At 57.4% G+C, this 230,686-nt stretch carries 204 protein-coding genes, 9 tRNA genes, 1 other RNA gene and 1 pseudogene (2 of these 215 only partly in view); 133 read left to right on the top strand and 82 right to left on the bottom strand.

Going from position 1 to position 230,686, the window contains the following annotated elements:
• On the top strand, positions 1-1,179 hold the 3' portion of the coding sequence (serA, locus tag HB664_RS21945) for a phosphoglycerate dehydrogenase (protein WP_023333318.1). 54 nt of this gene lie to the left of the window's left edge; 1,179 of the gene's 1,233 nt are visible here — the last part of the coding sequence; its start codon lies beyond the left edge, outside the window; the stop codon is at positions 1,177-1,179.
• Between the two features lie 107 nt (positions 1,180-1,286).
• On the opposite strand, the gene HB664_RS21940 is transcribed toward serA, so the two are convergent.
• From HB664_RS21940 to zapA, 3 genes are all read right to left on the bottom strand, one after another.
• Positions 1,287-1,883, bottom strand: a complete 597-nt coding sequence (locus HB664_RS21940) for a 5-formyltetrahydrofolate cyclo-ligase (RefSeq protein ID WP_032660084.1) — start codon at positions 1,881-1,883, stop codon at positions 1,287-1,289.
• Positions 1,884-1,907: 24 nt separating this feature from the next.
• Positions 1,908-2,091: non-coding RNA, 6S RNA (gene ssrS / locus HB664_RS21935), on the bottom strand.
• Positions 2,092-2,132: 41 nt separating this feature from the next.
• Positions 2,133-2,462, bottom strand: a complete 330-nt coding sequence (gene zapA / locus HB664_RS21930; RefSeq protein ID WP_006811891.1) for a cell division protein ZapA — start codon at positions 2,460-2,462, stop codon at positions 2,133-2,135.
• A 168-nt stretch (positions 2,463-2,630) separates the two neighbouring features.
• Between zapA and HB664_RS21925 the strand changes: the two genes are divergently transcribed.
• The 8 genes from HB664_RS21925 to HB664_RS21890 all read left to right on the top strand — a co-directional run bounded on the left by HB664_RS21925 (position 2,631) and on the right by HB664_RS21890 (position 12,661).
• Entirely contained in the window at positions 2,631-3,209 is a 579-nt protein-coding gene (locus HB664_RS21925; protein WP_029739212.1) for a YecA family protein, read from the top strand.
• 31 nt (positions 3,210-3,240) lie between these two features.
• Positions 3,241-4,554: a Xaa-Pro aminopeptidase gene (gene pepP / locus HB664_RS21920; protein WP_029739211.1), complete on the top strand. Its 1,314-nt coding sequence runs from the start codon at positions 3,241-3,243 to the stop codon at positions 4,552-4,554.
• Positions 4,551-5,729: a 2-octaprenyl-6-methoxyphenyl hydroxylase gene (ubiH, locus tag HB664_RS21915; protein WP_219940214.1), complete on the top strand. Its 1,179-nt coding sequence runs from the start codon at positions 4,551-4,553 to the stop codon at positions 5,727-5,729. Before pepP ends, ubiH begins: the two co-directional genes overlap by 4 nt.
• Positions 5,730-5,741: 12 nt before the next feature.
• Complete coding sequence (ubiI, locus tag HB664_RS21910; protein ID WP_219940213.1) at positions 5,742-6,944, top strand: FAD-dependent 2-octaprenylphenol hydroxylase; 1,203 nt, start codon at positions 5,742-5,744, stop codon at positions 6,942-6,944.
• A 397-nt stretch (positions 6,945-7,341) separates the two neighbouring features.
• Positions 7,342-8,436 (top strand): glycine cleavage system aminomethyltransferase GcvT, encoded by a 1,095-nt coding sequence (gene gcvT / locus HB664_RS21905; protein ID WP_094935381.1) that lies wholly within the window; start codon positions 7,342-7,344, stop codon positions 8,434-8,436.
• Between the two features lie 23 nt (positions 8,437-8,459).
• On the top strand, positions 8,460-8,849 hold the full coding sequence (gene gcvH / locus HB664_RS21900; RefSeq protein ID WP_008499718.1) for a glycine cleavage system protein GcvH: 390 nt from the start codon (positions 8,460-8,462) through the stop codon (positions 8,847-8,849).
• A 124-nt stretch (positions 8,850-8,973) separates the two neighbouring features.
• Positions 8,974-11,847, top strand: a complete 2,874-nt coding sequence (gene gcvP, locus HB664_RS21895) for an aminomethyl-transferring glycine dehydrogenase (protein WP_219940212.1) — start codon at positions 8,974-8,976, stop codon at positions 11,845-11,847.
• A 70-nt stretch (positions 11,848-11,917) separates the two neighbouring features.
• A complete protein-coding gene (locus HB664_RS21890; protein ID WP_032660097.1) occupies positions 11,918-12,661 on the top strand; it encodes an SDR family oxidoreductase in 744 nt (247 codons plus the stop codon).
• 59 nt (positions 12,662-12,720) lie between these two features.
• On the opposite strand, the gene bglA is transcribed toward HB664_RS21890, so the two are convergent.
• Positions 12,721-14,154 carry a 6-phospho-beta-glucosidase BglA gene (gene bglA / locus HB664_RS21885; protein ID WP_033146593.1) on the bottom strand — a complete coding sequence of 478 codons (1,434 nt, stop codon included), beginning with the start codon at positions 14,152-14,154 and terminating at the stop codon, positions 12,721-12,723.
• A 116-nt stretch (positions 14,155-14,270) separates the two neighbouring features.
• Positions 14,271-15,002: a MurR/RpiR family transcriptional regulator gene (locus tag HB664_RS21880; RefSeq protein ID WP_219940858.1), complete on the bottom strand. Its 732-nt coding sequence runs from the start codon at positions 15,000-15,002 to the stop codon at positions 14,271-14,273.
• A gap of 51 nt (positions 15,003-15,053) precedes the next feature.
• On the opposite strand from HB664_RS21880, the gene yqfB reads away from it, so the two are divergent.
• Both yqfB and HB664_RS21870 read left to right on the top strand, forming a co-directional pair.
• Positions 15,054-15,365: a N(4)-acetylcytidine aminohydrolase gene (gene yqfB, locus HB664_RS21875; RefSeq protein WP_033146592.1), complete on the top strand. Its 312-nt coding sequence runs from the start codon at positions 15,054-15,056 to the stop codon at positions 15,363-15,365.
• 165 nt (positions 15,366-15,530) lie between these two features.
• Positions 15,531-16,190: a hemolysin III family protein gene (locus HB664_RS21870; RefSeq protein WP_033146591.1), complete on the top strand. Its 660-nt coding sequence runs from the start codon at positions 15,531-15,533 to the stop codon at positions 16,188-16,190.
• Positions 16,191-16,253: 63 nt separating this feature from the next.
• Here HB664_RS21870 and ygfZ read toward each other — a convergent pair whose 3' ends face one another.
• Entirely contained in the window at positions 16,254-17,234 is a 981-nt protein-coding gene (gene ygfZ / locus HB664_RS21865) for a tRNA-modifying protein YgfZ (RefSeq protein WP_033146590.1), read from the bottom strand.
• A gap of 294 nt (positions 17,235-17,528) precedes the next feature.
• Here ygfZ and sdhE point away from each other — a divergent pair, with 294 nt between their 5' ends.
• Positions 17,529-17,795 carry an FAD assembly factor SdhE gene (gene sdhE, locus HB664_RS21860; protein WP_010435322.1) on the top strand — a complete coding sequence of 89 codons (267 nt, stop codon included), beginning with the start codon at positions 17,529-17,531 and terminating at the stop codon, positions 17,793-17,795.
• Entirely contained in the window at positions 17,776-18,186 is a 411-nt protein-coding gene (locus HB664_RS21855) for a protein YgfX (protein WP_021242050.1), read from the top strand. Before sdhE ends, HB664_RS21855 begins: the two co-directional genes overlap by 20 nt.
• Before the next feature lie 6 nt (positions 18,187-18,192).
• Here the strand turns inward: HB664_RS21855 and fldB are convergent, their stop codons facing one another.
• Positions 18,193-18,714 (bottom strand): flavodoxin FldB, encoded by a 522-nt coding sequence (gene fldB / locus HB664_RS21850; RefSeq protein WP_023309099.1) that lies wholly within the window; start codon positions 18,712-18,714, stop codon positions 18,193-18,195.
• 101 nt (positions 18,715-18,815) lie between these two features.
• Here fldB and xerD point away from each other — a divergent pair, with 101 nt between their 5' ends.
• The 5 genes from xerD to lysS all read left to right on the top strand — a co-directional run bounded on the left by xerD (position 18,816) and on the right by lysS (position 24,909).
• Positions 18,816-19,712, top strand: a complete 897-nt coding sequence (gene xerD / locus HB664_RS21845; RefSeq protein WP_023309098.1) for a site-specific tyrosine recombinase XerD — start codon at positions 18,816-18,818, stop codon at positions 19,710-19,712.
• Between the two features lie 28 nt (positions 19,713-19,740).
• Positions 19,741-20,454 (top strand): bifunctional protein-disulfide isomerase/oxidoreductase DsbC, encoded by a 714-nt coding sequence (gene dsbC, locus HB664_RS21840; protein WP_023309097.1) that lies wholly within the window; start codon positions 19,741-19,743, stop codon positions 20,452-20,454.
• A gap of 5 nt (positions 20,455-20,459) precedes the next feature.
• A complete protein-coding gene (gene recJ / locus HB664_RS21835) occupies positions 20,460-22,193 on the top strand; it encodes a single-stranded-DNA-specific exonuclease RecJ (protein ID WP_219940211.1) in 1,734 nt (577 codons plus the stop codon).
• A 90-nt stretch (positions 22,194-22,283) separates the two neighbouring features.
• A protein-coding gene (gene prfB, locus HB664_RS21830; RefSeq protein WP_096151315.1) for a peptide chain release factor 2 occupies positions 22,284-23,382 on the top strand; the annotation gives its coding sequence in 2 pieces (ribosomal slippage) (positions 22,284-22,358 and positions 22,360-23,382; 1,098 coding nt in all).
• A 9-nt stretch (positions 23,383-23,391) separates the two neighbouring features.
• Positions 23,392-24,909 carry a lysine--tRNA ligase gene (lysS, locus tag HB664_RS21825; RefSeq protein ID WP_013098608.1) on the top strand — a complete coding sequence of 506 codons (1,518 nt, stop codon included), beginning with the start codon at positions 23,392-23,394 and terminating at the stop codon, positions 24,907-24,909.
• Positions 24,910-24,947: 38 nt separating this feature from the next.
• Here the strand turns inward: lysS and idi are convergent, their stop codons facing one another.
• Entirely contained in the window at positions 24,948-25,490 is a 543-nt protein-coding gene (gene idi / locus HB664_RS21820) for an isopentenyl-diphosphate Delta-isomerase (RefSeq protein ID WP_033146588.1), read from the bottom strand.
• Positions 25,491-25,653: 163 nt separating this feature from the next.
• Between idi and actS the strand changes: the two genes are divergently transcribed.
• From actS to HB664_RS21785, 6 genes and pseudogenes are all read left to right on the top strand, one after another.
• The gene (gene actS, locus HB664_RS21815) at positions 25,654-26,397 is read left to right on the top strand and encodes an amidase activator ActS (RefSeq protein WP_213788208.1); all 744 of its coding nucleotides are present in this window, start codon (positions 25,654-25,656) and stop codon (positions 26,395-26,397) included.
• Between the two features lie 80 nt (positions 26,398-26,477).
• Positions 26,478-26,551: transfer RNA gene (locus HB664_RS21810), tRNA-Gly, on the top strand.
• A 422-nt stretch (positions 26,552-26,973) separates the two neighbouring features.
• A complete protein-coding gene (locus HB664_RS21805) occupies positions 26,974-28,638 on the top strand; it encodes a ShlB/FhaC/HecB family hemolysin secretion/activation protein (RefSeq protein WP_219940210.1) in 1,665 nt (554 codons plus the stop codon).
• A 14-nt stretch (positions 28,639-28,652) separates the two neighbouring features.
• Positions 28,653-38,841, top strand: a pseudogene (locus tag HB664_RS23050) (hemagglutinin repeat-containing protein); the annotation flags it as partial.
• 66 nt (positions 38,842-38,907) lie between these two features.
• Complete coding sequence (locus tag HB664_RS23045) at positions 38,908-41,379, top strand: hemagglutinin repeat-containing protein (RefSeq protein ID WP_375156391.1); 2,472 nt, start codon at positions 38,908-38,910, stop codon at positions 41,377-41,379.
• 2 nt (positions 41,380-41,381) lie between these two features.
• Positions 41,382-41,630, top strand: coding sequence for a hypothetical protein (locus HB664_RS21785; RefSeq protein WP_058841043.1), 249 nt, complete (start codon positions 41,382-41,384; stop codon positions 41,628-41,630).
• 428 nt (positions 41,631-42,058) lie between these two features.
• On the opposite strand, the gene HB664_RS21780 is transcribed toward HB664_RS21785, so the two are convergent.
• The 5 genes from HB664_RS21780 to HB664_RS21760 all read right to left on the bottom strand — a co-directional run bounded on the left by HB664_RS21780 (position 42,059) and on the right by HB664_RS21760 (position 48,548).
• The gene (locus HB664_RS21780; protein WP_039263304.1) at positions 42,059-43,129 is read right to left on the bottom strand and encodes an ABC transporter ATP-binding protein; all 1,071 of its coding nucleotides are present in this window, start codon (positions 43,127-43,129) and stop codon (positions 42,059-42,061) included.
• The gene (locus tag HB664_RS21775) at positions 43,122-44,891 is read right to left on the bottom strand and encodes an iron ABC transporter permease (protein WP_219940206.1); all 1,770 of its coding nucleotides are present in this window, start codon (positions 44,889-44,891) and stop codon (positions 43,122-43,124) included. Before HB664_RS21775 ends, HB664_RS21780 begins: the two co-directional genes overlap by 8 nt.
• Positions 44,892-44,971: 80 nt before the next feature.
• The gene (locus tag HB664_RS21770; RefSeq protein WP_023309072.1) at positions 44,972-46,060 is read right to left on the bottom strand and encodes an ABC transporter substrate-binding protein; all 1,089 of its coding nucleotides are present in this window, start codon (positions 46,058-46,060) and stop codon (positions 44,972-44,974) included.
• 168 nt (positions 46,061-46,228) lie between these two features.
• Positions 46,229-46,924 (bottom strand): response regulator, encoded by a 696-nt coding sequence (locus tag HB664_RS21765; RefSeq protein WP_219940205.1) that lies wholly within the window; start codon positions 46,922-46,924, stop codon positions 46,229-46,231.
• The gene (locus HB664_RS21760) at positions 46,908-48,548 is read right to left on the bottom strand and encodes a sensor histidine kinase (RefSeq protein WP_048975230.1); all 1,641 of its coding nucleotides are present in this window, start codon (positions 48,546-48,548) and stop codon (positions 46,908-46,910) included. Before HB664_RS21760 ends, HB664_RS21765 begins: the two co-directional genes overlap by 17 nt.
• Before the next feature lie 176 nt (positions 48,549-48,724).
• On the opposite strand from HB664_RS21760, the gene yjdI reads away from it, so the two are divergent.
• On the top strand, positions 48,725-48,955 hold the full coding sequence (gene yjdI, locus HB664_RS21755) for a 4Fe-4S mono-cluster protein YjdI (RefSeq protein ID WP_219940204.1): 231 nt from the start codon (positions 48,725-48,727) through the stop codon (positions 48,953-48,955).
• A gap of 10 nt (positions 48,956-48,965) precedes the next feature.
• A complete protein-coding gene (locus tag HB664_RS21750; protein ID WP_008499687.1) occupies positions 48,966-49,238 on the top strand; it encodes a GNAT family N-acetyltransferase in 273 nt (90 codons plus the stop codon).
• A 27-nt stretch (positions 49,239-49,265) separates the two neighbouring features.
• On the opposite strand, the gene HB664_RS21745 is transcribed toward HB664_RS21750, so the two are convergent.
• Entirely contained in the window at positions 49,266-49,877 is a 612-nt protein-coding gene (locus HB664_RS21745; protein WP_167819073.1) for a LysE family translocator, read from the bottom strand.
• A gap of 115 nt (positions 49,878-49,992) precedes the next feature.
• Between HB664_RS21745 and HB664_RS21740 the strand changes: the two genes are divergently transcribed.
• Positions 49,993-50,445, top strand: coding sequence for an Lrp/AsnC family transcriptional regulator (locus HB664_RS21740; RefSeq protein ID WP_029742214.1), 453 nt, complete (start codon positions 49,993-49,995; stop codon positions 50,443-50,445).
• A gap of 37 nt (positions 50,446-50,482) precedes the next feature.
• Here the strand turns inward: HB664_RS21740 and HB664_RS21735 are convergent, their stop codons facing one another.
• Both HB664_RS21735 and HB664_RS21730 read right to left on the bottom strand, forming a co-directional pair.
• Complete coding sequence (locus HB664_RS21735; RefSeq protein WP_048979854.1) at positions 50,483-51,712, bottom strand: amino acid permease; 1,230 nt, start codon at positions 51,710-51,712, stop codon at positions 50,483-50,485.
• 119 nt (positions 51,713-51,831) lie between these two features.
• Positions 51,832-52,293, bottom strand: a complete 462-nt coding sequence (locus HB664_RS21730; protein ID WP_039263312.1) for a multidrug/biocide efflux PACE transporter — start codon at positions 52,291-52,293, stop codon at positions 51,832-51,834.
• A gap of 105 nt (positions 52,294-52,398) precedes the next feature.
• Here HB664_RS21730 and HB664_RS21725 point away from each other — a divergent pair, with 105 nt between their 5' ends.
• From HB664_RS21725 to HB664_RS21695, 7 genes are all read left to right on the top strand, one after another.
• On the top strand, positions 52,399-53,265 hold the full coding sequence (locus tag HB664_RS21725) for a LysR family transcriptional regulator (RefSeq protein ID WP_219940203.1): 867 nt from the start codon (positions 52,399-52,401) through the stop codon (positions 53,263-53,265).
• A gap of 93 nt (positions 53,266-53,358) precedes the next feature.
• Positions 53,359-54,537, top strand: a complete 1,179-nt coding sequence (locus HB664_RS21720; protein ID WP_219940202.1) for an acetyl-CoA C-acetyltransferase — start codon at positions 53,359-53,361, stop codon at positions 54,535-54,537.
• Positions 54,538-54,772: 235 nt separating this feature from the next.
• Positions 54,773-55,609 (top strand): 5-dehydro-4-deoxy-D-glucuronate isomerase, encoded by an 837-nt coding sequence (gene kduI / locus HB664_RS21715; RefSeq protein ID WP_039263316.1) that lies wholly within the window; start codon positions 54,773-54,775, stop codon positions 55,607-55,609.
• Between the two features lie 63 nt (positions 55,610-55,672).
• Positions 55,673-56,434, top strand: coding sequence for a 2-dehydro-3-deoxy-D-gluconate 5-dehydrogenase KduD (gene kduD, locus HB664_RS21710; protein WP_219940201.1), 762 nt, complete (start codon positions 55,673-55,675; stop codon positions 56,432-56,434).
• Positions 56,435-56,747: 313 nt separating this feature from the next.
• The gene (locus HB664_RS21705) at positions 56,748-58,163 is read left to right on the top strand and encodes a sugar porter family MFS transporter (protein ID WP_032660200.1); all 1,416 of its coding nucleotides are present in this window, start codon (positions 56,748-56,750) and stop codon (positions 58,161-58,163) included.
• A 218-nt stretch (positions 58,164-58,381) separates the two neighbouring features.
• Positions 58,382-59,506: an LPS O-antigen length regulator Wzz(fepE) gene (gene wzz(fepE), locus HB664_RS21700; protein ID WP_219940200.1), complete on the top strand. Its 1,125-nt coding sequence runs from the start codon at positions 58,382-58,384 to the stop codon at positions 59,504-59,506.
• 88 nt (positions 59,507-59,594) lie between these two features.
• Complete coding sequence (locus HB664_RS21695; RefSeq protein ID WP_219940857.1) at positions 59,595-60,287, top strand: aspartate/glutamate racemase; 693 nt, start codon at positions 59,595-59,597, stop codon at positions 60,285-60,287.
• Here the strand turns inward: HB664_RS21695 and HB664_RS21690 are convergent.
• Complete coding sequence (locus HB664_RS21690) at positions 60,282-61,208, bottom strand: LysR family transcriptional regulator (RefSeq protein WP_219940199.1); 927 nt, start codon at positions 61,206-61,208, stop codon at positions 60,282-60,284. The two genes, HB664_RS21695 and HB664_RS21690, sit on opposite strands and share 6 nt — an antisense overlap.
• Before the next feature lie 121 nt (positions 61,209-61,329).
• Between HB664_RS21690 and lysA the strand changes: the two genes are divergently transcribed.
• On the top strand, positions 61,330-62,592 hold the full coding sequence (gene lysA / locus HB664_RS21685; protein ID WP_047060034.1) for a diaminopimelate decarboxylase: 1,263 nt from the start codon (positions 61,330-61,332) through the stop codon (positions 62,590-62,592).
• Here lysA and HB664_RS21680 read toward each other — a convergent pair.
• Positions 62,562-63,599 carry a LacI family DNA-binding transcriptional regulator gene (locus HB664_RS21680; protein ID WP_033146449.1) on the bottom strand — a complete coding sequence of 346 codons (1,038 nt, stop codon included), beginning with the start codon at positions 63,597-63,599 and terminating at the stop codon, positions 62,562-62,564. The two genes, lysA and HB664_RS21680, sit on opposite strands and share 31 nt — an antisense overlap.
• Positions 63,600-63,828: 229 nt before the next feature.
• Between HB664_RS21680 and HB664_RS21675 the strand changes: the two genes are divergently transcribed.
• Entirely contained in the window at positions 63,829-64,305 is a 477-nt protein-coding gene (locus HB664_RS21675; protein ID WP_219940856.1) for a GNAT family N-acetyltransferase, read from the top strand.
• On the opposite strand, the gene galR is transcribed toward HB664_RS21675, so the two are convergent.
• Entirely contained in the window at positions 64,266-65,282 is a 1,017-nt protein-coding gene (gene galR / locus HB664_RS21670; protein WP_023309052.1) for an HTH-type transcriptional regulator GalR, read from the bottom strand. The genes HB664_RS21675 and galR overlap by 40 nt on opposite strands.
• Before the next feature lie 623 nt (positions 65,283-65,905).
• Between galR and aas the strand changes: the two genes are divergently transcribed.
• Positions 65,906-68,065 carry a bifunctional acyl-ACP--phospholipid O-acyltransferase/long-chain-fatty-acid--ACP ligase gene (gene aas, locus HB664_RS21665; protein ID WP_219940198.1) on the top strand — a complete coding sequence of 720 codons (2,160 nt, stop codon included), beginning with the start codon at positions 65,906-65,908 and terminating at the stop codon, positions 68,063-68,065.
• On the top strand, positions 68,058-69,251 hold the full coding sequence (lplT, locus tag HB664_RS21660) for a lysophospholipid transporter LplT (RefSeq protein ID WP_219940197.1): 1,194 nt from the start codon (positions 68,058-68,060) through the stop codon (positions 69,249-69,251). The genes aas and lplT overlap by 8 nt, the downstream gene beginning before the upstream one ends.
• A gap of 93 nt (positions 69,252-69,344) precedes the next feature.
• Here the strand turns inward: lplT and HB664_RS21655 are convergent, their stop codons facing one another.
• The 3 genes from HB664_RS21655 to mutH form a co-directional block, all read right to left on the bottom strand.
• Positions 69,345-70,385 carry an NADP(H)-dependent aldo-keto reductase gene (locus HB664_RS21655; protein ID WP_023309049.1) on the bottom strand — a complete coding sequence of 347 codons (1,041 nt, stop codon included), beginning with the start codon at positions 70,383-70,385 and terminating at the stop codon, positions 69,345-69,347.
• 131 nt (positions 70,386-70,516) lie between these two features.
• Positions 70,517-70,735, bottom strand: coding sequence for a YgdI/YgdR family lipoprotein (locus HB664_RS21650; RefSeq protein ID WP_008499668.1), 219 nt, complete (start codon positions 70,733-70,735; stop codon positions 70,517-70,519).
• A gap of 128 nt (positions 70,736-70,863) precedes the next feature.
• A complete protein-coding gene (mutH, locus tag HB664_RS21645) occupies positions 70,864-71,556 on the bottom strand; it encodes a DNA mismatch repair endonuclease MutH (protein ID WP_033146444.1) in 693 nt (230 codons plus the stop codon).
• 683 nt (positions 71,557-72,239) lie between these two features.
• Between mutH and rppH the strand changes: the two genes are divergently transcribed.
• From rppH to recD, 12 genes are all read left to right on the top strand, one after another.
• A complete protein-coding gene (gene rppH / locus HB664_RS21640; protein WP_013098553.1) occupies positions 72,240-72,770 on the top strand; it encodes an RNA pyrophosphohydrolase in 531 nt (176 codons plus the stop codon).
• Positions 72,771-72,782: 12 nt separating this feature from the next.
• Positions 72,783-75,029: a phosphoenolpyruvate--protein phosphotransferase gene (gene ptsP / locus HB664_RS21635; protein ID WP_219940196.1), complete on the top strand. Its 2,247-nt coding sequence runs from the start codon at positions 72,783-72,785 to the stop codon at positions 75,027-75,029.
• Between the two features lie 193 nt (positions 75,030-75,222).
• A complete protein-coding gene (gene lgt, locus HB664_RS21630; protein WP_023309046.1) occupies positions 75,223-76,098 on the top strand; it encodes a prolipoprotein diacylglyceryl transferase in 876 nt (291 codons plus the stop codon).
• A 6-nt stretch (positions 76,099-76,104) separates the two neighbouring features.
• Complete coding sequence (gene thyA, locus HB664_RS21625) at positions 76,105-76,899, top strand: thymidylate synthase (protein WP_214538918.1); 795 nt, start codon at positions 76,105-76,107, stop codon at positions 76,897-76,899.
• A 184-nt stretch (positions 76,900-77,083) separates the two neighbouring features.
• Positions 77,084-77,548, top strand: coding sequence for a prepilin peptidase-dependent protein (locus HB664_RS21620; protein WP_033146582.1), 465 nt, complete (start codon positions 77,084-77,086; stop codon positions 77,546-77,548).
• Positions 77,539-78,099 (top strand): prepilin peptidase-dependent protein, encoded by a 561-nt coding sequence (locus tag HB664_RS21615; protein ID WP_219940195.1) that lies wholly within the window; start codon positions 77,539-77,541, stop codon positions 78,097-78,099. The genes HB664_RS21620 and HB664_RS21615 overlap by 10 nt, the downstream gene beginning before the upstream one ends.
• Positions 78,096-78,497: a DUF2509 family protein gene (locus tag HB664_RS21610; protein ID WP_087823252.1), complete on the top strand. Its 402-nt coding sequence runs from the start codon at positions 78,096-78,098 to the stop codon at positions 78,495-78,497. The genes HB664_RS21615 and HB664_RS21610 overlap by 4 nt, the downstream gene beginning before the upstream one ends.
• On the top strand, positions 78,482-78,805 hold the full coding sequence (locus HB664_RS21605; protein ID WP_047173533.1) for a prepilin-type N-terminal cleavage/methylation domain-containing protein: 324 nt from the start codon (positions 78,482-78,484) through the stop codon (positions 78,803-78,805). Before HB664_RS21610 ends, HB664_RS21605 begins: the two co-directional genes overlap by 16 nt.
• A gap of 12 nt (positions 78,806-78,817) precedes the next feature.
• Positions 78,818-82,192 carry an exodeoxyribonuclease V subunit gamma gene (recC, locus tag HB664_RS21600; RefSeq protein ID WP_219940194.1) on the top strand — a complete coding sequence of 1,125 codons (3,375 nt, stop codon included), beginning with the start codon at positions 78,818-78,820 and terminating at the stop codon, positions 82,190-82,192.
• 140 nt (positions 82,193-82,332) lie between these two features.
• Positions 82,333-85,200, top strand: coding sequence for a pitrilysin (gene ptrA, locus HB664_RS21595; RefSeq protein WP_219940193.1), 2,868 nt, complete (start codon positions 82,333-82,335; stop codon positions 85,198-85,200).
• Entirely contained in the window at positions 85,197-88,739 is a 3,543-nt protein-coding gene (gene recB / locus HB664_RS21590; RefSeq protein WP_219940192.1) for an exodeoxyribonuclease V subunit beta, read from the top strand. The genes ptrA and recB overlap by 4 nt, the downstream gene beginning before the upstream one ends.
• On the top strand, positions 88,736-90,556 hold the full coding sequence (gene recD, locus HB664_RS21585) for an exodeoxyribonuclease V subunit alpha (protein ID WP_219940191.1): 1,821 nt from the start codon (positions 88,736-88,738) through the stop codon (positions 90,554-90,556). The genes recB and recD overlap by 4 nt, the downstream gene beginning before the upstream one ends.
• Positions 90,557-90,610: 54 nt before the next feature.
• Here the strand turns inward: recD and argA are convergent, their stop codons facing one another.
• Entirely contained in the window at positions 90,611-91,942 is a 1,332-nt protein-coding gene (gene argA / locus HB664_RS21580; RefSeq protein WP_219940190.1) for an amino-acid N-acetyltransferase, read from the bottom strand.
• Between the two features lie 227 nt (positions 91,943-92,169).
• Between argA and amiC the strand changes: the two genes are divergently transcribed.
• Positions 92,170-93,423, top strand: coding sequence for an N-acetylmuramoyl-L-alanine amidase AmiC (amiC, locus tag HB664_RS21575; RefSeq protein WP_029740496.1), 1,254 nt, complete (start codon positions 92,170-92,172; stop codon positions 93,421-93,423).
• Positions 93,424-93,511: 88 nt separating this feature from the next.
• Here the strand turns inward: amiC and HB664_RS21570 are convergent.
• The 3 genes from HB664_RS21570 to HB664_RS21560 all read right to left on the bottom strand — a co-directional run bounded on the left by HB664_RS21570 (position 93,512) and on the right by HB664_RS21560 (position 93,830).
• Positions 93,512-93,588: transfer RNA gene (locus tag HB664_RS21570), tRNA-Met, on the bottom strand.
• A 44-nt stretch (positions 93,589-93,632) separates the two neighbouring features.
• A tRNA-Met gene (locus tag HB664_RS21565) sits at positions 93,633-93,709 on the bottom strand.
• A 44-nt stretch (positions 93,710-93,753) separates the two neighbouring features.
• Positions 93,754-93,830, bottom strand: a tRNA-Met gene (locus HB664_RS21560).
• Between the two features lie 208 nt (positions 93,831-94,038).
• On the opposite strand from HB664_RS21560, the gene mltA reads away from it, so the two are divergent.
• Together mltA and tcdA are read left to right on the top strand one after the other, a co-directional pair.
• Entirely contained in the window at positions 94,039-95,136 is a 1,098-nt protein-coding gene (gene mltA, locus HB664_RS21555; RefSeq protein ID WP_219940189.1) for a murein transglycosylase A, read from the top strand.
• 75 nt (positions 95,137-95,211) lie between these two features.
• Positions 95,212-96,018, top strand: a complete 807-nt coding sequence (gene tcdA, locus HB664_RS21550; protein WP_032678882.1) for a tRNA cyclic N6-threonylcarbamoyladenosine(37) synthase TcdA — start codon at positions 95,212-95,214, stop codon at positions 96,016-96,018.
• Here the strand turns inward: tcdA and csdE are convergent.
• On the bottom strand, positions 96,009-96,455 hold the full coding sequence (csdE, locus tag HB664_RS21545) for a cysteine desulfurase sulfur acceptor subunit CsdE (protein ID WP_219940188.1): 447 nt from the start codon (positions 96,453-96,455) through the stop codon (positions 96,009-96,011). The two genes, tcdA and csdE, sit on opposite strands and share 10 nt — an antisense overlap.
• Positions 96,455-97,660, bottom strand: a complete 1,206-nt coding sequence (gene csdA / locus HB664_RS21540) for a cysteine desulfurase CsdA (protein ID WP_219940187.1) — start codon at positions 97,658-97,660, stop codon at positions 96,455-96,457. The genes csdE and csdA overlap by 1 nt, the downstream gene beginning before the upstream one ends.
• A 192-nt stretch (positions 97,661-97,852) precedes the next feature.
• Between csdA and HB664_RS21535 the strand changes: the two genes are divergently transcribed.
• The 4 genes from HB664_RS21535 (at position 97,853) to rlmM (ending at position 100,875) form a co-directional block, all read left to right on the top strand.
• Complete coding sequence (locus tag HB664_RS21535) at positions 97,853-98,080, top strand: YgdI/YgdR family lipoprotein (RefSeq protein WP_008499648.1); 228 nt, start codon at positions 97,853-97,855, stop codon at positions 98,078-98,080.
• Positions 98,081-98,429: 349 nt separating this feature from the next.
• On the top strand, positions 98,430-99,347 hold the full coding sequence (gcvA, locus tag HB664_RS21530) for a glycine cleavage system transcriptional regulator GcvA (protein WP_023309032.1): 918 nt from the start codon (positions 98,430-98,432) through the stop codon (positions 99,345-99,347).
• A 39-nt stretch (positions 99,348-99,386) separates the two neighbouring features.
• The gene (locus HB664_RS21525) at positions 99,387-99,782 is read left to right on the top strand and encodes a DUF423 domain-containing protein (protein WP_023309031.1); all 396 of its coding nucleotides are present in this window, start codon (positions 99,387-99,389) and stop codon (positions 99,780-99,782) included.
• The gene (gene rlmM, locus HB664_RS21520) at positions 99,775-100,875 is read left to right on the top strand and encodes a 23S rRNA (cytidine(2498)-2'-O)-methyltransferase RlmM (RefSeq protein WP_023309030.1); all 1,101 of its coding nucleotides are present in this window, start codon (positions 99,775-99,777) and stop codon (positions 100,873-100,875) included. Before HB664_RS21525 ends, rlmM begins: the two co-directional genes overlap by 8 nt.
• Before the next feature lie 54 nt (positions 100,876-100,929).
• On the opposite strand, the gene xni is transcribed toward rlmM, so the two are convergent.
• From xni to queF, 5 genes are all read right to left on the bottom strand, one after another.
• The gene (gene xni, locus HB664_RS21515; protein ID WP_094934826.1) at positions 100,930-101,685 is read right to left on the bottom strand and encodes a flap endonuclease Xni; all 756 of its coding nucleotides are present in this window, start codon (positions 101,683-101,685) and stop codon (positions 100,930-100,932) included.
• Between the two features lie 112 nt (positions 101,686-101,797).
• Entirely contained in the window at positions 101,798-103,165 is a 1,368-nt protein-coding gene (locus tag HB664_RS21510) for an L-serine ammonia-lyase (protein WP_033146431.1), read from the bottom strand.
• A 65-nt stretch (positions 103,166-103,230) separates the two neighbouring features.
• Complete coding sequence (locus HB664_RS21505) at positions 103,231-104,526, bottom strand: HAAAP family serine/threonine permease (protein WP_029741560.1); 1,296 nt, start codon at positions 104,524-104,526, stop codon at positions 103,231-103,233.
• A gap of 514 nt (positions 104,527-105,040) precedes the next feature.
• Positions 105,041-106,405 carry a nucleotide 5'-monophosphate nucleosidase PpnN gene (gene ppnN / locus HB664_RS21500; protein ID WP_023309027.1) on the bottom strand — a complete coding sequence of 455 codons (1,365 nt, stop codon included), beginning with the start codon at positions 106,403-106,405 and terminating at the stop codon, positions 105,041-105,043.
• Positions 106,406-106,521: 116 nt separating this feature from the next.
• A complete protein-coding gene (gene queF, locus HB664_RS21495; RefSeq protein WP_219940186.1) occupies positions 106,522-107,364 on the bottom strand; it encodes an NADPH-dependent 7-cyano-7-deazaguanine reductase QueF in 843 nt (280 codons plus the stop codon).
• Positions 107,365-107,433: 69 nt separating this feature from the next.
• Between queF and syd the strand changes: the two genes are divergently transcribed.
• From syd to HB664_RS21455, 8 genes are all read left to right on the top strand, one after another.
• Complete coding sequence (gene syd / locus HB664_RS21490; protein WP_048976038.1) at positions 107,434-107,979, top strand: SecY-interacting protein; 546 nt, start codon at positions 107,434-107,436, stop codon at positions 107,977-107,979.
• 630 nt (positions 107,980-108,609) lie between these two features.
• The gene (locus HB664_RS21485) at positions 108,610-108,939 is read left to right on the top strand and encodes a YqcC family protein (protein WP_033146428.1); all 330 of its coding nucleotides are present in this window, start codon (positions 108,610-108,612) and stop codon (positions 108,937-108,939) included.
• On the top strand, positions 108,936-109,712 hold the full coding sequence (gene truC / locus HB664_RS21480; protein ID WP_033146427.1) for a tRNA pseudouridine(65) synthase TruC: 777 nt from the start codon (positions 108,936-108,938) through the stop codon (positions 109,710-109,712). Before HB664_RS21485 ends, truC begins: the two co-directional genes overlap by 4 nt.
• Positions 109,713-109,736: 24 nt before the next feature.
• Positions 109,737-110,186 carry a flavodoxin gene (locus tag HB664_RS21475; RefSeq protein WP_029741558.1) on the top strand — a complete coding sequence of 150 codons (450 nt, stop codon included), beginning with the start codon at positions 109,737-109,739 and terminating at the stop codon, positions 110,184-110,186.
• Between the two features lie 295 nt (positions 110,187-110,481).
• Positions 110,482-111,837, top strand: a complete 1,356-nt coding sequence (gudP, locus tag HB664_RS21470) for a galactarate/glucarate/glycerate transporter GudP (protein WP_023309021.1) — start codon at positions 110,482-110,484, stop codon at positions 111,835-111,837.
• Positions 111,837-113,177 carry a glucarate dehydratase family protein gene (locus HB664_RS21465; protein WP_219940185.1) on the top strand — a complete coding sequence of 447 codons (1,341 nt, stop codon included), beginning with the start codon at positions 111,837-111,839 and terminating at the stop codon, positions 113,175-113,177. The genes gudP and HB664_RS21465 overlap by 1 nt, the downstream gene beginning before the upstream one ends.
• Before the next feature lie 15 nt (positions 113,178-113,192).
• On the top strand, positions 113,193-114,530 hold the full coding sequence (gudD, locus tag HB664_RS21460) for a glucarate dehydratase (RefSeq protein WP_219940184.1): 1,338 nt from the start codon (positions 113,193-113,195) through the stop codon (positions 114,528-114,530).
• A gap of 77 nt (positions 114,531-114,607) precedes the next feature.
• Positions 114,608-115,747, top strand: a complete 1,140-nt coding sequence (locus tag HB664_RS21455) for a glycerate kinase (RefSeq protein ID WP_033146424.1) — start codon at positions 114,608-114,610, stop codon at positions 115,745-115,747.
• Positions 115,748-115,830: 83 nt separating this feature from the next.
• Here the strand turns inward: HB664_RS21455 and barA are convergent, their stop codons facing one another.
• Positions 115,831-118,590 (bottom strand): two-component sensor histidine kinase BarA, encoded by a 2,760-nt coding sequence (barA, locus tag HB664_RS21450; RefSeq protein WP_047059997.1) that lies wholly within the window; start codon positions 118,588-118,590, stop codon positions 115,831-115,833.
• Between the two features lie 57 nt (positions 118,591-118,647).
• Between barA and rlmD the strand changes: the two genes are divergently transcribed.
• From rlmD to eno, 5 genes are all read left to right on the top strand, one after another.
• Positions 118,648-119,946, top strand: a complete 1,299-nt coding sequence (gene rlmD, locus HB664_RS21445) for a 23S rRNA (uracil(1939)-C(5))-methyltransferase RlmD (protein ID WP_219940183.1) — start codon at positions 118,648-118,650, stop codon at positions 119,944-119,946.
• A gap of 51 nt (positions 119,947-119,997) precedes the next feature.
• Positions 119,998-122,229: a GTP diphosphokinase gene (gene relA / locus HB664_RS21440; protein WP_023309015.1), complete on the top strand. Its 2,232-nt coding sequence runs from the start codon at positions 119,998-120,000 to the stop codon at positions 122,227-122,229.
• Positions 122,230-122,298: 69 nt separating this feature from the next.
• A complete protein-coding gene (mazG, locus tag HB664_RS21435; protein WP_023333241.1) occupies positions 122,299-123,090 on the top strand; it encodes a nucleoside triphosphate pyrophosphohydrolase in 792 nt (263 codons plus the stop codon).
• A gap of 223 nt (positions 123,091-123,313) precedes the next feature.
• A complete protein-coding gene (gene pyrG / locus HB664_RS21430; protein ID WP_023309013.1) occupies positions 123,314-124,951 on the top strand; it encodes a glutamine hydrolyzing CTP synthase in 1,638 nt (545 codons plus the stop codon).
• An 82-nt stretch (positions 124,952-125,033) separates the two neighbouring features.
• Complete coding sequence (gene eno / locus HB664_RS21425; protein ID WP_023309012.1) at positions 125,034-126,332, top strand: phosphopyruvate hydratase; 1,299 nt, start codon at positions 125,034-125,036, stop codon at positions 126,330-126,332.
• 53 nt (positions 126,333-126,385) lie between these two features.
• Here the strand turns inward: eno and HB664_RS21420 are convergent, their stop codons facing one another.
• Together HB664_RS21420 and HB664_RS21415 are read right to left on the bottom strand one after the other, a co-directional pair.
• Complete coding sequence (locus HB664_RS21420; RefSeq protein WP_219940182.1) at positions 126,386-127,495, bottom strand: SDR family oxidoreductase; 1,110 nt, start codon at positions 127,493-127,495, stop codon at positions 126,386-126,388.
• 358 nt (positions 127,496-127,853) lie between these two features.
• Positions 127,854-128,678, bottom strand: coding sequence for a MurR/RpiR family transcriptional regulator (locus HB664_RS21415; RefSeq protein WP_029741550.1), 825 nt, complete (start codon positions 128,676-128,678; stop codon positions 127,854-127,856).
• A 165-nt stretch (positions 128,679-128,843) separates the two neighbouring features.
• On the opposite strand from HB664_RS21415, the gene HB664_RS21410 reads away from it, so the two are divergent.
• Genes HB664_RS21410 through queE form a run of 3 tightly spaced genes read left to right on the top strand, consistent with a single transcriptional unit; the run spans position 128,844 to position 131,836 of the window.
• Complete coding sequence (locus tag HB664_RS21410) at positions 128,844-130,403, top strand: PTS transporter subunit EIIC (protein ID WP_087823266.1); 1,560 nt, start codon at positions 128,844-128,846, stop codon at positions 130,401-130,403.
• Complete coding sequence (locus HB664_RS21405; RefSeq protein ID WP_064673513.1) at positions 130,403-131,110, top strand: N-acetylmannosamine-6-phosphate 2-epimerase; 708 nt, start codon at positions 130,403-130,405, stop codon at positions 131,108-131,110. Before HB664_RS21410 ends, HB664_RS21405 begins: the two co-directional genes overlap by 1 nt.
• A 54-nt stretch (positions 131,111-131,164) precedes the next feature.
• The gene (gene queE / locus HB664_RS21400; RefSeq protein ID WP_023333236.1) at positions 131,165-131,836 is read left to right on the top strand and encodes a 7-carboxy-7-deazaguanine synthase QueE; all 672 of its coding nucleotides are present in this window, start codon (positions 131,165-131,167) and stop codon (positions 131,834-131,836) included.
• A 28-nt stretch (positions 131,837-131,864) separates the two neighbouring features.
• Here queE and queD read toward each other — a convergent pair whose 3' ends face one another.
• Positions 131,865-132,227, bottom strand: coding sequence for a 6-carboxytetrahydropterin synthase QueD (gene queD / locus HB664_RS21395; protein ID WP_023309002.1), 363 nt, complete (start codon positions 132,225-132,227; stop codon positions 131,865-131,867).
• A 306-nt stretch (positions 132,228-132,533) separates the two neighbouring features.
• Here queD and cysJ point away from each other — a divergent pair, with 306 nt between their 5' ends.
• The 3 genes from cysJ to cysH are packed head-to-tail and all read left to right on the top strand — an operon-like array spanning position 132,534 to position 136,801.
• Positions 132,534-134,339, top strand: a complete 1,806-nt coding sequence (gene cysJ / locus HB664_RS21390) for an NADPH-dependent assimilatory sulfite reductase flavoprotein subunit (protein ID WP_219940181.1) — start codon at positions 132,534-132,536, stop codon at positions 134,337-134,339.
• Positions 134,339-136,051, top strand: coding sequence for an assimilatory sulfite reductase (NADPH) hemoprotein subunit (cysI, locus tag HB664_RS21385; RefSeq protein WP_048979255.1), 1,713 nt, complete (start codon positions 134,339-134,341; stop codon positions 136,049-136,051). The genes cysJ and cysI overlap by 1 nt, the downstream gene beginning before the upstream one ends.
• Positions 136,052-136,066: 15 nt before the next feature.
• Positions 136,067-136,801: a phosphoadenosine phosphosulfate reductase gene (gene cysH, locus HB664_RS21380; RefSeq protein ID WP_023308999.1), complete on the top strand. Its 735-nt coding sequence runs from the start codon at positions 136,067-136,069 to the stop codon at positions 136,799-136,801.
• A gap of 71 nt (positions 136,802-136,872) precedes the next feature.
• Here cysH and HB664_RS21375 read toward each other — a convergent pair whose 3' ends face one another.
• Positions 136,873-137,916: an aminopeptidase gene (locus HB664_RS21375; protein ID WP_182071559.1), complete on the bottom strand. Its 1,044-nt coding sequence runs from the start codon at positions 137,914-137,916 to the stop codon at positions 136,873-136,875.
• 237 nt (positions 137,917-138,153) lie between these two features.
• Between HB664_RS21375 and cysG the strand changes: the two genes are divergently transcribed.
• The 13 genes from cysG to rpoS all read left to right on the top strand — a co-directional run bounded on the left by cysG (position 138,154) and on the right by rpoS (position 149,242).
• Positions 138,154-139,512 (top strand): siroheme synthase CysG, encoded by a 1,359-nt coding sequence (gene cysG / locus HB664_RS21370; protein WP_039263355.1) that lies wholly within the window; start codon positions 138,154-138,156, stop codon positions 139,510-139,512.
• A gap of 9 nt (positions 139,513-139,521) precedes the next feature.
• Positions 139,522-140,430: a sulfate adenylyltransferase subunit CysD gene (cysD, locus tag HB664_RS21365; protein WP_010434549.1), complete on the top strand. Its 909-nt coding sequence runs from the start codon at positions 139,522-139,524 to the stop codon at positions 140,428-140,430.
• Positions 140,431-140,439: 9 nt separating this feature from the next.
• Positions 140,440-141,864 (top strand): sulfate adenylyltransferase subunit CysN, encoded by a 1,425-nt coding sequence (gene cysN / locus HB664_RS21360; protein ID WP_023308996.1) that lies wholly within the window; start codon positions 140,440-140,442, stop codon positions 141,862-141,864.
• Positions 141,864-142,469 (top strand): adenylyl-sulfate kinase, encoded by a 606-nt coding sequence (gene cysC, locus HB664_RS21355; protein ID WP_010434543.1) that lies wholly within the window; start codon positions 141,864-141,866, stop codon positions 142,467-142,469. The genes cysN and cysC overlap by 1 nt, the downstream gene beginning before the upstream one ends.
• A 58-nt stretch (positions 142,470-142,527) precedes the next feature.
• A complete protein-coding gene (locus HB664_RS21350) occupies positions 142,528-142,854 on the top strand; it encodes a DUF3561 family protein (RefSeq protein WP_008499610.1) in 327 nt (108 codons plus the stop codon).
• Between the two features lie 166 nt (positions 142,855-143,020).
• A complete protein-coding gene (ftsB, locus tag HB664_RS21345; protein WP_008499609.1) occupies positions 143,021-143,332 on the top strand; it encodes a cell division protein FtsB in 312 nt (103 codons plus the stop codon).
• A gap of 19 nt (positions 143,333-143,351) precedes the next feature.
• Complete coding sequence (gene ispD, locus HB664_RS21340; RefSeq protein ID WP_219940180.1) at positions 143,352-144,062, top strand: 2-C-methyl-D-erythritol 4-phosphate cytidylyltransferase; 711 nt, start codon at positions 143,352-143,354, stop codon at positions 144,060-144,062.
• Positions 144,062-144,541, top strand: coding sequence for a 2-C-methyl-D-erythritol 2,4-cyclodiphosphate synthase (gene ispF / locus HB664_RS21335; protein WP_032660285.1), 480 nt, complete (start codon positions 144,062-144,064; stop codon positions 144,539-144,541). The genes ispD and ispF overlap by 1 nt, the downstream gene beginning before the upstream one ends.
• Positions 144,538-145,587 carry a tRNA pseudouridine(13) synthase TruD gene (gene truD / locus HB664_RS21330; RefSeq protein WP_033146407.1) on the top strand — a complete coding sequence of 350 codons (1,050 nt, stop codon included), beginning with the start codon at positions 144,538-144,540 and terminating at the stop codon, positions 145,585-145,587. The genes ispF and truD overlap by 4 nt, the downstream gene beginning before the upstream one ends.
• Positions 145,568-146,329 carry a 5'/3'-nucleotidase SurE gene (gene surE, locus HB664_RS21325; RefSeq protein WP_023308990.1) on the top strand — a complete coding sequence of 254 codons (762 nt, stop codon included), beginning with the start codon at positions 145,568-145,570 and terminating at the stop codon, positions 146,327-146,329. Before truD ends, surE begins: the two co-directional genes overlap by 20 nt.
• Positions 146,323-146,949 carry a protein-L-isoaspartate(D-aspartate) O-methyltransferase gene (locus HB664_RS21320; RefSeq protein WP_023333224.1) on the top strand — a complete coding sequence of 209 codons (627 nt, stop codon included), beginning with the start codon at positions 146,323-146,325 and terminating at the stop codon, positions 146,947-146,949. Before surE ends, HB664_RS21320 begins: the two co-directional genes overlap by 7 nt.
• A 116-nt stretch (positions 146,950-147,065) precedes the next feature.
• On the top strand, positions 147,066-148,190 hold the full coding sequence (nlpD, locus tag HB664_RS21315) for a murein hydrolase activator NlpD (protein WP_033146405.1): 1,125 nt from the start codon (positions 147,066-147,068) through the stop codon (positions 148,188-148,190).
• A 59-nt stretch (positions 148,191-148,249) separates the two neighbouring features.
• Entirely contained in the window at positions 148,250-149,242 is a 993-nt protein-coding gene (rpoS, locus tag HB664_RS21310) for an RNA polymerase sigma factor RpoS (protein WP_008499600.1), read from the top strand.
• 52 nt (positions 149,243-149,294) lie between these two features.
• On the opposite strand, the gene HB664_RS21305 is transcribed toward rpoS, so the two are convergent.
• Both HB664_RS21305 and HB664_RS21300 read right to left on the bottom strand, forming a co-directional pair.
• The gene (locus HB664_RS21305; protein ID WP_219940179.1) at positions 149,295-149,672 is read right to left on the bottom strand and encodes a DUF4440 domain-containing protein; all 378 of its coding nucleotides are present in this window, start codon (positions 149,670-149,672) and stop codon (positions 149,295-149,297) included.
• A complete protein-coding gene (locus HB664_RS21300; protein WP_219940178.1) occupies positions 149,669-150,871 on the bottom strand; it encodes an MFS transporter in 1,203 nt (400 codons plus the stop codon). Before HB664_RS21300 ends, HB664_RS21305 begins: the two co-directional genes overlap by 4 nt.
• A gap of 108 nt (positions 150,872-150,979) precedes the next feature.
• Here HB664_RS21300 and HB664_RS21295 point away from each other — a divergent pair, with 108 nt between their 5' ends.
• Positions 150,980-151,867, top strand: a complete 888-nt coding sequence (locus tag HB664_RS21295) for a LysR family transcriptional regulator (RefSeq protein WP_219940855.1) — start codon at positions 150,980-150,982, stop codon at positions 151,865-151,867.
• Here HB664_RS21295 and HB664_RS21290 read toward each other — a convergent pair.
• Positions 151,864-152,271, bottom strand: a complete 408-nt coding sequence (locus HB664_RS21290; protein WP_033146401.1) for a MarR family winged helix-turn-helix transcriptional regulator — start codon at positions 152,269-152,271, stop codon at positions 151,864-151,866. The two genes, HB664_RS21295 and HB664_RS21290, sit on opposite strands and share 4 nt — an antisense overlap.
• 172 nt (positions 152,272-152,443) lie before the next feature.
• Between HB664_RS21290 and HB664_RS21285 the strand changes: the two genes are divergently transcribed.
• From HB664_RS21285 to HB664_RS21275, 3 genes are read left to right on the top strand one after another with little or no spacing between them, the layout of a single operon-like run.
• A complete protein-coding gene (locus HB664_RS21285; protein WP_024909248.1) occupies positions 152,444-153,046 on the top strand; it encodes a non-oxidative hydroxyarylic acid decarboxylases subunit B in 603 nt (200 codons plus the stop codon).
• On the top strand, positions 153,036-154,463 hold the full coding sequence (locus tag HB664_RS21280) for a non-oxidative hydroxyarylic acid decarboxylases subunit C (RefSeq protein WP_048976002.1): 1,428 nt from the start codon (positions 153,036-153,038) through the stop codon (positions 154,461-154,463). The genes HB664_RS21285 and HB664_RS21280 overlap by 11 nt, the downstream gene beginning before the upstream one ends.
• Before the next feature lie 10 nt (positions 154,464-154,473).
• Positions 154,474-154,695, top strand: coding sequence for a non-oxidative hydroxyarylic acid decarboxylases subunit D (locus HB664_RS21275; protein ID WP_033146398.1), 222 nt, complete (start codon positions 154,474-154,476; stop codon positions 154,693-154,695).
• 93 nt (positions 154,696-154,788) lie between these two features.
• On the opposite strand, the gene mutS is transcribed toward HB664_RS21275, so the two are convergent.
• The gene (mutS, locus tag HB664_RS21270; RefSeq protein ID WP_039263367.1) at positions 154,789-157,350 is read right to left on the bottom strand and encodes a DNA mismatch repair protein MutS; all 2,562 of its coding nucleotides are present in this window, start codon (positions 157,348-157,350) and stop codon (positions 154,789-154,791) included.
• Positions 157,351-157,463: 113 nt separating this feature from the next.
• Positions 157,464-157,694 carry a SymE family type I addiction module toxin gene (locus HB664_RS21265; protein ID WP_023333217.1) on the bottom strand — a complete coding sequence of 77 codons (231 nt, stop codon included), beginning with the start codon at positions 157,692-157,694 and terminating at the stop codon, positions 157,464-157,466.
• Between the two features lie 175 nt (positions 157,695-157,869).
• Here HB664_RS21265 and HB664_RS21260 point away from each other — a divergent pair, with 175 nt between their 5' ends.
• The gene (locus HB664_RS21260) at positions 157,870-158,214 is read left to right on the top strand and encodes a nitrous oxide-stimulated promoter family protein (RefSeq protein WP_048979264.1); all 345 of its coding nucleotides are present in this window, start codon (positions 157,870-157,872) and stop codon (positions 158,212-158,214) included.
• Positions 158,215-158,219: 5 nt separating this feature from the next.
• Here HB664_RS21260 and HB664_RS21255 read toward each other — a convergent pair whose 3' ends face one another.
• From HB664_RS21255 to hypA, 10 genes are all read right to left on the bottom strand, one after another.
• Positions 158,220-159,440: an MFS transporter gene (locus HB664_RS21255; RefSeq protein WP_219940177.1), complete on the bottom strand. Its 1,221-nt coding sequence runs from the start codon at positions 159,438-159,440 to the stop codon at positions 158,220-158,222.
• A 16-nt stretch (positions 159,441-159,456) separates the two neighbouring features.
• Entirely contained in the window at positions 159,457-160,218 is a 762-nt protein-coding gene (locus tag HB664_RS21250) for an ABC transporter ATP-binding protein (RefSeq protein WP_087823275.1), read from the bottom strand.
• A complete protein-coding gene (locus HB664_RS21245; protein ID WP_048979267.1) occupies positions 160,218-161,255 on the bottom strand; it encodes an iron ABC transporter permease in 1,038 nt (345 codons plus the stop codon). The genes HB664_RS21250 and HB664_RS21245 overlap by 1 nt, the downstream gene beginning before the upstream one ends.
• On the bottom strand, positions 161,255-162,253 hold the full coding sequence (locus tag HB664_RS21240) for an ABC transporter substrate-binding protein (RefSeq protein WP_219940176.1): 999 nt from the start codon (positions 162,251-162,253) through the stop codon (positions 161,255-161,257). Before HB664_RS21240 ends, HB664_RS21245 begins: the two co-directional genes overlap by 1 nt.
• Before the next feature lie 153 nt (positions 162,254-162,406).
• Positions 162,407-164,479 carry a formate hydrogenlyase transcriptional activator FlhA gene (flhA, locus tag HB664_RS21235; protein ID WP_029739538.1) on the bottom strand — a complete coding sequence of 691 codons (2,073 nt, stop codon included), beginning with the start codon at positions 164,477-164,479 and terminating at the stop codon, positions 162,407-162,409.
• Between the two features lie 61 nt (positions 164,480-164,540).
• Positions 164,541-165,551, bottom strand: a complete 1,011-nt coding sequence (hypE, locus tag HB664_RS21230) for a hydrogenase expression/formation protein HypE (RefSeq protein ID WP_033146390.1) — start codon at positions 165,549-165,551, stop codon at positions 164,541-164,543.
• The gene (gene hypD, locus HB664_RS21225) at positions 165,548-166,669 is read right to left on the bottom strand and encodes a hydrogenase formation protein HypD (protein ID WP_219940175.1); all 1,122 of its coding nucleotides are present in this window, start codon (positions 166,667-166,669) and stop codon (positions 165,548-165,550) included. Before hypD ends, hypE begins: the two co-directional genes overlap by 4 nt.
• A 2-nt stretch (positions 166,670-166,671) precedes the next feature.
• Positions 166,672-166,944, bottom strand: coding sequence for a HypC/HybG/HupF family hydrogenase formation chaperone (locus HB664_RS21220; protein ID WP_023308975.1), 273 nt, complete (start codon positions 166,942-166,944; stop codon positions 166,672-166,674).
• Entirely contained in the window at positions 166,935-167,798 is an 864-nt protein-coding gene (gene hypB / locus HB664_RS21215) for a hydrogenase nickel incorporation protein HypB (protein WP_219940174.1), read from the bottom strand. The genes HB664_RS21220 and hypB overlap by 10 nt, the downstream gene beginning before the upstream one ends.
• A gap of 3 nt (positions 167,799-167,801) precedes the next feature.
• A complete protein-coding gene (gene hypA / locus HB664_RS21210) occupies positions 167,802-168,152 on the bottom strand; it encodes a hydrogenase maturation nickel metallochaperone HypA (protein WP_029739533.1) in 351 nt (116 codons plus the stop codon).
• Positions 168,153-168,363: 211 nt separating this feature from the next.
• On the opposite strand from hypA, the gene hycA reads away from it, so the two are divergent.
• The 9 genes from hycA to hycI all read left to right on the top strand — a co-directional run bounded on the left by hycA (position 168,364) and on the right by hycI (position 176,178).
• The gene (hycA, locus tag HB664_RS21205) at positions 168,364-168,828 is read left to right on the top strand and encodes a formate hydrogenlyase regulator HycA (RefSeq protein WP_029739532.1); all 465 of its coding nucleotides are present in this window, start codon (positions 168,364-168,366) and stop codon (positions 168,826-168,828) included.
• A gap of 70 nt (positions 168,829-168,898) precedes the next feature.
• Positions 168,899-169,507: a 4Fe-4S dicluster domain-containing protein gene (locus tag HB664_RS21200; protein WP_023308971.1), complete on the top strand. Its 609-nt coding sequence runs from the start codon at positions 168,899-168,901 to the stop codon at positions 169,505-169,507.
• Entirely contained in the window at positions 169,504-171,318 is a 1,815-nt protein-coding gene (hycC, locus tag HB664_RS21195) for a formate hydrogenlyase subunit 3 (RefSeq protein ID WP_219940173.1), read from the top strand. The genes HB664_RS21200 and hycC overlap by 4 nt, the downstream gene beginning before the upstream one ends.
• A gap of 1 nt (position 171,319) precedes the next feature.
• A complete protein-coding gene (locus HB664_RS21190; protein ID WP_047059954.1) occupies positions 171,320-172,243 on the top strand; it encodes a respiratory chain complex I subunit 1 family protein in 924 nt (307 codons plus the stop codon).
• A 15-nt stretch (positions 172,244-172,258) separates the two neighbouring features.
• Positions 172,259-173,968 (top strand): formate hydrogenlyase subunit HycE, encoded by a 1,710-nt coding sequence (gene hycE / locus HB664_RS21185; RefSeq protein WP_047059952.1) that lies wholly within the window; start codon positions 172,259-172,261, stop codon positions 173,966-173,968.
• A gap of 9 nt (positions 173,969-173,977) precedes the next feature.
• Positions 173,978-174,520 carry a formate hydrogenlyase complex iron-sulfur subunit gene (locus HB664_RS21180; protein ID WP_047059951.1) on the top strand — a complete coding sequence of 181 codons (543 nt, stop codon included), beginning with the start codon at positions 173,978-173,980 and terminating at the stop codon, positions 174,518-174,520.
• Positions 174,520-175,287, top strand: coding sequence for an NADH-quinone oxidoreductase subunit B family protein (locus HB664_RS21175; protein WP_033146382.1), 768 nt, complete (start codon positions 174,520-174,522; stop codon positions 175,285-175,287). Before HB664_RS21180 ends, HB664_RS21175 begins: the two co-directional genes overlap by 1 nt.
• On the top strand, positions 175,284-175,694 hold the full coding sequence (locus tag HB664_RS21170) for a formate hydrogenlyase maturation HycH family protein (RefSeq protein WP_064673528.1): 411 nt from the start codon (positions 175,284-175,286) through the stop codon (positions 175,692-175,694). Before HB664_RS21175 ends, HB664_RS21170 begins: the two co-directional genes overlap by 4 nt.
• Positions 175,687-176,178, top strand: a complete 492-nt coding sequence (gene hycI / locus HB664_RS21165) for a hydrogenase maturation peptidase HycI (protein ID WP_219940172.1) — start codon at positions 175,687-175,689, stop codon at positions 176,176-176,178. The genes HB664_RS21170 and hycI overlap by 8 nt, the downstream gene beginning before the upstream one ends.
• A gap of 14 nt (positions 176,179-176,192) precedes the next feature.
• On the opposite strand, the gene HB664_RS21160 is transcribed toward hycI, so the two are convergent.
• Positions 176,193-177,617 (bottom strand): 6-phospho-beta-glucosidase, encoded by a 1,425-nt coding sequence (locus tag HB664_RS21160; RefSeq protein WP_219940171.1) that lies wholly within the window; start codon positions 177,615-177,617, stop codon positions 176,193-176,195.
• An 18-nt stretch (positions 177,618-177,635) separates the two neighbouring features.
• A complete protein-coding gene (gene ascF / locus HB664_RS21155) occupies positions 177,636-179,087 on the bottom strand; it encodes a PTS cellobiose/arbutin/salicin transporter subunit IIBC (protein ID WP_032660344.1) in 1,452 nt (483 codons plus the stop codon).
• Between the two features lie 214 nt (positions 179,088-179,301).
• Here ascF and HB664_RS21150 point away from each other — a divergent pair, with 214 nt between their 5' ends.
• The 4 genes from HB664_RS21150 (at position 179,302) to HB664_RS21135 (ending at position 184,241) form a co-directional block, all read left to right on the top strand.
• Entirely contained in the window at positions 179,302-180,315 is a 1,014-nt protein-coding gene (locus HB664_RS21150) for a LacI family DNA-binding transcriptional regulator (RefSeq protein ID WP_045888102.1), read from the top strand.
• 134 nt (positions 180,316-180,449) lie between these two features.
• Positions 180,450-180,995 (top strand): electron transport protein HydN, encoded by a 546-nt coding sequence (gene hydN, locus HB664_RS21145; protein ID WP_039263391.1) that lies wholly within the window; start codon positions 180,450-180,452, stop codon positions 180,993-180,995.
• 5 nt (positions 180,996-181,000) lie between these two features.
• Entirely contained in the window at positions 181,001-183,217 is a 2,217-nt protein-coding gene (hypF, locus tag HB664_RS21140; RefSeq protein ID WP_219940170.1) for a carbamoyltransferase HypF, read from the top strand.
• A gap of 1 nt (position 183,218) precedes the next feature.
• Positions 183,219-184,241, top strand: a complete 1,023-nt coding sequence (locus tag HB664_RS21135; RefSeq protein ID WP_048975979.1) for a HoxN/HupN/NixA family nickel/cobalt transporter — start codon at positions 183,219-183,221, stop codon at positions 184,239-184,241.
• Between the two features lie 450 nt (positions 184,242-184,691).
• Here the strand turns inward: HB664_RS21135 and norW are convergent, their stop codons facing one another.
• Entirely contained in the window at positions 184,692-185,825 is a 1,134-nt protein-coding gene (gene norW, locus HB664_RS21130) for an NADH:flavorubredoxin reductase NorW (RefSeq protein ID WP_219940169.1), read from the bottom strand.
• Entirely contained in the window at positions 185,822-187,267 is a 1,446-nt protein-coding gene (gene norV, locus HB664_RS21125; RefSeq protein WP_213787915.1) for an anaerobic nitric oxide reductase flavorubredoxin, read from the bottom strand. The genes norW and norV overlap by 4 nt, the downstream gene beginning before the upstream one ends.
• 186 nt (positions 187,268-187,453) lie before the next feature.
• On the opposite strand from norV, the gene norR reads away from it, so the two are divergent.
• Positions 187,454-188,968: a nitric oxide reductase transcriptional regulator NorR gene (gene norR / locus HB664_RS21120; RefSeq protein WP_219940168.1), complete on the top strand. Its 1,515-nt coding sequence runs from the start codon at positions 187,454-187,456 to the stop codon at positions 188,966-188,968.
• Here the strand turns inward: norR and gutQ are convergent.
• From gutQ to srlA, 7 genes are all read right to left on the bottom strand, one after another.
• Positions 188,965-189,930: an arabinose-5-phosphate isomerase GutQ gene (gene gutQ, locus HB664_RS21115; RefSeq protein WP_033146372.1), complete on the bottom strand. Its 966-nt coding sequence runs from the start codon at positions 189,928-189,930 to the stop codon at positions 188,965-188,967. The two genes, norR and gutQ, sit on opposite strands and share 4 nt — an antisense overlap.
• Positions 189,923-190,696 (bottom strand): DNA-binding transcriptional repressor, encoded by a 774-nt coding sequence (locus HB664_RS21110; protein WP_219940167.1) that lies wholly within the window; start codon positions 190,694-190,696, stop codon positions 189,923-189,925. Before HB664_RS21110 ends, gutQ begins: the two co-directional genes overlap by 8 nt.
• A gap of 63 nt (positions 190,697-190,759) precedes the next feature.
• Entirely contained in the window at positions 190,760-191,119 is a 360-nt protein-coding gene (gene gutM / locus HB664_RS21105) for a transcriptional regulator GutM (protein WP_094934789.1), read from the bottom strand.
• A 67-nt stretch (positions 191,120-191,186) separates the two neighbouring features.
• A complete protein-coding gene (gene srlD / locus HB664_RS21100; RefSeq protein ID WP_023294411.1) occupies positions 191,187-191,966 on the bottom strand; it encodes a sorbitol-6-phosphate dehydrogenase in 780 nt (259 codons plus the stop codon).
• Between the two features lie 14 nt (positions 191,967-191,980).
• Positions 191,981-192,343 (bottom strand): PTS glucitol/sorbitol transporter subunit IIA, encoded by a 363-nt coding sequence (gene srlB / locus HB664_RS21095; protein WP_023308951.1) that lies wholly within the window; start codon positions 192,341-192,343, stop codon positions 191,981-191,983.
• 12 nt (positions 192,344-192,355) lie between these two features.
• Positions 192,356-193,315 carry a PTS glucitol/sorbitol transporter subunit IIB gene (locus HB664_RS21090; RefSeq protein WP_023308950.1) on the bottom strand — a complete coding sequence of 320 codons (960 nt, stop codon included), beginning with the start codon at positions 193,313-193,315 and terminating at the stop codon, positions 192,356-192,358.
• Complete coding sequence (srlA, locus tag HB664_RS21085; protein ID WP_023333189.1) at positions 193,312-193,875, bottom strand: PTS glucitol/sorbitol transporter subunit IIC; 564 nt, start codon at positions 193,873-193,875, stop codon at positions 193,312-193,314. The genes HB664_RS21090 and srlA overlap by 4 nt, the downstream gene beginning before the upstream one ends.
• Before the next feature lie 252 nt (positions 193,876-194,127).
• On the opposite strand from srlA, the gene mltB reads away from it, so the two are divergent.
• The 19 genes from mltB (at position 194,128) to HB664_RS20990 (ending at position 208,798) form a co-directional block, all read left to right on the top strand.
• Positions 194,128-195,228, top strand: a complete 1,101-nt coding sequence (gene mltB / locus HB664_RS21080; protein WP_176690050.1) for a lytic murein transglycosylase B — start codon at positions 194,128-194,130, stop codon at positions 195,226-195,228.
• Positions 195,229-195,497: 269 nt separating this feature from the next.
• On the top strand, positions 195,498-196,151 hold the full coding sequence (locus tag HB664_RS21075; RefSeq protein ID WP_087823292.1) for a metal ABC transporter ATP-binding protein: 654 nt from the start codon (positions 195,498-195,500) through the stop codon (positions 196,149-196,151).
• Positions 196,148-197,008 (top strand): metal ABC transporter permease, encoded by an 861-nt coding sequence (locus HB664_RS21070; protein WP_219940166.1) that lies wholly within the window; start codon positions 196,148-196,150, stop codon positions 197,006-197,008. Before HB664_RS21075 ends, HB664_RS21070 begins: the two co-directional genes overlap by 4 nt.
• A 14-nt stretch (positions 197,009-197,022) precedes the next feature.
• Positions 197,023-197,901: a metal ABC transporter substrate-binding protein gene (locus tag HB664_RS21065; RefSeq protein ID WP_033146367.1), complete on the top strand. Its 879-nt coding sequence runs from the start codon at positions 197,023-197,025 to the stop codon at positions 197,899-197,901.
• A gap of 129 nt (positions 197,902-198,030) precedes the next feature.
• A complete protein-coding gene (pncC, locus tag HB664_RS21060; RefSeq protein WP_023308944.1) occupies positions 198,031-198,528 on the top strand; it encodes a nicotinamide-nucleotide amidase in 498 nt (165 codons plus the stop codon).
• Between the two features lie 89 nt (positions 198,529-198,617).
• Positions 198,618-199,676 (top strand): recombinase RecA, encoded by a 1,059-nt coding sequence (gene recA / locus HB664_RS21055; protein WP_023308943.1) that lies wholly within the window; start codon positions 198,618-198,620, stop codon positions 199,674-199,676.
• A 68-nt stretch (positions 199,677-199,744) separates the two neighbouring features.
• A complete protein-coding gene (gene recX, locus HB664_RS21050) occupies positions 199,745-200,245 on the top strand; it encodes a recombination regulator RecX (RefSeq protein WP_033146366.1) in 501 nt (166 codons plus the stop codon).
• A 131-nt stretch (positions 200,246-200,376) separates the two neighbouring features.
• Positions 200,377-203,004 (top strand): alanine--tRNA ligase, encoded by a 2,628-nt coding sequence (gene alaS / locus HB664_RS21045; protein ID WP_045888112.1) that lies wholly within the window; start codon positions 200,377-200,379, stop codon positions 203,002-203,004.
• Between the two features lie 241 nt (positions 203,005-203,245).
• Positions 203,246-203,431 (top strand): carbon storage regulator CsrA, encoded by a 186-nt coding sequence (csrA, locus tag HB664_RS21040; protein WP_000906486.1) that lies wholly within the window; start codon positions 203,246-203,248, stop codon positions 203,429-203,431.
• A gap of 342 nt (positions 203,432-203,773) precedes the next feature.
• Positions 203,774-203,866 (top strand) — tRNA-Ser (locus HB664_RS21035).
• 4 nt (positions 203,867-203,870) lie between these two features.
• Positions 203,871-203,947, top strand: a tRNA-Arg gene (locus HB664_RS21030).
• A gap of 64 nt (positions 203,948-204,011) precedes the next feature.
• Positions 204,012-204,088 (top strand) — tRNA-Arg (locus tag HB664_RS21025).
• A 29-nt stretch (positions 204,089-204,117) separates the two neighbouring features.
• Positions 204,118-204,194: transfer RNA gene (locus HB664_RS21020), tRNA-Arg, on the top strand.
• A 161-nt stretch (positions 204,195-204,355) separates the two neighbouring features.
• Positions 204,356-204,432 (top strand) — tRNA-Arg (locus HB664_RS21015).
• A gap of 257 nt (positions 204,433-204,689) precedes the next feature.
• Positions 204,690-205,256, top strand: coding sequence for a fructose-1-phosphate/6-phosphogluconate phosphatase (yqaB, locus tag HB664_RS21010; protein ID WP_032648006.1), 567 nt, complete (start codon positions 204,690-204,692; stop codon positions 205,254-205,256).
• On the top strand, positions 205,253-205,681 hold the full coding sequence (locus HB664_RS21005; protein WP_008499541.1) for a YqaA family protein: 429 nt from the start codon (positions 205,253-205,255) through the stop codon (positions 205,679-205,681). The genes yqaB and HB664_RS21005 overlap by 4 nt, the downstream gene beginning before the upstream one ends.
• Positions 205,682-205,764: 83 nt before the next feature.
• The gene (gene gshA / locus HB664_RS21000) at positions 205,765-207,309 is read left to right on the top strand and encodes a glutamate--cysteine ligase (RefSeq protein ID WP_023333180.1); all 1,545 of its coding nucleotides are present in this window, start codon (positions 205,765-205,767) and stop codon (positions 207,307-207,309) included.
• A 154-nt stretch (positions 207,310-207,463) separates the two neighbouring features.
• The gene (gene luxS / locus HB664_RS20995) at positions 207,464-207,979 is read left to right on the top strand and encodes an S-ribosylhomocysteine lyase (RefSeq protein WP_014884972.1); all 516 of its coding nucleotides are present in this window, start codon (positions 207,464-207,466) and stop codon (positions 207,977-207,979) included.
• A gap of 54 nt (positions 207,980-208,033) precedes the next feature.
• Positions 208,034-208,798: a helix-turn-helix domain-containing protein gene (locus HB664_RS20990; RefSeq protein ID WP_033146363.1), complete on the top strand. Its 765-nt coding sequence runs from the start codon at positions 208,034-208,036 to the stop codon at positions 208,796-208,798.
• Here the strand turns inward: HB664_RS20990 and leuA are convergent.
• The 13 genes from leuA to HB664_RS20925 form a co-directional block, all read right to left on the bottom strand.
• Positions 208,785-210,440: a 2-isopropylmalate synthase gene (gene leuA / locus HB664_RS20985; RefSeq protein WP_112778388.1), complete on the bottom strand. Its 1,656-nt coding sequence runs from the start codon at positions 210,438-210,440 to the stop codon at positions 208,785-208,787. The two genes, HB664_RS20990 and leuA, sit on opposite strands and share 14 nt — an antisense overlap.
• 96 nt (positions 210,441-210,536) lie before the next feature.
• The gene (emrB, locus tag HB664_RS20980) at positions 210,537-212,084 is read right to left on the bottom strand and encodes a multidrug efflux MFS transporter permease subunit EmrB (RefSeq protein WP_032660391.1); all 1,548 of its coding nucleotides are present in this window, start codon (positions 212,082-212,084) and stop codon (positions 210,537-210,539) included.
• 16 nt (positions 212,085-212,100) lie between these two features.
• Positions 212,101-213,273, bottom strand: coding sequence for a multidrug efflux MFS transporter periplasmic adaptor subunit EmrA (gene emrA / locus HB664_RS20975; protein WP_023308934.1), 1,173 nt, complete (start codon positions 213,271-213,273; stop codon positions 212,101-212,103).
• Positions 213,274-213,399: 126 nt separating this feature from the next.
• Complete coding sequence (mprA, locus tag HB664_RS20970) at positions 213,400-213,930, bottom strand: transcriptional repressor MprA (protein ID WP_023333174.1); 531 nt, start codon at positions 213,928-213,930, stop codon at positions 213,400-213,402.
• Positions 213,931-214,243: 313 nt separating this feature from the next.
• Complete coding sequence (locus HB664_RS20965; RefSeq protein ID WP_039263411.1) at positions 214,244-215,428, bottom strand: MFS transporter; 1,185 nt, start codon at positions 215,426-215,428, stop codon at positions 214,244-214,246.
• A 214-nt stretch (positions 215,429-215,642) separates the two neighbouring features.
• A complete protein-coding gene (gene proX, locus HB664_RS20960) occupies positions 215,643-216,638 on the bottom strand; it encodes a glycine betaine/L-proline ABC transporter substrate-binding protein ProX (protein WP_045260894.1) in 996 nt (331 codons plus the stop codon).
• A 9-nt stretch (positions 216,639-216,647) separates the two neighbouring features.
• Positions 216,648-217,712: a glycine betaine/L-proline ABC transporter permease ProW gene (gene proW / locus HB664_RS20955; protein ID WP_219940165.1), complete on the bottom strand. Its 1,065-nt coding sequence runs from the start codon at positions 217,710-217,712 to the stop codon at positions 216,648-216,650.
• Positions 217,696-218,907 (bottom strand): glycine betaine/L-proline ABC transporter ATP-binding protein ProV, encoded by a 1,212-nt coding sequence (gene proV, locus HB664_RS20950; RefSeq protein ID WP_219940164.1) that lies wholly within the window; start codon positions 218,905-218,907, stop codon positions 217,696-217,698. The genes proW and proV overlap by 17 nt, the downstream gene beginning before the upstream one ends.
• Positions 218,908-219,240: 333 nt before the next feature.
• Positions 219,241-220,200 (bottom strand): class 1b ribonucleoside-diphosphate reductase subunit beta, encoded by a 960-nt coding sequence (gene nrdF, locus HB664_RS20945; RefSeq protein ID WP_048979798.1) that lies wholly within the window; start codon positions 220,198-220,200, stop codon positions 219,241-219,243.
• A 9-nt stretch (positions 220,201-220,209) separates the two neighbouring features.
• Positions 220,210-222,354 (bottom strand): class 1b ribonucleoside-diphosphate reductase subunit alpha, encoded by a 2,145-nt coding sequence (gene nrdE / locus HB664_RS20940; protein ID WP_196355021.1) that lies wholly within the window; start codon positions 222,352-222,354, stop codon positions 220,210-220,212.
• Positions 222,327-222,737 (bottom strand): class Ib ribonucleoside-diphosphate reductase assembly flavoprotein NrdI, encoded by a 411-nt coding sequence (gene nrdI / locus HB664_RS20935; RefSeq protein WP_219940163.1) that lies wholly within the window; start codon positions 222,735-222,737, stop codon positions 222,327-222,329. The genes nrdE and nrdI overlap by 28 nt, the downstream gene beginning before the upstream one ends.
• Positions 222,734-222,973: a glutaredoxin-like protein NrdH gene (nrdH, locus tag HB664_RS20930; protein WP_045889183.1), complete on the bottom strand. Its 240-nt coding sequence runs from the start codon at positions 222,971-222,973 to the stop codon at positions 222,734-222,736. Before nrdH ends, nrdI begins: the two co-directional genes overlap by 4 nt.
• Before the next feature lie 242 nt (positions 222,974-223,215).
• Entirely contained in the window at positions 223,216-223,542 is a 327-nt protein-coding gene (locus HB664_RS20925) for a DUF883 domain-containing protein (RefSeq protein WP_219940162.1), read from the bottom strand.
• Between the two features lie 160 nt (positions 223,543-223,702).
• Between HB664_RS20925 and HB664_RS20920 the strand changes: the two genes are divergently transcribed.
• Positions 223,703-224,047: a DUF2002 family protein gene (locus HB664_RS20920; RefSeq protein WP_023308923.1), complete on the top strand. Its 345-nt coding sequence runs from the start codon at positions 223,703-223,705 to the stop codon at positions 224,045-224,047.
• A gap of 32 nt (positions 224,048-224,079) precedes the next feature.
• On the opposite strand, the gene alaE is transcribed toward HB664_RS20920, so the two are convergent.
• Positions 224,080-224,529, bottom strand: a complete 450-nt coding sequence (gene alaE / locus HB664_RS20915) for an L-alanine exporter AlaE (protein ID WP_008502567.1) — start codon at positions 224,527-224,529, stop codon at positions 224,080-224,082.
• Positions 224,530-225,025: 496 nt separating this feature from the next.
• Between alaE and stpA the strand changes: the two genes are divergently transcribed.
• A complete protein-coding gene (gene stpA, locus HB664_RS20910) occupies positions 225,026-225,430 on the top strand; it encodes a DNA-binding protein StpA (RefSeq protein ID WP_033146355.1) in 405 nt (134 codons plus the stop codon).
• Between the two features lie 38 nt (positions 225,431-225,468).
• On the opposite strand, the gene HB664_RS20905 is transcribed toward stpA, so the two are convergent.
• From HB664_RS20905 to HB664_RS20895, 3 genes are all read right to left on the bottom strand, one after another.
• The gene (locus HB664_RS20905) at positions 225,469-225,648 is read right to left on the bottom strand and encodes a hypothetical protein (protein ID WP_023308920.1); all 180 of its coding nucleotides are present in this window, start codon (positions 225,646-225,648) and stop codon (positions 225,469-225,471) included.
• A gap of 79 nt (positions 225,649-225,727) precedes the next feature.
• On the bottom strand, positions 225,728-226,249 hold the full coding sequence (locus HB664_RS20900) for a rhodanese family protein (RefSeq protein ID WP_039263418.1): 522 nt from the start codon (positions 226,247-226,249) through the stop codon (positions 225,728-225,730).
• A gap of 9 nt (positions 226,250-226,258) precedes the next feature.
• Positions 226,259-226,558, bottom strand: a complete 300-nt coding sequence (locus HB664_RS20895) for a helix-turn-helix transcriptional regulator (protein WP_029742056.1) — start codon at positions 226,556-226,558, stop codon at positions 226,259-226,261.
• A 179-nt stretch (positions 226,559-226,737) separates the two neighbouring features.
• Here HB664_RS20895 and HB664_RS20890 point away from each other — a divergent pair, with 179 nt between their 5' ends.
• Positions 226,738-226,896: a YqaE/Pmp3 family membrane protein gene (locus HB664_RS20890; RefSeq protein ID WP_023308917.1), complete on the top strand. Its 159-nt coding sequence runs from the start codon at positions 226,738-226,740 to the stop codon at positions 226,894-226,896.
• On the opposite strand, the gene HB664_RS20885 is transcribed toward HB664_RS20890, so the two are convergent.
• Positions 226,893-227,822 carry a LysR substrate-binding domain-containing protein gene (locus HB664_RS20885; RefSeq protein ID WP_033146353.1) on the bottom strand — a complete coding sequence of 310 codons (930 nt, stop codon included), beginning with the start codon at positions 227,820-227,822 and terminating at the stop codon, positions 226,893-226,895. The genes HB664_RS20890 and HB664_RS20885 overlap by 4 nt on opposite strands.
• Positions 227,823-228,142: 320 nt before the next feature.
• On the opposite strand from HB664_RS20885, the gene HB664_RS20880 reads away from it, so the two are divergent.
• The 3 genes from HB664_RS20880 to HB664_RS20870 all read left to right on the top strand — a co-directional run.
• Entirely contained in the window at positions 228,143-228,748 is a 606-nt protein-coding gene (locus HB664_RS20880; protein WP_219940161.1) for an ankyrin repeat domain-containing protein, read from the top strand.
• Between the two features lie 107 nt (positions 228,749-228,855).
• Positions 228,856-230,397 carry an acyl-CoA synthetase FdrA gene (gene fdrA, locus HB664_RS20875; protein WP_219940160.1) on the top strand — a complete coding sequence of 514 codons (1,542 nt, stop codon included), beginning with the start codon at positions 228,856-228,858 and terminating at the stop codon, positions 230,395-230,397.
• Positions 230,397-230,686, top strand: partial view of a DUF1116 domain-containing protein gene (locus tag HB664_RS20870; protein WP_219940159.1) — the 5' end (the start) only. Its footprint extends 1,126 nt past the window's final position; the window shows 290 of its 1,416 coding nt (coding positions 1-290); its start codon is at positions 230,397-230,399; the stop codon falls past the right edge of the window. The genes fdrA and HB664_RS20870 overlap by 1 nt, the downstream gene beginning before the upstream one ends.

Raw genomic sequence — 230,686 nt, 5'->3', positions numbered from 1 at the left:
GTGCATCAAAAAGCAATCGATAGCCTTCGTGCGGCAGGTTACACCAACATCGAATTTCACAAAGGCGCGCTCGATACCGAAGAGCTGAAAGCGTCCATCCGTGATGCCCACTTCATTGGCCTGCGATCCCGTACTCACCTGACTGAAGAGGTTATTGCCGCGGCGGAAAAGCTGGTGGCTATCGGCTGCTTCTGCATCGGTACCAACCAGGTTGACCTGAATGCCGCCGCCAAACGCGGTATTCCCGTCTTCAACGCCCCGTTCTCCAACACCCGTTCCGTGGCGGAGCTGGTGATTGGCGAACTGCTTCTGCTGCTGCGCGGCATTCCTGAAGCGAACGCCAAGGCGCACCGCGGCGTGTGGAACAAGCTGGCGTCCGGTTCTTTCGAAGCGCGTGGTAAAAAACTGGGGATTATCGGTTACGGCCACATCGGTACGCAGCTCGGTATTCTGGCGGAATCCCTGGGTATGCACGTGTTTTTCTACGATATCGAAAGCAAGCTGCCGCTGGGTAACGCTACCCAGGTTCAACACCTTTCTGACCTGCTGAACATGAGCGACGTGGTGAGCCTGCACGTGCCGGAAAATGCGTCCACCAAAAACATGATGGGCGCGGAAGAGCTGGCGCTGATGAAGCCGGGCTCACTGCTGATCAACGCCGCGCGCGGCACGGTTGTCGATATCCCGGCCCTGGCGGATGCGCTGAAGCGTAAGCATCTGGCGGGCGCGGCCATCGACGTCTTCCCGACGGAGCCTGCGACCAACAGCGATCCGTTTACCTCTCCGCTGTGCGAGTTCGACAACGTGATCCTGACGCCGCACATCGGCGGCTCTACCCAGGAAGCGCAGGAGAATATCGGTCTGGAAGTGGCGGGTAAGCTGAGCAAATATTCCGACAACGGTTCTACGCTCTCTGCCGTGAACTTCCCGGAAGTGTCTCTGCCGCTGCACGGTGGTCGTCGCCTGCTGCACATCCACGAAAACCGTCCGGGCGTGCTGACCGCGATCAACCAGATCTTTGCCGAGCAGGGCGTCAACATTGCCGCGCAGTATCTGCAAACGAACTCGCAGATGGGCTACGTGGTCATTGATATCGAAGCGGATGACGATGTTGCTGAGAAAGCGCTGCAGAGCATGAAGGCGATTCAAGGGACGATTCGCGCGCGTCTGCTGTACTGATGGTGCGAGATAAATGCAAAACGGTAACGATAGTTACCGTTTTTTATGTTTTCACCCTCTCCCTGTGGGAAAGGGCTGGGGTGAGGGCATCAGGCCGCACGCCTGTTTCACCACTCCCACAACTTCGATGGCGTCACTACCGCCGGCAACGGCACATCCCACTTCTCCACCGGCAACGCCTCCACGCCCTGACAATCATGCGCATAACCCACCGGCTGCAACCCGTACTGCTGCCAGTTTTGCAGCGTCCGGTCGTAAAAACCGCCGCCCATCCCTAAACGCTGGCCCTGTTCATCAAACGCCACCAGCGGCGTGATCAGCACATCCAGCTGTGACAGCGGGAGCACGTCGCGCACGTCGAGTTTCGGCTCGGTGATTTTCAGGCGATTCACCACCAGCTCGCTGTGCGGGTGATAGTGCAGAAACAGCAAATTCCCCTCGCTGAACGGGTGCAGCACCGGCAGATAGACCTTCTTCCCGGCGCGCCAGAGCTGCTCTATCAGCGGTTGGGTATCCAGTTCTCCATCAAATGACAGAAACAGCGCAACGGTGTGCGCCATCACGACAGGGGGATACGCCATCATACGGGCGGCGGCCTGCTGGGCAAAATGCGCTTGCTGATCGGCGGTTAACGCACGGCGGCGCTGACGAATTAACTGACGGATGTCCTGGCGTGAAGCAGAAACTTCAGGGAATTGGGTCATGGTAGTCGGTAGAAGAAAAGAGAGGGAATCTCCGAGATGCCGCCGCAGGCTGTAACCCTTGAACCCTTGGTTCAAGGTGAATGTGTCGTCATAGTTTTAAGGCTTCTCGGACGGACCGAGCATGCTCACCAACCATGGAGCGCCACATTCTTGTGGTATGAAATATCGGCTCAGGGGACTGGCCCGCTTGCGAACATCTCAGAGAAATTTTGTCTTCACAGTTACTCTACCATAGTCAACTGAGAAGTGTTATTCAAACTTTGGTCCCGGTCTTTCGGGATTGCGACCTTGATCAAGCAATGCCTGTTCTATGGTCTGCTGGAGCATTTTAATGCGCTGCTCCATGCTTGCCGCGTAGTCGCGGGTCTTCGCTTTTTCCTGAGTCAGTTCATAGCTGATGTTCAACGCGGCGATGAAAACCAGCTGCTCAGTATTTGTGACTCTAGTGCGTTCTTTTAGATCTTGCAACCGCTGATTCAAATCGTCCGCTGCCTGATTCAAAGCATCCCTTTGTTCAGGCGGACAATTCACTCGCAGTGAACGGCCAAAAATCTGGAGATCGACGGGTTGTGCAGACATGCCACCTTCCTGCTGATTGACTGCGCTGCCTTCGCTTACTGCCCCGGGGGCTGCGAAGGGGCGACACTATAGCTACCCTGATGTGAAGATACAAGCCCTTTTCTGGTATCACCAGGGTCCAAAGTGGTAGCATATCATGAAACTTCCCCCCTTTGATGACGAATGCTCATGTCTATACAGAACGAAATGCCTGGTTACAAGGATTTAAACCAGTTACTGAACCAGCAGGGAGTCGGTTTAACCCCTGCCGAAATGCACGGTCTGATCAGTGGCATGCTGTGCGGCGGAAACAGCGACAGCTCATGGCAGCCGCTGATCCACGACCTCACGAATGAAGGGCTGGCGTTTGGTCACGAGCTGGCGGAAGCGCTGCGTAAAATGCACGCCGCAACCAGCGATTCGCTGGAAGACGATGGCTTCCTTTTTCAGCTTTATCTGCCTGAAGGCGACGACGTCAGCGTGTTCGATCGCGCCGATGCGCTGGCCGGCTGGGTAAACCACTATCTGCTGGGGCTGGGCGTGACGCAGCCTAAACTGGATAAAGTGACCGGCGAAGCGGGTGAAGCGATTGACGACCTGCGTAACATTGCCCAGCTCGGCTACGATGAAGACGAAGACCAGGAAGAGCTGGAAATGTCTCTTGAAGAGATTATCGAGTACGTGCGCGTGGCGGCACTGCTGTGCCACGATAATTTCACGCGCTCACAGCCGACCGCGCCGGAAGTCCGCAAGCCAACCTTACATTAAGAAAAATAACGCACAGGAGGGTGTCATGGTTATCTCGAGTCAAGAGTATTCGCGCCGCCGTCAGGCGCTGCTGGCAACAATGCAGCCGGGCAGCGCCGCGCTGATTTTTGCTGCGCCCGAAGTCACGCGCAGCGCCGACAGCGAATACCCCTATCGCCAGAGCAGCGATTTCTGGTACTTCACCGGCTTTAACGAGCCGGAAGCGGTGCTGGTGCTGATTAAGAGCAATGACACCCACAACCACAGCGTGATTTTCAACCGCGTGCGCGATCTGACGGCCGAAATCTGGTTTGGTCGCCGCCTGGGCCAGGAGGCCGCACCGGCGAAGCTGGGCGTTGACCGTGCTCTGGCGTTTAGCGAAATCAACCAGCAGCTCTATCAGCTGCTTAACGGCCTCGACGTGCTCTATCACGCGCAGGGCGAATATGCCTACGCCGATGAGATTGTTTTCACCGCGCTGGATAAGCTGCGCAAAGGCTCGCGGCAGAACCTGTCCGCGCCGGCCACGCTGACGGACTGGCGTCCGGTGGTGCATGAAATGCGCCTGTTCAAGTCTGAAGAAGAGCTGAATTTGATGCGTCGTGCGGGCGAAATCAGCGCCCTGGCGCACACCCGCGCCATGGAAAAGTGCCGTCCCGGGATGTTCGAATACCAGCTGGAAGGCGAAATACATCACGAATTTAACCGCCACGGCGCGCGTTATCCCTCCTACAACACCATTGTTGGCGGCGGAGAAAACGGCTGCATTCTGCACTACACCGAAAACGAAAGCGCGCTGCGCGACGGCGATCTGGTCCTGATTGACGCCGGTTGCGAATATCAGGGCTACGCGGGAGACATCACCCGTACCTTCCCGGTGAACGGTAAATTCTCACCGGCACAGCGCGCCATTTACGACATCGTTCTCGAGTCGCTTGAGACGGCGCTCAGGCTGTATCGTCCCGGTACCTCCATGCAGGAAGTGACCGGCGAAGTGGTGCGCATCATGATTACCGGCCTGGTCAGGCTCGGGATCCTGAAAGGGGAGGTCGACACCCTGATCGCTGAAAATGCGCATCGACCGTATTTCATGCACGGCCTGAGCCACTGGCTGGGGCTGGATGTGCATGACGTTGGCGCGTACGGCACCGACCGTTCGCGCGTGCTGGAGCCGGGCATGGTGTTAACCGTGGAGCCAGGCCTGTATATCGCGCCGGATGCCGACGTGCCTGAAGAGTACCGCGGGATTGGCATTCGCATCGAAGACGACATCGTGATCACCGAAACCGGTAACGAAAACCTGACCGCGAGCGTCGTGAAAAACGCTGACGATATCGAGGCGCTGATGGCAGCGGCACGCGCATGAGCGTGATTATCGTTGGCGGCGGCATGACCGGGGCCACGCTGGCGCTGGCCATTTCGCATTTGACGAAGGGGCAGCTTCCGGTGCACCTGGTGGAAGCCGTCGCGCCGCAGGCAAAAAATCATCCCGGTTTTGATTCCCGCGCTATTGCCCTGGCGCAGGGTACCTGCCAGCAGCTGTCCCGTATTGGCATCTGGCAGGCCATCGCCGATTGCGCGACGGCAATTAACACCGTTCACGTAAGCGATCGCGGCCATGCTGGCTTTGTCACGCTGGATGCGCAGGATTACCGCATTGACGCGCTGGGTCAGGTTGTCGAGCTGCACGACGTCGGATTGCGTCTGTTTCGTCTGCTCCAGGATGCGCCGGGCGTCACGCTGCATTGTCCGGCGCGCGTGGCCAGCGTGAGCCGCAGTGAGGCGTCGGTCAGCGTGACGCTTGAAAACGGCACCGTGCTTGAAGGCCAGCTTCTGGTCGCCGCGGACGGCTCGCGCTCATCGCTCGGCGCCCAGTGCGGCGTGGAGTGGCGTCAGCAGCCTTACGGGCAGGTTGCGGTCATTGCGAATGTCGCGACCGCAGCTGAACACCACGGCAGGGCGTTTGAACGCTTTACGCAGCATGGCCCGCTGGCGATGCTGCCGATGTCGGACGGGCGCTGTTCCCTGGTCTGGTGCCAACCGCAGGATAAGGCCGAAGAGGTTAAAGCCTGGTCAGACGAACGTTTTTGTACCGAGCTGCAGAAAGCCTTTGGCTGGCGGCTGGGGCGTATTACCCATGCTGGACAGCGGGCGGTTTACCCGCTTTCGCTGACTACTGCCTCTCAGTCCATCTCCCATCGTCTGGCGCTTGTCGGTAATGCCGCTCAGACGCTGCACCCCATCGCGGGGCAGGGGTTCAACCTTGGCCTGCGGGATGTCATGAGCCTGGCGGAAACCCTTTCGCAGGCGTGGGGCGAACAAAAAGACTGTGGCGCATACCCGGTGCTCAGCCATTACCAGAAGCGCCGCCAGGTGGATAAAGAGGCGACGATTGGCGTCACCGACGGCTTAGTCCATCTCTTTGCCAATCGCTGGGCGCCGCTGGTTGCGGGTCGCAACCTCGGGCTAATGGCGATGGAATTATTCATTCCGGCACGTGACGTGCTGGCGCAGCGGACTCTTGGTTGGGTCGCGCGTTAAGGAGTTATCACCGTGCAAAATGTTGATGTCGCCATTGTTGGCGGCGGTATGGTCGGACTGGCTCTGGCCTGTGGTTTACAGGGCAGCGGCCTGCGCGTGGCGGTGCTGGAGCAAAAGCAGCCTCAGCCCGTTGCGCCAGATGCCCCGCCGGAACTCCGCGTCTCGGCGATCAATGCCGCCAGCGAGAAATTGCTGACGCACCTTGGCGTCTGGGCAGATATTGTGGCGCAGCGCGCCAGCTGCTACCACGGCATGGAAGTGTGGGATAAAGACAGCTTTGGTCATATTGCTTTTGATGATGAAAGCATGGGCTACAGCCATCTGGGTCATATCGTCGAAAACGCGGTGATCCACCACGCGCTGTGGCAGAAAGCGCAGCAGTGCAGCGACGTGACGCTGATTGCGCCTGCGCAGATCCAGCAGGTGGCGTGGGGTGAAAACGAGGCGTTTATCACCTTACAGAGCGGCGACATGCTGACCGCGCGTCTGGTGGTCGGTGCTGACGGTGCGAACTCCTGGCTGCGGAATAAAGCCGATATCCCGCTGACCTTCTGGGATTACCGCCATCATGCTCTGGTGGCGACGATCCGTACCGAGGAGCCGCACGGCGGCGTGGCGCGGCAGATTTTCCACAACGACGGCATTCTGGCGTTCCTGCCGTTTGCCGATCCGCACCTGTGCTCGATTGTCTGGTCCCTGGTGCCTGAAAAAGCCCAGCTGATGCAGGAGGCGACGCCGGATGCCTTTAACCAGGCGCTGTGCATGGCGTTTGATAACCGCCTTGGCTTGTGCACCCTTGAAAGCGAGCGGCAGGTGTTCCCGTTAACCGGCCGCTACGCGCGTCAGTTTGCGGCGCACCGTCTGGCGCTGGTCGGTGATGCGGCGCATACCATTCATCCGCTGGCAGGGCAGGGCGTCAACCTTGGCTTTATGGACGCGGCGGAGCTGGTTGAGGAACTGCGTCGCCTGCATCGCGAAGGCAAAGATATCGGCCAGCATCTTTACCTGCGTCGCTACGAGCGCAGCCGCAAGCACAGTGCGGCGATGATGCTGGCGGGCATGCAGGGCTTCCGCGAGCTGTTTGCCGGCGCAAATCCGGCGAAAAAACTGCTGCGCGATATTGGTCTTAAACTGGCCGATACGCTTCCTGGCGTCAAACCTCAACTTCTTCGCCAGGCGATGGGTCTTAACGATCTTCCCGACTGGTTACGCTAATCTCGATCCCCGTCACACTTTATTTTCCCGGCCTCTGCGCCGGGGAAATTCCCTCGTTTGAAATATTCTAATTTCACGTCATTTTTCGCATTAGAAAATCTAATCTACGAGATTTTATGTTACGGAAATTCGGCCCGTTTTTCCGCATGAAATATCACCATGTGCTAAATCCTGTTAGATCATTGTTAATTTTGTGCGGGGTTAATCGCATTTTTCCAGTGAATAACTCTGTAGGCTTTTTAGCGTTTTTTGGTCATAAGCTAATGTGATGACCCGTTTTACCTTATGGTTAACCGCCGGTTTCGGTGGTAAGTTCGGGTAAAAGAGAACGTTTGCGTCGGCGCCAGGTAACGGGGCCGACACCGGGTTTCACGGTGAATTTTTCAACGAGGACAAGATGGCTCAACAGACTCCTTTGTACGAACAACACGTGTTATGCGGCGCCCGCATGGTGGACTTCCATGGCTGGATGATGCCGCTGCACTACGGCTCGCAGATTGATGAGCACCACGCGGTGCGCACCGATGCCGGTATGTTCGACGTGTCCCACATGACGATTGTCGATCTGCGCGGTAGCCGCACCCGGGAGTTTTTGCGTTATCTGCTGGCAAACGACGTCGCCAAACTGAAAACGCCGGGTAAAGCGCTCTATACCGGCATGCTGAACGCCTCGGGCGGCGTGATTGATGACCTTATCGTCTATTACTTCACTGAAGATTTCTTCCGCCTCGTTGTCAACTCCGCCACCCGCGAAAAAGACCTCTCCTGGATCACCCAACACGCCGAACCTTATGCCATCGACATCACCGTCCGTGACGACCTGTCGCTGATCGCCGTACAGGGGCCGAACGCGCAGGCGAAAGCCGCATCTCTGTTTAACGACGAGCAGCACAAAGCAACCGAAGGCATGAAGCCGTTCTTCGGCGTGCAGGCGGGCGATCTGTTTATCGCCACCACCGGCTACACCGGTGAAGCGGGCTACGAAATTGCGATGCCGAACGAGAAGGCCGCTGATTTCTGGCGCGCGCTGGTGGAAGCGGGCGTGAAGCCTGCGGGTCTGGGCGCGCGCGATACGCTGCGTCTGGAAGCGGGGATGAACCTCTACGGTCAGGAGATGGATGAAGGCGTCTCTCCGCTGGCCGCCAACATGGGCTGGACCATCGCATGGGAACCGGCTGACCGTGATTTTATTGGCCGTGAAGCGCTGGAGATGCAGCGCGAGAAGGGCACTGAACAGCTGGTGGGTCTGGTGATGACCGAGAAGGGAGTGCTGCGCGGTGAACTGCCGGTGCGCTTTACCGATGCTGACGGCAATCCTCGCGAAGGCGTGATCACCAGCGGTACCTTCTCCCCGACGCTGGGCTACAGTATTGCACTGGCACGCGTGCCGGCGGGCATTGGCGAAACGGCGGTGGTGCAAATCCGCAACCGCGAAATGCCGGTCAACGTGACCAAACCGATTTTTGTTCGCGCCGGTAAGCCGGTCGCCTAATCATTTTTATCAGGAGAACTTCAATGAGCAATGTGCCAGCAGAACTGAAATACAGCAAAGAACACGAGTGGCTGCGCAAAGAGGCGGACGGCACTTACACCGTAGGGATCACCGAGCACGCGCAAGAGCTGCTGGGCGACATGGTGTTTGTTGACCTGCCTGACGTGGGCACGACCGTTAGCGCGGGCGATGACTGCGCCGTGGCGGAGTCCGTAAAAGCGGCATCTGACATCTATGCTCCTGTGAGCGGCGAAATCGTTGCCGTCAACGACGCGCTGAGCGATTCGCCAGAGCTGGTGAACAGCGAGCCTTATGAAGGCGGCTGGATCTTCAAGATCAAAGCCAGCGACGAATCTCAGGTTGCCGCGCTGCTGGATGCGACCGCGTACGAAGCACTGTTAGAAGACGAGTAATCGTTTATCCCCCTCTCCTTTCGGGAGAGGGCAGGGGCGAGGGTGCCCATCTTCCCCTCACCCTAACCCTCTCCCAGAGGGAGAGGGAACTTAAATTCACTGCACGTTTCAGGAACCATCGCTCATGACACAGACTTTAAGCCAGCTTGAAAACCGTGGCGCCTTCATTGAACGTCACATTGGGCCGGATGCTCAGCAACAGCAGGAGATGCTTAAGACAGTTGGCGCGGATTCATTAAACGCACTGATCGGCCAGATTGTGCCAAAAGACATCCAGCTTGCCACGCCGCCTCAGGTGGGGGAAGCCACCACGGAATTCGCCGCGCTGGCGGAGCTGAAGGCTATCGCAGGCATGAACAAGCGCTATAAGTCTTACATTGGCATGGGCTACACCAACGTGCAGTTACCGCCAGTTATCCTGCGCAACATGCTGGAAAACCCGGGCTGGTACACCGCTTACACCCCGTACCAGCCGGAAGTCTCTCAGGGCCGTCTGGAAGCGCTGCTGAACTTCCAGCAGGTGACGCTGGATCTGACCGGTATGGATATCGCCTCCGCCTCGCTGCTGGATGAAGCGACCGCCGCCGCCGAAGCGATGGCGATGGCAAAACGCGTGAGCAAGCTGAAAAATGCCAACCGCTTCTTCGTGGCGGCGGACGTGCATCCCCAGACGCTGGACGTGGTGCGTACCCGCGCGGAAACCTTCGGCTTTGACGTGATCGTCGACGACGCTGACAAAGTGCTGGATCACCAGGACGTCTTCGGCGTGCTGCTGCAGCAGGTGGGGACAACGGGCGAAGTACACGACTACGGCGCGCTGATTGCCGAGCTGAAAACCCGCAAAGTGGTTGTCAGCGTTGCCGCCGATTTTATGGCGCTGGTGCTGCTGACGGCGCCGGGTAAACAGGGCGCAGATATCGTATTCGGTTCAGCGCAACGCTTCGGCGTGCCGATGGGCTACGGCGGCCCGCACGCGGCGTTCTTCGGCGCGAAAGATGAATTCAAACGCTCTATGCCTGGCCGCATCATCGGCGTCTCAAAAGACGCTGCCGGTAACACCGCGCTACGCATGGCGATGCAAACCCGCGAGCAGCACATCCGCCGCGAGAAAGCGAACTCCAACATCTGTACCTCCCAGGTGCTGCTGGCAAACATCGCCAGCCTGTACGCCGTGTTCCACGGCCCGGCTGGTCTGAAACGCATTGCCAGCCGCATTCACCGTCTGGCCGATATTCTGGCCTGCGGTCTGCAGCAGAAAGGCCTTAAGCTGCGCCACGCTCACTACTTCGACACCCTGTGTGTGGAAGTGGCGGACAAAGCGGCCGTGCTGGCGAGCGCGAATGCAGCAGAGATCAACCTGCGCAGCGACATCCACAACGCCGTCGGCATTACGCTGGATGAAAGCACCACCCGCGACGATATCCTGAACCTGTTCAGCGTGTTGCTGGGTGACGCGCACGGTCTGGACATTGATGCGCTCGACAAAGAGGTCGCGCTCGACAGCCGCTCCATTCAGGAAAGCATGCTGCGTAACGATACGATCCTGACGCATCCGGTGTTTAACCGCTACCACAGCGAAACCGAGATGATGCGCTATATGCACTCTCTGGAGCGCAAGGATCTGGCGCTGAACCAGGCGATGATCCCGCTGGGCTCGTGCACCATGAAGCTGAACGCCGCGGCGGAGATGATCCCGATCACCTGGCCTGAATTCTCCGAGCTGCACCCGTTCTGCCCGCCAGAGCAGGCTGAAGGTTATCATATGATGATCAACCAGCTTTCCGACTGGCTGGTGAAACTGACCGGTTATGACGCGCTCTGCATGCAGCCGAACTCCGGCGCGCAGGGCGAATACGCGGGCCTGCTGGCGATCCGTCACTATCACGAAAGCCGCAACGAAGGTCACCGCGATATCTGCCTGATCCCAAGCTCCGCCCACGGTACCAACCCGGCCTCTGCCCAGATGGCGGGCATGGAAGTGGTGGTGGTGGCGTGCGATAAGAACGGCAACATCGATCTGGCCGACCTGCGCGCGAAAGCCGAGCAGGCGGGCGACAAGCTCTCCTGCATCATGGTGACCTACCCGTCTACCCACGGCGTGTACGAAGAGACCATCCGTGAAGTGTGCGAAGTGGTGCACAAGTACGGCGGTCAGGTTTACCTCGACGGCGCGAACATGAACGCTCAGGTGGGCATTACCTCTCCGGGCTTTATCGGCGCGGACGTGTCGCACCTGAACCTGCACAAAACCTTCTGCATCCCGCACGGCGGTGGCGGCCCGGGCATGGGCCCAATCGGCGTGAAAGCGCACCTGGCACCGTTTGTGCCTGGCCACAGCGTAGTGCAGATTGAAGGCATGCTGACCCGTCAGGGCGCGGTCTCTGCGGCACCGTTCGGTAGCGCCTCTATCCTGCCAATCAGCTGGATGTACATCCGCATGATGGGCGCGGAAGGGCTGAAGCAGGCGAGCCAGGTGGCGATCCTGAACGCCAACTATATTGCGACTCGTCTGAAGTCTGCCTTCCCGGTGCTCTATACCGGCCGCGACGGTCGCGTGGCGCACGAGTGCATCCTCGATATTCGTCCTCTGAAAGAAGCGACGGGCATCAGCGAGCTGGATATCGCCAAGCGCTTGATTGACTACGGCTTCCACGCGCCAACCATGTCGTTCCCGGTAGCGGGTACGCTGATGGTTGAGCCGACCGAGTCTGAAAGCAAAGCCGAGCTGGACCGCTTTATCGACGCGATGCTGGCCATCCGCATGGAGATCGATCGCGTGCAGGACGGCGAATGGACGCTGGAAGATAACCCGCTGGTTAACGCTCCGCACACCCAGCATGAGATGGTTTCCGAGTGGAACCACGGTTATTCCCGCGAGCTGGCCGTCTTCCCGGCAGGCGTGGCAAACAAGTACTGGCCGACCGTGAAGCGTCTTGATGACGTGTACGGCGACCGTAACCTGTTCTGCTCCTGCGTGCCGATGAGCGAATACCAGTAATATTATTGGTGTAGTCATAAAGGCCGGGTAAGGCGAAGCCGCCACCCGGCTTTTTTATTGGGAGAAGAAAATGGCAATAGCACTGGTCACCGGCGCCAGCCGGGGCATTGGGAAAGCCACCGCGCTGCAGCTGGCGCGCGAAGGCTACACCGTGGCGGTGAACTATCACCACAACATTAAAGCCGCGACGGACGTGATCAACCAGATCGTTGAAGCGGGCGGTAAAGCCTTTGCCGTCCGCGCGGATATCAGTGATGAAGCCCAGGTGCTGGCGATGTTTGACAGCCTCGATCGTGAAGGCGAGCCGCTTCGTGCGCTGGTCAATAATGCGGGCATTCTGTTTGAGCAATCCACTATCGAGAACCTCTCCGCTGAGCGCATTAACCGCGTCCTGGCGACCAACGTCACGGGCTACTTTCTCTGCTGCCGGGAAGCGGTAAAACGCATGTCCTTCAGGCATGGCGGCAAGGGTGGGGCGATAGTGAACGTCTCTTCCGCCGCGTCGCGCCTTGGGGCGCCGGGTGAATATGTGGATTATGCCGCGTCGAAGGGGGCGGTCGATTCGCTGACAACCGGGCTATCGCTGGAAGTGGCGGCGCAGGGCATTCGCGTCAACTGCGTGCGTCCGGGTCTAATTTATACCGATATTCATGCGTCCGGCGGAGAGCCGGGGCGAGTGGATCGCGTGAAATCGTTGCTGCCGATGCAGCGCGGCGGCCAGCCGGAAGAGGTGGCGCAGGCGATTGTCTGGCTGCTGAGCGAGAAGGCGTCGTACGTAACGGGCAGTTTTATTGAGTTGGCGGGCGGGAAGTAAACCCCTCACCCTAACCCTCTCCCAAAGGGAGAGGGGATCAAGCGTAGCGCCGCCCGGCGTTAAAGTTTCTCGCCGTTGCTGGCAATCACTTCCTTATACCAGTTAAAGCTCTTCTTGCGGGAACGCGACATGTCGCCCGTGCCGTCGTCGTGCTTGTTCACGTAGATAAAGCCGTAGCGCTTGCTGTACTGGCCGGTGGTGAACGACACGCAGTCGATGCAGCCCCATGGCGTATAGCCCATCAGATCCACGCCGTCGTGCGTCACGGCTTTGATCATCTCTTCCACGTGGGCACGCAGGTAGTCGATGCGATAGTCGTCGTTGATGCTGCCGTCTTCTTCCACCTTATCGTAGGCGCCGAACCCGTTTTCCACGATAAACAGCGGTTTCTGATAACGTTCGTACAGTTCGCACAGGGAATAGCGCAGGCCTACCGGATCGATCTGCCAGCCCCAGTCGGATGCTTTCACGTGCGGGTTTGGCACGCTGCCTTCGAAGCCGGAAATCGCATCGCCGGTCCCGCCTTCCGCTTTCACCGCGTTGGTCATGTAGTAGCTGAAACCTAAGTAGTCGCAGGTACCTTCACGCAGGATCTGCTCGTCGCCTGCCTCCATTTTGATGGAGAAGCCGCGGCGCTCCCACTCGTTCAGCACGTAGGACGGGTAGTAACCACGCAGCTGGACGTCGGTAAAGACATAGCGCTCGCGCATGGATTCCTGGGCGAACATCACGTCTTCCGGTTTGCAGGAGAACGGATAGAGCGCCACCATCGCCAGCATGCAGCCGACTTTCATCTCAGGGTTGATGCGGCGCGCGGCTTTCACAGCCAGGGCGCTGGCCACAAACTGGTGGTGCAGGACCTGGTACATGGTTTCTTCCGGATTGTCATGTTCGGTATAGACCACGCCCGAGCAGCAGTAACCGAACAGCGGCGCGCGCCAGTTACGCTGGTTATTGATTTCGTTGAAGGTCATCCAGTATTTGACTTTGTTTTTGTAGCGCTCAAAGACCACTTCCGCGAAGCGCACAAAGAAATCGACCACTTTACGGTTGGTCCAGCTACCGTACTCCTGTACCAGGTGCAGCGGCATTTCGAAGTGGGAGAGGGTGATCACCGGTTCGATGTTGTATTTCAGCAGCTCGTCGAACATGTCGTCGTAGAACTTCAGCCCCTCTTCGTTTGGCTGCGTTTCGTCACCTTTCGGGAAGATGCGCGTCCAGGCGATAGAGGTGCGGAAGCACTTGAAACCCATCTCGGCAAACAGCTTGATGTCTTCTTTATAGTGGCCGTGGAAGTCGATGGCCTCGTGGTTTGGGTAGTATTTACCCGGCACTACTTCCTGGGTGATTTCGCGCGGGACGCCGTGCGCACCGCCGGTCAATACGTCACAAATGCTTGGCCCTTTTCCGCCTTTGTTCCAGCCGCCTTCAACCTGGTGAGCGGCAACCGCGCCGCCCCATAAAAAATCTTTTGGTAAGGTTAATTTTTTCATCGCTGCTCTTCTCAATAAATGGCTTATTGGCATCGAGTCTAGCAAAGCGAAATTGAATGTCACGATATAACAATTCACAGTAAATGTGATTTGTTACACCAAAAAAACAGGGTGTTTTATTCTGTGAGTTTCTTCGCCAGTTTACGTCCGAGAGACTCCAGAATATAAATGACGGGAATTTGCGTGGTGATGTCGTAGACGCCTGCAATACGCGTCTGAGGAACATGCCAGGAGAGATTAAAGTCCGCCAGTTTTGCGAGACGCGAGTGCTCATGGCTGGTTATCGAGAGCACCTTGCAGTGATGCAGGCTGAACTGGCTGGCAAAGCGAAGGATCTCCTCGGTCTCGCCCGAGACGGAAAGCACAATCGCCAGCGCATTTTTCGCCATATCATTGGTGACCGGGAAATAAGGATCATCAATATGGTTACTGAATTTCCCGATATTAGAAAAGAAGCGTGCGCCATATTTTGCCAGCGAACCCGATGTTCCGGCACCGACAAATATAATTCGCTCTGACGATAAAATAATATCAACCGCCTTATCTAATAACGCATCGAACTCTTCATTATTCACGCTTTTAAAAAAGCTGATAATTTCGCTGGCACCGAAATTCGCCTGCTGGGGCTCGTTCTGTTCAAGATAAAGCTTAAAGCGCACCCGAAATTCAGAATACCCTTCGCAGTTAAGCTTGCGGCAAAAGCGCAGGATGGTCGTGGTTGAGACGTCTGCTGCATCCGACAGCTCGCGGATGGTCATGTACATCACTTTGTCACGATTTTTTATGACATAGTTGTAGACCATCATCTCCAGGTTATTGAGACTGGCAATGGCGGAATGGGAGAACATGCTCACAATGGCTACACTCACTCATCAGACTTTTCTTCAGGGAATAATAACATGCAGCCAAACGACATCACTTTTTTTCAGCGCTTTCAGGACGACATCCTGGCCGGACGTAAAACCATCACTATCCGGGATAAAAGTGAATCCCATTTCAAAACCGGCGATATCCTGCGGGTGGGGCGTTATGAAGATGATGGTTATTTTTGCACCATTGAAGTAACAGGAACGTCAACCGTTACGTTCGACACATTGACGCAAAAACATGCTGAACAGGAGAACATGACCTTGGATGCATTGAAAAGCGTGATCGCAGAGATCTACCCCAGGCAGAACCAGTTTTATGTAATTGATTTTAAATGTTTATAATTTAAATCGAAACGCACGTTCGCTGAAATTAAAGTGTAACTGTCTGATTGTAATTTAGAAACGTTATGTTTAACTTTATTTTAGCTAACAGGTGTTCACTGGAATCATTCTCAGTTAGCATAGTTATGCGATGAATAATCATCTTTTGTTTTCCCGGAGTTTTGTATGGTGAGCAGACCATTAATCGCACAGGGATATTCGCTGGCTGAGGAAGTAGCCAACAGCATCAGCCACGGCATTGGCCTGGTGTTTGGGATTGTCGGTTTAGTGTTATTGCTGGTGCAGGCGGTGGACGCCAATGCCAGCGCGATGGCCATTACCAGCTACAGCCTGTATGGCGGGAGTATGATCCTGCTGTTCCTGGCGTCGACGCTGTATCACGCGATCCCGCATCAGCGGGCCAAGATGTGGCTCAAGAAATTTGACCACTGTGCTATCTATCTTCTGATTGCAGGCACCTACACACCGTTTCTGCTGGTGGGGCTCAACTCACCGCTGTCGCGTGGCCTGATGATTGTTATCTGGAGCCTGGCACTGCTTGGGATCCTGTTTAAGCTGACCATCGCGCACCGGTTTAAGGTGCTGTCACTGGTCACCTATCTGACAATGGGCTGGCTGTCGCTGATTGTGGTGTATCAACTGGCGATTAAACTGTCGGTAGGGGGCGTGACGCTTCTGGCCTTAGGCGGCGTGGTGTACTCGCTCGGCGTGATTTTCTACGTCTGCAAGCGCATCCCATACAACCATGCCATCTGGCACGGTTTTGTGCTGGGCGGCAGCGTATGCCACTTTTTGGCGATCTATTTGTACGTGGGGCAGGTGTAGTTTTTTCCACCGTGCGGGCCACCGGCCCTCTCCCACAGGGAGAGGGAGGGCACCTGGATACGATTACTCTTCTAACGAATATGGCAACGGCTCGATGCTCAGCGTGTTCGCATCGTCACGTACGCGGAACACGCTGTCGGCTTCCATGTCGTTGTTCATGACGGCCTGTACCAAAAGACGTCCATCATCGAGTTGTACGGCGGCTAACACGGTGCCGGTGCGGCGCCAGTTATCACCCATCTTCAGCTCTAAGTCTTCACCCGCTTCAGGTACACGGCTGGCATGGCCCGCCAGCGTCCACAGCGCTCGTTTGTTAGCTCCGCGGAATTTTGCACGCGCCACCATCTCCTGGCCGGTATAACAGCCCTTTTTAAAGCTGATACCCCCCAGCGCCTGCAGGTTCGTTGCCTGAGGAATGAACTGCGCGCTGTTTGCGGCGTCAATCACCGGCAGACCCGCTTCGATATTCAGCGCCAGCCACTGCTGACTGTTGTTGAGCTGCGCTTCGCCGCGCAGCGCTTCTGTCACGCGTTCGGCCGTTGCCGCATCCGTGACTAACAGGAAACGCTCCGCAGGGTGTTCAAACCACAGGATGGAGGTCGCGCCTTCGCTGACCACCTGCTTTTCTGCATCCGGCAGTTCGCTGAAGAGATTTTTCAGCGCCGCACGCGCCTGAAAACCGGCCACTCCCAGCAGGACATGTTCGTCGTCCGGGGCGATAGTGACTTTGGAGAAGACCGCGTATTTCTTCAGCTCTTTGAGCTGGGCCTCTTGCAGGCTGCGGCGCTCAATAAAAGCAAAGCCGTCCTGACGGCGGAAGAGTCGCAGGTTGCTCCACATTTTGCCTTTTGGGTCGCAATGCGCGGCCAGCAGGTGCTGGTGTTCGGTCATCTGGCTGACGTCGGCGGTCACCTGGCCCTGCAGATATTTTTCGGCGTCGGCACCGGAGAGCGTTGCCAGCGCCCAGTCATCAAGAGAAATAAGCGTCAGCGGCAGACGCGCAGAGGCGGCGGGCTGGCGAGGAGAAAATGGTGTAAATGCCATAACGATATCCTGAATTGCTTAACGCTTTGATAATGCCTAATGGTAAAAGAGCCTGCAGGCAATGCAAGCGCTTTCAGCAGACCATTTGTGCCCTAAACCGGTTATGCGTAGCGCTACGCAAAATAATGTAATCCGCTGTCTTTGTAGGGATTATTCTGGAAGCCTGCTCGGCGATCGCAATATTCCAGTAATGAAACGGTCAAAAACACGTTACACTAGCTGGTGTCCCCGTAGAGAAATAAAGAACACTGAACGGGGTGCCGACTGTGCCAAACGTAATGCAGGAAACTGAACATGGATATTAACAACAAGGCCCGTATTCACTGGGCGTGCCGTCGCGGCATGCGTGAACTTGATATTTCCATCATGCCTTTCTTCGAATATGAGTATGACAGCTTAAGCGATGATGATAAGCGTCTGTTTGTTCGCCTGCTGGAGTCTGACGATCCGGATTTATTCAACTGGCTGATGAACCACGGCAAACCCGCCGACACCGAGTTGCAACGGATGGTGCAATTAATTCAAACACGGAATCGGGAACGTGGTCCTGTGGCAATCTGATCTTCGCGTCTCGTGGCGCTCGCAGTGGATGTCTTTATTGCTCCACGGCCTGGTTGCGGCCTTTGTTTTGCTGATGCCGTGGCCGCTGAGCTATACGCCGCTGTGGCTGCTGTTACTGTCGTTTGTCGTTTTTGACAGCGTACGCAGCCAGCGTCGCATTAATGCCCGTCAGGGAGAGATTAAATTACTGATGGATTCCCGCCTGCGCTGGCAGGGTAAAGAGTGGGATATTCTCGGTATGCCCTGGATGCTCAACTGCGGCATGATGTTACGGTTACGCAAGGTGGACGGCGGGCGTTGCCAGCATCTGTGGCTGGCGGCTGACAGTATGGATGCTGCCGAGTGGCGAGACCTGCGCCGGATGCTGTTGCAACAGACGACGCAGGGGTAATGCGCGTTAGCTAAACTTTTCAGCCATTTCGCCCAGAATCTGCTCGCACCAGCTTTGCAGGCGCTCATCGCTGAGATCGTACTGGTTGGTTTCATCCAGCGCGAGTCCAACAAACAGCTCGCCGTCGGCAATAATCGGTTTTTTACTGGTGAACTCGTAACCTTCGGTTGGCCAGTAGCCGATAAACGACACTCCTTTCGGCGCCAGCTTGTCATGCAGCATGCCGAGCGCGTCCAGGAACCATTCCCCGTAGCCCAGCTGATCTCCCATGCCGTACATGGCAATGATTTTGCCGTCGAGATTGACCGAATCGAGTTGATCCCAGATGGCTTCCCAGTCTTCCTGTATCTCACCAAAATCCCAGGTTGGGATGCCAAGGATCAGGACATCGTACTGTTCCATCAGCGCGACCGCGTCATCTTTCAGGTTATGCAACGTCACCAGTTCCGGGCCAATGATGTCGCGAATTTTCTCTGCCGCCATTTCGGTGTAGCAGGTGCTGGAACCATAGAACAGACCAATATTCATCGCGTAACTATCTCAATTCTTGCTTTGACTATGCGCGTAGTGTACCAGAAACCGGTCGCAATCAGGCATAATGGCCTGACTGCAGAATCAAAGGGGCTGATGTGGAAAAGGATCTCGCACTGATCGAACAGTTTCTCGACGCGCTGTGGCTGGAGAAAAATCTGGCCGAGAATACCCTCAGCGCCTACCGTCGCGATCTCACCATGCTGGTGGAGTGGCTTGCGCACCGGGGGTTATCCCTTGCGAGCGCGCAGCGTGACGACCTGCAGGCGCTGCTGGGGGAACGTATCGCGGGGGGCTACAAAGCCACCAGTTCCGCGCGTTTGCTCAGCGCCATGCGTCGGCTGTTCCAGCACCTCTACCGTGAGAAGATTCGCGAAGACGATCCCAGCGCGCTGCTGGCATCCCCTAAGCTCCCGCAGCGGCTGCCGAAAGATCTCAGCGAAGCACAAGTTGAGAGATTATTACAGTCACCGGCAGTTGACCTGCCGCTGGAGTTACGCGATAAAGCCATGCTTGAGCTATTGTATGCTACCGGCTTGCGCGTTTCGGAACTGGTTGGCCTGACGATGAGCGACATCAGCCTGCGTCAGGGCGTGGTGCGCGTCATTGGTAAAGGCAACAAGGAAAGGCTGGTTCCGCTGGGTGAAGAGGCGGTTTACTGGCTGGAAACGTACCTGGAGCACGGTCGTCCGTGGCTGCTCAATGGTACGTCTATCGACGTCCTGTTTCCGAGCCAGCGCGCCCAGCAGATGACGCGTCAAACGTTCTGGCATCGCATCAAGCATTACGCCACACTGGCGGGTATCGACAGTGAAAAGCTTTCGCCGCACGTATTGCGTCACGCCTTCGCGACGCATCTGTTAAACCACGGCGCTGATTTACGCGTGGTGCAGATGCTGCTGGGCCACAGCGATCTTTCCACGACGCAAATTTATACCCATGTCGCGACGGAACGCCTGCGGCAGCTACACCAACAGCACCACCCTCGTGCGTGAGTGCCGACGAATTGTAACAGGATCACATATGAAAAAGACTTTCGCGCTGTTCACCCTGCTGGCAGCCTCATTTACCGGTTTCGCCCATGCGGACGACGCCGCCATCAAACAGTCGCTGGCTAAGCTTGGCGTCACCGGTAGCGATATTCAGCCTGCACCGGTTGCTGGCATGAAAACGGTACTGACCAACAGCGGCGTGCTGTACGTCACCGAAGACGGCAAACACATTATTCAGGGGCCAATGTACGACGTGAGCGGCGCGCAGCCGGTGAACGTCACCAACCAGCTGCTGATGAAAAACCTGAACGCGCTCGAAAAAGAGATGATCGTCTATAAAGCGGCGCAGGAAAAACACGTTATTACCGTTTTCACCGACATCACCTGCGGCTACTGCCACAAGCTGCATGAAGAGATGAAAGACTATAACGCGCTGGGCATTACCGTGCGTTACCTGGCCTTCCCGCGCGCGGGCGTGCAGAGCCAGCCAGAGCAGGACATGAAGGCGATCTGGTGTGCGAAAGACCGCAACAAAGCGTTCGACGACGCGATGAACGGCAAAGGCGTTAAGCCGGCCTCCTGCGACATTGATATCGCTAACCACTATGCGCTCGGCGTGCAGTTTGGCGTGAGCGGTACGCCAGCGATTGTCCTGAGCAACGGCTATGTTGTTCCGGGCTATCAGGGACCAAAAGAGATGAAAGAGTTCCTCGACGCGCACCAGAAACAGTTTGGTGGTAAATAATCCGCGTGAAAGCCCCGATAAAATTGCGCCGCCGCGAGGCGGTTGAACCCGTTGATTTACCGGACGATCTCCCGGCGCTGCTTAAGCGTCTCTACGCCAGCCGCGGCGTGCATCGCGCTGAGGATCTTGAACGCAGCGTGAAAGGGATGCTGCCCTGGCAGCAGCTGAGCGGTATCGAAAAAGCTACCGAAATGCTCTACAACGCGCTTCAAGAGGGAACGCGGATTGTGGTGGTGGGCGATTTCGACGCCGACGGCGCAACCAGCACCGCGCTGAGCGTGCTCAGCCTGCGCGCGCTGGGCTGCGATAACGTCGCGTATCTGGTACCGAACCGTTTTGAAGACGGCTATGGCCTCAGCCCGGAAGTGGTCGATCAGGCCCACGCCCGTGGCGCACAGATGATCATGACCGTCGATAACGGGATCTCCTCCCATGCGGGCGTCGATCATGCTCACGCGCTGGGGATCCCGGTGCTGGTCACCGATCACCACCTGCCGGGTGAAACGCTGCCGGCTGCGGAAGCGATTATTAACCCCAACCTGCGCGACTGCGATTTCCCGTCGAAATCCCTCGCAGGCGTGGGCGTAGCGTTTTATCTGATGCTGGCGTTACGGACCCTGCTGCGCGATAAGGGCTGGTTCGACTCTCGCGGTATTGCCGTACCGAACCTGGCCGAATATCTCGATCTGGTGGCGCTGGGCACCGTCGCGGATGTGGTGCCCCTCGATACCAATAACCGCATTTTGACCTGGCAGGGCCTAAGTCGCATTCGGGCGGGCAAGTGCCGTCCGGGGATCAAGGCGTTGCTGGAGATCGCCAACCGCGATCCGCTCAAGCTGGCGGCCAGCGACCTGGGCTTTGCTCTCGGGCCGCGTCTTAACGCAGCCGGAAGGCTGGACGATATGTCCGTCGGCGTGGCGCTGCTGCTGTGCGACAACATCGGTGAAGCGCGCGTGCTGGCCAACGAGCTGGACGCGCTGAACCAGACACGCAAAGAGATTGAGCAGGGGATGCAGGCCGAAGCGCTGACCCTGTGCGAAAAGCTTGAACGCAGCGGCGATACGCTGCCGGGCGGCCTGGCGATGTACCATCCCGAGTGGCATCAGGGCGTGGTGGGCATTCTGGCGTCGCGTATTAAAGAACGTTTCCACCGGCCGGTGATCGCGTTCGCCCCCGCGGGTGACGGCACGCTGAAAGGCTCGGGCCGCTCAATCCAGGGGCTGCACATGCGCGATGCGCTGGAGCGTCTCGATACGCTGTATCCGGGTTTGATGATCAAGTTCGGCGGCCATGCGATGGCGGCTGGCCTGTCGCTGGAAGAGGCGAAATTCGACGAGTTTCAGCGTCTGTTTGGCGAACTGGTCACCGAGTGGATCGATCCGGCTCTGTTGCAGGGTGAAGTGGTGTCCGATGGCGAGCTTTCACCTCTTGAGATGACGATGGACGTGGCGCAAATGCTCCGCGATGCTGGCCCATGGGGGCAGATGTTCCCGGAACCTCTGTTTGACGGTCGTTTCCGTCTGCTGCAGCAGCGCATCGTCGGCGAACGTCATCTGAAAGTGATGGTCGAGCCCATGGGCGGTGGACCGCTGCTGGACGGCATTGCCTTCAACGTTGACACGGCGGTATGGCCGGACAACGGCGTGCGCGAGGTCGAGCTGGCGTACAAACTGGACATCAACGAGTTTCGCGGTAACCGCACCCTGCAGATTATCATCGACAATATCTGGCCAATTTAGCGGCAGTAATCTCTATAAAAAAGGGCGTGGATTCGGTACAATCCCGCTCTTATCACCGCATTTTGACAAGTCCATAAAAGAAAACAGACCATGTTTGAAATTAATCCGGTAAAAAACCGTATTCAGGACCTCACGGAGCGCTCTGACGTTCTTAGGGGGTATCTTTGACTACGATGCCAAGAAAGAGCGTCTTGAAGAAGTAAACGCCGAGCTGGAACAGCCGGACGTCTGGAACGAACCTGAACGCGCACAGGCGCTGGGTAAAGAGCGTTCCTCTCTCGAAGCTATCGTAGATACGCTGGATCAAATGGCCCAGGGGCTGGAAGATGTTTCCGGTTTGCTGGAGCTGGCCGTCGAAGCCGACGACGAAGAAACCTTTAACGAAGCCGTGGCAGAACTCGACGTGCTGGAAGAGAAGCTGGCGCAGCTTGAGTTCCGCCGTATGTTCTCCGGCGAATACGACAGCGCTGACTGCTATCTCGATATTCAGGCGGGTTCTGGCGGCACCGAAGCGCAGGACTGGGCCAGCATGCTGACGCGTATGTACCTGCGTTGGGCGGAAGCGCGCGGCTTCAAAACCGAAATTATCGAAGAGTCTGAAGGTGAAGTTGCGGGTCTGAAATCCGTCACCATCAAGATCATTGGCGATTACGCCTACGGCTGGCTGCGTACCGAAACCGGCGTTCACCGCCTGGTGCGTAAGAGCCCGTTCGACTCCGGTGGCCGTCGTCATACCTCCTTCAGCTCCGCGTTTGTTTATCCGGAAGTTGACGAAGATATTGATATCGAAATTAACCCGGCGGACCTGCGTATCGACGTTTATCGCGCATCCGGCGCGGGTGGTCAGCACGTTAACCGTACGGAATCAGCGGTTCGTATTACCCACATTCCTACCGGGTTGGTAACACAGTGCCAGAACGACCGTTCCCAGCATAAGAACAAAGACCAGGCCATGAAGCAGATGAAAGCGAAGCTTTATGAGCTGGAGATGCAGAAGAAAAATGCTGAGAAACAGGCGATGGAAGACAACAAGTCCGACATCGGTTGGGGCAGCCAGATCCGTTCTTACGTCCTTGATGACTCCCGCATCAAAGACCTGCGTACCGGGGTTGAAACCCGCAACACGCAGGCGGTGCTGGACGGCAGCCTGGACCAATTTATCGAAGCAAGTTTGAAAGCAGGGTTATGAGGAACCAACATGTCTGAACAACAAGCACAGGGCGCTGACGCGGTAGTCGATCTTAACAACGAACTGAAAACCCGCCGCGAGAAGCTGGCAGCGCTGCGCGAGCAGGGCGTGCCGTTCCCGAACGATTTTCGTCGTGACCATACCTCAGACCAACTGCACGCTGACTTCGACGCTAAAGAGAACGAAGAGCTGGAAGCGCTGAACATCGAAGTGGCCGTTGCAGGCCGCATGATGACCCGTCGTATCATGGGTAAAGCCTCCTTCGTGACCTTGCAGGACGTTGGTGGCCGTATTCAGCTGTACGTTTCCCGTGACGACCTGCCGGAAGGCATCTACAACGAGCAGTTCAAGAAGTGGGACCTGGGCGATATCCTGGGCGCGAAAGGTAAACTGTTCAAAACCAAAACCGGTGAACTGTCTATCCACTGCACCGAGCTGCGTCTGCTGACCAAAGCCCTGCGCCCGCTGCCGGACAAATTCCACGGCCTGCAGGATCAGGAAGCGCGCTATCGTCAGCGCTACCTGGATCTCATCTCTAACGATGAATCCCGTAAGACCTTCAAAATTCGCTCTCAGATCATGGCCGGTATCCGCCAGTTCATGGTCAACCGCGACTTTATGGAAGTGGAAACCCCAATGATGCAGGTGATCCCTGGCGGCGCGTCTGCGCGTCCGTTCATCACCCATCACAACGCCCTGGACCTGGACATGTACCTGCGTATCGCGCCGGAACTGTACCTGAAGCGTCTGGTGGTCGGTGGTTTCGACCGTGTGTTCGAAATCAACCGTAACTTCCGTAACGAAGGTATCTCCGTTCGTCATAACCCAGAGTTCACCATGATGGAACTCTATATGGCGTATGCGGATTACAAAGATCTGATCGAGCTGACCGAATCCCTGTTCCGCACCCTGGCGCAGGACATTCTGGGCACCACGCAGGTTCCTTACGGTGAAGAAGTCTTCGACTTCGGCAAGCCGTTCGAAAAACTGACCATGCGCGAAGCGATCAAGAAATACCGTCCGGAAACCAACATGGCGGATCTGGATAACTTTGATTCTGCGAAAGCGATCGCAGAAAGCATCGGTATCAAGGTTGAGAAGAGCTGGGGTCTGGGCCGTATCGTGACCGAGATCTTCGAAGAAGTGGCCGAAGCGCACCTGATTCAGCCGACCTTCATCACCGAATACCCGGCTGAAGTCTCTCCGCTGGCGCGTCGTAATGACGAGAACCCGGAAATCACCGATCGCTTCGAATTCTTCATCGGCGGCCGTGAAATCGGCAACGGCTTTAGCGAGCTGAACGATGCGGAAGACCAGGCTCAGCGCTTCCAGGATCAGGTTGACGCGAAAGCGGCAGGCGACGACGAAGCGATGTTCTTCGACGAAGACTACGTGACCGCACTGGAGCACGGTCTGCCACCAACGGCGGGCCTGGGGATTGGTATCGACCGTATGGTCATGCTGTTCACCAACAGCCACACCATCCGCGACGTGATCCTGTTCCCGGCGATGCGCCCGGTGAAATAAGGCGTTAAGATGTAAAAAAAGCCCCGAAAGGGGCTTTTTTATTGCGCCGCGAAGGCTTTAAGTTTTTCGCGGGCGGTCGTCGCTTCCATAACCATCCACGGGCTAAAGGCCCAGGGCGTCGCGTCCAGCGCGCGGAATAACGCGTCCAGCTCCACCCACTGATAGTCCATCACTTCATCTTCGTTTATCGTCACGTCATTGGTGATGCGGGCCGCGAATACAGGGCAAATTTCGTTTTCCACAATCCCCGATGGGTCGGTTTCCCGATAGCGAAATTCAGGGGCGACGGCGGTGATATCGGTCAGCTCAGCGCCCACTTCAAAGCGGCAGCGGCGGATTATCGCCTGTATCGTCTCTTCGCCGGACTGCGGGTGGCCGCAGACGGAGTTGGTCCAGACGCCGGGCCAGGCTTTTTTGGTTAAGGCGCGCCGGGTGATCAGACATTCGCCGTTTGCGTTAAAAAGCCAGGAAGAGAAAGCCAGATGCAGCGGGGTATGTAAGGTGTGCGCGGCATATTTTTCCTGAGTGCCAATCACCATTCCCTGGTCGTTTACCAAAATAACGTGTTCTTGAATACTCATTGATGCTCCAGTGCCAAAATGCCGAGTGGTTCAGCACCATCAGCCGGATCATTATACGGCATTCTTATACGAACGGTTTGGCGCGTAGAGCGGAAAAGGGCATGACCCATATTCGTTTTGGCTGTTATCATAGTGCGCCATTCACGCTGACCGAGGATCTCTTTTGTTTGCAGGAAGCCTGACGAGAAACCCCATCACCGCCATTTTTTGCCTGACGCTGACGCTATTGCTGGCGGGCTGTTCAGGAAGCAAATCTTCGGATATGGGCAGCTATTCCGGTTCGGTCTATACCGTTAAGCGCGGGGATACGCTGTACCGGATTTCGCGCGCAACGGGAACCAGCGTGAAGGATCTGGCGCGGCTGAATAACCTCTCGCCGCCCTACACCATCGAGGTGGGGCAGCAGCTGAAGGTGAACGGCGGATCGTCCTCGGGTAAAAAATCCTCTTCGAAAGGCAAAACCGCCAAAGTGACGCCGTCCTATCAGGTGCCGCAATCGTCATGGCCGCCGGTTGGACAGCGTTGCTGGATTTGGCCTGCCAGCGGTAAAGTGGTCGCCCCTTACTCACTTTCTGAAGGTGGCAACAAGGGTATTGATATCGCCGCTGCACGTGGTACGCCGGTTTATGCCTCCGGGGCCGGGAAGGTGGTTTACGTGGGTAACCAGCTGCGCGGCTACGGTAACCTGATCATGATTAAGCATGGCGAAGACTACATCACGGCCTATGCGCACAACGACACGATGCTGGTCAACAACGGGCAGAACGTCAAAGCCGGGCAGAAAATTGCCACCATGGGCAGCACCGGTACGGACGCGGTGAAGCTGCATTTCCAGATTCGCTATAAGGCGACGGCCATCGATCCGCAGCGTTATCTGCCTGTGCCCGGCAGCAAACCGAAGTGCTAAGTGATTATTTTATCGCCGGTTAGTTGTTAAGAGGCTTGTATGAAGGTGCGTAAGGTCTATAATGCCATACGCACCTCAAAGCGGGCGTAGTTCAATGGTAGAACGAGAGCTTCCCAAGCTCTATACGAGGGTTCGATTCCCTTCGCCCGCTCCAGCTTTTCCTGATGTTATCTTCCTTTGCCTGTTTTTATCCTGTCCACGCTTTCCCATACAGATATCGTCATGCTGTTGATTGATAACTTCAAAGACGTTATCGCGCGAGCCCCATATTCAGTACTGAATTATCAGACTCCATCAGAGTTTGCAGCACGATGAGTACGACGGGTAATTTAATCAGCACTACTCGCTGACGTTTACATCTCATTATTGGGAAGGTTAGTTAATATTTTGTGAAAGAAGGAACCATGATCGAATAATAAAGCTTTCAGAAACTACACTCTTCTTTATCACGGATTTTTATTTTTTTAGACTTAACGCAAATATTACTACCAATTATAGTAGCCCTCTTTTTGAGACTATTCTCTATTGCGTCGTAGCTGGCATAATTAAGAAAACCAAAAAATATTATCCTTTTATATGCGCTATTACAGCAAAGCCGTCTTTTTTTGCTCGTTATTTTTTTGCTCTCTGAGCCATGCAGCCCCCCTTACTCCTGCTGACCGGGACACCGTGCGTCAGCAGCAGGAGGAACTGTTATTAAAGAACCAGCAACAGCGTGAAGAGCTGGAGCGGAGTATTCCTCGCCCCGCGCCTGCCAGAACTCTGCCTGCAGCCGGCGCCGGGCCCTGCTTCACCATTGATACCATTACCCTTTCCGGCACGACCCTCATTTCCCCGAAAACGCAGCAGGCCCTTGTCGCGCCGTGGCAGGGCCGGTGTCTGGATATGGCGAAAATAACGGAGCTTCTCGCCCGTATTTCTGACTGGTATATCAGCCGGGGATATATCACCAGCCGCGCCTTTCTCACCGAGCAGGATCTCTCCGGCGGCCAGCTGAATATTGTGGTGCTGGAAGGACGGCTGGAAGCGATCCGTCTGGAAGGCGAAACGCCGCGCATGCTGAAAATGGCGTTTCCGGGACGGACAGGCGGCATCCTTAATTTACGCGATATCGAACAGGGGATGGAGCAAATTAACCGTTTGCGCGCCGAGCCGGTGCAGATTGAAATTCTGCCGGGAACGCAGGCCGGATATTCCATCGTTAATCTCACGGGCAAGCCGGAATTTCCGTTAAGTGCATCCGTGAGCCTGGATAATAGCGGGCAGAAGAGCACCGGTGAAAACCAGCTGAGCGGCGTGCTCACCGCCAATAATATGCTGGGGCTGGCGGATAGATGGTTTGTCAGCGGCGGGCGCAGCAGCGATTTTGCCAGCGCGTACGATGCGCAGAATTTCCAGGCGGGCGTCAGCGTGCCGTCTGGCTACGGCCTGCTGGACTACAGCTACGCCTGGAGTAACTACCGGACCACCATCAGTAACCAGGGGTTCAACTGGCTCTCCACGGGCGATACGAAAACCCACCGCCTTAACGCGTCCTGGGTGGTTTTCCGCAACGGGGATGTTAAAACCGGCATTGCGGCGGGCGTGGTTCAGCGCTCCAGCCGCAACTGGCTGAACGACGCGCCGCTTAAGAGCAGCACGCGCAACCTCTCGAGCCTGGTCCTGGGGATTACCCACACGCAAAAAATGCTGGGCGGCGTGGCGACCTTTAACCCGACCTGGAGCCACGGCATGCCGTGGTTCAATGCCGAAACCGACGAAAATAAATCCGGGGATATGCCGCGGGCGGAATTCCGCAAATGGAGCCTGAACGCCAGCTTCCAGCGTCCTGTCGCCCGTAACGCGTGGTGGCTGACCAGCGCCTACGGCCAGTGGTCGCCCGACCGGCTGTACGGCGCCGAGCGCCTGACGCTCGGCGGCGAAAGCTCCGTGCGCGGTTTTAAAGAGCAGTACCTGTCCGGGGACAACGGCGGCTACTGGCGTAACGAGCTGGGGTATTCCCTCTTCACCCTCCCGGTAATTGGCGCGGTAAGCGCAACGGTCGCCGTTGACGGCGGCTGGCTGGAAAAAGACCGCCAGGACCGCTTTGCCTCCGGCACGCTGTGGGGCGGTTCGGTGGGGCTGAGCAGCGCTGGGCGCGGGTACAGCAGCCAGATTTCGGTCGGTACGCCGCTGCGCTACCCCGACTGGCTCGGCCCGGATCATGTGAGCGTTAACTGGCGCATTGCCTTCATGCTTTAAGAGACTCTACGACTATGGATACCCGTCACCCACCCGTTCGTTTCTCGCAGCGTCTGATCAGCTGGATTGTCTGCGGCCTGATGGTCTGGCAGCCGGTGGCACCCGCCGTCGCGGCGGCGCTTACGCCGGCCGGGCAGACCACGGTCGACCGGGCGGGGAACGGGGTGCCGGTCGTCAACATCGCCACCCCGAACGGGGCGGGTATCTCGCATAACCAGTTCGGTGAGTATAACGTCGGCAGCGAGGGGCTTATCCTCAACAACGGCACGGACCGCTTAACCCGGACGCAGCTCGGCGGGCTTATCCAGAACAACCCCAATCTGCAGGCCGGGCGGGAAGCGACAGGCATCATCAACGAAGTCACGGGCGCCAGCCGCTCGCAGCTGCAGGGCTACACGGAAGTCGCCGGTAAGGCGGCAAACGTCATGGTGGCCAACCCCTACGGCATTACCTGTAACGGGTGCGGATTTATCAACACCCCGAACGTCACCCTGACCACCGGCAAGCCGCAGTTTGACGCCAGCGGTAACCTGCTGGCGCTGGAGGTGACAAAAGGCGCCATCACGGTTGAAGGCCAGGGGCTGGACGCCAGTAAAAGCGACGCGCTGTCGCTGATTGCGCGCGCAACGGAGGTGAACGCCGCGATCCACGCGAACGACCTGACGGTGACCGCAGGGGCGAACCGCGTGGGCGCCGACGGCAGCGTCAGGCCGGTTGCCGGCGAGGGCGCCGCGCCCGTGGTGGCGGTGGATACCGGCGCGCTCGGCGGGATGTATGCGAACCGTATCCGCCTGGTCTCCAGCGAGGCGGGCGTCGGGGTTAACCTCGGCAACCTCACCGCGCGGCAGGGCGACATTCAGCTGGATGCGGGCGGCAGACTGACGGTCAGGAACAGCCTCGCCAGCGGCTCGATTAGCGCGAAGGGCGCGGGGGTGGCCCTCAGCGGCAGCCATCAGGCAGGGGGCGCACTGAACGTGGCCAGCTCGCAGGATATGGAGCTCAGTAACAGCACGCTCGCCAGCCAGGGCGACATGCGCCTTTCCGCGGCGGGGAAAGTGCAGATGACGGGCGGCGGGACAAACAGCGCGGGCGCGCTGGCGGTCAGCAGCGGGCAGGCGATGACGCTCAGCAATACCTCCCTTATCTCCCGCGGCGCGGCGACGCTCAGCAGCGGCGGCACGCTGTCATCCACGGGCAGTGCGGTCTCGGCAGGGGAGAGCCTGGCGCTGAGCGGCGGGCAGCTGGTGCTGGACGGCCAGAGCCGGGCCGATGCCGCGGCCGATATCCGCCTGACGGGCAGCACCGTCAGTAACCAGGGGCAGGTGAATGCGGGGCGCGACATTGCGCTCTCCGGCGACAGGGTGTCCAGCAGCGGCCTGCTGGCGGCGAAAGGCCGTCTGGACGTGAACGCCGGAGAGCTGACGAACGGCGGCACGGCGCAGGGCAGCGACGTCACCCTGAAGGGGCAGACGGTGACCAACAGCGGCACCCTGCAGAGCGCCGGCAGCCTGACGTTAAGCGCCGGAACCCTGGCGCAGCGGGGCACGCTGAGCGCGAAGGGCAATGCGGACGTCACGGCGCAGCAGGCCCTGCGTAACGACGGCAGCCTGCTGGCTGACGGCGCGATGAACGTGACCGCAGGCGTGCTTGAGCAGAACGGCACCCTGTCCGGCGCGACGGCGCTGACGGCGCAGGCCGGCACCCTGACCAGCGGTCAGGCGTCCCGCACGACCAGCCAGGGCAATATACAGATTACCGCGACCCGCAGCGCCAGCCTGAACGGGCAGACGGACGCGGCGGGGGCGGTCACCGTCAGCGCCGGCGACCTGACCACCGGCCGGGACGCGCACCTGCAGAGCGGGCAGGGGCTCACCCTGCAGGCGCAGAGCGCCGCGCTGAACGGCACCCAGGCGGCGAAAGGCGCCCTGTCGGTGACGGCGGGCACGATTGCGCACGCCGGGAAATCCACCGGTGACGCGCTGAGCTTTAACGCGTCCGGCGACCTGACCAGCGGCGGGGAGCTCACCGCCGGCGCCATTACTCTCAGCGGACAGAACATCCTCCAGTCCGGCGCCGCAAAAGCGGACCGTATGACCCTGACGGCCCCGGGCGCATCACCAGCAGCGGCTCGCTGGTTGCCGGTATCCTCTCCCTGGACGCTGCCTCGGTGGAGAACGGCGGGCTGCTGCAGGGGACCACCCTGCTCGGCCTGAAGACCGGGTCACTCACGAACCTCGCGGGCGGGTCGGTCTACAGCGCGCAGGATTTAACGCTGAACGTTCCGGTGCTGGCCAACGGCGGGCTTATCACCACCGACGGCACGCTGCGCATTAAAGGCGACACGCTGACCAACCAGGGTGAAATCAACGGCGTCAGCCTGAGCAGCGACTACCTCAGCCTGACCAGCAGCGGACGCCTGCTGGCGGACGACCGGCTCACCCTGAACGGCACTACTCTGGTTAACGCGGGCAGTATTGCCGCCGGCGACCTGCACATCACGGCGGACAGCCTGGAGAACCAGGGCACCGTCGAGGGGACGCGGCCCTGACGCTCGGCGTGGCAGACCTCACTAACCGCGGCGCGCTGCGCAGCGGCGGAACGCTGACGCTCAGCGGCGACACCCTTGCCAGCAGCGGCGAGCTCAGCGCCACCGCGCTGCTGCTGAACCTGACCCGTCAGGTCAGCAACGAGGCGGGCGGCCGGGTGATTGCCCGGGACGGCCTGACGCTGACCGCCGCCAGCCTGACCAACAGCGGGCTGATGGCCGGTACCGACGCGCAGTTCAACAGCGCGTCGGTGACCAACGGCGGCACGCTGCAGGGAACCCGCTCGCTGACGGCGACGGGGGCACAGCTCAGCAACCTGCAGGCGGGCATGCTGCTCTCCGGTGGCGCGCTCGGCCTGCACCACACCACCCTTAACAACGCCGGGCTCATGCAGGGCAACACCCTGAACCTGGCCACCGGCGAGTGGATGAACACCGGTAACGCGCTGGGGGAAGCGGGCGTGACGGCGGCGGTGACCGGCGCGCTGACCAACAGCGGTAAGGTGCTCAGCCAGCAGGCGCTGGACGTTCAGGCCGGCAATACCGATAACCGGGGCCAGCTGCTGGCGAAAGTGCTGACCCTGCGGGGCGACCTGCAGAACAGCGGCCTGCTTCAGGGCAGCAGCACGCTGGCCTGGTCCGGCAACACCTTCGCGAACCAGACTCAGGGGCAGGTGACGGGCGGTGAGACCCTCACCCTGAGCGGACACACGCTCAGCAACGCGGGCAGCCTGCAGGGGCGCAGCGCCACGCTGGACGCCGCAGGCCTGAATAACCAGGGCAGCGTTCAGGCGCTGGACGCCCTGACGCTTGCCGCAACCGGCAGGCTGGACAACACGGGCGCCCTGCTCAGCCAGAACCTCTTCACGCTGACGGCGGCGCAGCTGTTTAACGACGGCCGGCTGGCGGGGAAAGCGCTGACGGTGAACGCCGCGCAGCTGACCAACACCGGCATGCTGCAGGGCAACGACACGCTGGCGCTGACCACCCGCGCGCTGAGCAACGGCGCCACCGGGCAGCTGGTGAGCGGAAGCGGCCTGAATCTGTCCCTGGATACGCTCGATAACGCCGGTCTGCTGCTGGTGAACGGCGGGCTCACCCTCCGGGGCAGCGACCTGACCAACCAGGGCGATATTCAGGCGCAGGACCTGGATTTGGGGCTGGGCAACGCCCTGAGCAATGCCGGGAACATCGTGGCCACCGGCGATGCCGCGCTTCACGCGACGACGCTGACCAGCAGCGGCACGGTGGCGGGCAGAACGCTGACCGCAGGCGCGACGGAGCTGCGCAACAGCGGCCTGATGCAGGGCAGCAGCGCGGTTAACGCCGCCGCTGACCGCTTTATCAACGCGCTGAACGGCAAATGGCTCTCCGGCGGCGGCTTCACGCTGACGGGCGGACAGCTGACGAACGCCGGTACGCTGCAGGGCGCGACGCTGGACATGACCGGCACCACCCTCACCAACAGCGGCACGGTGAACGGGCTGGCGGGGCTCAGCGGCACGTTCGGCGGGGCGTTAACCAATACCGGGCTGCTGCAGAGCGGCGGCGCAACCACCTTCACCGCGGACACCCTGGCGAACCCGGGGCGCATCACCGGCGGCACGCTCTCCCTGACCGCCCGCGAGATGAACAACGACGGCCTGATGCAGGGAACGAACGGCCTGGCGCTCACCGGCACCGCGCTGACCACGGGCGCGGCCTCGCGCACCCTCTCCGGCGGCATGCTGACGCTGGACGCAGGCCAGCTGGTTACGCAGGGCACGCTGCAGGGGAACGGCGCGGACATCCGCGCCACCGGCGACTGGACGCACGGCGGGTCCCTGCTCAGCCAGGGGGCGCTGACGGCCGCGACCGGCGGCACGCTGACCTCGTCCGGCTCGCTGATGAGCCAGGGGCGGGCGGATATCACCGCACAGACGCTGGATAACCGCGGGCAGCTCCTCAGCGAAGGGGACGTGACGCTCGGCGGCAGCACCCTTAAAAACAGCGGCACCGTGCAGGGGAACACCCTCGCGCTGCGCCAGGACAGCATTAACAACCAGGGCACCCTGACCGGCCTGCAGAGCCTGACCGTTCAGGGGCAGCAGCGGCTGATGGCGCGCATGGCGATGGCCGCGCCGCAGCAGGCGCTGATTAACGGCGCAGGCGGCAGGCTGCTCACTCAGGGCGCGCTGACCATTGCCTCCGGGGCGGTGACCAACGCCGGCAGCTGGCAGGCGCAGAACATTCTGCTTAACGCGCAGTCGCTCAGCAACAGCGGCACGGTGCAGAGTGCCGACGGGCTGCAGATGACGCTGGCCGACACGCTCACCGGAACCACGGGCAGTAAGATTACCGCGCTGGGTGCGGCAACGCTGCAGGCCGCGACGCTGGTGAACCAGGGGCAGTGGGCGGCGAAAAACCTGACGCTGACCGGCGGCACGCTCAGCAACAGCGGCGCCATCAGCGGGGTGAATGGCCTGACCCTCAGCCAGACCGGCGCGGTCAGCCAGCAGTCGACCGGGACCCTGCTCTCCGGCGGGGCGCTGAACGTCACGGCGGCCTCCGTCACCAGCGACGGCAAAATGCAGGGGAGCACGCTCGGCATCACCACCGGGGCGCTCACCAACGGCGGACGTCTGCAGGGCGATAACGGCGCGACGCTGGCCCTCAGCGGCACGCTGACCAACAGCAGCGGGGGCGAAATCGTCAGCCGCGATGGCCTGACGCTGACCACGCCCGCGCTGTTTAACTACGGCCTGATTCAGGGCGGCGGCGAGACGCGCGTGACCGCCTCCTCGCAGGCGCGTAACGACGGCAGGCTGCTCTCCGGCGCGCGCCTGACGCTCGGCACGCCGCAGTTCACCGGCACCGGCTGGCTGCAGGCCACCGACCTGATACTCAATGCGGCAAACGCCACTAACGGCGGCACGTGGGTGGCCGACCGGGCCACGCTGACCGGCACCACCTTTACCAGCCAGGGCACCACCCAGGCGGGACAGCTGACGGTTAACTACGGCCAGCTGAACAACAGCGGCACGCTGCTCGGCAACGCGCAGCTGAATATTGGCGCGGACCAGGTGACCCAGAGCGCGGGCGGCAGGCTGCTGAGCGGCGGCAACCTGTGGCTGCAGAGCCGGGGGCTGGACCTGACCGGCCAGCTGGTCTCCCTGGGGGACTTAACGCTGCAGCTGACGAACGCGTTTACCAGCCGGACCGCCGTGGCGGCAGGCCGGACCCTGACCATCAGCAGCGGCGGCGACATCGATAACCGCAGCGTGCTGCAGGGGCAGGCGGTTAACCTCAGCGCGGGCGGGCAGCTCAGCAACAACGGACAAATCACCACCGGCGGCGGCACCAGCACGCTCTCCGGCAGCAGCGTGGCGCTGAACGCCGCGGGCACGGTGCAGGGCGGGGGCGACATCACCGTCGCCAGCCGGAGCAACATTACCGTCGACGGCTTCACCGGCACGCGCGGCTCGCTGACCCTGAGCGCACCGGGTTCCATCGTCAACACCGCGCTGCTGTACGCGGCGAATAACCTGGCGCTTTATGCCGACAGCATCACCAACCGGCGTGGCGACATCATGGCGGGGAACAACCTGTGGATGCAGCGGGATGCGGCGGGGAATGCGAACAGCCAGGTGGTGAACACGTCGGGGAATATTGAGACGCAGGGTGGTGATATTGGGATCAGAACGGCACAATTTTTGAATGTGAGAGATGGTTTAAAGACAAATATCTCCACGGTAGATAAATCTCAAACTATAACGGGATTAGGTGATTCGCTAATAACCGTTCCGATAGATAAATTACCTGACGGTAGTTATGGTATTGCTTATTACCCTGAGGAGCAGCGTTGTTCGGCAGCAGGCAACAATGGCTCAGGCTGTTATTATACTAAGCCAGCATCTGCGGGATATGTTCCATTTGCCTCCACCGTGGAACAAAAGTTCGCTATAAAACAAACCACGAGTCAAGTGGATGCCAATGGTGGGCAGGCCCGTATAAGTTCAGCGAAAAACTTAACTATCAATGCCGGAAACTTAACGAATAACGCCAGTCTTCTTCTGGCAAATAATAATATTTATCTTTCAGGGAATAGTTTATCAAACCAATCTTGGGAGAACTCCGTTTCAACAGATTATTTAATCTACACTTATAAAGGTGTAATTCCTGACGATCTTCAAAAGGTTGAAGATTATAAATATACCTTGAAACCTAAAAATAAGGAAATTGCTGGCTTTAAGCTTACAGGGAGAACAACAGAAAGCGTTGTATACACGGCATACCGCGCCGTCATCCAGGCGGGCGGCAACGTCACCGCAAACTTCACCAGCAACATCAGCAACACTAATGCCACCGCTAACGCGGGCGGCGTCAGTAACGTTATCTCCACCCCGTCGCTGAACACCCTCAGCAACCAGACCATCGGCAGCGGCGTGCAAAAACAGGGGCTGAACGCTGCCGGCAGCGTGGCGGTGACCTCGCCGCAGTGGAACGATCGGCTTCAGGGGGCGCTGCAGCAGCTTAACGGCGGCGGCGCGCTGGAAAACGGCGGCGCGTCCGGCACGCCTCTCAGCAACGTTGCCACCACGCAGAAAGGCGATGCGAACCTCGGCCAGCTGGGCACGCTGGCGAACGCCGGGGTCACCACCGCCGATCTCCGAACCGCTCAGGGCGGCGCCGTCGGGCACTATCAGGGCCAGCGCGTCGATACCAGCGCTTACCCGCTGCCGTCGGGCAACAACGGCTATTTTGTCTTCTCCGACAACCCGAAAAGCCCGTACCTGATCGGCATCAACCCGAAACTGAACGGTCTCGGACAGCTTGATCCCGCCCTGTTTGCCGATCTGAACGCAATGCTCGGGATCAAACCGTCGTCCACGGCGCCGCAGGAGACGCGGCTGGCGTTTACCGACGAGAAGCAGTTCCTCGGCTCGTCCTATATGCTCGGCCGCCTCAACCTGAACCCGGACTACGATTACCGCTTCCTCGGCGATGCGGCGTTCGATACCCGCTATGTCTCCAACGTGGTACTCAACCAGACCGGTAACCGCTACCTGAACGGCATCGGCTCCGATCTGGATCAGATGCGCTATCTGATGGACAACGCCGCGGCGGCGCAGCAGTCGCTGGGCCTGCAGTTTGGCGTCTCGCTGACCGCCGATCAGATTGCCGCGCTCGACCACAGCCTGCTGTGGTGGGAGAAAGCCACCGTCAACGGCGAAACGGTGATGGTGCCGAAGCTTTACCTGTCGCCGAAGGACGTCACCGTCAACAACGGCAGCGTGATCGCGGGCAACAACGTCACCCTGAAGGGCGGCAGCATTACCAACGGCGGCAGCACGCTGCTGGCGAAAAACAGCCTGACGCTCGACAGCCAGAACAGCATCAGCAACCTCAGCAACGGCCTGATGAAAGCGGGCGGCGACCTGAACCTGAGCGCCATCGGCGATATCAATAACATCAGCTCCACTATCAGCGGCAAAACGGTCGCGCTGGAGAGCCTGGACGGCAGCATCAACAACCTGACGCAGGTTGAGCAGATTGATATCAACGCCGGCGGGAAGTACGGCAACATCGGCCTGAAGGACACCCTGCTGGGCAACACGGCGTCGATTACCGCGCAGGATGGCCTGTCGCTTGAGGCGGGAAAAAACATCACCGTCACCGGGGCGAACCTGGCCTCCGGCGGCGATATGCTGCTGAACGCGTGGGGCGATATTGCCGTCAACGCGAATCAGATCAACGACGCATTCAGCTCCAGCCGGGAGAAAACCAGCCGTTCCTCCGTCACGTATCAGGGAAGTAACGTCAGTGCGGGCGGCAACCTGCTGGTGAATGCCGGGCATAACCTTGACGTGACCGCCAGCGACCTGAAGGCGGGCGGCAGCGCGGGGCTGAGCGCGGGCAACGATCTGAACCTGAACGCGGCACAGACAAGCGAAAGCAGCCGGAAAGGGAAAAGCGAGTCCCACAGCACCGGGCTCGACCGCACCACGATTTCCGCAGGCGATAACCTGGTCCTGAAGGCCGGGCAGGATATCAACGCCCGGGCCGCCGCGCTGGCAGCGGAGAAAAGCGTCGGGCTGCAGGCGGGTCGCGACGTGAATCTGGCTGCTGCAGAGACCACGCAGGGCGACAGCTATAAATCAGGCCGTAAAAAAGTGATTAACGAGTCGGTTCGCCAGTCGGGAACCGACATCACTGCGGGCGGGAATGTGACTGTTATCGCCGGACGGGATGTAACGGCACAGGCTGCAGATGTCTATGCCGCAGGCAATACAGCCGTGGCCGCCGGGCGGGATATCACCCTTTCCACTGCGACGGAAAGTGACTATGCGTACCGGGAGGAGAAAAAGACGTCCGGTGGGTTCCTCAGCAAGAAAACCACTCACACCATCCACGAAGAGACGCATACGCGTGAGAAAGGTACGCAGCTTTCCGGCGACAACGTTGCTCTCCGGGCTGGTAACAACCTGACGGTGCAGGGCTCATCAGTTGCCGCTGAGCGCGATGTGGCCCTGAAGGCTGGAAATGATCTGACCGTGGAGGCAGCAACCAACACCGACACGCACTACGACATGAAGAAGACGAAGAAATCCGGCGTTTTCTCCAGCGGGTCGGGATTGGGTATCACCATCGGGTCGCAGTCTTCAAAAAGCACCCGACAGGGGGCAAATACAACGCAGAGCGATGCCCGCAGCACGGTGGGCACTGCTGGCGGTAATGTCATCATCAGCGCCGGAAATGACGTCCAGTTGAGCGCGGCAGATGTGGTTGCCGGAAGAGCGAAGGATGATTCCTCCCGCAAAACCGGCCATATCGATATCACTGGCGACAGCATTGCCATCCTTCCTGGACGGGATACGACCACTGAGTCCATGAAGCAGGAGTCCAAATCGTCTGGCGTCACCGTCAGTGTGAAAGCGCCATTTGAAGACACTGTGCGTAACGTGCGCGATATCGTTCGTGGTAAGGGCAACAGTGGCAACAGCACCGTCGATAAAGTGAAGGGGCTGGGGGCGGAAGGCGGTGCGCTCGCGCTTGACGGACCAGGCCAGATGATGGCTATTTCCGCAGGAAGCACCCGGTCTTCCTCTGAGTCGCACTACGAGGGCGAGTTTAACAGCGGCAGCCATCTTGCCGCAGCAGGCAATATCCAGATGACTGCCACCGGTAAACAGGGAGGCAGCAACAGCGGCAATATCCTGATTGCCGGGAGCCAGGCTAAGGCCGGTGAAACGGTGATCCTCGATGCGAAACGCGACGTAGATATCACCACCTCCACAGACAGCGAAAAATACAGCAACAGCACTAAAAATAGCGGCTGGAATCTCTCGAGCGCCCTGAGCGCCGGAAGTGCTGTTCGCGCCATCTCGGGTGGGGGTTCCCACGGCAATCAACTCCTGCCGGGTGGGATGAGCAAGGCGGAGAGCAACAGTAGCGGCACCCGGACCACACAAAACGCGTCGGTCATTCAGGGCTCAGATATTTACGTTAACAGTCGTGACGGCAGCGTGAATATCAGCGGCAGCCTGATGACCGCCACGGACGATCTTCTGCTGTCAGCCACAAATGGAGATATCTCCGTTTCTGCCGGACGCGATACATCGCGCAGTGAGAGCAGCGGCAGCAGCAAATTGCTGGGGACTCTGGGAGGCGATGGTTACAGCGCCACGGCAGGCTACCGCCATGAAAAAAACAGCAGTCGGGAAGATAGCAGCCTCGAAAACGGATTGCGCAGCCAGCTAAGCAGCAAAAACGGTAGCGTTGTCGCGCAGGCCGGTAACGATCTCTCCCTGTCAGGTACGGATATCCGTGCTGGTAAATCGGTCTCACTCAGTGGCGAAAATGTCCTCATGGGGGTGAGCCGGGATACCCGTGACGGTGAAAACCACAGCAGCAGCGCCCAGTATGGTGTGACGGCATCTGCTGGGGGCTGGGCTGTTGAGGCTGCTAAAGCCGCTGAGACGGCTGCCCGCAGCGCAGAAAACGGCGATGATCCACGGCTGACCGCCATCAGAACAGGCCAGTCGGCGGCAACCGCGGCGCAGGGCGCTATGTCGGACTCGTCGCTCATCAAGGCTAAAGTGTCTTTAACGGCGGGGACGTCATCTCAGGACAGTCGTTACCACAGTACCGACACGCAGGGCACCACCATTAATGCCGGCGAGAATGTCTCTGTTCGTGCCGGAAATGACATTGCCGGTATGGGGGTACAGATCGCGGGTAAACACGTGGCGCTGGATGCGGGGCGGGATATTCTGCTGTCTGCCTCCCAGAACACAACCCACTCTGAGAGTAAAAACAGCGGCAGCCAGTTCAGCGTCGGTGTCGGTGTGAGCCTGATTGGTGCGCAAAACGGCATCTCGGTGGAACTGGGAGCGTCACAGCATAAGGGCAAGGAAAACAGCCAGTCGCAGCGCAATACGAACAGCGTTGTCCATGCTGATGAACAGCTTACGGTGAACAGCGGACGCGACACCACCCTGAAAGGTGCGGAGCTGGAAGGTAACCGTGTGGTGGTCAACACCGGGCGCGATCTCACCATCAGCAGCGTGCAGGATACGGCCAGTTATGACAGCAGGCAGTCTTCGTCAGGCGCGTCCCTCAGCCTGTGCATACCGCCGCTGTGTTATGGTGCCTCTTCCGGTAGCGTCAGTGCATCGGGTGAGAATATCACCCAGAATGGTAAGAGCGTTGCTGAACAGAGCGGGATATTCGCAGGCAAGGGCGGCTTTGCTGTCACCACCGGAAATCATACCCAGCTTGACGGCGCGGTGATTGCATCCACGGCGTCTGCTGATAAAAATAGCCTCGACACCGGTACGCTGGGTTTCAGTAATCTCCACAACGAGAGCCAGACCAGCGGCAACGGCTACATGGTGGCGCTTTCCGGCAGCGCGGGCGGCAGCGGCAACGGTGAAAACCGCAACCTGGCACCGGCCATCGGTACGGGCCAGGCAGAAGAGAGCCACACCGGCACGACCTCATCAGCGGTGAGTGGCGGTAGCATTGTCATTCGCAACCCGGCGGGACAGAAACAGGATATTGCTGACCTGAGCCGTGATACGGCTGACGCCCACCACGGCGTGGACGTGAACGGTGATGTGCAGAAGGTCAGGGATAACCTGGCGGTCCAGAGCGAAGGCGCGGCCCTGGCTACCTCTGCGCTGGATGCTTACGGCAAGTATGCGGAGCAGAAAGCGCGTGAATCCAATGCGGCGCTGGGCGCGAAGCTGGCGTCAGAAGGAAAACTGCAGGGCGATACGCCGCAGGAGCAGGAAGCGTTCCTGAAGACGCAGCCCGGATATCAGAATACCGAATACGGTCCGGGGAGTGCCTTCTGGACGAAGGGCAGCGCAGCGGCGGGATTACTGGCAGGTGCGCTTGGCGGTAACCTGAAGGCAGGCGCGGCAGCGGGGGCGGCCCCTCTGCTGGCGACCCTGGTCAAGGAGCAGAAAGACCCGACAGCCCGTGCCGCGCTGCACGGTATTGTGGCGGCGGCGCTGACGCAGCTGAGTGGCGGGAGCAGTACGGATGGCCTGAAGGCTGGTGCCATTGGAGCCATTACGGCCTCGGCGATGACCGACCACCTGGTCAGCGCGCTGTATGGAGATAAAAAATCCAGTGACCTGACTGCAGAGGAGAAACGGCTGGTCAGTAGCCTCGTGAGTATCGCGGGTGGGCTGGCAGGCGCTGCGGTGACGGATGGCAGTGTCTCCATGGCGGCGACGGCGTCTGAAACGGCGAAGGTGGAGGTTGAGAATAACTCGCTGAGTAAGGACAAACCAAATATCTTCGATATTAATCCAATGCTGAAAATTGGAATTGAGGATGCAGACGGAGAGTTGCTGAAAGGTGGCGGTGGAATAGCAAAAGATGGGGGGCGTGCAGTTAGTTCCCTGGAAGGAGCGAAGCTAAAAGAATACTATCGACAGGCTGAGAAATATGGGCAAGCTGGGGTTAAGGAACTGGAGAATGGAAATTATCGCTTTTATGGTGATATGACGCCTTCCAGAACAACTGGAGAAATGGCTGGAGCTCGACTGGTAAGAGAGTGGGATCCAAAAACAGGTCAAACCCGAACTTGGTATGAAACACTTGATCATGCTGGCAATATTCGTAGTGTGGCTCCGAAACCCGTTACTAATGATAAGAACCACCATATTTTTGATGCTGATGGGAATTATCAAGGAAGGAGATAAATATGAACGAACTTCCAACGCGTTACGAAATTTCTAGCGTAATTAATAAGTTGAAAGTGGGTGTGGTAGACAGAACCTACGTTGCTCAATGGGCTTTTTCAATTATTGATGCGGATGATATTAGAATCACCGATCAAGTTGCCTGGAAAGTGATTCAAAGCTTAGGTGCTGTCGATCTTCCTTCCTCAGATCGAGATTACTTGTATGGTATTGATGATTTTAATGATTGGTTGCGATTATTGGAATCATGATATTAGAGCTCCCGGCCGCCAATCCGGGATCTTACTTTTATCGGTCAGGAAAAAGAGACAAGGTGGGTGAAGGTCCATTACCTGCAACGACTAACGCTATCATCGATACCCTTTCTGAAACCGGAGATTTTTCAATAGGCTCCGCAGACTATGCTGCTGATGGTGCAGTAGCTCTGAGAGCCTGGCGATAGGTGACAGTTACTGCAATAAAGCTCTAAACGCCCTGGAAGGTAAGCATCAGGGTGTTGCAAATACCATAAAAAACCTGATGAAAACTGAAGCCTGGTCAGCTATTGGGGGAGATGGCAAATCAGGCTCTGGATGGGAATTAGCTCGCAGTGGAAGGTATGGATGCGCTGGCAGCATTGGCTCTACGCAGGATTGTCAAAGCAAAAAAGGCTGCATCCCGCAGCCTTTTCTCCTCACATTCACCCTTTCGGGAACACCCAAACATGCTTCTCAGGCAACGAAAGATGGCAGTGCTGCGGATCCCGAACCTCATGCCCATACGCGCGGATCACAAAATCATCTCCCACCGTGCGGAACAGGTACTCCCAGCGGTCGCCGAGATACATGCTGGTGAGCAGCGGCAGCTCAAGCTGATTTTCCCCTGGCCCCTCGACCACCGCCACGCGCTCGACGCGGATCACTGCCGTCGCTTCTTCACCGCTCTGCACCCCTTCACCGGCCTGGCCCCACAGCACCCAACCTTTTCCTTCAATACGCGCTTTGCCGTCGCGCACTTCGGTGACTTTGCCGTGCAGGCGGTTGTTGCTGCCCATAAACTCGGCGGTAAACAGCGTTTTCGGCGAGCCGTACATCTCCTGCGGCGTGCCCTGTTGCTCAATTTTGCCGTTGTTAAGCAGCAGGATGCGGTCGGAAATCGACATCGCTTCGTTCTGGTCGTGCGTCACCATCAGTGCCGATAGCCCGAGCTTGATAATCAGCTCGCGCAGGAACACGCGGGCCTCTTCGCGCAGCTTGGCGTCGAGGTTGGAAAGCGGCTCGTCCAGCAAAATCACCGGCGGGTTGTAGACCAGCGCCCGGCCAATCGCCACGCGCTGCTGCTGCCCACCGGAGAGCTGGTGCGGGTGGCGTTTGCCAAGATGGCCCAGACCAAGCTGGTCCAGCACGTCCTGCACGCGCTGCTGGATCTCTTTGGCCGGGACTTTACGCAGCTTGAGCGGATAGGCCACGTTCTCAAACACGGTCTTGTGCGGCCACAGGGCATAGGACTGGAACACCAGCCCAAGGTTACGCTCTTCCGCTGGGATCTCACTGCGCGGCGTGCCGTCGTAAACTTTATTATTGCCAATGACAATGGACCCCTGCGTCGGTTTTTCCAGACCCGCAACGGCGCGCAGGAGGGTGGTTTTACCGCTGCCGGAGGGGCCTAACAGGGAGACCACTTCGCCGCGCTTCAGGTTCATGGAGACACCTTTTAAAACAGGATTGTCGCCGTAGGTTAAGTGCAGATCGTCAACCGCTAATTCAATCATGTATTTTCACTCCGAAACGAAGGGCAATGCCCAGACCTACCACGACCAGCAGGATGTTAATGAAAGAGAGCGCCGCCACGATATCGATGGCACCCGCGGCCCAGAGGGAAACCAGCATCGAGCCGATGGTCTCCGTGCCGGGTGAAAGCAGGTACACACCCGTTGAATATTCACGCTCAAAGATCAGGAACATCAGCAGCCACGAACCGATAAGGCCGTAGCGGGAGAGCGGGATGGTGACGTGGCGGGTGATCTGCCCGCGCGTCGCCCCGGTGCTGCGCGCGGCTTCCTCAAGCTCTGGCCCTACCTGCAGCAGCGTGGAAGAGATCAGCCTCAGCCCGTAAGCCATCCACACCACGGTATAGGCCAGCCAGACGCTGAAAATGGTGCTGCGCAGCGAACGCAGCCAGACGATGACGTTTTCACGCATCCAGTCGGTCCAGGCGAACCCGGAAAGCCAGCCGGATTTCAGCGAGTTATCCAGCCACATCGGCAGGAACAGGAACACCCACAGGAACGCCAGACCCGCCAGCAGGCCAGGCACGGCGCGCGGCACCAGCACGCTGTAGTCCAGAAAACGCGTGGTGTTGTCCGGCTTGCGGTGCATGGCAATGCCGACAAACAGGTAGCACACCACGGCCAGCGCGCCGCCAATCACGCCAATCGCCATGGAGTTGACGATGGCGCGCAGCAGGTTGGGCTGCGCCCAGATGGTGCGGAAGGTGTTCAGAGAAAGCTCGTCCCACAGCGAAACGCCCACGCCCCAGTTGGAGATAAACGCGCGCAATACCACGCCGAGCAGCGGAACGCCGATGGTGACGGTGAGCCAGAAGGCAATCACTCCGCCAGCCACCCAGCGCCATTTACCCAGCGGCAGCGCGCGGGCGTGCGAAGCCTTGCCCTTCATGGTGACGAAGCGGTTGGCGGTGCGCATCAGGCGACGCTGGAGCATCACCAGCGGGATGGTGATGCAGATCAGCACCACGGCAACCGCCGCCATCAGGTTATAGGATGGGGTGCCCATCTTGTTCGTCAGCTTATAGAGATAGGTCGCCAGCACCATGTTGCCTTCCGGGTCGCCGAGGACCAGCATCAGGCCGAACACTTCCAGCCCGAGGAAGAACAGCAGCACGGTGGCGTACAGAATGGACGGGCGCACCATCGGCAGGCTGACGGAGGTCATGACCTGCCAGGGCGACGCGCCCGCGGTGCGTGCGGCTTCTTCCACATCGGAGCCCACGCTGCGCAGCGCTGACGAGATATACAGATAGGCGTGCGGGACGTGCGTCAGGCCGGCGATGACCACAATGCTCGACATGTCGTAGATATTCCACGGCACAAAACCAATCAGCGCCTGAGCCCACTGGGAGAGAAAGCCCACCGGACCGGCGGCCACCACGTAGCCAAAGCCCAGCACCATCGGTGAAACGAAGATCGGGACCAGGATCAGCGGCTCAATCAGCCGGCGGCCGGGCAGGTCGGTACGCACCATCAGAAACGCCAGCACGCCGCCCAGCGGAATGGAGATAAAGACCAGCCCGAAAGCAAGAATAAAGCCGCTTTTCAGGGCCTTATAAAAATCAGGGTCGGTGAAAATAAATTCAAATGATTCAAAGCTCCACTCTTTTGACGGCGAAAAGAACGGGGCGGACAGGAAGCTCTGTATCACGATAAACGACAGCGGCGTATAGATAACCAGGGCGGTTATCAGTACGACGATGCCTCGCGGCAGGCTTTGCCACTTTCTGCGTAATGTATTCATGGGGTATCCCTGGTGTTGCGGCCCAGAAAAACGAACTCAGTCGATAAGGGAGCGCGGCGGCCTGCGCCGCGCTCAGACGCTTATTTACCGGCGGCGGTACGCCACTCTTTGATGTACTCCAGGCGTTTTTTCGGCTGCAGGTATTCCAGCAGCGTTTCATCAACCGGAATTGGCTTCAGCGCGTTGCCGAGGATTTTGGTCAGGCCGTCGATATCGTTTTTCCCTTCGATATCGTTACGAATGGAGGGAATATCCGCCTGATTGGCCAGAATGTTTTGCCCTTGTTCAGACAGCACATAGTCCAGCCACAGCTTCGCGGCGTTGCTGTTTTGCGATTGCTGGCTGATGAACGACACGCGCGACAGCACCAGGGTGTAATCTTTTGGATAGGAAATGCCGAGCGAAGGATCGTTCTTCGCGCGCGCTTCCGCGTAGGAACCGAGGATGTTGAAGCCGATCAGGTTTTCACCGGAGGAGACGCGCTCCATCATGGTGCCGGTAGACGACTGCACTGATAAGCCACCTTTGGCGACGTCGGCCAAGGTTTTGAAGTAATTAGGATCGGCGTTGTGATCCTGAACCGAGAGCATAAAGCCCAGACCCGATTTTTCGATGTCGTAGGTGGTGACTTTGCCCTTGAATTTGTCCGTCTGGCTGGCAATCAGTTTCGCCAGCGCGGCGTGAGAATCCGGCACGTCGCCAGCCGGGATCAGGCGCTTGTTGTAGATAAAGACCACCGGCTCATAGGTAGTGCCATAAGCCTTATCCTTCCAGACCGCCCATTTCGGCAGCTGGCTTTGCTCCGGCGATTTATACTCCATGGCGTAGTCGGTGGCGAGCTTCAGGCCGGTGTCCATAGAGGAGCTCCAGACCACGTCGCCGCTCACGCCACCGGAGGCCTGTTCGCTGATGAAGCGGTTGTACAGCTCGGTGCTGTTCATGTCGTTGTATTCGACTTTAATGCCCGGGTAGGTTTTTTCGAAGCCCTGGATCAGCGGTCCGGCGGCCTTGATGTCGGTGGTGGAGTAAATAACAACCTTGCCCTCTTTCGTTGCGGCATCAACAACTTTTTGATATTCAGCAGGATAGCCCTGCGGCAGGGCAGAGAGTGCAGAAGCAGAGAACAGTACAGTAGCGGTAAGCAGAGAAATTCGGAACGTGTTCGACATTATAGTTAACCTTTTAGTTACATTTGAGGAACTAATTGTCAACATAGCGTATCGGGCTCCACCCACAAGAGGGTGAAGCGGGCAATGATTCCGAAGTGTGATTGTCGCCGTCGTTTCAGCAATTAACACCATAAAATCCGCGAACGTTAGCCTGTGAACGGTTCTGGATTACGGTTTATCGGGCGCTTTGCGGTATAACCTTCGCGGATGACCAATATTGCCATACAGCATTTCGACGCTGATTAACCCGCTCTCCACGCAGTATTCAAGGTAGCGGCGCCCCGTGGTTTTGCTGATCCCCACGTTTTCCACCACCTCTTCAACCGACATCGCATCGTCGGGATGCTCGGCGAACAGGCGTTTAATCCGTTCCAGCGTTTGGGGTTCAATGCCCTTCGTCGACGGCGTAATGGAGGCTTCCGCGGCGGGAAGATTAAACAGGCGATCCAGCGCATGCTGGTCGACCACCTTCACCTGCTGCACGGTGTGGATGAAACGCATAAACCGCTCCAGCGAGGCGTGCAGGCGCTGGAAAAAGACGGGCTTAATCAGGTAGTCAAACGCGCCGCTGCGCATGGCGTGGCTGCAGGTCTGCATATCGCTTGCGGCGGTGATGAAAATCACCGAGCATTCGTAGCTTTTCAGTAGCGGATTATCAATTAACTCCACGCCTTTACCGTCCGGGAGATAGTTGTCCAGCAGGATAAGTCGCGGCTGGTGCTGACGAATCAGGCTGCATGCCTGCTCAATCGACGCGGCGATGCCCACCACGCGCAGATGGAAATTCTGCTCGATATACTCGCGATGCAGCTCCGCCAGGTGCGGCTCATCTTCAACTATCACAACGTCAAGTGGTCGGGTCATGCTGTTGCCCATTCGGAATAAACACAGAAAAAATAGTGCCCTGTGGCGTGTTGTCGGCAATCTCAATGCTGCCGCCGGCCTTGTCGATATATCCTGCCACCAGGAACAGGCCAATACCGTGCTCGGTACCCACAATGTCGTTTTCGCTGTCCGGCTTGCTGCTGAATCCCTGGCGGAAAATGTGCGGCTTCAACGCATCGTCCACCCCGCAGCCCCGGTCAGCCACCTCGATCAGCAGCTCCTGGTTACGGTCAGAAATGTAGAGTTCTACCGGCGCGTGGACCGGCGCGTTGAGTGTCGCCTCCACGGCGTTGTCCAGCAGATTACCAATAATGGACATCAGCTCCGTTTCACTCAGCGCGGCAGGCATGCGGGTGAGCTGGCAGGCGGGGTCAAACAGCAGCTCGATGCCTTTTTCGCGCGCGCTGACGTATTTTCCGAGCAGCAGCCCGCACAGCGCCGGGGAGACAAAATGGGCTGAGACAAAGTCCAGCACGCGCTGCGCGCCTTCTGACTGCACCTGGATGTAACGGATGGCCTCGTCATAGTGTTTCATCTGCAGTAGCCCGACCAGAGTGGCGGTCCAGTTCAGCTGTTCGTGGCGCATAATGCGCAGGTTATCCGCATAGCGTTTGATCTGACTGAGCTGGCTGCTGAGCGTGTTGATGTCATTTTTGTCGCGAAAGCTGTATACCCAACCGCTTTCAACGCCCGGTTCGACCTCAATGGCTACCCGGTTGACGATCACCTCGCGCTGGTTCAGCACCGCAATCTGGTCGTGGCTGCCAGCGCTCACCGAGGCGTAGCGCTGGGATAAAAACCCCGGCGCCGTCTGCAGAATGTCTTCCAGCGGTTTACCGATAAGTTCTTTCTCACTTTGCCGAATATCCAGCATTTCGCGTGCCGCGCGGTTAATTAAAATCAGCTGCTTCTCGCCATTAACGGCAAATACCCCTTCGTACATGGCTTCTAATAGCGCGCGCTGCTGCAAAACCAGCTGAGCGATATCTTTCGGCTCCAGCCGGAACATCTGTTTTTTTAAATTGCGGGTAAACAGCCAGGAGAAAATAAAAAGCAGCAGCAGAAGCGCTGCGCCGTATAGTCCGGACTGCCAGAGAATGCGGGCGTTAATATTGGCAATATACGAGGTCAGATAGCCGACCGAGACAATACCAATCACCTGATGCTGCGCGTTGAAGATGGGCGCTTTGCTGCGTAGCGACACGCCAATCCCGCCCTGACGCACGGAAATAATGGTTTTGCCCTTTAACACCTCCGCATTATCGCCGCCGATCATCGGTAAATTAATACGCTCCGGGGATTCCGAATGATAAAGGTGCTGCTCCTCGGTATCGCCAATCACAATGTAGCTGGCATCGCTTTCGGCGCGCAGCGGCTGAATTAACCGGGCTATTCCCGGAATATCTCTGGCCGCTACCATTGCCGCCAGACCCGGCATCAGCGCGATCTGGCTGGCCTGAACCCGGGCGCGCTGGCCGAGATCGTGATGGAGCTGTCGGTCAATAAAATGAAACAGGATTGTTCCCAGCAGAACTAACAGCAGGCAGGAGAAGCACACCAGCGCTAAAAACAGCTTTACCTGAAAAGAGAGTCTGCGTTTCATTCAACCTGCGGAAGTTATGTAAAAGTGACATTTGCCGAGCCTGACATGGGCCAATAGCGGACGCAATCTGGCGAGAAAAGAGTTGTGACCTGGCTTTTCGTTTTCGGCGTTATAGCCATCAGGATCCCGTAAGGCTATGCTTCATTCAGCACGATAATAATTACAGAGGCAATGTCATGGACAAAGAACTACTGGATGCGGGTTACCGGGCCTATACCGGCGAGAAAATTGACGTTTACTTCAATACCGGGATCTGCAAACACTCAGGTAACTGCGTGCGTGGGAGCGCAAAGCTGTTTAATCTGAAACGTAAGCCGTGGATCATTCCCGATGAAGTGGACGTTGAAACGGTTGTACGCGTGATTGATACCTGCCCGAGCGGTGCGCTGAGGTATCGCCAAAAATAAGCGAGGAACCATGGATATTTTGGAAGGCCATAACAAGTTTTACGTCAATGATGCGAACGGCAACCAGGTTGCGGAGATTGTCTTTGTACCGACCGGCGAGCACCTGAGCATTATCGAGCACACCGATGTGGATGAGAGCCTGAAAGGGCAGGGCGTCGGTAAACAGCTGGTGGCGAAAGTGGTGGAGAAGATGCGCGGTGAGAACCGTAAAATTATCCCGCTGTGCCCGTTCGCGAAGCATGAGTTTGATAAAACGCGGGAATATGACGATATTCGGGCGTAAATAACACCGGCGATGGCCGGTGTTTTTTTATCTTACCTGCTCAAACAGCAATACCATCGCGATCAGCACCATTATCCCTCCTGACGCCATGCTCACCCTACGCGCCGCCTGTGGCCGGGTCGCCAGTACCGCTTTCGAACCATACCCCACCAGCAGATAGACCAGCGTACAGGTAATAAGGTGCATCACGCCAAGCGCGGACATCTGCATCGCTATCGACCAGCTTCCGGTCGGGTCGGTAAACTGCGGAAGCAGCGCCAGGAAAAGTAAAAACACTTTCGGGTTAAGGCCGCTAATGCAGAGTCCTTTCACCGCCCACTGTCTCCAGTTTCCCGCATGGTGGGTGGCCTTTTCCGGTGCGGCCGGGTGACGCAACAGTCCGATGCCAAGCCAGAGGAGATACACGGCCCCCGCAACGGTCAGCCCGGTTAACGCCAGCGGATGCTGAGCAATCACTACGCCCACGCCAGCCACCACAATCAGCGTAGCTAACAGATGCCCGGACATTAACCCCATCACCGCCGGTACCACGCGTCGCCCGTTAATCCCGGCGCTAATGGCGTAGGCCCAGTCGGCGCCCGGCGTCATGATGAGCAGAAAAGAAACCACCCAAAAGCCGGCCACAATACTCATTTCCATCGTCGTGAAAACTCCCGCAGTGCGTCAAACGTTGAGAAAAAGAATATCGCTAACCCTGCGAAATAGGCTTTCAATGTTATGCTCATAACACCGTGAAAATGAGAAAATCTTCCACATGGATAGCATCGATCGAAAAATTCTTGCTGAGCTACAGTCTGATGGCCGTTTATCCCTGACCGAGCTGGCGGAAAGAGTGAATCTGAGCCTCTCGCCGTGCCATCGTCGCGTGCGGGCGCTGGAGCAAAGCGGGGCGATAACGGGATACCGTGCCAGCCTCGACCCCGCCAAAATGGGGTTCAACTTCCTGGCGATAGTGTTTGCGACGCTGAAGGAGGGTGACAGAAAGGCGGTTAGCGCGTTTGAAGCGGCGGTGGAGGAAATTCCGCAGATCGTGCTGGCACAGCGTCTGTTTGGCGATCCCGATTATCTGATGCACGTCGTGACCCGCGACCTGTCCGCTTTCCAGAAACTCTACGACGAGAAGCTCTCCGCCATGCCCGGCGTGCAGCACCTTCGCTCTACGCTTGTGATGAAAACGGTCGTGCAGGACAGACCTTTTCCGCTGTAAATGGCCTGCCCGGCAGCGCGCCGGGCAGGAAAGGGGATTAGCCGACAAACATCACCGACACGCACAGCACGCCGACGATCAGCGTCAGCAGGTTGCCAATGGAGCGGTACTGTTTCAGTGACGGGATCAGATACGTCGACAGCGTCGGCATGATAAACAGGATCATGGCGATAAGCGGGCCGCTGATGGCGTAAATCATCGAAATGGCGTTCGGGTTAATGCAGCAGACGGCAAAGGTGATTAACGACACCCCCATAATGGAAATCGCGCGGTTAAAGGCGCGGCTCTTTTTCACGCCCACCTGATTGAGCGACGACTTCACGATCTCCGTCGCCCCTTCAATCACCCCAAAATAGGTGCCGAGGAACGATTTCGACATCGCAATAATCGCCACGATAATCCCGGAAATGCCCAGCCACGCCGGAGAAGAAGGCATCATCGACAGCGCGGACAGGATCGTTACCCCTTGCTCTTTGGCGGCCACAATGTATGACGGCGGAATTGAGAGCAGGCAGCTGAAGACAAAAAACAGCACGCTCAGGCAGATGATCAGGTACGCCACCTTCATGATTTTCTTACATTTATCCATGGCGCCGTCGGCAAACTTCTCGCGACGGTCAACGGCAAACGTTGAGATAATCGGGGTATGGCTGAAAGCAAACACCATCACCGGAATCGAAATCCATACCTGATGCAGCGTATGACGATCGAACGCCATCTGGCTGGTCAGCAGCGAAGGTTGCCAGCTTCCGGTCAGATAGAGCGAGACAAACAGAAAATAGGCAATCAGCGGAAACACCAGGAAGCCCATCACTTTTATCGTGATATGGCGCCCCATCAGGAAGATCAGATTCAGAACCAGCACCACTCCCAGGCTGACCAGAACGCGAACGGCGGTATCCACCGTCAGGTGTTTCGCCAGCTGCTCCGTGAGCGAGTTGGTGATGGCCACCGCATAAATCTGCACCACCACAAAGAAGGCGATGAAATAGAGCGTGGTGATCAGGTTGCCAATCTTCCTGCCGTAATAGTGCGAGACGGCGCCGGTGATCCCTTCATTGCCTTTTGTTTTTGACGACAGGATAAATTGCGCCAGCGCCCGGTGCGGCCAGTAGGTTAAGGGATAGGCCACGAGGGCGGTAATAAACAGGACGATAGCGCCTGCGGAGCCCAGCTGAATGGGCAAGAACAGCGTTCCTGCGCCCACGGCCGTGCCATAGAGAGCGAAACTCCAGAGAGTCTCATCTTTTGACCAAATTTTCGACATTAGAGCAACGTATCAACTATCAAACCATCGGAATGGCGTGCAATTTACCATAGTTATGCCTGAAGAGCGCAGTTGCTTCGACGGAGTTTGGCCGGAACGGGCGTCCGGCCAAAGGCGGTTTAGCCTGCCAGGGCGCGCCGTTGCTGGCGACGCTTAAGAAATTTCTCGCGCAGGCTATCGTATGCCCAGTTATAGAACATGGTGTACGGTAGGAAGAACAGGAAGAAACCTATTTCCAGCGTGAATGCCTGAAGTAGGGTAACGCCCAGCACGGCGGCGACAATCGACACACCAATCACAATAAACCCGCATTCGAACCCCAGCGCATGGAGCGCACGTACTTTTGCGGTACGTTTGACGCGCTGAACGGGCCAGAAACGGTCGAAGCCGAAGTTATAAAGAATGTTCCAGAGCATGGCGGTAGTGGCCAGGATAATGGTCAACCCCCCCATCTCCACCACGGAACGCTGCATGAGCCACGCCGCCGTAGGGGCGAGGATCGCCGTAGCAATCCCTTCGAAACAGACAGCATGAAAGATCCGCTCCGGCAGTTTACGTTGGAGTGCATCCTGATGTTGCATAGTCATAGACCTCATTAATTCGCCGGTATGGGCGTTGATGCAGCCTATTTTCATCGCTAAAGCTGATATATTAAAGATAGTATCCATCGCTAAAGTAGATAGGTTATGCGCTATTCACCCGAAGCCCTTAAGGCGTTTGTCGAGACCGTTGCGGCGGGCTCTTTTTCCGCTGCCGCGCGAAGGCTGCGTAAAAGCCAGTCGACGATCAGCACGTCAATTGGCAATCTTGAAGCCGATCTGGGTTTTGAGCTGTTTGACCGCTCGGCGCGCCAGCCGGTGTTAACGGTCCAGGGAGAACAGGTGCTGGGCTATGTGCAGGCGATCCTGGCCGCCAGCACGCGGCTGGATGAGCTGGCGGTATCGCTAACGGCGCAAACGGAGGCGCGTCTGACGTTTGTCCTTTCCGATACCCTCAACCCGGACGTGCTGGAAGAGATGATGAAGCAGTTTGACGCGCATTTTCCCCATACGGAATTCGAATGTCTGATTGGCGAGGAAGAGGACGTGATCGATCTGCTGCAAAAGGAGCGAGCGCAGATTGGCCTGACGGAAGCGCGCGACAGTTACCCTACGGATATTGGCGTCACCCGCCTGCCGATGCAGACCCGCATGGCGATCTACGTCGCGACCACGCATCCGCTGGCCGGACAACATGACGTTCAGCATGACGAGCTGCACGGCTGGCGAGAGCTGCGGCTCAGCACCTATCTTGAGCGCGAGGCTGAGATCGCGCGCGGGCCCGTCTGGTCAGCACCGAATTACCTGTTACTCTTGAGTATGGCGGTACAGGGATTTGGCTGGTGCGTGCTGCCGTGCGCGCTGGTGGATGAATTTGCCGCCGCGAAATCCCTGGTACAGCTCAATGTTCCCGGTTGGCCGCGGGCGATCGGCATCGATCTGCTGTGGAATAAACGATCCCCTCCCGGCGTTGCCGGGAGCTGGCTGCGGCAGTATCTGCAGGATGCGCGCTGATCCTTGTGATTAAACTCACTATTTTTAAACAATTAAGATAATTGCCAGTAACAATCCTCTACTATCGTCATGTCATTTAACATAGAGGTCGTGATGAAAGATGTCGTAATAGTGGGTGCGTTGCGTACAGCTATCGGCTGTTTTCAGGGAGCGCTCGCGCGTCACTCGGCGGTTGACCTGGGCAGCGTGGTGGTAAAAGCGCTGGTGGAACGCAGCGGGATCGCAGCACATGAAGTTGATGAGGTGATCCTGGGACAGGTCCTCACGGCCGGTGCCGGGCAAAACCCTGCGCGTCAGGCGGCGCTGAAGGGCGGGCTGCCCAATACCGTTTCGGCCATTACCATTAACGACGTCTGTGGCTCAGGATTAAAAGCGCTGCATCTCGCGACGCAAGCCATTCAGTGTGGTGAAGCGGACGTGATCATCGCGGGCGGGCAGGAGAATATGAGCCGCGCGCCGCACGTGTTGACCGACAGCCGGACCGGCGCACAGCTGGGCAACAGTCAGCTGCTCGACAGCCTGGTGCATGACGGGCTGTGGGATGCGTTCAATGACTATCATATGGGCGTGACGGCGGAAAACCTGGCGCGCGAGTACGGCATCAGCCGTGAGGTGCAGGATGCCTATGCGCTAAGCTCGCAGCAAAAAGCGCGTGCGGCAATTGATTCCGGTCGTTTTCGCGACGAGATTGTTCCGGTCCGCACGCAGCGTCAGAGCGGCGAGCCTGTCATCGTGGATACCGATGAACAGCCGCGCACCGACGCCAGCGCTGAAGGCCTGGCGAGGCTGAACCCCGCGTTTGAAATGCAGGGCTCGGTGACGGCGGGAAATGCCTCTTCCATTAACGACGGCGCTGCCGCCGTTATGATGATGAGCGAAAGCAAAGCCCTTGAACTCGATCTTCCGGTCCTGGCCCGCATCAAGGCGTTCGCCAGCGTAGGGGTTGATCCTGCGTTAATGGGGATCGCACCGGTCTACGCGACCCGCCGCTGCCTGGAGCGCGCGGGGTGGCAGCTTTCGGATGTGGATCTGATCGAAGTGAACGAAGCCTATGCCGCGCAGGCGATCTCCGTCGGGAAAATGCTGGAATGGGATCCTCTGCGGGTCAACGTTAACGGTGGCGCGATCGCGCTGGGCCATCCTATCGGTGCGTCCGGCTGCCGAATCCTGGTTTCGCTGGTTCACGAAATGAAAAAGCGCAATGCCCGCAAAGGGATTGCCACACTCTGTATAGGCGGCGGGCAAGGAGTGGCGCTGGCCATCGAACGCTAACCTCTTCTCATTAAAAATGACCTCCTCCGGGAGGTTTTTTTTCGCGTCCTTTTTCTCCCGGCGGTTGAATTGTGATCCGAACATCATTTTCGCTATAAACAAAAATAAAAATGAAACGTTGTTTTAAATATAATTGAAAAGCCCGCTTTATGCCGATAGTATGTGCTCATTATGAAAAACGGAACGCTGTTTCGTTTATTCCCGCCTTCGGGCATGATCACATCTGGAGGTTACCGTGGACGTCAGAGAAAGCATCCACAGTGCGCACGCCAAAACGCTGGATACTCAGGGGCTGCGCAATGCATTTTTAGTCGAGCAGGTATTCGAGGCCGACAGGTACACCATGGTTTACAGCCATATCGACCGCATCATTGTGGGCGGGATTCTGCCCGTCACGAAAAGCGTCTCCGTGGGCGGTGAGGTCGGTAAACAGCTGGGCGTGAGCTACTTCCTCGAGCGTCGCGAGCTGGGGGTGATTAACATCGGCGGGCCGGGCACCATCACCGTAGACGGAAAATGCTATGAGATTGGCCATCGCGAGGCGCTGTACGTGGGTAAAGGGGCGAAAGACGTGGTCTTTGCCAGCATCGACGGCAGCAGGCCCGCGAAGTTTTACTACAACTGCGCGCCGGCTCACTCCACCTACCCAACCAAAAAAGTGACCACCGCAGACGTCGCACCCGTGACGCTGGGCGACAACCTCACCAGCAACCGCCGCACCATCAATAAATACTTCGTGCCGGACGTGCTGGAGACCTGCCAGCTCAGCATGGGATTGACCGAGCTGGCACCGGGCAACCTGTGGAACACCATGCCGTGCCATACCCACGAGCGCCGCATGGAAGTCTACTTCTACTTCAATATGGATGAGGACGCCTGCGTATTCCACATGATGGGACAGCCGCAGGAAACGCGCCATATCGTGATGCACAACGAGCAGGCGGTGATTTCACCGAGCTGGTCCATTCACTCCGGCGTAGGGACGAAAGCCTACACCTTTATCTGGGGAATGGTGGGTGAAAACCAGGTCTTTGATGATATGGACCACGTTGCGGTCAGCGATCTGCGCTAGTCGCGGGCGGTGAAGCATAAACCTGCCTGTGAGTGACAGGCTCTGAAAGAGTAAGGAATAAACATGATTCTGGATGCATTCTCTCTGCAGGGGAAAGTGGCTGTGGTTTCCGGGTGTGACACCGGGCTGGGTCAGGGAATGGCGTTAGGCCTGGCGGAAGCGGGCTGCGATATCGTCGGAATTAATATCGTTGAACCGACTGAAACCATCGAACGCGTGACGGCCCTGGGCCGCCGTTTCCTGAGCCTGACCGCTGACCTGCGTAAAATCGATGCCATTCCTGAACTGCTGGACCGCGCGGTGGCTGAATTCGGTCATATCGACATTCTGGTGAACAACGCCGGGCTGATCCGCCGCGAAGACGCGATCGGCTTCAGCGAGCGCGACTGGGATGACGTGATGGATTTGAACATCAAGAGCGTATTTTTCATGTCCCAGGCGGCGGCGAAGCATTTTATTGCCCAGGGGAAAGGCGGCAAGATCATTAACATTGCCTCTATGCTCTCGTTCCAGGGCGGCATCCGCGTGCCGTCGTACACCGCGTCCAAAAGCGCCGTAATGGGCGTGACCCGCCTGCTGGCAAACGAATGGGCGAAACATAACATCAACGTGAATGCGATTGCGCCGGGCTACATGGCGACCAACAACACGCAGCAGCTGCGTGCGGACGAGCAGCGTAGCGCGGAAATCCTCGACCGCATTCCGGCGGGACGCTGGGGTCTGCCGAGCGATCTGATGGGGCCGATTGTCTTCCTGGCCTCCTCTGCATCGGATTACATCAACGGTTACACCGTGGCTGTAGACGGCGGCTGGCTGGCGCGTTAATTCCACCTCTATTAAGAACCTCTGCCTGTGGGCGGAGGTTTTTTTTGCGCAATAATTGGCTTAGTCCATATCGATAAAGATGAAAAATCCATACTAAAAAATCGCAAATGACGGCAATCACACTTTTATTGCTTAAATATTAACTGATTAGTAAAAATACGTGATTATTCGCCACGAGTTGAAATTGTAATGTCCATCACAGAACCGTATGCCGTAGCGGAATAATCCATAACTTCGCGATTTCCTGCCTGACACTTTTCCTCGCTTTCTCGTAATTTCAGTTAACGAATTTTGCTGTTGAGGCAGGAAAAATATGACATCGATAAATGACTCTACCCTAATGCCCGCTGCGCTGCGTGATACTCGCCGCATGAACCAGTTTGTCTCCATTGCCGCCGCCGTGGCGGGCCTGTTATTTGGACTGGATATCGGCGTCATTGCCGGCGCACTACCGTTTATTACCGATCACTTTACCCTCAGCAGTCGCCTGCAGGAGTGGGTGGTGAGCAGCATGATGCTCGGCGCGGCCATCGGCGCGCTGTTCAACGGCTGGCTGTCGTTCCGCCTGGGGCGCAAATACAGCCTGATGGTCGGGGCGATTCTGTTCGTTGCCGGCTCCATTGGCTCGGCGTTTGCCGCTAACGTTGAAATCCTCCTGCTCTCCCGCGTGCTGCTGGGCGTGGCGGTGGGGATTGCCTCCTACACCGCGCCGCTTTATCTCTCCGAAATGGCGAGCGAAAACGTGCGCGGCAAGATGATCAGCATGTATCAGCTGATGGTCACGCTGGGTATTGTGCTGGCGTTCCTGTCTGACACCTACTTCAGCTACAGCGGGAACTGGCGCGCGATGCTGGGCGTGCTGGCCTTACCGGCGCTGGTGCTGATCGTCCTGGTGATTTTCCTGCCAAACAGCCCGCGCTGGCTGGCGCAAAAAGGGCGTCACGTGGAGGCGGAAGAGGTTCTGCGCATGCTGCGCGATACCTCGGAAAAAGCGCGCGAAGAGCTGAACGAAATCCGCGAAAGCCTGAAGCTAAAGCAGGGCGGCTGGGCGCTGTTTAAGATCAACCGCAACGTGCGCCGCGCGGTCTTCCTCGGCATGTTGCTGCAGGCAATGCAGCAGTTCACCGGCATGAACATCATCATGTATTACGCGCCGCGCATTTTCAAAATGGCCGGGTTCACCACCACGGAACAGCAGATGATTGCGACTCTGGTGGTCGGGCTGACCTTCATGTTCGCCACCTTTATTGCGGTATTCACCGTGGACAAAGCCGGGCGTAAGCCGGCGCTGAAAATTGGCTTCAGCGTGATGGCGCTCGGCACGCTGATTCTGGGCTACTGCCTGATGCAGTTTGATAACGGCACGGCCTCAAGCGGGCTTTCCTGGCTTTCTGTCGGTATGACCATGATGTGTATCGCAGGTTACGCGATGAGCGCCGCGCCGGTGGTGTGGATCCTGTGCTCCGAAATTCAGCCGCTCAAATGCCGTGACTTTGGCATCACCTGTTCCACGACCACCAACTGGGTGTCGAACATGATCATCGGCGCGACGTTCCTGACGCTGCTGGACGCGATTGGTGCAGCGGGAACCTTCTGGCTCTACACGGTGCTGAACGTGGCGTTTATTGGCGTTACGTTCTGGCTGATCCCGGAAACCAAAGGCGTGACGCTGGAACATATCGAGCGCAAGCTGATGGCAGGAGAGAAACTGCGGAACATCGGCGTGTGATTGTTTTGCATGTTAGAAGGCTTCACTCTATGCCGTAACTGGAAAAGAAAAAGGTGGCTTAGCCACAATAATAATGTGACTAAGATCACTACTAACTCTGGTAGGGAGTAGACACAGAGAGGGAACTGGCATTAGGATTTTTCTTAGATTGTTGAATTGTCGGGCCACCGCTATCAATTGAGCAAAGACGCGTTGCACCCGGAAAAAGAAGAATCACTATGTCAGAAATGGATTTAAGAAAAAGCACGGACCTCGACTTTCACCGTTTTGCCGCCCCGGCTGTAAGCGCAAAAGAGATAGATCTTCTGGGATTGTTTGAGGTCCTTCTGGCGGCGAAAAAACGTATCGCCGCCATTATCTTTACTTTCGCGCTGGTGGGGCTGGCCGTTTCATTTTTACTGCCGCAGAAATGGACCAGTAAAGCGGTGATCACCCCGGCAGAACAGCTGCAGTGGAACCCACTGCTCCAGATGATGGTGGCGTTACAGGTGCTTGATGTGGACGTGAAGATCACCCGTCCGCAAACTTTTGACCTGTTTATTAAAAAGTTCCAGTCACAGTCATTGCTCGAAGAGTATATGACAACCTCTCCTTACGTAACATCGAAGCTGCAAGGCACCACGGTGGATCCGCTTGAGCTGCATCGCGCGATAGTCAACATTTCAGATCGAATGAAAGCGGTGAATAACGCTCAGGGAAAAGAGGCGGATAAAACGCCTTATGTTTCCTGGACATTGAGCTTCACTGCACCGACAGCTGACGATGCGCAAGCCGTCCTGGCGGGGTACATTGATTATATCGCGGCTATTGTAGAAAAAGAGACGGTGCAGAATATCCGCAACCTGATCGCCCTAAAAACGAACGTCGTTGAGCAGCAGCTGGAACTGGATCGAGTTCGTCTGACCAATATTCACAATACCAACCTGCAGCGACTGAATTATTCGCTGGAAGTGGCAAATGCCGCAGGCATCAAGAGGCCGGTTTACAGCAACGGGCAGGCCGTAAAAGATGACCCGGATTACTCTGTTGCGCTCGGTGCTGACGGTATCGCGCAAAAGCTGCAGATTGAAAAAAATTTGAAGGACGTGACCGAGCTGAATGCGGATTTCCAGAACAGGGAATACTACCTTGCACAGCTGAAAAAGCTCTCCTTCGCCGATGTTAAACTTGAGCCATTCAGGTACCAGCTTTCTCCCTCCATGCCGGTGAAAAAGGATGGCCCGGGCAAGTTTCTGATTGTCGTTCTGGCGGCGCTTCTGGGGGGGATGTTTGCCTGCGGTAGCGTTTTACTGCGCGAGGCGATGCACACCCGTACTTCGCCGCCAGAGCCGGTGGGGAAATAAGCTCTGCAGTTTAAAAAGGCGCTGAATACAGCGCCTTTTTTTATGTACTTCGGTTGTGTTAAAAAAGAAACAAAGAAAAGGAGGGATGATGAAAACGATCGGCCTGTTAGGTGGAATGAGCTGGGAATCGACAATCCCTTATTACCGCCTGATTAATGAAGGGGTAAAGCAGCGTCTGGGGGGGCTGCACTCCGCAAGCCTGCTGCTGCACAGCGTTGATTTCCATGAAATTGAAGCCTGCCAGTCGAGCGGGGAGTGGGATAAAGCCGGAGAGATCCTGGCCCAGGTGGCGCTGGGACTGGAGCGTGCCGGCGCCGAGGGTATCGTGCTTTGTACCAATACCATGCACAAAGTGGCGTCGCATATTGAGGACCGCTGCTCGCTGCCGTTTCTGCATATCGCGGACGCGACCGGTCGTGCGATTGCCGCATCCGGTATGCGCCGCGTAGCGCTTTTGGGCACACGCTACACCATGGAACAGGATTTTTATCGCGGGCGTTTGCACAGTGAATTTGGGATCGAGAGCCTTATCCCGGATGAAGACGATCGGGCGCGCATCAATCAGATTATCTTTGACGAGCTCTGCCTCGGTACCTTCAGCGAATCTTCCCGGGCGTATTACGTCAGCGTGATTGAAAAGCTGGCGCAGCAGGGGGCAGAAGGGGTGATCTTCGGCTGCACCGAGATTGGCCTGCTGGTGCCGGCCGGGCGAAGCCCCGTCCCGGTATTTGATACCACCGCCATTCACGCGGCAGATGCCGTGGCGTTTATGCTGTCATAAGGGGTTTTGCAGGTCAGGTAAACGAAGCGCCACCTGACGCGCGTGCTCCATTAAGTGTTCGGTGAAAGCGTCCACCAGCGCGGAAGCCGGACGGTGCAGCGGGCGGATCAGGCTCACGGTGAACGGGACGGAGACGCTAAAGCGGCGGATGACGATCCCGCTTCCGGCATAGTCCAGCGCCGTGAGCGGATTCACCACCGCGACGCCGACGCCTGCACGCACCATCGCGCAAATCGAAGCCGCACTGTGCGTTTCCACCACCATTCGCCGTTTGACCTGATGCTCGGCAAACAGCGTATCCAGCAGCTGTCTGTAACTGTCTGTCTGCGAAAGGCTAATGTAGTTTTCCCCGTGGAAATCCTCCGGCGTGAGCACTGCCTTACCGGCAAGCCGATGTCCGACGGGCAGAACGCACACTTCATCTAACGAGATCAGCTCCGTGCGTGCCGTTCCCGCTGGCGTGGAAAGGGTTTCGGTTAAGCCTAAATCATGGCGCTGGGCCGAAAGCCACTCTTCTAGCAGAGGGGATTCCTGAGGAACGATAGTGAGGCTGACCTCCGGGTATCGGGCCAGAAAGGGCTGCAGCAGCATCGGCAAAAAGGATTGCGAAAAGACGGGCAGACAGACGATCGACAGCTCGCCCTGGCGAAACTCGCGCAGGCTTTCCGCAGCACTCACTATTCTGTCCAGTCCGTACCAGGAGCGCTGAACTTCCTCGAACAGGCGTAACCCCTGCACCGTCGGGTGAAGCCTGCCCCGGGTACGCTCGAACAGCTTCAGCCCCAGCACTTTCTCGAAGCGCGCCAGCTCGCGGCTTACCGTCGGCTGTGAGGTATGCAGCATCTGTGCGGCTTCGGTGAGATTGCCGGTGGTCATCACGGCGTGAAAAATCTCGATGTGGCGTAAATTGACGGCGGGCATAGGGCACCTGAAAGCAGATAACTGTCCATATCATTTTTGCATAGACTCGCGATAAAACGATATTTTTTATTCTCTTCGCGCTGTGGCGTAATCTTCAAAACGCATTTACCCGGAGAAGACCATGCCACGCCCGCTGAACCAGACTGAGACCGATTTGAACGCCGACAACCTGCTGCGCCTGCCTGCCGAGTTTGGCTGCCCGGTGTGGGTCTACGACGCGCAGATCGTTCGCGAGAAGATCGCCGCCCTGCATCAGTTTGACGTGGTGCGTTTTGCCCAGAAGGCGTGCTCCAATATTCATATTCTGCGCCTGATGCGTGAGCAGGGCGTGAAGGTCGACTCCGTTTCGCTTGGCGAAATCGAGCGCGCGCTGGCGGCCGGATTCGATCCGAAAGCCGACGGCGACGCGATCGTCTTCACCGCCGATGTGATCGACGATGCGACGCTTGCGCGCGTCCACGAACTGCAGATCCCGGTGAATGCCGGTTCTGTAGATATGCTGGAGCAGCTGGGCCAGGTTTCTCCCGGCCATCGCGTCTGGCTGCGCGTGAATCCAGGCTTTGGTCATGGTCACAGCCAAAAAACCAATACCGGCGGTGAAAACAGCAAGCACGGGATCTGGTATGCCGATATGCCTGCCGCGCTGGAGGTATTACAGCGCTACGGCCTGAAGCTGGTGGGGATTCATATGCACATTGGCTCTGGCGTGGATTATGGCCACCTGGAGCAGGTGTGCGGCGCGATGGTGCGCCAGGTTGTCGACTTCGGTCAGGATCTGGAGGCGATCTCAGCCGGTGGCGGCCTCTCCATTCCTTATCGCGAAGGCGAAGAGGCGATCGATACCGATCACTATTACGGTCTGTGGAGCGCCGCGCGTGACCAAATTGCCGCGCATCTGGGCCACGCGGTGAAACTGGAAATTGAGCCGGGTCGTTTCCTGGTGGCGGAAGCCGGCGTGCTGGTTTCGCAGGTGCGCAGCGTCAAAGAGATGGGGTCTCGCCACTTCGTCTTGATTGATGCAGGCTTTAACGATCTGATGCGTCCGTCCATGTACGGCAGCTATCACCACATTACCGCCCTGGCTGCCGACGGCCGTGATTTAACGCAGGCGCCGCGCGTTGAGACGGTCGTTGCGGGCCCGCTGTGCGAATCGGGTGACGTGTTTACCCAGCAGGAAGGTGGCAAAGTGGAGACTCGCGCGCTGCCAGAGGTCAAACCGGGTGATTATCTTGTGCTGCATGATACCGGTGCCTACGGGGCGTCGATGTCATCTAACTACAACAGCCGCCCGCTGCTGCCGGAAGTGCTGTTTGATAACGGCAAGGCACGGCTGATCCGTCGTCGCCAGACCATTCAGGAACTGCTGGCTTTAGAACTCATCTGATGAAAGTACGGCCCCGTTGTGACCGAATCGCGTAACACCAGCGTGCCGGTAAACGGCGGGATAGCATCGACCGGCTGGTTTTTTGCCAGCCGGATCGCCTGATCGATGGCCGTGACAATCATATTGTCGATGGGCAGATAAACCGATGAGAGCGCAGGCTCCAGCCATTTCGCGCTTGGGGCATCGTCAAAGCCGAACAGTGAAATATCCTGCGGAATTTTAAGCCCCGCCTGGTGTAACGCTTTGGACGCCCCCAGGGCCATATCGTCGTTACAGGCAAACAGGGCGCTAAACGGCACTCCGTCGGCAATCAACTCCTTGCACAGCTCGTATCCCCGCGTCATTCCCGCATCGCCGTACTTTATCCGACGCTCGTCCAGGCGAATGCCGTGCTTTTCCAGCGCTTTACGGTAGCCCATCAGCCGCGCTTTCCCGGTTGGGGTATGGATCGGAACGGTGATACAGGCGATCTCCCGATGGCCCTGGGCGATCAGGTAATCCACGGCCTTAAATGCGGCATCCTGCTGTTCGAAAAACACGCAGCGATCCGGCGCCTGGCTCACTTCGCGGTTAATGACCACCAGCGGCGTTTTCACGGTGTTCATCAGTTTGACGATCGCTTTTTCGCTCATGTAGCGCGTGTAAAGCACGATGGCATCGCACTGGCGATCGGCCAGCATCTGCACCGCCTGTTCTTCCTGTTCCGGCGCGTCGTGACCGTCGGTGACGATCAGCTGTTTCCCGTGAGTTTCCGTCTGCCGCGACGCCTGCTGGAGAAGACGACCAAAGTAAAAGCCGTCGAAGGTCGAGACGACCAGGCCAATGCTGTTGCTGGTCTGGTTAGCCAGCGAACGCGCGAGGAAGTTCGGGCGATATCCCAGCTCTTCCATCGCAGCAAAGACCTGCTGACGCGTACTCTCTTTAACCTGACCTGTGCCGTTCAGCACGCGCGAGACGGTAGCCTTCGACACGCCCGCACGCAGTGAGACATCCAGCATTGTTGCCATTCTACATTCCTGCTTCCACGTAATGATTTGCAGTTTAACACAGACCTCACGGGGTATAAGCGATGCGGGAAGCGCAAAACTTCTGCCACGATCACGCTTTTTGGTCACGATTCGTCTGGCCTGCGTGAAGTAAAACTAAATAGTCTGACTCTGGTAAAATAATTGCCGAACCGAGCTGGGGCGACAGGCCAGCAAATACATGAGAAAACGCAGGTGAAACGTGAAAAAGATAGCCATCCTCCCGCTTTACCAGGCACCGCACTATGCGGAGCAGGTCACCGACTGGCTCTGGCAGGCCTTTGGCGAAGGGCTTTCTCGGGAATTTTTCCACAGCATTGTTGAGCACAGCCAGACGCCGGGAGCATTACCGCTGACCTTTATCGCCGTAGAAGACGAACAGCTTGTTGGTACGGTAGGGCTCTGGCGCTGCGATTTGATCACCCGTCAGGATCTCTTTCCGTGGCTGGCGGCGCTCTACGTTGACGACGCGGCGCGAGGCAAGGGGCTGGCAGGAAAGCTACAGCAGCACGTTATTTCCTGGGCCGCGCAGGCGGGATATGAAGAGCTGCACCTCTGGTCTGCCTGCCGCGACTTCTACGAACGTTACGGCTGGCAGTATATCGGTGATGGGCTGGAATACCCCAACACCCGGGTTCACCTCTATCGTTATTCGCTCTGCGCTTCCGCAGGCGATGCAACGGAGTGACGGCGAACCAGCGTCGGGCTAAACAGATGCGTAATATCCGGCGGCTGGCGCTGTTCAGCCAGCGCTAGCGCCAGCTCGGCGGCCTGCGTTGCCATGGTGATAATCGGGTAGCGCACGGTGGTCAGACGCGGGCGCACGTAACGAGAGACCAGCACGTCATCGAAGCCAATCAGCGAAATTTCTGCCGGTACCTCAATCCCGTTGTCATTCAGCACCCCCATTGCCCCTGCGGCCATCGAGTCGTTATAGCTGGCAACCGCCGTGAAATTTCGTCCACGACCCAGCAGCTCGGTCATGGCCTGTTCACCGCCGCTCTCATCCGGTTCACCGTAGGCCACCAGACGGTCATTGCACGGCAGGCCGTTTTCGCGCAGGGCGTCGTAGTAGCCCTGCAGGCGATCTTCCGCATCAGAAATCGGGTGATTGGAACAGAGATAACCAATCCGGGTATGGCCCTGTTGAATCAGATGACGGGTCGCAAGCCAGGCGCCGTAGCGGTCGTCGAGGGCCACACAGCGTTTTTCAAACCCGGGAATAATGCGGTTGATGATCACCATTCCGGGCATCTGCTTCATCAGGTGAATCAGCTCGGCATCCGGGATCATTTTGGCGTGAACCACCAGCGCCGCGCAGCGGTGGCGGATCAGCTGCTCGATGGCCTGGCGTTCTTTTTGCTCATTATGATAGCCGTTGCCGATCAGCAAAAAATTGCCCGTCTGATAAGAGACCTGTTCAACCGCTTTCACCATGGCGCCGAAAAAGGGGTCGGAAACATCACCCACTACCAGCCCAATGGTTTCGGTGGACTGCTGGGCGAGCGCGCGGGCATTAGCATTGGGATGATAATTCAGGGATTCCATGGCGGTTTGTACCGCCTGGCGCGATGCGTCACTGGCTTTTGGGGAGTCGTTAATCACACGAGAGACGGTTGCCACCGACACACCTGCCAGACGGGCCACATCCTTTATTGTCGCCATTCATTACCTTCTTATTGGGGGTAAGCGTTTACACACCAAATAGTGTTGCGGAAAAGCGGCGCGCATTCAAGGGGAGCGGATTTCCGCGCTCCACAAACGTGACGCAGGACAACCCTGGTAGTGTAATCGTTACACGCGCATTCATGTCTGAAGAATGTCAATCTGAACCTTTGGTTACACTTTGCGTCAGGCTGTTGCGATTGGCCGATGGCGAGGTGGTCAAAGAGGTTGATACAGTCAAAGTCCCAGAGGTATTGATAGGTGGAATCAACTCCGGTTGATTAACACGCTTTACACCAACCTGCGTTTTTACGCAGGTTTTTTTTGCCTGATAGTTCAATCTGTAACAGCAACAGAGAATATTCACACCTGGTTGCACTTAGGCTCATTCCCTTGCGTTTTCCTGCTGGCGAAGCGCAGGGCGAACGGCCACAATCAAGATCCCAGAGGTATTGATTGGTGAGAATTCTTAGTACGGTTTCGTACTCATCTCTTGCACCAACCTGCGCGGATGCGCAGGTTTTTTTTCGCCTCCACTTTTGCTGTCGCTCCCGTATCACTTCTCGTGTAATCTGCCACCATTTACTATCAACCCTCCACACTGGCTGGCAAAGGGAGTTGAGATGCTATTTGGGTTCTTCCGTACACTGTTCCGTATTCTTTTTCGCATCCGCGTCACTGGCGATGCCCAGGCGCTTCGCGGTGAACGCGTTCTTATCACACCAAATCATGTTTCCTTTATAGACGGCATTCTGCTGGCGCTATTTTTACCCGTGCGCCCGGTGTTTGCGGTCTATACCTCTATCAGCCAGCAGTGGTACATGCGCTGGCTCACGCCGCTGATTGATTTTGTGCCGCTCGACCCGACAAAGCCGATGATGATTAAGCATCTGGTGCGTCTGGTTGAGCAGGGGCGTCCGGTGGTTATTTTCCCGGAAGGGCGTATTTCAGTGACCGGTTCGCTGATGAAAATTTACGACGGCGCGGGGTTTGTTGCCGCGAAATCAAAAGCGACCGTGGTGCCGCTGCGCATTGAAGGCGCAGAGTTGACCCATTTCAGCCGCCTGAAGGGGCTGGTGAAGCAGCGTCTGTTCCCAAAAATCACGCTGCATATTCTGCCGCCCACGTCGTTACCGATGCCGGAAGCGCCGCGTGCCCGCGATCGCCGTAAAATCGCCGGGGAAATGCTGCACCAGATTATGATGGAAGCGCGCATGGCCGTGCGCCCGCGCGAAACGCTGTACGAATCTCTGCTTTCCGCGCAGCACCGCTATGGCGCGAAGAAAAACTGCATCGAAGATATCAACTTTACCCCGGATACCTATCGCAAGCTGCTGACCAAGACCCTGTTTGTGGGCCGCATTCTTGAGAAGTACAGCAAAAAGGGCGAAAAGATTGGCCTGATGCTGCCTAACTCGGGCATCAGCGCGGCGGTGATTTTTGGTGCGGTTTCCCGGGGGCGCATCCCGGCAATGATGAACTACACGGCGGGGGTGAAAGGACTGACCAGCGCCATCACCGCTGCCCAGATTAATACCGTCTTTACTTCCCGTCAGTTCCTGGATAAAGGCAAGCTCTGGCATCTTCCCGAGCAGCTCACCCAGGTGCGCTGGGTCTTCCTGGAGGATCTGAAAGCGGACGTGACCACGGGTGATAAGCTGTGGATTTTTGCTCACCTGATGATGCCGCGTCTGGCGCAGGTCAAACAGCAGCCGGAAGATGACGCGATTATCCTCTTCACGTCGGGTTCGGAGGGCAACCCGAAAGGCGTCGTCCACAGCCACAAGAGCATTCTGGCGAACGTTGAGCAGATCAAAAGCATTGCCGACTTTACCGCGAATGACCGTTTTATGTCGGCGCTGCCGCTGTTCCACTCCTTTGGCCTGACGGTGGGGCTGTTTACGCCGCTGCTGACCGGCGCAGAAGTGTTCCTCTACCCAAGTCCGCTGCATTATCGCATTGTGCCAGAGCTGGTGTATGACCGTAACTGCACCGTCCTGTTCGGCACTTCAACCTTCCTCGGCAACTACGCGCGCTTCGCCAATCCGTATGACTTCTATCGCGTGCGGTATGTGGTGGCCGGTGCGGAAAAACTGCAGGAGAGCACGCGTCAGATCTGGCAGGACAAGTTTGGCCTGCGCATTCTCGAAGGCTATGGCGTTACCGAGTGTGCTCCAGTTGTCTCGATTAACGTTCCGATGGCGGCGAAGCCGGGTACGGTGGGCCGAATTCTGCCGGGGATGGACGCGCGTCTGCTGGCCGTGCCGGGCATTGAAGACGGTGGCCGTCTGCAGCTGAAAGGGCCAAACGTGATGAACGGTTATCTGCGCGTGGAAAACCCAGGCGTGCTTGAGGTGCCGACGACTGAAAACGTCAACGGCGAGGTTGAAACCGGCTGGTACGACACCGGCGATATTGTCCGTTTTGATGAACAAGGCTTTGTACAGATTCAGGGACGCGCGAAGCGCTTCGCCAAAATCGCCGGTGAAATGGTCTCGCTGGAAATGGTTGAGCAACTGGCGACGGCCGTGTCCGCGGATAAGATGCATGCGACGGTAGTGAAGAGCGATGCCAGCAAAGGCGAGGCGCTGGTGCTGTTTACGACCGACGCTGAGCTTAAGCGCGACAGGTTACTGAGCTATGCGCGTGAACACGGTATTCCTGAACTGGCGGTGCCGCGCGATATTCGCTTCCTGAAGCAGCTCCCGGTGCTGGGTAGCGGGAAGCCCGATTTCGTGACCCTGAAAGGCATGGTTGAAGAGGCGGAACAGCAAAATGCGTGAGTCAGTACACACTAACACATCGCTCAGATCGAAAGGCATGATGGCCGTTATCGCCGCACAGTTTCTCTCTGCGTTCGGTGATAACGCGCTGCTGTTTGCCACGCTGGCGCTGCTGAAGGCCGAGTTTTACCCCGACTGGAGCCAGCCGATCCTGCAGATGGTGTTTGTGGGCGCTTACATTATCTTTGCTCCGTTCGTCGGGCAGGTGGCGGACAGTTTCCCGAAAGGCCGGGTGATGATGTTTGCCAACGGCCTCAAGCTGCTGGGTGCCGCCAGCATTTGCTTTGGCTTCAACCCGTTTATTGGCTACACGCTGGTGGGCATCGGCGCTGCCGCCTACTCTCCGGCGAAGTATGGCATTCTCGGAGAGCTGACCACGGGCGATAAGCTGGTGAAAGCCAACGGCCTGATGGAGTCGTCAACCATTGCCGCAATCCTGCTCGGATCCGTCGCGGGCGGCGTACTGGCCGACTGGCATGTCCTGGCGGCACTGGGCATCTGCGCGGTGGTGTATGGCGGGGCGGTTGTGGCGAACCTGTTTATTCCCAAACTGCCGGTGGCTCGCCCGGGGCAATCCTGGCGCTTTAAACCAATGACCGGCAGTTTCTTTACCGCCTGTCGCGTGCTGTGGCGTAACGGTGAAACGCGTTTTTCCCTGATGGGAACCAGCATGTTCTGGGGCGCGGGCGTCACGCTGCGCTTCCTGCTGGTGCTGTGGGTGCCGGTAGCTCTGGGGATTACCGACAACGCGACGCCGACCTATCTTAACGCGATGGTGGCCATCGGCATTGTGGTGGGGGCAGGTGCGGCGGCGAAGCTGGTGACGCTCGAGACGGTAGCACGCTGCATGCCCGCAGGGATCCTGATTGGCGTCGTGGTGCTTATTTTCTCGCTGCAACATGCATTATTGCCTGCCTATGCCCTCCTCATCCTGATTGGTATTCTGGGCGGTTTCTTCGTGGTGCCGCTGAACGCGTTGCTGCAGGAACGTGGCAAGCAGACCGTCGGGGCGGGGAACGCCATCGCGGTACAAAACCTGGGTGAAAACCTGGCAATGCTGTTAATGCTGGGGCTCTACTCGCTGGCGGTAAAAGTCGGTGTGCCGGTGGTGGGGATCGGCGTCGGGTTTGGCGGGCTGTTTGCGCTGGCGATTGCGGGATTGTGGATCTGGCAACGTCGGCGCTGATAAGTGCGGCCTGATGCCCTCACCCCGGCCCTCTCCCACAGGGAGAGGGAGCAAACCCTAAAAACGGCAACCTGCGTTGCCGTTTTGCTTTTATTACGGCGCAGGATACGTATAAACCTGATGCACCGCTTCAATCTCCGCTAACACCTCTTCACTCAGGTTCAGATGGAAACTCTCAATATTGGTTTTCAGCTGTTCCATCGTGGTTGCGCCCAGCAGGGTGCTGGCAACAAACGGCTGACGACGCACGAAGGCCAGCGCCATCTGTGCAGGGTCAAGACCGTGACGCTTTGCGATATCCACATAGGCTGCAACGGCTTTCTGCGTCTGCTCGCCGCTGTAGCGGGTAAAGCGGCTAAAGAGGGTATTTCTCGCCCCGGCCGGTTTCGCGCCGTTCAGGTATTTCCCCGTGAGCGTGCCAAAGCCGAGACAGGAATAGGCGAGCAGTTCCACTTCTTCATATTGCGTCACTTCGGCCAGACCCACCTCATAGCTACGGTTAAGCAGGCTGTACGGATTCTGGATGGTAACGATACGCGGCAGATCGTGTTTATCCGCCAGATGCAGATAGCGCATTACGCCAAAGGCCGTTTCGTTAGAGACGCCAATGTAGCGGATTTTTCCAGCGCGCTGGCACTCGGTCAGCGCTTCCAGCGTTTCCAGCAGCGTTACGGCGGGGGCGCTCTCATTCCAGCTGTAGCCGAGCTTACCAAAGCAGTTGGTTGGACGCTGCGGCCAGTGCACCTGATACAGGTCGAGATAGTCGGTTTGCAGGCGCTTCAGGCTGGCGTCCAGTGCGGCGCGGATATTTTTGCGATCGAGGATCTGATTCGGGCGGATCCCGGTATCGTTGTTGCGCGCGGGGCCACTGACTTTTGAGGCAATCACCAGCTTTTCACGGTTGCCGCGTTTTGCCAGCCAGTTACCGACGTAGGTTTCGGTAAGTCCCTGCGTTTCCGGACGTGGCGGAACAGGGTACATCTCTGCAACATCAATCAGGTTAATCCCCTGACTAACGGCGTAATCGAGTTGTGCATGGGCATCGGCTTCGCTGTTTTGTTCACCAAATGTCATCGTGCCCAACCCCAGTTGGCTTATTTCCAGAGCGCTGTGGGGGATACGGTGATAATGCATAGCCGGCTTCCTCAGTAGACTTATAGACCGCGTCAGGGCGTGCCCGACAAAGGAATATAAACATGGCAGAGGGGAAGCAAAAGGGGAAGAAAAAAATCAAAAAGGCCAGCAAGCTACTGACCTTTATCTGTTTATCGCTCGATAATTTGCGATACTTCGTCGCGATTGATCTGCATTTTATTGCCTTCCTGGTCGCGGTAGCTGACCAGACCGGTATCATCGTCGACTTCGGGTTTGCCGTCGGTCAGGATCATTCGACCATCTTTTGTCGCCATGACGTAATCGCTGCTACAGCCCGATACGGCAAACGCTAAACCGACTGCTGAAACTAACACTGCCCATTTTTTCATCGTTATCGTCCTCATCTGGCGCGTATCAAATCATAATCTAGTATTAACCCGATATGGCGACTTGAGGAAGCGGTAAAATCTTAAAAAGCAGTCGATTATGTTTGAGAGCTCGCAAAATAAGTAAAAAACTATGTTTTTAACAGGAAATGACGGGCAAGGAGTGCGCCGGTGAAATTCTTTTTGAGATAAAAACCGCGCGGTAACGTCAGTATCGGCTCACCCTTCGCGCCGATTGCCTCGGTAAGCGCTTTGCTGTTGGCCGCTTTCGGGCGCAATTGTAAAACTTCTCCGTGTCGGGCGGTGATGCGCTCTACCTGCCCAAGCACAATCATGTCCATCAGCTCCTCCCAGTCCAGACGCAGCTGTTGCTCCTCATCGTCGTTCGGGCTCCAGAGCAGCGGCGCGCCAACGCGACGGTCAGCCAGGGGGATCTGACGTTCACCTTCGACCGGTACCCACAACACGCGCTTCAGCTTGTGGCGAACGTGGCTGGTTTCCCACGTTACGCCGGTGTTGCCGGTTAATGGCGCAACGCAGACGAAGGTGGTCTCAAGGGGCTTGCCCTGGCTGTCTATAGGGATGGTTTTTAACTCCACGCCAAGCGCTGCAAAATCCTGCTCGGGTTTGCTTCCTGCGCTGGCACCCAGCCACAGCTCAAGCAGCATGCCGATCCAGCCTTTATCCCGTTTCAGATCCTTCGGGATCTGAAGCCCTGCCATTGCCGCCAGCTCGCCAAGCGAAAAGCCTGCAAGACGCCGTGCCTGCTGTAGCAACTGACCTTCGCTGGATGGCGGTGAGAGCAAGGGTGTAAGCGGATGCATGAAGGTAACCTTTTGATTAAAAAATAAACTAAGAAATTGTCCCCTGTGGATAGAGTTTAACTATTTCTGTACCAATATTCCATGTGTATGATTTATAGGTTTTTTTATTGGTTTGAAATCGTTTTGCCAGACTCAGAAAACCGGTTGTTCAAATCTGGTCACTGACAATGAACAGGATCTTACACCATGTTATCCACAGAAAAATGGGATAACTGGGCATAACCCTGACTACTGTTTCAATTTACAGCCTTGACGTGCGATGAAAATCGAATTTTCAAACAAATTGTGACTAACTTATTGGCACAATCTGTGGATAAAACCGACGCTGTTCGATCTTTCATCAGCATGACGATCCCTGATGTGACGATCGTCACGATATTCTGTTTTGTGCTCATGGAAATACATTTAACTATTTGAAAATAATTGCATTATCTAATTAAGGTGAAAAAGGGGAGACTGCATCGTTTGAGGTTGTTCATCGGTAATTAGACACTTCTTCACAACTATATCCACAGAAAAGGTGAATAAAATTCCCTTCACCACCTCTCATCTGTTTATAACTCAGCACTTATTTGTGAGTTATTCAAATGTTATTAGGTTGCAGCCCTGTAAGAGAGTGGTTTACCACCTCCCTGTAGTGTGAAACAATCATTCATATATAAGGTTTAGTTTGGGGTAGTCCGGTGATTGATGACGATGGCTACCGCCCGAACGTAGGAATAGTAATTTGTAATCGTCAGGGCCAGGTAATGTGGGCCCGGCGATATGGTCAGCACTCCTGGCAGTTCCCGCAAGGCGGGATCAATCCGGGAGAGTCCCCAGAACAAGCGATGTACCGGGAGCTTTTTGAAGAGGTCGGTTTAAGCCGAAAAGATGTTCGCATCCTGGCTTCGACCCGCAACTGGTTGCGTTACAAGTTACCGAAACGTTTGGTGCGTTGGGACACAAAGCCGGTTTGTATCGGCCAGAAACAGAAGTGGTTTCTGTTGCAGTTGGTGGGCAACGATTCAGACATCAATATGCAAACCAGCAGTACGCCGGAGTTCGATGGCTGGCGCTGGGTGAGCTATTGGTATCCTGTTCGTCAGGTCGTGTCATTTAAACGCGATGTTTACCGTAGGGTGATGAAAGAGTTTGCAAGTGTGGTAATGCAGCTTCAGGAGATCCCGCCTAAGCCGCAGAGCGCACCTGCCTGGCGACGTAAAAGAGGTTAAGCTACGCAAATCATGCTCACCCGCTTGCGAGAAATAGTCGAGAAGGTGGCCAGTGCTCCGCGTCTGAACGAGGCGCTGAATATTCTGGTCACTGACATCTGTCTTGCGATGGAGACCGAAGTCTGTTCGGTGTATCTGGCCGACCACGATCGGCGCTGCTATTACCTGATGGCGACCCGTGGTTTGAAAAAACCACGTGGACGCACCGTCACGCTCGCATTTGATGAAGGTATCGTGGGCCTGGTTGGGCGGCTGGCTGAACCCATCAACCTTGCTGACGCGCAAAAACACCCCAGCTTTAAATACATCCCTTCCGTAAAAGAAGAGCGCTTCCGCGCTTTTCTTGGCGTGCCGATTATCCAGCGTCGCCAGCTGCTCGGCGTGCTGGTCGTCCAGCAGCGCGAGCTACGTCAGTACGATGAAAGCGAAGAGTCTTTCCTCGTCACGCTGGCCACGCAGATGGCGGCGATCCTCTCCCAGTCCCAGCTTGCCGCGCTCTTTGGTCAGTATCGCCATACGCGCATTCGTGCCCTTCCGGCATCACCAGGCGTAGCGATTGCGGAAGGCTGGATGGACGCCACGCTGCCGCTGATGGAGCAGGTTTACGAAGCCTCAACGCTAGATGAAGCGCTTGAGCGCGAGCGTCTTACCGCCGCGCTGGAAGAGGCGGCGAATGAATTTCGTCGTTACAGCAAGCGCTTTGCCGCAGGTGCACAAAAAGAGACGGCGGCCATCTTCGACCTCTATTCGCACCTGCTCTCCGACGCGCGTCTGCGTCGTGAGCTGTTTGCGGAAGTGGATAAAGGCTCGGTCGCAGAGTGGGCGGTTAAGAAGGTCATCGAAAAATTTGCCGACCAATTTGCGGCATTGACTGACGGTTACCTGAAAGAACGGGCTGGCGATCTCCGCGCCCTGGGACAGCGTCTGCTGTTCCATCTTGATGACACCATTCAGGGGGCGAATGCCTGGCCAAAACGGTTTGTTCTGGTCGCCGATGAGCTCTCGGCAACGACGCTGGCTGAACTGCCTCAGGACAGGCTGGCCGGTGTGGTGGTGCGCGATGGCGCAGCCAACTCGCATGCCGCCATTATGGTGCGCGCGCTGGGTATTCCAACCGTTATGGGCGCGGATATCCAGCCGTCGGTACTGCACCGCCGTACGCTGGTAGTGGACGGCTATCGCGGTGAGCTGCTGGTCGATCCTGAGCCGGTTCTGCTCCAGGAATACCAGCGCCTTATCAGCGAAGAGAATGAATTAAGCAAGCTGGCGGAGGATGACGTTAACCTGCCCGCACAGCTTAAGAGCGGAGAGCGGATCAAAGTCATGCTCAACGCCGGTTTAAGCCCTGAGCATGAAGAAAAGCTTGGCAGCCGCATCGACGGTATTGGCCTGTACCGTACTGAAATCCCGTTCATGCTGCAGAGCGGTTTCCCCTCCGAAGAGGAGCAGGTGGCGCAGTATCAGGGGATGCTGCAGATGTTTAACGACAAACCTGTCACCCTGCGAACCCTCGATGTCGGCGCGGATAAACAGCTGCCCTATATGCCGATCAGCGAAGAAAACCCTTGCCTGGGCTGGCGTGGGATCCGCATTACGCTCGATCAGCCGGAGATCTTCCTGATCCAGGTGCGTGCAATGCTGCGCGCCAACGCGGCGACGGGCAATCTCAGTATCTTACTCCCGATGGTCACCAGCATTGATGAGATCGACGAGTCCCGGCGACTGATCGAGCGCGCAGGCCGTGAAGTGGAAGAGATGATCGGCTATGCGATCCCTAAACCGCGGATCGGGGTGATGCTTGAAGTGCCGTCTATGGTCTTTATGCTGCCGCAGCTGGCAAACCGTGTTGATTTTATCTCTGTCGGCACGAACGACCTGACGCAATATATTCTGGCCGTCGACCGTAACAATACCCGCGTCGCCAGTATCTACGACAGCCTGCATCCGGCGATCATTCGCGCGTTAGCGATGATTGCCCGTGAAGCGGAACAGTACGGCATTGATTTACGCCTGTGCGGTGAAATGGCCGGGGATTCAATGTGCGTTGCGATCCTGATTGGTCTGGGATACCGCCATCTGTCGATGAACGGTCGCGCTGTCGCCCGCGTGAAGTACCTGCTGCGGCATATCGACATCAACGATGCCCGCGAGCTGGCTGAACGCAGCCTTGACGCGCAGCTGGCCGCTGAGGTTCGTCATCAGGTCGCCGCGTTTATGGAACGGCGCGGTATGGGCGGCCTGATCCGCGGCGGCCGCTAATCATCTTTCTGCCTCTCCCTCCGGGAGAGGGCTCCAGCGCGCATAAAACCCTATACACATCTTTTACATCTCTGGCGCATCCTCCGCGCCCGCCTTGTGCTATGATTCGCAACTTTGGAGCCTCTGCTTACGGCAGAATCGCATTTCTACCGCTGTCCACTTTCAGCGGAATAACAACATCTTGTGGTGACAGATGAACAGTGGTTATCTGCATTTTCCGGAATTTGATCCGGTCATTTTCTCAGTAGGACCTGTTTCGCTTCACTGGTACGGTCTGATGTACCTGGTGGGCTTCATTTTTGCCATGTGGCTCGCTGGCCGTCGCGCCAGTCGTCCGGGCAGCGGCTGGACGAAAAACGAAGTTGAAAACCTGCTCTATGCGGGCTTCCTCGGCGTGTTCCTCGGTGGCCGCATTGGGTACGTGCTGTTCTATAACTTCCCGGTATTCCTGAACGATCCGCTCTATCTGTTCCGCGTGTGGGACGGCGGCATGTCCTTCCACGGCGGCCTGATTGGGGTGATCCTGGTGATGGTGATTTTTGCCAAACGCACCAAACGCAACTTCTTCCAGGTTTCAGATTTTATCGCACCGCTGATCCCGTTTGGTCTCGGCGCTGGCCGTCTGGGTAACTTTATCAACGGTGAGCTGTGGGGTCGCGTCGACCCGAGCGTTCCGTACACGATGCTCTTCCCGGGCTCCCGCGCAGAAGATATCGCGCTGCTGCCATCACACCCGGAGTGGCAGTCCATTTTCGATACCTACGGCGTTCTGCCGCGCCATATGTCTCAGCTGTACGAGCTGGCGCTGGAAGGCGTTGTGCTGTTTATCATCCTCAACCTGTTTATCCGCAAACCGCGTCCGATGGGCGCTGTCTCCGGCCTGTTCCTGATTGGCTACGGCGCATTCCGTATTATCGTCGAGTTCTTCCGTCAGCCAGACGCACAGTTTACCGGCGAGTGGGTGCAGTACATCAGCATGGGGCAGATCCTCTCCATTCCGATGATTGTCGCGGGTGCCATTATGATGATTTGGGCGTATCGTCGTCGTCCACAGCAACAAATTTCCTGAGGAACCATGAAACAGTATCTTGAATTGATGAAAAAAGTGCTCGACGAGGGCACGCCGAAAAACGACCGCACCGGCACCGGTACGCTCTCCATTTTTGGCCACCAGATGCGCTTCAACCTGCAAGAAGGCTTCCCACTGGTGACGACAAAGCGCTGCCATTTGCGCTCGATCATTCATGAACTGCTCTGGTTCCTGCAAGGCGATACCAACGTTGCGTATCTGCACGAGAATAACGTCTCAATCTGGGACGAGTGGGCAGATGAAAACGGCAACCTGGGCCCGGTTTACGGCAAGCAGTGGCGCGCCTGGCCAACGCCTGATGGCCGCCATATTGACCAGATCACCACCGTGATGAACCAGCTGAAAAACGATCCGGACTCGCGCCGAATCATCGTTTCCGCCTGGAACGTCGGTGAGCTGGATAAAATGGCGCTGGCACCTTGCCACGCGTTCTTCCAGTTTTATGTCGCTGACGGCAAGCTCTCCTGCCAGCTCTATCAGCGCTCCTGTGACGTGTTCCTCGGCCTGCCGTTTAACATTGCCAGCTATGCGCTGTTGGTCCACATGATGGCGCAGCAGTGCGACCTGGAAGTGGGTGATTTTGTCTGGACCGGTGGGGACACCCATCTTTACAGCAACCATATGGAACAGACGCATCTCCAGCTGACCCGCGAACCGCGTGCTCTGCCAAAGCTGATTATCAAGCGCAAACCGGCATCAATCTTCGATTACCGCTTTGATGATTTCGAGATTGAGGGCTATGACCCGTATCCGGGCATCAAAGCGCCCGTCGCTATCTGATGCGATAAAGCGTGACACAACCGGTGCTCTTTAGCGCCGGTTTTTTTTCGCCTTTATCCCGTTTCCCGAAGCGCTATCCAGAAAGCGTGCAACGCGCTGCAACACTCCTGATTCTCCGGATAACGCCTCGTAAAACGAGGATCCGTCGCTCGTCATGTTCACCGCGCTTCGCCACACTCCCGATATGAAAAAAGAGAACGGTTTTACGCTTATCGAAACGCTGGTCGCGATTTCGCTTGTCGTTATCCTCAGCGCCTCAGGTCTTTACGGCTGGGACAGCTGGCAGCGGCAGCAGCGGCTGTGGCAAACCGCCAGTCAGGTACGAGATTACCTGCTGTTTCTGCGCAATCATGCCAACCGCTACAACCGCGACCATCAAATTACCCATCAGCGGGTGGGAGGCATGGATTGTCTGCTGAGCTCTGCCGCGCAAGGCTGTGAGAAGGGCAATCCCTTTGTGCTGATTCCGCTCTGGCCTGAGGTCGCGATCGGCGAGGTAACGCCGTCGCTCGCGTTCTATGGATTAAAGGATACGGCTTGGGCTGGGCGGATACGCGTTCAAAGCCGCGCAGGAGAATGGCTGATTATTGTCTCAAATGGAGGACGCATCAGGATGTGTAAGGTCTCTGCGGGAGGTTCATGTCGATGAAGCAGCGAGGTTTCTCACTGACCGAAGTTCTGATTGCCACGGCGATTAGCAGCCTCCTGCTGATAAGCGCATCGCGTTTTTTACCCGGCTTGCAGCGGGCGGTCTTAGCGCAATCCGGCCAGAGACAACTGGAGGAAGAAGTCTGGCACCATCTGTTCGCCCTGGGCAAACAGCTCCAGCGTGCGGGATACTGCGCGGGAAACTGTCAGGGACAGGCGCTGGTGACAGCCAGGCAAGGAAGTTGCGTCATTGTGCGGTGGGATGCCAACAGTAACGGCAGCTGGGATAACAGCGCATCAGAAAATGACAGCACCGGTTTTCGACTGGAGTCTGGCGCGCTGGAAACCCAGCGTGGAGCGACCTCATGTGAAGGAAAAGGATGGGAAAAGCTCACGGACCCGGACAGGCTTACTATCGCGCATTTTGTAGTGAGGACAGTGGAACATGCCGGTTTTACGCCCGAGGTGAATATCGAACTGGCGGCGATTCGTAAAGGCGAGCAGGAGGAGCCCTGGCAGGCGTTGTATACGGTCACGGGGTACAACCTGTGAATCGTCAACGCGGCATGTCTTCGCTGGCGATGGTTCTGCTTTTACTGGTGCTCGGTACTCTGATCCTCACCGGTCTCAATCAGCAGCTCACAACGTTTAGCGCGCTCGTCGGCGGTGAGAGCCGTTCGCTTCAGCAGCAGGCGGCGGTACAGTCCGCGCTTGAGTGGGGACGGGTTCAGAGCTGGTCGTCAGAGCCACAGGTTCAGTGCAAGAAGACTCCTGCGTGGCGAGCGTGTTTGCGCCCGCTGAGTGGGGCGCGTGTGCTGCTGATTGCCGGAGACAGCGACCTGCTGCTCTGGCGCTCAGGAGAGATTGTCGACGGGAACGTTCGCTTTTCGCCTCATGGCTGGAGTGATTTTTGTCCCCTTAAGGAGAGCGCGTTATGCCAGCTGCCGTGAGCAGAGAAAAAGGGTTTAGCATGGTTGAGGTACTGCTGGCGATGATGCTGCTGGTGATCGTCGTGACGGCTTTGTCCGGCTATCATCGGGCGTTGGCGGCTCGGTTTACCCTGTTTAACCAGTATCGACAGCTCTGGCATCATGCATGGAATCAGTCTCAGCTCTCAACAAATGTTCTCCCGGCTGGCTGGCAGGCCAGTCGGGGGCAGACAACGCACGCAGGATGTGTCAGCATCACGGTCACACTTATTTCTCCTCTGGGGCGGCGCGGTGAGATAACGCGCCTGCATTGCCCGGTTAGCCAGTAGTCGGGAGCGTCTATGTTAAGGGTCTACCACTCAAATCGTCTGGATGTGCTGGAAGCGCTGATGGAATTTATCGTTGAGCGCGAGCGGCTTGACGATCCTTTTGAGCCTGAAATGGTGCTGGTGCAGAGCACCGGTATGGCACAGTGGCTGCAAATGTCGCTTTCCCGTAAATTTGGCATAGCCGCAAATATTGATTTCCCGCTGCCCGCGAGCTTTATCTGGGAGATGTTTGTGCGCGTGTTGCCGGACATCCCGGAGCAGAGCGCCTTCAACAAGCAAGGCATGAGCTGGAAGCTCATGGCGCTGCTGCCGGAAATGCTGCAGCACGATGAATTCGCCATGCTGCGCCACTACCTCAATGACGATACCGATAAGCGCAAGCTGTTCCAGCTGGCGTCGCGCACCGCCGATCTCTACGACCAATACCTTGTTTACCGTTCTGACTGGTTAATTCGTTGGGAAGCGGGCGAGTTGGTTGAAGGGCTACCGGAGGCGCAAATATGGCAGGCACCGCTGTGGAAAGCGCTGGTAGAGCATACGGAGAAACTTGGGCAGCCTAAGTGGCACCGTGCCAACCTGTACGATCGGTTTATCTCCATACTCGAGAATGCGTCGGAGCGCCCGGCCCGACTGCCGTCACGCGTTTTTATCTGCGGGATATCCGCATTACCGCCTGTTTATCTGAAGGCGCTGAACGCGCTGGGTAAACATATTGATATCCATATTTTGTTCACCAACCCTTGCCGACAGTATTGGGGGGATATCCTCGACGAACGTTGGCTTGCGCGGCTGGTGACTCGCCAACGAAAGCGCCTTTTTGAAGAACGTTCCGTCCCGCTGTTTAAAGACGGCTCGACTGCCGGGCAGCTTTTTGATGAAGACGGTATCCAGAACCTGCCCAATCCACTGCTTGCCTCGTGGGGGGAGCTGGGGCGTGACTACATTCACATGCTTTCAGACATCACTTCATCAGGCGAAGGTGACGTGGATGCCTTTGTCGATATTGCCCCGGATAGCCTGCTGCATCATATTCAGCTGGATATCCTCGATCTGGAAAACCGTGCCGTGATGGGCGTGACGGCGAAAGAATTCGAACGCAGCGACAGCAAGCGCAAGCTGGATGCTGACGATCGCAGCATCACGATCCATGTTTGCCATAGCCCTCAGCGTGAGGTCGAAGTGCTTCACGACCAGCTGCTGGCGATGCTGCAGGACGATCCCGAACTGACGCCACGCGATATTGTGGTGATGGTGGCGGATATCGACAGCTACAGTCCCTTCATTCAGGCCGTTTTTGGCAGTGCGACGGGCGAGCGATATCTGCCTTACGCTATCTCTGACCGTCGTGCCCGTCAGTCGCATCCGGCATTGCAGGCCTTTATCACTCTGCTTTCACTGCCGGATAGCCGCTTTATCTCCGAAGATGTCCTGGCGTTACTGGATGTTCCCGTGCTGGCTGCACGCTTCAACATCAATGAAGAGGGGCTGCGCTACCTTCGCCAGTGGGTGAATGAATCTGGCGTACGCTGGGGGATCGATGACGATAACGTTCAGGAGTTCGAACTTCCTCCAACCGGGCAGCACACGTGGCGTTTTGGCCTGACGCGTATGCTGCTGGGCTACGCCATGGAGAGCAGCCAGGGCGAGTGGAATGAGGTGCTGCCTTACGATGAGTCCAGCGGGTTAATTGCTGAACTGGTGGGGCATTTAGCGTCACTCCTGATGCAGCTTAACCGCTGGCGACACGAACTGATGCAGCCGCGTCCGCTTGAAGCGTGGATCCCGGTTTGCAGGGCATTGCTTAATGATTTCTTCCTGCCAGACAGTGACACCGAAGCGGCAATGGCACTGATTGAAACGCAGTGGCAGGCGATCGTCGATGAAGGCGTGAATTCCCATTATCAGGATGCAATCCCACTGTCGCTGTTGAGGGATGAGCTAACGCAGCGGCTTGACCAGGAGCGAATCAGCCAGCGTTTCCTGGCAGGCCCCATCAATATCTGCACCCTGATGCCAATGCGTTCTATCCCGTTTAAAGTGGTCTGTCTGCTTGGCATGAACGACGGCGTTTATCCGCGCGCGCTGGCGCCGCTGGGGTTCGATTTGATGAGCGCAAATCCAAAGCGGGGCGACCGTAGCCGCCGCGATGATGACCGCTACCTCTTCCTTGAGGCGCTCATTTCCGCCCAGAGTAAGCTCTATATCAGCTATATCGGCCGTTCCATTCAGGACAACAGCGAGCGTTTTCCCTCCGTTCTGGTGCAGGAGCTGGTGGACTATATCGGCCAGAGTCACTATCTGACGGGGGATGAAGAGCGCAACTGCGATGAAAGCGAGATGAGGGTGAAAGCCCATATCACCTGTTTCCACAGCCGCATGCCGTTTGACCCGGTGAACTACACGCCCAGCGAGCGCCAGAGCTATGCGCAGGAGTGGCTACCGGCGGCGAAAAAGGAGGGGAGTGCGCATACCGATTTCATTCAGGAGCTTGACCCGCGCCCTGTCGACACCCTGACCTTCGAACAGCTTCAGCGGTTTTGGGCGCATCCGGTGCGCGCCTTCTTCCAGCAGCGATTGCAGGTCAACTTCCGTTCTGAAGAGAGTGAAATTCCTGATGCAGAGCCTTTTACGCTGGAAGGGCTGGAGCGCTACCAGTTAAACCTGCAGCTGTTGAATGCGCTGGTTGACGAGGAAGATGCGGACAAACTTTACCGCCGCTACCGTGCTGCAGGACAGTTGCCCTATGGGGCGTTCGGAGAAATTGTGTGGGAGGCGCAGTGTCAGGAGATGACCGCCCTGGCAGAGCGCGTAAGAGAGTGCCGACAGCCAGGGAAAAGCATTGAAATCGATCTCAACTGCAATGGTGTACAGCTCACGGGCTGGTTAACCCAGGTTCAGCCGGACGGGCTGCTGCGCTGGCGGCCTTCTATGCTGAGCGTTTCACAGGGTTTGCAACTCTGGCTGGAACATCTTGTCTACAGTGCGGATGGTCATAAAGGTGAAAGTCGGATTTTCGTGCGCAAAGAGGGCGAATGGCGCTTCCCGCCGATGGAGTCTGAGCAGGCGTTACGGTATCTGTCTTTGTACATTGAGGGCTACCGTCAGGGAATGAACAAACCGCTCCTGCTGTTGCCGGAAAGTGGCGGGGCCTGGATAAAAGCCTGTTATGACGCACAGAATGATGCGATGTTAACGGATGAGGCGTCACTGCAGAAAGCGCGCAGTAAATTTATGCAGGCCTACGAAGGAAACATGATGGTGCGGGGCGAAGGAGAAGATGTCTGGTATCAGCGCTTATGGCGAACGCTTGAGCCAGAGTACTTTGAGGCCATCACGGAAGAGGCGCAGCGCTACCTGCTGCCGTTGTTTAAATTTAATCAGTCCTGAGCGCTGTATAAAAATTGCGCAGCATGGGGTGTTCAATTATGATGCACTTCTTATCACGGACTGATGTACCCAATAAAGAGATGTTGGCGTGTCCAGCACGCAATGTATTAATGATGTAGCCGTGATATAGAGGTAGCACCTTGTTTAAAGCGTTTGTTTTGTTTTTCGCCCTCTGGGTACCTGTCACTCAGGCAGACTCCGGTTGGCAACCCGTTCAGGAAACTATTCGTAAAAGCGAAAAAGATACCCGTCAATATCAGGCTATTCGTCTTGATAACGGCATGACCGTGCTGCTGGTTTCCGATCCGCAGGCGGTGAAGTCCCTCTCGGCATTAGTGGTGCCGATTGGATCGCTGGAAGATCCTGACGCGCATCCTGGGCTTGCACACTATCTGGAACATATGACGCTGATGGGGTCAAAAAAATACCCGCAGCCGGATAGCCTGTCCGAATTTTTGAAAATGCATGGCGGCAGCCACAATGCCAGTACGGCACCGTACCGCACGGCCTTTTATCTTGAAGTCGAAAATGATGCGCTGGAAGGCGCGGTCGATCGCCTTGCTGATTCCATCGCCGCCCCCCTGCTGGATAAAAAATATGCCGACCGTGAACGCAATGCCGTCAATGCTGAGTTGACCCTTGCCCGCACGCGAGACGGTATGCGCATGGCCCAGGTCAGCGCCGAAACCATCAACCCTGCGCACCCGGGTTCGCGCTTCTCCGGCGGTAACCTTGAGACGTTAAGCGACAAACCGAACAGCCCGGTGCTTGATGCCCTGCACGCGTTTCGCGATAAATACTACTCCGCCAACCTGATGAAAGCGGTCATCTACAGCAATAAACCGTTGCCAGAACTGGCAGGCATGGCGGCTAAAACGTTTGGCCGGGTGCCGAATAAAAATATCGACCTGCCGCAGATAGACGTACCGGTGGTCACGGATGCGCAAAAGGGCATCGTGATCCACTACGTGCCTGCGCTGCCGCGCAAAGTGCTGCGCGTGGAATTCCGCATCGATAACAACACCGCACAGTTTCGCAGTAAAACCGATGAGCTGGTGACCTATCTGATAGGTAACCGTAGCCCGGGTACGCTTTCTGACTGGCTGCAAAAACAGGGGCTGGTGGAAGGTATTCGCGCCGACTCCGATCCGGTTGTGAACGGCAATAGCGGCGTGCTGGCGATCTCCGCCACCCTGACCGACAAGGGCCTGGCAAACCGTGACGAAGTGGTGGCGGCGATCTTCAGCTACCTCTCTTTACTGCGTGAGAAAGGCGTCGATAAGCGCTACTTTGATGAGCTCGCCCACGTGCTGGATCTCGATTTCCGTTACCCGTCCATTACCCGCGATATGGATTACGTTGAGTGGCTGGCGGATACCATGATCCGCGTGCCGGTGGAGCACACCCTCGACGCGGTCAATATTGCCGACCGCTATGATGCCGATGCGGTAAAAGCCCGCCTGGCGATGATGACGCCGGAGAATGCCCGCATCTGGTACATCAGCCCGAACGAACCGCATAACAAGACGGCGTATTTTGTCGATGCCCCCTATCAGGTGGATAAAATCAGCGCGCAGACCTTCGCCGACTGGCAGAAGAAGGCCGGAGAGATTGCGTTGAAGCTGCCGGAGCTGAACCCCTATATTCCGGATGACTTCTCGCTGACCAAAACGTCAAAAGATTATCCGCACCCGGCGCTCATCGTTGATGAACCGACGCTGCGGGTGGTGTATACGCCCAGCCGCTACTTCGCAAGCGAGCCAAAGGCCGATGTCAGCGTGGTGCTGCGTAACCCGAAAGCGATGAACAGCGCCAAAAATCAGGTGATGTTCGCGCTCAATGACTATCTCGCCGGGATTGCGCTCGATCAGCTCAGCAACCAGGCGGCCGTGGGCGGGATCAGCTTCTCCACCAACGCCAACAACGGTTTGATGCTCAATGCAAACGGCTATACCCAGCGTTTGCCTCAGCTGTTCCAGGCACTGCTGGAGGGCTATTTTAGCTATACGCCGACGGACGAGCAGCTTGAACAGGCCAAATCGTGGTATGCGCAGATGATGGATTCTGCGGAGAAGGGCAAAGCTTACGATATGGCGCTTATGCCGGCGCAAATGCTGTCGCAAGTTCCTTATTTCCAGCGAGAGGACCGCCGTGCGCTGTTGCCTTCGATCACCTTAAAAGACGTGCTGGCTTACCGTGATGCGCTGAAAACCAACACGCGTCCGGAGTTCCTGATCGTCGGCAACATGAGTGAGGATCAGGCCAAAACCCTGGCAGAGAATGTACGCACTCAGCTCGGTTCGAAAGGCGACGAGTGGTGCCGCAACAAGGACGTGCTGGTTGAGAAAAAACAGAATGTGATTTTTGAAAAGGCGGGTAACAGCACGGATTCCGCGCTGGCCGCGGTATTTGTGCCAACGGGCTATGATGAATTCGCCAGCTCGGCGCAGAGTGCCGTACTGGGGCAAATTATTCAGCCGTGGTTTTATAACCAGTTACGCACAGAGGAGCAGCTTGGCTACGCGGTGTTTGCCTTCTCCATGAACGTAGGCCGACAGTGGGGGCTGGGTTTCCTGCTGCAAAGCAGCGATAAACAGCCGGCGTATCTCTGGAAGCGTTACCAGGCCTTCTTCCCACAGGTGGAAGCAAAACTGCGCGCCATGAAGCCGGAAGAGTTTGCGCAAATCCAGCAGGCCGTCATCGCACAGGTGATGCAGCCGCCGCAGACGCTGGGTGAAGAAGCCTCGCAGCTGAGCAAAGATTTCGATCGCGGTAATCTGAAATTTGATTCGCGTGATAAAGTAGTGGCCGAGATAAAACAGCTGACGCCGCAGAAGGTTGCCGACTTCTTCCATCAGGCGGTCATTAAGCCGCAGGGAATCACCATCCTGTCTCAGGTTTCCGGTAGCCAGAACGGGAAAACGGAGTACGTGAACCCGAAAGGCTGGAAAGTCTGGAAGAGCGTCAGCGCGCTGCAGCAATCGATGCCCTGGAGTAAGAAAGAATGACCGATACCGCTGAGTCCCTTGATCCCTTACGTTTACCTCTGCAGGGTGAACGATTGATTGAAGCCTCAGCGGGAACGGGAAAAACCTTCACCATTGCCGCTCTGTACCTGCGTCTGCTGCTGGGGCTTGGCGGCAACGCCGCTTTTCCACGCCCTTTGAGCGTGGAGGAGCTGCTGGTGGTGACCTTCACCGAGGCTGCCACCGCTGAGCTGCGGGGCCGTATTCGCAGCAATATCCACGAGCTGCGCATCGCCTGTCTGCGTCAGAGCACGGATAACCCTCTCTACGCGAGCCTTCTGGAAGAAATTGCCGATAAGCAACAGGCAGCCCAGTGGCTATTGCTCGCTGAACGGCAGATGGATGAAGCGTCCGTCTTCACCATTCACGGTTTTTGCCAGCGTATGCTGAGCCTGAATGCGTTTGAATCCGGGATGCTGTTTGAACAGCAGCTCATTGAAGATGAATCCGTGCTTCGCTATCAGGCCTGCGCGGATTTCTGGCGTCGCCACTGCTACCCGTTACAGCGCGATATCGCCGAAGCGGTACATGCGCTGTGGAAGGGCCCGGAGGCGCTGCTGCGCGCTATCGATCGTTATCTGCAGGGGGAAGCACCGGTCATCAAATCCCCGCCGCCTGCGGATGAAACCCTGGCCTCACGCCATGAAAAAATCATCGCGAGAATTGCCGATATCAAGCAAAAATGGATTGAGTCCGTTGGCGAGATTGACGCAATCATCGAAAATTCCGGGATTGATCGACGCAAGTTTAACCGCGGCAATCAGGGGAAATGGATCGACAAGATCAGCGCCTGGGCGCAGGAAGAGACGCGAGGCTACCAGCTCCCGGATGCGCTGGAGAAATTCTCCCAACGTTTCCTGGCTGAGCGGACCAAAGCCGACGGCATTGTGCCTGAGCATCCTCTGTTTGTGGCGATTGAAACCCTGCTGGCTGAGCCCTTAACGCTCAACGATCTGATGATTACCCGCGCCATGACGGAAATTCGCGACGCTGTCGCGCGTGAGAAACGCCGCCGGGGTGAACTGGGGTTTGACGATATGCTGAGCCGCCTCGATGCGGCGCTGTGCAGTGAAAATGGCGAAGCGCTTGCCGCCGCGATCCGCACACGGTTCCCGGTGGCGATGATTGACGAATTTCAGGATACCGACCCTCAGCAATACCGCATTTTCCGCCGTATCTGGCGCCAGCAGCCCGGTACCGCGCTGTTGTTAATCGGCGATCCGAAACAGGCCATCTACGCCTTCCGCGGTGCGGATATTTTCACCTACATGAAAGCCCGTAGCGAAGTTGATGCGCACTACACGCTTGATACTAACTGGCGCTCCTCTCCCGGCATGGTGGAAAGCGTCAACGCGCTCTTCAGCCGCATGGATACGGCGTTTATGTTCCGGGAGATCCCGTTTCAGCCGGTAAAGTTCGCCGAGAAAAATGCCTCGTTGCGCTTTGAGTTCAACGGCGAGACGCAGCCTGCCATGAACTTCTGGCTACTGGACGGGGAAGGCTGCGGTGTTGCCGACTATCAAAATGCCATGGCCCAGCACAGTGCCGCGCAAATCCGCGACTGGCTCAGTGCGGGCGCGCACGGTAAAGCGCTGCTGTGGAAGGGGGATAAACCAACCCCGGTAAAGGCATCCGATATCACGGTGCTGGTGCGCAGCCGTCAGGAGGCCGCGCTCATCCGCGACGCTCTGACGTTACTGAATATTCCCTCCGTCTATCTCTCGAACCGCGATAGCGTCTTTGAAACGCTGGAAGCGCAGGAGATGCTATGGCTGCTGCAGGCCGTGCTGGCTCCGGAGCGGGAAAGCACGCTGCGTAGCGCATTAGCGAGCGCGATGCTCGGGCTGAACGCGCGGGATATTGATGCGCTGAACAATGACGAAGCCGCGTGGGATGCCGTGGTAGAAGAGTTTGTTCGCTACCGCGAAAAATGGCAGAAGCGTGGAGTCATGGCGATGGTGCGCGAGCTCATGGCGCAGCGCCACATTGCGGAGAATATGCTGGCGACAGCAGGCGGCGAGCGCCGTTTGACCGATATTTTACATATCAGCGAACTGCTGCAGGAAGCCGGTACGCAGCTGGAGAGCGAACACGCTCTGGTACGCTGGCTGGCGCAGCAGATTGCCGATCCGAACAGTAATTCGTCCAGCCAGCAGATGCGACTAGAGAGTGATAAACATCTGGTGCAGATCGTCACCATTCACAAGTCGAAAGGCCTGGAATATCCGCTGGTCTGGCTGCCGTTTATCGCCAATTATCGCGTGCAGGATCAGGCCTTTTACCACGATCGCGAGTCTTTTGAGGCGGTGCTCGATCTCAGCAACGCGGAGTCCAGCGTTGAGCTGGCCGAAGCCGAGCGTCTGGCGGAAGACCTGCGCCTGCTTTACGTGGCGCTGACCCGTTCGGTCTGGCACTGCAGCCTGGGCGTTGCGCCTCTGTTCCGTCGCCGTGGCGAAAAGAGCGGGGAGAGTGATTTTCATCTGAGCGCGCTGGGGCGGCTTATTCAGCACGGCGAACCCAAAGACGCGGCGGGCCTGCGCCAGTGCATCGAATCGCTTTGCACGGAGCATGTTGCCCTGCATATTCCGTCGCAGCCCGACAACAGCCGCTGGCAGATGCCGGAGCTGCGTGAGTCAGAGCTCCATGCCCGCCAGGTTGTGCGTACCATTGCCGACGACTGGCGCGTCACCAGCTACTCCGGTTTGCAGCAGCACGGGCAGAGTATTGCGCAGGATCTGATGCCAAAACTGGACGTGGATGCCGCAGGAGCCGGTAGCGTACCCGCTGAGCCGTTGCTCACGCCGCACCAGTTCCCGCGCGGCGCCTCGCCGGGCACGTTTTTGCACAGCCTGTTTGAAGAGCTGGATTTTACCCAGCCGGTTTCCGAAGAGTGGGTGCTGAAAATGTTACAGAGTGGCGGCTACGACGCGCAGTGGCAGCCGGTTCTCACCGACTGGATCCGCGCGGTACTGCACGCGCCGCTCACGACGCAGGGGATCTCGCTGAACCAGTTGACTGCCAAAGATAAGCAGGTGGAGATGGAGTTTTATCTCCCCATCGCCAGCCCGCTCAGGGCCGAGGCGCTTGATGCGCTGATCCGCGAGTACGATCCGTTATCCGCCGGGTGCCCGCCGCTGAACTTCCGCCAGGTGCAGGGGATGCTCAAAGGCTTTATCGACCTGGTTTTCCGCCACGAAGGGCGCTACTACCTGCTGGATTACAAATCGAACTGGCTGGGTGAAAGCAGCGAAGCCTACACCCAGGACGCGATGGCATCGGCAATGCAAATGCATCGCTACGATCTGCAGTACCAGCTTTACACCCTTGCGCTGCACCGTTACCTGCGCCATCGCATGGCCGATTACCGCTACGAAGATCATTTTGGCGGCGTCATTTACCTGTTCCTGCGCGGAGTGGATGCTAACGACCCGCGTTCCGGCGTCTTTTGCACGCGTCCGGCTGCGGAACTGATTGAAAAAATGGATAACCTGTTTGCTGCAAGCACGGAGGAGGTAGCATGACGATGCAGGCGCTACTGCTGGACGCGGTTGAACAACGGTTACTGCGTCACCTGGATGTGCAGTTCGCCATGATGGTGGCAGGCGAGGAGCCTGCCGTCATGCTGGCCGCGGCCATTCTGAGTAAAGACGCGGGGGAAGGCCACGTATGTCTGCCGCTGTCGCGTCTGGCTGTGGATGAGAAAATGCCTCCGGCTTTACAGGCGTGTTTCGCGCAGCTGGGTGACGAAGTGGACTGGCAGGAGATATTACTCGGCTCGCCTGCCGTAAGCGGAGCCGATACCGGGACGCCGATGATCCTTGTCGGCGAGCGTTTGTATCTTAACCGGCTGTGGCGTAACGAACTGACGGTAGCGCGCTTCTTCAGCGAGACCAACGCCCCGCTTCCCTGCGATGAAGCGCAGCTCCGGCAAACGCTGGATACGCTGTTTACCTCTGACGACGCGACAGACTGGCAAAAAGTGGCGGCAGCCGTGGCCTTAACGCGACGGATCTCGGTGATTTCTGGCGGCCCGGGCACCGGGAAAACGACCACTGTGGCAAAACTGCTTGCCGCGCTGATTCAGCTATCGGGTGAGAAAAAGTGCCGTATTCGCCTGGCGGCCCCCACCGGTAAAGCGGCGGCACGTCTGACGGAGTCGTTAGGCGGCGCGCTGCAAAAACTGCCGCTAACCGGGGAGCAGCTTGCGCTTTTCCCCAATGAAGCGAGCACGCTGCACCGTTTGCTTGGCGCACAGCCGGGTAGCCAGCGTCTGCGCTATCATGCCGGTAACCCACTGCACCTTGACGTGCTGGTCGTGGATGAAGCGTCGATGATTGACCTGACGATGATGTCGCGTTTGATCGATGCGCTACCGCCGCACGCGCGCGTCATTTTCCTCGGCGATCGCGATCAGCTTGCCTCCGTAGAGGCGGGAGCCGTATTGGGGGATATCTGCACCTATGCCAGCCTGGGATATACCGCGGAACGCGCGCAGGAGCTGGCCCGTCTCACCGGATGTTCGCTCACGTCTGAAAACCATTCGCTTGCAGGGGCGCTGCGCGACAGCCTGTGTCTGCTGCAAAAAAGCTACCGTTTCGGCAGCGACTCTGGCATCGGCCAGCTTGCGGCGGCGGTGAACCGGGGCGACCGGCGCACCACCACAGCGGTATTTGACGGTACCTTTACGGATATTGAGAAAAAATCGCTGCAAAGTGGGGAAGAGTATCAGGCGATGCTGGACGACGCCCTGCAGGGGTATCAGCACTTTCTGACGGGCGTACAACAGCAAAGTACGCCGGAGCAGGTCATTGCTGCGTTTGGCGAATACCAGCTGCTCTGTGCGCTGAGGGAAGGCCCCTTTGGCGTCCGGGGTTTGAACGACAGGCTGGAACAGCTGCTGGCGCAAAAACGCAAAATTAACCGTACCCAGCACTCGCGCTGGTATGAAGGGCGACCGGTGATGATCTCCCGCAACGACAGCGCGCTGGGATTGTTTAACGGGGATATCGGGATTGCGCTCGATTGCGGTCAGGGCCTGCGCGTCTGGTTCCAGATGCCGGACGGGAGCGTGAAGTCCTTCCAGCCCAGCCGTTTGCCCGAGCATGAAACCGCCTGGGCGATGACGGTGCATAAATCCCAGGGCTCCGAGTTTAACCATGCGGCGCTGATCCTGCCCACGCAGCTTTCACCCGTCGTTACCCGCGAGCTGATCTATACCGCCATTACGCGCGCGCGTCAGCGTCTTTCGCTCTATACCGATGAGCGGGTGCTGGTGCAGGCGATCGCCACCCGAACGGAACGCCGAAGCGGGCTGGGCGCGATATTTGAGTCACTCTGAACAACGCCAGATATCCAGGCCGGGTACGCGCAGCGCGACCCGGCAAGCGTTGTATTATCCCAGGTCAGCCATCAGCACCTTTGAACGACGCTGATAGTTGTACATCTCTTTCTTCGTTTCCGGCAGAGAATCGATATCCACCGGCGTGAATCCGCGCTCCTGGAACCAGTGAATGCTGCGCGTCGTCAGGACGAACAGCTTGCTCAGCCCCATCTGGCGCGCCTGTGCCGCCACGCGTTCAAGCAGCATTTCGCCGCGTGAAGAGCTACGGTAATCAGGATGCACCGCCACGCAGGCCATTTCACCGATCTTCTCTTCCGGGAACGGATAGAGTGCGGCGCAGGCGATGGTCAGGTTATCGCGCTGAATAATGGTGAATTTGTCGATCTCCATCTCCAGCTGTTCGCGTGAGCGGCGTACCAGAATGCCCTGCTGTTCCAGCGGGCGGATCAGCTCCAGAATGCCGCCGATGTCATTGATGGTGGCGCGGCGGATCTGCTCCGCACTCTCCATCACAATCTGCGTACCAATACCGTCGCGGGAGAACAGCTCCTGCAACAGGGCCCCGTCTTCCTGATAGCTAATCAGGTGGCTGCGGCGCACGCCGCTGCGGCAGGCCTTCACGGCGCCACGCAGGAAGCGGACGGTGCCGGAGTGGTAATCGCCTTCGGCTTCCAGCGCCTCCACGCGAGCCTGGGCTTCATTCGGGAAGAGTTCCGGTACGATTGTTCCTTCAGCGTCCACGACGCCCTGGGAGGAGCAGAACCCAATCATTTTTTCCGCCTTCAGCTTGATCGCCAGCTGCGTGGCGATCTCTTCGGACGTCAGGTTAAAGCTTTCGCCGGTCACGGAAACAGCGACCGGGCCCATCAGCACGATGGCACCGCTGTCCAGCTGGCGGTGAATAGCTTCTTCATCAATACGACGGATACGGCCGCTGTGGCAGTAATCCACGCCATCGTCCACGCCGAGCGGCTGGGCAATGATAAAGTTGCCGCTCACGACGTTGATATGCGCGCCCTGCAGCGGCGTATTGTTCAGGCTCATGGAGAGACGCGCGGTAATATCCAGCTGCAGCAGACCCGCCGCCTGTTTCACCAGCTCCAGGGTTTTGGCATCGGTGACGCGGGTATGTTTATGGTAAATCGGCTCGTGGTGGTGAGCGGCCAGGTTGGCGTCGATCTGCGGACGCGCGCCATAAACCACCACCAGGCGGATCCCGAGGCTGTGCAGCAGGCCAATGTCATTGACGATGCTGGAAAAATTTTCATGCTCAATGGCTTCGCCGCCAAGCATGATGACAAACGTTTCCCCCCGATGGGCGTTGATATAGGGAACAGAATGGCGGAATCCCTGGACCAGTTCGGTTCTACGTTCCTTCACCATGGCACAACCCTTAATGAATGTTTATTCGTAATTTCTGTATTTTTATTCGATTGTGGTCGCGTGTGCAAGCGCAAATTTTCTGCGACCCATAGAAATTGGTAAGTAATCCGTGCGTTAGCGTATGATTGTTTACCCTTTTATAGATGACAGTTTATGCGTCATTCGTTAAAGTTTTCGGTCAATTTGGACATTTTGTATATCAGTCAGTGTTCTTGCTCGGGAGAAGCATGTCGGGATCCAATTCAGCAATAAGCCGCCGCCGTTTGTTAAAAGGGGCCGGGGCAATGTGGTTGCTTAGCGTCAGTCAGGTCGGTCTTGCCGCCACGAGTCAGGTGGTGGCGGTGCGCGTCTGGCCGTCGTCGACCTATACGCGCGTGACGGTTGAATCCAATCGCGTGCTGAAATATAAGCAATTTGCCCTCAGCAACCCGGAACGCGTGGTGGTGGATCTCGAAGGCGTTAACCTCAACTCCGTGCTGAAAGGGATGGCGGCGCAGATCCGCGGCGACGATCCGTTTATTAAATCGGCTCGCGTCGGGCAGTTTGATCCGCAAACCGTGCGCATGGTGTTTGAGCTTAAACAGAACGTTAAGCCGCAGCTGTTCGCCCTGGCGCCCGTCGCGACCTTTAAAGAGCGTCTGGTGATGGATCTCTACCCGGCCAACGCAACGGATATCCAGGATCCACTTCTCGCTCTGCTGGAGGACTACAACAAGGGCGATCTTCAGCGTCAGGTGCCGCCTGCGCAAAGTGGCCCGCAGCCCGGAAAAGCAGGGCGGGATCGTCCGATTGTGATCATGCTCGATCCCGGCCACGGCGGCGAAGACTCCGGCGCGGTGGGTAAATACCGCACGCGTGAAAAAGACGTGGTGCTGCAAATTGCCCGCCGCCTGAAGGCGTTGATTGATAAAGAAGGCAATATGCGCGCCTATATGACGCGCAATGAAGATATCTTTATTCCGCTGAAGGTCCGGGTGGCGAAAGCGCAGAAGCAGCGCGCCGATTTGTTCGTGTCGATCCATGCGGATGCCTTTACCAGCCGCCAGCCAAGCGGCTCGTCGGTGTTTGCGCTCTCAACCAAAGGCGCGACCAGTACCGCAGCAAGATTCCTGGCAGACAGCCAGAACGCCTCTGACCTGATTGGTGGCGTGAGCAAAAGCGGCGACCGCTACGTCGACCATACTATGTTCGATATGGTGCAGTCGCTGACCATTAACGACAGCCTGAAGTTTGGTAAAGCGGTGCTGGGCAAGCTGGGCAACATCAATAAGCTGCATAAAAACAGCGTTGAACAGGCCGGGTTTGCGGTACTCAAGGCACCGGATATCCCGTCCATCCTGGTCGAAACCGCGTTTATCAGTAACGTCGAAGAGGAGCGTAAGCTCAAGACGGCAAAATTCCAGCAGGAGGTTGCGGAGTCGATTCTGGCGGGGATACGGGCGTATTTCTCTGACGGGGCGACGCTGGCGCGACGCGGATAATGCTTTCAGCCGGGTAAACGCCCGGCAAATTCACAAACGACAGATACAAAAAAACACCCTTGAGGGTGTTTATTGTTTTCAGAAGTGTTGGTTGCGGGGGCCGGATTTGAACCGACGACCTTCGGGTTATGAGCCCGACGAGCTACCAGGCTGCTCCACCCCGCGTCCGTCTTTCTACTCGTGTAGAAGCTTACTGCTTCAAATTTGATTGGTTGCGGGGGCCGGATTTGAACCGACGACCTTCGGGTTATGAGCCCGACGAGCTACCAGGCTGCTCCACCCCGCGTCCGTCTTTCTACAGTCGTAGAAGATACTTCATCAAATTTTAATTGGTTGCGGGGGCCGGATTTGAACCGACGACCTTCGGGTTATGAGCCCGACGAGCTACCAGGCTGCTCCACCCCGCGTCCGTGGATGCGCACTATACTCGGATAGGTTTGTGATGCAACCCCTTTTTCACATAAATCATGATTTTGTATGCAAATTGAACGACATGGCTCTGTTTGGACTATTTTTTGCGCAAAATTTGCCAAAGGGCATGCGATCGCATTTCATTAGCCCTGGCGGTTTGTTATCTTCATCACGCGGAAATGGGCAACTTAAAGACGAGATATAATGAAAGGACGTTGGGCGAAGTATCTGATGGCGGGCGCAATGGTAGCGATTCTTGCGGCCTGTTCTTCCAAACCGACCGATCGCGGTCAACAGTATAAAGACGGGAAGTTATCCCAGCCTTTCTCTTTAGTTAATCAGCCTGATGCCGTCGGCGCACCGATTAATGCCGGTGATTTCTCCGAGCAGGTCTACCAGATCCGCAACGCGTCGCCGCGTCTGTATAGCTCACAGAACAATGTTTATAGCGCGGTCCAGGACTGGCTTAAAGCAGGCGGCGATACGCGCAACATGCGCCAGTTTGGTATCGACGCCTGGCAGATGGAAGGGGCCGATAACTACGGCAACGTCCAGTTTACCGGTTACTACACCCCGGTTATCCAGGCACGACACTCGCGTCAGGGCGAGTTCCAGTATCCTATCTATCGTATGCCGCCAAAACGCGGTCGTCTGCCGTCTCGCGCTGAGATCTACGCCGGTGCGCTGAGCGAAAACTACGTTCTGGCCTACAGCAACTCCCTGATGGATAACTTCATCATGGACGTTCAGGGCAGCGGCTACATTGATTTTGGCGACGGGTCGCCGCTTAACTTCTTCAGCTATTCCGGTAAAAACGGCCACGCCTATCGCAGCATCGGTAAAGTGCTGATCGACCGCGGCGAAGTGAAGAAAGAAGATATGTCGATGCAGGCGATCCGCGAGTGGGGCGAGAAACACAGCGAAGCCGAGGTGCGCGAGCTGCTGGAGCAGAACCCGTCGTTCGTCTTCTTCAAACCGCAAAACTTCGCGCCAGTGAAAGGGGCGAGTGCAGTTCCCCTGATTGGCCGCGCGTCGGTAGCATCGGATCGTTCGATTATTCCTGCAGGCACCACGCTGCTGGCTGAGGTTCCTCTGCTGGACAATAACGGCAAGTTCAACGGTCAGTATGAGCTGCGTCTGATGGTGGCGCTGGACGTTGGCGGGGCAATTAAAGGCCAGCACTTCGACATCTATCAGGGTATTGGCCCTGACGCAGGCCATCGCGCGGGCTGGTATAACCACTACGGACGCGTGTGGGTACTGAAGGCGGCGCCGGTTGCTGGAAACGTATTCAGCGGCTGATTGTGGTATTCTGAGCACAATACGGATTACTGTTCAGGGTGAGGAAAACCTCACCCTTTTTACATTTGAGGTTTTATGTCTGTGGTAATCAGCGACGCCTGGCGCCAGCGTTTTGGCGGGACGGCACGTTTATATGGTGAAAAAGCCCTGCAGCTGTTTGCGGATGCGCACGTCTGCGTCGTGGGCATTGGTGGTGTGGGGTCGTGGGCGGCAGAAGCGCTGGCGAGAACCGGTATTGGCGCAATCACGCTGATTGACATGGATGACGTTTGCGTCACCAACACCAACCGTCAAATCCACGCCCTGCGCGATAACGTCGGCCTGGCGAAGTCTGAGGTCATGGCGGAACGTATTCGCCTGATAAACCCGGAATGTCGGGTCACGGTGATCGACGACTTTGTGACGGCAGATAACGTCGCGGAGTACATGAGCAAAGGCTATAGCTATGTGATTGACGCCATCGACAGCGTGCGGCCAAAAGCGGCGCTGATCGCATACTGCCGTCGCTACAAGGTGCCGCTGGTCACGACGGGCGGTGCGGGTGGGCAAATCGATCCGACGCAGATCCAGGTGGCCGACCTGGCGAAAACCATTCAGGATCCGCTGGCGGCCAAGCTGCGCGAGCGCCTGAAGAGCGATTTTAACGTGGTGAAGAACAGCAAAGGTAAGCTCGGCATCGACTGCGTGTTCTCGACCGAAGCGCTGGTCTACCCGCAGGCGGATGGCTCAGTCTGCGCGATGAAAAGCACGGCGGAAGGGCCAAAGAGAATGGATTGCGCCTCAGGTTTTGGTGCGGCCACCATGGTGACCGCCTCCTTCGGCTTTGTGGCTGTGTCTCACGCCCTCAAGAAAATGATGGCGAAGGCGGAACGTCAGGCCTGAGCCTGACGTGCGGCATCCAGTACCGCGTCGCCCAGCGCGATCAACCCCTGACCGCGCGAGGCGCTGAGCTGCGCGCGCAGCCCAAGCTCATCAAATAACACCAGCGGCGAATGTGCCAGCAATTCCGCCGCGCTTTTCCCTTCCACAGCGGTCAGCAATACGGCCAGCAGGCCCCGGACGATGCGGCCTTCGCTGTCGCCGAAGAAGTGCAGCTTCTCGCCGGAGACGCTAACCCCCAGCCAGACGCGGTTTTCACAGCCTGCGATCTCTTTCGCCTGCGCTTTAAGATCGTCTGAAAGGGCCGGGAGCTGTTTACCCAGCAGGATCAGCTGTCGATATTTATCTTCCCACTGCTGGAGCGGGGCGAAGGTCTGTTTTAAGGTCTCTTCTGTGATGACCGTGCCAAACGGATGTCCGGCTAAAGCAGCGCTAGTCATTAATCCACCAGTATTTCAAGGGCGCGGTCAACGGCGGCAACCAGCACGTCGACATCGCTTTGGGTATTGTACGGCGCAAACGAGGCGCGCAGCGTACCGTTAACGCCAAGCGCCGCCAGCAGCGGCTGGGCGCAGTGCTGTCCGGCACGCAGGGCAATGCCGTACCCGGCCAGCAGCGTCACCATGTCGCTATGGTGAACGCCCGCAAAATCAAAGGCGAGCAGGCTTGAATCCTGAACGCGGAACGAGCGGAAACCCGGGCGCTTTTTGAGCTCTTCCTCTGCCAGCGTCGCCAGCCCCCGGCTCCAGCTTTCAGCCTGAACGATGTCTGTTTCTGCCAGCCACTCCAGCGCCGCGCTTAAGCCAATCACCCCCGCCACGTTCGGCGTACCGGCCTCCAGGCGATAGGGAACATCCTGAGTTTTGAAGCCATCGAACGACACTTCAGTGATCATTTTGCCGCCACCGAGCCACGGCGTCATTTTTGCCAGCAGTTCTGGCTTGCCGTACAACGCCCCAATACCGGTTGGCCCGTAGAGCTTATGTCCTGAGAAGGCATAGAAATCGATATCAAGCGCCTGCACATCAGCGGGGAAATGCACCACGCCCTGAGCGCCGTCGACCATCACCACCATCCCGCTGGCATGGGCTATGCGAATAGCCTGAGCCAGGTCCGGGCAACCACCCGTGACGTTCGACATCTGTCCGAGCGCCAGAATGCGGCTGCGGGTGGTAATCAGCTCTGGGAGACGGGCAACGTCGGGAAGAAGGTCTGCACCCAGTGGAAGCTTCACCACGCGTGCACCCGTTTGCTCTGCCACCATCAGCCATGGCACCAGGTTGGCGTGATGTTCCGCCTCGCTGACGACGATCTCATCGCCCGGCTGAAGCAGCGGGCGCGCGTAGCACTGGGCCACCATATTGATGGCTTCGGTCGTGCCGCGCGTCCAGACGATGTTTTTCCCGCTTTCGGCATTGATCAGGCGTGCGACCTGATCGCGTGCGGCTTCATAGCGCGCGGTTAATCGCTGCGCTTCGGCAAACTGGCTGCGATGCACGTTCCCGGCGCTCAGGCTGTAGAACTGCTGCGTGGCCTCAATCACCGCCTGTGGCTTAAGGGCGGTGGCGGCGCTATCCAGGTAAATACCGGCATCGGCCAGGGCCGGAAACTGTGCGCGGAACTGCGCAGGACTGAAAGCGTTCATGGGATTCCTCATTTCAATATAGCGATCGTCGCGCAATTTCAGCGGCAGGGCAAGGAGGTTGATATCTATCAGAATTGTCTGCTTATCCTTACGGCCTCAAAAAAGCAGGTTATGCTAAATAGTGTTAGGCGGATGTTTTAGCCTGTTATAAATCGAGGTTTGAATAGCATTAATTGCTAAAGGAGAATAATCATGAATAAGACAGCTGCAATCATTTCTGCCTGTGCGTTTACTTTTGCCCTGAGCGCCTGTTCCGGTAACAACTACGTGATGCACACCAACGATGGTCGTTCTATCGTTTCGGAAGGGAAACCGACTACCGATAATGATACCGGGATGATTTCGTACAAAGATGCTAACGGGAACAAGCAGCAGATCAACCGCACGGACGTGAAAGAGATGAAAGAGATCGAGCATTAACAGATCGCAGGCGAAAAAAAAGCACCGCAAATTGGCGGTGCTACATTAATCACTATGGACAGACAGGGTAAATGTACAGGAAGTGAAAAATTGGTAGCGTTGCTACCGTGGTCTGAATCGCAGACCAATTGCAAACACAACAACACAACATCACAACCGTAAGCCAAAAGCCCTTCAGAACACGCATTCCGAAAAAAGCTCTTCGTTCCGGCTCAGGAAGTGCCGCCACTATAGGTATTTGCTGGTAGTTCCTCAACGGACAAATTATAATGGCTCAGATAAAAAAAACTAATAGGTTAAACGTTGTTTCCTATTTGTTAAATCCCGTTAACATCTAAGCCAGATAACCATGTCAAAGCGATTGCCACCTCTTAATGCATTACGAGTTTTTGATGCAGCAGCACGTCATCTGAGCTTTACCCGCGCAGCAGATGAGCTTTTTGTGACACAGGCCGCAGTAAGTCACCAAATCAAGTCTCTGGAGGATTTTCTGGGCCTTAAGCTGTTTCGTCGACGCAACCGTTCGTTGCTGTTGACCGAAGAGGGGCAGAGCTATTTTCAGGATATTAAAGAGATTTTTTCCCAGCTCACGGAAGCCACGCGTAAGCTGCAGGCTCGCAGTGCAAAAGGTGCTCTGACCGTCAGTTTATTGCCCAGTTTTGCCATTCATTGGCTGGTGCCAAGACTCTCAAGCTTTAACTCAGCTTATCCGGGGATCGACGTTCGAATCCAGGCGGTAGATCGTCAGGAGGACAAGTTGGCCGATGACGTAGATGTCGCCATTTTTTATGGTCGCGGTAACTGGCCGGGCTTGCGCGTTGAAAAATTATACGCAGAATATCTCCTGCCGGTCTGTTCTCCCCTGCTGTTAACAGGTGAGAAGGCGCTGAAGTCACCCGCTGACCTGGCTCAGCATACGCTTTTGCATGATGCCTCTCGCCGCGACTGGCAAACTTATACCCGTCAATTAGGTCTTACACATATTAACGTGCAGCAGGGACCCATTTTTAGCCACAGTGCGATGGTGTTACAGGCTGCCATTCACGGGCAGGGCGTGGCGTTGGCGAACAACGTCATGGCGCAGTCCGAAATTGAGGCAGGCCGCCTGGTTTGCCCTTTTAATGATGTACTGGTCAGCAAGAATGCGTTTTATCTGGTTTGTCATGACAGTCAGGCAGAACTGGGTAAAATAGCCGCCTTCCGGCAGTGGATACTGGCGAAAGCGGCAACCGAGCAAGAAAAATTCCGCTTCAGGTATGAGCAATAACGTTTGTGTGCCGGGCACGCATCAACTCAGGACTTAAACATGACCAGCCGATTCATGCTGATTTTTGCCGCGGTGAGTGGCTTTATTTTTGTTGCACTGGGCGCCTTTGGCGCACATGTATTAAGCAAGTCTTTAGGCGCAGTAGAGATGGGCTGGATCCAGACCGGCCTTGAATATCAGGCGTTCCACACGCTGGCTATTTTTGGGCTGGCGGTGGCGATGCAGCGTCGTATCAGTATCTGGTTTTACTGGAGCAGCGTGTTTATGGCGCTGGGTACCGTGTTGTTCAGCGGTAGCTTGTACTGCCTTGCGCTCTCACATTTGCGCCTGTGGGCGTTCGTTACACCTGTCGGCGGCTTCAGCTTCCTGGCGGGTTGGGTATTAATGTTTATCGGAGCTATCCGTCTGAAACGCAAGGGCGTTGTTCATGAATAAGGTTGTTTTATATTGTCGCCCGGGGTTTGAGAAAGAGTGCGCCGCGGAAATTACCGATAAAGCGGCGAAGCGCGAAGTCTTCGGCTTTGCCCGCGTAAAAGAAAACGCGGGCTATGTGGTATTCGAGTGCTATCAGCCTGAAGACGCGGACAAGCTGGCGCGCGAGCTGCCGTTCAGCTCGCTGATCTTTGCTCGCCAGATGTTTGTCGCGGGTGAGCTGCTGAAGGATCTTCCGCCGGAAGACCGCATCACGCCAATTGTCGGCATGCTGCAGGGCGTGGTGGAGAAGGGCGGCGATCTGCGCGTTGAAGTGGCGGATACCAACGAAAGTAAAGAGCTGATGAAGTTCTGCCGTAAGTTCACCGTGCCGCTGCGTGCGGCGCTGCGTGATGCAGGCGTGCTGACGAACTACGAAACGCCGAAGCGTCCGGTGGTGCATATCTTCTTTATCGCACCAGGCTGCTGCTATACAGGCTATTCGTACACCACCAACAACTCTCCCTTCTTTATGGGCATTCCGCGTTTGCGCTTCCCGTCCGATGCGCCAAGCCGTTCCACGCTCAAGCTGGAAGAGGCGTTCCACGTCTTTATCCCGGCGGATGAGTGGGATGAACGTCTGGCAAACGGCATGTACGCCGTCGACCTTGGCGCGTGCCCGGGCGGCTGGACCTATCAGCTGGTGAAACGCAATATGTGGGTATCGTCCGTTGATAACGGTCCAATGGCGCAAAGCCTGATGGACACCGGGCAGGTTACCTGGCTGCGGGAAGACGGTTTCCGCTATCGCCCGAACCGTAACAACATCTCGTGGATGGTGTGCGATATGGTTGAGAAGCCGGCAAAAGTCGCCGCGCTGATGGCCTCCTGGCTGGTGAACGGCTGGTGTCGTGAGACCATTTTCAACCTCAAGCTGCCGATGAAAAAGCGCTATGAGGAAGTATCGCAGAACCTGGCCTACATTCAGGAGCAGATGGACGAGCACGGTATTAACGTGGAGATCCAGGCGCGTCAGCTGTATCACGACCGTGAAGAGGTGACGGTGCATATTCGTCGCTGGTGGGCTGCGGTTGGCGGACGTCGCGACGAGCGATAGTACGTGCTTTGTTTTGCCCGGTGGCGCTACGCTTACCGGGCCTACAGAAAAGCGTTAACGCTCTAATCTCAACTGCTGTAAATTCCCGTCCAGCTGTAAATCCGTCTGTAGCGTTGCGATTTCCCGGCAGATAAACGCCATCTCTTTATGCGCCTCCAGCTTCTTGCGCCACTTTTCTGGCACCTCATCCAGACGGGCGTAAATCCCTTCCAGACTCTGAAAATCGATCAGCAGCTGCGCGGCGCTCTTCGGCCCAATACCGGCGACACCCGGAACCTTAGAGCTGCTGATGCCTGCCAGCCCCCAGTAATCCGGTAGTTGCTCAGGCGAGACGCCGAACTCGCTGGCAATAAACGGCGCGTCCAGCCAGCGTTTTTGAAAATAGTCGCGAATGCGGATAGTCGGCGAGAGCAGCTGGCAGTAGCCTTTGTCGGTTGAAACGATAGTGGCCTGATGTCCGGCGCTTGCCACCTTTACGGCCAGGGTGGCCGCGAGATCGTCTGCTTCATTTCCCTGTGCACCCCAGCAGGGAACGCCCCGCTGTTCAAATGCAGCGCGCAGCATGGGCAATTCAGCGTGAAGATCGTCCGGCATCGGGGCGCGTCCGGCTTTGTAGTCCGGCAGACGCTGGTGTCGCCAGCCCGTGTTGCGGGCTTCGTCATCAAATACCGCGACCGCGTGGGTGGGTTCACTGTGGCGAATAAGCTGTTCCAGCGCGTGCAGACAGGTGTCTTTACAAGGCGTCCCCTGTACCGCATGGATACGGCGGATCAGGTTAAGAGCATCGACGATAAGTAAATGAACGGCCACAGATAATCTCCCTTCTATCTCATGCGTGAAGGGTAACACTGTCAGCAGCGTGAAACTATGAATGGTGGGGAAAACAGGAAGAAGCCTCGCAAAACGAGGCTTCCTGAGGGGCTTAATCGCAGGTCACGATCTTCATCGCCAGGCCGCCGCGAGAAGTTTCGCGGTATTTGGCGTTCATATCTTTACCGGTTTCGTACATGGTTTCGATAACCTTATCGAGACAGACGCGCGGCTCGCTGGTGCGGCGCAGCGCCATACGTGCCGCGTTCACCGCCTTCACGGAGGCAATCGCGTTACGTTCGATGCACGGTACCTGTACCTGTCCGGCAACCGGGTCACAGGTCAGCCCAAGGTTATGTTCCATGCCGATTTCCGCAGCAATGCACACCTGTGTAGGGCTTGCACCCAGCAGTTCGGCCAGACCCGCCGCCGCCATGGAGCACGCCACGCCGACTTCACCCTGACAGCCCACTTCCGCACCGGAAATAGACGCGTTCATCTTATACAGCGAACCAATCGCACTGGCGACCAGCAGGTAGCGCGCCAGCGAATTCGCGTTCACTTCACGGATAAACTTGTCGTAGTACGCCAGCACCGCCGGAACGATACCGCAGGCGCCGTTAGTCGGCGCGGTGACCACACGGCCCCCGGCAGCGTTCTCTTCGTTCACCGCCAGCGCGAACATGTTGATCCAGTCTACGACGGCCATCGGGTCTGTCGTCGTTTTGTCGGTGCTCACCAGCATACGGCGCAGCGCAGCAGCACGACGCGGCACGCGAAGCTTGCCCGGCAGAACGCCCTCGGTGGTGATCCCTCGCTCGATACCGCCGCGCATCACTTCCCAGACGTTAGTGAAGTGCTGTTCGAGCTCCTCTTTGCTGTGAAGCGCCAGCTCGTTTTTCATCATCAGACCGGAGAGGGAAAGGCCCGTCTCCTGGCAGTGACGCTGAAGATCCGCCGCCGTTTTGTACGGATACGGCACTTCTACAGAAGAGGTATTGGTTTGACCAAAGTGGTCTTCGTCGACGATAAAGCCGCCGCCGATAGAGTAATACGTCTGGCTGTATACCGCTTTGTCGCCGGCCAGCGCGGTAATGCGCATGCCGTTTTCGTGCAGCGACAGGTTGTCCGCATGGAAATTCATGCAGTGGTCAACCGGGAATTCAACCTCATGCTCACCGTTCGCCAGCAGCAGGCGACCGTGGGTGTTCACATCCTGGATGAAGCCAGGGATCGCATCAATATCAACGGTGTCCGGCAGGTTTCCCGCCAGGCCCATGATAATGGCGATATCGGTATGGTGGCCTTTCCCGGTCAGGGAAAGCGAGCCGTATACATCGACAACCACGCGGGTAATGTCATGCAAGATGCCGCGTGCAATCAAGTCATCCGTGAACTGCTTACCGGCTTTCATTGGTCCGACGGTGTGAGAGCTGGAAGGACCAATACCGATTTTGAAGATATCGAATACGCTAATCATGATGCGTCCATTGCTTTCAGTCAGAGAGGGAGGAGTGCGCCGTCCGAAGACGGCGCGGGTGATAATCAGAACATGGTGTACAGGGAGTAGAAGATCGCAGAGATTGCGATAAGACCCATGATAACCACAAAGACGTTGCTCACATGACCGCTGTACTTGCGCATAGCAGGGACTTTCTGAATCGCGTACATCGGCATCAGGAACAGAATCATCGCGATGACCGGGCCGCCCAGGGTTTCAATCATGCCCAGGATGCTTGGGTTCAGCGTTGCTACCGCCCAGGTGGTGAGCAGCATGAACAGCGCAGTGATTTTGTTCAGCTTGTTGATTTCAATGCTCTTGCCTTTACCGCGCAGAGATTTAATCACCATACCGTTGAAGCCTTCACGCGCGCCGAGGTAGTGGCCCAGGAAGGATTTGGTGATGGCGATAATCGCGATGATTGGTGCCATCCACGCAATGACCGGTGCGTTAAAGTGGTTCGCCAGGTAAGACAGAATAGAGATGTTCTGCTCTTTCGCTGCCGCCAGATCCACTGGGGAAAGGCTCAGTACGCAGCTGAAGACGAAGAACATTACGGTCAGTACCATCATGATGTGAGCGCGCGCCAGGATGCTGGAGCACTTCTTCTCTGCGCCATTACCGTACTCTTCACGTTTCGCCACAGCGAAAGAAGAGATGATTGGAGAGTGGTTGAAGGAGAACACCATCACCGGAATTGCCAGCCAGAGGGTCATCAGCAGGCCGTTACCGGTTGCCGATGCACTGCTCAGGGACAGGGTTTCCAGCGCTGCACCGTTCCACTGTGGGATCAGGTAGCAAGCCAGTACCATCAGAGCAATAACGAACGGGAAGACCAGTACGCTCATTGCTTTCACAATCATCTGCTCACCGAAGCGAACGATGGTCATCATGCCCACGATCAGGATCAGCGACAGAATCGCACGCGGAGGCGGCGTCATGTGCAGCTGGTGCATCATGAAGCTTTCAACGGTGTTGGTGATCGCCACGCTGTAGACCAGCAGAATAGGGTAAATCGCGAAGAAGTAGAGCAGGGTAATCAGTTTACCTGCGCCAACGCCGAAATGCTCTTCAACAACTTCAGTGATGTCCTCGCCCGGGTTTTTACCGGACAGCACGAAGCGGGTCAGACCGCGGTGTGCGAAGAAGGTCATCGGGAAAGCAATGATAGCCATGATGATCAGCGGGATCAGACCGCCGACGCCTGCGTTGATAGGAAGGAACAGTACACCAGCGCCGATTGCTGTGCCGTAAAGGCCAAGCATCCACATGGTATCCGTTTTGCGCCAACCACTTCGGGATTCAATCGAAGCAACGGTGCTGGTTTGAGTGGTTTCCATCTGTATCTCCTGGAGGAAGCAAATTGTCAGGTTTTTAGTCAAATCCGATGAAAAAGTGCCTGACGGTAATATGAAATTCGTTCAGTGACGGTTTTTTAATAATTTTCGCCCGTAACTATTGGCGGGCGGAAAGATACATTCTAGTTATGAATCTATCAGTGATCCTGATCCCAAATGCAATAATCCACTTATGATGTGGGCATCTTTAGACCATTTATCTGTTAAAAAAACGTCAAAGAGAATTTACGGGCGCGAAGGCTACCACCAACGACATGTGAGCTGAAAGACTGGCCCGTGATATAGGTGTCTTTAGCTGTAAAGAAATGGGTTTTTAGTATTTTCTGGCAGGTAATTTGGATTAAGGCTGATAATTTACGGTTGAAAAAACAAGGTAATCGTTTGCGTTTGCGCATAGTTTGTAAAAGACATAAGTGATGCGTATGAATTACCTCGTAATAAAAAAAGCCGGGACGCGCAACAGGGCGACCCGGCTTTGATGAGATGCTGTTGAGCGTTATGTGCAGATTTCGTAGCAAGGAATATAGGCTGAGCCCGGCAGCTTCATGCGGTGCTGAGCGACAAAGCCCTGCAGCATGTCGTCCATGCGACGCATCATCTCCGGGTCGCCGTGGATCTTGTACGGACCGTACTGTTCAATAGCGCGGATGCCCATCTCTTTGACGTTGCCCGCCACAATCCCTGAGAAGGCACGACGCAGATCGGCAGCCAGGACTTCCACCGGCTGGTCCGGATAGAGTTTCAGGTTCGCCATATTTTCGTGCGTTGGCTCGAACGGGATCTGCAGATCCGGCGCGATACGGATTGACCAGTTAAAGCTGTACGCATCGCCGGTATCGCGACGGTTTTCTTTTACCAACGGCATCGCTTTTTTCATCTGGCGCGCCACTTCCGCGGCATCGTCAATGATGATGCGATAGTGACGACGCGCGGCTTCGCCCAGCGTGTGCACGATAAACTCGTCCAGCACGCGGAAGTAGTCGGCGCTCTCTTTTGGACCGGTCAGGATCAGCGGCAGAACCTGATCTTTGTTGGCCGGATTCATCAGAATACCCAGCAGATAGAGCAGCTCTTCCGCTGTCCCCACGCCGCCCGGGAAGATGATAATGCCGTGGGCGATACGGACAAACGCTTCAAGACGTTTCTCGATATCCGGCATGATAATCAGCTCGTTAACCAGCGGGTTAGGCGGCTCAGCGGCTATGATTGACGGCTCGGTCATGCCGATAAACCGTCCCTCTTTGTAACGCTGTTGCGCGTGTCCCACTGCGGCACCTTTCATTGGCGCTTCCATCGCACCCGGACCGCAGCCGGTACAGATATTCAGCTCGCGCAGGCCGAGCTGGGTGCCCACCCGACGCGCATAAAGGTATTCGGTTTCGTTAATGGAGTGGCCGCCCCAGCAGACGACCATGTTCGGCGCTTCGCCGACGTGCAGGGCACGGGCGTTACGCAAAATGGAGAACACCAGGTTGGTGATATGGACCGAGCTTTCCAGGTCGAGATGCTGGAAACGGCCTGCGTTGTGGATCTGCCCGTTAACAAACAGGATGTCACGCAGCACGGCAAACAGGTTAGCCTGAAGTGAACGAATGATACGGCCGTCGACAAAGGCCTCTTCCGGCGGGTTGATGACTTCAAGCTTCACGCCACGCTCGCGGCGCAGCACGTTGATATCAAAGCTTTCGAAGCGGGACAGCAGTTCTTTACTGTTATCTGTCAGGCTTCCGGAGTTCAGTACGGCAAGTGAACAGTTACGAAACAGTTGATAAAGATCGCTGCTGGCCGTGCGCTTAAGCATGTCCACTTCCAGCTGCGACAACATATCCATTGAGCCAAGCGGGCTAATATGTGTAATCAAGTGAGCTCCTTACGGGACGATTATCGTCTTTCCCTGTTGATTACAATAGCCCTGGCGCGTGACGTTTCACAACCTAAAGCGCGGAAGATACCGCGCATATTGTGAAAATATTTATATTACTGACGCACCAGCCGCCCCGTTGCTGGCACAAAAGCGGTGTTGGTGCGCCACGGGTTGATGTCCAGACCGCCACGGCGGGTGTAGCGCGCGTAAACGCTCAGTTTTTCTGGCTGGCAGAAACGCTGAATATCGCTAAAGATACGCTCCACGCACTGCTCGTGAAATTCGTTGTGATGGCGGAACGACACCAGGTAGCGCAGCAACTTTTCCCGGTCAATTTTCGGGCCGCGGTACTGGATCTGCACCGAACCCCAGTCCGGCTGGTGGGTGATCAGGCAGTTGGATTTCAGCAGGTGGCTGACCAGCGTCTCTTCGACCACCTTTCCGCTCGCCGCGTTTTCAAGGTAATCGGCGCTGAATTCATAATTCTCCACCTCGATATCCTGATCGTCGATGCAGGTCCCGTTGAAGTGGGCGACCGGCTGCCCTTCCAGCTCGTGCAGGCGATACAGTGAAACGCTCACCTTTCCCTGCGCGCAGGCGCTTAAATCACGTTCCAGGCTGTGCTGAACGTCGTCCCAGCTGCTGAATTTTGTCTGGTTAAAACTGTTAAGATAGAGCTTAAAGCTTTTGGATTCCACGAGATTAACGCTGGCGTAATCCAGCTCAACGTGGCCCACCGCCACCTGCGGCAGACCGCGCGCGTTAAGCCACGAGAGTTCGTACAGCGTCCAGATGTCACCGCCGACAAACGGCAAGGCATCCGCATGCAGGCCCAGAGGATCGCGGTTCAGGCTGCGCGGCACGCCCTGCAGCAGGCTTGCATCGTAGGTATCGCGGTAATCGGTCGATTTCCCCAGCGTTAAGCCGGTTAACGCCTGATGATTTTCGTAAGACATGTTTCATAGCCACTTTACAGGTACACTTATGGCCTGAGTTTATCCTGTCTGACAAGAAGAGAGAAATCGGTGGACATCGAAACTGCAAATGCCCTCACTGCCTTCACGACCCGCTATTGCGACGCATGGCATGAAAAGGACCAGACATGGCCGCAAAGTGCTGATTTGTATGGCGTACCTTCGCCGTGCATTATCTCTTCAGTCGACGATTACGTTATCTGGCAGCCAAAACCTTTCGACGGCGAGCAAAATGTAAATGCGGTTGAGCGGGCAATGGACATTGTGGTACAACCAGCGGTTCATGCGTTTTATACCACGCAGTTCGCAGGGGATATGCCTGCGCGCTTTGCTGATATCACGCTGACGCTGTTGCAGACCTGGAGCGAAGACGATCTGCAGCGTGTTCAGGAAAACCTGATTGGTCATCTGGTCACGCAAAAACGCCTGAAGCTATCTCCGACGCTCTTTATTGCCACGCTGGACAGTGAACTGGACGTTATCTCCGTCTGTAACCTGTCAGGTGAAGTGGTTAAAGAGACTATCGGCACCCGCAATCGCGAGACTCTCGCCCCCTCTCTTGCGGATTTCCTTACCCGACTTGAGCCACTTCTGTAATCCTTGATGCTATAGCGCGTGTGAGAGATCTCTTACAACGTTTGTGAGAGATCGCTGAAGATTCAGTATTACCTCATTTAATTCAGATTAATATCACTCTATTTTTCAACGAATTACTTGTTCATCGTATTGTTTTTAGGGATTTCTTACGGCTTACAACCCAGAAAGGGTGGGTTGTAAGACGAAGCGGAATAGCGGATTCTATTTCTGTCGACAGGACGCCGACACGAGAAACGAACATCAGGATGATGGCGTTTCTTACACAGGACTCGTCAGGATGGCGCTTCAGGAAGGCTTCAGGATGAAGCGAAGTGGATAATGCAGGATGCGTAAGGGACACCTCCAGGAAGGAGAACGAGAGCCGGTCAGGATGGTCGGTGGGTCAGGAAGGCCAGGACGTTTCAGGATGAGACAAACACGTCAGGAAGATGTGTGCAGGATGCATCGGCTTACGGATGACCAGGCCTTCGGGCGTCAGGAAAAGTTGTCACGGATGAGCAGGGAGCACGAATTGTAGCTGGAACGCTGCGAAACGAACCGGGAGCACTGTTTTTACAGTGCTCCCTTTTTTTATTTCTGCCTTCCGCAATGCTATGCTGCGCGCCGTTCACTTTTTCAGTTGAGGTTACTATGACGCAACACGATAGCGTTCGTGCTCAGTTGCACGCCATCGAAGCCCTTTTGCGCCAACATCAGCTGTGGCAGGAGACCGCGCCGCAGCCAGAAGCGTTCGCGAGCACTCAGCCCTTCTGCCTGGATACGCTGGCCCCGTTTGAATGGCTGCAGTGGGTGTTAATTCCGCGCATGCACGCCCTGCTTGAGGGCGGTCACCCGCTTCCGCAGGCGTTTGCTGTCTCTCCCTATTATGAAATGGCGCTCGAGACGACCCACCCGGCGCGCGACGTGATGCTGGTCGAACTGGAAAAACTGGATGCCCTGTTTGCCGGTGAAGATGCATGACGCTTGAGATCCTCTATCAGGACGAGTGGCTGGTGGCGGTGAATAAACCGTCAGGCTGGCTGGTACACCGCAGCTGGCTCGATCGCGATGAGAAAGTGGTGGTGATGCAGACCGTTCGCGACCAGATTGGTCAGCATGTTTTTACCGCCCATCGTCTCGACAGGCCGACATCCGGCGTGCTGCTGATGGGGCTTTCCAGCGAGGCGGGGCGTCTGCTGTCACAGCAGTTTGAACAGCATCAGATGCAAAAGCGCTACCACGCGATCGTGCGCGGCTGGCTGACGGAAGCCGCCACGCTGGACTATCCGCTGGTGGAGGAACTGGACAAAATCGCCGATAAATTTGCCCGCGATGACAAAGGTTCGCAGCCCGCAGTAACGGATTATCGCGGCATGGCGACGACCGAAATGCCGGTTGCAACCAGCAAATTCCCGACCACACGCTACAGCCTGGTTGAGCTTTTGCCTAAAACCGGGCGTAAGCACCAGCTGCGACGCCATCTTGCGCACCTGCGCCACCCGATTATTGGTGACAGCAAACACGGTGATTTGCGCCAGAACCGCAGTGCGGCCGAACACTTTGGCTGCCATCGTCTGATGCTGCACGCCAGCGAGCTGAGCCTGACGCACCCGTTTACCGGCGAACCGCTGACCATCCGTGCGGGGCTGGACGACGTCTGGATGCAGGCGCTGTCACAGTTTGGCTGGCTGGGACAACTCCCCGAAAATGAAAGGGTTGAGTTTGTATCGGGCAACGTTCAGGATGAACGGTAAACGCATTCATTATGGGAAAATATCATGGCTGAAGTAGGCATTTTTGTCGGCACAATGTACGGCAACTCGCTGCTGGTAGCGGAAGAGGCTGAGGCAATACTCGCCAGCCAGGGCCATAAAGCCACGGTCTATGAAGACCCGGAACTGGCAGACTGGGAAAAGTATAAAGATAAATACATTCTGGTGGTGACCTCCACCACCGGGCAGGGCGATCTGCCGGACAGCATCGTGCCGCTGTTTCAGGGCATTAAAGACCAGCTTGGCTATCAGCCAGACGTGCACTACGGCATCATTGCTCTGGGCGACAGCTCTTACGCCAACTTCTGCGGCGGCGGCAAGCAGTTCGATGCGCTCCTGCAGGAGCAGAGCGCCCAGCGCGTCGGCGAGATGCTGCTGATTGATGCCGGAGAGCATCCTGAACCCGAAAGCGAATCGAACCCATGGGTCGAGCACTGGGCAACTCTCCTTAAATAGTTATCCAGGCCGGGTAAGGCGTAGCCGCCACCCGGCGATACACCCCGCACCAAACGCCAATTCCGTGAACCACCTTCCATTCCCCTGGGCTTATGCCATAAACAACCTCTCATACACCCTTTAATACTGTGTTTCTGCACGGTGAGGTGATGAGGCACTCCTTCATATACTTTTCCGGTCACTATAAAACGGCGTCAGGCCGTACCAAAACGACAAAACACCAATCTCATTCTGATTACCCTACCGGTGCTGTACAGAATGAACCAGGCGAAAGCTATGTTTCAGGAGTGCAACAATGAGTACATTAAGCCACGCAGCGAGCAGTGCTGAAAAGCGCACTAATGCCCGCTACTGGATAGTGGTGATGCTGTTTATCGTCACATCCTTTAACTATGGTGACCGCGCCACGCTGTCGATTGCCGGTTCGGAAATGGCAAAAGATATCGGCCTTGATCCGGTGGGCATGGGTTACGTTTTCTCCGCATTCTCATGGGCCTACGTCATCGGACAAATTCCTGGCGGCTGGCTGCTGGACCGTTTTGGATCTAAACGCGTCTATTTCTGGTCCATCTTTATCTGGTCAATGTTTACCCTGTTGCAGGGGTTCGTCGATATCTTCAGCGGCTTCGGCATTATCGTGGCGCTCTTCACGCTGCGCTTCCTGGTAGGCTTAGCGGAAGCACCTTCCTTCCCGGGGAACAGCCGCATTGTCGCTGCCTGGTTCCCGGCGCAGGAGAGGGGAACGGCGGTGGCGATTTTCAACTCCGCACAGTACTTCGCGACGGTGATCTTCGCGCCAATCATGGGCTGGCTGACGCATGAGGTGGGCTGGTCGCACGTCTTCTTCTTCATGGGCGGGCTTGGGATCGTCATCAGCTTCGTCTGGCTGAAAGTGATCCACGAACCCAACCAGCATCCTGGCGTGAACAAAAAAGAGCTGGAGTACATCGCGGAAGGCGGCGCGCTGATCAATATGGATCAGAAATCGGCAAAAGCAAAAGTCCCGTTCAGCCAGAAATGGGCGCAGATCAAGCAGCTCGTCGGCTCGCGCATGATGATCGGCATCTATCTGGGCCAGTACTGTATTAACGCCTTAACCTACTTCTTCATCACCTGGTTCCCGGTATACCTGGTGCAGGCACGCGGCATGTCGATTCTGAAAGCGGGATTTGTCGCGTCGGTCCCGGCAATTTGCGGCTTCGTCGGCGGCGTGCTCGGCGGAGTGATTTCCGACTGGCTGATGCGCCGTACCGGCTCGCTGAACATCGCGCGTAAAACCCCGATTGTGCTCGGCATGCTGCTCTCCATGACCATGGTGTTCTGTAACTACGTCAACGCCGAATGGATGATTATCGGCTTTATGGCGATGGCCTTCTTCGGCAAAGGCATTGGCGCGCTGGGCTGGGCGGTGATGGCGGATACGGCGCCGAAAGAGATCAGCGGCCTGAGCGGCGGCCTATTCAACATGTTCGGCAACATATCCGGGATTGTTACGCCCATCGCTATCGGCTACATCGTCGGTACCACCGGCTCTTTCAACGGTGCGCTAATCTACGTAGGTGTGCATGCGCTGGTGGCGGTGCTGAGTTACCTGGTGCTGGTGGGGGATATCAAACGCGTCGAACTTAAACCTGTTGCGGAGCGTGGATAATGACAACGCAATCGAGCCCAACCGTCACGGAGATGAAGGTCATCCCGGTGGCCGGGCAGGACAGCATGCTGCTCAATATCGGCGGGGCACATAGCGCCTGGTTTACCCGTAATATCGTCGTGCTGAAAGACAGCGCAGGGCATACCGGCGTGGGCGAAGCCCCGGGCGGAGAGGTGATCTACCAGACGCTGGTCGATGCCATTCCGCAGGTGGTGGGCCAGGAGGTCGCCCGTCTGAACAAGGTCGTTCAGCGGGTGCATAAGGGCAATCAGTCGGTGGACTTTGATACGTTCGGTAAAGGCGCCTGGACGTTTGAACTGCGCGTCAACGCGGTCGCCGCGCTGGAGGCCGCCCTGCTCGATTTACTGGGTAAGGCGCTCAATGTTCCGGTTTGCGAGCTGCTGGGGCCCGGCAAACAGCGTGATGCGGTCACCGTGCTGGGCTATCTGTTCTACGTTGGCGATCGCAATAAGACCGATCTCCCGTATCTGGCCCGATCCACGGGCGATCACGACTGGTATCGCCTGCGCCACCAGGAAGCGCTCTCCAGCGACGCGGTGGTGCGCCTGGCGGAAGCCGCGCAGGATCGCTACGGCTTTAAGGATTTCAAGCTGAAGGGCGGCGTGCTGCCCGGCGAGCAGGAGATTGAAACGGCCCGGGCGCTGAAAAAACGCTTTGCGGATGCACGGATCACCGTCGATCCCAACGGCGCCTGGCTGCTGGAGGAAGCGATTAGCCTGTGCAAAGGGCTGGGGGATGTCCTGACCTATGCGGAAGACCCCTGCGGCGCGGAGCAGGGCTTCTCGGGCCGTGAAGTCATGGCCGAGTTTCGTCGCGCCACCGGGCTGCCTGTCGCGACCAATATGATCGCCACCAACTGGCGTGAAATGGGTCATGCGGTGATGCTGAACGCCGTCGACATACCGCTGGCGGACCCTCACTTCTGGACGCTTTCAGGCGCAGTGCGCGTGGCGCAGCTGTGCGATGACTGGGGGCTGACCTGGGGCTGTCACTCGAACAACCACTTTGATATTTCGCTGGCGATGTTTACCCACGTTGGCGCTGCGGCGCCGGGTAACCCGACCGCCATCGATACCCACTGGATTTGGCAGGAAGGGGAAGCCCGCCTGACGAAAAATCCGCTGGAAATCATCAACGGCAAGATTGCCGTACCGGATGCGCCGGGCCTGGGCGTGGAGATTGACTGGGATCAGATCCATAAAGCCCATGAGGCGTATAAAAAGCTACCGGGCGGCGCGCGTAACGACGCGGGCCCGATGCAGTACCTTATCCCCGGCTGGACATTTGACCGTAAGCGCCCTGTTTTTGGACGTCACTGATAAAAGGATTACACGATGAGTACTTTTACGACCCCTGTCGTCACTTCCATGCAAATCATTCCGGTTGCGGGCCATGACAGCATGCTGATGAACCTGAGCGGCGCGCATGCGCCATTCTTCACCCGCAATATTGTCATTATCAAAGACAATTCCGGGCATACGGGCGTGGGCGAAATTCCGGGCGGGGAGAAGATCCGCCAGACGCTTGAAGATGCCATTCCGCTGGTGGTGGGCAAAACGCTGGGTGAGTATAAAAATGTCCTCAACACCGTGCGCAATACCTTTGCCGATCGCGATGCCGGAGGGCGTGGCCTGCAGACTTTCGACCTGCGCACCACCATTCACGTGGTGACCGGGATTGAATCCGCGATGCTGGATCTGCTGGGTCAGCATCTGGGCGTTAACGTTGCGTCGCTGTTGGGCGAGGGGCAGCAGCGCAGCGAAGTGGAAATGCTGGGCTATCTGTTCTTTGTCGGCAACCGCAGGCTGACGCCATTGCCTTATCAGAGCCAGCCGGGTGAACAATGCGACTGGTACCGACTTCGCCACGACGAGGCGATGACCCCGGATGCGGTGGTGCGCCTGGCGGAAGCCGCGTACGAAAAATATGGCTTTAACGATTTCAAACTGAAGGGCGGCGTGCTGGCCGGTGAGGAAGAGGCGGAAGCCGTCACCGCGCTGGCAAAACGTTTCCCGCAGGCGCGCGTGACGCTGGATCCGAACGGCGCGTGGTCGCTTGATGAAGCGATCAAAATTGGTAAACAGCTGAAAGGCGTTCTGGCGTATGCGGAAGATCCGTGTGGGGCTGAGCAAGGCTTCTCAGGACGTGAAGTCATGGTGGAATTTCGCCGCGCAACGGGGCTGCCGACCGCGACCAATATGATTGCCACCGACTGGCGTCAGATGGGACACACCCTGTCCTTGCAGTCTGTCGACATTCCGCTGGCGGACCCGCACTTCTGGACGATGCAGGGGTCGGTGCGCGTGGCGCAAATGTGCCACGAGTTTGGCCTGACCTGGGGCTCGCACTCTAACAACCACTTCGACGTGTCGCTGGCGATGTTCACGCACGTTGCCGCCGCCGCGCCGGGCACGATTACCGCTATCGACACGCACTGGATCTGGCAGGAAGGTAATCAGCGTCTGACTAAGCAGCCGTTTGAGATCAAAGGTGGCATGGTGCAGGTGCCTTCCACGCCGGGGCTGGGGGTTGAGCTGGATATGGACCAGGTCATGAAAGCCCATGAGCTGTATCAAAAACACGGTCTGGGCGCGCGCGACGACGCCATGGCGATGCAGTACCTGATCCCCGACTGGACATTCGACAATAAACGCCCGTGCATGGTACGATAAACGCATTGGGACCGCTCCCACAAGCGGTCTTTTACGTGGTGTATGCTTAACGTAACGACTATGCGTAAGGATGGCTTATGAAAATTGTTATCGCACCGGACTCGTATAAGGAAAGTTTGAGTGCGCTTGAGGTTGCGACAGCGATAGAACGTGGTTTTCGCGAGATCTTTCCCGAGGCGGTTTACGTCAAACTGCCGGTCGCGGACGGTGGCGAAGGGACGGTTGAGGCGATGATCGCGGCAACGCAGGGACGCATTGTGCATGTTCCGGTGACCGGCCCGCTGGGTGAGCGCGTGGAAGGATTTTATGGCTTATCCGGTGACGAGCAAAGTGCCTTTATTGAAATGGCGGCGGCAAGCGGCCTGGAGCTGGTCGTTCCTTCGCAGCGTAATCCCCTGAAAACCACCTCGTGGGGCACGGGCGAACTTATTCGTCACGCGCTGGACGCAGGCGTTAAGCATATCATCATCGGCATTGGCGGCAGCGCCACCAATGACGGCGGGGCAGGGATGGTGCAGGCGCTGGGGGCAAAGCTGCTGGACGACAGCGGGCAGCCCCTTGGGCAGGGCGGGGGCGAGCTGGGAAAACTCGCGCGTATCGACCTGAGCGGGCTGGACAGACGTCTGGCGGAGTGCCGGATTGAGGTCGCCTGTGATGTGACGAATCCGCTCACCGGAAAGGATGGCGCATCAGCCGTATTTGGTCCGCAAAAGGGGGCCACTCCCGAGATGATCGTCACCCTGGACAACGCGCTGGCGCAGTATGCGAGAGTCATTGCCCGGGATCTGGATATCGACGTGCTAAACCTTGCTGGCGGCGGCGCGGCGGGTGGCATGGGGGCCGCGCTGTACGCCTTTTGCGGCGCGGAGCTGCGCCAGGGCATTGAGATCGTGACCGATGCGCTACACCTGGCCGACCAGGTGGCCGATGCGGATCTGGTGATCACGGGAGAAGGCCGCATCGACAGCCAGACGATCCACGGCAAAGTCCCGGTGGGCGTGGCGAAAGTGGCGAAACGCTTTAACAAACCCGTCATCGGCATTGCAGGCAGCCTGACGGCGGACGTTGGCGTGGTACACGATCACGGCATTGATGCGGTGTTTAGCGTGATCTACACCATCTGCTCGCTGGAGGATGCGCTGGAAAATGCCAGCGAGAACGTCAGGATGGCCGCAAGGAATATCGCGGCGGTGCTGAAGGTGGGGCAGGGAATGTAGTTCTCCCTCTCCCTGTGGGTGAGGGCATCAGGCCGCACCCGCAATCATAGGCCCGGTAAGCGTAGCGCCACCGGGCTTTTATCTCAGCTTCCCAGCAACTTCGTCGCTTCGCGCGTTACGTTATCCATCTCATCCAGCAGCTCCAGAAACTCCGGTTCAAGCTCCGATTCCGGCGTGCCGGCACGCAGCTGCTGCTCCAGCAGCTGGCAAAGATTTTTCAGCCGCGGCACGCCGCTGTACCCGCAGCTGCCGTGCAGCTTGTGGATCGCTTCCAGCAGCGCTTCCGGATTTTCACCCACCAGCTGCTCTTCTACCTTATTGCGAATTTCCGGCAGAAACGCGACCAGCATTTGCAGCATTTCGCGGGCTAAATCGGGTTTACCTGCCGCCTGGCGCAGCGCGAGCTGCCAGTCAAAGGTGGCGTTCTGGTTAACGCTGATTTCAACCGGCTCGCTGGAAACCGTGTACGTCCCGCCAATGTGACCCGGCTTATAGCGTAACAGCAGGTTATGAAGTTTCTCTTCATCGATGGGCTTCGCCAGATAGTCATTCATTCCGGCGCTCAGCAGCTTCTCTTTCTGACCGGCCATCGCGTGCGCGGTGACCGCAATGACCGGGGTTTGCTGCTGGTGCGGCAGTTGGTGGATCAGCTCGCAGGCCCGAATGCCATCCATGCCCGGCATCTGAATATCCATCAGGATTAAATCGAACTGCATCTGCTTCGCCTGTTCAACCGCCTGCGCGCCGCTGGTGCAGAGCTCAACGTGCTGAACCTGGTCTTCAAGCAATGCGCCAATCAGCTTCAGGTTGGCCTGATTATCATCCACCGCCATCACGCTCATCGGCAATTTTTGCTCGTCGTTAATCAGCGGGAGAGCATGCTGGCTAAGACGGCAATACTCCGTGAGCGCGGGCAGGAGGCGGGTCGAGGTGAGCGGCTTCAGCAGACACGCGGCGGCTCCGTCGTTTTTCAACTCCTCCGCATTAATCTGGGCGTGGCAGGGTAGCGCCAGCAGCAGATAGTCGGTCATTGACGCGGCTTTCGCCAGCCGCTCCTGCTGCATGGTCAGTTCGCCGGTGAAGGTGACCGGGATCCCCATCAGCAGAATATCGTAGTGCTCAACGGCAAGCGCTGAGAAGGTTGGGCTGTAGACCACCTCCAGCGGCGTGGTGCTTAAAATATCGAGCGCACACTGCGCTGCCGCCGCGTTAGGTTCGACGTAGGCCAGGCGCTTGCCTTTCAGACAGTCCGTCACCGGGCCATCGGTCAAAACGTTCGGGTTGAGGTCCAGATTAATATGGAACCAGAAGGTTGAACCGCGATTCGGCTGGCTGTGGAAAGAGATATCGCCGCCCATCTCGTTCACCAGGCGCTGCGTGATCACCAGCCCCAGGCCGGTACCGCCATGACGGCGGGAGATACTGGCGTCCGCCTGACGGAACGCCTGGAACAGACGCGACTGGTCCCGCTCAGGAATACCGATGCCGGTATCGCGGATCTGGACTTCAATCTGCACTTTATTGCTGCTGATGGAGCGTTTTTCTACCAGAATGTCGATGTTACCGCTTTCGGTGAATTTAATCGCATTCCCGACAAGGTTGGTAATGACCTGCTGCAGGCGCAGCGGATCGCCAATGACGTTATCCGGCACGTCGTTTTTAATGTTGAGCGTCAGCTCAAGGCCCTTGTCGTGCGACGAGTGCGCGAGCAGCGTCACCACCTCATCGAGCGTACTGCGCAGCGGGAACGGAATGCTTTCCAGGATCAGCTTGCCCGCTTCCAGCTTGGAGAAGTCCAGCACGTCGTTGATGATCGCCAGCAGGTTGTTGGCCGAGCGTTCAATGGTGTGCAGGTGATCGCGCTGAGTCGGGTTGAGCTCGCTTTTCAGCGTCAGGCGGGTAAAGCCGATCACGCCATTGAGCGGCGTACGCAGCTCGTGCGACATATTGGCCAGGAATTCCGACTTAATACGTGCCGCTTCCTGGGCGCGCTTTTTCGCCAGATCCAGCTCAACGTTCTGGATCTCCATCTGCTCCAGCGTTTCGCGCAGGTCGGACGTGGCCTGGTCAACGTTGTGCTGCATCTCTTCGTGATACGCCGCCAGCGACATGGCCATTGAGTTGATGCCGTTCTTCAGCATGTCCAGCTCGCCCAGCATAAACCCTTCCACCCGGCTGTCGAGCTGTCCCCGGCGGATGCGGTCAACCGTATTAACCATGTTGCGGATGGGGCCCGTCACGTCGCGCATCAGGCGCCAGCCGAAGATCAGCGCAATGCCAATGCAGAACAGCATCATCACGCCAGAGATAAAAATTTCTTTGTACTGCTGTAGCCGGACCGACTTGAGATCCAGCTCCAGCGCCACATATCCCAGCATATTGTTGCTGGATTTGGCGTCGGATTGCGCTGACTCATCGGGGGAATAGCTTTCCGACACGATCGGCGTGCGCAGGATCATGATATCGCCGCGCCGCAAGACGGTGAGGTGGCGCGGGAATGGTGTACCGTCCGGGATCTTCAGGGCTGCCGGATCGAGATGAAAATTCGAGGTGACAAACAGGCGGTTATGTTCGTCGTAAACGGAAATGGCGCGTACGATGTCCGAGTGACGGCGGTGGAGCACGCTGATTAACTGGCCAATGGATTCGCGGTTTTGCAGGTTCATGCCGTACTCGCTGGAAACGGCAAGCGGTTCGATAATGCTGGCGCCTGCATCCTCAAGCTGTCGCTGCAAATCGTTATAGCGGTGCACAACAAAGAAGATACTCAGCAGCAAACCGATGAGAACGGTGGGGGCGAGGATCAAAATCATCATGCGCGCGCGCAGGCTGTAGTTGGTCATGGCGTTCCGTTATGGGACAATTAAGATAATTATGTTTATGTGAGAAAAATCTCGGCGATGGCGCAATTCTACTCTGCAAAGCGACGCGTGACGACGCGTCAAATCATTACTGTTGAAGCCACGGACCTCGATCCGTTTGGTCAGGGAGTGGCACGTCACAACGGTAAAGCTCTGTTTATAACAGGTTTATTGCCGACAGAACGAGCAGAAATTACGCTGACGGAAGATAAACGCCAGTTCGCGCGCGGACAGGTTAAGCGCCGCCTCAACGATACCCCGGAGCGCGTGAAGCCCCGCTGCCCACATTTTGGCGTTTGCGGAGGCTGCCAGCAACAGCATGCGAGCACAGAATTACAGCAAAAAAGCAAAAGCCGCGCGCTGGCGCGTCAGCTTAAACATGACGTTAACGAAATTCTCGCCGATGCGCCCTGGGGCTATCGGCGACGCGCGCGCCTGAGCCTCAGCTATCAGCCAAAAACGGCGCGGCTGGAGATGGGGTTTCGCAAGGCCGGTTCCAGTGACATCGTCGATGTGCAGCAGTGCCCCATTTTGGTGCCCCATCTTGAGGCATTGCTTCCGGAGGTGCGCATTTGTCTCTCCGGGTTGGACGGCGTTCGCCACCTCGGACATGTCGAACTGGTCATGGCAAACAATGGACCGCTGATGGTCCTGCGCCATACCGCGCCGTTGTCGAAAAAAGATCGCGAAAAACTGGAACGCTTTTCGCATTCCCACGACCTGGCGCTTTTCCTTGCACCACAAAGCGAGATACTTGAGCAGGTTACCGGTGAGGCGCCCTGGTATGCGTCAAACGGGCTACGCTTAACGTTCAGCCCGCGGGATTTCATTCAGGTGAATGACGGTGTTAACCAACTGATGGTTGAGAAAGCGCTGACGTGGCTGGATGTTCAGAAAAGCGATCGGGTGCTCGATCTGTTCTGCGGAATGGGCAACTTCACGCTGCCGCTGGCGCAAAAAGCGGCCAGCGTCGTCGGCGTGGAAGGCGTCGAGGCGCTGGTGGCTAAAGGGCAGGAGAACGCGCAGCAGAACGGCTTGCAAAATGTGACATTCTTTCATCAAAATCTTGAAGAAGATGTCACCCAACAGCCGTGGGCAAAACAGGGCTTTGATAAAATTTTGCTCGACCCGGCGCGTGCCGGTGCCCCGGGTGTGATGGCACATATTATTAAACTCGCGCCGAAGCGTGTGGTCTATGTTTCCTGTAACCCGGCAACGCTTGCCCGGGACAGCGAGGCATTAATCAGCGCGGGTTACAAGATTCAGCGTCTGGCAATGCTGGACATGTTCCCGCACACTGGACATCTGGAATCGATGGTGTTGTTCGAGCACATCTAATTTGTTTGGCTTGTCGACTTCGACAGGCCCAGGTCCCTAAAGGAGAGGACAATGGTTGCGGTAAGAAGTGCACATCTCAATAAAGCTGGGGAATTTGACCCACAAAAATGGATCGCAAGTCTGGGAATTTCCAGCCAGCAGTCGTGTGAACGCTTAACCGAAACCTGGGCCTATTGTCTGCGCACCACGCAGGGGCATCCCGACGCCGATCTTCTCCTGTGGCGCGGCGTGGAGATGGTGGAAATCTTATCCATGCTGAACATGGATATTGAAACGCTGCAGGCCGCGCTTCTCTTCCCCCTCGCGGATGCGGACGTGGTCAGCGAAGACGTGCTGCGCGACAGCGTCGGGAAATCCGTCGTCGCGCTGATCCACGGCGTGCGCGATATGGCGGCCATTCGCCAGCTCAAAGCCGCGCACACCGATTCCGTCTCCTCTGAGCAGGTCGATAACGTTCGCCGGATGCTGCTGGCCATGGTGGATGATTTCCGCTGCGTGGTTATCAAGCTTGCCGAGCGTATTGCTCATCTGCGTGAGGTGAAGGATGCGCCGGAAGACGAGCGCGTGCTGGCGGCCAAAGAGTGTACAAATATCTATGCGCCGCTGGCGAACCGCTTAGGGATTGGTCAGCTGAAATGGGAGCTGGAAGATTACTGCTTCCGCTATCTGCACCCGGCGGAATATAAACGTATTGCCAAACTCCTGCACGAGCGCCGTATCGACCGCGAGCACTATATCGAGGAATTTGTCGGCGGGCTGCGCCAGGCGATGAAAGAAGAGAACGTGCGCGCCGAAGTCTACGGTCGGCCTAAGCATATCTACAGCATCTGGCGCAAAATGCAGAAGAAACACCTCGCCTTTGACGAGCTGTTTGACGTGCGCGCCGTGCGTATCGTGGCGGAGCGTCTGCAGGACTGCTACGCCGCGCTGGGGATAGTACACACTCACTTCCGTCATCTTCCCGATGAGTTCGATGACTATGTCGCCAACCCCAAACCGAACGGCTATCAGTCTATCCATACCGTTGTGCTTGGCCCTGGCGGCAAAACGGTCGAGATTCAGATTCGCACCAAACAGATGCACGAGGACGCCGAGCTGGGCGTGGCCGCGCACTGGAAATACAAAGAAGGCACGTCCGGCGGAGCGCGTTCTGGCCACGAAGACCGCATTGCCTGGCTGCGTAAGCTGATTGCGTGGCAGGAAGAGATGGCCGACTCCGGCGAGATGCTCGACGAAGTGCGCAGCCAGGTCTTTGACGATCGCGTGTACGTCTTTACCCCAAAAGGGGACGTTGTCGACCTGCCGGCGGGCTCTACGCCGCTCGATTTTGCCTACCACATCCACAGCGATGTGGGGCACCGCTGCATTGGGGCGAAAATTGGCGGACGTATCGTACCGTTCACCTATCAACTGCAGATGGGTGACCAGATTGAAATCATTACCCAGAAGCAGCCCAACCCGAGCCGTGACTGGCTTAACCCGAACCTGGGCTACGTCACCACCAGCCGCGGGCGCTCGAAAATTCACGCCTGGTTCCGTAAACAGGATCGTGACAAGAACATCCTTGCCGGTCGCCAGATCCTTGACGACGAGCTGGAGCATATCGGGATAAGCCTGAAAGAGGCGGAGAAATTCCTGCTGCCGCGCTACAACTTCAACGAGCTTGATGAGCTGCTAGCGGCCATTGGCGGCGGTGATATCCGTCTGAATCAGATGGTGAACTTCCTGCAGGCGCAGTTCAATAAGCCAAGCGCGGCAGAGCAGGACGCGGCGGCGCTGAAGCAGCTGCAGCAGAAAACCTACGCCCCGCAGCAGCGCAGCAAAGACAATGGTCGCGTGGTGGTTGAAGGCGTAGGTAACCTGATGCACCACATTGCCCGCTGCTGCCAGCCTATTCCGGGCGACGATATCGTCGGCTTTATCACCCAGGGACGCGGGATTTCGATTCACCGTTCTGACTGTGACCAGCTTGCCGAGCTGCAGTCGCATGCGCCGGAGCGCATCGTGGAAGCGGTTTGGGGTGAGAGCTATTCCGCCGGCTACTCGCTGGTGGTGCGCGTCACTGCCAACGACCGCAGCGGGCTGCTGCGCGACATCACGACCATTCTCGCCAACGAGAAGGTCAACGTTCTGGGCGTCGCCAGCCGCAGCGATACCCGCGAGCAGCTTGCCACCATCGATATGACCATCGAAATCTACAACCTGCAGGTGCTGGGCCGCGTGCTCGGCAAACTGAACCAGGTGCCGGATGTGATTGACGCGCGTCGTCTGCACGGCGGATAAGATTTCCCTCTTTTGTAGGCCGGGTAAGGCGTAAGCCGCCACCCGGCATTTTTTTATCAGGACATAACCATGACTCAAATCGACCGCCTGCTTGGCATCATGAAACGCCTGCGCGACCCGGAAAACGGCTGCCCGTGGGACAAAGAGCAGACTTTCGCCACCATCGCGCCTTATACCCTCGAAGAGACCTACGAGGTGCTGGACGCCATTTCCCGCGAAGATTTTGACGACCTGCGCGGCGAGCTGGGCGACCTGCTGTTCCAGGTAGTGTTCTATGCGCAAATGGCGCAGGAAGAGGGGCGCTTTAACTTTGACGATATCTGCGCTGCCATCAGCGACAAGCTTGAGCGCCGTCATCCCCATATCTTCGGCGATGCCACCGCAGGGAACAGCGCTGAGGTGCTGGCCCGCTGGGAGCAGATCAAAAGCGCCGAGCGAGCGGAAAAATCCCAGCACTCGGCGCTGGATGATATTCCGCTGAGCCTGCCCGCGCTGATGCGCGCGCATAAAATCCAGAAACGCTGCTCCGCCGTCGGTTTTGACTGGACCTCCCTCGGCCCGGTGCTCGATAAAGTGCACGAAGAGATTGACGAAGTCATGCACGAAGCGCAGCAGGCGGTGGTGGATGAAGCAAAGCTTGAGGAGGAGATGGGCGACCTGCTGTTTGCAACCGTCAACCTTTCTCGCCATCTGGGTGTAAAAGCGGAAACCGCCCTGCAAAAAGCCAACCTAAAATTCGAACGACGCTTTCGCGAAGTTGAGCGGATTGTCGCCTCGCGAGGCCTGGAAATGAGCGGAATTGACCTCGAAGCGATGGAAGAAGTCTGGCAAGAAGTAAAGCGCCAGGAATCTGATCTCTAACGAGATTTTGAGATCAAGCGCAATCTGTGTGATTTTTTAAATGACAAGCGCTTGATTTGCGTCAAAAACATTTACCCAAAAGGGGCTATTTTCTCACTCCTTATGTTTGTCATGGCCTGGAATGGAGACGGAGAATGAAAGTTTGTGGCGCTCGCCGTGTTCGGGTATACTACTTTCCCGTCCTGGTTATTCCATCGTTTCACCCTAACTTCTCAGGTTCAGCATGACAACGAACTATATTTTTGTGACCGGCGGGGTCGTATCCTCTCTGGGTAAAGGCATTGCCGCAGCCTCCCTCGCAGCCATTCTTGAAGCCCGTGGCCTCAATGTGACCATGATGAAACTGGATCCGTACATCAACGTCGATCCGGGCACCATGAGCCCAATCCAACACGGGGAAGTGTTCGTTACTGAAGACGGCGCTGAAACCGATCTGGATCTTGGCCACTACGAGCGTTTCATCCGCACCAAAATGACCCGTCGTAATAACTTCACGACTGGCCGCATCTACTCCGACGTTCTGCGTAAAGAGCGCCGTGGTGACTATCTGGGTGCAACCGTTCAGGTTATCCCGCACATCACTAACGCAATCAAAGAACGCATTGTTGCGGGTGGCGAAGGCCACGACGTGGTGCTGGTTGAAATCGGCGGTACCGTGGGTGATATCGAATCCCTGCCATTCCTGGAAGCGATTCGTCAGCTGGCGGTAGATATCGGCCGTGAGCACGCGCTGTTCATGCACCTGACTCTGGTGCCGTACATGGCCGCCGCAGGTGAAGTGAAAACCAAGCCGACTCAGCACTCTGTGAAAGAGCTGCTCTCCATTGGTATTCAGCCAGATATCCTGGTTTGCCGCTCCGATCGCGCGGTTCCGGCGAACGAACGTGCGAAAATTGCATTGTTCTGTAACGTGCCTGAAAAAGCCGTTATTTCAATGAAAGATGTCGATTCCATTTATAAAATCCCGGGCCTGTTGAAATCTCAGGGCCTGGACGATTATATTTGTAAACGATTCAGCTTGAACTGTCCGGAAGCGAACCTGTCTGAATGGGAACAGGTTATTTATGAAGAAGCCAACCCGGCAGGCGAAGTGACTATCGGTATGGTCGGCAAATACATTGAACTGCCGGATGCCTATAAGTCAGTGATCGAAGCGCTGAAACACGGTGGTCTGAAGAACCGTGTTTCCGTGAACATCAAGCTGATTGATTCGCAGGATGTTGAAACGCGTGGCGTTGAAATCCTGAAAGATCTGGATGCTATCCTCATCCCTGGCGGCTTCGGCTACCGTGGTGTAGAAGGCAAGATCGCCACCGCGCGCTATGCGCGTGAAAACAATATTCCATACCTCGGCATCTGTCTGGGTATGCAGGTTGCGCTGATCGAATTTGCGCGCAACGTAGCGGGAATGGAAAACGCGAACTCTACGGAATTTGTGCCAGACTGTAAGTACCCTGTTGTGGCGCTTATCACTGAATGGCGTGACGAAGAAGGTAACGTCGAAGTCCGTACCGAGAAGAGCGATCTGGGTGGCACCATGCGTCTTGGCGCACAGGCCTGCCAGCTGTCTGACGATAGCGTGGTTCGCAAGCTGTACGGCGAGCCGGTCATCACCGAGCGCCATCGTCACCGCTATGAAGTCAACAACATGTTGTTGAAACCTATTGAAGCCGCGGGCCTGCGTGTTGCGGGCCGCTCCGGGGATGATCAGTTAGTCGAGATCATTGAAGTGCCAAACCATCCGTGGTTTGTCGCCTGCCAGTTCCACCCGGAATTTACTTCAACGCCACGTGACGGGCATCCGCTGTTTGCAGGCTTCGTGAAGGCCGCCAGCGACTACCAGAAGCGTCAGGCGAAGTAAAAAAAGTTAGAACGGCAACGCGTACCTTTGGTACGCGTTGTTTGTCTGGAGTTTTAGTTTAACTTGTACTGAGGAAAATCTAATGTCCAAAATCGTTAAAGTCATCGGTCGTGAAATCATCGACTCCCGTGGTAACCCGACCGTTGAAGCCGAAGTTCACCTGGAAGGTGGTTTCGTTGGTATGGCTGCTGCTCCATCAGGTGCTTCTACTGGTTCTCGCGAAGCGCTGGAACTGCGCGATGGCGACAAATCCCGCTTCCTGGGCAAAGGCGTACTGAAAGCGGTTGGCGCTGTAAACGGTCCGATTGCTCAGGCAATCCTTGGCAAAGACGCCAAAGACCAGGCTGGCATCGACAAGATCATGATCGATCTGGACGGTACTGAAAACAAATCTAACTTCGGTGCGAACGCAATCCTGGCTGTTTCTCTGGCGAACGCCAAAGCGGCTGCTGCTGCGAAAGGTATGCCACTGTTCGAGCACATCGCTGAACTGAACGGTACCCCAGGCAAATACTCCATGCCTGTACCAATGATGAACATCATCAACGGTGGTGAGCACGCAGACAACAACGTTGATATTCAGGAATTCATGATTCAGCCAGTTGGCGCGAAATCCCTGAAAGAAGCGGTACGTATGGGTTCTGAAGTGTTCCACAACCTGGCTAAAGTTCTGAAAGCTAAAGGTATGAACACTGCTGTTGGTGACGAAGGTGGCTATGCGCCAAACCTGGGTTCTAACGCAGAAGCGCTGGCCGTTATCGCAGAAGCAGTTAAAGCTGCTGGCTACGAGCTGGGCAAAGACATCACCCTGGCGATGGACTGTGCAGCATCTGAATTCTACAAAGACGGTAAATACGTTCTGGCTGGCGAAGGCAACAAAGCGTTCACCTCCGAAGAGTTCACTCACTTCCTGGAAGACCTGACCAAACAGTACCCAATCGTGTCTATCGAAGACGGTCTGGACGAGTCTGACTGGGCTGGCTTCGCATACCAGACTAAAGTACTGGGCGACAAAATCCAGCTGGTTGGTGACGACCTGTTCGTAACCAACACCAAGATCCTGAAAGAAGGCATCGAGAAAGGCATCGTTAACTCCATCCTGATCAAATTCAACCAGATCGGTTCTCTGACCGAAACTCTGGCTGCGATCAAAATGGCGAAAGACGCTGGCTACACCGCTGTTATCTCTCACCGTTCTGGCGAAACTGAAGACGCTACCATTGCCGACCTGGCTGTAGGTACCGCTGCAGGCCAGATCAAAACCGGTTCTATGAGCCGTTCTGACCGTGTTGCTAAATACAACCAGCTGATTCGTATCGAAGAAGCGCTGGGCGAAAAAGCACCATACAACGGTCTGAAAGAGATCAAAGGCCAGGCATAATTGCTTAAGCCTTAAAATGAAAATGCCAGTCGAATGACTGGCATTTTTTTTGACTATTTAAAATCGACCGCCATTTGCTCCGGAATGGTCAGCCCCTGGGTGGTTTGCACGCAGCGGGCGATGTAGTCCGTAAACCGGGGCGGCTTCGGCATCCCCATGCTCAGCAGCTTATCGTTGCTGAAGCGCACGTTAAGCGTGGCAAATGCACCGTATAAACGCATGGCTTTCAGCATCAGACGTTCGTTGCACGGCCCAAAAATATGTTTCAGCTCGCGGCGCATTCTGACCAGCGTTTCGTAGCTGACCTGCGCATATTTATCCCCGACGGGGGCTTTCTCCAGCGCCTGCGCCATTGCCTGATCGATATCCGCAAAGCGAACGCTGTTCTCTTCTCCCGCAGAAATGTGTACCACTTCTCCCGGACGAGCGTTGCTGTTGAGCAGCATTAACATCGCGTCGGCGCAATAATCCACCGGAACAACGTCAATCCGGTCTTCCATTGAGCACATAAACTTCTGCAGCATCAGGCCCATGCTAAAGACCCAGAAAATGCTGCTCGACGGCGTGCAGCCGTGACGGGTATGGCCGACGACGATGGACGGACGGGCGATGAGCAGCGGCAGGTTAGGGCACTCCTGGCGCATCAGCTGTTCGATGGTTGACTTCGAAAACGTGTATCCCACCAGGTGTTCAGCATTCTCTCTGAATTCAGCGCTTTCGGCGACCAGTGAATCTTGCTCCGGCGTGCATGACATTGCGGTGCCGACGTGGAGGAAACGCTGCAGGCCCGTGACCTGCTCCATACGGCGCGCCAGCGCGAGCGTACCTTCAACGTTGACCTTCCAGATCAGCGGGTTATTACCAAATGAGGCCACGGCCGCACAGTTAACCACGTGCGTGACCCGATCCAGACGGGGATCGTTCAGGAAGGCATCCGGCTGGCTGAGGTCGCCAATCAGAATATTACCCACCTTCAAGGAGGCCAGTTTGTCCTCGGGAACGTTGAACTTGCGCATGTTCTCCAGCACGCGCTCCAGCCCGCTCTGCGGATCGCTGGCGCGCGCAAGTAAAAGGAGTTTTGCGGGTTGATCGCTGGTCAGGATTTTTTCAAGAACTGCACCACCCAGAAATCCGGTCACGCCTGTAATCAATAACATCTTCATTAATACCGTCTCATTATGATTGATGAGGCGGATTGTAGGCGTGCAAAAGTAAACGGCATTTAAATAATAAAACGCCGAAATCAATGGCGTCTTAAGCTTATTTTAAGGAAAGGAAATCAGGTGGATATATTGGACAGTATCGCAAGGGTAAAAATTCACTCTATTAAGATTTAAATTTTAACTCATTGAATTTAATTGTTTTTATGAAGTCTGTGCCTAATGGTGAACGTAATTCAAAATGTAATAAATATAATAATTTGTTACACCAAACATTTATTCAATAAATGTTTTAAATACCACTTAACTCAAATCAGACAACATAAATCGCAGGCCGATTTATTTAGCCTGCGAATGATTTTCAGAGCAAAAGGGGAAGCGTGGCGCTGGCTGTTTGCTGGCTAACGTCGCCGTAATGACCATCCAGCGCAATCATGGACGTGGTCAACAGCTCGACCAGCAGCATGACTCCAACCTTCGCATTGAGCGCGCCTGCACTTAGAGGGCCTTCTGGTTTGGCGGCAACCAGCTGCATGTCGCTCAGAGACGCCAGCGGGCTGCGGGGCGTATTGCTGAGCGCCAGAACCTTAACGCCGCGCTTGCGGGCAAGCTTCACCACGTGGAGTAAATCCCGCGTTGAACCCGAGCTGGAGATGGCCACAACCAGCGTATCTTTCGAAAGCGTTGTCGCATTCATGGCCGCGCGGTGCATATCGCTAAACAGCTGTGCGGGTTTTCCCAGCCGCAGCAGCTTGTAATGCAGATACTCGCCGAGGATCGCGCTGGCCGCGACGCCATAAATCTGCACGGATTGCGCCTGATGCAGCGCCAGCGCCGCTTTTTCAAGCAGCGTGCGGTCGAGGAGTCTGGCGGTATCCTGCAAAGCCTGCACCGACTCATCCACGACGTTATCAATCTCATCCCCCGCCTGACGCGCGGGCTGGCCCTGCTGAATATCCAGCGCAAGCGCCATTTTAAATTCGTTATAGCCCTTGCAGCCCAGCGTCCGGCAAAGGCGCGTGACGCTGGCTTCGCTGGTGTGGCTCTCGCGCGCCAGTTCAGTGATCGTCAGGTAGAGCACCCGGGCAGGATCGCTGAGGACAAACTCACCGAGTTTTTGTTGCGTTGGGCTGTACCCGGAAGCCTCCTGGCGGAGCTTCAGCAGCAGATTTTCATGGTCCGACATGCCACGTCCTTAATGTGTTTCGCTGCGACTAGTGTGGCGGAAAGGAGGGGAAAGATGCCAGTCATTTTGAAAAAGTATGATCGGCTTCCTGGTTTTTGATGATAATTTTCACTGAGTGATATTTATGTGGTAAAAATTTTCACCACTTAAAGGGGAGATGAAAAAATGATGCAAATGTTCAGTGGTGCTTCTTCGGGGGGATGGTTTGAAAAAGCGCAGCGCTTTGGTAAATCCTTTATGTTGCCTATCGCCGTGCTGCCCGCGGCGGGCCTGCTGCTGGGGATAGGCGGCGCGTTATCGAATCCCAATACGCTGGCGGCTTATCCGTTTTTAGATGTGGGCTGGCTGCAGGCCATTTTCACTATCATGAGCAGCGCCGGTTCAATCGTGTTTGCAAACCTCTCGGTGCTGTTTGCGGTTGGGGTAGCCGTCGGGTTGGCAAAAAGCGATAAGGGCACGGCTGGGCTGGCGGCGCTACTCGCGTTTCTGGTGATGAATGCCACCATCAACGCGCTGCTGATCCTCACCGGCAAACTGGCGCACGAGAACCCGGGTGCAGTTGGGCAGGGCATGACGCTGGGGATCCAGACGCTGGAAACCGGCGTGTTTGGCGGCGTGGTGATTGGTCTGGTGACCTGCACGCTCCATCATCGGTTTAATAAAATTGCGCTTCCGCAGTTCCTCGGGTTCTTTGGCGGCTCGCGCTTTGTTCCCATCATCAGCTCGCTGGCGGCGATACTCGTCGGCGCGCTCATGACGGTGGTCTGGCCGCATTTTCAGAAACTGATTTTTGGTCTCGGCGGGCTGGTGGATGCCACCGGCTATCTGGGCACCCTGCTGTACGGCTTCATTTTACGCATGCTGGGCCCGTTTGGTTTGCACCACATCTTCTATCTGCCGTTCTGGACCACCGCGCTCGGGGGCAGCGAGATTGTCAACGGTCACCTCGTTGAGGGCACACAGCGGATCTTCTTCGCCCAGCTGGCCGACCCGAACACGCAGCATTTCTATGAGGGCACGTCCCGCTTCATGTCCGGGCGCTTTATTACGATGATGTTTGGCCTGCTCGGCGCGTGTCTGGCGATGTACCACACGGCAAAACCGGAGAACAAAAAGCGCGTTGCCGGGCTGCTGCTCTCTGCGGCATTAACCTCGTTCCTGACCGGGATTACCGAGCCTATCGAGTTCTCCTTCCTGTTTATTGCGCCGGTGCTTTACGTCATTCATGCGCTGTTTGACGGGCTGGCGTTCATGCTCGCGCACATGCTGCATATCACTATCGGGCAAACCTTCTCCGGCGGTTTTATTGACTTCGTGCTGTTCGGCATTTTGCAGGGAGAGGCCAAAACTAACTGGATGTTCGTTCCCCTGGTGGGCGTGCCGTGGTTCTTCCTTTACTACTTCACCTTCCGCTACCTGATTAACCGCTTTGATTTTGCCACGCCAGGTCGGGAAAAGGAGGCGATGGCCAATGAGGTGACCTTCTCGCAGAGCGAGCGCGCCCTTGCGGTGATAGCGGGATTAGGCGGAAAAGAGAATCTGGAAGAGGTGGACTGCTGCGCCACGCGGCTTCGCGTCACGGTGAAGGACGGCAGCAAAGTGAATGACGCGGCGCTGAAAGCCACCGGCGCGCGCGGCGTTATCGTGCGCGGTAACGGGGTTCAGGTCATTTATGGCCCGCACGTCACGATTATCAAAAACGAAGTGGAAGAGATCTTATCGTAATGAAAACTGTACTGGATAACCTGAAGGGAAAACTGGTCGTCTCCTGTCAGGCGCTGGAAAATGAACCGCTGCATAGCCCGTTTATTATGTCGCGCATGGCGCTGGCGGCGGCACAGGGCGGAGCCGCTGCCATTCGTGCCAACAGCGTGGTGGATATCGAGGCCATTAAGCAGCAGGTCTCTTTGCCTGTTATCGGCATCATCAAACGGGATTACCCGGAAAGCGAGGTGTTTATCACCGCCACGATGAAAGAGGTGGATGAGCTCATGACCGTCTCTCCGGAAATCATTGCGCTTGATGCGACGGCGCGGGAGCGTCCCGGTGGAGAATCCCTGGAAACGCTGGTCGCGCGCATCCGCTCGCGCTATCCCGCGGTACTGCTGATGGCGGATATTTCCACCGTGGGCGAAGCCGTGACGGCACAGGCGCTTGGCTTTGACTGTGTCGGCACCACGCTTTACGGCTATACGGCGGAAACGGCGGGCCATTCGCTTCCGGAAAATGACTGCGCGTTCCTGAAGGGCGTGCTGGCTGCCGTGACGGTTCCCGTGGTTGCCGAAGGCAACGTGGATACGCCTGAACGCGCGGCCAGATGCCTGGCGCTGGGCGCGCATACGGTCGTCGTCGGCGGCGCCATCACCCGTCCACAGCAAATTACCGAGCGTTTTATGGCGGCGATTGGCGCGCAAAGCACCGATGGAGCATGACCATCAGGCGGGGATCTGCGATACTTATCGTTTATCCCATTTACTGAGATGACTATGCAGTACCCGATTAACGAGATGTTCCAGACCCTGCAAGGCGAGGGTTACTTTACCGGCGTTCCCGCTATTTTCATTCGTTTACAGGGATGCCCGGTTGGCTGTGCCTGGTGTGATACCAAACATACGTGGGATAAGCTCGCAGATCGGGAAGTGTCGCTGTTTAGCATTCTGGCGAAAACCAAAGAGAGCGATAAGTGGGGCGCGGGCAGTTCAGAAGATCTGCTGGCCATTATTGGTCGTCAGGGCTGGACGGCGCGCCACGTGGTGATCACCGGCGGTGAACCCTGCATCCACGATCTGACGCCGCTGACCGAGCTGCTCGAAAAGAACGGCTACAGCTGCCAGATTGAAACCAGCGGCACCCATGAAGTGCGCTGTTCACACACCACCTGGGTGACGGTATCGCCAAAAGTGAATATGCGCGGCGGGTATGACGTGCTGTCTCAGGCGCTGGAACGCGCGGATGAGATTAAGCACCCGGTTGGGCGCGTGCGTGATATCGAAGCGCTGGATGAACTGCTGGCAACGCTGACGGATGAAAAGCAGCGCGTCATTGCGCTACAGCCGATCAGCCAGAAAGACGACGCGACGCGCCTGTGCATTGAAACCTGTATTGCGCGCAACTGGCGCCTGTCGATGCAGACGCACAAATACCTGAATATTGCCTAAAAAAAAGCCCGGTTTAGCCGGGCTTTTTTTACTCCCCGCGATAGATACAGCCGGCGGTACAGGTCTCTTTAATCATCACCGCGCTCAGCAGCGGTACCAGCGGCTTCATCTGATCCCAAATCCATTTCGCCAGCACTTCGCTGGTCGGGTTTTCAAGGCCCGGGATATCATTCAGGTAGTAATGATCCAGACGATCGTAGGTCGGCTTAAACGCCGCCTTCAGTTCGGCAAAATCCATGATCCAACCGGTATGCGGATCAACTTCACCGGTGATCTCAAGACGCACCATGAACGAATGCCCGTGCAGACGGCCGCATTTATGCCCTTCAGGGACATGCGGAAGGTGGTGGGCGGCTTCGAAGGTGAAATCTTTAAACAGTGTGGTGGACATGATCGCTCTCAGTAATGCGGAAAAAACCGCCGCATAGTACCGGAAAGCACAATTTTTAGCATTAACTAAAACGGCTCTGAAGCCTGGCGTCTCGTTAACAGGCGTTTTTTGATACTTTTATCGATAATTTTCAGAGGGTTAATTAATCGGTTTTATCGCTAAGTATGACAACTAAAACAGGTTAGTCCATTTGGTTATTTATTATTTCCATCCCTTCTTTAATTGTTATTATCCTCGCCGTTAACCTTATCTTCAGTTTGGATTTATTCGCTTTAAGTCCGCTTGGCTACTGGAACATAACGACGCATGACAACACAGGCCCCACCTTCAAATTTGCTTCCCCTGAACCCGGAGCAACTGGCGCGCCTTCAGGCTGCCACCTCTGATTTTTCTCCCACTCAGCTTGCCTGGGTCTCCGGTTATTTCTGGGGAATGCTCAATCAGCAGCCTGGCGCTGTGGCGGGTGCACCGGTAACGGCCGTTGAAATTCCGGCCATTACCCTGATTTCCGCCTCGCAGACGGGCAATGCGCGCCGCGTGGCCGAAGCGCTGCGTGACGACCTGCTGGCCGCCAAACTGAACGTGAACCTGGTCAACGCCGGGGATTATAAATTTAAGCAAATCGCGTCAGAAAAACTGCTGGTGGTGGTCGCCTCTACGCAGGGTGAAGGTGAACCTGCTGAAGAAGCGGTGGCGCTGCACAAGTTCCTGTTCTCGAAAAAAGCGCCGAAGCTGGATGCCACGGCGTTTGCCGTATTTGGCCTGGGCGATACCTCGTATGAATTCTTCTGCCAGTCCGGTAAAGACTTCGACAGCAGGCTGGCGGAGCTGGGCGCGGAGCGCCTGCTGGACCGCGTTGACGCGGATGTTGAATACCAGACCGCCGCCGCCGAATGGCGTGCGCGCATCGTTGAGGTGCTGAAAGCGCGCGTGCCGAAAGAGACGTCGGCACAGGCCGCGTTCACCGCGACGGGTGCCGTCAACGACATCCATACCAGCCCGTACACCAAAGAGGCGCCGCTGACGGCGAGCCTGTCGGTGAACCAGAAAATCACCGGCCGCGATTCGGAAAAAGACGTGCGCCATATCGAGATCGATCTCGGCGACTCTGGCCTGCGCTATCAGCCGGGCGACGCGCTGGGTATCTGGTATCAGAACGATCCGGCTCTGGTGAAAGAGCTGGTTGAGCTGCTGTGGCTGAAGGGTGACGAGCCCGTCACCGTTGACGGCAAAATCCAGCCGCTTGCAGAGGCGCTGCAGTGGCATTTCGAGCTGACGGTGAACACCCCGAATATCGTCGAAAATTATGCCACCTTAACGCGCAGCGAATCCCTGCTGCCGCTGGTGGGCGACAAGGCGAAGCTGCAGCATTACGCCGCGACGACGCCAATTGTCGATATGGTGCGTTTCTCTCCGGCTCAGCTGGATGCGGATGCGCTGATCGGCCTGCTGCGACCGCTGACGCCGCGCCTGTACTCCATCGCCTCTTCGCAGGCCGAAGTGGAGAGTGAAGTGCATATTACCGTCGGCGTGGTGCGCTACGACATCGAAGGCCGCGCCCGTGCGGGTGGGGCATCAAGCTTCCTGGCGGATCGCGTCGAAGAAGAGGGCGAAGTGCGCGTCTTTATCGAGCACAACGACAACTTCCGCCTGCCGACGAACCCGGAAACGCCGGTCATCATGATTGGCCCAGGCACCGGCATTGCGCCGTTCCGCGCCTTCATGCAGCAGCGCGCGGCAGATGAAGCGCCGGGTAAAAACTGGCTGTTCTTCGGCAACCCGCACTTTACCGAGGATTTCCTCTACCAGGTTGAGTGGCAGCGCTATGTGAAAGAAGGCGTACTGACCCGCATCGATCTGGCCTGGTCCCGCGACCAGAAAGAAAAAATATACGTACAAGACAAACTGCGCGAACAGGGCGCAGAGCTGTGGCGCTGGATCAATGACGGTGCCCACATTTATGTCTGCGGCGACGCCAATCGCATGGCGAAAGACGTTGAGCAGGCACTGCTGGAAGTGATTGCCGAATTCGGCGGTATGGATGCCGAAACGGCGGATGAATTTTTAAGTGAGCTGCGCGTTGAGCGCCGTTATCAGCGAGATGTCTACTAATGAGCGAAAAACATCCAGGGCCACTGGTGGTCGAAGGTAAACTGACAGACGCCGAGCGCATGAAGCTGGAAAGCAACTATCTGCGCGGCACCATTGCTGAAGATCTGAATGACGGTCTCACCGGCGGCTTCAAAGGCGACAACTTCCTGCTGATCCGCTTCCACGGCATGTACCAGCAGGACGATCGCGACATCCGCGCCGAGCGTGCCGAACAGAAGCTGGAGCCGCGTCATGCGATGCTGCTGCGCTGCCGTCTGCCGGGCGGGGTGATCACCACCAAACAGTGGCAGGCCATCGACAAGTTTGCCGGTGAAAACACGATTTATGGCAGCATCCGCCTGACCAACCGTCAGACATTCCAGTTCCACGGCATTCTGAAGAAGAACGTCAAGCCGGTGCATCAGATGCTGCACTCGGTCGGGCTGGACGCGCTGGCGACCGCCAACGACATGAACCGTAACGTGCTTTGCACCTCGAACCCGTATGAGTCCCAGCTGCACGCCGAAGCGTACGAGTGGGCGAAGAAGATCTCTGAGCACCTGCTGCCGCGCACCCGCGCCTATGCGGAGATTTGGCTCGATCAGGAAAAAGTCGCGACCACGGACGAAGAACCGATCCTTGGCCAGACCTATCTGCCGCGTAAGTTTAAAACCACGGTCGTGATCCCACCGCAGAACGATATCGACCTGCACGCCAACGACATGAACTTCGTGGCGATTGCTGAAAACGGCAAGCTGATTGGCTTTAACCTGCTGGTGGGCGGCGGCCTGTCCATTGAACACGGTAATAAGAAAACCTACGCCCGCACCGCGAGCGAGTTCGGCTTCCTGCCGCTGGAGCACACGCTGGCCGTGGCGGAAGCGGTAGTGACCACGCAGCGCGACTGGGGCAACCGTACCGACCGTAAAAACGCGAAAACCAAATACACCCTGGAGCGCGTGGGCGTTGAGACGTTCAAAGAGGAAGTGGAGCGTCGTGCGGGCATCAAATTTGAGCCGATCCGCCCTTACGAATTCACCGGTCGCGGCGATCGCATTGGCTGGGTGAAAGGTATCGACAATAAATGGCACCTGACGCTGTTTATCGAAAACGGTCGTATTCTGGATTATCCGGGCCGTCCGCTGAAAACCGGTCTGCTGGAAATTGCTAAGATCCATAAAGGCGAATTCCGCATTACCGCTAACCAGAATCTCATTATTGCCGGCGTGCCGGAGAGCCAGAAGGCGAAGATCGAGAAGCTGGCGCGCGACCACGGATTAATGGATGCGGTTAAGCCGCAGCGTGAAAACTCGATGGCCTGCGTGTCGTTCCCGACCTGTCCGCTGGCGATGGCCGAAGCGGAACGTTTCCTGCCGTCATTCACTGACAAAGTGGAGGCGATTCTGGAAAAACACGGTATTCCGGACGAGCATATTGTTATGCGCGTCACCGGCTGCCCGAACGGCTGCGGCCGCGCGATGCTGGCCGAGCTGGGTCTGGTGGGGAAAGCGCCGGGGCGCTATAACCTGCACCTGGGCGGTAACCGTATCGGCACGCGCATTCCGCGTATGTTCCGCGAGAACATTACCGAGCCGGAAATCCTTGATTCCATCGACGAGCTTGTCGGGCGCTGGGCGAAAGAGCGCGAAGCGGGTGAAGGCTTCGGCGACTTTACGGTGCGTGCGGGCATCATTCGCCCGGTGCTCGATCCCGCAAGGGATTTCTGGGAGTAACCACGAGAGGTAATTATGTCCGTACTCGATCTAAACGCCCTTAACGATCTGCCTAAAGTCGAACGCATTCTGGCGCTGGCAGAAACCAATGCCCACCTTGAAAAGCTGGACGCCGAAGGGCGCGTGGCGTGGGCGCTGGAAAACCTGCCGGGAGACTATGTGCTCTCGTCGAGCTTTGGTATTCAGGCGGCGGTCAGCCTGCATCTGGTGAATCAGATCCGTCCGGACATTCCGGTGATCCTTACCGATACCGGCTACCTGTTTCCTGAAACCTACCAGTTTATTGACGAGCTGACGGACAAGCTCAAGCTGAACCTCAAAGTGTACCGCGCGACGGAAAGCGCGGCCTGGCAGGAGGCGCGCTACGGTAAGCTGTGGGAGCAGGGCGTTGAGGGCATTGAGAAATACAATGAGATCAACAAAGTCGAGCCGATGAACCGGGCGCTGAAAGAGCTCAATGCGCAGACGTGGTTTGCGGGGCTGCGCCGCGAGCAGTCCGGCAGCCGTGCAACCTTACCGGTGCTGGCGGTCCAGCGCGGGGTATTTAAAGTGCTGCCGATTATCGACTGGGATAACCGTACGGTGTATCAGTATCTGCAAAAACACGGGCTGAAGTACCATCCGCTGTGGGACCAGGGCTATCTGTCGGTGGGCGACACCCACACCACGCGCAAATGGGAACCGGGAATGGCGGAAGAAGAGACGCGATTCTTTGGGCTGAAGCGCGAGTGCGGGCTGCACGAAGGGTGATCCTTTATCCACCCTCTCCCTGTGGGAGAGGGTTGGGGTGAGGGCATCAGGCCGCCCTATGCTTAACGACCTCAGGCTTTCCCCGCTTTCGCCAGCTCCTTCACCAGCGGCAGCATGACCTTCACCACATCACGACTGCGGTGCTCAATCCGCTGCGGCAGCGCGCTGTCAATGTGCAGCTGATTATCCAGCATCACGTTGTGCCAGCTTGTACCGTCCGGGAAGGCTTTCGATTTAGCGCGTTGCTGATAGCCATCTTTCTTGCCCAATGCCCAGTTTGTCGCTTCCACGTACAGCACCGGAATGCCCGCCTTATCGAAGACTTCCCCGTCGTTGCAGCAGCCTGTTCCGCGTGGGAAAGCAGGATTCCCGCCCGGATTGGTCGTGGCAAAAACGCCATGGCTGCGGGCAATCGCCAGCGCCCGGTCGCGCGTCAGTTTCCGCACGGGTCCCGGCGTACTCTGCCCGCTGTTGAAATAAAGCTTATCGCCGACGATCAGGTTATCGAGGTTGATCACCAGCAGCGTATTTTTCTTCTCCTCAGCGCTCATGCGTTTAAGGAGATTCTCAGCGCCGAGTTTGCCCTCTTCTTCACCGCTGGTGGCCACGAAACGAATGCCATACTGGGTTGGAATATCTTTCATCCGTTCGGCCAGTTCGAGCATCACGCCCAGGCCTGCCGCGTTGTCGTCCATGCCCTGCAGCGTCAGCCCGCCGAGGTTGTTATCCGTATCGGCATCGCTCATCGGGGCGTAGGTATCAAGGTGCGCCATGATAATAATCTGTTCAGCCGCGCGACCTTCATGCGCCGCGATAACCGTACTGCCGGTCACGTTATGCCAGTTTTTCGTTTTATTTCGTGAGGTATAGACGTAGCGGCTGTGAAACGACCGGATATCGCTCTGGTAGCCCATCCCGGCAAACTGCTGACGAAGATAGTCCGCAGAGAGCATCTCCGCAGGCGAGCCGGTCATGCGGCCAGGGAAGACGGTGGCAATATGCCGCGCCTGCATAGTGGCGATTTCACCATAAGGTTGGTTTTTTGCCTGGGCAGGAAGAATAAAGCAAACGCCGAGCGCCAGGGCAGCAATACGGTGGCGCGTTGCGGAAAACATAGTGAGTCCTTAAAAACTGAGCAAAATAATAACCCGCCTAGTATGAAACTGTGATCGTCCATACACAATTTGAATTGGTCTTAAATGCCCGAAATTTCGCGTGTTAAGCACTTTTTGGTATTAGCTTTTTCACGGCGTTATTCCATTGAGTAACTACTCATTCCAATTCGTAATTTCATTCGGTCTAAGCCGCCCCCTATAGTCCCCTTATTCCTCGTTGTTAGTGAGTTGTTGCTTGTGGACTATCTGCCCTTATTTGCCGCGATAAAAGAGAAGCCGGTGCTGGTTGTTGGCACGGGTGAAATTGCCGATCGCAAAATCGCGTTTCTGCAACGCGCAGGGGCGCAGGTGCGGGTAGTGGCAGAAGCGGATTTTGACGAATCACAAATCGACAGCGTCGTGCTGGTGATTGCGGCGACCGAAGATCGCGACCTGAACCGGCGGATTTCCGACGCCGCTCAGGCCCGTTACCGCCTGGTGAACGTGGTGGACGACCAGCCGTTATGTTCGTTCATCTTCCCGTCGATCGTTGACCGTTCTCCGCTGCTGGTGGCGATCTCCTCCGGCGGTACCGCACCAGTGCTGGCGCGCGTGCTGCGTGAAAAAATCGAAGCGCTGCTGCCGACCAGCCTCGGGCGCATGGCGGAAAAAGCCAGCTACTGGCGCAACCACCTGAAAACGCGCCTGACCAGCGTAACGGAACGCCGTCGCTTCTGGGAACGCGTGTTTCGCGGCCGCTTTGCCAGCCTGATGCATGCCGGTAATGAGACGGCAGCGCAGAAAATTCTTGAGGACGAACTGGATAACCCCGGCAGTACGGGCGGGGAGATCATTCTGGTGGGCGCAGGGCCGGGCGATGCCGGGCTTCTGACGCTGCGCGGCCTGCAGGTGCTGCAGGACGCTGACGTGGTGTTCTACGACCATCTGGTCACCGACGGCGTGCGCGAGCTGATCCGTCGCGACGCGGAGCAAATCTGCGTCGGCAAACGGGCTGGCGAGCACTCGGTGCCGCAGCACGACACCAACCAGATGCTGGTTGACGCCGCCAAAGCGGGTAAAACCGTGGTGCGCCTGAAAGGGGGCGATCCGTTCATTTTTGGTCGCGGCGGCGAAGAGCTGCAGGCGGCAGCCGAAGCGGGCATACCGTTCCAGGTGGTGCCCGGCATCACGGCGGCCTCTGCGGTAACGGCCTACGCCGGTATCCCGTTGACCCACCGCGATTACGCCCAGAGCGTGACCTTTGTGACCGGCCACTACAAGGCCGACAGCACGCCGTTCGACTGGTCGCATCTCGCCCAGAGCCGCCAGACGCTGGCGATCTACATGGGCACGATGAAGGCCGCGGACATCAGCGAACAGCTTATTCAGCACGGTCGCGAGGCGACGACGCCCGTTGCCGTCATTTCTCGCGGCACGCGCGTCGATCAGCACGTTGCGACGGGCACGCTGGAACATCTTGCAACCCTGGCGAAAGACGCCCCGATGCCCGCCCTGATCGTGGTGGGTGAAGTGGTGCAGCTGCACAGCACGCTCGCCTGGTTCCAACACACAACCGATACAGAAGGCTTTGGTTCTTCTGTCGTAAATTTGGCTTAAGGAAAGGTTATGGACCAAAAACGTCTTACACACCTGCGGCAGCTCGAAGCGGAGAGTATCCATATTATCCGCGAAGTGGCCGCCGAGTTTTCTAACCCGGTGATGATGTACTCCATCGGTAAAGATTCCAGCGTCATGCTGCATCTGGCGCGTAAAGCGTTTTATCCGGGCACGCTGCCGTTCCCGCTGCTGCACGTGGATACCGGCTGGAAATTCCGCGAAATGTACGAGTTCCGCGACCGTACCGCGAAAGCCTACGGCTGCGAGCTGCTGGTGCATAAAAACCCGGAAGGGGTGGCGATGGGCATCAACCCGTTCGTGCACGGCAGCGCCAAGCACACCGATATCATGAAAACCGAAGGGCTGAAGCAGGCGCTGAACAAATACGGTTTTGACGCGGCCTTCGGCGGCGCGCGCCGTGACGAGGAGAAATCCCGCGCCAAAGAGCGTATCTACTCCTTCCGCGACCGCTTCCACCGCTGGGATCCGAAAAACCAGCGTCCGGAGCTGTGGCACAACTACAACGGTCAGATTAACAAAGGCGAAAGCATTCGCGTCTTCCCGCTCTCCAACTGGACCGAGCTGGATATCTGGCAGTACATCTATCTGGAAAACATCGAAATCGTTCCGCTGTATCTGGCCGCCGAGCGCCCGGTGCTGGAGCGCGACGGCATGCTGATGATGATCGACGACGATCGTATCGACCTGCAGCCGGGCGAAGTGATCAAACAACAGATGGTGCGCTTCCGTACCCTCGGCTGCTGGCCGCTGACCGGGGCGGTGGAATCCAGCGCGCAGACGCTGCCGGAGATCATCGAAGAGATGCTGGTGTCCACCACCAGCGAGCGACAGGGGCGCGTGATTGACCGCGACCAGGCAGGCTCCATGGAGCTGAAGAAACGTCAGGGTTATTTCTAAGGAGCCGCCATGAATACCACTATTGCTCAACAAATTGCCAACGAAGGCGGCGTGGAAGCGTATCTGCACGCGCAACAACACAAAAGCCTGCTGCGTTTTCTGACCTGCGGCAGCGTGGATGACGGGAAAAGTACCCTGATTGGCCGCCTGCTGCACGATACGCGCCAGATTTACGAAGATCAGCTCTCTTCCCTGCATAACGACAGTAAGCGTCACGGCACCCAGGGTGAAAAACTCGACCTGGCGCTGCTGGTGGACGGCCTGCAGGCCGAGCGCGAGCAGGGCATCACCATCGATGTGGCCTACCGCTACTTCTCTACCGAGAAGCGCAAATTTATTATCGCCGATACCCCGGGGCACGAGCAGTACACCCGCAACATGGCGACCGGCGCGTCTACCTGCGACCTGGCGATCCTGCTGATGGACGCGCGTAAAGGCGTGCTGGATCAGACCCGTCGTCACAGCTTTATCTCGACGCTGCTGGGGATCAAACACCTGGTGGTGGCGGTCAACAAGATGGATCTGGTCAACTTCAGCGAAGAGAAGTTCGAGGAGATCCGCCAGAGCTATCTGACCTTTGCCGAACAGCTGCCGGGCAACCTGGATATTCGCTTTGTGCCGCTCTCGGCGCTGGAAGGGGATAACGTCGCTTCCCAGAGCGCGAACATGCCGTGGTACAGCGGTCCGACGCTGCTGGAAGTGCTGGAAACCGTTGAAATTCAGCGCGTGGTCGATACCCAGCCGATGCGCTTCCCGGTGCAGTACGTGAACCGTCCAAACCTCGATTTCCGCGGCTTCTCAGGTACCCTCGCATCAGGCTCCGTGAAGGTAGGTCAGCGCGTCAAGGTGCTGCCATCCGGCGTGGAATCGACTATCGCCCGCATCGTCACCTTCGACGGTGACCTGCAGGAAGCGGGCGCCGGTGAAGCCGTAACGCTGGTGCTGAAAGACGAAATTGATATCAGCCGGGGCGACCTGCTGGTTGACGCGCAGGAAACGCTGGCGGCAGTGCAGGGGGCTTCCGTGGACGTGGTGTGGATGGCCGAACAGCCGCTGACCGCTGGCCAGAGCTATGACATCAAAATTGCCGGCAAGAAAACCCGCGCCCGCGTGGACGGTATTCAGTTCCAGGTGGATATCAACAACCTGACCCAGCGTGACGTCACCGAGCTGCCGCTGAACGGCATTGGTCTGGTCGATCTGACCTTCGACGAACCGCTGGTGCTGGATCCGTATCAGCAGAATCCGGTCACGGGAGGTCTTATCTTTATCGACAGGCTGACCAACGTTACCGTCGGGGCCGGTATGGTGCGCGAACCGATTAAACAGGCTGCCGCGACGTCTGAATTCAGCGCCTTCGAGCTGGAACTGAACGCGCTGGTGCGTAAACACTTCCCGCACTGGGGTGCACGCGATCTGCTGGGAGGCAAGTAATGGCCGCCCATGATGAGAACGTCGTCTGGCATCCTCATCCGGTCACCGTCGCCCAGCGCGAACAGCTCCACGGTCATCGTGGGGTTGTGCTGTGGTTTACCGGGCTGTCCGGCTCGGGTAAATCGACGGTGGCCGGCGCGCTGGAAGAGGCGTTGCATCAGCAGGGCGTAAGCACGTACCTGCTGGATGGCGACAACGTGCGTCACGGCCTGTGCAGCGATTTAGGGTTTAGCGACGATGACCGCAAAGAGAACATCCGCCGGGTGGGCGAAGTCGCCAGCCTGATGGCTGACGCCGGGCTGGTGGTGCTGACCGCGTTTATCTCTCCGCACCGCGCCGAGCGCCAGATGGTGCGCGAACGCGTGGGCCAGGATCGCTTTATCGAGGTGTTTGTCGATACGCCGTTGGAGATTTGCGAAGCGCGCGACCCGAAAGGGCTTTACAAGAAAGCGCGTGCCGGAGAACTGCGCAACTTCACCGGAATTGACGCGGTATACGAAGCGCCTGAATCGCCTGAAATTCACCTGGAAGGTCAACAATTGGTAACAAATTTAGTAAGCCAATTATTAGACCTGCTCAGACGGGACGATATTATCAGATCCTGAGGCGGTATCGTTCGGGAGCTGTCTTCCCGAACGATCAGTCACGGTCACAGGATTAGCTATGCGCAACAGTGAACATTACATCACCACCACCGGGTCGGAGCCGCTAGCGACCGACGACGAAACGACCTGGTCATTTCCTGGGGCCATCATTGGCTTCGTCTCATGGCTGCTGGCGCTTGGCATTCCGTTTCTCATCTATGGCGGCAACACGCTGTTCTTCTTTCTCTACACCTGGCCTTTCTTTCTGGCGTTGATGCCCGTGGCGGTTGTCGTCGGCATTGCGCTGCACTCGCTGCTCAACGGTAAGCTCCTGTACAGCACCGTGGTCACGATTGTGACGGTGGTTCTCATGTTTGGTCTGTTATTTTTGTGGCTCATGGGCTAACTTCAGCCATAATTCAAACCGTAACCAACTGTGTAACGATATTGAGCAGGACGATTCTGCGGAAAAAATGTGGTACATTTGCCCGCGATGTTGCGGCATCTCTGTTACCCCGGCGTAGTGCTCTGGGGAAGTCTTGGGATGATGATGCCGTTTTTCAGGGGGCAGGATGGGTAAACTAACGCTGCTGTTGCTGGCTTTGCTAATCTGGCTGCAATATTCGCTGTGGTTCGGTAAGAACGGACTGCACGACTATAGCCGGGTGAGCGATGACGTCGCGGCTCAGCAGGCAACAAACGCCAAACTTAAGGCGCGAAACGATCAACTCTTTGCTGAAATTGATGACCTCAATGGCGGGCAAGAGGCGATTGAGGAACGCGCACGCAATGAACTCAGTATGACTAAGCCGGGCGAAACCTTTTATCGTCTGGTTCCGGATGCGTCTAAACGCAATCAGGGCTCAGCACAAAACAATCGATAATCAGGCCCAGGATTACGACATGGCAGTAACTTTTTCGGACGTATGCGCCGTGGTGCCGGCCGCAGGTTTTGGCCGGCGCATGCAGGCAGAATGTCCCAAGCAGTACCTCTCTATTGGCGATAAAACGATCCTCGAGCACGCCGTGGCGGCGCTGCTGGCGCACCCGCGGGTGACGCGTGTGATCATCGCTATCAGCCCTGGCGATGCGCGCTTCGCGCAGCTGCCGCTGGCAAATCATCCACATATTACCGTCGTTGACGGTGGCGCCGAACGCGCCGATTCCGTTCTGGCGGGTATTCAGGCCGCCGGAAACGCGTCGTGGGTGCTGGTACATGACGCGGCGCGTCCGTGCCTGCATCAGGACGATCTTGCGCGCCTGCTGGCGCTAAGCGAAACAAGCAAGGTTGGCGGGATTCTGGCTGCGCCGGTGCGCGACACCATGAAGCGCGCCGAGCCGGGCAAACAGGCTATCGCCCACACCGTCGATCGCGTCGATTTATGGCACGCGCTGACGCCACAATTTTTCCCCCGCGAATTACTCCACGGCTGCTTAACGCGAGCGCTTAAAGAAGGTGCGACCATCACGGACGAAGCCTCCGCGCTGGAGTATTGCGGTTTCCACCCTGAGCTTGTTGAAGGACGCGCTGATAATATTAAAGTGACGCGTCCGGAAGATTTACAGCTTGCGGAATTTTATCTTACCCGTTCGACCCATCAGGAGAAGGCATAATGCGAATTGGACACGGTTTTGATGTACACGCCTTTGGCGGAGAAGGCCCAATTATCATTGGCGGCGTGCGCATTCCTTATGAAAAAGGACTGCTGGCGCATTCTGATGGCGACGTGGCACTGCATGCGCTGACCGACGCGCTGTTGGGCGCTGCCGCGCTGGGCGATATCGGCAAGCTGTTCCCGGACACCGACCCGGCATTTAAAGGCGCGGACAGCCGCGAGCTGCTGCGCGAAGCGTGGCGCCGCATTCAGGCGAAAGGCTACATCCTCGGCAACGTCGACGTGACGATTATTGCCCAGGCCCCGAAAATGCTGCCGCATATTCCGCAGATGCGCGTGTTTATTGCAGAAGATCTGGGCTGCCATATGGACGACGTGAACGTCAAAGCGACGACGACCGAGAAGCTGGGCTTTACCGGGCGTGGCGAAGGGATTGCCTGTGAAGCCGTAGCGCTACTGCTGAAGGCGAGCAAATGACGGACTTCGACAACCTGACGTACCTGCACGGTAAACCGCAGGGGAACGGGGTGCTGAAAGCCAGCCCGGAAGATTTCCTCGTGGTGGAGGATCTGGGCTTTGAGCCGGATGGCGAAGGCGAACATATCCTGGTGCGTATTCTGAAAAATGGCTGCAATACCCGCTTTGTGGCCGACGCGCTGGCAAAATTCCTCAAAATCCATGCCCGCGAAGTGAGCTTTGCCGGACAGAAAGATAAACACGCCGTCACGGAACAGTGGCTCTGCGCGCGCGTTCCCGGCAATACGATGCCTGATTTAAGCAAATTTGAGCTTGAAGGCTGTAAGGTACTGGAATTCGCCCGCCACAAGCGCAAACTGCGTCTGGGGGCGTTGAAGGGGAACGACTTTACGCTGGTGCTGCGTGAAGTGTCTCACCGCGAAGACGTTGAAAAACGTCTGAACGCGATCAGTGAACGCGGTGTACCGAACTACTTTGGCGCGCAGCGCTTTGGCATTGGCGGCAGCAACCTGCAGGGTGCGCTGCGCTGGGCGCAAAGCGATGCCCCGGTGCGCGACAGGAATAAACGCAGTTTTTGGTTGTCGGCGGCCCGCAGCGCGTTGTTTAATCAGATTGTGAGCGAAAGGCTGAAAAAACCGGACGCGAATCAAGTTGTTGTTGGCGATGCGCTACAATTAGCGGGACGCGGAAGCTGGTTTGTGGCAACGGCCGAAGAAATGGCCGATGTGCAGTCGCGCGTGGACGCAAAAGCGCTGATGATTACCGCCGCGCTGCCCGGTACGGGCGACTGGGGAACGCAGGGCGACGCGCTGGCTGCCGAGCAGTTAGCCGTAGCGGATGCGCCAGAATTGCAATCCTTGCTGGTGCGGGAAAAAGTCGAGGCGGCACGCCGCGCGATGCTGCTCTACCCGCAGCAGTTAAGCTGGAACTGGTGGGATGACGTGACCGTCGAGTTACGCTTCTGGCTACCGGCAGGTAGCTTTGCCACCAGTGTTGTCAGGGAACTTATCAACACCTCGGGTGATTATGCGAATATTGCTGAGTAACGATGACGGTATCCACGCGCCAGGCATTCAGACCCTGGCGAAACACCTCCGCGAATTCGCGGACGTGCAGGTCGTGGCGCCCGATCGTAACCGCAGTGGAGCGTCTAACTCACTGACGCTGGAGTCGTCGCTTCGCACCTTTACCTTTGAAAATGGCGATATTGCCGTGCAGATGGGCACGCCAACCGACTGCGTTTTTCTGGGCGTGAACGCGCTGATGCGGCCGCGTCCGGATATCGTTGTTTCCGGCATTAACGCCGGTCCTAACCTCGGCGATGACGTGATTTACTCCGGCACCGTGGCGGCCGCAATGGAAGGGCGCCATCTTGGATTCCCGGCGCTGGCGGTCTCGTTAAACGGCCACACGCACTACGACACCGCCGCCGCGGTGACCTGTTCGATCCTGCGGGCGCTCGGCCGCGAGCCGTTGCGTACCGGGCGCATCCTCAACATCAACGTGCCGGATCTTCCTCTCGATGAAATTAAAGGCATTCGCGTCACCCGTTGCGGGAGCCGACACCCTGCCGATCAGGTGATCCCGCAGCAGGATCCTCGCGGCAACACGCTTTACTGGATTGGCCCTCCCGGCGATAAGTGCGATGCGGGTCCGGATACCGACTTTGCCGCCGTGGATGAAGGCTATGTTTCGGTTACCCCGCTGCACGTAGATTTAACCGCGTATAGCGCGCATGATGTGGTGTCGGGCTGGCTGGATCGCGCAGGAGTGAACGCGCAATGGTAAACAAACGTGTACAAACTCTTCTGGAACAACTCCGCGCGCAGGGGATCCGCGACGAGCACGTGCTTGAAGCGCTTGCTCAGGTTCCGCGTGAGAAATTTGTAGATGAGGCGTTTGAACACAAAGCGTGGGAAAACGTGGCGCTGCCCATCGGACAGGGCCAGACGATTTCGCAGCCTTACATGGTGGCGCGCATGACGGAGCTGCTGGAGCTGACGCCTGACTCCCGCGTGCTGGAGATTGGCACCGGGTCGGGGTATCAGACCGCGATCCTGGCGCATCTGGTTCATCATGTATGCTCCGTTGAGCGGATTAAAGGTTTACAGTGGCAGGCGCGTCGTCGCCTGAAACAACTTGATTTACATAATGTTTCGACACGACACGGTGATGGATGGCAGGGTTGGAAGGCGCGCGCGCCGTTTGACGCGATCATCGTGACGGCGGCCCCGCCTGAAATTCCTGCGGCCCTGTTGTCGCAGCTGGATGAGGGGGGCATTCTTGTTCTGCCCGTCGGGGACGAGCAGCAGCTTTTGAAGCGCGTTCGTCGGCGCGGCGGCGAGTTTATTATCGACACCGTGGAAGCCGTGCGCTTTGTGCCTCTGGTAAAGGGGGAGTTGGCCTGAGACTCGGAATTATCCAGGGTTATTAAGGCAAATTCAGCGTATGGTGTGGCGCGAAAGATTCGTGCCATCACGGTAAATTTTAAGTCACTGGTAGTTAACACATTCCTGGGGGATAAATGAGCGCGGGAAGCCCTAAATTCACCATCAGCCGTGTTGCGGCATTATCACTGGTTTCGCTCTGGCTGGCAGGCTGTACAAGTTCTAATAACGCGCCTGCGCCCGTCAGTTCTGTCGGCGGAAACAGCGGCTCGGGTAACACGTCCGGCGGAATGTTGATCACTCCTCCGCCTAAAATGGGTACCTCTACGGCGCAACAAAATCCGCCAATCCAGCCGGTTCAGCGTCCAATGACGCAGCCGACGCAGATTCAGCCAGTGGAACAGCCTGTTCAGACCCAGAATGGCCGCATAGTCTATAACCGTCAGTATGGGAACATTCCGAAAGGCAGCTATACCGGTGGCAGCACCTATACCGTGAAACGCGGGGATACGCTGTTCTACATTGCGTGGATTACCGGGAACGATTTCCGTGACCTCGCGCAGCGCAATAACGTCCAGGCCCCATACGGTCTGGAAGTCGGGCAAACGCTCCAGGTTGGCAACGCGACGGGCACGCCGCTTACGCCTGGCAACACCGTTTCAGCGGCCGATGTGACGGCTCAAAATAACAGCGTTAAGCCTGCACAAAAATCCACCACGGTGGTTGCTTCACAACCTGTAATTACGTATTCTGAGGATTCAGGTGATCAGACTGCTAACAAAATGTTGCCGAATAATAAAGGTACTGCGACTGTTGTCACAGCACCGGTTACGGCACCTGTGGTTAGCTCTACTGAACCGACTGCCAGCAGTATGACCTCCAGTTCGCCAATTTCTGCATGGCGCTGGCCAACTGACGGCAAGGTTATCGAGAACTTCTCTTCCTCCGAGGGGGGAAATAAAGGGATCGACATCGCAGGGAGTAAAGGACAGGCTATCATCGCGACCGCAGACGGGCGCGTTGTGTATGCCGGTAACGCTCTGCGCGGTTACGGTAATCTTATTATCATCAAACATAACGATGATTACCTGAGTGCCTACGCCCATAACGACACAATGCTGGTCCGGGAACAACAAGAAGTTAAGGCGGGGCAAAAAATCGCTACCATGGGTAGCACCGGAACCAGTTCTACACGCTTGCATTTTGAAATTCGTTACAAGGGGAAATCCGTAAACCCGCTGCAGTATTTGCCGCAGCGATAATTTGACGGGGCATGCCAGCCAGGGTGTCTCGTTCAGGGATCACGGGTAGGAGCCACCTTATGAGTCAGAATACGCTGAAAGTTCATGATTTAAATGAAGACGCGGAATTTGATGAGAACGGAGTAGAGGCTTTTGACGAAAAAGCCTTAGTAGAAGAGGAACCCAGTGATAACGATTTGGCTGAAGAAGAGCTGTTATCGCAGGGTGCCACACAGCGTGTACTGGACGCGACTCAGCTTTACCTTGGGGAGATTGGTTACTCCCCACTGCTAACGGCCGAAGAAGAAGTCTATTTCGCACGTCGTGCTTTGCGTGGTGATGTAGCCTCGCGTCGTCGCATGATTGAAAGTAACCTGCGACTGGTCGTGAAAATTGCCCGCCGTTACGGCAATCGTGGTCTGGCTCTGCTGGATCTGATTGAAGAGGGCAACTTAGGTCTCATCCGCGCAGTTGAGAAGTTTGACCCGGAACGCGGGTTCCGTTTCTCAACCTACGCGACCTGGTGGATTCGTCAGACCATCGAACGGGCTATTATGAACCAGACCCGTACGATCCGCCTGCCGATTCACATCGTCAAAGAGTTGAACGTTTATCTGCGTACCGCACGCGAGTTGTCCCATAAACTGGACCACGAGCCAAGCGCAGAAGAGATTGCTGAGCAACTCGATAAACCGGTTGATGACGTAAGCCGTATGCTGCGTCTCAACGAGCGCATTACCTCCGTTGACACCCCGCTGGGTGGCGACTCCGAAAAAGCGCTGCTGGACATTCTGGCCGATGAAAAAGACAACGGTCCGGAAGACACCACGCAGGACGATGACATGAAGCAGAGCATCGTCAAATGGCTGTTCGAGCTGAACGCCAAACAGCGTGAAGTGCTGGCACGTCGTTTCGGTTTACTGGGGTATGAAGCTGCGACACTGGAAGACGTCGGCCGCGAAATTGGCCTGACCCGTGAACGTGTTCGTCAGATTCAGGTTGAAGGTCTGCGCCGCCTGCGTGAAATCCTGCAGGGGCAAGGTCTGAATATCGAAGCGCTGTTCCGCGAATAAGCAACCTTTCGTCAAAAAAGGCCCGTCGTGAGACGGGCCTTTTTCTTTTGCGCTACGGCTTAGCCGTTTCGTGCAGCAGACGCCACACTATCCGATCGCCTTCCTGATTGAGCACCGCGGTTGACCAGCGCACGTTGACGGGCAGGTCCGGCCGGGTTTGCGTCTCCTGGTAGTGGAGCACCGCGCCACGATCCCAGCGCTGGATCGTGGACAATTCGTCAATGACGATCTTCAGTCCGGGACGGCTTCCGCGCTGATTTTCCAGAAAACTGGCAAGACCGATATAGTCGATCTGAATGCCGCCAGGCGGGATCATCAGAAAATCCGGGCTGAAGCGGGCGAGCAGGGCGTCGGGATCTCCTTCACCTTTGCCTAACCAGTTTTCAAGCGCAATGTGGAGGTCGATAATGTCGTGTTCGAAAGGCGTCATGAATTCTCCTGTCGCAGCTGGGTGAGCACCTGCGTATTGTTAAGACGAAAAACGTACGGTACAGGCAGCAAGGTCATGCCTGCGGAAAAAATAAACATCCCATGCCAGGCCGCGAGCGGTGGCAGCCAGGCCTGCGCCAGGTTCAGCGCCTGCGCCAGCAGCAGGGCTCCGGCAAAAAAGCTCAGCTGACGATTAAGATTCCACAGCGCGCTGGCATCCGGCATCTCTTCCCGGCGGGTCGTCAGAAAAGCGCTGCTCTGAGCCGTACTGCTGCACAGGCTTCCCCCCGCACCCATCAGGGTAAACGCAGCGGCAGGCAGCAGCGTAGCCGAACTGACGTTAATCAAAAGCAGAATACCCGTCGCCTGCAGCAGGCAGCCGATGACGATCAGCGGTCGGGGGCCGATACGGTTAAAATAGCGTCCCGTTGCCGTGATGGCGATAAACGATGCCGCGGACCACGGCAGCATGAGCATCCCCGTTGCGGCTGGGCTCATTTTCGCCACGTGCTGAAGATAAAACATGCCCGTGACGTTCACCCCAATAAACATGCCGGGTACGCAGATATAAACAAGCATGGAAAAACGCAAAAGCGGGTCCGCGAGCAACGACAGGTTTAGCAGTCTGGCCGCTTTCATCGCGGGCATTTCGTGTTTAAGCCACAGGCAGGCCAAAACAAAGGTCACGATAGCGACCGGTAGCGTGGCGAAAAATATCCATCGCCAGCTGAGCGTCTGCACCAGCAGTCCTCCGATAGCAGGAGAGCAGGCCGGGGCAAGCAACGCCACCAGCATCACCGCCGAGGAGAGTCGGGCCCGCTCGTGAGGCTTAAACTGTTGCCAGGTCAGCGCCTGTCCGACGGGGATCAGTAAGCCTCCTCCCACGCCCTGAAGCACTCGCCAGGCGATCAGACTTTCAAGCGTTGCAGACAGGCCCGCCGCAGCGGAGGCAGCGCTGAACAGAAAAAGCGAGAGCAGGATGACGCGCTTAGGCCCGATGCGGCGCGTGAGCACGCTGCTAAAAGGGATCACCAGCGTCAGGCCGGCAATGTACCCGTTACTGACCCAGGCAAGGGCTGAAGGCGTGGTGTTAAAGGCGTGAGCCATTGCCGGGAAGGCGACGCTGGCAATGAACATGTTGATCAAATCAAGAAAAAAGCCCAGCAGATAAACAACGGCGACTTTGCTGCGATACGTCATGGTGGATCCTCCGGTGAGGTGGCGTATCGTATCGATCCGGGAAGAACGGATAAACCTGACAAAGCGCGATATACTGTCAAAAATATTTTGACAGTAAAAGGCGTGATGATGATTAACCTGCAGCGGGCGCAGATGTTTGTCGCGGTGGCCGATACCGGCAGTTTCACTGCCGCAGCCGAGGCAATGGGGCTGACAAAAGCCGTGGTCAGCTTCAATATTCGCCAGCTTGAAGATGAGCTGGGCGTTACGCTGCTGCTGCGCTCCACCCGCCGTCTGACGTTAACCGAGGCGGGCGCGCTTTTTCATCAACGCAGCGTGGCGCTTCTGAAGGATGCGGAACGGCTGCAGGATGATGTCCGCGCGAATCATGCGGGGCTCACTGGCGAACTGCGGATCACGACGACGCCCGAGTATGGCTCACAGGTGGTGGTGCCGCTGCTGGCCAGGTTTAGCCAGCAACACCCGGATCTTCGCGTGCGGCACATTTCGTCCTCCCTGCACGCCGACCTTATCTCGGAGCGCTTTGACGTAGCTATCCGGCTGGGAACGCTTGCCGATTCGCGCAACCACGCCGCGCTGATTTCGCACTTCTCGATTCTCCCCGTCGCGACGCCCGGGTGGCTCGTTAACCATCCGATCGAAACGCTTGCGCACCTTGCCAACGCCGACTGGATTATTCACGAGCGCCTGGCCTCGCCGCTGCGCTGGCAGGTGAAGGATGCCAGCGGTGCGCCTGAAACGCTGGAGATAAAAAAAGCGCCGCGCCTGTTTGCCGACAGCGCGCAGGCTCTTATGGCCTTTGCACTTGCTGGCGGAGGCGTGGCGTTACTGCCGGAATGGCTGGCGCGCGATGCGCTTGATGCGGGAAAACTGGTCCCGGTTTTACCGGGATATACCTTTGCGCAGCAGGGCATCTATGCGGTTTATCCCGATGCCCGGCACGTGACGGCGAAGGTGCGCACGTTTATCGATTTTATGCGCACCAGCGTGAATTAATCGTGCATCATCTTTTTGATGAGCGCAGAGAACTGCTCCCGCTCGGCCTTGTTAAGACGTCCTAAAAACGCCTCATCCACCTCGTTGCCAAGCGGTTTACAGCCTGCAAGCAGGGCTTCACCTTCTGGGGTCAGGAAGACAAACCGGCGGCGCTTGTCGGCCGGATCGTGCTCGCGTTTGACCAGCCCGCGCGCCTCCATGCGGCTGAGCATCTCCGCCAGGGTTGCTTTCGTGCTGACCGCCACTTCGGTCAACGCCACCTGTTCAATACCCGGATGCTCGGCAATAGAGCGCATCACCGCATACTGTGGCTTGGTCAGTTCCGGTAAGGCATGTTGCCACTGCGCGGTATGCTGTTGAAAAAGCTGACGTAACAGGTGGAACGCCTCTTGTCTTAGTTCCATGAACACTCCGACGGAAAAAATCTCTCCCCTATGATAGCCGCTATTGCTCTCAATTTTAACGCGGCATCTTTTAGCCATTCGTGTGATCGTATGCGAACGATCTTGTCAGGTAAACGATCCTGGAGTAGCTTATTTATAATGTTCGTACACGAACAAAATATTGAGGTGATGAATGAGATTGATAGTGGGAATGACGGGGGCAACGGGCGCACCGCTGGGCGTGGCGCTGCTGCAGGCGCTGCGGGATATGCCGGAGGTGGAGACGCATCTGGTCATGTCTAAGTGGGCAAAAACCACCATTGAGCTGGAAACGCCCTACACCGCGCAGGACGTTGCTGCCCTGGCTGACGTTGTCCACAGTCCGGCTGACCAGGCCGCCACCATCTCCTCCGGCTCGTTTCGCACCGACGGCATGATCGTCATTCCCTGCAGCATGAAAACGCTGGCGGGGATCCGCGCGGGCTACGCCGAAGGGCTGGTGGGACGCGCGGCTGACGTGGTGCTGAAAGAGGGGCGCAAGCTGGTGCTGGTTCCGCGTGAAACGCCGCTCAGCACCATTCATCTTGAGAACATGCTTGCACTTTCCCGCATGGGCGTGGCGATGGTGCCGCCCATGCCTGCCTATTACAACCACCCGCAAACCGCAGATGACATTACCCAGCACATCGTGACCCGCGTGCTCGATCAGTTCGGGCTGGAGCATAAAAAGGCGCGCCGCTGGAACGGGCTGCGGGAGGCGAAACATTTTTCACAGGAGAATAAAGATGGCATTTGATGATTTGAGAAGCTTCCTGCAGGCGCTCGATGAGCAAGGGCAGCTGCTGAAAATTGAGGAAGAGGTTAACGCCGAGCCCGATCTGGCGGCGGCAGCCAACGCGACCGGCCGCATTGGTGACGGCGCGCCCGCGCTGTGGTTCGACAACATTCGTGGCTTTACCGATGCCCGCGTGGTGATGAACACCATCGGCTCCTGGCAGAACCACGCCATTTCGATGGGGCTCCCTGCGAACACCCCGGTAAAAAAACAGATCGACGAATTTATCCGCCGCTGGGATAAATTTCCCGTCACGCCGGAGCGCCGCGCCAACCCGGCCTGGGCGCAGAATACGGTGGACGGTGAAGATATTAACCTGTTCGATATCCTGCCGCTGTTTCGCCTGAACGACGGTGACGGCGGTTTTTATCTCGATAAAGCGTGCGTTGTCTCGCGCGATCCGCTCGACCCGGACAACTTCGGCAAGCAGAACGTCGGGATCTACCGTATGGAAGTGAAGGGCAAGCGCAAGCTCGGCCTGCAGCCTGTTCCGATGCACGATATCGCCCTGCATCTGCACAAAGCGGAAGAGCGTGGTGAAGACCTGCCGATTGCGATAACGCTGGGCAACGACCCGATCATCACCCTGATGGGCGCCACGCCGCTGAAATACGATCAGTCCGAGTATGAAATGGCCGGCGCGCTGCGTGAAAGCCCGTACCCGATTGCCACCGCGCCGCTGACCGGCTTCGATGTGCCGTGGGGGTCTGAAGTGATCCTGGAAGGGGTGATTGAAGGCCGCAAGCGTGAAATCGAGGGGCCGTTTGGCGAGTTTACCGGACACTATTCCGGTGGCCGTAACATGACGGTGGTCCGTATCGACAAAGTCTCTTACCGCACCAGGCCGATTTTCGAATCCCTTTATCTCGGCATGCCGTGGACCGAGATTGACTATCTGATGGGACCAGCCACCTGCGTGCCGCTCTACCAGCAGCTGAAAGCGGAATTCCCGGAAGTGCAGGCGGTGAACGCGATGTACACCCACGGTCTGCTGGCGATTATCTCCACCAAAAAACGCTACGGCGGTTTTGCCCGCGCGGTGGGTTTACGCGCCATGACCACGCCGCACGGTCTGGGCTACGTGAAGATGGTAATTATGGTGGATGAGGATGTCGATCCGTTCAACCTTCCGCAGGTGATGTGGGCGCTGTCGTCGAAAGTGAACCCGGCAGGCGATCTGGTGCAACTGCCGAACATGTCGGTCCTTGAACTCGATCCGGGCTCCAGCCCGGCGGGCATTACCGACAAGCTGATTATCGATGCCACCACGCCTGTCGCGCCGGACACCCGGGGCCACTACAGCCAGCCGGTACAGGATCTGCCTGAAACCAAAGCCTGGGCTGAAAAACTGACCGCGATGCTGGCAGCACGCCAATAAGGAGGAAAAGATGATTTGTCCACGTTGTGCCGATGAGCATATTGAAGTGATGGCGACGTCGCCGGTAAAAGGGGTCTGGACCGTTTACCAGTGCCAGCATTGTTTGTATACCTGGCGTAATACTGAACCGCTGCGCCGTACCAGCCGCGAGCATTACCCGGAAGCGTTCCGCATGACGCAGAAGGATATTGACGAGGCGCCGCAGGTGCCGACGATCCCGCCGCTGCTGTAAAAAAAAGCCCGGTGGCGCTGCGCTTGCCGGGCCTACAGGGTTTGTAGGTCGGGTAAGGCGAAGCCGCCACCCGACAAAACAGACCGCAGAAAACTAAACCAGACTCTTCAACCTGTAAATCCACTCCAGCGCCTGACGCGGCGTCAGTGAATCCGGGTCGAGGTTCTCCAGCGCTTCCACCGCAGGCGACGTCTCTTCCGCAGGCACCAACAGCGACATCTGCGTACCATCAATCTGCGTCGCCGCCGCATTCGGTGACAGGCTTTCCAGTTCACGCAGTTTCTGACGCGCGCGCTTGATCACCTCTTTCGGCACACCTGCCAGCGCCGCGACGGCCAGGCCATAGCTCTTGCTCGCCGCGCCATCCTGCACCGTGTGCATGAAGGCAATGGTATCGCCGTGCTCCAGCGCATCCAGATGAACGTTCGCAACCCCTTCCATTTTCTCCGGCAGCTGCGTCAGTTCGAAATAGTGGGTGGCAAACAGCGTCATGGCCTTGATTTTATTCGCAAGGCTTTCCGCACAGGCCCATGCCAGCGACAGACCGTCATAGGTTGACGTTCCGCGCCCGACTTCGTCCATCAGCACCAGGCTGTGCTCCGTCGCGTTATGCAGAATGTTTGCCGTTTCGGTCATCTCGACCATGAAGGTTGAACGACCGCTCGCCAGATCGTCCGCAGCCCCGACGCGGGTAAAGATGCGGTCGATGGGGCCAATCTCCACGTTTTGCGCCGGGACGTAGCTGCCGATATACGCGAGCAGCGCAATCAGCGCCGTCTGACGCATATAGGTACTCTTACCGCCCATGTTCGGACCGGTAATGATCAACATTCTTCTCTGCGGTGACAGGCTCAGCGGGTTGGCGATGAACGGTTCGTTCAGCACCTGTTCTACCACCGGGTGACGGCCTTCGGTTATGCGAATGCCGGGCTTGTCGGTAAAGGTTGGGCAGGTGTAGTTCAGCGTTTCAGCGCGTTCTGCCAGATTGACCAGCACGTCCAGCTCCGCCAGCGCGCTGGCGCTCTGCTGCAGGTCGCCCAGGTGCGGCATCAGCATGTCGAACAGCTCTTCATACAGCTGTTTTTCCAGGGCCAGCGCCTTGCCTTTCGAGGTAAGGACTTTGTCTTCGTACTCTTTCAGTTCAGGAATGATATAGCGTTCGGCGTTTTTCAACGTCTGGCGACGCACGTAGTGAATCGGCGCCAGGTGGCTCTGCCCGCGGCTAATCTGAATGTAGTAACCGTGTACCGCGTTATACCCCACTTTCAGGGTGTCGAGCCCAAGACGCTCGCGCTCGCGGATTTCCAGCTTATCGAGGTAGTCCGTCGCACCGTCGGCCAGCGCGCGCCATTCGTCCAGCTCCTCGTTGTAGCCTGGGGCAATCACGCCGCCATCACGCACCAGAACCGGAGGTGCATCGATAATAGCGCGCTCCAGCAGTTCGCGAAGCTCGGTAAATTCGCCCATGGTTTCGCGGAGTTTCTGTACCGGCGCGCTGTCAACGTCACTCAGCTGCGCGCGCAGTTCCGGCAGCTGCTGGAAAGCATGACGCATCCGCGCGAGATCGCGTGGTCGTGCTGTTCGCAGTGCCAGACGCGCAAGGATACGCTCCAGATCGCCCACCTGGCGCAGAACCGGCTGCAGCTCGGTATAGCGATCCTGCAACGCGGCAATCGTCTGCTGACGGCAAACCAGCGTCTCGGTATCGCGGATCGGCATATGCAGCCAGCGTTTCAGCATGCGGCTGCCCATTGGCGTTACCGTACTGTCGAGGACCGACGCGAGCGTATTTTCTACGCCACCCGCCAGGTTCTGCGTGATCTCCAGGTTACGGCGCGTGGCGGCATCCATGATGATGCTGTCCTGCTGGCGTTCCATGGTGATAGAGCGGATATGCGGCAGGGCGGTGCGCTGGGTATCTTTCACGTACTGCAGGAGACAACCGGCCGCACACAGCCCGCGCGGTGCGTTTTCAACGCCAAAGCCAATCAGATCGCGGGTGCCAAACTGCAGATTCAGCTGCTGGCGCGCGGTATCAATTTCGAATTCCCACAGCGGACGACGGCGCAACCCGCGACGACCTTCAATCAGCGCCATTTCGGCGAAATCTTCGGCATAGAGCAATTCTGCCGGGTTGGTGCGCTGCAGTTCGGCGGCCATCGTTTCACGGTCAGCCGGTTCACTCAGGCGAAAACGTCCGGAGCTAATATCCAGCGTCGCGTAGCCAAAGCCTTTACCGTCCTGCCACAGCGCTGCCAGCAGGTTATCCTGGCGCTCCTGTAACAGGGCTTCATCACTGATGGTGCCAGGCGTGACGATGCGAACGACTTTGCGTTCCACCGGGCCTTTTGAGGTCGCCGGATCGCCGATCTGTTCGCAGATGGCAACGGACTCGCCCTGATTCACCAGCTTCGCCAGGTAGTTTTCTACCGCGTGGTGCGGGATACCTGCCATAGGAATGGGCTCGCCTGCCGATGCGCCACGTTTGGTCAGCGAGATGTCGAGCAGCTGCGATGCACGCTTAGCATCGTCATAAAACAGCTCGTAAAAATCGCCCATACGGTAAAACAGCAGGATTTCCGGATGCTGTGCTTTCAGCTTCAGATACTGCTGCATCATCGGCGTATGTGCGTCGAAATTGTCGATTGTGCTCATGGAGTTATGATGTCCATTTCTTTGAAAATAAACCGTTTTGATGGGCTCAATGGCCGTTTGTTCCTTCTATTGTCGCATGAAAAAAAGGTCCGGCGCAGAAAAATGTCGTGGCTTTACGAGGCATCTTCCGCCATTAATTCGATGACAATTTTTCCATGCTCCACGCCCACCCTGACTCGGGAATGGGTCGTAAACCCCGCCTTTTCAAGCCAGTCACCTTTTAAGCTCAGCGCCGCATGTACGCTGTAGCGCTTCGGTATCTTTGTATTGCGGTCTTCATGGCGCTTTCTAAAATATCCCACTTTCAAATGGCGATAGGGTTTGCCGATCGTGAGCTCTTGCATAGGGTCTCCAGACAACACGGAAAAAGGTCATTTCTGATGCCTGTATAAAATACCAGTGATTGCTCGCCGGTGCAGGGCTAAAACTGGAATCAGCCTTCAGGAAACGAAATGCAACCGCTGAAATCCAGTGTTGAAAGGTGTATTATCAATGCACTTTATTATTCGGTAATCCGCTATGTCCGGTAAACGCATCTCACGAGAAAAAGAGACCATCGCGAAAATGATCGCGTTGTATGAAAAGCAGTGCCCGCAGGCCTCTCAGGAGGAAGGGTATTATCAGGCGCTCAACGCGTATGCCGATAAGCGCCTGGATAAATGCGTTTTCGGTGAGGAAAAGCCGGCCTGCAAGCAGTGTCCCGTACACTGCTACCAGCCTGCCAGACGTGAAGAGATGAAGCAGGTTATGCGCTGGGCAGGCCCGCGTATGTTATGGCGTCATCCTATTCTTACCGTTCGCCATCTGATGGATGACCGTCGTCCCGTGCCGGAACTGCCGGAGAAATACCGTCCGAAAAAGTGATCGGTTCAGCGTCTCAGCGGGCGGCAAATCACCTTCAGGGCCAGCGCGCTGCAGAGCGGGAAGAGGGCCAGCAGCAGCCAGGGATACATCGCCTGCGTTGAGGGCACCAGCGCGCGGTCCAGCAGGCTGCCAAACACCAGGTTTCCTGCCAGTACCGCTATGCCTCCGGCGGTGGCGAGTGCGCCGTAGTGCGCGCCAAGCGTGGATTCCTCCGCAAACCGAGGGATCAGATCTTTAGCCGAGGGCACCAGCAGCATTTGCCCCAGCGTCAACAGCGTCACAAAACAGACAGAAGGCAGCAAGCGCAGCCAGCCTTCCGGCGGCGTCATCGGGGCGAACGTCGCCACGCTCGCAAATGCGGCTGACAGCAGCAAAAATCCCACCGGCAGAATTCTCACCGCGCCCACGCGACGGGCGAAGCGCGCCAGCGGCAGCTGTAAGGTGATGATCAGAACGGAGGCCAGCATAAAAAGCGGGCCGAGATCTTTCTCGTTACCGCCAGAACGCTGGATTTCCACCGGCAGCGCCAGATAAAGCTGGTTATAGCTTAACAGCCACGAGCTGTAGGCAATGATAAAGGCGACAAAGCGCGGCTGGCGGAACGTTGTCCACCAGGGCTGTATTTTCAGCGTCTGTGAACGGTGGCCAGCAGCAGGCAGGCAAAAGTAGAGCACCACTAGCGCAATGATAAAGACGCCTGCTCCCGCCAGCGCCACCTGACGAAAGCCGAGGCCGGTGAGCAGGGCGCCAGCAACCGGGCCCAGTACCGCGCCGAGCTCTCCGCAGACGGCAAAGAGCGCAAACCACTCCGCGCGGCTGCGTTTGCCTTTTGTCTCGCTTTGAGTGCCCGCTTTTGCCAGCAGTGCCTCAATTGAGGGAGAAAATAACGCGCCGCCAACGCCCGTCAGACACGCGCCCAGAATAATCGGCCACAGGGATTCCCCGAAGGCCAGCAGCAGATAGCCTGAAACACGAACAATACAGCCGCTGAGGATAATCACTTTCGCGCCAAACCGGTCCGAGAGCGCACCGCCAACGATAAACATCCCCTGTTGCGAGAAGGTACGCAGGCCCAGGATCAGCCCGATCAGTCCGCCGGAGAGCAGCATGTCGTCGCGCAGGAATATCGCCAGGAAGGGAACGACGGCGTAAAAACCAATGTTGAAAACAAACTGGCTACCCAGTAAGACGGGCGGCCAGAGCGCGGCGGCAGGGCGAAGGGGCATCGTCGTTCACTCGTCCCTAAACGATAAAGTGGATGTGCTTTTTGCCATGGAACGGCGAGATCTCGATTTTGGTTTTGACCCGGAAGACATCCCACAGCAAAGACTCGGATAAGATGTCCTGCGGTGTCCCCGTCGCCACAATTTGTCCTTTCTGCATCACAATCAGCGAGTCGCAGAACATCGAGGCGTGGTTGAGATCGTGGATAGCGACAATGCTGGTGACCGGTAATTCGCTGATCAGCTGCATCAGCTGCATCTGATGATGAATGTCCAGGTGGTTGGTCGGTTCGTCCAGCAGGATTTCCGTTGGGGTCTGAGCCAGCGCGCGGGCAATATGCACCCGCTGGCGCTCTCCGCCGGAGAGGCTCAGCCAGCCCTGGTCGCTTTTATCCAGCATATCCACGCGCTGCAGGGCGGCAGTGACGGTTTCGTCATCGTGCTTGCTCCAGTTGGAAAAAGCGGAGTGGTGCGGAATACGCCCGAGTTTCACCACGTCGCGCACGCGCATGTTGGCGTCCGTCATGCCGTGCTGCTCGACGAAGGCGACCCGGCGCGCCAGCTGCTTTTTGGCGATGCGGGAGATGTCCTGCCCGTCCAGAGTGACGAGTCCAGCATCCGGGCGACGAAGCCCGGCGAGGATCCGTAAAAGAGACGATTTACCGCAGCCGTTAGGACCAAGCAGCCCTACCGTTTCGCCCCGTGACACCTTCAGCGAGACGTTGTTAACGATGACCTTTTTGCCGACCTTCCAGGTAATATTTTCAGCGCAGATACTCATCACTTATTCCTTGAACGGTAGATAATCACGGCAAAGAAAGGCACGCCAACCAGCGCGGTGACCACGCCGACGGGCAGGCTTTGCGGCGCAATCAGCATGCGCGAGGCAATGTCTGCCAGCACCATCAGGATCGCCCCTGCCAGCGCGCTGGCAATCAGCAGCGTGCGGTGCAGCGGCCCGAACAGGAAACGCATCACGTGCGGGACCACCAGCCCGACAAAGCCGATTGAGCCCGCCATGCTGACAATCGTCGCGGTAATCAGCGCGGTAGTGGTAAAGAGCGTCAGGCGCACCCACGGGACGGCAATACCTAAAGAGGCGGCAGCGTCATCACCGAACGTGAAGGCATCCAGCGCCCGGGAATAGTAGAGGCAAACGGCTAATCCAGTCAGCACCACCACCAGCGCCAGTTGGAATTCCGGCCAGCGAACGCCGCTGAAGCTGCCCAGCAGCCAGAACATCACGTCGCGCGCCTGCTGGGCGCTGGCGGAGGTGCTGATGGTGTAGGCCGTAATGGCGTTGAACAGCTGTGAGGCGGCAACGCCAGCCAGAATGGTACGTTCATTTCCCCCGCGCGCGCCGTTCGTCAGAAACGCGACAAACGCAAAGGCGGCGAACGCCCCGGCAAAGGCCCCGGCAGACAACGACACCGCACCGGTGCCAATCCCCAAAACGACGACCGACACCGCTCCGGTTGAGGCACCTGCCGACACGCCGAGCACGTAAGGTTCCGCCAGCGCGTTCTTCAGCAGGCTCTGCAATACGGCACCGCAGATGGCCAGCCCCGCGCCGCAGCAGGCCGCCACCAGCGCGCGGCTCAGACGAAAGTCCCAGATCACGCTCTCATAGATGCGGGTGAGCGGAACCTCTGTGAGCCCCATTTTATTGCTGATGGCGTAAAACACCTTATCCAGCGGGATGGACAACTCGCCGACGCTGACGCTCAGCGCGATCGTCAGAAATAACAGTACCAGGGCGAGCAAACCCGAGGTCGTCAGAACCAGGCTCTGCCGGGCCTGAAGAACGGCGGTTGTCATCAGTTCAGCCCCAGCTTTCTGAGCTGTTCGCCGACCTGCTCAGCCCCGTAAATCGTGCGGATCGTCGGGTTCATCGCCTGGCCGTCCATCACCACGATATGGCCTTTTTTAACCGCGTCCAGCTGGCTGACCGCCGGATCGCTCTTCAGGAATTTGATTTTTTCTTCCGCGTTATCCAGCGCCCAGCGGTTGCGGTCCAGGCTGGACACCACAATGACATCCGGATTGGCGGCAATAATGCTTTCCCAACCCACGGTTGGCCATTCGGTTTCGGACGTAATGGCGTTATGGCCGCCCATCAGGCTGGCGATAAACCCTGAGGGGCTATTTTTACCGCCGACGTAGGCGTCTGCAGAAGGGGATGAACTGGAGAACCAGAAGACAAACGAAAGGTCTTTGTTACTCATGCCGAATTCCTTACGCAGGTCGGCCTCGCGTTTTTTGAAATCGGCAATAACGGCCTGACCGCGGTCTTCAACGTTAAAGATTTTGGCGAAATCCTCAATCTCTTTATAGAGATACGTCATATCCCACAGCTTCTGGCGGCTGCCGTACATATCGCCGGTGGCTTTTTTGGTCGCGCACATGCCCGGCGACACGTAGCTGTTCACGCCCAGGGTCATCAGGTCTTCGCGTTTTGCGACCTTACTTTCAGGCCCCAGCAGCAGCGGGGACTGCGCGGGGACAAAGTCAGGATTTTGCGCAAGAACGGATTCAAGGGTCGGGATTTCGACCGTCAGGGTTTTGATTTTTGCGTTCTGTTCCGCCAGCTGCGGCAGCACTTTGGTCGGCCAGAAGGCGCTGGCCTTCACCTTATCTTCCAGGCCCAGCAGGAGCAAAATTTCGACGGTGTTCTGGCCCAGGGCCACGACGCGTTCCGGTGCTTTGGTGAACGTCTCTTTGTAGCCACAGTTTTCAATCGTCAGGGGATAGGTGGTTGCCAGAGCAGAACCGACCGACGCAATCGCCAGGCCTAACGCGCAGATGACCTTTTTCATGAAACGCTACCCTTCATTAAAATTATTATTGATGCAAATGAAACTCATTATTAAGGCGGAATTTTATACAGAGGAAACGATTTTGTGTCAATGAGGGACAATTACGCAGGGGAACAAAAGGCGGTGTCAGAAAAACACCGCCGGAATAAGGTCTTAAATGAGGCTCTCTTTATCAATCCCGAGACGCTTCATGCGTGACAGCAGGGTGGTGCGTTTTAACCCCAGACGCTGGGCGGCACCTTTTGGCCCGGCGACCACGCCGTTGGTCTCTTTCAGCACGCGCATAATGAGCTGATATTCATCTTCTCCCTCTTTTGCGGTCTCGGCGGCGGGCGCGGTCACGTCAGGAAGCGTAACCTCAGGCAGGGAGAGTTGCAGCACGTTACCGCGCGTCAGCAGCACCGCGCGTTCGATGACGTTTTCCAGCTCGCGCACGTTGCCGGGCCATTCCATCGATGAAAGAGTGCGCAACGTCTCGGCAGGAATACTGTCGATGTTGCGCCCCATCCGGCGCGCGATCTTCGCGGTAAAGGCTTTGACCAGCAGGGGGATATCTTCCGGGCGCTCGCGCAGCGGCGGCAGGAAGATCGGGAAGACGTTCAGACGATAGTAAAGATCGCTGCGAAACTCGCGGTCGGCGACCATTTTTTTCAGGTCACGGTTGGTGGCGGCAATCAGCCGCACGTCGGTCTGGATAAGCTTGTTGCTGCCCAGGCGCTCAAACTCCTGCTCCTGCAGGACGCGCAGCAGTTTCGGCTGTAGCTCCAGCGGCATATCGCCCACTTCGTCGAGGAACAGCGAGCTTTTGTCCGCCAGCTCAAAACGGCCCAGCCGCTGGCTGCTGGCCCCGGTGAATGCTCCGCGCTCGTGGCCGAACAGATCGCTTTCCAGCAGTCCCGCAGGCATCGCGGCGCAGTTCATCTTCACCATCCGTCGGCTGTTGCGGTTGCTCAGGTTGTGGATGGCGCGGGCTATCAGCTCTTTGCCCGTGCCGGTTTCGCCCAGAATCAGCACCGTGCTGTCGCTTTGCGCCACCATTTCAACCTGCTTAAGCACGCTGTACATGGCGTCGCTGCGCCCGATGATTTCACCAAACTCGCTGTCCACGTTGTTGAGCTGTTCGGTCAGGGCCAGGTTCTCATCCACCAGCCGCTCTTTCAGGCGATGAATTTCCTGATAGGCGAGGGCGTTATCCAGGGCAATAGAGATACGCTCGGCAATCTGGCGCAGCAGCTTCAGGTTAGCGGTGGTAAACACGCCCTCCTCGCACTGCGCCAGCTTTAGCACGCCCAGCATGGTGTTGCCGGACATCAGCGGCAGCAGACACAGGGTCTGAATTTTATTGCCCCAGGTGTTAAACAGCATCCGCTCGTACGGCGCGACCGGGTCCTGCTCGTTCAGGTTGAGCAGGAGGATCTCTTTGCTCTTGAAGACCCGCTCGGAAAGGGTGCCCGCTTCGTCCACCTCGCTCTGCTCGTGCGCCGGGTTGGCTTCATCGAGATAGTGCGTGGAGTAGATGTTCAGCTTGCCCTTGCGATGGCCGCGCAGCGCAATGCTGATGGCGTCGATTTTGAAATAGTGGTGGATCTCTTTCGAGACTTCGCTGACCAGCTCGTCCATGTCCAGGCGGGAGAGCACGGCGTTGGTGATGGCGACCAGAATGCGGAAGTTGTCGCGCTCGCGGCTCAGCAGGTCGTAATCGACGTTATTGGTGACGCGGCTTTGGATCTGCTCCGCGACGACGGCCACAATCTGGGTAAAGGTGTGCAGGCGCTCGTATTCCGCCTCGCTCCAGGGCTGGTCGGTCGTGCGGATAAACTCGCAGCCGCCAAAAATCTGGCCCTCAGCCGCCAGCGGCAGCATGCAGTAATGCCCGAAAGGCTGATAGAGGTCGCTTTCCGCCAGCTTCGGCCACGCCTGGCGGAACTCCGCAAAGTTGCAGTGCAGCACTTCAGGCCGGGAGAGTATGCGGCGCACCGGGCCGTGCGCAAGATACGTTTCGTCTTCGTATTCAAACGTTTTGCCATTATCACGCGTCGAGTAGTAGCTCGCGCGCTGCGTTCCGCTATGCCAGAGCACAATCGCGGCGCTGTCCGCCAGCGCCGATTGCCTGACCAGCCGCGTCAGGGCATCGCTCAGCGCGCCGAGATCGGGCTGCTGTAAAAGTGTGCGCGTGATGTCAAACAGGCCCTGCTGTCCAAGATCGCTCATCGGTGTATACGGCATATTGCTTTCCAATAGAAACTGGCAAAAAAGAGATTCAGTGCTGACCGCTTTTGGCGCGGTTCTAGCAAATACGGGGTAAGGGTTCCGCATGCGGCAGATCCAGCGTCCGCTTCACGCCATACAGCCCGGCCAGGCGCACCCCTTTGCGCTCAACCACTTCACCAATCATCGCCGCCTCTTTTCCTGACGGATGAGCCCGCAGCTGTTCAAGAACCGCTTCCGCTGACGCGCGTTCAACGCCAATCACCAGTTTGCCTTCGTTGGCGAAGTTGAGCGGGTCAAGGCCCAGCAGTTCGCAAAGGCCGCGAACGGCAGGCTTAACGGGCAGGCTGCGCTCGGTGAGTTCAATCCCGTACCCGCAGCTTGCTGCAAATTCGTGGACCACGGCGTTCACGCCGCCTCGCGTCGCGTCCCGCAGGGCTTTCACGCCGGGAATACCCCGCAGCGTCTGGATCAGCGGGGTGAGTACCGCGCAGTCGCTGCGCAGTTCGCCATCCAGCCCCAGACCTTCGCGCAGGTTAAGGATGGTCGCCCCGTGGCAGCCCAGCGTCCCGGTCACGATCAGCACGTCGCCCACGCTAAGATGCTGTGCCGCCCAGTGAATATCGGCGGGGATCGCCCCCATGCCGGCGGTGTTGATAAACAGCTTGTCGGCCGCGCCGCGCTGCACCACTTTGGTATCGCCGGTGACGATAGCTATCCCCGCCTCGCGCGCGGTCTGCGCCATGCTGTTGACCACTGCCGTGAGCGTCTCCATCGGTAACCCCTCTTCGAGGATGAATCCGCAGGAGAGGTAGCGCGGAATGGCGCCGCTGACCGCCACGTCGTTGGCCGTGCCGCAGACGGCGAGCTTGCCGATATCGCCGCCGGGGAAGAACAGCGGGTCAATAACGTAACTGTCGGTGGAGAAGGCCAGCCTGTCGCCCTGCGCGGTGAGGGTGGCGAGGTCAATGCGCGCCTGGTCTTCCTGTTCGGCGAGCCAGGGGTTGTTGAAGGCTTCCATAAACAGCCGGTTAATCAGCTGCTGCATCGCCTGTCCGCCGCTGCCGTGCGCCATTTCAACCGTATTCATGCTTCACTCTCTTGATTGCGATACTGATACCACGCGGCGCACGCCCCTTCGGAGGAGACCATCAGCGCGCCAAACGCCGTTTGCGGGTTACAGGTATTGCCAAATAACGGGCACTGATGCGGTTTGCATTTACCGGTGAGGACTTCGCCGCAGCGGGCCTGGGGATCGTCGCACACCTGCTGCGGCTGCGGGCGGAAATGCGCTTCGGCGTCGAATGCGCGATAGGTCGGCGTCAGGCGCACGCCGGATTCGGCAATCAGCCCCAGACCACGCCATTCGCTGTCGCCCTCAACGCTGAACACATCGGCTATCGCCTGTTGCGCCCGCTCATTTCCCGCATCCGGTACCACGCGGCGGTACTGGTTTTCCACGGTACTCAGGGCCGCTATTTTCTGCTCAACCAGCATGGTGACACCTTGCAGTAGATCAAGTGGTTCGAAACCAGCGACCACTAACGGACGATTGTACTGTTCAGCGATAAAACCGTAGGCGTCTGTGCCAATTACCATGCTGACATGCCCCGGTGCCAGAAAGGCGTCAATGCCGTTTCCCGGCTCTTCCAGCAGGCTGCGCAGCGTGGGAATGAGCGTAATGTGCTGGCAGAAGAAGAAAAAATTCCCGACGCCGCGCGCTTTCGCCTGCTGCAGCGTGATGGCGGTGGCGGGCATGGTGGTTTCAAACCCCAGACCAAAAAACACCACCTTGCGCGCGGGGTTGTCCTCCGCCAGCGTCAGGGCATCCATCGGCGAATAGACGATCCGGATGTCGGCCCCGCGCGCTTTCGCCTGCAGCAGCGAGCCGTTTTTCCCCGGCACCCGCATCGCGTCGCCAAAGGTGCAGAAAATGACGTCGGGCTGGCTGGCAATTTCGATACAGCTGTCGATGCGCCCCATCGGCAGCACGCACACCGGGCAGCCGGGGCCGTGGATAAACTCGATGTTCTCTGGCAGCAGCTGGTCGAGGCCAAATTTGAAGATGGCGTGCGTGTGTCCGCCGCACACCTCCATGATCCGCAGCGGTCTCTCTTTGGTGTAGTCCAGCAGCGCCGCGCGCGTTTTCAGGTGCCCGATAAGCTGCAGCACCTGCTCGGGCGCGCGGTATTCATCAACGTAACGCATGGCTAACGCTCCTCGCCGTACAGCAGCGCGCCCACGTCAGGCTCCACGTCGAACATGTTTTGCAGGGCATCCAGCGTGTCGCGGGCTTCCGCTTCGTTAATCACGCTCATGGCAAACCCCACGTGGACGAGCACCCACTGGCCGAGACGCGATGCGCCCGTTTCATCGCTGCTGCCCACCAGCGTCAGGTCCACGTCGCGCAGGATGCCGCAGACCTCCACTTTGGCCTGGTTCCCGTCAATGGAATGGATTTGTCCCGGTACGCCTATGCACATCGTTCACTCTCCAGCCAGTTCAGCCAGGCGTCCATGCCGTCGCCGCGCGTGGCGGAGACCAGCAGGATCTCAATCTCGGGATTCACTTCCCGGGCGCAGGACAGGCACTTATCCACGTCGAAGTTCAGGTACGGCAGCAGGTCGACTTTGTTCAGCAGCATGATGGAGGCGGCGGCAAACATATGCGGGTACTTCAGCGGCTTGTCTTCGCCTTCGGTCACCGAAAGCACCGCCACCTTGTGGCGTTCGCCCAGATCGAAGCTTGCCGGGCAGACCAGGTTGCCGACGTTTTCAATAAACAGAATGCCGTTATCCGCCAGCGACAGACGCGGGGCGGCGTCGGCAATCATCTGCGCATCCAGGTGGCAGCCTTTGCCGGTATTGACCTGAATCGCCGGGGTGCCGGTTTCGCGAATGCGCGCCGCGTCGTTAACGGTTTGCTGGTCGCCTTCGATCACCGCGCAGGAGACGCGCCCGTTCAGGCGTTTGAGCGTTTCCGTTAACAGCGTGGTTTTGCCGGAGCCGGGGCTGGAGACCAGGTTCAGCACCAGCTGTTTGCGGGTGGCAAAGCGCGCGCGGTTGCGGGCGGCGATCTGGTTATTTTTGTCCAGCACGTTGATTTCCACCTCCAGCATCTGGCGCTGGCTGATGCCCGGCGCGTGGGTACCCGCTTCGCCGTGGCCGTAGTGCAGATCGCCCGCAGCGGAGCGTTGCGGGGAGAAGGTGATACCGGTTAAAGCCGCAGCTGGCCGCGGGGCTGGCGAAAAGGGCGCGGAGCGAAACGCGGAATGGGGACGGTGTTCATCCCCTTCTATATACAGGTTGCCTTCGGCGCAACCGCAGGTGCTACACATACTTTACTCCTTCTCGATTTCGAGGCGTTGGATCTGCATGCCGTCGTCCGCCACGATGCGAAGACCGGTGCTCTGACACTGCGGACAGCGCTGAACCTTTGATGACAGCAGGGTGACGTACTGCTGGCACTGCTCGCACCAGCACTCCGCCTGCTGCTCTTCGATATGGAGCTCGCAGCCTTCCGCCAGCGTGCCGCGACACACCAGCTCAAAACAGAAATTCAGGGCACTGGTCTCGACGCAGGAAAACGCCCCGACCTTCAGCCAGACGCCGGTGACGCGCTTCGCGTGGTTTTGCACTGCCTGCTGTTCGATAAGTTCCAGAGCCCGCTGGCAGAGGGTGATTTCGTGCATGACGCCTCCTCAATGAATTGCGCCATTGAATGCAATAACGGTGCCAGCTTGATTTTTGTTAAGGCGTGACGATGTCAACGCTGTCGAAATGACACGTCGACACCGCGGCGTTGACAGCGGTTTTGTAATTAAATCTATTTAAAATCAGCAAGATAAAAACTGGCATGGAATCTGCTTAACAGCCGCTATCTCCATTAACCGGATACCTTCTATGACTATTTGGGAAATCAGCGAAAAAGCGGATTACATCGCGCAGCGTCATCAGCAGCTGCAGGACCAGTGGCACCTCTACTGCAACTCTCTGGTTCAGGGCATCACCCTCTCGAAAGCGCGTCTTCACCACGCGATGAGCTGCGCGGCGCAGGGCGATATGCGCTTTGTCCTGTTCGGCCATTTCACCATTAACGTTACCCTGGCGGATAACTTCAACAGCCACACCATTGAGTACCACCTCGAGACAAAAGACGGCGAAAAACAGTGTATTGCGAAGGCGCAGCTGATGGCCGATGGCATGGTGGACGGCCACGTCAGCAACCGCGATCGCCAGCAGGTGCTGGAGCACTATCTGGAAAAAATCGCGCCGGTCTATAACGGCCTGTACGCCGCCGTTGAACACGATCTTCCGGTCAACCTGAAGCAGCTGATGGACGGAAACGCCTCAGCGAACGTGGCCTGACTCCTGCGTGTCGAGAAGTGTCGACAAGACAGTTTTTCGTCAAAAATGACTATCACCAGAGGATAACCCGGTGAACCGTTTTGTAATTGCTGACTCGACGGTCTGTATTGGCTGTCGAACCTGTGAGGCGGCGTGCTCGGAAACGCATCGCCTGCATGGGCTGCAGTCCATGCCGCGCCTGCACGTCATGCGTAATGAAAAAGAGTCTGCCCCGCAGCTCTGCCATCACTGTGAAGACGCCCCCTGCGCGGGCGTCTGCCCTGTGAATGCCATCACCCGCGTTGATGGCGCTGTCCAGCTGAACGAAAGCCTGTGCGTAAGCTGCAAGCTGTGCGGCATTGCCTGCCCGTTCGGCGCGATTGAATTTTCCGGCAGCCGTCCGCTGCATATTCCGGCGAACGCCAACTCGCCAAAAGCCCCACCCGCGCCACCGGCTCCGGCACGCGTAAGTACGCTGCTGGACTGGGTGCCCGGCATCCGTGCCGTTGCGGTGAAATGCGACCTGTGCAGCTTCGATGAGCAGGGCCCGGCCTGCGTGCGCACCTGCCCGACTAAGGCGTTGATTCTGGTTAACATTCGCGACATCGCCCGTACCAGCAAGCGTAAACGCGAGCTGACCATCAACAGTGATTTTGGCGACCTTTCTCTGCTACAGGCGCTTAACGAGGGGGCGAAATGAACGCGGCGATGATGATTACCAGCGCGGTAGCCTGTTTTGCTGCCGCCGCTGTTCTGGCGCTGATCTTCTCATTCCATAAAACTCTGAGCGGCGCGATCGCCGGGATCGGCGGGGCGGTTGCTAGCCTGATGACGCTGGCGGCAGGCGGCGATGTCCTGCTCGGCGGCCAGTCCTCAGAGGCCGTGATGCCGCTGATTCGCCACTCGGTTGCGATCACGCCGCTGAACGCCATCTGGCTGGTGACGTTTGGCCTGTGCGGGCTGTTTATCAGCCTGTTCAATATCGACTGGCACCGCCATCCGCAAGCCAGGGCTAACGGCCTGCTGGTTAACCTGCTGATGGCGGCGGCGGTCTGCACCGTTATTGCCAGCAACCTCGGCGCGCTGGTGGTGATGGCGGAAATCATGGCGCTGTGCGGCGTGTTCCTGACCGGCTGCAGCACCTCCGGCAAGCTGTGGTTTGCGCTGGGACGCCTCGGGACGCTGCTGCTGACGCTGGCCTGCTGGCTGGTGTGGCACCGCTTCGGCACGCTGGACTTCGCTGCGCTCAACGGCCATCCGCTGGGGAACGACGTCTGGCTGCTGGGCGTGCTCGGCTTTGGCCTGCTCGCTGGCATCATCCCGCTGCACGGCTGGGTGCCGCAGGCGCATGCGAATGCCTCCGCGCCCGCCGCCGCGCTGTTTTCTGCGGTGGTGATGAAAGTGGGTCTGTTCGGGATTCTGGCGATTACGCTGACCGGCGGACAGCCGCCGCTGTGGTGGGGCGTCGTGCTGCTGGTCGCCGGAATGATTACCGCGTTCGTCGGCGGCCTGTACGCGCTGATGGAGCACAATATCCAGCGCCTGCTGGCGTACCATACGCTGGAAAATATCGGCATTATCCTGCTCGGTATTGGCGCGGGCGTGACCGGGCTGGCGCTCAATCATCCGGCGCTGATTGCCGCCGGGTTTATCGGCGGTCTTTATCACCTCGTCAACCACAGCCTGTTTAAAAGCACCCTGTTCCTCGGCGCGGGCAGCGTCTGGTTCCGCACCGGTCATCGGGATATCGAAAAGCTGGGCGGGATTGGCAAAAAGATGCCGGTGATTTCGCTGGCGATGCTGGTCGGGCTGATGGCAATGGCCGCGCTGCCGCCGCTGAACGGCTTTGCCGGGGAGTGGGTGATCTATCAGTCCTTCTTCGCGCTCGGCCAGAGCGACGCATTTATCGCACGCCTGCTCGGCCCGCTGCTGGCGGTCGGGCTGGCGATTACCGGGGCGCTGGCGGTGATGTGTATGGCGAAAGTCTACGGCGTGACTTTCCTCGGCGCGCCGCGCACCCGCGAAGCGGAAAACGCCTGCTGCGCACCCTTGTTGATGGGCATCAGCGTGGTCGCGCTGGCGCTGTGCTGCATCGCGGGCGGCATCGCCGCGCCGTGGCTGCTGCCGCTGCTGGGCAACGCCATTCCGCTGCCGCTGACCGTGGCGAATACCACCGTCTCTCAGCCCATGATCGCGCTGCTGCTGATTGGCGCACCGCTGCTGCCGCTCGTCCTGATGCTGTTCTTCAAACGCGACCGGCTCGCCTCCCGCTCGCGCGGTTCGGCGTGGGCCTGCGGCTACGAACACGAACAGTCGATGGTCATCACCGCCCACGGTTTTGCCATGCCGGTGAAGGAGAACTTCGCCGCCGTGCTGAAGCTGCGCCACTGGCTGAACCCGGTAGGCTGGGTACCCGGCTGGCAGAGCGCCGCCGCACCCGCGCTGTTCCGCCGTCTGGCGGTCATCGAGCTGGCGGTGCTGGTGGTCATTGTGATTTCACGAGGAGCCTGACATGAGTCTGTTACTGGCAATTCTTCAGGCGCTGGTGCTGTTCGCCGCTGCGCCGCTGCTGTCGGGCATCACGCGCGTGGCGCGCGCCCGAATGCATAACCGTCGCGGGCCTGGGGTGCTTCAGGAATACCGCGATCTCTTTAAACTGCTCTCCCGTCAGAGCGTCGCGCCGGACGCCGCAGGCTGGGTCTTCCGCCTGACGCCGTTTGTGATGGTGGGCGTGATGCTGACCATCGCCACCGCGCTGCCGGTGGTGACGGTGGCGTCGCCGCTGCCCGTGCTTGGCGATCTGATCACGCTTATCTACCTCTTTGCCATCGCCCGCTTCTTCTTTGCGATTGCGGGCCTGGACACCGGGAGCCCGTTTACCGGCATCGGTGCCAGCCGCGAGGCAATGCTCGGCGTGCTGGTGGAGCCGATCCTGCTGCTGGGGCTGTGGGTCGCCGCGCAGGTCGCGGGCTCCACCCACATCAGCTTTATCACCCACACCGTTTACCACTGGCCGGTGGCGCGCTCGATCCCGCTGGTGCTGGCGCTGTGCGCCTGCGCGTTCGCCACGTTTATTGAGATGGGCAAACTGCCGTTCGACCTCGCGGAAGCCGAGCAGGAGCTGCAGGAGGGGCCGCTTACCGAGTACAGCGGCTATGGATTCGCGGTGCTGAAGTGGGGCATCAGCCTCAAACAGCTGGTGGTGCTGCAGATGTTTGTCGGCGTCTTCTTCCCGTGGGGGCAGATGACGCACTTCTCCGCAGGCGGTCTGGTGCTGGCCGTCGTGGTTGCCGCCCTCAAGCTGCTGGTCGGCGTGCTGGTGATTGCCCTGTTTGAAAACAGCATGGCGCGCCTGCGTTTTGTGGAAACGTCGCGCATCACCTGGGCCGGTTTTGGTTTTGCATTTTTAGCGTTCGTCTCCTTGCTGGTGGCGTGATTAAAGAGAGTATTTATGTCTGAAGAAAAGAAAGGTCAGCAGTATCTCGCCGCGTTGCATCAGGCTTTCCCCGGCGTGGTGCTGGAGGAGTCCTGGCAAACCAAAGACCAGGTAACCGTCACCATTAAGGTGAACTATCTGCCGGAAGTGGTGGAGTTTCTGTACTACCAGCAGGGCGGTTGGCTGTCGGTGCTGTTCGGCAACGACGAGCGCCAGCTGTGCGGCAACTATGCGGTGTACTACGTGATGTCGATGGAGCAGGGCGAAAAGTGCTGGCTCACCGTGCGCGTCGAAGTCGACCCGGCTAAGCCGGAATACCCGTCCGTCACGCCACGCGTGCCCGCCGCCGTCTGGGGCGAGCGCGAAGTGCGCGACATGTACGGCCTGGTGCCGGTCGGCCTGCCGGACGAGCGCCGCCTGGTGCTGCCGGACGACTGGCCGGACGAACTCTATCCGCTGCGCAAAGACAGCATGGACTACCGCCAGCGCCCGGCGCCGACCACCGACAGCGAAACCTACGAGTTTATCAACGAGCTGGGCAGCAAGAAAAACAACGTGGTGCCGATCGGCCCGCTGCACGTCACCTCCGACGAACCGGGCCACTTCCGCCTGTTTGTCGACGGCGAAAACATCATCGACGCCGACTACCGCCTGTTCTACGTCCACCGCGGCATGGAAAAGCTGGCGGAAACCCGCATGGGCTACAACGAAGTGACATTCCTCTCTGACCGCGTGTGCGGTATCTGCGGCTTCGCCCACAGCACCGCCTACACCACCTCGGTGGAGAACGGCATGGGGATCGTGGTGCCGGAGCGCGCGCAGATGATCCGCGCCATTCTGCTGGAGGTGGAGCGTCTGCACTCGCACCTGCTGAACCTCGGCCTGGCCTGCCACTTTGTCGGCTTTGACTCCGGGTTTATGCAGTTCTTCCGCGTGCGTGAAGCGTCAATGAAGATGGCGGAGATCCTCACCGGGGCGCGTAAAACCTATGGCCTGAACCTGATCGGCGGGATCCGCCGCGACCTGCTGAAGGACGACATGATCCAGACCCGCCAGCTGGCGCAGCAGATGCGCCGCGACGTGCAGGAGCTGGTGGACATGCTGCTCAGCACGCCAAACATTGAGCAGCGCACCGTCGGCATCGGCCGCCTTGACCCGGAGATCGCCCGCGACTTCAGCAACGTCGGCCCGATGGTGCGCGCCAGCGGCCACGCCCGCGACACGCGTGCCGATCACCCGTTCGTCGGCTACGGCCTGCTGCCGATGACCGTGCACAGCGAGCAGGGCTGCGACGTCATCTCGCGCCTCAAGGTGCGCATCAACGAGGTGTTTACCGCCCTGAACATGATCGACTACGGCCTCGATAACCTGCCGGGCGGCCCGCTGATGGTGGAAGGCTTCACCTACATTCCGAACCGTTTTGCCCTCGGCTTTGCCGAAGCGCCGCGCGGGGACGACATCCACTGGAGCATGACCGGCGACAACCAGAAGCTCTACCGCTGGCGCTGCCGCGCGGCCACCTACGCCAACTGGCCAACCCTGCGCTATATGCTGCGCGGCAACACCGTATCCGATGCGCCGCTGATCATCGGCAGCCTCGACCCGTGCTACTCGTGCACCGACCGCATGACCGTGGTGGACGTGCGCAAGAAGAAAAGCCAGGTGGTGCCGTACAAAGAGCTTGAGCGCTACAGCATCGAGCGTAAAAACTCGCCGCTGAAATAAGGACTCGCCATGTTTACCTTTATCAAAAAAGTAATCAAAACGGGCACGCAGACCAGCCGCTATCCGCTGGAGCCGATGCCGGTGGATAAAAACTTTCGCGGCAAGCCGGAGCACAACCCGCAGCAGTGCATCGGCTGCGCGGCCTGCGTCAACGCCTGTCCGTCGAATGCCTTAACGGTGGAAACGGATCTCAAAACCGGCGAGCTGGCCTGGCAGTTTAACCTCGGGCGCTGCATCTTCTGCGGCCGCTGCGAGGAGGTCTGCCCGACGGTCGCCATTCGCCTGTCGCAGGAGTACGAGCTGGCAGTGTGGAAGAAGGAGGACTTCCTCCAGCAGTCGCGCTTTGACCTGTGCAGCTGCCGCGTCTGCAGGCGCCCGTTCGCCGTGCAAAAAGAGATCGACTACGCCATCGCGCTGCTGCAGCACAACGGTGACGCCCGCGCGGAGCATCACCGCGAAAGCTTTGAAACCTGCCCGGAGTGCAAGCGTCAGAAGTGTCTCCTGCCGTCCGACCGCATTGATATCACCCGCCATATGAGAGAGGCCAGCTGATGGAAAATTTACTCGGCCCGCGCGACGCTAACGGCATTCCGGTGCCGATGACGGTGGAGGAGTCCATCGCCAGCATGAAGGCGTCGCTGCTGAAAAAAATCAAACGCTCGGCCTACGTCTACCGCGTGGACTGCGGCGGCTGCAACGGCTGCGAGATTGAGATCTTCGCTACGCTGTCGCCGCTGTTTGACGCCGAGCGCTTCGGCATCAAAGTGGTGCCGTCCCCGCGTCATGCGGACATCCTGCTGTTTACCGGGGCCGTCACCCGCGCCATGCGCTCGCCGGCGCTGCGCGCCTGGCAGTCCGCGCCGGACCCGAAAATCTGCATCTCCTACGGGGCCTGCGGCAACAGCGGCGGCATCTTCCACGACCTCTACTGCGTCTGGGGCGGGACCGACAAAATCGTGCCGGTGGACGTCTACATTCCGGGCTGTCCGCCAACGCCCGCCGCGACGCTGTACGGCTTCGCGATGGCGCTTGGCCTGCTGGAGCAGAAAATCCACGCGCGCGAGCCGGGCGAGCTGGACAACCGGCCGGCGGCCATCCTGCACCCGGACATGGTTCAGCCGCTGCGGGTGAAGATTGACCGCACGGCGCGCAGGCTGGCGGGCTATCGCTACGGGCGCCAGATTGCCGATGATTATCTGCGCCTGCTGAGCCAGGGCGACCATCAGGTGGCGCGCTGGCTGGAGGCGGAAAACGATCCGCGTCTCAATGAGATCGTGGCAAACCTGAACAGCATCGTGGATGAGGCGCGTATCCGATGAGTGAAACGGTGGTGTTCAGCCAGCTGAGCCGTAAGTTTATTGATGAGAACGATGCCACGCCGGATGCGGCGCAGCAGGTGGTCTATTACAGCCTGGCGATTGGGCATCACCTCGGGGTGATTGACTGCCTGGAGGCGGCGCTGAGCTGCCCGTGGCCCGAGTACCTGGCGTGGATCGCCACGCTGGAGGAGGGCAGCACGGCGCGGCGCAAGATGGAGGGCGTGCCGAAGTACGGCGAGATCGTCATCGACGCCAACCACATTGCGATGCTCGCCAACGCCTTTGACGCGGCGCTCGCCAGGCAACCCCCCGAGCAGCAGTCGTGGAGCAAAACGCTGCTCGGCATGCTGCACGATATTCACCAGGAGAGCGCCATCTACCTGATGGTGAGGAGATTACGTGACTGACGTTTTACTGTGTGTCGGCAACAGCATGATGGGCGACGACGGCGCGGGCCCGCTGCTGGCAGAGATGTGCGCCGCGAATCCGCAGGGCAATTGGGTGGTGATTGACGGCGGCAGCGCGCCGGAAAACGACGTGGTCGCCATCCGCGAGCTGCGCCCGGAGAGGCTGTTAATCGTCGATGCCACCGATATGGGGCTCAACCCCGGTGAGATCCGCCTGATTGACCCGGACGACATCGCCGAGATGTTTATGATGACCACCCACAATATGCCGCTGAACTACCTGGTCGATCAGATTAAAGACGACGTGGGCGAGGTGCTGTTTTTGGGGATTCAGCCGGACATCGTTGGATTTTATTACCCGATGACGCCGCCGGTGAAGGAGGCGGTGGAACGGGTCTATTCACGGCTTGCGGAGTGGGTTGGGGACGGAGGATTTGAACCCCTCACCCCGGCCCTCTCCCCTATGGGGAGAGGGTTAGGGTGAGGGGTAAGGACAGGCTACTCCAGATCCCCCCCGTTACTCGCGATCACCTTCTTATACCACCAGAACGATTTCTTGCGTTTTCTGTCCAGCGTGCCGTTTCCGGCGTCGTCCCGGTCAACGTAAACAAACCCGTAGCGCTTGTTCATCTCGCCCGTTGAGGCGGCCACCAGGTCGATGCAGCCCCAGGTGGTGTAGCCCATCAGCGGCACGCCGTCCTCAATCGCGTCGCCCATCGCGCGGATGTGCTCGCGCAGGTAGCTGATGCGGTAGTCGTCGTTGATCTCGCCGTTTTCATCAATGACGTCCTTCGCCCCGAGGCCGTTTTCCACCAGGAACAGCGGCTTCTGGTAGCGGTCGTACATCATGTTCATGGTGATGCGCAGGCCGAGCGGGTCGATGCCCCAGCCCCATTCGCTCACCTGAATATGCGGGTTACGCAGGGACTTCACGATGTTCGCCGCGCTGGTGTTGCCCGCGTTCATATCCGCCGATGCGCAGCGCGAGGCGTAATAGCTGAACGAGACAAAGTCGACGGTGTTTTTTAACAGCTCGTCGTCGCCGGGATCTTTCACTATCACCACGCCTTTCTCGCGGAACACGCGGGCGGAGTAGGCCGGATAGCTGCCGCGCGCCTGCACGTCGATAAAGAACAGGTTCTCGCGGTCTTTCTCCAGCGCCATCCACACGTCTTCCGGCTTGCAGGAGTACGGATAGAAATTTCCGCCCGCCAGCATGCAGCCGACCTGGTTTTCCGGGTTCACCTCGTGGGCGATTTTGGTCGCCAGCGCGCTTGCCACCAGCTCGTGGTGCGCGGCCTGGTATTTCACCTGGTCTTCGTTTTCGCCTTCCTCAAACACCAGCCCCGCGCCGGAGAACGGGCTGTGCAGCATGATGTTGATTTCGTTGAAGGTCAGCCAGTATTTCACCAGCCCGTTAAACTCTTCGAAGCAGGTGCGGGCGTAGCGGGCGAAGAAATCGACCATCTTACGGTTGCGCCAGGAGCCGTACTCCGTCACCAGGTGCATCGGCACGTCGAAGTGGCAGAGCGTCACCAGCGGCTCGATGTTGTACTTTTTGCACTCCTCGAACACCGCGCGATAGAAGGCAACGCCTTCTTTGTTCGGCAGTGGTTCGTCGCCGTTCGGGTAGAGGCGGCTCCAGGCAATGGAGGTGCGGAACACCGTAAAGCCCATCTCCGCCATCAGGGCAATGTCTTCTTTATAGCGATGGTAAAAATCAATCGCTTCGTGGCTCGGGTAGAACTCGTCGTCACGCAGCGAAAAACGCTTTTCCTTACCGAGCTTCACCGCCAGGCGATTCGCGCCGTGGGGGATCATATCGACCGTCGTCAGTCCTTTGCCGCCTTCACGGTAAGCACCTTCACTCTGGTTGGCGGCAAGCGCGCCGCCCCATAAAAATCCTTGTGGAAAAACAGACATTCTTACCTCGCTTTCAATTTATGCTTTTGCTGCGTTGTTCTGTACCGGCGCGGTCTGCAGGGCGCGTGCTTTTTCAGCCTCGTCTTCGACCGGGATATCCTCAAACCCTAAAAGCAGGGTCAGAACAAACGACAGCACCACTGCCAGCCCCATCACGCCGAACACCCAGACGATGGTCATCGGGTTCGCCGGGTCAAAGAACTGCACGCTGGTGAACAGCCCCGGTGCCGCCATCGAGTGGCTGGCAAGACCGGCCATGCCGGCGACCGCCCCACAGATAAAGCCGCTGATCAGGCTCGCAATCAGCGGACGTTTCAGACGCACCGCCACGCCGTACAGGGCCGGTTCAGAGATCCCCGCCATAATGGCGGAGGCCGCTGCCGCCAGCGCCGTCTGGCGCAGCTCCGGGTTTTTGGTTTTCCACGCCACCGCCAGCGACGAGCCGCCGAGCGACAGGTTGGCGCCGATTTCCGACGGCATCACCATCCCTTCCTTGCCCGTTTCGGCAATGGTCTGAATGATGGTCGGCGTAAACACGCGGTGCATCCCGGTCATCACCAGCAGCGGCCAGAGCGCGCCCATGATGGCGACGGAGAGCCAGCCCAGGTAGCCGTGAATGGTGTAGACCAGCGCGGAGATGGCGCTACCGATCCAGATCCCCAGCGGGCCAATCAGCACGATGGCGAGCGGGGCGGCAATCAGCACGATCAGCATCGGCTTGAGGAAGTTTTTCGTCACCGCCGGGGTAATGCGATCCACCCAGCGTTCGATGTATGACAGGCACCAGGTCATCACCAGCGCCGGGATGACGGTGTAGGTGTATTTCACCGCCGTCACCGGAATAAAGGCGAACTCAACGTGCTCGCCCTGCGCGGCTTTCGCCATCAGCTCGATAAAGCTCGGGTGCACCAGCACGCCGGCGATGGCGATGGCCAGCGACATGTTGGTTTTGAACTTCACCGCCGCCGAGGCCGCCACCATCAGCGGCAGGAAGAAGAAGGCGCCGTCGCCGATGACGGTCAGAATAGTGAGCGTCGGCGCGCCTTTTGGCAGCACGCCGGTCATCTCGAGGATCATCGCCAGCAGCTTGACCATCGAGCCGCCGATGATCGCCGGGATCAGCGGGGACATGGTGCCGATCAGCGCGTCGAGGATCCCGGCGCCAATGCGGCGTAAGGTCATCTTCTGCGGACCTTCCGGCACTGCGGGCTGCAGGTCCGTGGGCAGCAGGCTCACCACTTCGCGGTACGCCTGTGAAACCGTGTTGCCAATAATGACCTGGCACTGGTTGTCGTTGCGTACCACGCCGAGCACGCCGCTGATGCTTTTCAGTCGCGCAGCGTCGGTCAGGCTTTCGTCTTTCAGTACGAAACGCAGACGCGTCATGCAGTGGGTGACGGCGACGATGTTCTCTTTGCCGCCCAGCGCGCTGATAACGTCGTTCGCCAGCGCAGCGTAATTTTTGGCCATCGGATGTGATCCTGTTATTGTTGTGAGACATGTAGGAAACCGGTTCCACATAATCATCATGAGTTTCTGTGAATGAAACAAGATCGCTTTTTGACCATTTTTTCGTTTCGTGATGCAGATCGCAATGAGGTATCGAAAGCGTGATTTCACCGCTGCGACAATTTTTTTGCAGTGCAGTACACTGCGCTCCATCAGATTCAGACGGAATAACACTATGACCACGATGCTTGAAGTGGCGAAGCGGGCAGGCGTTTCGAAAGCCACGGTGTCCCGGGTGCTGTCGGGAAATGGCTACGTCAGCCAGGAGACCAAAGACCGGGTGTTTCAGGCCATTGAAGAGAGCGGCTATCGCCCGAATTTGCTGGCGCGAAACCTGGCAACCAAACGTACCCAGACGCTGGGGCTGGTGGTGACGAACACCCTCTATCACGGCGTCTACTTTAGCGAACTGCTGTTTCACGCCGCGCGCATGACGGAAGAAAAAGGGCGGCAGCTGATCCTCGCGGACGGCAAGCACAGCGCGGATGAAGAGCGCGAGGCGATCCAGTACCTGCTCGATATGCGCTGCGACGCGGTGATTATCTATCCGCGCTTCCTGAGCGTGGAAGAGATGGATGAGATCGTCGAGAAGTGCGAGCAGCCGATTATGGTGCTCAACCGCCGCCTGCGGAAAAACAGCAGCCACTGCGTCTGGTCAGATCATAAAGCCTCCAGCCAGGAGGCGGTGTCGCAGCTGATTGCGAAAGGGCACCGGGAGATCGCGTTTATCACCGGCTCGCTGGATTCCCCCACCGGGGTTGAGCGTCTCTCCGGCTACAAGGACGCGCTGGCGCAGCACGGTATTCCGCTGCGCGAGGGGCTGATTGCGCAGGGAAAGTGGAACCCCGCCAGCGGCGCGGCGGCGGTTGCCGAACTGCTTGCGCGCGGTGAACGGTTTACGGCGCTGGTGGCGAGTAATGACGATATGGCAATCGGCGCCATGAAGCAGCTCCACGACAGCGGCGTGGCCGCACCGGACGCGGTGTCGGTGATCGGTTTCGACGACGTGGCCATCGCGCCCTACATCGTGCCGTCGCTCTCCAGCGTGCGTATTCCGGTGACGGAGATGATCAAAGAGACCATCAGCCGCCTGATCTTCATGCTCGACGGCGGTGAGTTTAAGTATCAGCAGACCTTCTCCGGCGAGCTTGTCCTGCGCGACTCCGTTATTGACGGCCCGCACCGCTGATGTCGACACGTGTCATCGTCATAAGTGACGATGACAGCACCATTGTGATTTTTAAATTCATCTAAAATCAACAGGTTAATTATTGGCACGGTTTATGAATATCTCCGCGCATAACTGTAATGCTGGAGAAGCAGATGAACCGTTTTATTATGGCCGATGCCAGTAAGTGTATTGGTTGCCGTACCTGTGAAGTGGCGTGCGTGGTTTCCCATCAGGCGGAGCAGGACTGCGCGTCGCTCACCCCTGACACCTTCCTGCCGCGCATCCACGTCATCAAAGGCGTGAATATTTCCACCGCCGCCATCTGTCGCCAGTGCGAAGACGCACCGTGCGCGAACGTTTGCCCGAACGGGGCGATTAAACGCGAGAAAGGCTTTGTGCACGTCATGCAGGAGCGCTGCATTGGCTGCAAAACCTGCGTGGTCGCCTGCCCGTACGGCGCGATGGAGGTGGTTGTTCGTCCGGTGGTACGCAACAGCGGCATGGGTCTGAGCGTACGTGCGGAGAAAGCCGAAGCCAACAAATGCGATCTTTGCTATCACCGCGACGCCGGTCCGGCCTGCATGGAAGCCTGCCCGACGCATGCGCTGGTCTGCGTGGATCGCGAGAAGCTTGAGCAGATGAGCGCCGAAAAGCGCCGTCGTGCGGCATTCGACACGTCGTCATCGCTGCTGTTCTGAACCGTATGTGCAGTAACGGTGTCCAGCTGCGCGTGCGGGGCAAGGTGCAGGGCGTGGGGTTTCGTCCCTTCGTCTGGCAGCTGGCGCAGGCGCTTCAGTTGACCGGCGATGTCTGCAATGATGGAGAGGGCGTGCTGGTGCGCCTCGCGGGTAATGGGGGGGGCTTTACCGCGAGGCTGCATCAGGACTGCCCACCGCTGGCACGCATTGACCACGTTGAAACGCATCCGTTTACGTGGGCGCAGGTGCCGAAGGACTTTACCATCCGCCACAGCGCGGGCGGGACGATGGACACGCAGATTGTCCCCGACGCCGCGACCTGTCCGGCGTGCCTGGCTGAAATGCGCGACCCTGCCGAGCGCCGCTATCGCTATCCGTTCATCAACTGCACGCACTGCGGGCCGCGGTTTACCATTATCCGCGCGATGCCCTATGACCGTCCGGCCACGTCAATGGCCGCATTTCCCCTCTGCCTGCCGTGTGAGACGGAATACCGTAACCCAGCCGATCGACGTTTTCACGCCCAGCCGGTAGCCTGCCCGGACTGCGGGCCAGCGCTGGAATGGCGTGCGGGCGACATCACCGCTTCCCGTGAGGCTGCGCTGAGCGCGGCGGTGGCGATGCTGAAAAGCGGCGGCATAGTCGCGGTCAAAGGGCTGGGCGGTTTTCATCTCGTCTGCGACGCGCGTAATCCGCAGGCGGTCGCGACGCTCCGGTCACGCAAGCAGCGTCCCGCGAAGCCGCTGGCGGTGATGATCCCGAATGCGGACGGCGTGCCGGAGGCGATCCAGACGCTGTTACGCTCCTCCGCAGCGCCGATTGTGCTGACCCCAAAAGCCTCGCTTCCCGGATTTCCCGAAGGGATTGCACCCGGGCTCGATTGTATTGGCATCATGCTTCCCGCTAATCCGCTGCAACACCTGCTGATGATGGACTGCCAGCGCCCGCTGGTGATGACTTCCGCCAACCTCAGCGGCAGACCGCCTGCCATGACCAACCAGCAGGCGCTGGATGAGCTCGGCGACGTCGCGGACGGCTTCCTGCTGCACAACCGCGATATCCTGCAGCGGATGGATGATTCGGTGATGGATCGCGACGGCGCGATGCTTCGCCGCGCGCGCGGTTTTGTGCCCGATGCCGTCGCGCTGCCTGCGGGTTTTGAGAATATCCCCGCCATGCTATGCACCGGCGCGGAGATGAAAAACACCTTCTGCCTGGTGCGTGGCAGCCAGGCGGTGCTGAGCCAGCATTTTGGCGATCTCGGTGACGAGGGTGTCGAAGCGCAGTGGCGCGGCGCGCTATCGCTGATGCAGAAAATTTACGCCTTTCAGCCGGATCGCGTGGTGTGTGACGCCCATCCGGGTTATCACACACAACGGTGGGCGCAGGCGCAGGGGCTGCCGGTCGAAACCGTACTGCACCATCACGCCCACGCGGCGGCGTGCCTGGCGGAGAACGGCTGGCCGCTCGACGGCGGAGACGCGATTGCCCTGACGCTGGACGGGATCGGCATGGGCGAGAACGGCGCGCTGTGGGGCGGGGAGTGCCTGCGGGTGAACTATCTCGCGTGCGAGCGTCTGGGCGGGCTGCCTGCCGTTGCGCTGCCGGGGGGCGATCTGGCGGCGCGGCAGCCGTGGCGCAATTTACTCGCCCACTGCCTGGCGTTTGTCCCTGACTGGCAGCAGTACCCGGAAACGCGCGCGGTTCAGCGCCACAGCTGGCCGCTGATGGCAACGGCGATCCGGCGCGGCATCAACGCGCCGCAGGCCTCGTCCTGTGGTCGCCTGTTTGATGCGGTCGCCTGCGCGCTGGGTATTGAAACCCAATCCTGGGAAGGTGAAGCGGCCTGCCGGCTGGAAGCGCTGGCCTCGCAGTGCGCGGGCGTCGACCATCCGGTGACGCTGGACGTGGATAACCTCGCGCAGTTCTGGCAGCAGTGGCTGAGCTGGCAGGCGGAATCCTGCCAGCGCGCGTGGGCGTTTCACGACGCGCTGGCAAAAGGGCTTGCGCAACTCGCCGCACGCCATGCCCGACGCCTGTCGCTGTCGACAATCTGTCTCAGCGGCGGCGTGCTGCACAACCGTCTGCTGCGCGCGCGCCTGCGTCATTATCTTTCTGACTTTACGCTTCTTTTTCCTTCGCGCCTGCCCGCAGGTGACGGAGCGATCTCCTTCGGGCAGGCGGCGATCGCCGCTGCCCGGTCATGTTCACAAAGGACTTAAAATGTTACGACTCTTACGCAATGAACCTCGCGCCGCGCTTCTGCTGCTGGCTCTGGTAATGGCAAACCTGCTGGCCTGGGGATGGGCCTGGCACGCTTTTAGCGGCAGCACGGCGCTGATGGCCGCCAGCCTGCTGGCGTGGTGCTACGGGCTGCGTCACGCGGTGGACGCTGACCACATCGCGGCGATTGATACCGTGACGCGTAAGATGATGCAGCAGGGCAAACGTCCTTCCGGCGTGGGGGCGTGGTTCTCGCTGGGGCACTCCACCATCGTGGTGCTGGCCTCTATTGCTATCGCCGCGACCGCGACGGCGTTTCAGAAAAACATGGAATGGTTCCACGAAACCGGCAGCCTGATTGGCACCGCCGTTTCCGCCACCTTCCTGCTGGCGATGGCGCTGGTGAACATGGTGATCCTGCGCGGCGTCTGGCGCAGTTTTCAGGCGCTGAAACAGGGCAGGCCAGTGCAGGGCGACATCACGCTCCCTGCCCAGGGCGGCGTCATGAACTGGCTGTTTGGCAAAACCTTCCGCCTGGTGAATAAAAGCTGGCAGATGTACCTGGTCGGTTTCCTGTTTGGCCTCGGCTTTGACACGGCCACCGAGATTGGCGTGCTGGGGATCTCTGCCGCCAGCGCGTCAAGCGGGATGTCGGTGTGGTCAATCATGGTATTCCCGGCGCTCTTCGCCAGCGGCATGGCGCTGGTGGATACTCTCGATAACCTGCTGATGGTCGGTGCCTACGGTTGGGCGTTCAACAAGCCGCAGCGCAAGCTCTACTACAACATGACCATCACCGGCACCTCCGTGGTGGTGGCGCTGTTTATCGGCGGGCTGGAAGCGCTGGGTCTGCTGATGGACAAATTTGCCCTCAGCGGCGGCGTGTGGGATCTGATTGGCACGGTAAACGACAATCTGGGCAACGCCGGGTTTGTGGTGGTTGGGCTGTTTGTCGCCTGCTGGCTGATCTCCATGGTCAACTACCGCTGGCGCGGCTACGACGCGCTGGTGGTACGTTCCTGAACCGGCTCCTGCACGGCGCAACCTCCGCGACTTCCTCAATGGCTGGCGCATAGCGGCATACCGATAAAAAAGATGCTGAAAATGTAGAACTTTTGCGGAATAAATATATTCCGCATTCTTCGCTTGTGTGAAATAACGAGAAAGATAATTGAGTTATTTATAAAAATTCGCCATGATTCGCCTCCTGCTGATGATGTCTTTTCAGACTGAGTCGGCTGCCAATAATAAAACTGGATGATGTTTTTAATCTGTTTCAGATTAAAGTATTTACGAAAATAATAAATAAGGGATTGATAGCGATGATATATCTACTTTGCATTTATTTGATGAATAGAATACGTAAAAAAAAGCTCCGGAATATCGGGGCGGTGAATAATAAAATCCAAAGATTAAGACAGCGTAGACTTGCTGTTGGCCGGGTAAACGAAGCGCTACCCGGCAAAACGAGGGTTAAGCAGGTAACAGTTTCAGCAGAGCGAAAGCCTCCTTCATCCGGTCTTCACTAACCACAAAAGCGCGAATCTGACCCTCGTTATCCGCGCCGCGCGCGACCATTCCCTGCGGTTCGAGGGTAATTTGCCAGTTCAGATCCTGACGCTGCGTTTCACCGGCAAGATGCAGCGGTAATTCCGGCGTTTTGACTTTAATCAGCATGGCGGGTAATTTCAGCGGCGCGCTGCCGCCGAGCAGATTTTTCGCCAGATACATCGCACTTAATTGAATTGGCTGTAAAAATGGCAGCACCTGACCGTTAATTTCAGCGCAGTCACCTAACGCGTAAATATCAGGTTGCGTGGTTTGCAGGTAGCTATTTACCTTCACGCCACGCTGTATTTCGGCGCCTGCGCGATGCGCCAGCGCGGTTTCCGGGCGCAGGCCCGTTGCAGCGATTACCACATCCACCTCAACGCTGCGGCTGCGGTCGAGCGTGGCACGAATGCCGCCTTCGGTTTTGCTCAGGCTTTGCAGCTGCGATTTCAACAGCAGATGCACCCCCATGTCGGTCAGGCGATGCTGTAAGCGACTGCTTACTTCTGCCGGCATCAGCGACGACAGAATGCTCGCCGCATGGTCGACCAGGGTGACGGATTTACCCGCCCGGCAGAAATCCATCGCCAGCTCGGTGCCTATCAGCCCGCCACCAACAATCATTACCCGCTGCGCGTCGCGAAGCGCCGTTTCGCTGGCCTGATACTCCTGCTGGCTGTTGAGGGTGATCGTCAGCTCGCGGCCTTCAACCGGCGGCACAAACGCAGAGGCACCCGTGGCCAGCACCAGTTTGTCGTACTGCCAGGTTTTCTCTTTTGCTTTTACCACGTGGGCGGCGGCGTCGATGTCGGTGACCCAGGTGTAGGGAAACAGACGCAGGTTAAACTGTTCCGCGAACTCCCCCGCCGTCTGGCGGGTGAGGTCCTCGGCGCGCTGATTCTGGCTAATGACGTGGCTCAGATCGGGCTTGTTATACTCGTCCATGCTGTCGGCGGCGATCACCGTCAGCGGCACGCTGGCGTCCTGCTTGCGGATGTTTTTCACCAGCTGGCGGGCGGCAAAGCCCGAGCCGATGATGACGATACCGTTGTTCATTTTGCCTCCGTACCCAGTTCGTCAAAGACGTCTTTACCGAGTGAACATTCCGGGCAGAGGAAGTTTTCCGGCACGTCACTCCACGGCGTGCCCGGCGCAACGTCCTGCAGCGGCTCGCCCAGTTCAGGATCGTAAATCCACTGGCAGACGCTGCACTGCATGCGCGGTCCGGGATCGGCGGCTGCCGCGGCGGCGCAGGCGCAGGTTTCCTGCTGTGCGGTCGGTTCGGCAGCTTGCGGAAGCGGTGCGAGCGCCCACTGGCGGGCAATGTCGCGGCCGTGCTGGCGGCAGACCTCCAGGGCGTCGATATCCGGGCGCCATTTCGCCTTCAGGCTGAGGGACATTTCAAAGCCCGCATCCTGTAAACGGGTGGAGAGACGGTCTACCGCGCCGCCGCTCCAGCCGTGGGAGCCAAAGGCGCTGGCGCGCTTGTTGCGAAAACGCAGGCCGGTCATCTCTTCTACCAGACCGGCAATTTTCGGCATCATCACGTTGTTCATGGTGGAGGTACCCACCAGCACGCCCTTAGAGCGGAAGACGTTGGTCAATACCTCGTTCTTATCGCTGCGCGCCACGTTGAAGATTTTCACCGCCACGTTGGGGTCCACTTCGTTGATGCCCTGGGCAATGGCGTCCGCCATCATGCGGGTGTTGTTGGACATGGTGTCGTAGAAAATAGTGATGCGGTCTTCCTGATAGTCCGCCGCCCATTTCAGGTAGAGCTCCACAATCTGGGTGGGATTTTCACGCCACACCACGCCGTGGGAGGTGGCAATCATATCCACCGGCAGGTTAAAGCCGAGGATTTCGGTGATTTTTGGCGTCACCAGGCGGCTGAACGGGGTCAGGATGTTGGCGTAGTAGCGCTGGCACTGCTCGAAGAGTTCGGTCTGGTCCACTTCGTCGTTGAACAGGCGCTCGTCGCAGTAGTGCTGGCCGAAGGCGTCGTTGCTGAACAGCACCGCGTCGCCGGTCATGTAGGTCATCATGCTGTCCGGCCAGTGCAGCATCGGGGTTTCCACGAAGATCAGCTGCTTGCCGTTGCCGATATCCAGCGCGTCACCGGTTTTCACGGTGTGGAAGTTCCACTCCGGATGGTGGTGGTGGCCGTTGATCGAGTCGATGGCGTTAGTGGTGCAGTAGATCGGCGTGTTCGGAATGTAGGACATCAGCTCGGTCAGCGCGCCGGCATGGTCCTCTTCCGCGTGGTTGATAATGATGTAGTCGATGTCGTCCAGGTCGATTTCACTGCGCAGGTTCTGCACGAACTCGCGGCTGAACTTGTGATCGACGGTATCGATCAGCACGTTTTTACCTTCACGAATGAGATAGCTGTTGTAGCTGCTGCCGCGCAGCGTTTTGTATTCCGTCCCGTGGAAATCGCGCACTTCCCAGTCACGTTGACCCACCCAATGAATGTTATTTTTAACCAGAATAGACATAGCAACCTCTACGTAATACAGCATTTTCAAATAAGATGTTTTGCCTATATCAAGTTGCGTGCCAGTTTTTAATTTGTTGATTTTACTTAATTAATATTTTTATGATCCGTAATGGGTAGTCATTATGACTATCAAAATTAGTGTCAATATGACAATATTCATTGTCAAAATGACAGCGAGGTCACTATGAGCTTTTCCGTAGACGTGCTGGCGAAGATCGCCATTGAGCTGCAGACCGGTATCGGCCATCAGGACCGCTTTCAACGGCTGATTTCCACGCTGCGCCACGTGCTGGCGTGCGACGCCTCGGCGCTGCTGCGCTACGAGGGGCGGCAGTTTATTCCGCTGGCTATCGACGGGCTGGCGAAGGACGTGCTTGGACGGCGTTTTACCCTTGAGGGCCATCCGCGTCTGGAAACTATCGCCCGCGCGGGTGACGTGGTGCGCTTTCCGGCGGACAGCGATCTGCCCGACCCGTACGACGGACTTATTCCCGGACAGGAGAGCCTGAAGGTGCACGCCTGTATCGGCCTGCCGCTGTTTGCCGGACAAAATCTGATTGGCGCACTGACCCTCGACGGCCTGTCGCCGGACCAGTTCGACACCTTTAGCGATGAAGAGCTGCGCCTGATTGCCGCCCTGGCCGCCGGGGCGCTGAACAATGCCCTGCTGATTGAACAGCTGGAGAGCCAGAACATTCTTCCCGGCAGCCCGGCGGCGTTTGAGCAGGTGACGCACACGGAGATGATCGGCCTCTCTCCGGGCATGGCGCAGCTCAAAAAAGAGATTGAGATTGTCGCCGCCTCAGATTTGAACGTGCTGATCTTCGGGGAAACCGGCACCGGCAAGGAGCTGGTGGCGAAGTCCATTCACGAAGCGTCGCCGCGCGCGGTGAACCCGCTGGTGTACCTCAACTGCGCCGCGCTGCCGGAAAGCGTGGCGGAAAGCGAGCTGTTTGGTCACGTAAAAGGGGCGTTTACCGGGGCCATCAGCAACCGCAGCGGCAAGTTCGAAATGGCCGATAACGGCACGCTGTTTCTGGATGAAATCGGCGAGCTCTCCCTGTCGCTGCAGGCCAAGCTGCTGCGCGTGCTGCAGTACGGCGACATCCAGCGCGTGGGGGATGACCGCAGCCACAGAGTGGACGTTCGCGTGCTGGCGGCCACCAACCGTGACCTGCGTGAAGCGGTGCTGGCAGGGCAGTTCCGCGCCGACCTGTTCCATCGCCTGAGCGTGTTCCCGCTTACCGTGCCGCCGCTGCGCGAGCGCGGTGACGACGTGGTGCTGCTGGCGGGCTTTTTCTGCGAGCAGTGCCGTCTCAGGATGGGGCTTTCCCGCGTGGTGCTGAGCCCGGGTGCGAGGTCGCATCTGCTGAGCTACGGCTGGCCGGGCAACGTGCGCGAGCTGGAGCATGCGATCCACCGCGCGGTGGTGCTGGCGCGGGCGACGCGTTCGGGTGATGAAGTGGTGCTCCACGCGCGGCATTTTGCGCTGCAGGATGAAAACGTACCGGCTATCGCCCAGGCTGCGCCAGAGATAGCGAATGAAAATCTGCGTGAAGCTACAGAGGCGTTTCAGCGTCAGATGATTACCCGCGCGCTGGAACAGAATAACCGCAGCTGGGCGGCGTGCGCGCGGGCGCTGGAGATGGACGTCGCCAACCTGCACAGGCTGGCGAAGCGTCTGGGACTGAAGGGTTAGATAATCCCGGCCTGATAGAAATCCTGCAGGTTGATGGCGCCGCACAGCCTGCCGGCGTCATCCACCACCGGTGCGGCGGTAATTTTGCGCTTCATCAGCACCTCTTTGGCTTCAATGGCGCGGCTCTCGGCGTTCAGCGTCAGCCCGCCTTTGGTCATGGCGTCCGACACTTTGGTTTCCAGCCTGCCGCCGCCCACCAGCCAGCGGCGCAGGTCGCCGTCGGTGAACACGCCCTTAACGCTCCCGCCGTCATCGCACACCGCAACCAGCCCAAGGCCGGTGCGGCTGAGCTCCAGCATCGCGTCCATGACGCTGGTATCGAGTTTGACCTGCGGAATGGCATCGTCGGTGCGCATCAGGTGGTGAACCTTGTTGAGCAGGCGTGCGCCGAGCGCGCCCGCCGGATGCGAACGGGCGAAATCTTCTTCGTTAAAGCCGCGCGCCTGCATCACCGCCATTGCCAGCGCGTCGCCCATCATCAGGGTGTTAACGGTGCTGGAGGTCGGGGCGAGGTGCATCGGACAGGCTTCACGCTCAACGGAAATATCCAGCGTCGCCTTGGCGGCCAGCGCCAGCGGCGAGCGGGATTTTCCGGTCATCGCCAGCAGGGCGACCGATTTTTCCTGCAGGCGCGGAATAATCAGATCCAGCTCTTTGGCCGAACCGGAGTAGGAGATAAACAGCATCACGTCGCGGCTTTCAATCATCCCCAGATCGCCGTGCAGCGCCTCTGCCGGATGCACGAAGAACGCCGGGGTGCCGGTGCTGGCGAGCGTCGCGGCAATCTTTTTGCCGATATGGCCGGATTTACCGATGCCCGCCACGATCACTTTGCCTTCGCAGTGGATAATGGTGTTGGCCGCGCGGACAAAATCCTCGCCCAGACGTTCCGGCAGGCGGCTGGCTTCCTGCAGTTCCAGCATCAGCGTCTGGCGGCCCGTTTCTAACAGAAAATCACTCATCTCTCTCTCCGGTTACGATCACCTCGATTCCTTTCTCTTCCAGCGCTTTTTTGAACGCCGGGTCGATACCCGCGTCGGTAATCAGCTTATCAACGCTTTCAAGGCTACAGACAATGTTGGGGCTTTTGCGGCCAAACTTCGACGAGTCTGCCATCAAAATCACTTCCCGCGCGGCGTTGCACATGGCTTTACTGACGCTGAACACCTCGTTGAACGTCGTAACGCCTGCGTTCAGGTCGATGCCGTCGGTGCCCATAAACAGTTTATCAAAGCTGAAGTGGTCGAAGGCATTCTCCGCAAGCTGGCCGTGAAACGACGCCGATTTTTTGCGGAAGGTGCCGCCGGGCATCAGGATGGTCTGCTCGCTGTCGAACTCCGACAGGGCGTTGACGATGTGCAGGCTGTTGGTCATCACCGTGATGTTGTTAAAGCGGCTGAGCAGCGGGATCATCTGCAGGACGGTACTGCCTGCATCCAGAATGATGGAATCGCCATCGTGGATAAATTTGACGGCGGCTTCGGCAATCAGCGCTTTCTGGTGGGTATTGATCAGCGTTTTGTGATCGATAGGCGGGTCCGCTTCGTCCTTATTGAGCACCACGCCGCCGTAGGTTCGAATGACGGCGCCAGAGTTTTCGAGCAATACCAGGTCCTTGCGTATTGTCGTGCCGGTGGTGTCAAAGTAGTGGGCCAGATCCTCTACCGAGCATTTTCCCTGCTTTTGCAGATGCTCGAGAATGGCCGCCTGCCGCTGACGAGGTTTCATAGGCGCTTCGTTCCTTAGGTTGCGAAATGATAATTTCGCAAGTCTATAGCTTTCACAACGAAATTATCCATGTTTCAGATTAAGCGCTAATGATAGTGCATTCTGACAGAGTGGATCATGGGGAAAGATCACATCAGGCCGTAATTCCTGCAGCGAAATGCCGTTGATTGCCTGGATTTTCATCGGTCGGGCAAAGACGGTCATGCCGCGCATGATGAGGGAATCGCAGACGTGATTGTTTTCATCCAGCGCAACGGCGACGACCACGCGCGGTTTGAAGCGTCCACCGGAACGCCCGACCCCGACGCGACCTTTCTGACACAGCGCGTCAAACGCGCGGTTAAACTGGTGGATCTGCCAGCCGCCAAACGCCATCTGGCAAATCCAGGCGAGGGCGGCGACGGTGATGAGTGCGGTGACCATATCGGCTCCTTGTTTTGTTCCCTCTCCCGGTGGGAGAGGGTTAGGGTGAGGGCATCAGGCCGCTCGATCAGAACATCACCTGCCCACCGGTGACGTTAATCGACTGCCCGGTGCAGTACGAGGCTTTCGGGCTGGCGTAAAACAGCAGCATGTTCAGCACGTCCTGATAATCGCACCCGCGCTTCAGCGGCACTTTATCGATGTAGTACTGCTCCACTTCCTCAGCCTTGATGCCGAGCTTGGTGGCGTACTGCGGCAGCAGGGACTGGAACATCGGCGATTTCAGCAGGTTGCCCAGCATCAGCGAGTGCACGGTAATGCCGTACTCGGCCAGATCCAGCGCCAGAGACTGCGTCAGCCCCACGCCGCCAAACTTCGCCGCGCTGTAGCCGGAGTTATGCTTGCTGCCCACTTTCCCCGATTTGGAGTTGATCTGAATGATGCGCCCCTGAATGCCGTCGCGGATCATCAGACGGGAAAACTCGCGGGCGCAGAGGAAATAGCCCACCAGATTCACCTGCAGCGACCGGTCAAAGTCCCCCAGCTCGAAATCGCTGATAAAGGCCGCTTTCGCAATCCCCGCGCTGTAGACCAGCAGGTCGGTACGCCCAAAAATCTCGTCCACGCCGCGGGCCAGCGCCATCACGCTCTGTTCGCTGGTGGCGTCGGCGCCAAACCCGTACGCCATCCCTTCACCAAACTCGGTGTTAATGGTGTCCGCCACGCGGGCGGCTTTTTCACTCTGAATGTCCACTACCGCCACGCGGTAGCCCTCTGCGGCAAGCCCACGGCAGAGGAACTCGCCTAAGGTTTGTCCTCCACCAATGACAACGGCAACCTGACTCATGTGTTTCTCCTTAATTACGCAACAAATTTTAACGTGCAGCCTGGGGTGACAGCCTGCGGAACCGGGCCCGCCACGTGAACCGTGCCGGGATATTCGGCCTGCGGCTGGCCGTCGAAACGCAGGGTGATGTGGCCCAGCTCGCGCAGGTTTTGCTCGGCGACGTCGCCGACGGCGGTGACGGCATAGCGCGCCTCGCCCAGCTCCAGCTGGCTCCCGGCCTTCAGCTCGCCCTTCAGCTCGCCGTGACAGTGGATAAAGCAAAACTCTTCGATATCCGCCGGGGCGCCTTCGCGGAAGGTGATCAGCATCTGGTCGCTCAGCGCGTCAGCCGCGCTCTGGCCGATGCGGGTAATGGTGGTCTGGTAAATCACGGTCATCGCAGGAACCTCTTATTGATAAATAAAGCCGGAGACAAACCAGGCAATCAGCACCGTCGGCGCGCCCGTCAGGAAGCGGCTCACCAGCACGGACGGCACGCCCACGCGCACGGTGTCCTGGCGTGCTTCCGCCAGCGACAGCCCTACGGGGATGAAATCGCACGCCGCCTGGGCGTTAATGGCGAACAGGGCGGGCAGGGCGAGGTGCGGGGGAATGTTCCCCAGACCAATCTGCACGCCAATCAGCACGCCGATGACCTGGGCAATCACCGCGCCCGGGCCGAGGAACGGCGACAGCAGCGGGAAGGAGCAGATCAGCGCCAGCGTCACCAGCCCGAGCGGGTGGCTGGCGAGCGGGGCGAGGCCGTGGGCAATCCAGTCGCCCAGGCCGGACGCCATGATGATGCCGATCAGCGCCGAAACGAATGCCATAAACGGCAGGATGGTTTTCAGCACCGTGTCGATGGTGTCGCGCCCTGACTGGAACAGCACCGCTACGGCGGACCCCATGCCCATCCCGACCTTCGCCAGCAGGCCGTCGCTCTGCTCGGTGATTTTCTTGCTGGTGTCGTACTCGCGCGGGGCCGCTTTTTGCGGCGCGGCAGTGCCATTCACCAGAGTGATGTTGTCCTCCTTCACGCCTGAGACATAAATGTCCTCAAGGATGTACTGCGCCAGCGGGCCGGATTTTCCGGTGGAGTGAATATTCACTGTCGGAATGCGGCGCTTCGGATAGATACCGCAGCGCAGCGTGCCGCCGCAGTCGATCACCGCCACGCCGATTTCCGCTTCCGGCGGCTCGCCCTCCTTGAAGCCGTCGACCGCTTCCCAGCCGGTCAGCTCGCGCAGCCTGTCGACGATCGCCGGGCGCGTGCCTGCGGTGATGTAGACGATCTTTTTGCCTTCGGTGGCGTCGAACTCCAGCGGGCCGCCCCAGCCGCCCGTGCCTTTCTCAATGCGGATCCGGTTCATGCTGTGGCTCCTGAAAGATGGACTTTCTGTTCAAGCTGGATGCCCATTTTTTTCTCAAAAATGGCGGTGGTGAGGTCGGTCACCCAGCCGCGGAAGAAGTTGGTGACCAGGCCAACCAGCAGGTAGCTCACCGCCAGCGGGCCGAGCGGCAGGCCAAGGGTGGTGAGACCGCTGGCGATCCCGAGATAGACGAACAGCTCGCCGGGGTTAATGTGCGGGAACAGGCCGTTCATGGAATGGCAGCTGTAGGAGGCGGCGGCGTAGTAGCTCGGCTTGTACTTTTCCGGCATGAAGCGGCCGAGGCTTAAGGTCATCGGGTTGCAGAACACGAAGGTGCCGATGAACGGCAGTACCAGGTAGCGGGACAGCGGATTCCCGGCACAGCGCTGGGCGAAGCGTTCGATGCGCTGCTGGCCGATAAAGTTAATCAGCGCGTTCATGATCACCAGCAGGCTGATCAGCAGGGGCAGGATCCCGGTCACCATGCCGGTGAACACTTCTCCGCCTTTCTGAAACAGCCCGATGAACCACTCGGCGCCGTGGGTGATGGTTTCTATCATTCTTCTCTCCTGTGAGGCTTTTTTGTTTTTGTGTTGCGCGGCTAATAATAATCACTTTGAAAGGTTTTAAAGTGTTAGTTAGATCTCACAATGAAAGAAAAATGGATTATTTTGAAAGTTTATTGATGGGGTCAATGATTTTCGGTGGAAAAAAGGGCGGATTTGCGTGGGGGAGGCGCGTACCGCTTCCTTGAGGTGTTGCGGATGCTTTACCATACTGGGTTCTTATCGAACCCGTTAAATGGATGTCTCATGTTCAAGCGTCGTTATGCAGCGCTGTTGCCTGCGCTTATTCTGCTGTCTGCCTGTAGTAGCAAACCTAAGACCGAAGCCGTTCAGCAAACGGCGGGCGCGCCTTCCGGAGGATTCCTGCTGGAGCCGCAGCACAATATGATGCAGATGGGCGGCGACTTCGCGAATAACCCGGCGGCCGAGCAGTTCATCGATAAAATGGTGAGCAAGCACGGCTTTGACAGACAGCAGCTGCACGAAATTTTGTCTCAGGCCAAGCGACTGGACTACGTGCTGCGCCTGATGGACAGGCAGGCTCCAACCGCCCAGGTGCCGAGCGGGCCGAACGGCGCGTGGCTGCGCTACCGCAAACAGTTTATTACCCCGGACAACGTGCAAAACGGCGTGGTGTTCTGGAATCAGTATGAAGATGCGCTCAACCGCGCGTGGCAGGTCTACGGCGTACCGCCGGAAATCATCGTCGGGATTATCGGCGTGGAAACCCGCTGGGGCCGCGTGATGGGGAAAACCCGCATCCTGGATGCGCTGGCGACGCTCTCCTTTAACTATCCGCGCCGCGCGGAGTATTTCTCTTCCGAGCTGGAAACCTTCCTGCTGATGGCGCGCAGCGAGCAGGACGATCCGCTCGATCTGAAAGGGTCGTTTGCCGGCGCGATGGGCTACGGCCAGTTTATGCCGTCCTCCTATAAGCAATATGCCGTCGACTTTAACGGGGATGGTCATATCAATCTGTGGGATCCGGTGGATGCCATCGGCAGCGTGGCGAACTACTTCAAAGCGCACGGCTGGGTGCCGGGCGGCCAGGTGGCGGTGCAGGCGAACGGTCAGGCGCCTGGGCTGGAAAACGGCTTCAAAACCAAATACAGCGTTGCGCAGCTGACGGCGGCGGGCTTAACACCGACTCAGCCGTTGGGCAATGTCGATCAGGTAAGTCTGTTGCGTCTGGATGTCGGGACGGGCTATCAGTACTGGTACGGCATGCCGAACTTCTACGCCATCACCCGCTATAACCACAGTACCCACTATGCGATGGCCGTATGGCAGCTGGGGCTGGCGGTATCGCAGGCCCGCGTGCCGGCGGCGTCTCCGTTTAGTCAGTAAGTCATCTTATTCCCCCTCTCCCTGTGGGAGAGGGCTGGGGTGAGGGCACCCGCGCGCACCTATTTCCTGCAGAAACATTTCGGCACACTCCCTTTTCAAACCCGCCATTTACATCTTCACCGCCTTTCATTATTGTTATGTTATAACATTTATTGCGGTGTCAAAATGTCAACGTCCCTTTTTTCTTTGTCTGCTCTGGTTCGGCTTTTGCTGGCGCTGGTGCTTGTTGCCTTTATTGGGCTGGCCGTGCGCTGGGCGGTGGCATTGCCATGATTGTGATGAATGAACTGGTCGCGGGATATGAACGTCAGCCCGTTACGCGGCCCCTCTCGGGCACGATTGAGCGCGGCAGCATGACCGCCATTATCGGCGCTAACGGCTGCGGGAAATCCACGCTGCTGAAAACGCTGGCAGGGTTTATTCCTCCCGTCAGCGGCGGCTTCCGCTGGCAGGGGAAGCCGCCGGTAATCGGCTGGCTGGCACAGCGTCACGCGCTGGAGGCGCAGTTTCCGCTGACCGTACAGGACGTGGTAAGCATGGGCTGCTGGCCGGGCATTTCGCTTTTTTCCGGGTTTCGTCACGAAACGCGGCTGCGCATTGCCAGCGCGCTTGAGCGCGTCGGGCTTGAGTCCATGGCGTTATCCACCATCGATGAACTCTCCGGCGGTCAGTTTCAGCGCATGCTGTTTGCCCGCGTCCTGGTGCAGCAGGCGCCGCTGGTGATGCTGGATGAACCCTTTACCGGGGTCGATGAAGCCACCTGCAGCGTGCTGATGGATCTGATGCTGGAGATGTATATGCAGGGGCAAACGCTGCTCGCGGTACTGCACGACAGCGAGCGCGTGTCGCGCCATTTCCCGCAGACGCTGCGGCTGGATGCTGACGTTCCCCAGTGGAAAACCGAGCGGGTGAGGGTGGCATGATCTGGCATCTCTTTTTTCAGCCGTTTATTGAGTACGGCTTTATGCGTCGCGCGCTGGTGGTTTGCCTGGCGCTCTCGGTCAGCACCACCGCGCTCGGCGTGTTTCTTCAGCTGCGTCGGATGAGCCTAATGGGCGACGCCCTTTCTCACGCCATTTTGCCGGGTGTCGCCGTGGGGTATTTGCTCAGCGGTATGTCGCTGCTGGCGATGAGTATTGGCGGTTTTATCGCGGGAATTACCGTGGCGCTGCTGGCCGGTCTGGTCAGTCGACGCACGCCGCTGAAAGAAGATGCCAGCTTTGCCGGGTTTTATCTTGGCTCGCTGGCGCTGGGGGTTACGCTGGTATCGCTGCGCGGGTCGAATGTCGATCTGCTGCATCTGCTGTTTGGCTCCATACTCGCCGTGGACAACGACGCCGCGCTGTTTGTCACGGGCGTGTGTATGTTCACCCTTATCACGCTGGCGCTGTTTTATCGCGGGCTGGTCATAGAAGCGTTTGATACCGCCTGGCTGCAGGTGAACGCCCGCTGGCTGCCTGGCCTGCTGCACGGACTGTTTCTGGCGCTGCTGGTGCTTAACCTGGTGGCCGGTTTTCAGGTGCTCGGCACGCTGATGGCCGTCGGGCTGATGATGCTTCCGGCCGTGGCAGCCCGCTGCTGGGTGCGCACGTTACCTGCCTTACTCCTGATGGCGGGTATCAGCGGTATCTTTTGCGCATGGCTGGGGCTGAGCCTCTCCTGGGCGATGAGTCTGCCGGCCGGGCCGTCCATCGTGCTCACCGCCAGCGCGCTGTTCTTTATTTCCATTTTACTGGGTACGCGAAGCAGGCTCGCTGGCAGCCTGCGGGCGTATTTTTAACGCAAGGGGAAACGATGAAACGTACAGGATTTGTAGTGGCGCTCGCGCTGGGGATGATGTCGCACGGCGTGATGGCGAAAACGCTGAATGTGGTGACCAGCTTTTCGATACTGGGGGATATCACGCAGGAGGTGGGCGGCGACCATGTGAACGTGACGACGCTGGTCGGGCCGGACGGCGATCCGCATACCTTCGAACCGTCGCCGAAAGACAGCGCGGCCCTGAGCAAGGCTGATGTGGTGGTGGTGAACGGCCTGGGGCTGGAAGGCTGGCTTGATCGTCTGGTGAAAGCCTCCGGGTTCAAAGGGCAACTGGTTGTCGCCTCAACAGGGGTGAAAACCCACACGCTTGAGGAAGATGGAAAGACTGTGACCGATCCCCATGCGTGGAACAGCGCGGCGAACGGGGCGCTCTATGCGCAAAATATTCTGAACGGGCTGGTGAAAGCCGATCCGCAAGATAAAGCGGCGCTCGAGGCTACCGGTAAGCCGTATATCGCGGAGCTGACGCAACTGGATAACTGGGCCAAAACGCGCTTTAGCCAGATCCCGCCGGCGAAGCGTAAAGTGCTGACCAGCCATGACGCGTTCGGCTATTTCAGCCGCGCTTACGGCGTGACGTTTATGGCGCCGCAGGGGCTGTCGTCTGAGAGCGAAGCCAGCGCGGCGCAGGTCGCCGAGATTATCAATCAGATCAAAGCCGACGGCGTGAAAACCTGGTTCATGGAGAATCAGCTCGATCCGCGTCTGGTGAAACAGATTGCGTCGGCGACGGGCGCACAGCCCGGGGGTGAGCTTTACCCCGAAGCGCTGTCGGCAAAAGGTGGGGTGGCTGACACCTACGTTAAGGCGTTTCGCCACAATGTGAACACTCTCGCTGACAGCATGAAATAACCTTTCCACCGCCGGTGCGTCCGTACCGGCTTTTTTCTGAAGCCCCCTCGTAAAACCTGAAGTCCATCCCCACATCTGACGAGAAAGTGCTATCTTGTGCAGCACGTTTTTCTGATGCCTGGAGCGAGAATGACTGACCATGAATTGATGCAGCTTAGCGAGATCGTTGGCCTTGCGCTGAAGCAGCGTGGCGCGACAATCACCACCGCCGAATCCTGCACCGGCGGCTGGGTGGCGAAAGCGATTACCGATATTGCCGGCAGTTCCGCCTGGTTTGAACGCGGTTTTGTGACCTACAGTAACGAAGCTAAAGCTCAGATGATTGGCGTGCGTGAATCCACGCTTGAACAGCATGGCGCGGTCAGCGAACCGGTGGTGATCGAGATGGCCATTGGCGCGCTCAAAGAGGCGCGGGCAGACTACGCGATTTCCATTAGCGGCATTGCGGGCCCGGACGGCGGCAGCGACGTGAAGCCTGTCGGCACCGTCTGGTTTGGGTTCGCCACCTCCAAAGGGGAAGGGATCACCCGCCGGGAGTGCTTCAGCGGCGATCGCGAAAGCGTGCGTCGTCAGGCAACCGTTTATGCGTTAAAAACGCTCTGGCAACAATTTCTACAAAACACTTGATACTGTATGACCATACAGTATAATTGCACCAACAGAACAGAAATCCACGGTGAAGCACAGTCGCTTCTCCCGGCATGACAGGAGTAATAATGGCTATCGACGAAAACAAACAGAAAGCGTTGGCGGCAGCACTGGGCCAGATCGAAAAGCAATTCGGTAAAGGCTCCATCATGCGCCTGGGTGAAGACCGTTCCATGGATGTGGAAACCATCTCCACCGGTTCGCTTTCTCTGGATATCGCGCTGGGCGCTGGCGGTCTGCCTATGGGCCGTATCGTAGAAATCTACGGGCCAGAGTCCTCCGGTAAAACCACCCTGACGCTGCAGGTGATTGCCGCGGCACAGCGCGAAGGTAAAACCTGTGCGTTTATCGATGCCGAGCACGCGCTGGACCCTGTTTATGCCCGCAAGCTGGGCGTGGATATCGACAACCTGCTGTGTTCTCAGCCGGACACCGGTGAGCAGGCGCTGGAAATTTGTGACGCGCTGGCGCGTTCTGGTGCCGTTGACGTTATCGTGGTCGACTCCGTAGCCGCACTGACGCCAAAAGCCGAAATCGAAGGTGAAATCGGTGACTCTCATATGGGCCTCGCGGCACGTATGATGAGCCAGGCGATGCGTAAGCTGGCGGGTAACCTGAAGCAGTCCAACACGCTGCTGATCTTCATCAACCAGATCCGTATGAAAATTGGTGTGATGTTCGGTAACCCGGAAACCACTACCGGTGGTAACGCACTGAAATTCTACGCCTCTGTCCGTCTGGATATCCGCCGTATCGGCGCGGTGAAAGAGGGCGAAAACGTAGTCGGTAGCGAAACCCGCGTGAAGGTTGTGAAGAACAAAATCGCCGCGCCGTTCAAACAGGCTGAGTTCCAGATCCTCTACGGCGAAGGGATCAACTTCCTCGGCGAGCTGGTTGACCTGGGCGTGAAAGAGAAGCTGATTGAAAAAGCGGGCGCCTGGTACAGCTACAACGGTGACAAGATTGGTCAGGGTAAAGCGAACGCGATCTCCTGGCTGAAAGAGAACCCGGCTGCGGCGAAAGAGATTGAGAAGAAGGTGCGTGAGCTTCTGCTGAACAACCAGGACTCCAAACCTGATTTCGTGGTCGATGCCGCGGATGCTGAAGAAACTAACGAAGACTTTTAATTGTTTCGTTTAAAAATGAAGGGCTGCTGATGCGGCCCTTTTTGCATTTCTGAATCAGCAGGTTTTTTATGAGTGAACCGACAACACGTCGACCCGCGTATGCACGCTTACTGGACCGCGCGGTGCGCATCCTGGCCGTTCGTGACCACAGTGAACAGGAGCTGCGGCGCAAACTGTCGGCTCCGGTGATGAGTAAAAACGGGCCGGAAGAGATTGATGCCACCGCGGAAGATTATGACCGCGTGATTGCCTGGTGCTATGAGCATCGTTATCTTGATGACGAGCGTTTTGCCTCACGGTTTCTCGCCAGCCGCGGCCGTAAAGGATATGGGCCCGCGCGCATCCGGCAGGAGCTGAACCAGAAAGGGGTGGCCAGGGAGTCCATCGAAAAAGCGATGCGCGAATGCGATACTGACTGGTGCGAGCTGGCCAGAGAACAGGCGATTCGTAAATACGGCGAACCGCTGCCGCGTGAGTTTTCAGAAAAAGTTAAAATCCAGCGCTTTTTGCTCTACCGCGGCTTTCTCATGGAAGATATTCAGGATATCTGGCGTAATTTTGCCGATTGAACGCATGCGGGATTTTACTTCCCACTAAAGAAAACTTATCTTATTCCCACTTTTTCCAGTAGCTGGTCTGTCCAACGGTTTACCGGTACAGGCTGGCTACGACATTTCGTTAGCTTGATTTCAGGATAATTATGAGCAAGAGCACCGCTGAGATCCGTCAGGCGTTTCTCGATTTTTTCCATAGTAAGGGACACCAGGTTGTTGCCAGCAGCTCCCTGGTACCGAACAACGATCCGACTCTGCTGTTTACCAACGCCGGGATGAACCAGTTCAAGGATGTGTTCCTTGGTCTCGACAAGCGTAATTATTCCCGCGCCACAACCTCACAGCGTTGCGTGCGTGCGGGCGGTAAACACAACGACCTGGAAAACGTCGGTTACACCGCGCGTCACCATACGTTCTTCGAAATGCTGGGTAACTTCAGCTTCGGCGACTACTTCAAACACGATGCTATTCAATATGCGTGGGAACTGCTGACCGGTGAAAACTGGTTCAACCTGCCGAAAGAGCGTCTGTGGGTTACCGTCTATGAAACCGATGACGAAGCCTACGAAATCTGGGAAAAAGAAGTCGGGATCCCGCGCGAGCGTATTATTCGCATCGGTGATAACAAAGGCGCGCCATACGCGTCTGACAACTTCTGGCAGATGGGTGATACCGGCCCTTGCGGTCCGTGCACCGAGATCTTCTACGATCACGGCGACCACATCTGGGGTGGGCCTCCGGGCAGCCCGGAAGAAGACGGCGATCGCTACATTGAGATCTGGAACATCGTGTTCATGCAGTTCAACCGTCAGGCCGACGGTACGATGGAGCCGCTGCCGAAGCCTTCCGTCGATACCGGTATGGGCCTGGAGCGTATTGCCGCAGTTCTGCAGCACGTTAACTCCAACTACGAAATTGATCTGTTCAGCACCCTGATCAAAGCCGTTGCGAACGTTACCGGCGCGACCGATCTGAACAACAAATCGCTGCGCGTTATCGCGGACCACATTCGTTCCTGTGCGTTCCTGATTGCCGACGGCGTTATCCCGTCGAATGAAAACCGTGGCTACGTGCTGCGTCGTATCATTCGTCGTGCCATCCGTCACGGCAACATGCTGGGCGCGAAGGACACCTTCTTCTATAAACTCGTTGGGCCACTGATTGGCGTGATGGGTGCTGCCGGTGATGAGCTGAAACGCCAGCAGGCGCAGGTAGAGCAGGTTCTGAAAACCGAAGAAGAGCAGTTTGCGCGTACGCTTGAGCGCGGCCTGGCGCTGCTGGACGAAGAGCTGGCGAAACTTAAGGGCGACACGCTGGATGGCGAAACCGCTTTCCGCCTGTACGACACCTACGGCTTCCCGGTTGACCTGACGGCGGACGTTTGCCGCGAGCGCAACATCAAAGTTGACGAAGCGGGCTTCGAAGCCGCGATGGAAGAGCAGCGTCGTCGTGCGCGTGAGTCCAGCGGTTTCGGTGCAGACTACAACGCGATGATCCGCGTTGATAGCGCATCGGAATTCAAAGGTTATGACGCGCTGGAACTGACCGGCAAAGTGACCGCCCTGTTTGTTGACGGTAAAGCCGTGGACAGCATCAGCGCGGGCCAGGATGCGGTTGTCATTCTGGACAAAACGCCGTTCTACGCGGAATCCGGCGGTCAGGTTGGCGATAAGGGCGAACTGAAAGGCAACGGCTTTAGCTTTAGCGTCAGCGACACCCAGAAATACGGTCAGGCGATTGGTCACCAGGGCAAACTGGTTTCCGGTTCTCTGAAAGTGGGCGAGGGCGTACAGGCTAACGTTGATGAAGCTCGCCGCGCGCGCATTCGTCTGAACCACTCTGCAACCCACCTGATGCACGCTGCCCTGCGCGACGTACTCGGTACCCACGTAGCACAGAAAGGTTCTCTGGTTAACGACAAAGTGCTGCGTTTCGACTTCTCGCATTTTGAAGCGATGAAACCGTCTGAGATCCGCGCGGTGGAAGATCTGGTGAACGCGCAGATCCGTCGTAACCTGCCAATCGAGACCCACATCATGGAGCTCGAGGACGCGAAGAAAAAAGGTGCGATGGCGCTGTTTGGTGAGAAATATGACGACCGCGTTCGCGTGCTGAGCATGGGCGACTTCTCTACCGAGCTGTGCGGCGGTACGCACGCATCGCGCACCGGTGACATCGGCCTGTTCCGCATTGTTTCCGAGTCGGGTACGGCGGCAGGCGTGCGTCGTATTGAAGCGGTGACCGGTGAAGGTGCGATTGCCAGCCTGCATGCGCAGAGCGATCAGCTGCACGACATCGCGCAGCTGCTGAAAGGCGATAGCCAGAACCTGGGCGAGAAAGTGCGCGTTGCGCTGGATCGCACGCGTCAGCTGGAAAAAGAGCTGCAGCAGCTGAAAGAGCAGGCTGCGGCGCAGGAGAGTGCAAACCTCTCCAGCAAGGCTGTAGACATTAAGGGCGTCAAACTGCTGGTCAGCGATCTGGCGGGCGTTGAGCCTAAGATGCTGCGTACTATGGTCGACGATCTCAAGAACCAGCTTGGTTCTACCGTTATCGTGCTGGCGACAGTGGCAGAAGGTAAGGTTTCTCTGATTGCGGGCGTCTCTAAGGATGTGACCGACCGCGTTAAAGCAGGGGAACTGATTGGTATGGTCGCTCAGCAGGTGGGCGGCAAGGGTGGCGGTCGTCCGGACATGGCGCAAGCCGGTGGTACGGATGCGGCGGCACTTCCGCAAGCTTTGGCCAGCGTTGAAAGCTGGGTAAGCGCGAAACTGTAATAACTACAAAGCACAAGCAGACGCCATAGCGGTAACGTTATGGCGTCTTGTTCACTGTGCTATCGATAACGATAAAGTCAGGTTGAGTTTGTGTATATCGGCTAAACTTACGTTTAACAGAATGTGATGCCGTGACTGCTTACACTTTACGTGTTTGTCATCGCTTACTTTTTGGCGTTATATGATGGATAATGCCGGGATACAAGAGACCCGACTCTTTTAATCTTTCAAGGAGCAAAGAATGCTGATTCTGACTCGTCGAGTTGGTGAGACCCTCATGATTGGGGATGAGGTCACCGTGACAGTTTTAGGGGTAAAGGGTAACCAGGTACGTATTGGTGTTAACGCTCCTAAAGAAGTATCTGTCCACCGTGAAGAGATCTACCAGCGTATCCAGGCTGAAAAATCCCAGCAGTCCAGTTACTGATATTGTCGCGTCTCGCTGTCGGGCGAGACGCAACCCTCCTGTCATTTTTCCTGCTCAACGTTACCGTTTAATTTCAAACGCTCTCTTTTTAACCACTCCGTTGCCCTAAACTCGCCCTTACGCCGCTATTTCTGCAAAGGTTTTCTGTGAAGATGCCTGCAAAATCCGCTTATAAAACACCCTCTTTGCGGCTTTTACATGCGAATTGCGTGTGATTTGTGCAAACGATAAAAGCTTTTGGAAAATTGTTTGACTTATAAGTCCCAGAAAGTAATATATGCGCCACGCAGCGACGAGAAGCTCTTAACGAGTAACTCGAAGCACTCGAAAGAGGCGTTGTGTGGTGAGGTGGCCGAGAGGCTGAAGGCGCTCCCCTGCTAAGGGAGTATGCGGTCAAAAGCTGCATCCGGGGTTCGAATCCCCGCCTCACCGCCATTTTGCATCCGTAGCTCAGCTGGATAGAGTACTCGGCTACGAACCGAGCGGTCGGAGGTTCGAATCCTCCCGGATGCACCATCTATTACTTCATATTGCTTTAGAAGTGATATGAATATCGAGCAGTACAATAGTAAATCCCGATGCATCCGTAGCTCAGCTGGATAGAGTACTCGGCTACGAACCGAGCGGTCGGAGGTTCGAATCCTCCCGGATGCACCATTTACTATTTCTGAAAGCAGTACCCTGATGCATCCGTAGCTCAGCTGGATAGAGTACTCGGCTACGAACCGAGCGGTCGGAGGTTCGAATCCTCCCGGATGCACCATATTCTCCGAGATAATAGCCACGCTGTTGTTTCAAGGTCTGCGAGTTAATCGCGAGCACCAGGGAGGATAACGTTGCTTCAGCAACGGCCCGCAGGGCGAGGCGCAGCCGAGTAATCCTCCCGGATGCACCATTTATTATTTCTGAAAGTAGTTCCCTGATGCATCCGTAGCTCAGCTGGATAGAGTACTCGGCTACGAACCGAGCGGTCGGAGGTTCGAATCCTCCCGGATGCACCATATTCTCCGAGATAATAGCCACGCTGTTGTTTCAAGGTCTGCGAGTTAATCGCAAGCACCAGGGAGGATAACGTTGCTTCAGCAACGGCCCGCAGGGCGAGGCGCAGCCGAGTAATCCTCCCGGATGCACCATCTCTTCTGTTATTCCCTTCGCTGTGTATTTCTTAATCACTCTCGTAGTTATGACTTCTCAGTCAGCGACAAAAATCACCATTTACGATAAAGTAATGCTTTGTTAATCGTTTAGCGAGAGCACGATGTACGCACAGTATGACGGTTTGATCTTCGATATGGACGGCACTCTCCTGGATACCGAACCCACGCATCGTCAAGCCTGGACTGATGTCCTGGGCCGCTACGGCATGCGTTTCGATCTTCAGGCGATGATTGCCCTCAACGGATCTCCCACCTGGCGTATTGCGCAGGCCGTGATTGAACTGAATCAGGCCGATCTCGACCCGCACCTGCTCGCGCGCGAAAAAACCGATGCGGTAAAAGCCATGCTTTTAGATACCGTACGCCCTCTGCCGCTGATTGATGTGGTAAAAGAGTGGCACGGGCGCCGCCCGATGTCTGTAGGAACCGGGAGCGAAAGCGCGATTGCAGAAGCTTTGCTCAACCATCTTGGCCTGCGCCACTATTTTTCTGCCGTGGTCGCCGCCGATCATGTTAAACATCACAAGCCCGCACCGGACACCTTCCTGCTTTGCGCAGAATTAATGGGCGTCCCGGCGGCAAAATGTGTCGTGTTTGAAGACGCCGATTTCGGCATTCAGGCCGCGCGTGATGCCGGAATGGATGCGGTGGATGTGCGCTTACTGTGAGTGACGCGCTGTCACTTGCCTCATTATTCGCCAGCAGTTTTTTAAGCGCCACGCTGTTACCGGGAAATTCGGAAGTGGTGCTGGTGGCGATGCTGTTGTCCGGCGTGAGTCAGCCCTGGCTGCTTGTATTAATAGCAACAATGGGTAATAGCCTTGGAGGGCTGACTAACGTTATTCTTGGGCGTTTCTTTCCGCTGCGCGAAAAATCGCGCTGGCAGGAAAAGGCAGTCGGCTGGCTAAAACGCTATGGCGCTGCCACGCTGTTATTAAGCTGGATGCCTGTAATAGGCGATTTACTGTGTCTGCTGGCGGGATGGATGCGCATCTCCTGGGGACCGGTGCTCTTTTTTTTGTGCCTTGGCAAGGCGTTGCGCTATGTTCTCGTGGCGTGGGCAACACTACAGGGTATGACGTGGTGGCACTAATTGGTGGAATGAATACGCGACCTTCAATCGTCAACCATTACAATTATGCTGAGTAACATTACTTTGACAGGCGGGAGGTCAATTTGATCCCGGACGTATCTCAGGCGCTGGCCTGGCTGGAAAACCACCCTCAGGCATTGAAGGGTATTCAGCGTGGTCTTGAGCGTGAAACGCTGCGCGTTAACGCGGACGGTAGCTTAGCGACGACGGGTCACCCGAAGGCGTTAGGCTCGGCGCTGACACATAAATGGATCACAACCGATTTCGCTGAGGCACTGCTGGAGTTCATCACGCCAGTAGAGGGTGATATTGATCATATGCTGACGATCATGCGCGATATCCATCGCTACACCGCGCGCAACATGGGCGACGAACGTATGTGGCCCCTCAGCATGCCGTGCTATATCGAGCAGGGCCAGGAGATTGAGCTGGCGCAGTACGGCACGTCAAATATCGGCCGGCTGAAAACGCTCTATCGCGAAGGGCTGAAAAACCGCTACGGCGCGTTGATGCAGACGATCTCGGGCGTGCATTACAACTTCTCGCTGCCAATGGCGTTCTGGCAGGCGAAATGCGGTGAAACGGATAAAGACGCGATCTCTGAAGGCTACTTCCGCCTGATCCGCAACTATTACCGTTTCGGCTGGGTGATCCCGTATCTGTTTGGTGCCTCCCCGGCGATCTGTTCTTCGTTCCTGCAGGGGAAACCGACCACGCTGCCGTTCGAGAAGACCGAGTGCGGAATGTACTATCTCCCGTACGCCACCTCTCTGCGCCTGAGCGATCTCGGTTATACCAATAAATCGCAAAGCAATCTCGGTATTACGTTTAACGAATTGCACGAATATGTGGCAGGATTGAAGCGGGCGATCAAAACCCCGTCGGAAGAGTACGAGAAAATCGGCCTCGAAAAAGACGGCAAGCGCCTGCAAATCAACAGCAATGTGCTGCAGATTGAAAACGAGCTGTATGCGCCTATCCGTCCTAAGCGCGTAACGCGCAGCGGTGAAACCCCGTCGGATGCGCTGCAGCGCGGCGGGATCGAATACATTGAAGTGCGTTCGCTGGATATCAACCCGTTCTCACCGATTGGCGTTGATGAGCAGCAGATTCGCTTCCTGGATCTGTTTATGGTCTGGTGCGTGCTGGCGGATGCGCCGGAAATGAGTTCAGACGAACTGCTCTGTACCCGTACAAACTGGAATCGCGTGATTCTGGAAGGGCGTAAGCCGGGCCTGACGCTGGGTATTGGCTGCGAAACGGCACAGTTCCCGCTGACCAAAGTCGGCAAAGATCTGTTCCGCGACCTGAAGCGTGTTGCACGCACAATGGACAGCATCGACGGCGGCGACGCGTATCAACAGATCTGCGACCAGCTGGTGGAATGTTTTGATAATCCGGAACTGACGTTCTCAGCGCGTATTCTGCGTTCTATGATCGATCAGGGCATTGGCGGCACCGGGCGTTCACTCTCAGCGGAGTACCGCGAGATGCTGATGCAGGAGCCGTTAGAAGTGCTGAGCGAAGCGGATTTTGTCGCGGAACGCGATGCGTCCGTGGTGCGTCAGAAAGAGGTTGAAGCGGCGGATACCGAGTCGTTTGAGGCGTTTCTGGCGAAGCAGGCTTAAGCAGAAAAGAAAAAGGCCACATCGCTGTGGCCAAAATATACATCTCTGAATTCAGGGATGATGATAACAAATGCGCGTCTTTCATATACTCAGACGTGCATTCTGTAGAAGAGTTCAGTTTATTTTTAAAAAAAATCACTGTCGGAGGTGACGTATGCCGTTATTAGATAGCTTTACTGTCGACCATACCCGTATGGAAGCACCTGCAGTACGCGTGGCGAAGACCATGCACACCCCGCACGGCGACACGATCACCGTCTTCGATCTGCGTTTCTGCGTGCCAAATAAAGAAGTGATGCCAGAGAAAGGCATTCATACCCTGGAACACCTGTTCGCCGGTTTCATGCGTGACCATCTGAACGGCAACGGCGTTGAGATCATCGACATCTCTCCGATGGGCTGCCGTACCGGTTTCTACATGAGCCTGATTGGCCAGCCAGAAGAGAAACGCGTCGCTGATGCGTGGAAAGCGGCGATGGAAGACGTGCTGAAGGTGAAAGAGCAGAACCAGATCCCTGAGCTGAACGTTTACCAGTGCGGTACTTACCAGATGCACTCTCTGGAAGAAGCGCAGGACATCGCGCGTCACATCATCGAGCGTGATGTTCGCGTGAACAGCAACGAAGAGCTGGCCCTGCCAAAAGAAAAACTGCAGGAACTGCACATCTAGTGCACCTTTTCCCTCTCCCTCCGGGAGAGGGTAGGGTGAGGGTGGTTTAACCCCATGACCACAACCTCAACGTTCTCCTTTACCCATCGTCCCCTCGTTCCGTTTGCCCATGATTACGCTCATGGTGACAGCGAGCCGTGGCATGAGCACGACTGCGCGCAGCTGTTGCACACCCTGAGCGGCGTGGTACGGGTCGATACGGCTTCGGGCTGTTGGGTTGTTCCTCCCGGTCGCGGCGTCTGGCTACCAGCGGGGACCCGCCACTCGCTTCGCATCACCGGCAACGTGGCGGCGCGAACGCTGTTTATCGATCCGCTGGCGCGGGCCGATCTCCCGGCCACCTGTCAGATCGTGCAGATCGCGCCGCTGTTGCGCGAGCTGATCCTCGTCTCCCTTGCTTTACCTGAATCGTACTCGCCCGGCAGCCGGGATGAACGCGTCTATGAACTCATTCTCGATGAAATCCGCACCATGCCGGTGCTGCCGTTTCACCTGCCGGAGCCGGAAGGCGAGGCGTTACGTCACCTGTGTTTGCAAATCCGGCAAAACGCGGGGGAGAGCTGGAGCAGCGCGCAGGCCGCGAGCATGATGAACATGAGCGAACGCACCCTGAACCGCCATTTTCAGCAGCAGACGGGATTAAGCTACGGCGAGTGGTTGAGAAGGGCGCGCCTGCTGGAAGCCTTAGTGCGGCTGGCGCAGGGCCAGCCGGTACTACGCGTGGCGCTGGATCTGGGTTACGGCAGCCACAGCGCCTTTACGGCGATGTTCCGCCGGGTAATGGGCGTCTCACCCAGCGATTACTTTAAGAACGACTGACGGCGTTTAAGAGCGCCTGAAGCGACGCGCGCGCCACGTCGCTGTCGATGCCCACGCCCCAGCGGCTGCTGCCGTCCTGGAACAGGCAGCGGATGTAGGCCACCGAGCGGCTGTCGCTGCGTTCGCCTAACGTATGCTCGTGATAATCCTTAATCACGAACGGGGCGTTGACCCAGCGGCTTAAGCCGTGAGCGGCGGCGGAGAGCAGACCATTACCCTGACCTTCCAGCTGACGCGTTCCCCCCTGCGTAGCGATGCTTGCCGTCAAACGCAGCTGGCCGTCCTGCTGGCTGTCGCTGCGGTAGGATTGCAGCGCAAACTGCGGCGTGGCTACCAGGCCGTAGCGGGTGCGGAACAGCTGCCACAGCGCATTCTGCGTCATCTCTTTTCCGTGGCGATCGGTTTCCTGCTGCACGTGCTGGCTGAAATCCTGCTGCAGGGCGCGGGGTAATTTCAGGCCATGATTCTGTTCGATGAGCCACGCGCTGCCGCTTTTCCCTGACTGGCTGTTTACGCGGATCACCGCTTCGTAGGTGCAGCCGATATCCTGCGGATCGACCGGCAGATACGGCATCTCCCAGCGCTCGCCAGGCCTGCGGGCATCAAAACCTTTTTTGATCGCGTCCTGGTGCGAGCCGGAGAAAGCGGTATAGGCCAGCCGTCCGGCCCACGGGTGGCGCGGATGCACCGGCAGCTGGTTGCAGACTTCCACCACTTCCACGATCCGGTTCATATCGCTAAAGTCGAGATTCGGGCTGACGCCCTGGCTGTAGAGGTTCATCGCCAGCGTCACCAGGCAGACGTTGCCCGTGCGCTCGCCGTTACCAAACAGACAGCCCTCCACGCGGTCTGCCCCCGCCATCACGGCCAGCTCGGCGCTGGCGACGCCGGTACCGCGGTCGTTATGCGGATGCACGCTGATGCAGACATCCCGGCGGCGGCTGAAGTGGCGACAGAAATACTCGATCTGGTCGGCATAGACGTTCGGCGTGCTCACTTCGACGGTGGCCGGTAAGTTGATCACCATGGGCCGTTCGTCGCACGGCTGCCAGATCTCCGCCACGGCTTCACAGATCTCCAGCGCAAACTCCGGCTCGGTAAAGCAGAAGGTCTCCGGGGAGTATTCATACTGCCAGCGGGTGTCCGGGTTCTCTTCACACAGCTGACGAATAAGCCGCGTGGATCGCGTCGCCAGCTCAACGATTTGCGCTTTTTCCATGCCGAACACCAGGCGGCGGAACAGCGGGGCGGTGGCGTTATACAGATGGACGGTGGCCTGTTTCGCACCGCGCAGGGATTCGAAAGTGCGATGGATGAGATCTTCCCGCGCCTGGGTTAATACCTGAATCGTGACGTCATCCGGGATGCGGTTCTCTTCAATCAGCTGGCGAACAAAGTTGAAGTCTGTCTGCGAGGCGGATGGGAAAGCCACCTCAATTTCTTTAAAGCCGCAGCCCAGCAGCAGATCCCAGAACTGCAGCTTGCGGGTGCTGTCCATGGGCTCAGCAAGGGCCTGGTTGCCGTCGCGCAGGTCGGTGGAGAGCCAGCGCGGCGCGCGGGTGATGCGTTGCTCCGGCCAGCGGCGGTCGGGCAGGGAAAGGGGCGGATAGGGTTGGTACTTGTCGGCGGGTGTGTTCAGCATGATGCGCTCCTGTTGTCTTTTCACTATCGTGAATGGATTTCAGGAGCGCTGCTTTATCGACACTGACAATCGCTGTCGCGTTCTGGACAACGCGAATTAGTGCGCACCACCGCCGCCGCTACCGGCGCCAAACGGTGGTTTAGCAAACCACACCAGCCCCAGCAGGACGATAAAGATCCCCGCCGATATCCAGAAAATCTCGTTGGCCGAGATAATCAGACCCTGGTTGGTGATCTGCTGGGCAATCCACCCTGACGCCTGCTGCTCCGTCATGCCCATTCCCTGCAGCTGGTTGTACATCTGCTGAGAGTTCGGGTTGAACGGGTTCACCGCTTCGGTCAGCTGCGCATGGTGCATCGATTCACGGTTCGTCCACAGGGTGGTGGTGATCGACGTACCAATCGAGCCCGCCAGCGTTCGCGTAAAGTTCGACAGGCTCGATGCGGCCGCCATGCGCTCAGGCGGTAAACCGGAAAGCGTGATGGTGGTCAGTGGCATAAAGAAACACGCCACGGCAAAGCCCTGAATAAACTGCGGCCACGCGGACGCGCCAAAGTCCATTCCCGGTTCGAACGTATACGCGCGCCAGTAGAAGCACACGGCGTACATGATAAAGCTGAACGTCACCAGCCGGCGCATGTCGAGCTTGTGGGCGAAGCGGCCAATAATCGGCGACAGCAGAACCGGAATCAATCCAACCGGCGCCGAGGCTAAACCTGCCCAGGTTGCGGTGTAGCCGTATACCTCCTGCAACAGCTGCGGCAGCAGTACAATCGCGCCGAAGTAGAGCATGTAGGCGAGGCTGATACACAGACAGCCTATGGTGAAGTTTCGCGACTTAAACAGCGACAGGTCGACTATCGGGTTATCGTCCGTCAGCTCCCAGACAATCAGGAAGCTCAGCGACACCACCGCGACAATCGTCAGGATGATGATCTCCCGGGAGTTGAACCAGTCCAGCTCTTTGCCCTGGTCGAGCATGACCTGCAGGCTACCGATGCCGACAACCAGCAGTGCCAGACCAATGGCGTCGATACGCCGCTGTTCCGTCCGGGTTTCTCTGCCGCGCAGCGACTGGAGCGTCAGCATTACCACGAGGGCGCCAATCGGTACGTTGATGAAGAAGATCCAGCCCCAGTGATAGTTGTCGCTGATATAGCCGCCTAAGATAGGCCCGCAAATCGGCGCGACAATCACGGTCATTGACCACAGCGCCAGCGCAATCGAGCGTTTGGCTGGCGGGTAGTTGTTCAGCAGTAAGCTCTGCGACAGCGGGATCAGCGGCCCGGCCACAATCCCCTGAATGACGCGGAAGAAAATCAGCATCGTCAGGCTGCTGGACATGCCGCACGCCCAGGAGGCAAGAACGAACAATACCGTTGACCAGAGGAACAGCTTCACTTCACCGACGCGCTTTGCCAGCCAGCCGGTAATCGGAATGGAGATGGCGTTTGCCACCCCAAACGAGGTAATGACCCAGGTCCCCTGGCTCAGCGACGAGCCAAGGTTACCGGCGATGGTCGGGATCGCCACGTTTGCGATGGTGGAGTCCAGCACCTGCATGAATGTCGCCAGCGACAGCGCGATGGTCATAATGACCAGCTGCGCGCCTTCCAGCGGTTTTTGCGGCTTTTGCTGTTGCATAACGCTCACCTTCGGATTAACCGGCGTTTGCCTTCACGATGTCATCGATCAGCTTGTTGACCGGATCGAGGCTAATTTCACGGGCGTTACTTTCATAAGCCGGGCTGCTGCGCACCTGGCTTGCCAGGATCTGACCGTCGCGGTTGGCGGTGTCGACCGTTACCAGCGTAGAGAGGCCGATACGCAGCGGGTGATCCGCCAGCTGTTTGGCATCCAGCTCAATACGCACGGGCAGACGCTGAACCACTTTGATCCAGTTACCGGTGGCGTTTTGCGCAGGCAGCAGGGAGAAGGCGCTGCCGGTCCCCATGTCCAGGCCGACCACTTTACCGGTGTACTTCACGTCATCGCCATAGATGTCGCTGACAACCGTCGCGCTCTGGCCGATACGCATATGGGCAAGCTGCGTCTCTTTAAAGTTGGCGTCTACCCACAGATTGTCTGCCGGCACGACCGCCATCAGCGGCGTGGTTGGGCTAATCTGCGCCCCTGGCTGGACGGAACGACGGGAGACATAGCCGGTCATCGGGCTGACGATTTTGGTACGCTGCAGGGCAAGCCACGCGTTGCGCACTTCGGTCGCCGCCTGCTGTACGGCAGGCTGGTTTTCCAGACTGGTGCCCAGCACCATCGCCTGGTTGGCGTTGTACTGTTGAATCGCCACATCCAGCTGTGCCTGAGCGCTGGCAACGGCATCGCGGGCGTGCTGCAACTCTTCACGGCCAATCAGGTTGGCGGTGCCGAGCGGTACGCGGCGGTTCAGGTCGCTCTGCGCCTGCGCCAGCGCCGTTTTCTGCACGTCGATGTTGGCCTGCAGCTGTTTGCTGTTGATCATCAGCTGGCGGGTCTGACGGACGCTGGAGGCCAGCGCGGTCTGTGCTTTTTCAAACGCCTGCTGGGCGTCGGTTGGATCGAGGGTCACCAACACATCGCCTTTTTGCACAAAGTCGGTATTGTCAGCCCAGACTTTCGTCACGCTGCCCGACACCTGCGCCATAATTTGTACCTGGTTCCCTGCCACGTACGCGTCGTCAGTCTCTTCAGCATGACGCAGTACTAAAAACCAATAGATCCCATATGCCACGGCAATAATGATAAAGAGCAAGGTCAACAGAAGAAGGGCGCTCTTACGTTTGCCTTTCTTGTTGGCCGGTTGCTGCGGGGTAGTGCTCTCCGCATTTGCGCTCATTGTTGTTCTCCACGATCTTCTTATTTTCACATCGGCTGAGCCGACCTGTTGTCAGAAAGGCCAGCACTGTGACGTGCTGGCCTGTCGGTTTTCTTATGAATCTGGAATGGTGAGCGTGTCGTCGCGTTAGCGCAGCGCCTCAAGAACGGCGCCGTCTTCATCCATCTGGTCCAGACGGGTGAGCAGCTTGCGAGTGATGTGCTCAAGCTGGTCGCGCTCGGCGGTGCTGAGGACAGACCAGAGTTTGTGCAGGCAATTGTGCTGAGGTGGCAGCACCTCGCGCAGGAACTGGTGACCTTTATCGGTCAGTTGCAGATGCAGGCAGCGGCGATCGTTGTCGCTTTCACGGCGCTCAATCCAGCCGCGCTTTTCGAGTTCATCGGCAATACGGGTCGCATTGGTACGGGAGGAGCCCAGCGCGCAGCTCAGTTCGGAAGGCTGAATGCTATGATTTTCCTGAGACTCCAGCGTAATCAACGCCATAAACAACGTCTCGTTAATCCCTTGAGCTTTCAGCATTTTATTACGGTTTTCCAGTAGCTTACCCTGCATGTGCATGCACAGGCGAGTCAGCAGGATTTCCTGATACGGGAAGTCCTCATGGCGACTGGCGCGGAATTTAAGCATTTGTTCAATGGGCGTAAACGAACTATCCATTTGGGCATAACCTCATTAATTACAGCCGATATAGTAACGATAGTGACAAATAATGTAAATGAATTATTTGTGCGGTTATATCCGCCAAACTTATGTCACCATCAGAAAGCGCCGGGTAAGTCCGTGACCCGGTGAGCACAGAAAGCGTTGGGTGTGAACCCGCTGAAGAGAGGATGTGAGGACGGGGGTCTGAACTATTCATGCCGATTGTAAATATGTCACCCACATTAAAATTTCTGGGATAAATGATTACGTTTACATTAACAGAGTGAAGGGCCTCTTAACACCCTAAGAGGCCAACTCAATGTAAATGTTAGTTAATTGCATCCTGGCGGTGATAACCGCGCCACCATACTAGCAGGTTGAGAGTGGCGACGATGGCCCCGATCGCGCATACCCCCGACCAGCCCGCATGCTGCCACGCCGACGCTGAAATGAGTGAACCCGCCGCGCCGCCGATGAAGTAGCTGGTCATGTATCCTGCCGTCAGGCGGTTACGCGCCTCTGGCTTCACGCGATAGATGACGGTCTGATTGGTAATGTGAACGCCCTGAACGGTGAGATCGAGCACCAGGATACCGACAATCAGCGCCAGCACCGAGATGTGTCCGTACCAGATCGCCGCCCAGGAGAGCAGAAGTAAAACCAGCCCTGCTGAGGTGGTCAGGTGGGATTTGCCCTTGTCGGCCAGCCCGCCAGCGGGGCGCGCGCCCAGCGCGCCTGCGGCACCGGCCAGGCCGAACAGGCCAATCACCCCTTCGGAATAATTGAACGGCGGCGCGGCCAGCAGAAACGCCATTGACGTCCAGAGAATGCTGAAGTTAGCGAAGGTGAAACAGCCCAGTAGGGCGCGGGTGCGCAGAAGCTTGTCCTGCGTAAACAGGCTGAAAACGGAGGCCAGCAGCTGAGGATAGTTCAGGTGGTTTTCCTGCTTCACCTTTGGCAGCCCGCGCCACAGCGCCAGCGCCATAACGACCATCAGCACGCTCGCCACCCAGTATACGGTGCGCCAGCCGCCGAGGCTTGCCAGCAGCCCGGCAACGGTACGCGCCAGCAAAATCCCCAGCAGCAGGCCGCTCATGATGGTGCCCACCACCTTGCCGCGTTTTTCCGGGGAGGCGAGGGTCGCGGCGAGCGGGACCAGGATTTGCGCCACCACGGAGAACAGCCCCGTAAGCGCGGTTCCGACGATCATCATCGTCAGCGACTGGCTGCTGGCGGTGATCAGCATCCCACCGGCGGCCAGCAGGGTCATGGAGACGATCAGCATTCGGCGTTCAAACATATCGCCGAGCGGCACCAGGAACAGCAGCCCGGCGGCATAGCCCAGCTGTGCTGCGGTAACGATAAAGCCTGCGGAGCTGGCGGAGAGATTGAACGCGCGGGCGATGGTGTCGAGAAGGGGTTGTGCGTAATAGTTGCTGGCGACCGCCAGACCCGTTGCCACGGACATTAAAAGGATGAGTGCGGGGCTAAGCCCTTGAGCTGTTTTTGTCATTAGTTTCAGGAATCGTTAGTTGAGTGATTATTTTTCCGGAAACCATAATAGCTAATCATTGTGAAAGTGGGGGGATTGTTGGGTGATGTATTGTGCGGTTTAGGTGGATTGTGCGGTTTGATCCCCTCACCCCGGCCCTCTCCCAAGGGGAGAGGGAGGTCATCGTCCCCTCTCCCTCTGGGAGAGGGTTAGGGTGAGGGGTAGGGTTTTGTTTTTACTTCTGCGCAGCAAGCGCCTCTTTCACCCAGCCGTCAAACTGCTGCTGGTGGGCTTTGATCCAGCCGTCGACGTGGCCTTTCACATCCGCTTCAGACGATTTGCCCGCATGCATCATTGCGTTCTGGGCATTGATGTCCGCCAGCGGCAGCTTCATCACCGAGAACAGCTTCGCCGCCGCCGGGTTTTTCTCCGCCCAGGCTTTATTAGCCACGATGTGCATGGTATTCACCGGGAAGCCGTAGTTCATGCCGTTCGGCAGCTTGGTGTCGATATCTTTCTGCTCGCCCGGCAGGGAGGAGAACGGCACCTGCAGCCACACCACGTCTTTACCCGGCTTCAGCACGTCGCTTACCCAGTACGGCGTCCAGGTGTAGTAGATCACCGGTTTCCCCTCTTTGAAGCGGGCAATGGTGTCGGCCATCATCGCGGAGTAGTTGCCGTGGCTTACGTCGACCGTTTTCGCCAGATCGAAAGCTTTGTTCTGGTGGTTAATTACCGCTTCACAGCCCCAGCCCGGCGAGCAGCCCATCATGTCGGCCTTGCCGTCACCGTTGGTGTCGAACAGCCTGGCGATCTTCGGATCTTTCAGCTGTTCAATGTTGGTGATGTGGTACTTATCGGCGGTTTTTTTGTCGATCAGATACCCCTGCGCTGCGCCCGTCACGAAGGTCCCTTCGCGATAGAATTTCTTGTCGCCACCGGCGGCGGCATACATGTCGTCGTGCAGCGGCTGCCAGTTCACCGCGGTAAAGGTGGCGTCACCGGAGGCAATCGACGTGTAGCCTACGTTGTAGTCCACTTCGCTCGGCGTGTTAACCGTGTAGCCCAGCTTCTCTAGCGCGCGGCTGACGATCAGGGTCTGGAAGCTCTCTTCCGAAATGGTGCTCTGCACCGGCTGTACGGTAATGCCTTTGCCAGGCAGGTCAGCCGCAAACGCGCTGGTGGAGACAAGGGTGGCAAACGCTGTGGCAAAAAGTACGTTATGTCGCATCGTTGTTCCTTATTTTGTAAATGGACGGGTCAGTAACCCGACAGGGCCGGTGGTATACCAGCGACGGTTGCCGCGACTGCGTGAATCACGACCGACGGCCTGAGTCAGGCGGTCAAGGATAATGGCGAGGATCACAATGCCGACGCCGCCGACGGTTGCCAGCCCCATATCGAGACGGCCAATGCCGCGCAGCACCATCTGACCCAGTCCGCCAACGGCGATCATCGAGGCAATGACCACCATCGACAGGGCCAGCATCAGCGTCTGGTTAACGCCCGCCATGATGGTCGGCATAGCCAGCGGAAGCTGAACCTTAAACAGCATCTGGCGCGGACTGGCGCCGAACGAGCGTGACGCTTCGATCAGGTCCGCAGGTACCTGGTTAATCCCCAGAATGGTCAGACGAATAATCGGCGGCAGGGCGAAGATAATGGTCACTACCACCCCCGGCACGTTGCCGATGCCGAACAGCATCACGATAGGCACCAGATAGACGAACGCCGGGGTAGTCTGCATCGCATCCAGCAGCGGGCGAATTATCTTCGCTGCCCGCGGGCTGCGCGCCAGCCAGATCCCCATCGGCAGGCCGATGACAATGCAAAAGAGCAGAGCGGTCAGCACCAGCGCCAGGGTGATCATCGCCTGCGACCACGCGCCAATCGCGCCGATAGCGATCAGAGAGATCAGCGTGGCGACCCCCATGCCCGCGCTACCGAACTGCCAGGCGATCAGGGAGAACAGGATAATCGCCACCGGCGCCGGCATGCCCAGCATCAGCTGCTGGAAGCCGTTCAGGATGTAATCCACCGGGACGCGGATCCCCTGGAAGACCGGACGGAAGTGGGTGACCACCCAGTCGATCCCTTCCGTAACCCAGCTGTCCAGCGGGATCAGCGTTTTATGGAACGGATCCATGATGTTGAAGTGTTCTGGCGCAGGCACGGGTGCGCTGTTGAGCCAGTCTGCCGCGCCGCTGCCATCGGCAGGAGCGGGCGTGGAACCCCACGCGTCGGTGGATTGCGCAGCGCTGTCCGCTGCCTCAGTGGCGCCCCACGGGTTAGATTGATCGGTCATTGTTTGCCCCCTCGCGATCTAAAGCCTGCAGCAGCATCCTTTTTGAGATGATGCCGACGTACTGTTGTTCCTCACCCACGACCGGTACGGCGCACGGCGCCTGGCCCACGTGAGAAAGCAACTCGCTGAGCGGCGTTTCGGCGTCCACGGCAAGCGGAGCGTCAATTAACGCCGCATCGATTCCCTGGTTCTCAGTGAGAGCCGTTTTCAGGGAGTCGATGGAGACAACGCCGACAAATTTATTGCCGCGTTCAACCAGATAACCGTATTCACGGTCTTCATCCTGCAGCAGCTTCAGCGCCGAGCGCGGGCCGAAGCCTGGCGTTTTACGGATAATGCCGTTCGGGGTTCGACGGGCAATATCTTTGGCGCTAAACACCTGGCTAATATCCACGCCGCGGAAGAAGGTGCGGACATAATCATTCGCCGGATTATTGAGAATTTCATCCGGTGTTCCCACCTGCACGACTTCACCGTTTTGCATAATGGCAATACGGTCGCCAATACGCATGGCTTCATCGAGGTCGTGGGAAATAAAGACAATGGTACGTTGATGTTTAGCCTGTAATTTTACCAGCTCATCCTGCATCTCGGTGCGAATTAACGGATCGAGCGCCGAGAAGGCTTCATCCATTAATAATATGTCTGGATTAATGGCTAACGCGCGGGCTAATCCTACACGCTGACGCATACCGCCGGAAAGTTCATCCGGATACGCGTGGGCATAATTTTCCAGCCCGACCTGACGCAGCGCATCAAGGGCTTTTTCCTGACGTTCCTGAGCCGGCGTACCGGCTAATTCCATGCCGAAGGCGGCATTATCCAGCACCGTCAAATGCGGCATCAGCGCGAATGACTGAAACACCATCGCAATCTTCTTTCTGCGCACCTCGCGAAGCTCTGCGTCTGATATTCTGGCGATATCCACGCCGTCAATCAGCACCTGCCCGCGGGTGGGTTCAATCAGGCGATTGAGAAGGCGAACCATAGTGGATTTACCCGAACCGGATAACCCCATGATGACAAAAATCTCGCCTTCTTCAATGGCCAGACTGGCGTTTTTCACGCCAAGCGATAGCCCGGTTTTTTCCAGAATTTGCTCTTTCGAAAGGCCTTTCTCAATATATTTGAATGCGCGCTGCGGATGCTCGCCAAATACTTTATAAAGATTTTTCACTTCTAATTTAATTGCCATGCAATAGAGAGTGTCCTGTTATTAGTTTATGTCGATATGATTACCATGGTAAATTGTTAACGGGCATAACCCTAACATACTGAGAATCTGAGACAACCCTGAGGTGGCCTGAAGTCGGAATTTTGACGCAAGCGAAACGGCTGAATTTCCCATGAGTAAAGGGCTGAGAGCGAATTGATTTTTTCTCAATTTTTTGCTGCTGCATCGGGAAATTTCGCCTGAATCGGTATGATTCAGGCGAATATGACGAGGAAATTACAGTGTAGTGCCTGGTGAAATATTGGTATGGAAATAATGAGATGTATATTTAATTAATGAACGTTAATTCATACATTAAAAATCCCAGTCCTCATCTTCCGTCTCCACCGCTTTGCCCATCACATACGATGAGCCCGATCCCGAGAAGAAATCGTGGTTTTCGTCGGCATTGGGCGACAGCGCGGCCAGAATCGCCGGGTTCACCTCCGCCATCTCCGGCGGGAAAAGCGCGTCGTAGCCCAGGTTCATCAGCGCCTTGTTGGCGTTGTAGCAGAGGAAGGCCTTCACGTCGTCCTCCCAGCCGGTGCCGGCGTAGAGTTCCTCCGTATAGCTCAGCTCGTTGTCGTACAGATCCATCAGCAAATCGAGCGCAAAGCCTTTAAGCTCCTCGCGCTTCGCCTCGCTGATTTTCTCCAGCCCTTTCTGATACTTATAGCCAATGTAATACCCGTGCACCGCTTCATCGCGAATGATGAGCCGAATCAAATCGGCGGTGTTGGTGAGCTTGCCCCGGCTCGACCAGTACATGGGCAGCCAGAAGCCGGAATAGAAGAGAAAAGATTCCAGGAACACGCTGGCGATCTTCTTCTTCAGCGGCTCGTCGGCGCGGTAATATTCCAGAACCAGCTCCGCCTTTCTCTGTAGTGACTCGCTCTCTTCACTCCAGGCGTAGGCCGCGTCCACGTCTTTGGTCTGGCACAGGGTCGAGAAAATAGAGCTGTAGGAGCGGGCATGCACCGCCTCCATAAAGCTGATGTTCGACATCACCGCCTCTTCGTGCGGCGTCAGCGCGTCGCTCATCAGAGCCGGTGCACCGACGGTATTCTGAATGGTGTCCAGCAGCGTCAGGCCAGTAAAGACGCGGATCGTCAGCTGCTGTTCGGCGTGGCCGAGCGTTTGCCAGGCCGGAATATCGTTGGAGAGCGGAACCTTTTCCGGCAGCCAGAAGTTGCTGGTCAGGCGGTTCCATACCTCCAGGTCTTTATCGTCCTGGATTTTGTTCCAGTTAACGGCACTCACGCGTGACAGTTTCATCCTTTCTCCTTACAGCGCGCAGGACACGCAGCCTTCGATTTCGGTGCCTTCCAGCGCAAGCTGGCGCAGGCGAATGTAGTAGAGCGTTTTGATGCCTTTCTTCCAGGCGTAGATTTGCGCTCTGTTGATATCCCGCGTGGTGGCGGTGTCCGGGAAGAACAGCGTCAGCGACAGCCCCTGATCCACATGTTTTGTCGCCTCCGCGTAGGTATCGATGATTTTCTCCGGGCCGATCTCATACGCGTCCTGATACAGCGCCAGGTTCTCATTGGTCATAAACGGGGCAGGGTAGTAAACGCGCCCGGTTTTGCCTTCCTTACGAATTTCAATTTTCGACACGATCGGGTGAATGCTCGACGTGGCGTGGTTGATGTAGGAAATCGATCCGGTCGGCGGGACGGCCTGTAGGTTCTGGTTATAAATGCCGTAGCGCATCACCTCGTCTCGCAGCTGCTGCCACATCTCGCGCGTCGGCAGGTTAATCCCCGCGCGGGCAAACAGTTCGCGCACTTTTTCGGTTTTCGGCTGCCAGTCGCCTTCCAGATACTGGCTGAAATATTCCCCGCTGGCGTAGCGGGACTGCTCAAAGCCCGCGAACCGCTGGTTGCGCTCGCGCGCCAGCATCATCGAGGTGTGCAGCGCGTGCCAGGTAATGGTGTAGAAATAGAGGTTGGTGAAATCCAGCCCTTCCGGGCTGCCGTAGGCGATGCCTTCCCGCGCCAGATAGCCGTGCAGGTTCATCTGCCCCAGCCCGATGGCGTGCGATGCGGCGTTGCCCGCTTCAATAGACGGCACGCTGCGGATGTGGCTCATGTCCGATACCGCCGTCAGCCCGCGAATGGCGGTCTCCACCGTGCGGCCAAAGTCGGGGGAATCCATGGTGTGGGCAATATTCAGCGACCCGAGGTTGCAGGAGATATCCTTGCCGATGTCCGCGTAGTCCAGGTTCTCGTCGTAGGCTGACGCGCTGTTGACCTGCAAAATCTCCGAGCACAGGTTGCTCATGTTGATACGCCCGGCAATCGGGTTCGCGCGGTTCACCGTATCCTCATACATGATGTACGGATAGCCGGACTCAAACTGGATCTCCGCCAGCCGCTGGAAGAAATCGCGGGCGTTGATGTTTTTTTTGCGAATGCGATCGTCGGCCACCAGTTCGTCATAAAGTTCGCTGATGGCCACGTCGCCAAACGCTTTGCCGTAAATACGCTCGATGTCGTATGGCGAGAAGAGCGCCATCTCGGCATTATCCTTAGCCAGCTTAAAGGCGATATCCGGGATCACCACGCCGAGCGACAGGGTTTTGATGCGAATTTTTTCGTCGGCGTTTTCGCGTTTGGTATCAAGAAAACGCAGAATGTCCGGATGATGCGCATGCAGGTAAACCGCGCCCGCGCCCTGACGCGCGCCAAGCTGGTTGGCATAGGAGAAGGCATCTTCCAGCATCTTCATCACCGGGATCACGCCGGAGGACTGGTTTTCGATGCGCTTGATCGGCGCGCCCGCTTCACGCAGGTTAGAGAGCAGAAACGCCACGCCGCCGCCGCGTTTGGAAAGCTGCAGCGCCGAGTTCACCGCGCGGCCAATCGACTCCATATTGTCTTCGATACGCAGCAGGAAGCAGGAGACCAGCTCGCCGCGCTGGGCTTTGCCGCAGTTGAGGAAGGTCGGCGTGGCGGGCTGGAAGCGTCCGGAAAGGATCTCGTCGGCGAGCTGCTCCGCCAGCGCTTCATCACCCTGCGCCAGGGTCAGCGCCACCATCGCCACGCGATCTTCAAAGCTCTCTAAGTAGCGTTTACCGTCAAAGGTCTTCAGGGTGTAGCTGGTGTAGTACTTCCACGCGCCGAGGAAGGTCTGGAAACGAAAGCCGCTGGCGTGGGCGCGCTCGAACAGCTTCACCACAAAGGCGCGGTCGTAGCGGGTGAGCACGCGCGCGTCGTAGTAGCCCTCGTTAACCAGATAGTCGAGGCGTTCATTCTGGCTTGCAAACGTCACGCTGTTGGGCCGCACGTGAGCGGCAAAAAAGGCGTCCACCGCCTCACGATCTTTATCGAACTGAATGCGCCCCTCCCGATCGTAGAGGTTAAGCATGGCGTTTAATGCGTGGTAATCCGGTGTCGCCTGAATCACCCGTTCTGCGGTTGTCGTTGCCAAAATTTGTTCACTCCTTTACGCACGTTTTCGACGTCCTGCTGTGTCCCCATCAGCTCAAAACGATAGAGATACGGCACGCCGCATTTTTGAGAAATGACATCCCCGGCGCGGCCGAAGGCATCGCCGAAATTGCGATTCCCCGCCGCGATCACGCCGCGGATTAGCCCGCGGTTATGAGGATCGTTCAGAAAGCGGATCACCTGGCGAGGCACGGCTCCTGCCGTACCGCCGCCGCCATAGCTGGGCACCACCAGAATGTACGGTTCCTCTACCCGGATCCGCTCCCGCTCGTTCAGCGGAATGCGCACCGCAGGCAGCCCGACGCGCTCAATAAAGCGGAGCGTGTTTTCCGAGCTGCTGGAGAAGAAAACCAGCCCACTCATGCCCGGGCGGCCTGAGCGCTCAGGCGGTTAATCATGTCCGGGCGGAAGCCAGACCAGCTTGTTTCCCCGGCGACCACCACCGGAAGCTGACGAAAACCCTGCTTGCGCAGGGTATCTGCGGCCTCGGGGACCTGGTCAACATTCACCATTTCAAACGCCACGCCACGGCTTTCCATTGCCCGTTTGGTCGCGTGGCACTGAACACAATCGTTACGAGTGTAAATAATAATGCTCATGATTCGTATTTCCATTTAAAATGAGGGTACGGCGCGAATCATCGCGTCGGGTTGTGTGTATCTTGCTAAAGGAATACTAGATGTAGATGTCTTAAGTTTCAACCATACAAGATATGGGAAATTTAGATTGATATCGCCCCTGTGATGAGCACAGCGGGGCAGGGCAGGCTGTACGGGTTTTTCAGGCTAACGGGCATAAAAATGCCCCGGCGCCTGAGGCTACCGGGGCAGAATACGCGGGATTATTTACGCAGGCTGAGAAGGGCACCGATGAAGATGCCGACCGCCGCGACGGTTCCCAGAGTACATAGCGGTTTTTCACGCACGAAGGTCGTAGCACAGCTTGCCATGTCGCAGGCAGCCTGCGTGGCGCGTGAACGTCCGTTCATACGGGCGCGGGTTTCACGGAGCATAGACTGAGCCTTACGCTTTGCGGCATCCGCTTCGTCCTTCGCGTCACTTCCCCAGGACTTCAGCACCTCTTCCAGCGTGTCCGCTAATTGGCTGACATCATTACGAATATCCTGAGCGTCGTCGTTAATATCGTTTCGGTTCGGTCTGTTAAACATACGATCCTCCGTAATTTTGTGTTCCCGTTCAGTTTAGTTCAGAAATTTAATATCTGAAGCGCATCACGCGTTATCCGGCAGTTTATGGACTATTCTGAAAGCCCTGCTATTGCTGAATACTGTAAGGTTGCCGGGCAGGAAAAGATAACGAGGAAAAGATATGTATTTACGACCTGACGAGGTGGCACGCGTTCTTGAAAAAGAGGGATTCACCATGGATGAGGTGACGCCAAAAGCGTATGGATATCGCCGCGGCGAGAATTATGTTTATGTTAATCGCGAAGCAAGAATGGGACGTACCGCTCTCATTATTCACCCGACGCTGAAAGACAGAAGTCTGTCATTTGCTGAGCCTGCCTCGGATATTAAAACCTGCGATCATTATCAGCAATTTCCGCTCTATTTAGGCGGTGAACGGCATGAGCATTATGGTATTCCGCACGGTTTCAGTTCGCGTATGGCGCTGGAGCGATTTTTGAAGGGACTGTTTGGCGACGTACAGTAAATCCGCGACTGGCGTGCGCCAGTCGCTTCACATCACGCTTTTGCCTGGCTGTACTGGCTGACCTTAAACAGGCGGCGGCAGTAGTCGAGGAAATAGCCGTAAACGGCTCCCATCAACATCGAAATAACAATATTCGAACTCACCGCCGCAGCGATCTGGTGCCAGTCTGCACCGACTGTCAGGAGAATGGCTACGTAAACCGGCGACTGGAACGTCACATACGCCAGAACGTCCGCCAGGTTTTTCACCCAGCCTGCAGGACTGATACGACGCGCGAAACGCATTACCGCATCGCGGTATAAACCATAAGGCCATGCAATAATAATATTGACCGGGATCGCCACCAGACGAGAAGAAAGCGACTGCTCGAAGGACATTCCGGAGAGGAATATTTCGATCAGCATGTTCACGACGGAACAGTAAACAACCATCGCGAAAGTATCCGCCACCGCGTGGCGCAGGCGAGATTGCGGCGAGAACATGTCTGAACTCCTTGAGAAGAACACAAAAGAAACGATTTTCCTTCAGCGGTTAGTGCTTTAGGTTGGTTTGTTTGGCGTGTATAGCGTATATCTCTGTGTTTGAACTAACAACTAGTGATTAATTTTTATTTAATCGCCTTTTGTCCACAAAATTCTCTAAAGTTGTTCGTTTTTTGTTCCGATCGTTATAATCTGTCTCGTTTGAGAGTTTTTATATTAAAATCAACAGCTTGTTTTTGTGGGTGGCGAGAAGCAGGAATCCCCACCTGATAGCGGTGGAGTATGCTGTGGTTTGGATTAAAGTTGGCTATTTATATTAATGTGGTGATTGGATTCACCGGTGTCCTGTCAGCGCCTTGCGCTATTATTAACAGCGAGTTCTAAATATATTAACGCTGATGCCCGTACGGACCCTTGGGTAGATATTTCAACTCAAATGAATTATTCTGTCGGCGATTTATCTATTTATCCCCCAAAGAAAAGGTTTTCAAATAATATGTCTTTGACGTTACAGAATCTTAATAATATCCGAACCCTGCGCGCTATGGCGCGTGAATTATCCCTGGACGTTCTTGAGGAAATGCTGGAAAAGGTCAGGGTCGTTACTGAAGAGAAACGCAGCGAGCTGACGGAATTAGAGCAGCAGCGTGCTGAGCAGCAGGAAAAAATTAATGCCCTGCTGGAGCGGATGAAAGCCGATGGTATTTCCCCGACTGACCTGCTGGGTTCTGAACTGGCGCAGGCGGGTAAGCCAGCGAAAAAGCGTAAGCCGCGTGAAGCAAAATATCGCTTTATTGACCAGAACGGCGAAGAGAAAACGTGGACCGGCCAGGGCCGTACGCCGAAGCCTATCGCCAGCGCGCTGGCAGACGGTAAATCACTGGATGATTTTCTGATCTAACGGATGAGCCGGGCGGAACACGCCGCCCGGCTGACTGTTCAGCAGACGCCGAAATCGCCTTCTTCGGTATAAGGCGCCACGTCGGCGGCTTTCAGCGTATATTTCTCGCCTTGCTCATTGCTGGCCTGGACCGCCACAATGCTGTCACCGTTCACTTCGAGCACTTTCAGTTTCGGGCCGCCTTTACGCGGTTGCACATAATCACCGACAGAAAACATATTACCTCCTCATCGTTTTAGCGATCTTCACCTTAGCCCACGCATGACGCCGGGTACAGCGTATTTCACCGATTACTGCTTATGAGGTACGCCGGTTCCATGGCATCACCTTGAGCAGTCGCGCCATGCCGCAAAAGCCCGTCACACCGGCGAACAGCAGCCCGGCTCCGACAAAACCGCTGAGCAGGAAAAAGCCGCTGGAGACGCTATAGCCCAGCACCACGCCGCAGAGTATCAACAGCCCGGCGGCAATTTGCACCTGACGCATCAGCGGCAGCGGCTGGGATTTGTCTTCAACTGTTGGCAGCCCCGCCTGCTTCCAGCCCTGAATCCCCCCCTCGACCACAAATGCCTCTGCGGGCGCGGCGGCCTGAGCAAGGCGCTCGGCATTCCCCGACGTCCGGGCGCCGGACTGGCAGTGAAAAATCACCGTATCGCCCGCCAGCGCGTTAAGTGCGCCGGGTAAGGTATCCAGCGGCACGGACCGCGCGGCGGGAATATGCTCGCGGGCATACTCGTCGGCATCACGAATATCAATCAGTTTTGCGCCTTCAGCGACGCGGGCATTGGCCTGGCGCGGTGAAAGAAGAGGAAGTGACATGGCGGCTCCTTACGGACAATAAAGGGTTTTCAGGGTGCTGATAAGCTGATGTACCGCATCGTTTTTAATGGAATAGAGAATGCGCTGCGCGTCGCGGGTGCTGTCGATAAGCCCTTCCTCACGCATGCGCGCCAGATGCTGCGACGTGGCGGAAGGACTTAGCCCCGTGGCTCGCGCAAGCTCCCCCGCGCTGGTGCCGGGCGCTCCGCACAGGGTGCAGAGGATCAGCAGCCGACGCGGGTTGCTCATCGCTTTTAAAAGTGTGGCGGCCTGCCCGGCGCTGGCCTGAAGCTGTTCGAGTTCGGTCATAATAGTTTAGGGTTTTCTTAATTAAGTGAATGCTAAACTAATCCGATGCATTAAACCAGCGTCAAAAGCGTAAAAGAGGGTAAACGCGAGGCCCGGAACTGGTACAGACGAATAAACTGGCTATGCTTACAGCGTTCTCTTTATTATTTTCAATGGATTAGATTGAACGGAGTGTTTATATGGGATTTTGGCGTATTGTTTTTACGATCCTTATACCGCCGCTGGGCGTGCTGTTGGGTAAAGGATTTGGCTGGGCGTTTATTATCAACATTCTTCTGACGCTGCTGGGCTACTTCCCCGGCCTCATTCACGCGTTTTGGGTACAGAGCAAAAGCTAGGCGCGCCACAGTAAATCGCTATAGATATCGGTCAGTACCCCCGCCGGACCAAACTGCTGCTTGATCCACCGCGTGACCTGGCCGGTTGCGGCATGCTGCGTGGCGAGCAGCATGCGCGAGTCCTGACGCGGGTTGTTAATCCGTCGGGTGACCAGCAGCCCCGCGTCTACCGCCTCGCGGACCATGTATTCCGGCAAAAAACCAATCCCTTCGCCCAGGATCTGACACTGACATTTGGTGTTAAAGTCCGGGACCAGAATTGCCTCCTGCCCGTGCAGCAGCCAGCCAACCTTTTTGTTAATGGTGTGCGCGGTATCTTCCACCATGATGTTGGGATACAGGCGCAGCTGGCTTTCCGCTATTGGTTCCGGGGTGAATGCCAGCGGGTGTTCCGGCGCGATGGCAAACACCCAGCGAATGGCGCCGATCTCTGTGTAATCAATCCCGCCGCCGTCCAGCAGCGTGTCCGGCGCGCCAATCGCGATGTTGGCCTGGTTGTTGATAATGGAGTCCCAGACGCCGTTGTAGACCTCGGTGGTCACGGTGATCTGACAGGTGGGAAACTGCTTTTTCAGCACCTGCAGCAGCCGCGCCGTGTGGCGTGGGGTATACAAAAGCTGGTTGATACAGATGCGCACCCGCGCCTCAATGCCCTGAGAAATGGTATCAATCCCGCGCTTGATGGCGTGAAAGTCGTTCAGCAGGTCGGTGGCCTTACGGTAAAAGTAAAACCCGGACTCGGTCAGCTCGATGCTGCGCGTGCTGCGGACGAACAGCACCACGTCCAGCCCGGTCTCCATGCGCTTAATGGTGTAGCTGATGGCAGATGTCGTCACGCCCAGTTCGGCGGCGGCTTTGCTGAAGCTGCCGAAGCGTGCGGCGGTAGTAAAGGCCAGCAGGTTTTCCTCGGTAAAGATGGAATTCATATCTCACTCCCTTCAGCCATCAGTTTTGAACATATTTTAACAGCGTCGTTACAACGCATTTGAAGCCGATCACAGTTCTGACTCTTTGTCGAAAGCCGCACGCAGTAAGGCTTCGTCAGGCATAAGCATAATGCAGCCAGAAGCGCTAAAAAGCGGAGAAACATAAGAAAAAGGTTGCACAGACGCACGTTTTAACCAGTTTATTGAATTTACCTCAACAATGAATTGACTGTCGATGAATCATTTTTAAGCGGATTCTTTTATCACCAGGCTGTTGCTATTCTCAGGTCAACAGAAATAAAAACATCGGGAGTCTGAATATGTCTGCGAACGAACTCGTTACTGAATTTCTGCTGGCGGCAGAAGAGGGCAATAGCGATGCGCTAAAAGCCTGTCTGGAGAAAGGCGTGGATATTAACGCCACCAATCGACAGAAAAGAACCGCCGTTATTATTGCCAGCCTGAAAAAACATTATGACTGCGTGGCGTTATTAATTGCCGCCGGGGCGGATATTGATAAACAGGATCAGACCTGCTTTAACCCTTTCCTGATTAGCTGCCTGACCAACGATATCACCCTGCTGCGCCTTGTCCTTCCTGCAAATCCGGATCTCGATCGCCTGACGCGCTTTGGCGGCGTGGGCATTACCCCTGCCAGCGAAAAAGGGCACGTGGAGATCGTGCGCGAGCTGCTGGAGAAAACGGATATCAACGTCAACCACACCAACTTTGTCGGCTGGACGCCGCTGCTGGAAGCGATCGTGCTTAACGACGGCGGTGCGAAGCAGCAGGAGATCGTCAAGCTGCTGTTGGATCACGGCGCGAACCCGCACATGACCGATAAATACGGCAAAACCCCGCTCGAGCTGGCGCGGGACAAAGGCTTCGATGCGATAGCTGACCTGCTGCTGGCGGCGGGCGCATAACGCATTCGGTCAGCCGCGTCCGGCTGGCCGTTAATTTAAAAAGCATTTTTACCGACGTGCATTTTGCACGACGGCGGCCCCCTTTTATCCGCGTTCAGGAGAAAATAATGCCCACAAAAATCGTCATAAAAAAGAACACATATTTTGACTCCGTCTCATTAATGTCCGTTTCCACCAAGGCCAATAAATTACCGGGCGTCGAGCAGGCGTTTGTCGCGATGGCGACGGAAATGAACAAAGGCGTATTAAAAAACCTCGGGCTATTAACGCCGGAATTAGCGGAAGCCAAAAACGGCGACCTGATGATCGTAATAAAAGGCGACGCGGCGAATGATGAAACCCTGGCGGCCATCGAAGCGCTGTTCACGCGTAAAGAGAGCGGCGGCACCCATGAAGCGCGCTACGCCACGATTGCCAGCGCCAAAACCCATCGCCCGGAGAGCAACCTCGCGGTGATTTCCGTCAACGGCACCTTCGCCGCCCGCGAAGCGCGCCAGGCGCTGGAAAACGATCTCAACGTGATGCTGTTTTCCGATAACGTGTCGCTCGACGACGAGCTGGCGCTGAAGCAGCTGGCGCATAAGAAAGGGCTGCTGATGATGGGGCCGGACTGCGGCACCGCCATCATCAACGGCGCGGGATTGTGCTTCGCCAACGCGGTGCGCCGCGGACCGATTGGCATCGTCGGCGCCTCCGGCACCGGCAGCCAGGAGCTGAGCGTGCGCATTCACGAATTCGGCGGCGGCGTGTCGCAGCTGATCGGTACCGGCGGGCGCGATCTCAGCGAGAAAATTGGCGGCCTGATGATGCTCGACGCCATCGACATGCTGGAAGCCGACGAGGACACCCTGGTTATCGCGCTGATCTCTAAGCCGCCAGCGCCAGCCGTAGCGGAAAAAGTGCTGGCCCGCGCGCGCGCCTGCCGCAAGCCCGTGGTTGTTTGTTTCCTCGGCCGCAGCGAACCGCCCGCCGATGAAGACGGCCTGCAGTTTGCGCGCGGCACCAAAGAGGCGGCCCTGAAGGCGGTCCTGCTCACCGGCATCAAGAAAGAGTCCCTCGATCTGCATCCGCTCAACTGGCCATTGATTGAAGAGGTGCGCGCCCGCCTGACCCGGCAGCAGAAGTACATTCGCGGCCTGTTCTGCGGCGGCACCCTGTGCGACGAGGCGATGTTCGCGGCGCTTGCGAAATTCGACGACGTCTACAGCAACATCCAGCCGGATCCGGCTAAGCGCCTGAGCGACATAAGCGTCAGTAAAGCCCATACCTTCCTCGACTTTGGCGACGACGATTTCACCAACGGCAAGCCGCACCCGATGATCGACCCGACCAACCGCATCAGCCGCCTGCTGCAGGAAGCCCGCGACCCGGAAGTCGGGGTAATTGTGATGGACTTCGTGCTGGGCTTCGGCGCGCACGAGGATCCGGTCGGCGTAATGATCGACGCCATTAAAGAGGCGCAGGCCATCGCGAAGGCCGATAACCGTCCGCTGGAAATTCTCGGCTACGTGCTCGGCACCGACCAGGATCCGCAGTCGCTGGCGCAGCAGTGCCAGCTGCTGACCGACGCAGGCGTCATCTGGGCCAGCAGCAGCACCAACACCGGATTACTGGCACGCGAATTTGTCTGCAAAGGGGAGAAAGCATAATGACGACCTTATTCAACCAGCCGCTGAACGTGATTAACGTCGGCATTGCGATGTTCAGCGACGATCTCAAAAAACAGCACGTTCCCGTCACCCAGCTCGACTGGACGCCGCCGGGGCGGGGCAATATGCAGGTCGTTGAAGCGCTCGATCGGCTGGCGGAAAAACCGCTGGCGGAGAAAATCGCCGCCGCTAACCAAATCGCCCTTGAGCGCATTATTCAGTCTCATCCGGTGCTGGTGGGCTATGACCAGGCCATTAACGTTGTGCCGGGCATGACCCGCACCACCAT

The sequence above is a fragment of the Enterobacter sp. DNB-S2 genome (assembly GCF_019443845.1).
Classification (GTDB): Bacteria; Pseudomonadota; Gammaproteobacteria; order Enterobacterales; family Enterobacteriaceae; genus Enterobacter; species Enterobacter asburiae_B.
The sequence above is the reverse complement of the archived record's forward strand: the minus strand, read 5'-3'. Positions and strand labels throughout refer to the sequence as shown.

What these genes read in the sequence shown, in the direction of transcription:
- HB664_RS21135 (WP_048975979.1), top strand. Translation starts at nt 183,219, where the DNA reads ATGTTACGACTCTTACGCAATGAACCTCGCGCCGCGCTTCTGCTGCTG.
- HB664_RS21720 (WP_219940202.1), top strand. Translation starts at nt 53,359, where the DNA reads ATGAAAGATGTCGTAATAGTGGGTGCGTTGCGTACAGCTATCGGCTGT.
- HB664_RS21690 (WP_219940199.1), bottom strand. Translation starts at nt 61,208, where the DNA reads ATGCCCGCCGTCAATTTACGCCACATCGAGATTTTTCACGCCGTGATG.
- HB664_RS21260 (WP_048979264.1), top strand. Translation starts at nt 157,870, where the DNA reads ATGTCCGGTAAACGCATCTCACGAGAAAAAGAGACCATCGCGAAAATG.
- lplT (WP_219940197.1), top strand. Translation starts at nt 68,058, where the DNA reads ATGCGTGAGTCAGTACACACTAACACATCGCTCAGATCGAAAGGCATG.
- hydN (WP_039263391.1), top strand. Translation starts at nt 180,450, where the DNA reads ATGAACCGTTTTATTATGGCCGATGCCAGTAAGTGTATTGGTTGCCGT.
- rpoS (WP_008499600.1), top strand. Translation starts at nt 148,250, where the DNA reads ATGAGTCAGAATACGCTGAAAGTTCATGATTTAAATGAAGACGCGGAA.
- HB664_RS21890 (WP_032660097.1), top strand. Translation starts at nt 11,918, where the DNA reads ATGGCAATAGCACTGGTCACCGGCGCCAGCCGGGGCATTGGGAAAGCC.
- gutM (WP_094934789.1), bottom strand. Translation starts at nt 191,119, where the DNA reads ATGGTCACCGCACTCATCACCGTCGCCGCCCTCGCCTGGATTTGCCAG.
- alaS (WP_045888112.1), top strand. Translation starts at nt 200,377, where the DNA reads ATGAGCAAGAGCACCGCTGAGATCCGTCAGGCGTTTCTCGATTTTTTC.
- gcvT (WP_094935381.1), top strand. Translation starts at nt 7,342, where the DNA reads ATGGCTCAACAGACTCCTTTGTACGAACAACACGTGTTATGCGGCGCC.
- HB664_RS21785 (WP_058841043.1), top strand. Translation starts at nt 41,382, where the DNA reads ATGAACGAACTTCCAACGCGTTACGAAATTTCTAGCGTAATTAATAAG.
- yjdI (WP_219940204.1), top strand. Translation starts at nt 48,725, where the DNA reads ATGGACAAAGAACTACTGGATGCGGGTTACCGGGCCTATACCGGCGAG.
- HB664_RS21250 (WP_087823275.1), bottom strand. Translation starts at nt 160,218, where the DNA reads ATGAGTATCTGCGCTGAAAATATTACCTGGAAGGTCGGCAAAAAGGTC.
- mltB (WP_176690050.1), top strand. Translation starts at nt 194,128, where the DNA reads ATGTTCAAGCGTCGTTATGCAGCGCTGTTGCCTGCGCTTATTCTGCTG.
- hypB (WP_219940174.1), bottom strand. Translation starts at nt 167,798, where the DNA reads ATGTGTAGCACCTGCGGTTGCGCCGAAGGCAACCTGTATATAGAAGGG.
- HB664_RS21880 (WP_219940858.1), bottom strand. Translation starts at nt 15,002, where the DNA reads ATGTTCTCCCATTCCGCCATTGCCAGTCTCAATAACCTGGAGATGATG.
- HB664_RS21285 (WP_024909248.1), top strand. Translation starts at nt 152,444, where the DNA reads ATGAGATTGATAGTGGGAATGACGGGGGCAACGGGCGCACCGCTGGGC.
- HB664_RS21760 (WP_048975230.1), bottom strand. Translation starts at nt 48,548, where the DNA reads ATGAAACGCAGACTCTCTTTTCAGGTAAAGCTGTTTTTAGCGCTGGTG.
- gutQ (WP_033146372.1), bottom strand. Translation starts at nt 189,930, where the DNA reads ATGAGTGATTTTCTGTTAGAAACGGGCCGCCAGACGCTGATGCTGGAA.
- recB (WP_219940192.1), top strand. Translation starts at nt 85,197, where the DNA reads ATGACCGATACCGCTGAGTCCCTTGATCCCTTACGTTTACCTCTGCAG.
- HB664_RS21655 (WP_023309049.1), bottom strand. Translation starts at nt 70,385, where the DNA reads ATGCATTATCACCGTATCCCCCACAGCGCTCTGGAAATAAGCCAACTG.
- gudP (WP_023309021.1), top strand. Translation starts at nt 110,482, where the DNA reads ATGAGTACATTAAGCCACGCAGCGAGCAGTGCTGAAAAGCGCACTAAT.
- queF (WP_219940186.1), bottom strand. Translation starts at nt 107,364, where the DNA reads ATGTCTTACGAAAATCATCAGGCGTTAACCGGCTTAACGCTGGGGAAA.
- nrdH (WP_045889183.1), bottom strand. Translation starts at nt 222,973, where the DNA reads ATGAGCATTATTATTTACACTCGTAACGATTGTGTTCAGTGCCACGCG.
- HB664_RS20895 (WP_029742056.1), bottom strand. Translation starts at nt 226,558, where the DNA reads ATGACCGAACTCGAACAGCTTCAGGCCAGCGCCGGGCAGGCCGCCACA.
- hycC (WP_219940173.1), top strand. Translation starts at nt 169,504, where the DNA reads ATGAACGCGGCGATGATGATTACCAGCGCGGTAGCCTGTTTTGCTGCC.
- HB664_RS21680 (WP_033146449.1), bottom strand. Translation starts at nt 63,599, where the DNA reads ATGGCAACAATGCTGGATGTCTCACTGCGTGCGGGCGTGTCGAAGGCT.
- queE (WP_023333236.1), top strand. Translation starts at nt 131,165, where the DNA reads ATGCAGTACCCGATTAACGAGATGTTCCAGACCCTGCAAGGCGAGGGT.
- truC (WP_033146427.1), top strand. Translation starts at nt 108,936, where the DNA reads ATGACGCTTGAGATCCTCTATCAGGACGAGTGGCTGGTGGCGGTGAAT.
- leuA (WP_112778388.1), bottom strand. Translation starts at nt 210,440, where the DNA reads ATGCTGAACACACCCGCCGACAAGTACCAACCCTATCCGCCCCTTTCC.
- HB664_RS21180 (WP_047059951.1), top strand. Translation starts at nt 173,978, where the DNA reads ATGTTTACCTTTATCAAAAAAGTAATCAAAACGGGCACGCAGACCAGC.
- HB664_RS21510 (WP_033146431.1), bottom strand. Translation starts at nt 103,165, where the DNA reads ATGATTAGCGTATTCGATATCTTCAAAATCGGTATTGGTCCTTCCAGC.
- HB664_RS21925 (WP_029739212.1), top strand. Translation starts at nt 2,631, where the DNA reads ATGTCTATACAGAACGAAATGCCTGGTTACAAGGATTTAAACCAGTTA.
- HB664_RS20890 (WP_023308917.1), top strand. Translation starts at nt 226,738, where the DNA reads ATGGGATTTTGGCGTATTGTTTTTACGATCCTTATACCGCCGCTGGGC.
- eno (WP_023309012.1), top strand. Translation starts at nt 125,034, where the DNA reads ATGTCCAAAATCGTTAAAGTCATCGGTCGTGAAATCATCGACTCCCGT.
- queD (WP_023309002.1), bottom strand. Translation starts at nt 132,227, where the DNA reads ATGTCCACCACACTGTTTAAAGATTTCACCTTCGAAGCCGCCCACCAC.
- nrdF (WP_048979798.1), bottom strand. Translation starts at nt 220,200, where the DNA reads ATGAAACTGTCACGCGTGAGTGCCGTTAACTGGAACAAAATCCAGGAC.
- amiC (WP_029740496.1), top strand. Translation starts at nt 92,170, where the DNA reads ATGTCGGGATCCAATTCAGCAATAAGCCGCCGCCGTTTGTTAAAAGGG.
- HB664_RS21190 (WP_047059954.1), top strand. Translation starts at nt 171,320, where the DNA reads ATGAGTCTGTTACTGGCAATTCTTCAGGCGCTGGTGCTGTTCGCCGCT.
- HB664_RS21255 (WP_219940177.1), bottom strand. Translation starts at nt 159,440, where the DNA reads ATGCCCCTTCGCCCTGCCGCCGCGCTCTGGCCGCCCGTCTTACTGGGT.
- HB664_RS21375 (WP_182071559.1), bottom strand. Translation starts at nt 137,916, where the DNA reads ATGTTTTCCGCAACGCGCCACCGTATTGCTGCCCTGGCGCTCGGCGTT.
- HB664_RS21770 (WP_023309072.1), bottom strand. Translation starts at nt 46,060, where the DNA reads ATGTCGAACACGTTCCGAATTTCTCTGCTTACCGCTACTGTACTGTTC.
- HB664_RS21605 (WP_047173533.1), top strand. Translation starts at nt 78,482, where the DNA reads ATGCCAGCTGCCGTGAGCAGAGAAAAAGGGTTTAGCATGGTTGAGGTA.
- cysH (WP_023308999.1), top strand. Translation starts at nt 136,067, where the DNA reads ATGTCCGTACTCGATCTAAACGCCCTTAACGATCTGCCTAAAGTCGAA.
- HB664_RS21320 (WP_023333224.1), top strand. Translation starts at nt 146,323, where the DNA reads ATGGTAAACAAACGTGTACAAACTCTTCTGGAACAACTCCGCGCGCAG.
- HB664_RS21525 (WP_023309031.1), top strand. Translation starts at nt 99,387, where the DNA reads ATGACCAGCCGATTCATGCTGATTTTTGCCGCGGTGAGTGGCTTTATT.
- gcvP (WP_219940212.1), top strand. Translation starts at nt 8,974, where the DNA reads ATGACACAGACTTTAAGCCAGCTTGAAAACCGTGGCGCCTTCATTGAA.
- lysS (WP_013098608.1), top strand. Translation starts at nt 23,392, where the DNA reads ATGTCTGAACAACAAGCACAGGGCGCTGACGCGGTAGTCGATCTTAAC.
- yqaB (WP_032648006.1), top strand. Translation starts at nt 204,690, where the DNA reads ATGTACGCACAGTATGACGGTTTGATCTTCGATATGGACGGCACTCTC.
- thyA (WP_214538918.1), top strand. Translation starts at nt 76,105, where the DNA reads ATGAAACAGTATCTTGAATTGATGAAAAAAGTGCTCGACGAGGGCACG.
- pyrG (WP_023309013.1), top strand. Translation starts at nt 123,314, where the DNA reads ATGACAACGAACTATATTTTTGTGACCGGCGGGGTCGTATCCTCTCTG.
- gcvH (WP_008499718.1), top strand. Translation starts at nt 8,460, where the DNA reads ATGAGCAATGTGCCAGCAGAACTGAAATACAGCAAAGAACACGAGTGG.
- HB664_RS21290 (WP_033146401.1), bottom strand. Translation starts at nt 152,271, where the DNA reads ATGGAACTAAGACAAGAGGCGTTCCACCTGTTACGTCAGCTTTTTCAA.
- yqfB (WP_033146592.1), top strand. Translation starts at nt 15,054, where the DNA reads ATGCAGCCAAACGACATCACTTTTTTTCAGCGCTTTCAGGACGACATC.
- sdhE (WP_010435322.1), top strand. Translation starts at nt 17,529, where the DNA reads ATGGATATTAACAACAAGGCCCGTATTCACTGGGCGTGCCGTCGCGGC.
- recD (WP_219940191.1), top strand. Translation starts at nt 88,736, where the DNA reads ATGACGATGCAGGCGCTACTGCTGGACGCGGTTGAACAACGGTTACTG.
- HB664_RS21150 (WP_045888102.1), top strand. Translation starts at nt 179,302, where the DNA reads ATGACCACGATGCTTGAAGTGGCGAAGCGGGCAGGCGTTTCGAAAGCC.
- relA (WP_023309015.1), top strand. Translation starts at nt 119,998, where the DNA reads ATGGTTGCGGTAAGAAGTGCACATCTCAATAAAGCTGGGGAATTTGAC.
- HB664_RS20990 (WP_033146363.1), top strand. Translation starts at nt 208,034, where the DNA reads ATGACCACAACCTCAACGTTCTCCTTTACCCATCGTCCCCTCGTTCCG.
- HB664_RS21410 (WP_087823266.1), top strand. Translation starts at nt 128,844, where the DNA reads ATGATGCAAATGTTCAGTGGTGCTTCTTCGGGGGGATGGTTTGAAAAA.
- HB664_RS20885 (WP_033146353.1), bottom strand. Translation starts at nt 227,822, where the DNA reads ATGAATTCCATCTTTACCGAGGAAAACCTGCTGGCCTTTACTACCGCC.
- fdrA (WP_219940160.1), top strand. Translation starts at nt 228,856, where the DNA reads ATGCCCACAAAAATCGTCATAAAAAAGAACACATATTTTGACTCCGTC.
- srlA (WP_023333189.1), bottom strand. Translation starts at nt 193,875, where the DNA reads ATGATAGAAACCATCACCCACGGCGCCGAGTGGTTCATCGGGCTGTTT.
- HB664_RS21780 (WP_039263304.1), bottom strand. Translation starts at nt 43,129, where the DNA reads ATGATTGAATTAGCGGTTGACGATCTGCACTTAACCTACGGCGACAAT.
- ispF (WP_032660285.1), top strand. Translation starts at nt 144,062, where the DNA reads ATGCGAATTGGACACGGTTTTGATGTACACGCCTTTGGCGGAGAAGGC.
- HB664_RS21485 (WP_033146428.1), top strand. Translation starts at nt 108,610, where the DNA reads ATGACGCAACACGATAGCGTTCGTGCTCAGTTGCACGCCATCGAAGCC.
- rlmM (WP_023309030.1), top strand. Translation starts at nt 99,775, where the DNA reads ATGAATAAGGTTGTTTTATATTGTCGCCCGGGGTTTGAGAAAGAGTGC.
- hycE (WP_047059952.1), top strand. Translation starts at nt 172,259, where the DNA reads ATGTCTGAAGAAAAGAAAGGTCAGCAGTATCTCGCCGCGTTGCATCAG.
- HB664_RS21300 (WP_219940178.1), bottom strand. Translation starts at nt 150,871, where the DNA reads ATGACGTATCGCAGCAAAGTCGCCGTTGTTTATCTGCTGGGCTTTTTT.
- proW (WP_219940165.1), bottom strand. Translation starts at nt 217,712, where the DNA reads ATGACCGATCAATCTAACCCGTGGGGCGCCACTGAGGCAGCGGACAGC.
- srlD (WP_023294411.1), bottom strand. Translation starts at nt 191,966, where the DNA reads ATGAGTCAGGTTGCCGTTGTCATTGGTGGAGGACAAACCTTAGGCGAG.
- HB664_RS21420 (WP_219940182.1), bottom strand. Translation starts at nt 127,495, where the DNA reads ATGAAGATGTTATTGATTACAGGCGTGACCGGATTTCTGGGTGGTGCA.
- tcdA (WP_032678882.1), top strand. Translation starts at nt 95,212, where the DNA reads ATGTCTGTGGTAATCAGCGACGCCTGGCGCCAGCGTTTTGGCGGGACG.
- ascF (WP_032660344.1), bottom strand. Translation starts at nt 179,087, where the DNA reads ATGGCCAAAAATTACGCTGCGCTGGCGAACGACGTTATCAGCGCGCTG.
- idi (WP_033146588.1), bottom strand. Translation starts at nt 25,490, where the DNA reads ATGAGTATTCAAGAACACGTTATTTTGGTAAACGACCAGGGAATGGTG.
- nrdI (WP_219940163.1), bottom strand. Translation starts at nt 222,737, where the DNA reads ATGAGTGGGCTGGTTTTCTTCTCCAGCAGCTCGGAAAACACGCTCCGC.
- HB664_RS21695 (WP_219940857.1), top strand. Translation starts at nt 59,595, where the DNA reads ATGAAAACGATCGGCCTGTTAGGTGGAATGAGCTGGGAATCGACAATC.
- HB664_RS21735 (WP_048979854.1), bottom strand. Translation starts at nt 51,712, where the DNA reads ATGTCGAAAATTTGGTCAAAAGATGAGACTCTCTGGAGTTTCGCTCTC.
- norR (WP_219940168.1), top strand. Translation starts at nt 187,454, where the DNA reads ATGAGCTTTTCCGTAGACGTGCTGGCGAAGATCGCCATTGAGCTGCAG.
- stpA (WP_033146355.1), top strand. Translation starts at nt 225,026, where the DNA reads ATGTCTTTGACGTTACAGAATCTTAATAATATCCGAACCCTGCGCGCT.
- cysD (WP_010434549.1), top strand. Translation starts at nt 139,522, where the DNA reads ATGGACCAAAAACGTCTTACACACCTGCGGCAGCTCGAAGCGGAGAGT.
- csrA (WP_000906486.1), top strand. Translation starts at nt 203,246, where the DNA reads ATGCTGATTCTGACTCGTCGAGTTGGTGAGACCCTCATGATTGGGGAT.
- zapA (WP_006811891.1), bottom strand. Translation starts at nt 2,462, where the DNA reads ATGTCTGCACAACCCGTCGATCTCCAGATTTTTGGCCGTTCACTGCGA.
- HB664_RS21170 (WP_064673528.1), top strand. Translation starts at nt 175,284, where the DNA reads ATGAGTGAAACGGTGGTGTTCAGCCAGCTGAGCCGTAAGTTTATTGAT.
- hypA (WP_029739533.1), bottom strand. Translation starts at nt 168,152, where the DNA reads ATGCACGAAATCACCCTCTGCCAGCGGGCTCTGGAACTTATCGAACAG.
- HB664_RS21805 (WP_219940210.1), top strand. Translation starts at nt 26,974, where the DNA reads ATGCGCTATTACAGCAAAGCCGTCTTTTTTTGCTCGTTATTTTTTTGC.
- HB664_RS21535 (WP_008499648.1), top strand. Translation starts at nt 97,853, where the DNA reads ATGAATAAGACAGCTGCAATCATTTCTGCCTGTGCGTTTACTTTTGCC.
- aas (WP_219940198.1), top strand. Translation starts at nt 65,906, where the DNA reads ATGCTATTTGGGTTCTTCCGTACACTGTTCCGTATTCTTTTTCGCATC.
- surE (WP_023308990.1), top strand. Translation starts at nt 145,568, where the DNA reads ATGCGAATATTGCTGAGTAACGATGACGGTATCCACGCGCCAGGCATT.
- gcvA (WP_023309032.1), top strand. Translation starts at nt 98,430, where the DNA reads ATGTCAAAGCGATTGCCACCTCTTAATGCATTACGAGTTTTTGATGCA.
- HB664_RS21455 (WP_033146424.1), top strand. Translation starts at nt 114,608, where the DNA reads ATGAAAATTGTTATCGCACCGGACTCGTATAAGGAAAGTTTGAGTGCG.
- hypF (WP_219940170.1), top strand. Translation starts at nt 181,001, where the DNA reads ATGTGCAGTAACGGTGTCCAGCTGCGCGTGCGGGGCAAGGTGCAGGGC.
- recA (WP_023308943.1), top strand. Translation starts at nt 198,618, where the DNA reads ATGGCTATCGACGAAAACAAACAGAAAGCGTTGGCGGCAGCACTGGGC.
- HB664_RS21745 (WP_167819073.1), bottom strand. Translation starts at nt 49,877, where the DNA reads ATGGAAATGAGTATTGTGGCCGGCTTTTGGGTGGTTTCTTTTCTGCTC.
- mutS (WP_039263367.1), bottom strand. Translation starts at nt 157,350, where the DNA reads ATGAGCACAATCGACAATTTCGACGCACATACGCCGATGATGCAGCAG.
- alaE (WP_008502567.1), bottom strand. Translation starts at nt 224,529, where the DNA reads ATGTTCTCGCCGCAATCTCGCCTGCGCCACGCGGTGGCGGATACTTTC.
- pncC (WP_023308944.1), top strand. Translation starts at nt 198,031, where the DNA reads ATGACTGACCATGAATTGATGCAGCTTAGCGAGATCGTTGGCCTTGCG.
- gudD (WP_219940184.1), top strand. Translation starts at nt 113,193, where the DNA reads ATGAGTACTTTTACGACCCCTGTCGTCACTTCCATGCAAATCATTCCG.
- HB664_RS21405 (WP_064673513.1), top strand. Translation starts at nt 130,403, where the DNA reads ATGAAAACTGTACTGGATAACCTGAAGGGAAAACTGGTCGTCTCCTGT.
- HB664_RS21765 (WP_219940205.1), bottom strand. Translation starts at nt 46,924, where the DNA reads ATGACCCGACCACTTGACGTTGTGATAGTTGAAGATGAGCCGCACCTG.
- mltA (WP_219940189.1), top strand. Translation starts at nt 94,039, where the DNA reads ATGAAAGGACGTTGGGCGAAGTATCTGATGGCGGGCGCAATGGTAGCG.
- srlB (WP_023308951.1), bottom strand. Translation starts at nt 192,343, where the DNA reads ATGACCGTGATTTACCAGACCACCATTACCCGCATCGGCCAGAGCGCG.
- csdE (WP_219940188.1), bottom strand. Translation starts at nt 96,455, where the DNA reads ATGACTAGCGCTGCTTTAGCCGGACATCCGTTTGGCACGGTCATCACA.
- HB664_RS20920 (WP_023308923.1), top strand. Translation starts at nt 223,703, where the DNA reads ATGTATTTACGACCTGACGAGGTGGCACGCGTTCTTGAAAAAGAGGGA.
- HB664_RS21740 (WP_029742214.1), top strand. Translation starts at nt 49,993, where the DNA reads ATGGATAGCATCGATCGAAAAATTCTTGCTGAGCTACAGTCTGATGGC.
- HB664_RS20900 (WP_039263418.1), bottom strand. Translation starts at nt 226,249, where the DNA reads ATGTCACTTCCTCTTCTTTCACCGCGCCAGGCCAATGCCCGCGTCGCT.
- proV (WP_219940164.1), bottom strand. Translation starts at nt 218,907, where the DNA reads ATGGCAATTAAATTAGAAGTGAAAAATCTTTATAAAGTATTTGGCGAG.
- HB664_RS20925 (WP_219940162.1), bottom strand. Translation starts at nt 223,542, where the DNA reads ATGTTTAACAGACCGAACCGAAACGATATTAACGACGACGCTCAGGAT.
- HB664_RS21870 (WP_033146591.1), top strand. Translation starts at nt 15,531, where the DNA reads ATGGTGAGCAGACCATTAATCGCACAGGGATATTCGCTGGCTGAGGAA.
- ubiH (WP_219940214.1), top strand. Translation starts at nt 4,551, where the DNA reads ATGAGCGTGATTATCGTTGGCGGCGGCATGACCGGGGCCACGCTGGCG.
- mutH (WP_033146444.1), bottom strand. Translation starts at nt 71,556, where the DNA reads ATGCATCCGCTTACACCCTTGCTCTCACCGCCATCCAGCGAAGGTCAG.
- HB664_RS21705 (WP_032660200.1), top strand. Translation starts at nt 56,748, where the DNA reads ATGACATCGATAAATGACTCTACCCTAATGCCCGCTGCGCTGCGTGAT.
- fldB (WP_023309099.1), bottom strand. Translation starts at nt 18,714, where the DNA reads ATGAATATTGGTCTGTTCTATGGTTCCAGCACCTGCTACACCGAAATG.
- HB664_RS21750 (WP_008499687.1), top strand. Translation starts at nt 48,966, where the DNA reads ATGGATATTTTGGAAGGCCATAACAAGTTTTACGTCAATGATGCGAAC.
- mazG (WP_023333241.1), top strand. Translation starts at nt 122,299, where the DNA reads ATGACTCAAATCGACCGCCTGCTTGGCATCATGAAACGCCTGCGCGAC.
- truD (WP_033146407.1), top strand. Translation starts at nt 144,538, where the DNA reads ATGACGGACTTCGACAACCTGACGTACCTGCACGGTAAACCGCAGGGG.
- ptsP (WP_219940196.1), top strand. Translation starts at nt 72,783, where the DNA reads ATGCTCACCCGCTTGCGAGAAATAGTCGAGAAGGTGGCCAGTGCTCCG.
- HB664_RS21940 (WP_032660084.1), bottom strand. Translation starts at nt 1,883, where the DNA reads ATGACCCAATTCCCTGAAGTTTCTGCTTCACGCCAGGACATCCGTCAG.
- HB664_RS21220 (WP_023308975.1), bottom strand. Translation starts at nt 166,944, where the DNA reads ATGTGCATAGGCGTACCGGGACAAATCCATTCCATTGACGGGAACCAG.
- recC (WP_219940194.1), top strand. Translation starts at nt 78,818, where the DNA reads ATGTTAAGGGTCTACCACTCAAATCGTCTGGATGTGCTGGAAGCGCTG.
- HB664_RS21265 (WP_023333217.1), bottom strand. Translation starts at nt 157,694, where the DNA reads ATGCAAGAGCTCACGATCGGCAAACCCTATCGCCATTTGAAAGTGGGA.
- HB664_RS21070 (WP_219940166.1), top strand. Translation starts at nt 196,148, where the DNA reads ATGATCTGGCATCTCTTTTTTCAGCCGTTTATTGAGTACGGCTTTATG.
- cysI (WP_048979255.1), top strand. Translation starts at nt 134,339, where the DNA reads ATGAGCGAAAAACATCCAGGGCCACTGGTGGTCGAAGGTAAACTGACA.
- ispD (WP_219940180.1), top strand. Translation starts at nt 143,352, where the DNA reads ATGGCAGTAACTTTTTCGGACGTATGCGCCGTGGTGCCGGCCGCAGGT.
- HB664_RS21775 (WP_219940206.1), bottom strand. Translation starts at nt 44,891, where the DNA reads ATGAATACATTACGCAGAAAGTGGCAAAGCCTGCCGCGAGGCATCGTC.
- HB664_RS21160 (WP_219940171.1), bottom strand. Translation starts at nt 177,617, where the DNA reads ATGTCTGTTTTTCCACAAGGATTTTTATGGGGCGGCGCGCTTGCCGCC.
- HB664_RS21075 (WP_087823292.1), top strand. Translation starts at nt 195,498, where the DNA reads ATGATTGTGATGAATGAACTGGTCGCGGGATATGAACGTCAGCCCGTT.
- HB664_RS21245 (WP_048979267.1), bottom strand. Translation starts at nt 161,255, where the DNA reads ATGACAACCGCCGTTCTTCAGGCCCGGCAGAGCCTGGTTCTGACGACC.
- cysC (WP_010434543.1), top strand. Translation starts at nt 141,864, where the DNA reads ATGGCCGCCCATGATGAGAACGTCGTCTGGCATCCTCATCCGGTCACC.
- galR (WP_023309052.1), bottom strand. Translation starts at nt 65,282, where the DNA reads ATGGCGACAATAAAGGATGTGGCCCGTCTGGCAGGTGTGTCGGTGGCA.
- cysJ (WP_219940181.1), top strand. Translation starts at nt 132,534, where the DNA reads ATGACAACACAGGCCCCACCTTCAAATTTGCTTCCCCTGAACCCGGAG.
- bglA (WP_033146593.1), bottom strand. Translation starts at nt 14,154, where the DNA reads ATGAAAAAATTAACCTTACCAAAAGATTTTTTATGGGGCGGCGCGGTT.
- lgt (WP_023309046.1), top strand. Translation starts at nt 75,223, where the DNA reads ATGAACAGTGGTTATCTGCATTTTCCGGAATTTGATCCGGTCATTTTC.
- ygfZ (WP_033146590.1), bottom strand. Translation starts at nt 17,234, where the DNA reads ATGGCATTTACACCATTTTCTCCTCGCCAGCCCGCCGCCTCTGCGCGT.
- HB664_RS21465 (WP_219940185.1), top strand. Translation starts at nt 111,837, where the DNA reads ATGACAACGCAATCGAGCCCAACCGTCACGGAGATGAAGGTCATCCCG.
- HB664_RS21305 (WP_219940179.1), bottom strand. Translation starts at nt 149,672, where the DNA reads ATGACGCCTTTCGAACACGACATTATCGACCTCCACATTGCGCTTGAA.
- HB664_RS21275 (WP_033146398.1), top strand. Translation starts at nt 154,474, where the DNA reads ATGATTTGTCCACGTTGTGCCGATGAGCATATTGAAGTGATGGCGACG.
- HB664_RS21175 (WP_033146382.1), top strand. Translation starts at nt 174,520, where the DNA reads ATGGAAAATTTACTCGGCCCGCGCGACGCTAACGGCATTCCGGTGCCG.
- HB664_RS21350 (WP_008499610.1), top strand. Translation starts at nt 142,528, where the DNA reads ATGCGCAACAGTGAACATTACATCACCACCACCGGGTCGGAGCCGCTA.
- HB664_RS21475 (WP_029741558.1), top strand. Translation starts at nt 109,737, where the DNA reads ATGGCTGAAGTAGGCATTTTTGTCGGCACAATGTACGGCAACTCGCTG.
- HB664_RS21725 (WP_219940203.1), top strand. Translation starts at nt 52,399, where the DNA reads ATGCGCTATTCACCCGAAGCCCTTAAGGCGTTTGTCGAGACCGTTGCG.
- HB664_RS21110 (WP_219940167.1), bottom strand. Translation starts at nt 190,696, where the DNA reads ATGAAACCTCGTCAGCGGCAGGCGGCCATTCTCGAGCATCTGCAAAAG.
- ftsB (WP_008499609.1), top strand. Translation starts at nt 143,021, where the DNA reads ATGGGTAAACTAACGCTGCTGTTGCTGGCTTTGCTAATCTGGCTGCAA.
- HB664_RS21620 (WP_033146582.1), top strand. Translation starts at nt 77,084, where the DNA reads ATGAAAAAAGAGAACGGTTTTACGCTTATCGAAACGCTGGTCGCGATT.
- proX (WP_045260894.1), bottom strand. Translation starts at nt 216,638, where the DNA reads ATGCGACATAACGTACTTTTTGCCACAGCGTTTGCCACCCTTGTCTCC.
- HB664_RS21415 (WP_029741550.1), bottom strand. Translation starts at nt 128,678, where the DNA reads ATGTCGGACCATGAAAATCTGCTGCTGAAGCTCCGCCAGGAGGCTTCC.
- mprA (WP_023333174.1), bottom strand. Translation starts at nt 213,930, where the DNA reads ATGGATAGTTCGTTTACGCCCATTGAACAAATGCTTAAATTCCGCGCC.
- hypE (WP_033146390.1), bottom strand. Translation starts at nt 165,551, where the DNA reads ATGAATACGGTTGAAATGGCGCACGGCAGCGGCGGACAGGCGATGCAG.
- HB664_RS21615 (WP_219940195.1), top strand. Translation starts at nt 77,539, where the DNA reads ATGTCGATGAAGCAGCGAGGTTTCTCACTGACCGAAGTTCTGATTGCC.
- norV (WP_213787915.1), bottom strand. Translation starts at nt 187,267, where the DNA reads ATGTCTATTCTGGTTAAAAATAACATTCATTGGGTGGGTCAACGTGAC.
- HB664_RS20965 (WP_039263411.1), bottom strand. Translation starts at nt 215,428, where the DNA reads ATGACAAAAACAGCTCAAGGGCTTAGCCCCGCACTCATCCTTTTAATG.
- hycA (WP_029739532.1), top strand. Translation starts at nt 168,364, where the DNA reads ATGACTATTTGGGAAATCAGCGAAAAAGCGGATTACATCGCGCAGCGT.
- HB664_RS20880 (WP_219940161.1), top strand. Translation starts at nt 228,143, where the DNA reads ATGTCTGCGAACGAACTCGTTACTGAATTTCTGCTGGCGGCAGAAGAG.
- recX (WP_033146366.1), top strand. Translation starts at nt 199,745, where the DNA reads ATGAGTGAACCGACAACACGTCGACCCGCGTATGCACGCTTACTGGAC.
- argA (WP_219940190.1), bottom strand. Translation starts at nt 91,942, where the DNA reads ATGGTGAAGGAACGTAGAACCGAACTGGTCCAGGGATTCCGCCATTCT.
- nlpD (WP_033146405.1), top strand. Translation starts at nt 147,066, where the DNA reads ATGAGCGCGGGAAGCCCTAAATTCACCATCAGCCGTGTTGCGGCATTA.
- HB664_RS20905 (WP_023308920.1), bottom strand. Translation starts at nt 225,648, where the DNA reads ATGTTTTCTGTCGGTGATTATGTGCAACCGCGTAAAGGCGGCCCGAAA.
- norW (WP_219940169.1), bottom strand. Translation starts at nt 185,825, where the DNA reads ATGAACAACGGTATCGTCATCATCGGCTCGGGCTTTGCCGCCCGCCAG.
- HB664_RS21280 (WP_048976002.1), top strand. Translation starts at nt 153,036, where the DNA reads ATGGCATTTGATGATTTGAGAAGCTTCCTGCAGGCGCTCGATGAGCAA.
- HB664_RS21240 (WP_219940176.1), bottom strand. Translation starts at nt 162,253, where the DNA reads ATGAAAAAGGTCATCTGCGCGTTAGGCCTGGCGATTGCGTCGGTCGGT.
- rlmD (WP_219940183.1), top strand. Translation starts at nt 118,648, where the DNA reads ATGGCGCAATTCTACTCTGCAAAGCGACGCGTGACGACGCGTCAAATC.
- flhA (WP_029739538.1), bottom strand. Translation starts at nt 164,479, where the DNA reads ATGCCGTATACACCGATGAGCGATCTTGGACAGCAGGGCCTGTTTGAC.
- luxS (WP_014884972.1), top strand. Translation starts at nt 207,464, where the DNA reads ATGCCGTTATTAGATAGCTTTACTGTCGACCATACCCGTATGGAAGCA.
- HB664_RS21090 (WP_023308950.1), bottom strand. Translation starts at nt 193,315, where the DNA reads ATGAACCGGATCCGCATTGAGAAAGGCACGGGCGGCTGGGGCGGCCCG.
- HB664_RS21505 (WP_029741560.1), bottom strand. Translation starts at nt 104,526, where the DNA reads ATGGAAACCACTCAAACCAGCACCGTTGCTTCGATTGAATCCCGAAGT.
- HB664_RS21650 (WP_008499668.1), bottom strand. Translation starts at nt 70,735, where the DNA reads ATGAAAAAATGGGCAGTGTTAGTTTCAGCAGTCGGTTTAGCGTTTGCC.
- lysA (WP_047060034.1), top strand. Translation starts at nt 61,330, where the DNA reads ATGCCACGCCCGCTGAACCAGACTGAGACCGATTTGAACGCCGACAAC.
- HB664_RS21730 (WP_039263312.1), bottom strand. Translation starts at nt 52,293, where the DNA reads ATGCAACATCAGGATGCACTCCAACGTAAACTGCCGGAGCGGATCTTT.
- emrA (WP_023308934.1), bottom strand. Translation starts at nt 213,273, where the DNA reads ATGAGCGCAAATGCGGAGAGCACTACCCCGCAGCAACCGGCCAACAAG.
- kduD (WP_219940201.1), top strand. Translation starts at nt 55,673, where the DNA reads ATGATTCTGGATGCATTCTCTCTGCAGGGGAAAGTGGCTGTGGTTTCC.
- emrB (WP_032660391.1), bottom strand. Translation starts at nt 212,084, where the DNA reads ATGCAACAGCAAAAGCCGCAAAAACCGCTGGAAGGCGCGCAGCTGGTC.
- HB664_RS21065 (WP_033146367.1), top strand. Translation starts at nt 197,023, where the DNA reads ATGAAACGTACAGGATTTGTAGTGGCGCTCGCGCTGGGGATGATGTCG.
- barA (WP_047059997.1), bottom strand. Translation starts at nt 118,590, where the DNA reads ATGACCAACTACAGCCTGCGCGCGCGCATGATGATTTTGATCCTCGCC.
- dsbC (WP_023309097.1), top strand. Translation starts at nt 19,741, where the DNA reads ATGAAAAAGACTTTCGCGCTGTTCACCCTGCTGGCAGCCTCATTTACC.
- cysN (WP_023308996.1), top strand. Translation starts at nt 140,440, where the DNA reads ATGAATACCACTATTGCTCAACAAATTGCCAACGAAGGCGGCGTGGAA.
- csdA (WP_219940187.1), bottom strand. Translation starts at nt 97,660, where the DNA reads ATGAACGCTTTCAGTCCTGCGCAGTTCCGCGCACAGTTTCCGGCCCTG.
- HB664_RS21295 (WP_219940855.1), top strand. Translation starts at nt 150,980, where the DNA reads ATGATTAACCTGCAGCGGGCGCAGATGTTTGTCGCGGTGGCCGATACC.
- hypD (WP_219940175.1), bottom strand. Translation starts at nt 166,669, where the DNA reads ATGCGTTACGTTGATGAATACCGCGCGCCCGAGCAGGTGCTGCAGCTT.